The organism is Bradyrhizobium lablabi (assembly GCF_018129385.1).
Lineage (GTDB): Bacteria > Pseudomonadota > Alphaproteobacteria > Rhizobiales > Xanthobacteraceae > Bradyrhizobium > Bradyrhizobium lablabi_C.
In genome coordinates this window covers 168186-393565 of record NZ_JAFCLN010000005.1, presented here as the reverse complement: position 1 = coordinate 393565, position 225380 = coordinate 168186, and the positions used below count along the sequence as shown (strand labels likewise).

Here is a 225380-nt window from a genome sequence, read left to right as displayed (position 1 = left end):
CGAGTGCCGACACGAACAGCACCCCCATCGCCAGCCCCCTTATCGTTCGATCCACCGGCATCGGTCCCCAAACTCCAACTCGCAAGCTTCGGTGGTACGAGCCTTGCAGCGACGAAACGTCGGCCGCCGGTATCCTACCACATCCGTTCAAACCTTTGTCGCCGGAAGCGGTTAAAGGCTGGACGGCACCAGACCGGAGCGTTGCGGCTTCAATGTGTCAGAAAGGCGATGCTTTGTCGCACTGCAACACACGATTGGATGAATTAACCAAACGCGTCTTCACCGCACCGCGCGATGACGACGCCTTGTCGAAGCGATAATGTTCTCCGCATGACTGACGTTGCGAGCGACACCAATACCGAAAAGAAATTCAACGCCGAAGCGTTTGCGATGAACATCGCGCGCGCGATGGAGAGCAGCGGCCAGGCGCTCGCTGCCTATCTCAAGCCGCGCGAGGGCGGCGAGGCCAAGGACAAGCCGCCGTCTGAACTTGCCGAAGTGATCAAGACCTTCAGCTCGGTTGCCGAATACTGGATGTCGGACAAGGATCGCGCCGCCGATCTCCAACTGAAGATCGGCAAGGCTTACCTCGATCTCTGGGGTTCTGCGGTTCGCCGCATGGCCGGCGAAGATGCAAAACCCGCGATCGAAGCCTCCCCGCGCGACAAGCGCTTCCAGGATCCGGAGTGGAAATCGAACCAGTTCTTCGATTTCGTGAAGCAGCTTTATCTCCTGACCACGCAGTGGGCGCAGGACCTCGTGCAGAACGCCGAGGGGCTCGATCCGCATACCCGCAAGAAGGCCGAGTTCTACGTCCAGCAGATCTCCAACGCGATCGCGCCGTCGAACTTCGTGCTGACCAATCCGGAAGTGCTGCGCGAAACGCTGGCCTCGAACGGCGACAATTTGGTGCGCGGCATGAAGATGCTGGCGGAAGATATCGAGGCCGGCCGCGGCACGCTTCGCATCCGCCAGTCCGATCCGACCAATCTCGCCGTCGGCGTCAACATGGCGACGACGCCCGGCAAGGTGATCTACCAGAACGATCTGATGCAACTGATCCAGTACACGCCGAGCACCGAGAACGTGCTGCGGACGCCGCTGCTGATCGTGCCGCCCTGGATCAACAAGTTCTACATCCTCGATCTGAAGCCGGAAAAATCCTACATCAAATGGTGCGTCGACCAGGGCATCACCGTGTTCGTGATCTCCTGGGTCAATCCGGACAAGGAGCTCGCCAAGAAGACCTGGGCCGACTACATGAAGGAAGGCCCGCTCGCCGCGATGGACGTCATCGAGAGGGTGACCGGCGAGATGAAGGTGCACACCGCCGGCTATTGCGTCGGCGGCACCCTGCTCGCTTCCACATTGGCATATCTCGCCGAAACGCGCCGGCAGCGCGTGACCTCGGCGACATTCTTTGCGGCGCAGGTCGACTTCACCCATGCCGGCGATTTGCTGGTGTTCGTCGACGAGGACCAGATCTCGGCGCTCGAGCGCGACATGGAAGCGACCGGCGTGCTGGAAGGCGGCAAGATGGCGATGGCCTTCAACATGCTGCGCTCGAACGATCTGATCTGGTCCTATGTCGTCAGCAATTACCTGAAGGGACAGCAGCCTTCCGCCTTCGACCTCTTGCACTGGAACTCCGACGCGACGCGCATGCCGGCGGCGAACCATTCCTACTATTTGCGCAACTGCTATCTCGACAATCGCCTGTCGACCGGCAGCATGGTGCTCGACAACACGCTGCTCGACCTGTCGAAGGTGAAGGTGCCGGTCTACAATCTGGCAACGCGCGAGGATCACATCGCGCCGGCGGAATCGGTGCTGTACGGCTCGCAATTCTTCGGCGGTCCGGTGAAATATGTGCTGTCAGGCTCGGGCCATATCGCGGGCGTCGTTAATCCGCCGTCGTCGGGCAAGTATCAGTACTGGACCAACGACAACATCAGGGACATCAAGCTGGCCGACTGGATCAAGGGCGCACAGGAGCACAAGGGCTCGTGGTGGCCGGACTGGCGCGCGTGGCTGGAAAACATCGACCCCGAAAAAGTCCCGGCCCGCGCGGTCGGCGAGGTGCTGCCGCCGATCGAGGATGCGCCCGGCAGCTATGTGCGGGTCCGCGCGTAGCGCGAAGCGGCGCGCTTGGCTATAAACGGATATCCCGCACCGGGAATCGAAATCAGTTAGGGGGAAGCGATGACGCGCGAATTGTTCTGGCTGACGCTGACGGTGATCCTCACCGGCCTGTTGTGGGTCCCCTACATCATCAACCGCTGTCAGGTGCGCGGCCTCGCCGGCGCCATGGCCAATCCCTCGCGCAACGACAAGCCGCAGGCCGACTGGGCCAACCGCCTGATGTTCGCGCACGACAATGCGGTGGAAAATCTCGTCGTGTTCGCACCGCTGGTGCTGATCCTGAGCGATCTCGACTATTCGACGAAATGGACCGCGCTGGCCTGCGCCGTCTATTTCTGGTCGCGCGTGGCGCATCTGATCGTATACACGATCGGCCTGCCGGTGTTCCGCACGCTCGCCTTCACCGTCGGCTTCCTGGCGCAGGCCGTGCTGGCGCTGGCGATCTTCAAGGTGCTTTGACCGACGCAAGTTCGGCTTACCGGTCGTCGCGTTCCAGCTATTTGGCCGAGGGCTCGCGCAGCGCCCTGCCCAGTTGCTCGACCGCCTCCTGTAGCATCGCCACGGATTGCGCGACCGGCCGCCGCTTCACCCGGTCGATAAAGCCGGCCGTGCCGACGCTGTAGATCACCCCCGCGTCGGCGATCGGTATCGGCACCGCGATCGCCCCAAAACCGATCTCCATCTCGTTCCAGCAGGTGGCGTATTTTCTCCGGCGCACAGCCGCGTATTCGCGGTTGATCTCGTCGCGATCGACCTTGGTCTCGGACGTCAGTCTCGGAAGCGGCGCCGACAGCACGCGATCGATCAGCCCATCGGATTGAAAGGCGAGGATCGCCTTGGCCGATGCCGCGACGTGCGGCGCCAGAATGTGTCCGGGCACGACGTGCCCGCGCAGTCCGCCGCTCGGCGCCGCCCACGCCACGGAAACCACCTGCGTTCCCACCAATCGCGCCAGGTAACAGGTGTCGTCGAACTGGTTGGCGAGATGGTCCAGCACGGGCTGCACCGCGATCGCCAGCCGCGACGCATCCGTCCCGGCATGCAACAGCCGCAGCATCCGCTCACCGAGCTGATAGTCTTTCCGCCTGCCGCCATTGTTGGCCAGTAATCCCGCGCGCAGCAGGTTCTGTAGCAACCGATGCGCGGTGCCGAGCGGCAGATTACAGCTTTGCGCGATCTCCGAAACGCTGGCGCCATTTGCTGAAATCGCGACCGCCTCGAGCGCCCTGAAATAACGCTCGAGCGGTGACGCCTCCACCGCTGTTTTTGCCGATTTATTGGCCACGAACTGCCTCTCCTGTCGCATTGACATCACAAATCCCTAGCCCTAGCCTTCTCAATAATCAAGAAATCTTTCCGATTATTGAGAAATGGAGATGTCGATGAGCGATTACCCTTCTGACCGTCGCCAGGCCCTGAAGCGCGCGGCGGCCGGTGTCTGCGGCGTTGCGATGCTGTTGCTGGCAGGTGAGGTACGCGCGGAGCCCGGCGTCACCGACAAGTCGATCAAGGTCGGCATTCTCGGCAGCCTGAGCGGCCCGCTCGCCGTGTTCGGCACCGGCAATCTCGCCGGCGCGACCATCGCCTTCGAGGAGGCCAATGCCGCCGGCGGCGTCAACGGCCGCAAGATCGAATGGGTGTCGCTCGACGACGAGTCCTCGCCGCCCAAGGGCATCGCGGCCTACAAGAAACTGGTCGATCAGGACCAGGTGTTCGCCGTCTATGGGCCCGCTGCCAGCGCCGTCGGCCAGGCGCTGGTCCCGACGTTCAAGCTTTCCAAGACGCCGACCTTCATTTCGGTGTTCTCCACCCCCGCCGTCACCGAGCCGCCGATCCCGATGGTGTTCCGCACCGGGCCGATGCGGCGCCGGACGTGCTGATCGTGTACGGCTATCCCAATCCTTCCGCCATCATCACCCGGCAGGCCAAGCAGCTCGGGCTGAAGGCGACCGTGATGGGCGCCAACTCCGCCGGCAGCCGCGCATACCCGAAGATCGTCGGTGAAGCCGCCGCCGGCACCCAGAACATCGTCACGCTAAAAGTGCTTCCCGAAGGCGACGATCCTGCCGCGGTCAAATTCCGCACCGCGTTCGAACAGCGCTTTCCGGACCTCGCCCGACAGGGCCGTCCCGACCTCGGCGACGTGCTCGGTTATGGCGGCGCCCAGGTGTTCATCGAGGGCCTGAAGCGCGCCGGCCCCCAGCTCACCCAGGCGGGCTTCATCAAGGCGCTGGAGTCGTTGAAGGGATTTGAGACCGATCTCACGCTGCCGACCACCTTCAGCGCCACCGAACGCGAAGGCAACCAGTCGGCCCGCATCGTCGAGATCCAGCCCGATCTCAGCCGCAAGCTGCTGCCGGCGGTGGTCCGAGCCGAGGATCAGGCTGCAAAGTGAACGCCGCCGTGAGCTCAGACCAGACACAACTGTTCGCCGACGATCTGACCATCGGTCAGAAATTCGGCGGCGAACCGCGCACGGTCGGCGACGCCGCGTTCAAGGCGTTCGCCGACTTCACCGGTGACGATCATCCCATTCATTATGACGATGCCTATGCCGCCAAGACCCGGTTCGGCAAGCGGCTGGCGCATGGATTGCTCGTGATGTCGATGACCGCGTTCGGCGCGACCGCAATGTCGCATCGCTTCGAGGATTCGATGGTGGCGTTCCTCGACCAGGCCGGCCGGTTCATCAAGCCGGTGTTCGTGGACGACGTCCTGACCAGCCATTTCGTGGTGGCGTCGATCGCCCGCAAGCCGGGACGCGACAGCGCGGTGGTGCGCTTCGACGTTACGCTGACCAATCAGGCGGGAGATGTCGTGCTACAGGGCCACCACGTCTACATGCTGCTGTGCAAGTCGGCCGCCAGCTCAGGGTTGCCGCATGCCGGCTGAGACCTATGCTGAAGCGGTCGCGAAATTCGACTGGGCCAAGGTGCGCAAAGCACTCGGCTGGAAGGACGGCGAGAAGGTTTCGCTCGGAAACTCGATCGTCGATCGCCACGCCGACAGCGGCCGCCTCGCCCTGATCGCGGTCGATCTTGCCGGCAATGAACGGCGGCTGACTTACAAGGACCTCTCGGAAGCCAGCAACCGGTTTGCCAATCTGCTACGCAGCCTCGACATCTCACCGGGCGACCGCGTCGCCGGATTGATGCCGCGCGGGCCGGAGGTGCTGATTGCCATCATCGGCGCGCTGAAGGTGGGCGCGGTCTATGTGCCCGTGTTCACGGGCTTCGGGCCCGATGCCGTCAAGTTTCGTCTCGACCATTGCGGCGCCAGCGTTCTGGTGACCCACGCGGCGGTGTCGCATCAGGTCCCGGCGGACGTCACCGCACAGGTCATCTGCGTGATGCAGCCGGACAAAACAGTGCCGGAATCATGGATCGACCTGGCGCAGGAACTGCCAAAGCAATCCGCGCGCTTCGACTGCGTGCTGCGCGACCGCGACGATGCCGCGGCGCTGATCTACACATCAGGCTCGACCGGCCAGCCGAAAGGCGGCACTATCGCCGTCAATTTCCTGGCCGCGATCGCGCCCTACATCTCCACCGGCCTCGATCTGCGGCCCGACGACGTCCTGTGGCCGACCGGCGATCCCGGCTGGGGATATGGTTTCGTGTGCTATCTCGGCGCCTTCGCGACCGGGGCCACCGTAATTTGCGTGGAGCAAAATCCGACCGCCGAAATCTTCCTGTCGGTGCTCGAACGCTACGGCGTCACTAACCTCGCGACCACGCCGACGTTGCTGCGCAGCGTGCTGGTGCTCGACGACGCACAATTGAAGGCGCGCCGGACCAAGCTGCATGCGATATCGAGTTGCGGCGAACCGCTCAACTCCAAAGTCGTGGAATCCTTTCAGCGGGTCTGGTCGCTGACGCCGATGGATCATTTCGGCGCCACCGAATATGCGCTGCCGATCGGCAATCACAATGCCGTCGCGATGGCGGTGAAGCCGGGTTCGATGGGATTGCCGGCGCCGGGATTCCGCATGGCTATTGTGGACGAGCACGGCAATGAATGCCCGGCCGGCGAAGTCGGCTTCATCGCCAAGCGATCCGATCCCGATTGCCGCTACTGGCTGAATTACTGGAACGATCCCGCCGCCACCCGCGAACTGGTGCGCAACGGCTGGATCGTCACCGGCGATCTCGGACGGCGCGATGAAGACGGTTACTTCTGGTTCGAGGGCCGCGCCGACGACATGATCAAGAGTGCGGGCTACCGGATCGGGCCGTTCGAGGTTGAAAGCGCCCTGCTCAAGCATCCCGCCGTGGCCGAGGCCGCCGTGATCGGCAAGCCGGACGAAATGCGCGGACAGGTCGTCAAGGCCTTCGTGGTGCTGCGTCCCGGTTTCACGGGCAGCGATGCCTTGTCGGACGAACTGGTGCACGCCGTCAAATCCACCGTCGGCAAGCATCAATATCCGCGGCTGATCGAATATGTCGACGCACTGCCGAAGACCGAGACCGGCAAGATACAGCGCTTCGCCCTGCGTCAGCGCTGAACCCAGGAGGACACATGCCGACCTACACGCCCATCATCCCGAACCCCAACTGGCCCGAGCGCCTCACCTTCTCTCCGGCGGTGCGCGTCGGCAACCTTGTGTTCCTCTCGGGCACCACGGCTACCGCCGACGACGGCGTGACCATCGTCGGCCCCGGCGATATCGTGGCGCAGACCCGCAGGATCTTCGAGAAATTCGAGATCGTTCTGCGCAGCGTCGGCGGCGACCTCCGCAACCTCGTAGAGACCACCGACTACGTGCTGTCGCTGGACGACTACAAGAAGACCGCGAGCCTGCGGCGCGAACTGTTCAAGGGACCGCCCTGGCCCGCTGCGACCGGCGTTGTGGTGAGCGGGCTGGTGCGTCCGGACGCGCTGATCGAAATCAAGGGTATCGCGGCGCTGTGATCCGATGCTGGCGCAGGTCCTCGTAAGCTCGGTGACGGCGGGCGCGGTCTACGCGCTGATCGCGCTTGGATTCGTGCTGATCCACAAGGGCACCGGCGTGGTTCATTTCGGCTACGGCGATCAAGTGACGTTCGGGGCCTATCTGGTGCTGATCGCCCAGATGGCGGTGACCGGATTGCCGTTCTGGCCGGCGGTCTTCATCGCGCTTGTCGTGTCCGCGCTGCTCGGCGCGCTGATCTATGGCGGCTTCATGTGGCCGCTGCGAAACGCCTCGCTGCTGGCGAAGATCATCGCCAGCCTTGCGCTCGGCACCGTGCTGCGCGAATTCGTGCGCGCCTTCATGGGACCGAATGCCTGGCCGTTTCCGTTCCTGCTGTCGCAGACCGCGGTTCCCGTCGGCGGCGTTCTCGTGGTGCCGGCCAATCTCGCCATCGTCGGCGTCTCGCTCGGGATTCTCGCCATCCTGTTTCTGCTGTTCGAGAAGACGCTGTTCGGCAAGGCGATCATGGCCGCCTGCGACAATCGCATCGGCGCCAGCCTGATCGGCGTACGCGTCTCGCATGTGTTCCTGCTGATCTGGGTGGTCGCGTCCGTACTGGCGACGGTCGCCGGCGTGCTGGTGGCGCCGCTGCTGACGCTGTCGCCCGACATGGGCTTGATCGGCATCAAGGGATTTACCGCCGCTGTGCTCGGCGGCTTCAACAGCCTGCCCGGCGCCGTATTGGGCGGCATCCTGCTCGGCATCCTCGAAGCGCTGGTGGGCACCTACATCTCGAGCGCGCTCAAGGACATGATCAGCTACGGCATCCTGATCGCCGTCATCCTGATCCGGCCGCAAGGGTTGCTCGGCGGCTTGCTGGTCAAGAAGGTATAGCGCCATGCCGCTTCGCCCCCTGCTGTTCGCCGCCGCCATTCTGGCCTTCTTCGCCGCGCCGCAACTGCTGCCAGAGTTCTATCTGTTTCAGATCTGCCTGATCGCCGGAACGGCGCTGGCGGTGCTCGGGCTGGTGGTCGTGACTGGTCTGGCCGGACAGATTTCGCTGGCCCAGTCCGCTTTCGTCGCGCTCGGCGGTTACGGGGCTTCGATTCTGGCGGCGTCCTGGGGCGTGCCGCTGTGGGCGGGCATTCCCGTGGTGGCGGTGGTGGTCGCAGGGCTCGGCTTCCTGCTCGGCCAGATGACGCTGCGCGTGGCCGGCCATTACCTTGCACTGGCCACGCTCGCCGTCACCGCCATCGTCCAGCTTGCCTTGATCCATTGGGAAGCGCTGACGGGTGGCGCCGCCGGCATGGCGGTGCCGCCGTTCGAAATCATGGGCCGCGCGCTCACGAGCGGTCGTGAGCTCTATTATGTGATCGTGCCGGTGACGGCGCTGTTCATCCTGACCGCGCAGAACCTGATCGCGTCGCGGTTCGGGCGGGCGCTGACCGCGATCCGCCAGAGCGAGACGGCCGCAGAGGCGATGGGGCTCGACGTGCTGCGCTACAAGGCCGCCGCATTCGCCGCCAGCGCCTTTCTCGGCGCGGTCGCCGGCGGCCTGCTGGCGCCGCTGTCGACCTACCTCGATCCGGCCCAATACGGCATCACCTACGCGATCTATTTCCTCGCCATCGCCGTGGTCGGCGGCATGACGTCACCAACAGGCGCGGTGATCGGCAGTGCCGTGTTCGTGCTGTTGCCGAATTACCTGCAAGCGTTCCAGTCCTATCTCGGACTGGTGTTTGCGCTGCTGCTGCTCGGCTTCATCGTGCTGCGTCCCAACGGATTGTCGAGCCTGCCATGGCTGCGTCAGGCCGGCGCGTTGCTGCATCGGACCACGGGGCCAAAACCATGACCGAGGCCCTGCTCCGCATCGAGAACGTCAGCGTCCGCTTCGGCGGCCTGGTGGCGCTCGATTCCGTTACACTGGAAGTGGCGCCAGGTTCCATTCAGGCGGTGATCGGTCCCAACGGCGCCGGCAAGAGCACGCTGCTCAACGTCATCACCGGGCTCTATACTGCCTCCGGCGGCAGCATCCTGTTCCGGGGCGAACGCATCGACGGCCGCACTCCACACGCCATCACCCGCCGCGGCATCGCGCGCACCTTTCAAAACACCGAACTGTTCGGCGAAATGACCGCGCTCGAGAATGTCATGATCAGCCTCGATCGCTTTTACGCCTATGGCGGCGTGACGGCAGCGTGGCAAGGCCGGCACTACCGGCAGATCGAAACATCCGCGCGCGATGAGGCTCGGGAATTGCTCGCGCTGGTTGGCCTTGCCGGCGACGAGAACGAGGCGGCAGCGACGTTGCCGTTCGGCAAGCAGCGGCGGCTGGAGATCGCGCGTGCGCTGGCGACGCGGCCGGGGTTGCTGCTGCTCGACGAGCCCGCCGCGGGCCTTCGCGCCGCCGAAATCGATGCGCTCAATCGCATCCTGCTCGATCTGCGCGCGCAGCGGCAGATCTCGATCCTGGTGATCGATCACGTGATGCCGCTGGTGATGGCGATCTCGGACCGCATCGCCGTGCTCAATTTCGGCCGCAAGATCGCCGAAGGAACGCCGGATGCCGTGCGCCGTTCGCCCGACGTGATCGCAGCCTATCTCGGGGAGAAAGCGGCCCATGCTGTCGGTTCGTGACCTCCATGCCGGCTACGGCAACAAGACGGTGCTACAGGGCGTCAGCCTCGATGTCCCACAGGGCGCCGTGATTGCTCTCTTGGGAGCCAACGGCGCCGGCAAGTCCACCCTTTTGAAGTCGATCGTCGGATTGCTGGAGCGCAGCTCCGGCACGATCGAGTTGAACGGCCATCCGCTGCCCAATGCGACGCCGGACCGCGCGCTGAAGGCGGGCGTCGCACTGGTGCCCGAACAGCGCGAATTGTTCCTGACACTGAGCGTCGAAGACAATCTGCGGCTCGGCGGCTTCTTGCGCCGCCGCTCGCATCAGCTCGACGCCGAATGCGAGCGCCTGCTGACGATCTTCCCGGCCTTGCGCAAGCGCACCGCGCAGCCGGCCCGAACCCTTTCCGGCGGCGAGCAGCAGATGCTGGCGATCGCCCGGGCGCTGATGGGGCGACCCTCGATCCTGCTGCTCGACGAGCCGTCGCTGGGTCTGGCGCCGAAGATCGTCGAGGAAATCTTCGACATCGTCCGTCAGATCAGGGCCGAGGGCACTGCGGTCCTGCTGGTCGAGCAGAATGCCGCGATGGCGCTCGACGTCGCCGAATACGGCTATGTCATGGACCTCGGCGAAGTCACCATGAAAGGCAGCGCCGACGAGTTGAAGGCCTCGTCAATGATCAGGAATTCATACCTTTGAAGGCGTTCCTCCACGCTTTCGCGCAACAGCGAACAGCATGGGCGCCATCATGCCGTCGAAGCCTTTGACGTCGCCGCTCTCGATGCCAAGCGCACTCCAGTCTCCCGCCTTGGCATAAGTGGAACGCAGCCATTCTTCCGAGGGATAATTGTAGTACCGATCAAGCTGATCGCGTCCCTCGGCCTCGCCGGTCTTGTAGCTGGCAAAGAAGCGGCCATCGCTTTTGAGCGCGCGCCAGATCAGCGCCAGGATACCGACAAGCTGGTCACGCGGAACGTGCAGCAGGCAGGCATTGGCCCAGACGGCATCGTATGCTCCGACCGCATCTATCTCGTGAAACAGCAGCGTCTCGACCGGGCGGCCAAGACGTTTCGACGCAACGGCCGCCATTTCCGGCGAACCGTCGGTGGCGCGAACATCGAAGCCGCGCGCGATCATTTCCGCGGTGTCCCCGCCCGCCCCGCATCCAAGTTCGAGGATGGTTGCGTTGGGCGGCAAGTCAGCGAGAAATCTACCCATCCGCTCGCGGCGCGAGGTGATCTCGCGCTGCGCATAGGCTTCGGCGTTGCGCCGGTAGAATTGCAGCGTGTCGTGATCCACCGGCGCTTTCCGCTACTTGTCCGGCAGCCCCAGCATCAGCCGCATGTTCTGCACGGCCGCACCCGAGGCGCCCTTGCCGAGATTGTCGAGCCGCGCGACCAGCACCGCCTGGCGGTGCTTGTCGCTGGCGAAGACGTAGAGCTCGAGCATGTTGGTCTCGTTCAGCGCTTCCGGCTCGATCCGTCCGCCCTTGGCCGCGTCATTGTCTGATGGCATGACCGAGACGTATTTGCTTCCGGCGTAGCGCTTGGCGAGCGCCGCGTGCAGGTCGGCCCCGCTCGGCTTGCCCGGCAGCGTGTCGAGGTGCAGCGGCACCGAGACCAGCATGCCCTGACGATAATTGCCGACCGACGGCACGAAGATCGGCCGCCGCGTCAGTTTTGAGTAAAGCTGCGTTTCCGGCAGATGCTTGTGCTCGAAGCCGAGGCCATAGAGCTCGAAGGAAGGCGCCGAGCCGTCCTCAAAACTCTGGATCATCGACTTGCCGCCGCCGGAATAGCCGCTGACGGCGTTGATGGTGACGGGATAATCCGCCGGCAGCAGGCCGGCATCGACCAGCGGCCGCAGCAGCGCGATGCCGCCGGTCGGATAGCAGCCGGGATTGGAGACCTTGTTGGCCGACTTGATCTTGTCGGCCTGATCCGGCGCGAGTTCGGCAAAGCCGTACGCCCAGTCGGGCGCGACCCGGAAGGCCGTCGAGGCGTCCAGCACCTTTGGCGCCTTGGCGCCCATGCTGTCCACCAGCGCAACGGTTTCCTTCGCCGCATCGTCGGGCAGGCAGAGGATAACGAGATCGACCTCCTCCATCAGCGCCTTCTTGGCGTTCGTATCCTTGCGCTTTTCTTCCGCGATGTTCTTGACTGCGATGTCGTTCTGCAACCGCAGCCGTTCGGCGATGCCGAGGCCGGTGGTGCCGGAGGCGCCGTCGACGAACACGGTGGCTTTCGCGGCCGAAGTCGCAGCTTTTGGCTGGTGGGTTTCGGAGAGGCTCATCACATGCTCCCTTCGAGCGAGGCTGTTTCGTTCGTTGTTGCGGCAAAGGCTTGCGGCCGGGTATCGCGCATCAACTGCGCGATGGTTTGCGAACCATGGTCGGGCATCGCGGCAAGGCCATTGGCGACCGCCGCATAGTCGGCCTCGGACTTGTGCTGGTTCAGCTTGAAGCTGCTTTCGACGTCCTCGACCCGCATGGAAAGACCCACGATGCCTTTCTTCAGCGCTTCCAGCCGCGCGGCCGTCATCTTGGCCGAGGTCCACGGCTTTTTCGGCGCCATCCAGTCCTCGAACTTGGCGCTCAGCGTATCGATCTGCACCACGAGCTCGTCGTCGCTGAGCGTCCGCACCGGCCCGGTCAGGTGCACCGCCTGATAGAGCCAGGTCGGCACCTGATCGACCGATACGTACCAGTCGGGCGTTACATAGGCATCCGCGCCGTTCACCGCGAGCATCCATGGCGTCACACTGTCCGCCAGCTTTACCAGCGGATTGTGACGGGCAACGTGAAACAGCGCCAGCGGCGTGCCGTCCTCGGCATAGCTCAAATAGAACGGCAGGCTTGAGCCGACCGGGCGCTTGCCGTTCCATGCGCAGACGGTGCCGAATCCGCGCGCTTCCGCAAACGCCAGGCTTGCGGCGCGGTCGGACTTGAACATCGGCGGCGTATACATCTTGCAAACTCCTGCTTCGACGAAGGGAGCCGCCAGATCAAACCGCGGTATGTGCCTGGAGGGAAGCCGCGGGATGGATCCGGCGGCAGGGGAACGATCGTCAGACGCAAACGATCGCCCGTACCGCGGTGGCGCGGCGACGGCGGGCGATGGCGATGGTCAGACCGTTTTTCATGGCCGCGGGTCATAAGGCCGGTTCCCCGTCCCGTCAAGGCAAAATGCGAAAGGCCGCCCCGCTTCGGGAGCGGCCTTTCATCACGCTCGGAGCAGAGGTGGGCTTACAGGGTCGGATTCCACGGCGCGGCGACCAGCCGATAGCCGGTGCCGTCCTTCTCCACATAGCCCATTGCCGGGAACGGATAGTGGAAGCCCTGCACCCGCATCTTGTCCGCCACCAGCATGTCATAGACCTTGCGGCGGGTGGCTTCCGCCATCTGCGGGTCCTGGTCGAACATCAGGTGCCAGCCCGGATTGCTGACGAACAACGCCGGGTGGTTGGTGACGTCGGACTGGATGAAGATCTTGTCCGGGCCCGACGAGAGGATGAACGAGGTATGGCCGGGGGTGTGGCCGAGCGTGGCTACGGCCTGCAAGCCCGGCGCGACGTCCTTGCCGTGCTCGTACGGCGTCACCTTCTTCTTCAGGCCGGCATCGAACACACGGCGAGCATTGGCGAACACGCCCTTCATGCGATCAGAGGTCTGCTTGCCCATCTCGCCGTCGTCCATGAAGTATTTCCACTCCACGGCCGGCACCAACACCTCGGCATTCGGGAACGCGAGCACGTTCTCCGCGGTGAGCAGGCCGTTGATGTGGTCGCCGTGGAAGTGCGAGATCACCACCATGTCGATCGACTTGGGGTCGATGCCGGCGGCGGCCAGATTGCTGGCGAATTGCCCGACATTGCCCTTGCTGGAAGCGAAGGCGCCCGGGCCGTTGCCGGTGTCGAGCACCACCAGTTTGCCGCCGGTGTTGATCACCAGCGGCGCAAAGTGGATGCTCACCTTGTCTTTCGGCAAAAACGCCTTGTCGAGGGCAGTGTTCACCTCATCCTTTTTCGCATTGAGAACGAAGGTCTCGGGCAGCGCAAAGGTGTTGATGCCGTCGGAGATGACGGTGACCTGGGCATCGCCGACCTTGTAGCGATAAAAGCTCGGCGCCTGCTTTTCGGCCAACGGAGCCGCCGCGTTGGCGGAGATGGCAGGCAGCAGCGGGGTGGCGGCAAGGCCGGCCGTTCCCGCCAGGATGTGACGTCGTGTGAATTGCATGTGATGACCTCCCGGTGAATCGGTGGCGGTTCGCTGGTGTCCTCCGCCTTGCCTGATATTGCGGCGGAATCTGTCAGCGTTCTAGCCCCAAGGCGATGACGGCGATGCGACGGCAGCGCCTCTCGTCTTCCCGGCTAACCCCTGCCTTGCAGGCTTATTCCGCCGCCTCAGAAGGCCCGCCAAATCAATTCCGCGAGCCTTGCCATGACGTCGCCGAACAGCAACAGCACGCCCGACCACAACAGCGCAGAGACGAAATTGGCGATCTGGAACGGCCAGTATGACATCTCGAAAATGCCGGCCGCGAGCGGCACCGATGCGCGCAACGGCCCGAAGAAGCGGCCGATGAAAATGCTCGGCACGCCCCAGTCGCGCACGAAGGCTTCGCCGCGCGGCAGGATTTCCGGGTATTTCGACAAGGGCCACATCTGCGCGACGTGCTCCTTGTAGCGGTAACCGAACCAGTAGGAGACCCAGTCGCCGAGCGCGGCACCAATGCCGCCGGCAATCCAGACCGGCCAGAAGCTGATGCCGGAAACGCCGATCAGGGCGCCGATCGCGATCAACGCCCCCCAGGCCGGAACCAGCAGGGAGACGAAAGCAAGCGATTCCGCGAACGCCAGCACCAGCACGATCGGTGCCGCCCAAGCCTGATGATCGCGCACGTAGTTCGCCAGCGCGTGCGCAAATTCTTCCATCAATTGAATGCCTTCCCCGCCCCTGTTCCGGCTGAAACCTCTTTTGGGATTCTAGCCTGAAAACAGCTATGCCAGCCGCTTGCGCAACATCAAGTCACAAAGGCGCGGGCCGGTGCGTGAATTCACCGCTTCGATTTCCCTGACGCATGGCGGCGCGCTTGACGGCGGCCTCCCGGATCGGACAACCAATCCCTATCTGCGGCGGGCGGCGTTCCGGCGCGAGATCGGCCGTCCCGCGGTCACTTTTTCAGCCCAACCATGGCATAGTCAGAGCAACCGATTCGCCGCGCGAAACTCGCGCGCAACACATGAAGAACAATGGCTAAATCATTGAAATCTGCTGCAAAAGCAAAGGATAACGACCTGTTCGGGGCGCCCGAAGCCAAAGCCAAGGCGCAGCTCAAGGTCGCCGCCCGGTCCGGCGGCGCCGAGGCCGGCTATACCGCTGCTGACATCGAGGTGCTGGAGGGTCTGGAGCCGGTGCGGCGCCGGCCCGGCATGTATATCGGCGGCACCGACGAGAAGGCGCTGCACCATCTGTTCGCCGAAGTTATCGACAACTCGATGGACGAGGCGCTGGCGGGCCACGCCACCTTCATCGAGGTCGAGCTGTCCGCCGACGGTTTTCTGACCGTGACCGATAACGGCCGTGGCATCCCCGTCGATCCGCATCCGAAATTCCCGAAGAAGTCGGCGCTGGAAGTGATCATGTGCACGCTGCATTCCGGCGGCAAGTTCGATTCCAAGGTCTATGAAACCTCGGGCGGCCTGCACGGCGTCGGCGTGTCCGTCGTCAACGCGCTGTCCTCGCGCCTCGAGGTCGAGGTCGCGCGCAGCCAAAAGCTCTATCGCATGAGCTTTGAGCGCGGCCATCCCAAGGGCAAGCTCGAGGACCTCGGCAAGATCAACAACCGCCGCGGCACCCGCATCCGCTTCAAGCCGGACACCGAGATCTTCGGCGCGAAAGCAGCCTTCAAGCCGCAGCGCCTGTTCAAGATGGCGCGTTCCAAAGCCTATCTGTTCGGCGGCGTCGAAATCCGCTGGAAGTGTGCGAGCGAGCTGTTGAAGGGCGTCGAGGACGTCCCGGCCGAGGACAGCTTTCATTTCCCCGGCGGCCTCAAGGACTATCTCGGTGCCGCCATCCATGCCGACACGCTGGTGCATCCGGATATCTTCTCCGGCAAGAGCGGCCGCAATGGCGCGCATGGCGCCTGCGAATGGGCGGTGGCCTGGACGGCGGATGCCGACGGTTTTCTCTCCTCCTACTGCAATACGGTGCCGACGCCCGATGGCGGCACCCATGAATCAGGTCTGCGCGGCGCATTGCTGCGCGGCCTGAAGGATCACGGCGAACGCGTCGGCCAGGGCAAGCGGGTTGCCCCGGTCACGTCGGAAGACGTCATGGTGGGCGCCGCCAGCATGCTCAGCGTCTTCGTGCGCGAGCCGGAATTCCAGGGCCAGACCAAGGATCGCCTCGCCACCGCCGAAGCCCAGCGCATCGTCGAGCAGGCGGTGAAGGACTCGTTCGACCACTGGCTGTCGGGCAATCCGCTACAGGCCAACAAGCTGCTCGATTTCGTCATCGAGCGCGCGGACGAGCGGCTGCGCCGCCGCGCCGAGAAGGAAATCTCGCGCAAGACCGCGGTGAAGAAACTGCGCCTGCCGGGCAAGCTCACCGATTGCACGAACACGGCGGCTGAAGGCTCCGAGCTCTTCATCGTCGAAGGCGACTCGGCCGGCGGCACCGCCAAACATGCGCGCGACCGCAAGACCCAGGCGATTCTGCCCCTGCGTGGAAAAATCCTTAACGTCGCTTCCGCCGGAAAGGACAAGCTGACTGCGAATGCGCAACTCGCCGACCTCATGCAGGCGATCGGCTGCGGCACGCTCGCGCATTACCGCGAAGAGGATCTGCGTTACTCACGCATCATCATCATGACCGACGCCGACGTCGACGGCGCCCATATCGCTTCGCTGTTGATCACCTTCTTCTACCGGCAAATGCCGCGGCTGATCGACGAGGGCCACCTCTATCTGGCGGTGCCGCCGCTCTACAAGCTCACCCATGGCGACAAGTCGGTTTATGCCCGCGATGACGCGCACAAGGATGCGCTGATGAAAAGCGAGTTCCACGCCAACGCCAAGGTCGAGGTCAGCCGCTTCAAAGGCCTTGGCGAGATGAACCCGCAGCAGCTCAAGGAAACCACGATGGATCCGGCCAGGCGCACGCTGCTGAAGGTTGTGCTGCTCGCCGACGACCGCGATGGCACCGCCGACTCGGTCGAGCGGCTCATGGGCACCAAGGCCGAGGCGCGATTCGCCTTCATCTCCGACCGGGCCGAGTTTGCCAGCGAGGAACTGCTGGACGTCTGAAGCGGAACGGCGAGGCACGATGGCGCGATGGGGCCGGATTTCCGGCCCTTTTTGCGTTTTTTGAGCCTGAAAACTGCGATTTCAGCGCATCTTGCGCCGCTCCGTTTTCAGGCGAGTGTGCCTCCCTCGCAACAGCATTTTCGGCCGAACTGCGTATAGTTGCCGCATCGGGTTTCGAGAATCGGTGCACACGCGCCTAGGGTCGTCACGTTCGACGCTGAACTTTGAGGGATTTATCATGAAGAAACTGGTACTGGCTTTGACCGCGGTCGCGGCGTTCGGCGGACCGGCCATTGCGGCCGATATGGCGGCTCGCCCTGTCAAGGCGCTGCCTCCGCCGGCACCGGTCTACAACTGGACCGGCTTCTACATCTTCGGCGGCGGCGGCGGCGGACTTTGGGACGCCGACAGCAACGTCGTGACCGCGCCTCCGGTTGTTCCTGCCGGCGTTGCACTGACCCGCGATCAGCGGATGGGCGGCGATGGCTGGTTCGGAACGGTCGGTGCCGGCTACGATTGGCAGTTTGGCGGCCGGTGGGTGGCCGGTATCTTCGGTGACGCCCAGTTCGGAAGCCTCAAAGGTTCGCTGAGCGACCCCATCTTCGGCACTGAAGGCCGCATCAAGCTCGAGACCAGCTGGGCCGCTGGCGTGCGACTGGGCTATCTGGTTGCTCCCAATGTATTGTCGTACGTGAATGCCGGTTACTCTGGTTCGGATTGGTCGGGCACTACCCAGTCCTCGATCTTCGCGCCTGGTGGCCCTGCCTTCACCACCACGTCTTCCTTTGACCGCAATGGCTGGTTCATCGGCGGCGGCGTCGAGAACAACCTGGACCTGTTCGGCATCACGGCTCCCGGCTGGTTCATGAAGACCGAGTATCGCTCTGCCTTCTATGATCGCGTCACTCTGCCGACGACATTCACCCCGGGCTTCGGCGGCGGCCCGACCGGTAGTGCAATCACCTTCGAGCCTTGGGTTCAGACCATCAGCACTTCGCTGGTCTACCGCTTCAACTGGGGTGGCGCTCCGATCGCGGCTCGGTACTGATCTCCTCCCGAACTGAACTGAAAAGCCCCGGCGATATGCCGGGGCTTTTTTGTTGCCTGGTAATCAGCCGGCGTTGGCGAGCGTTCCGATCAGAATAATCGTCCTGCTCACGTGGCCGCCCTTGCCGGGACGGCTGTCATTGTATTCGATCGACAGATACGGCCGCGCGCCCGCACCTGTTTTGAAAAAGCTATGCGGGGATCATGACGGCCGGCAAAGGGAGTGAGAACCCATGCGCAAGCGGCCGCTTGCCGTCGGTTTTCCATCGGGAGCGGAAAGAAAGAAACGATGAAAACAGGACTGTTCGATCTCAGCGGAAAAGTGGCTGTCGTGACCGGCGGCAATGGCGGCATCGGGCTCGGCATGGCGCGCGGCCTGGCGGAGGCGGGCGCCGCGATCGCCGTGGTCGGCCGCAACGAGGCCAAATCAAAGACTGCCGCGGCTGAACTTGCAGAACGCGGCATCAGGACCATCGCCGTCACCACGGATGTCACCGACAAGGGCGCGGTCGCCGCGATGGCCGAGCGCGTCGGAAGCGAGCTCGGCCGCATCGACATCCTCGTCAACAATGCCGGCATCAACATCCGAAAGCCGCCGCACACGCTCGATCCCGCCGAATGGGACAGCGTGATCTCGACCAACCTCACAAGCGCGTTCCTGTGCTCGCAGGCGGTCTATCCGGCGATGAAGGCGGCCGGCGGCGGCAAGATCGTCAATATCGGCTCGATGATGTCGATCTTCGGCGCCAGCTTTGCGCCGGCCTATGCCGCGAGCAAGGGCGGCATCGTCCAGTTCACGCGCGCCTGCGCCTGTGCCTGGGCCGGCGACAATATTCAGGTCAACGCCATCCTGCCGGGCTGGATCGACACGGACCTCACCAAGCGCGCCCGCGAGCAGATCGACGGGCTGCACGACCGCGTGCTGGCGCGCACGCCCGCTTCCCGCTGGGGTGGGATCGACGATTTTGCGGGGATTGCGGTGTTCCTCGCCTCATCGGCGTCGGACTTCGTCACCGGCACGGCAATCCCGGTCGACGGCGGTTATTCGGTGATGGGCTGAAGCTGCGCGCAAATTGCGAAATGCGCAAAAACAAAAAGCCCCGGCAACCTGCCGGGGCTTTTTTTCATCGTGGAGAAGCAGGCTTCAGTAGCGCGCGACGAGCGGTCCGCCGAACCGGTAGTTCAGGCGGACGACGGCCGACTGGATATCCTTGGGCCGTGCATCGAAGGTGTAGGTGCCAGGCCCGGCACCACCGAGCTGATAGCTCTTCTTTTCGAAGGCCGAATAGTCATATTCGAGACCGACGGTCCAGTTGGGGGTGATGCCGTATTCCCAGCCCGCGCCGACAGTCCAGCCGTTATGCCACTGGGTCTGCGATCCCGAACCCGTGGACGGATTCGGCACGGTATCGACCACCGACAAGCGGTTGTTGACGCCGGCATAGCCGCCCTTCACGTAGAACAGATTGTTGGCCACGGCGTAGCCGACGCGGCCCGTCACCGTCGCCATCCAGTCGGCGCGCCAACTGAACTGATCGTCGAAACCGAAGCCGAACACGTTGTTGACGACGGTACCGCGGGTGTTGAGACCGGAAACGGTGCCCTCGAGACCGAACACCCAGTTGCTGGCCTGCCAGTTGTAGCCGACCTGGCCGCCACCAAACACGCCCGATCCGCGCTGGCGGAATCCCTCGCCCGGGGCGAGATCGCCGAACGCCGTCGTGTTTGCCGTGTTGACCCACTCCTCGTTCGTCCAGGCGCCACCGACATGGCCGCCGATATAGAAGCCGCTCCAATTGTAGATAGAGGCCACATAGGCAGGCGGCGCCTTGGTGTAAGGCCGCGCAGCAAGATCAGCAGCCGACGCAGCGCCTGCGCCCAGCGCTGTCGTAACGGTCAAAGCGGCAATCAGTTTTGCATTGAACATTTGGTACCCCCCTCTTGTTGTCCGGGGTGCACCTTTGCAGAGAGAGCCTTACAAATTGGAAATCGCCACGCTTTTCGACGTGAGTTTTCTTGCTCGATGGCCTCAAATTCGCTGCGCCGCTGCAATCGCGCAGCGCTTAATCGCCGTTATCCTTGACAATTCGTTGGCGACCGATCCCGGCGCGATCGTCTTCCGCACGCGAGCGGCACCGTTGGCGAGAAAAAAGCCCCGGCTGAGGCCGGGGCTTTGAATGCGGTGAAGCTTTGGACGATCAGTATCTGGCGACAACAGCGGTCGGGCCGAACTTCCAGTTGGCCTTGACCAGGATCTCGCCGGTCTCGATCTTCACGTCGCGATAGCCCGGCGCAAACACCGGGACCACGGCCGCGCCCACGATCACGCCGACCGGCACCAGACCGAGGTCGAACCGGGTGCGCTCATACCAGGAGTACCGGCCTTCGAGGCCGAGCGTGAAATTGTCGGTGACGGCATGTTCGACGCCCGCGCCGACGGTGACACCGGTCAAGGTCTTGCTCTGATTCGTGAAGACACCGGGCAGCGGCGGGTTGGGCAGCCAATTGGTGCTGGAGCGAACTTCGGTAAACGCGGCACCGGCCGTTCCGTAGAACAGGGTGCGGTTCATGGCGTAACCGATACGGCCGCGAGCCGAAGCCTGCCAATCGCTGTGAAGGTCGAAGGTGCTGCCATTCACGAACGGCGCAAGGATGACGCCGGCCAGGATGTCGGTCTGTGACCAGCGCTGCGCGTGCCCGTCGGCCTCGACACCGAATACCCAGTTGCCCGCCTGATAGTTGCAACCGACCTGACCGCCCGCGAGCCAGGTGTCGGCTTCGCGCCGGCCAAGGTCGAGCGCGGCGGCCGCAAACGGCCCTACCGCGGTGGTGTGAACCGTCTCGTCGAGGCCGATGCCCTTGCCGCCGGCGCTCAGGCCGATGTAGCAGCCGGTCCAGTTGTAAACCGGGACCACCACCGGGCGCGCCTTCACGGGCAAGTCAGCCGCGGTGGCCGATCCAAATGCCGCGATCGAAGCAGCGGCTGCGAGAGCCCATCCAAATTTCCGGAGCATGTCAGTCCCCCAATGCAAAGAATTTCCAGAAGCAAATTTCCGTAACCAATCCTATGCGCGTCTCATCAGAGGCGCGACGATGAACCGACAAGAAGTGGCCTGCGCACAGCGGTTTTCCGTGGCGCGTTGCAGTTCTACAACTCTTGGAATGGCCGGCACGCGCCGGTTGCACAATTTCCCGGCAGGCTCTGATCACGGGATATGCAGGAGTCTCCGGAGCGCTGCTTCAGTTGCCCGCCGACGGCGAACGGACATGTTCGGGACGGACGCCGAGACCGATAAATCGAGCGGTGATTCCCTGTAGCCACGGTACCGCCGTGACCAATCGCAGGACCGCCGGGACCTGTAGCGGTGCGTCGCCCGGCTTCAGCGCCATGCTGATGATGTTGTTCTGCATCACGACTTGCATGCGCTGCGTCATGCGCACCGGAAACTCGCGCCGCTTGCGCACCTCGTCGAGATCCTCCTCGGACCGATAGCCCTGCATCAGCCTCGCGGCGAGAATGTTAGCGGTCGCCACCGCGTCCTGCACCGCAAGGTTCACGCCGACGCCGCCGACCGGCGACATCGCATGCGCGGCATCGCCGATGCACAACAGGCCCGGCCGCGTCCAGCGCTTCAGCCGGTTGATCGCAACCGTCAGGAGCTTGACGTCATCCCAACTCTTCACGTCCGCGATACCGGATTTGAGAATCGGCGCCATCCGCACGACATCGTCCAGCAGGGATTGCAGTCCCCTCGCCTTCACGGCGTCGTATTGTCCCTTGGCGATGACATAGGCGCACTGCCAGTAGTCGCCGCGATCGAACGTCACCATCATCTTGCCGGGATCGATGCGGGCAAACATGCGCTCGGTCTCGTCAGGCGCCTTGCCGGCGCGAAACCACAATACGTCCATCGGCGCGCCGATCTCCTCGACCTCAAGGCCGGCGCGCTCGCGCACCAGCGAATGGCGGCCGTCGCAGGCGACGGTGAGGTCGGCCTCGATTTCGATCATGCCCTCCGGCGTCTTCGCCTTCACGCCGGCGATCGCGTCGCCGCGGCGGATGAGGTCGGTCGCCTCGGTGTTCATCATGACCTTGAGCGAAGGAAACCGCTCGCCGCTTTCACGCAGGAAGTTGAGAAAGTCCCACTGCGGCATGAAGGCGATGAAGGGATATTTTACGGGGAGCCGGCTGAGATCGGCCAATCGTATCGGCGCGCCGCCGAACAAGCCGTCCATCTTCTGTAGGCGCTGATGCGGTAGTTTCAGAAAACCCTCGATCAGTCCGAGTTCGTCCATCACCTGCAAGGTCGAGGGATGCACGGTGTCGCCGCGAAAATCGCGGAAGAAATCCGCATGCTTCTCCAGCACCACGACATCGATGCCGGCGCGGCCAAACAGATAGCCCAGCATCATGCCGGCGGGTCCGCCGCCCACGATGCAGCAACGGACTTTCATGTGTCGTCCGTGCGGACGTTCCTCGCTAGCGTCCATGGGTCGAGCTCCGAACGTAGTTCGATTGTGGCTAACCTGGGCTCATCACCGACGTCCGCCCCCTGGCGAGTAGCGGACGTTCCCACTCGATCCGATACGCGCAACACGGGCGTTACAATTGCCGCTGTAACTTATCAAGAGTAATCGGCAAATCCCGCACGCGTTTTCCGGTTGCATGATAGATCGCGTTGGCGACGGCTGCGGCCACGCCGACAATGCCGATCTCACCCACACCCTTCATGCCGAGCGGATTGATGATGCTGTCCGGCTCGTCGACAAAGATCACCTTGATGTCATGAATATCGGCGTGCACGGGCACGTGGTACTCTGCGATGTTGGCGTTCATGATGCGCCCGAAGGCGTGATCGATCAGCGTTTCCTCGTGCAGCGCCATGCCGATCCCCCCGACCACGCTGCCGACGACCTGATTACCGGCCGTCTTGGGGTTGAGGATGCGTCCCGCCGCCACCGCGCTCACGGCGCGGGTCACGCGGATGATGCCGATCTCTTCGTCGATCTTCACTTCGACGAACACTGCCGAATGCGTGTTGCGGGCATATTTGCTGATGTCCGCGAAGGTGTTGTCCTTGATCCGCTCGATGTGTTCGACCTTGCCGTGACGCATGACATCCGCAATCGGTACCGAACGGGCGACGTCCCCCGCCCGCGCAAGCTTGCCGTTGGTCAGCACGACGTCGCCTGCCAGGGCATCCGCGAACGGGGTGTCCGGCATCGTCTTTGCGATGCGCAGCAACTCTCCGCGCACCTCATCCGCAGCGCCGATGATGGCATGCGACACCGAAGCGGCGATCCATGAGCCGCCTTCGATCGGGCACGCCGGCAGCGTCGAGTCGCCCAGCCTCACGGTAACGTTGTCGATCGGCACGCCCATCCGGTCAGCGGCCACCTGCGCCATGATCGTGTAGGTGCCGGTGCCGATATCGGAAGCGGCGGTTGCGACTTCGGTGTGGCCGTTGGCGGTCAGCACGATGCGGGCGGACGCCGGCATCTGCAACGCCTCCCAGACGCCGGTTGCCATACCCCAGCCGACTAGCTCCTTGCCGTCACGCATCGAGCGCGGCTCCGGATTGCGCTTCGACCAGCCGAACGCCTCGGCGCCCTGGCGATAGCACTCGCGCAGGCTCTTGCTGGTGAACGGAAGATCCTCGTTCTGATCCCGATCCGAATAGCAGCGCAGTCGCAACTCGACCGGATCGAGCTTGAGCGCGACGGCGAGTTCGTCCATCGCAGCCTCCAGCGCATAAACCCCAGTCGCCGCGCCGGGAGCGCGCATATCGCCGGATGTCGGCAGATCGAGACGCGCAAGCTTGTGCGTGTAGCGCGCATTCGGGCTCTTATAAAGAATACCCGACCATCCCGTATCGTTGCGTGAGAAATCCTCGTATTGCGAGGTCACGGCGATTGCCTCGTGGGTTATCGCCTCGAGCTCGCCATTGGCCCTTGCCCCGAGCGCGAGCCGCTCGATCGTCGCCGGCCGATATCCGACGCCATACATCTGCGCGCGGTTGAGCACGAGGCGCACCGGCCGTTTCAGCGACATCGCACCGAGCACGGCCAGCACGACCTGGTATTGCGGGCGCAGCCCGGAGCCGAAACCGCCGCCCATGAACGGGGACATCACCGTTACGTCGTCGGACTTCAGACCGAACACGCCGCACAGATAGCGCTGCACGTTCTGCACGCCCTGCGTCTTGTCGTACACCGTGAGCTTGCCGTCGTCGCTCCAGACCACCGTGGAGGCGAACAATTCCATCGGATTGTGGTGCTCGATTGGAATGAAATACTCCGCCTCGTGGCGCACCGCCGCGGCTGCAAAGGCCTTTGCGGCGTCCCCGCGCGGCTTTTCGGGCTTCTCGACAACAAACGCGCTCCCTCGTGCGGCGTGCAAGTCAGTGACGTGATCCTCCGCTTTGTATTCGACGCGCACCAGCATGGCGGCGTAGCGGGCAGTCTCCCAGTCCTCGGCGAGGACCAGGGCGACCGGCTGGCCGTTGAACAGGATCCTGTCGTCATAGAGTGGACGGTACGGCGCGCCGCTCTCGGGCGCGGCGTCGTCGCGGTAGGCCTGGTCGTTGTCCGCCATGCGCGGCCGGTTCTGGTGGGTGAGAACATCGAGTACGCCGGGCACCTTCAGTGCATCATCGGCATTGATCCGCACAATGCGGCCTTTGGCTACCGTCGCGCCGACCGCGCTGCCATAGACAAGGCCGGCTACATTGAGCTCGCCTGCGTATTTGGCCTGCCCGGTAACTTTGGCACGGCCGTCGACGCGAGAAGTGGGGGTGCCGATGTAAGATGACATGGACTTGCTCGCCTGTTGTTGCGCGGTTGCTTGCACCGCCGCCTGCGCGTTCGCCGTTTCGATGCTCCCGAACGCGACCGTCGTGGCCAGCGGGTCGCGCCGGTTGACATCCGTGCTCATCGGATTCTCTTGTCGGCCTGCGATTGTGGAGTAGCGTTCGCGGCCTGCGTCAGCGTCCGGACGATGGCCCGGCGTGCCAGATCGATCTTGAAGTCATTGTGCCCGAAACCCTTCGCATCGCGCAGCACAATTTCTGCGGCCCGCGCAAACGTCTCCGGGCCAGCGGCCTGGCCGCGCAACGCCGCCTCGGCCTCCACGCTGCGCCACGGCTTGTGCGCCACGCCTCCGAGCGCGAGGCGACCGGTCTTGATGCGCCCGCTCTCAAGCTCGAGCGCCGCCGCGACCGACACGAGCGCAAAAGCGTAGGACAGCCGATCGCGTATCTTGAGGTAGCTGTGATTGGCCGCAAAGCCCTGTGCGGGCAGCTCGATCGCCGTAATGATCTCGTCACGGCGCAGATTGTTGTCGATCTGCGGGGTATCACCCGGCAGACGATGGAAATCGACGACGGCAATTTCGCGGCTGCCCGAGAGTCCCGTGACGTGCACCTTGGCGTCGAGCACCGCGAGCGCCACGCACATGTCAGACGGGTGCGTGGCGATGCAGGATTCGCTGGTGCCGAGGATCGCGTTGATCCGGTTGATGCCCTTGATCGCGGCGCAGCCACTGCCGGGCTGCCGTTTGTTGCAAGCCATCGTGACGTCATAGAAATAGAAGCAGCGGGTGCGCTGCACCAGGTTGCCGCCGGTCGACGCCATATTGCGGAGCTGCTGCGACGCGCCCGACATGATCGCGCTCGACAGGATCGGATAGCGCTGCTCGACTAGCGGGTGATAGGCGAGATCGGTATTCGGCACGAGCGCACCGATGCGAAGTCCGCCGCCCGGCGTCTCCTCAACCGAGGTGAGTGGCAAACGCGAGATATCGATCAGACGAGGCGGCCGTTCGACCTGGTACTTCATCAGATCAATGAGATTGGTGCCGCCGGCGATGAAGCGTGCTTCCGGATCGGCCGCGATCTGCCGCACGGCGTCGGTCACGTCAGCAGCGCGGTCATACTGAAACTTGATCATGACTTGCCTCCCATGGCCGTCATCGCCTGCTGGATTGCCGCAAGGATGTTGGGGTAGGCGCCACAGCGGCAGATGTTGCCGCTCATCAGTTCGCGAATTTGGTCTGGCGTCTTGGCCTTCCCTTCCGCGATCAGTCCGGCAGCCGAGCAGATCTGCCCGGGCGTGCAATAACCGCACTGGAAGGCATCGTGGTCGATAAAGGCCTGCTGAAGCGGGTGCAGCGTCCCATCGGTCTCAAGCCCTTCGATGGTCGTGACCTTCGCGCCGTCCTTCATGACAGCGAGCGTCAGGCACGAGTTGATGCGCCTTCCATCGACCAGTACGGTGCAGGCGCCGCACTGCCCTTGGTCGCAGCCCTTCTTGGTGCCGGTAAGACCGAGACGGTCCCGCAGCGCATCCAACAGGGTGGTCCAAGGCGCGATGGTCAACGTGCAGCTCCGGCCGTTGACCTCCAGTGTGACGTTTATGGTTGCCGGCGCAGCCATGGCTGCGCTTCGGGAGACGTCGGACATGCCAACTCCATGTCTTGCTGCGATTGGGCTCCCGGCAGAATAGCCCATGATTGCAACGATTGCTGCAAAACCTGCATCGTTTAACGTCGGATCTACCGCTGGCGGCCAGTCGAAATTTTGACAATAACTAACTGATTTCCGGCGATTGAGATTTTTTGTCGCAATTGCGGAGCAACTTCATTTATCACACGCGCGGCAAGTCGTTTGCGCGAGGTGACCTCGGTCAAGAATCCGCAAGCTGGACGTCACCCGCAAACAGCTGTGCCTGTCACCCGGCCGCGAAGAGGCTTGCAGCAGACAAGCAAACAACTTCTAATTTCAGAATATGATCAAGTCTCGAAAACAGAAATCCACTGGTCACGTCGCAAATCGGAAATTGCGTCGTCATTCCGGGCGCGCGTGGCGCAAGCTATGGTGCGCAATGCACAACTGGTGATCCATAACCACGCGCCGTTCTTGTTAAGGAAAGCCGTTGACCAGCTCGCAGGACGACAGCCGCCACGGCGTATGGATTTCCAAGCTCGCGAAGAGGGGCGCCCCGGAATGACGTCACCGCCGGAAACTCTTGATCTCCGACATGCTGCCGTCGCGGTACACGAGCTCCACCGATACCGACTTGGTGTTCGGCGCGAGCTTCAGATAGGGCGTCGCGCTGTGCGGGATCGCGCTGGGATCGCGCGGGTCGCAGGCCGGCATCTGTAGCACCTTGTCCGGCACCGCGGTGTCGATGCCGACGCGCACCTCGCGGATCGCGCAGCGGTAGGACATCAGGTGCGTGTAGTAGACCAGCAGGCCGTTGAACTCGCGGAACGACAGCCAGCTCGTCGCGGTCATGTCGAGGATTTTTCGCTGGTCGCGGATCAGCGCAGCCTCGGGATCGAAGCGGATCGGGAACGGTCCCTGCAAGTCGCCCGCCGTATCGACATAGCGAACCTGGATGACGGACGCAGGCGCATCGGCCGGCAATTCGATCGACGGGTTCGGCATCCGCTTGCGGGTGCGCGGATCGAGCGTATCGATAAATCCGGTCTCGCGGAAATCGCCGGCCTCGCCAATGCGCCAGGAAATGCCGAGCGTGGGGTCGGCGATCGAGAACACCACCGTCCAGCCGCCATTGTGGCGCGAGAAGGATGCGATCGGCGCGTTGACGGAGTCGTTCTGCATCAGCGGCCGCTGCACCTGCGTGAGCGCCGCAACCTTTTGCGGCGGCTCGGCAGGCTTGGTGGCCGCCACTTCCGGCTGCGGCTTGCCCGCCGCGCCGCCCAGATAGACATCGTCGATCATCTGGTCGAAGAAAACCGGGAACTGCTTGTGGTGCACGGTCTGGGCCAGTTCGCTGACTGCGCGGCGCGTGCGCTGCGCGACCTGCACGAGGTTGACGCCGGGCTGCGTCAGCTCCTTGGCAAAGGTTCGGGTGAAAACCGAGTTCGGATTCTCGTCATTGTTCGAGAGACGGTCGAGCGCAGTCTGCCGCGGACCTGCGGAGAAGATCGAGAACACGCCTTCCGGCAATTGGGTCATCGGTGCAAGGCCGCCTCCGCCGGCCACCGCACGGGTGCCCTGGCGCTCGAACGGATTGTTGCGGCAGGCGTCGAACACCAGGATCGCGGTGCGCACACCCTTGTTCTGTAGCCGCTCGATCACGCGGTCGGCGAGGATCGAGGCATCGCGCACCAGCTCTTCCTGGCCTTCGGTCGCGGCCGGCACGTCGGTCGGCAGCAGGAAGTTCTGGCCGGCGATTTCAAAGCCATGCCCGGCGTAGAAGAAGAAGGCGGTGTCGCCCTTGTCGACCGCCTTGTCGAAGGCGAGCAGGCTCTGGCTGAACGCCGAACGGTTCTGGTTTTCCGCCACCATCACCGTGAAGCCGAGCTGCTTGAGCGTATCGGCCATGGTGCGGGCGTCGTTGACGGCCTTCTGGAGTTTCGGGACGAACTTGTAATCGTTGTTGCCGACGACCAGCGCGACACGCTTTTCGGCATGTGCGGGCGCCGCGAAACCGGCCAGCAACATGGCAACGCCCGTTGCCGCCAAAACCCTGGAAAGCCAGCGCCTCATCGAAATCCCCGTGGACTTGAAGTTCCGCGGCTGGAGCAGCCGCCTGATGCATAGTCGGCCGACCCGCAATGGCGGTTCAATCCCGCCGAATTACGGCGGGAATCCCCTGATTGCTGCCCTGTAATATGTATTTTCACAACGTCCGTGATATAGGCTGCCCCGCGCTGACACCGGGACCCGCAGCCGTGCACAAATGGTCTACCGATCAGGTCGATCCAAAGGACCGCTTCGATTACTGGCGCGAGGTTCGCGCCAAGGGATTGTTCGGGGTGACCGCCGAACTCGAGCGGGAGCACCGCCGGGACTTCTTCGGCGAGTTCACGCTGCGCAGGTTCGACAATGCCGGGCTGGTCGAGCTGCGTGCTTCGCCCTATCGCGTCGAGCGCAGTTCGGCCGATATCGCCGATGCACCCGGCGGCAGCCTTTGCATCTATCAGCAGCTTGGCGGCGGCGGCTGGTTTGGCGTCAATGGCAGCGGCGACTTCACGATCCAGAACGGCCGCTTCGCCACCAGCCATTCGGACCTGCCCTACAATACCGCGCCGCTTGCCGCCGACGGCTTTCACCTGCGCATTCTCAAAATACCCGCGCGCGAGCTGCCGCTGGGATCGGGCATCGGCGATCTCTTCCCAAAGCCGTTTGCCGGAAATCCATCGCTGACACCGCTGCTGGAATCCTGCTTTTCCGACCTGGCGGAAGCCGGCGACGAGAGCGATCCGGCCGCGACCAGGCCGCTGGTGCAGGCGCTGGCGCAGCTTGCCCTGATCGGCCGCGGCGTGGCCAAACCCGCCAGCCGCGCCGCGCTGGCCGCCATCCGCGTCGGCCAACTCTCGCTGGCGCGGCGCCTGATCGCGCGCAATCTTTCCTTTGCCGGGCTATCGCCGCCTTTCGTCGCGGATTTGCTCGGCATTTCGCTTCGGCATCTGCACAGCCTGTTTGAAGCCACCGGGACGAGTTTTTCGCAGATCGTGACGGCGGAGCGCATGAGGCAAAGCCGGCGCCTGCTGACCGAGGCGCCGGAGCGGCCGGTGTCGCAAATTGCACAGGCCTGCGGCTATGAGAGCCTGGCAACCTTCTACCGGACCTTCCGTGCGGCCCACGGGATGCCGCCCGGCGACTTCAGGTTGCGGGGCGAAGCCGGGAAACGGGAGAGCCGGGCGACCATCCTCCATTTGAAGGCCAAATGACAAAAAGGCGCTTATTTGTGCGAAAACATTAAGCTTTTTCGCCCATTATGCCAGTTCCAAGATTGACTTTGAGCATTTCGACCCTATGTTCGCGGTCATAGCGGCCCGGGATCGAAACGCGATTCCCTTGGGTTTGCCGCCCGTCAGCGTAACCAAACACCCCTGAGCTTCATCAAAGCACGCCGTTTCGGGGTTGAACGCGACAGCCTTTTTACTTTCGATTCCGAACGGCGGTGTCGATCAGAGGCTCAATGTCTTTTTCCCATCTCGGTTTGTCCGACAAGGTTCTCGCCGCTGTTGCGGCCACCGGCTACACCAACCCCACTCCCATTCAGGATCAGGCGATCCCCCAGGTTCTGGCCCGCCGCGACGTTCTCGGCATCGCCCAGACCGGCACCGGCAAGACCGCGGCCTTCGTGCTGCCGATGCTCACGCTCCTCGAAAAGGGCCGCGCCCGGGCACGCATGCCGCGCACGCTGATCCTCGAGCCGACGCGCGAGCTTGCGGCGCAGGTCAAGGAGCAGTTCGACAAATACGGCGCCGGCCAGAAACTCAACGTCGCGCTGCTGATCGGCGGCGTCTCCTTCGGCGACCAGGACTCCAAGCTGACGCGCGGCGTCGACGTCCTGATCGCAACCCCCGGCCGGCTGCTCGACCATACCGAGCGCGGCGGCCTGCTGCTCACCGGCGTCGAATTGCTGGTGATTGACGAAGCCGACCGCATGCTGGACATGGGCTTCATCCCCGACATCGAGCGCATCTGCAAGCTCGTTCCCTTTACGCGGCAGACCCTGTTCTTCACCGCAACGATGCCGCCGGAAATCAGCCGCATCACCGAAACCTTCCTGCACAATCCCGTAAAGATCGAAGTCTCGAAGCCCGCGACGACCGCCGTTACCGTGACGCAGTCGCAGGTATCCGCCGGGCGCGAAGCGCACGAGAAGCGCGAAATCCTGCGCCGCTTGCTACGCGATGCAAAAGACCTCAACAACGCGATCATCTTCTGCAACCGCAAGCGCGAGGTCGCCATCCTGCACAAGTCGCTACAGAAGCATGGCTTCAGCGTCGGCGCGCTGCATGGCGATATGGATCAGCCGGCGCGCATGGCTGCGCTCGATCAATTCCGCAAGGGTGAAATCCCGCTGCTGGTCGCTTCCGACGTCGCGGCGCGCGGCCTCGATATTCCGGCCGTCAGCCACGTCTTCAATTTCGACGTGCCGCATCATCCCGATGATTATGTTCACCGCATCGGCCGCACCGGCCGTGCCGGCCGCTCCGGCACCGCGATCTCGATCGTCACGCCGCTCGATACCAAGTCGATGGCAGCGATCGAAAAGCTGATCGGCCAAAGCATTCCGCGCACCGAAGGCGACTTTGCCGTTCACACCGAGGTATCCGCCGGCGGCGAGGCTCCGCGTGAGCCACGCAAGCGCGAGAGTTCGCGCGGCGGCCGCAACAAGGGCCGGCGTGAGCGCGAGCCGCGCCACGGTGAGCGCGAGCCGCGTCACGGTGAGCGCGAGGCGCGCAACGGCGAACGCGAGCCGCGTCAGGCCAGCGGCGGCCGCAATTCGACGCCGAAGCCACAAGCGCCCGCATCGCGCGTGCCGTCGATCGGCCGCCCGGAACCGCGGCGCATTTCCCGCGACGTGGAATCAGAGCCCGCCGATCACTCGCATCTCCCCGCGTTTCTGCTGAGGCCCGTGCGCGCGCGCGTTTGATCGCGCCGCACAACGCGGTTCCCCGCTTAACCCGGCGTTCATTATCCTCAATTAGCTTGGCCGCAATTATTTAAGTGATTGCTGCTGGGCAACGAGCGGCGCTGTTCGCTTTTGGGGATGTGATCAGTGGTCAAGCTGTTGGACGAACACGAACGCACGATGGCTTTTGCCGAAGTGGCGCTCGGCCAGATCAAGTCTCTCAGGCAAACGGCCGTCCCCCGCAATTACGAAATCTGGTACGTCTACGCGACCGGATACAATTCGCCCCTCAACAAGATCATCAACGAGACGCTGGCGCGCAACGGCAAGCTGACCGAGGCCGATCTCGAGCAGATCTACGAAACCTATCTCTCCCAGATCAAGACCTCCGACCGCATCGACAAGGTCGGCGCACGCGTGATCGGCGAGATCGACGACGTGACGAAGCTGATTTCGGATGCGCTCGGCATGTCGCAGAGCTACGACGCCAGCCTCGATGGCGCGAGCAAGAAACTCTCGTCCGCGAAGGACCGCGACCAGGTCAAGGCGGTCGTCGAGATGTTGGTGAAATCCACCCGCGAGATGCGCGAGACCAACAAGGCGCTGGAAGACCGCCTGTCGCTGTCGAAGACCGAGATCAGCAATCTCCAGCATAGTCTGGAAGCGATCCGCGCCGAGAGCCTGACCGATCCGCTCACCGGTCTCGGCAACCGCAAATATTTCGACCGATCGATCGAGACCGCCGTGCAGACCGCGCTCGCCAATGGCGAGCCGCTGTCGCTATTGATGTTCGACATCGACCACTTCAAGTCGTTCAACGATTCCTACGGCCATCTCACCGGCGATCAGGTGCTGCGCCTCGTCGGCATGTCGCTGAAGCAAACCATCAAGGGCCAGGACATCACTGCGCGCTACGGCGGCGAGGAGTTCGCCGTCGTGCTGCCCAACACCGCGCTGCGCCAGGCGCTGACGGTTGCCGACCACATCCGCCGCGCCATCATGGCGAAGGAATTGAAGAAGAAATCGACCGGCGAGATTCTGGGCCGCGTCACCATCTCGGTCGGCGTGTCCATGCTCAAGCCCGGCGACGACACCGACGCGCTGATCGAGCGCGCGGACGCCTGCCTCTACGCCGCCAAGCGCAACGGCCGCAACCGCGTGATCTGCGAAGTTGACCCGGAATACACTGCCGAGCTCCAGGGCCAAGTGGCCTGATCCCGGACCCTCGTGGTGAGGAGCCCGAAGGGCGTCTCGAACTATGAGGCCCCTGTCTCGCCCGCGGCCATCCTTCGAGACGCACGCTGGCGCGTGCTCCTCAGGATGAGGTCTTTTTCCTCGGCAAGGACTTCTTCTTGACTGCTTTCGGCCTGGTCGCCTGCTTGGCTCGCTTTGCCTTCTTCGGCGCGGCCTTCGCCTTCCGCGCCCTCGGCCGCTTCTTCAGCGCGGCGCGCTGGGCCGCGGCGAGAGCCGCCCTCGCCCACACGCCAAGATCTTCCGTGTCGTCGAACAGCCACGCCGGCAGTTGCCAGTAGGAATTCACCGTCACGGTTTTGGCGCGCGTCTGGTACTGAAACGGTTTTGAACCTTCCGCCTCGAACTGCGGGATCGTCGCCTCATCCGCGCGGAAATAAAGGCCCGCGCGCAGCGCCAGTGCGAAGTTGATTCCGTCCGCGGAGATGCCGTAGCCGGAAAACATCCGGCGGATCGTCACCGGGCCGAAATCGGCAAAGAGGTCGATGAGGAATTCGCGGTCCATGCAGGACCTGATGTATCACACCGTGGCCGGCTTGAGCTGCACCGACTCGCCACAGCCGCAGGCGGAGATCTGGTTCGGATTGTTGAAGACGAACTGCGCCTGCATCTTGTCGGCCTTGTAGTCCATCTCGGTGCCGAGCAGGAACAGTACGGCCTTGGGGTCGACGAGGATCTTCACGCCCTTGTCCTCGACCACTTCGTCGGTGGGACGGATCTCGTGGGCATATTCGACGGTGTAGGACTGACCGGCGCAGCCGCCGTTCTTCACGCCGACCCGCAGGCCGACAATCTCCGAATCGGCGCGCCGGGTGAGCTCGTTGATCCGGCTCGCAGCAGCTTCCGTCAGCTTCATCACCTGCGGCCGGGGCCGCGGCTTCGGCTTGGAGACGGTGGTGTCCATTGCAGTCGATCTCCTGTGCCGCCTGAGCGACAAATCGTTCTAACCCAAAGATAGCAACGAAACCGTTGCTGTGAAGACCTCAAGGGTTTCAATTGGATGAGAAGACCTCCAATCAACCCCAATTTATCCTAGTAAATCGCCCAAACACCCGGTGTGACCAGTTCCAGCAGATGGCGGTCGGGATCGCGAAAATAGATGCTGCGCCCGCCGCGCGGCCAATCCGTCCGCCCCTCGACTGCAACCCGATGCTCGCCCAGGCGCTTTTCCCATGCCGGCAGTTCGTCCGCCTCGATGGAAAAGGCCGCATGGATCGGACCGTTGCCGTGGTGCGGCGGAATCGTGCCGCCGGGCAAGCGCACCGTTTCGAGCGTCGAGCCCCGGTGAAACAGCAGCAGCACGCTGCGGCCTCCAACGTCGAAGGCCAGAAACCGGGAATCTCTCGTCAGCGCCGTGAGCCCAAGCACCTCCTCGTAGAACTCGCGGGCGCGGTCGAGGTCATCGACATACAGCGCAGTCTCGATGACACCGGACAGCTTGGGCAAGGGAACCCTTCACCACATGTTCAGGACGAGGCGAGCCTCGTCGCTCATCCGGTCCGGCGACCATGCCGGCTCCCACACCAGATTGACGTTGACGACGCCGACGCCAGGAACGCTGGCGATCGCGTTCTCGACCATGGTCGGCAATTCTCCCGCCGCCGGGCAGTTCGGCGTGGTCAGGGTCATCAGGACGTCGACGCCGCGGTCTTCCTTCAGGTCGACCTTGTAGATCAGGCCGAGCTCGTAGATATCGGCCGGGATTTCCGGATCGAACACCGTCTTCAGAGCGGCGACGATCTCGGCGCCCAGCCGCTCGGTCTCCTCCGGCGGCAGCGCCGAATTGGTTTCCATATTGGCGGTTTTGATTTCAGCGGTATCGCTCATGCGAACAAATCCTGCGCCTTGATCAGCGCCTGCACCAGTTGGTCGACTTCCTCGCGGGTATTATACATCCCGAACGAGGCGCGGCAGGTGGCTGTGACATTGAACCGCTCTAAAAGCGGCATCACGCAATGGGTTCCGGCGCGCACCGCAATGCCCTGGCGATCGATCACGGTGGCGACGTCATGGGCATGGGCGCCCTTCATCTCGAACGAGATCACCGGCCCCTTGTGGCGCGCGGTGCCGATCAGCCGCAGCGAGTTGATCTCGCGCAGGCGATCCTGGGCATAGGTGACGAGGTCATGCTCGTGCGCGGCGATGCGCTCCTTGCCGATCGAATTGACGTAGTCGATGGCGGCGCCCAGCCCGATCGCCTGTACGATCGGCGGAGTGCCGGCCTCGAATTTGTGCGGGGGATCGCCATAGGTGATCCAATCCTTGGCCACCTCGCGGATCATCTCGCCGCCTCCGTTGAAGGGGCGCATCGCGACGAGGTGCTCATGCTTGGCATAGAGCACGCCGATCCCGGTCGGTCCGTACACCTTGTGGCCGGTGAAGGCGTAGAAGTCGGCATCGAGGTCCTGCACGTCGACCTGGAGGTGGACCGCGCCCTGCGCGCCATCGACCAGCACCGGGATGCCGCGCTCATGCGCGAGCTTGATTACTTCCTTGATCGGGACGAGCGTGCCGAGCGCATTCGACATCTGCGTGATCGCAACGAGCTTGGTACGCGGCGACAGCAGCTTCTCGAACTCGTCGATCAGGAAATTGCCCTCGTCGTCGACCGGCGCCCATTTGATGACAGCGCCATGGCGTTCCCTCAGGAAATGCCAGGGCACGATGTTGGAGTGGTGCTCCATGATCGAGAGCACGATCTCGTCGCCCTCGCCGATATTCGGCTCGCCCCATGACGACGCCACGAGGTTGATCGCCTCGGTGACGTTGCGGGTGAAGATAATCTCCTCGCTGCGCCGGGCATTGAGGAATTGCGCGACCTTGCCGCGGGCGCCTTCATAGGCTTCGGTCGCGGCATTGGCGAGGTAATGCAGGCCGCGATGCACGTTGGCGTATTCGGTGGTGTACGCCGTCGTCAGGCGGTCGAGCACGACTTTCGGCTTCTGGGCGGACGCCGCATTGTCGAGATAGACAAGCTGCTTGCCATAGACTTTCAGCGCCAGCGCCGGAAAATCCTCCCGCACGCGGGCGACATCATAGGTGCCGTTGGTAACAGCCGGATGCGTGCTCATGCCCGTGCCTCCAGCCAGCGTATGGCGGAGGCGACCGCCAACTCGCGCAGATCGTCGTTCACGATGGATTCGATGGCTTCACCGACAAAAGCCTGGATCAGCAGCGACTGCGCTTCCTTTTCGGACAGGCCGCGGGCGCGCAGGTAGAACAACAGGCTCTCGTCGAGCGCGCCTGTCGTGGCGCCATGGCCGCAGGTGACGTCGTCGGCAAAGATTTCCAGTTCCGGCTTGTTGTCAGCCTCGGCCTCGTCGGACAGCAAGAGCGCCCGCGTCATCATCTTGGCGTCGGTCTTCTGCGCGTCCGGCCGCACGATGATGCGGCCCTGGAACACCGAATGCGCCCGGTCGTCGGCAACCGCGCGGAACACTTCGCGGCTGGCGCAATTCGGCACGGCGTGATCCATGAACAGCGTGGTATCGGCGTGCTGTTTGCCGTTGAGCAGATTGACGCCGTTGGTCTCGACCCGGGACCCCTCGCCTGCAAATGCGATGTTGGCCTGATAGCGACTGACTGATGCGCCCGAGGTCATGCCAAAGGTGTTGAAGTGCGCGTGCGCGCCCAGTGTCACAACGGCAGAGGAAATGTTGGCGGCCTCAGCGCTGTCCTCGACCAGACGGACGTGATCCAACCGCGAATTGTCGCCGATGGCAATGACCAGCGAGTCGTGCGCCTGATAGGCTTTTGCGCCGTCGGCCGCGACATAGCTTTCGACCAGCGTCACGCCGGCGTCCTTGCCGAGGCGCAGCAGCGAGCGGGTGAAGATGGCCGCCGGCACGCTGCCGGTTGCGATGTGGACGACATGCAGCGGCTGCGACATCACGGTACCCGCGGCGACCTCGATCACGACGCCGTCGGTCATCATCGCGGTGTTGAGCGCCACCATTGGATTGGAGACGTCGAACGCGAAAAGCTGCGACTGCAATTCGGCATTGCCGGCTTCCAGCACCTCGCGCAGCGAGCGGATGGAAAGGCCCTTTTCCAAATCGGCCGTTTCTGAAAGTTTTGGCGCAAACACGCCATCGACCAGCACCAGCCGGCGGGTCCCGCGGACCTTGTGCTGCTTCAGCGTCTTTTCCGCATGCTTCAAGGCGGCCGCGTCGGGCGCAGGCGCAAGCGGCAGCACTTCTCGCATGAGGGCGCGCAGGTCGGTATATTTCCAGTCCTCGAGCCGCCGGTGCGGCAGGCCGGCGCGCTCATAGGCGTCAAACGCCTGCCGCCGCTGCTCCAGGATCTGGCCGGTGCCGGGCAAGCGATCGCGTGCGACGATAAAAGCGTCGCTCAGCGCGCGTCCGGTCTCGGTCTTTGCCAGCACAACATTCATCGAAAATCCGTCCCGTCGTCAGGCCGCGTCTTCGAACTGGGCGTAGCCGGAAGCTTCCAGCTCCAGCGCCAGATCCTTGCCGCCGCTTTTGACGACCTTGCCCCTCGACATCACGTGCACAAAGTCGGGCACGATGTAGTTCAGGAGCCGTTGATAGTGGGTGATGACGACCATCGCACGGTCGGGCGAACGCAGCGCGTTGACGCCGTCGGCCGCGATCCGCAGCGCATCGATGTCGAGGCCGGAATCCATCTCGTCGAGGATGCACAGGCTCGGTTCGAACAGCGCCATCTGCAGGATCTCGTTGCGCTTCTTCTCGCCGCCGGAGAAGCCGACATTGACGCCGCGACGCAGCATGTCCTGCGGGATGTTGAGCGATTTGGCGACCTCGCGGACCTTCTTCAAGAAGTCCGGCGTCGAGTATTCGCTCTCGCCGCGCGCCTTGCGCTGCGCATTCAGCGCGGTGCGCAGAAAATTCATGGTGGCAACGCCCGGGATTTCCACCGGATACTGAAACGCCAGGAACACGCCCTTGGCGGCGCGCTCGTCGGGCGCCATCTCCAAGAGGTCTTCGCCCTTGAACAGGATTTCGCCGCCGGTGACTTCATAGCCGGGCTTGCCGGCGATCACGTGGCTCAGCGTCGATTTTCCGGAGCCGTTCGGCCCCATGATGGCGTGCACCTCGCCCGGGTTCACCGTCAGCGACAGCCCATGGAGAATCTCGCGATCCTCGACGCGGACTTGCAGATCTTTCACTTCAAGCAATGACATCATCTTGTTCCGTTTGTTCCTCGTCCTGAGGAGCGCCCAAGGGCGCGTCTCGAAGGACACAGGCCGATAATCTTTCCTCTCATCCTTCGAGATGGCCGCTGCGCGTCCTCCTCAGGATGAGGCCTTATCCAACCGAACCTTCGAGGCTGATCGAGATCAGCTTCTGCGCTTCCACCGCAAACTCCATCGGAAGCTGCTGGAGCACGTCTTTCACGAAGCCGTTGACGACGAGGCCGACGGCTTCTTCCTGGCTGAGCCCGCGCTGCACGCAATAGAACAGCACGTCCTCGGAAATTTTCGAGGTCGTCGCCTCGTGCTCGAAGGTCGCTGACGAGTTCTTGGCTTCCACATACGGCACGGTGTGCGCGCCGCACTTGTCGCCGATCAGCAGCGAGTCGCAGGCGGTGTAATTGCGCGCGCCGGTGGCCTTCCGATGGGCGGTGACGAGACCGCGATAGGTGTTTTGCGATACGCCGGCCGCGATACCCTTGGAGATGATCCTGGAGGTCGTGTTCTTGCCGAGATGAATCATCTTGGTGCCGGAATCGACCTGCTGGTGGCCGTTCGAGATCGCGATTGAATAGAACTCACCACGTGAATTGTCGCCGCGCAGAATACAGCTCGGATATTTCCAGGTAATGGCCGAGCCGGTCTCGACCTGGGTCCAGGAAATCTTGGAATTGTTGCCGCGGCAGTCGCCACGCTTGGTGACGAAATTGTAGATGCCGCCGACACCTTCCGAGTTGCCGGGATACCAGTTCTGCACCGTCGAATATTTGATCTCGGCGTCATCGAGCGCGACGAGCTCGACCACGGCAGCATGCAACTGGTTCTCGTCGCGCTGCGGCGCGGTGCAGCCTTCGAGATAGCTGACGTAAGAACCCTTGTCGGCGATGATCAGCGTGCGCTCGAACTGGCCGGTGTTGCGCTCGTTGATGCGGAAATACGTCGACAGCTCCATCGGGCAGCGCACGCCCGGGGGCACGTAGACGAACGAGCCGTCGGAGAACACGGCCGAGTTCAGCGTCGCAAAGAAGTTGTCGGAGGTCGGCACCACGGAGCCGAGATACTTCTTCACCAGCTCAGGATGCTCGCGGATCGCTTCCGAGATCGGCATGAAGATCACGCCGGCCTGCTTCAGCTCCTTCTGGAAGGTGGTCGCCACCGACACCGAGTCGAACACGGCATCGACGGCGATCTTGCGCTCGCCTTCCGGGCGCACGACGCCTTCCAGCACTTCCACCTCGCGCAGGGGAATGCCGAGCTTCTCATAGGTCTTCAGGATTTCGGGGTCGATCTCGTCGAGCGAGCCGACCTGCTTCTTCGGCTTCGGCGCCGCGTAATAGTAGAGATCCTGGTAATCGATCTTCGGGTAGTGGACGCGCGCCCATTGCGGCTCGGTCATGGTCAGCCAGCGGCGAAAAGCCTCCAGACGCCATTCCAGCATCCAGGCCGGCTCGTTCTTCTTGGCAGAGATAAAGCGGACCGTATCTTCGGTCAGGCCCTTCGGGGCCTTGTCGGATTCGATCAGCGTCTCGAACCCATATCGATACTGGTCGACGTCGATGCGCCGTACGCGCTCGACCGTCTCTTGTACGGCTGGCATTCCATCCTCCGCTCGCGGTTTCAAGGACCGCGGTGGAACAGTTCCAAAGTCTATTACGATGTATTGGCCACGAAATCGACCGCTTAGAACCGTTCAAGCTGTGTTTCGTCGCTGACCCTTAACTAGGCTATCGGCAAGCTTTCGCCAAGCCTCCAAGGCTGAATCGACGTGCCTTTGTGATGTGGACCAGCCCATACTGAGCCGCACGGCTCCCTGAGCCAGTTCCGGGCCGAACCCCATGGCTTGGAGGACGTGCGACGGCTGTACCTTTCCGGAGGAACAGGCCGATCCGGACGATACTCCAATACCGGCGAGGTCGAAGCCGATCACCGCGGTTTCGGCCTTCAGTCCGGGGGCCGTGAAAAGAACGGTATTTGGCAACCTTTCCGCATCCTCCGAGAAGATGATCGTGTCGGAAACGCTCCGGAGCCCCGCTTCAAGCCGATCCCGCAAGTCCCGAAGTCTCTCGGCATCAGCCGCCATGGCCGCCAGCGCGGCCTTGGTAGCCGCTCCAAAGCCCGCGATGTCAGCGACGTTCTCCGTCCCGGCCCGTCGCCCCTGCTCCTGCCCGCCGCCGCGCAGCAACGGCTCAAGGCCCGACAAGCCCTCGGCCAGCACCAGCGCGCCTGACCCCTTCGGTCCGCCCAGCTTGTGGGCCGACAGCGTCAACAGATCGGCACCGGTCGAGGCGAGGTCGAGCGGAATTTTGCCAAAGGCCTGGATCGCATCGACATGCAGCACCCCACCCGCCGCATGAACAATTTCGGCCACCTGGGCCACAGGCTGGATCGCGCCGGTCTCGTTGTTGGCCAGCATCACCGACACCAGCGCCGGCGGCCCACCCGCAAGCAGCGTACGCAAATGCCCGAGGTCGACGACTCCTGAACGTGTCACACCGATGGTGTGGATCTCTGAGGCCGCAAACCGTCCGCCCGCGAGAACCGAGGCATGCTCGATCGCGGAAACCAGCAGCCGCTGCGCCGGCATGCCGCCGCGCCGCAGCCCGGGCGTCAGCGCCAGCGAATTGGCTTCGGTGCCGCCCGACGTGAACACGACATTTTGCGGCTGCGCGCCGACAGCCCGGGCGACGATGGCACGGGCATCCTCCACCAGCCGCCGCGCCTCGCGGCCCTCGGCATGCACCGAGGATGGATTGCCGGAAATGTCCCACGCCTGCGCCATCGCCGCCTTCGCCTCGGGGCGAAGCGGCGTGGTCGCATTCCAGTCGAGATAAACGCGCGCGGGCATGAAGCGTCATATAGCGCTTCCCGGCGATCTGGACACCCCGCCAGAGCGTTTTCGAGCGAAGTGGGCACCGCTTCGCGTGAAGAAAACGCGTCAAACAAGAATCTACCCCGCGGGCTGGCTTCGCATCGGCATCGCCGGTTCGGAGGCCGCCGCCATCTTCAATCCGAACAGCGGCCGCAGCAGCGCGACGCGCCGCACGATCTCGTAGGTGACGATGCAGGCCATCGCCGTGCCTGATATCACAATGCTTGCTTCCTGCCAGGCGGACAGGCCGCTGCCTCGCAGGGCATGCGCGATCATGATGATCGCGGTCTGGTGCACGATGTAATAGGGAAAGATCGCATCGGTGAGATAGCGGCGGATGGCGGAGTCCTTTGTGATCCAGCGCCGCGCAAAACCGAGCACCGCAACCATGCAGAGCCACTGGTAGAAGCCGTAAGCCACGCTAGCCGTAATCCTGAGCGGCATCCCGCCGTCCGGCATCGACCGCAGGGTGATGAAGGTTAGGAACAGCGCGCCCGCAAGCGCGAACGCGGTCCAGCGGTGGCGCTCGGTCGCGTCCCAAAACGGTTTTGCGTGTGCAAGCAGGAAGCCAAGCAGGAATACGGTCGCGAACAGCGCGTGATTGTACCAGTCGCCGAACATCGCATGGGTCGAGGGGAAGTGCGGCAGCAGCACGATCCGGTAGGCCGCAAAGGCCAGCGGCGGCAGGACCAGCAGCCCCCAGCCCGACAAGGCCGGCACCAGCCAGCGCTCAATAAGACCGGCCAAAGCGGGAGCGGCCATCACCACCAGACCCAGCGCCATCGTGTAAACCCAGAGATAGGCCACGAACCAAAGGTGGTTCCAGGTCGGCAGAATGATGCAGGGGTTCGGGCAGAACTGCGAGCTGAAGGCGAAATAGTGGTTGAGGTAGAAATCGGCGAAGCCGGCGGGATAACCCAGCGTTTCGACGATCTGGGCATAGGCCTGCGGCGGCACGATCACGAACATGCCGAACAGAAGCGGAATCAACAGTCGCGCGGTACGCGAGCGCAGCAACGGCACTAGTGCGTATTTTCGGACCATGAACCGGGTCGCCACGCCCGAAACCAGGAACAGGATCGACAGCCGCCACGGGTTGAGCACCAGCATCAGCGGTTCCAGCGCCGTGATCCGGTGCACGCTCTTGATGTGAAAGCCCCAGGAAACGTAGAGCATCCCGACGTGGTAGAAGATCAGGAGCCCGAAGGCGCCGATCCGCACCCAGTCGAGGTCGATCCGCCGCTCCGTCCCGCCGTTGAAATCCGTCTGTTGTGATATGGTCGGCTCTCGCATGGTCCGCTCCCGAATTCGCCGATGACAGCATGAGTGACGTCAAAAATGCGCGGGAAAGGCCTGAAGTCGAGCCGGTTTGGGACCGCCAAACGAGCCCCGGTGACGAACTGAAACCGCCGGGGACGAGCGGTTGGCCTCGCGGGGCGACCGGTGACTGGTTGATCTATGCCGCGGTCGCAGCGGTGGCGATCGTGATCGGAATCGTCGGCGCGCTGTCGACCGCCGACGACATCGCCCGGCACGGCGGCGTCTATGATATCCGCCCGCCTTTGCTATGGGACATGACCAGCATCGCGGTCATCATCCTGCTTACCCCCGTGATGCTGGCGGTCGTGCGGCGCATCCGCCGCGAGCCGGCGCTGACGATCCGGATCGCCCTCGCCATCGCCACCATCATTGTGTTCTCGGCCGTCCACATCACCGGGATGGTGGCCTTGCGCAAATTGATCATGTGGCTTGCGGGCGGCGCCTACGACTTCCGCTTCTCGCTGGCAACCGTGCTGTACGAGTTCCGCAAGGACGTGGTCACCTGCGTCCTGATCGGCGGCGGCATGTGGCTGATCGACAGCCGCCGCGAGGCGCAGCGGGTGCTGGAGGTGGAAACGCCGCCTCAGCCCGCAGGGCAAGCCCCGACATCGCAAACGATCTGGCTGCGCGACGGGACGCGCAGCATCCGCATCGAACCGGGCGACATCCTCTGGATCAACTCGGCGGGCAATTACGTCGAATACAGCATGGCCGATGGCAGCAATCATCTGATCCGGGGGACGCTGGCCGCGGCCGAAGCCGAGTTGGCGCGCTTCAACCTCGTCCGCATTCACCGCACGCGGCTCGCCAATCTCGATCGCGTGACCAGTGTCGAGACAAAGCCATCAGGCGATTTCGAGCTGACATTCGATACCGGACGGACTGCTTCCGGAAGCCGCCGCTACAAAAGCGCGGTCGCCCCGCTGGATCGGACCAGCGCTTCAAGCGGAATGTGAGCGCACCGCTGTTGTCGCACCGGAGGGCTACGGACTTTCGAAATTGCCTCGATCCTGTCGGCGGTTAAGGCGACATTGCGACCTGATTTCCGACGTCATCAAACGCACAAAATCCTTGCTTTTTGCCCCTCGCCCTATGTTAGAACGCCGCCCACACGTTCGCCCGCGCCGTCCGCGCATCGCTTGACGGCCGCTCACCGCCCTTCAAGAGCCGCTTTGTCCGCCGAGCCGATCGGGTTGATTGCCAAGGGACAGACAAGGGATCACTGGGAACACAATGCCTGAAGTCATTTTCACCGGCCCCGCGGGCCGCCTTGAAGGCCGCTATCATCCGGCCAAGCAGAAGAACGCGCCGATCGCGATGATTTTGCATCCGCATCCGCAGTTCCACGGCACGATGAACCACCAGATCGTCTACCAGTGCTACTACGCGTTCGCGCATCGCGGCTTTTCGGTGCTGCGCTTCAATTTCCGCGGCGTCGGACGCAGCCAGGGCTCGTTCGACCACGGCACCGGCGAATTGTCGGATGCGGCGTCCGCGCTCGACTGGGCGCAGACCATCAATCCCGAGGCGCGCGCCTGCTGGGTTGCCGGCTTTTCGTTCGGCGCCTGGATCGGCATGCAGCTCCTGATGCGCCGTCCGGAGGTCGAAGGCTTCATCTCGATCGCGCCGCCCGCCAACCTCTACGATTTTTCGTTTCTGGCACCCTGCCCGTCCTCCGGCCTGATCGTGCATGGCGAAAGGGATGCCGTGGTGCCGCCGAAGGACGTCAACACGCTGGTCGAGAAGCTCAAGACGCAGAAGGGCATCGTGATCGACCAGCAGGTGATTCCCGGCGCCAACCACTTCTTCGACGGCAAGCTGGAGCCGCTGATGGAAGCGGTCACCGGCTATCTCGACATGCGGCTCGCCAACGTCAGGTAAGCCGATGGCCGCGTTCATCGCCTTGCTGCGTGCCGTCAATGTCGGCGGCACGGGCAAGCTGCCGATGAGCGAACTGAAGGCGATGTGCGAGGAGTTCGGCTTCGAAAAAGTCCGCACCTACATCGCCAGCGGCAATGTGGTCTTCACCAGCCGCAAATCCGAAGCCGCCATCAAGGCTGTGCTGGAAAAGCGGCTGGAAGCCTATGCGAAGAAGCCGGTAGGTGTGATCGTACGCACCGCCGCCGAGATAGCAAAGGTGGCCGACGAAAATCCGTTTCCGGACAAGGCCACCAACCGGACTGTCGCAATCTTCCTGGACAAGACCCCGCCCAAGAATGCGCTGGACGACATTCGCGGCCGCAAGGACGAAGAGCTCAAACTTGGCCGCCGCGAGATCTATGTCCACTACGGCGAGGGCATGGGAACGTCGAAGCTGGTCATTCCCGCCGCCAAGACCGGCACCGCGCGCAACATGAACACGGTTGCGACGCTTGCCAGGATGGCCGCGGAGCTTTGATCACGCGGCCAGCTTGAGCAGATGTGCGTCGTGACGGACCAGGAACGCACGCAGCAAATCGGCATATTCAGGCGAAACGGCGCCGCGAACGCTCGGCCGTTTCACAAGCTGCGCGCGCCAGGCGCGCACCTTCGGCGTCTCGGCGAATATGGCGAGGTCCGTAACCTCGTCGAAGACATCGAAGTAGCGGAAGATCGGCGCGAACACCGCATCGACCAGGCAGAAACCCTCGCCGGCAAAGAAGGAGCCACCGCCCAGCGCCGCTTCGACGCGGGCAAACTTTGCCACAATCGCCTGTCGCTTGCTTTCAAAGATTGCAGGATCGGTCGTGGTCTCCAATCCCCATAATTCGCCGAGAATGGCGGAGCCGAATTCCATCCAGGCGCGATGCTCGGCGCGCTTCAAGGGATCGCGTGGGTGCAGCTTCGTCTCGGGAAAAATGTCCTCGATATATTCGCAGATAACGTTGCTCTCAAACAGCGCCACCTCTGCGCCGTCGCGTTCAACCACCAGGACAGGCACCTTGCCGAGCGGCGATATCTTCAGGAACCAGTCCGGCTTGTTGGCGAGATCGATGTCGATCCGCTCGAACGGCACGCCCTTTTCGGTCAGCGCGATCACCGCGCGCTGCACATAGGGACAAAGCTTGTGGCTGATCAGTTTCAGCGGCGCGGACATGGCCAATCTTCCGTTATATGCATCTGCATGAAAAACTACATGCAGATGCATATAACGTCAAGGCCGCACAGCCCCGGCCCGATCACGGCCGCGCGATCACCCCGCCGGTCATCGGCATCGGGACGCCCGTGGTGGCGGGATAGCTGAGCGGCAGGCCTTTCAGTCCGCGCGCCGCAAGGAAGCCGAACGCCTGTGCCTCGATGGCATCGGACGCCCAGCCCAGCCCGTCGGCGGCCTCGACTGTGGCGGGCCGCAGGCGCTCGCGCAGCATCCTGAGCATGGTGAGGTTGCGCGCCCCGCCGCCGGCGACGATCCAGCTCTTCGGCGGCTTTGGCAGCAGCGGCACGATCCGGGCGATCGCCGCGGCGGTGAAGGCCGTCAGCGTGGCGGCGCCGTCGGCCGGCTTCATCTCACCCAGCTTGAGCGAGGCAAAATCGTTGCGGTCGAGCGATTTCGGCGGCGGCTTCCTGAAGAACGGCAGCTCCAGCGCGCGGGCAATCCAGGCTTCATCGGCGACGCCCTGCGCGGCCATCCGGCCCTCGCAATCGAAGCGCTGGCTCATGACACGGAACATGAAATCGTCGAGCAGCGCATTGCCCGGCCCGGTGTCGCAGGCGATCAGCGTATCCGCGCCGTCGATATAGGTGATGTTGGAGACGCCGCCGATATTGACCACCACGATCGGCCCCTCGCGCTCCAGGGACTGCGCCAGCGCGCGGTGATAGACCGGCACGAACGGCGCGCCCTGGCCGCCGGCCTCGACGTCGGCGGCGCGGAAATCATGCATCACGGGGATGTGGATGGCCTTGGCCAGCGCCGGGCCGTCGCCGATCTGCACGGTCAGCCTCTTCTCGGGGCGGTGCAGCACGGTCTGGCCGTGAAAGCCGACGATGTCGATTTCTTCCCGGGTAATACGGTTTTGCGCGGTGAAGGCCGCCACGGCCTCGGCATGGGCTACGGTGACCGCCCGCTCGGCCTCCGCCAGAATGCCCGGCCGGGCGTCGCGCTGCGGCAAATGGACGGCTTCCGTCAGGGCCTGGCGCAGGAGCCCGCGCTCGCGGTCGGTATAGGGCCGGTAGCCGGACGGTCCGAAAGCCTTAACCTTCTTTCCGTCGGTCTCGATCATGGCGACATCGACCCCGTCGAGCGAGGTGCCGCTCATCAGACCGAGTGCCGTCAACATCATCGCATTTATGCCCTGATTCCTGCCTCAACGCCTGAAACCGACGTCTGGCTTGTATCAAACAAGCACATCTTATAATGCCACAGCGCGGGGGTTCGCGGCAGTCCAAACCGGCATGGTTCCGCAACTCGTTACAATTACCGTGAAATAAGAATGATCAGAGTCGCCGACAAATGACTGCTTTTAAATCGGATTTCCTGAACATTTTACGGGAGCGTGGCTTCATCCACCAATGCTCCGATGTCGAGGGCCTGGACGCGCTCGCCGCCAAAGGCGAGGCCACCGCCTATGTCGGCTACGACTGCACGGCGCCCTCGCTGCATATCGGCAATTACCTCACCATGATGATGCTGTACTGGCTCCAGCAGAGCGGCAACAAGCCGATCACGCTGATGGGCGGCGGCACCACCATGGTCGGCGACCCCTCCGGCAAGGACGAGACGCGCGCGATGCGCAGCGTCGCCGAGATCGAAGCCAACAAGGCTTCCATCCGCGGCGTGTTCTCCAAGGTGCTGCGCTACGGCGACGGCAAGTCCGACGCCATCATGCTCGACAATGCCGAATGGCTGACGAAATTGAACTGGATCGAGATGCTGCGCGACATCGGCCGGCATTTTTCGGTCAACCGCATGCTGACGATGGACTCGGTGCGCCTGCGGCTCGAGCGCGAGCAGGAGATGAGCTTTATCGAGTTCAACTACATGGTCTGCCAGGCCTACGACTTCGTCGAACTGTCGCGCCGCGCCGGTTGCCGCTTGCAGATGGGCGGCTCCGACCAATGGGGCAACATCGTCAACGGCGTCGACCTCGGCCGCCGCATGGGCACGCCGCAACTGTTCGCGCTGACCACGCCGCTGCTCACCACCGCTTCCGGCGACAAGATGGGCAAGACCGCCAAGGGCGCCGTGTGGCTGAACGCCGACCAGTTCTCTCCCTATGACTTCTGGCAATACTGGCGCAACACCGAGGACGCCGACGTCGTAAAATTCCTGAAGCTCTTTACGATCCTGCCGATGAGCGAGATCGCAAAGCTTGCGGCGCTAAAGGGCGGCGAGATCAACGAGGCCAAGAAGGTGCTGGCGACCGAAGCTACTGCCCTGCTGCACGGACGCGACGCCGCCAACACGGCGGCCGAAACCGCCCGCCAGACCTTTGAGGAAGGCGCGATCGCCGAAAGCCTGCCGACGGTGGAAATTCCGCGCGGCGAACTCGATGCCGGCGCGGGCGTGCTGACGCTGTTCGTCAAGGCGGGGCTCGTCGCCTCGAACGGCGAGGCGCGGCGCCAGATCAAGGGCGGCGGGCTTCGCGTCAACGACGTTGCCGTCACCGACGAGAAGATGGCGCTCAATGCCTCTGATCTCACCGGCGAAGGCGTGATCAAGCTGTCGCTCGGCAAGAAGCGTCACGTCCTCGTCAGGCCTGCATAGGCGTATTCGTTTTCCGACCTTGTGCGGGAGCGCGGAAGCGCGCTCCCTGCCCCGATGGATCAAGATACGCCACCGGGGGGAACGTCGACCAGGCCGCGAAGTCCGGCGCGCGTTGCGCTGAGCGTGCTTGCGCTGTGCTTTGCCCTTTCGGTGCTCGGCCGCGGTCTCGGCGAAAGTTTTACGGTCTTCCTCAAACCGATTTCGGAAAGCTTTGGTTGGGACCGCGCGCAGGTCGTCTCGGTCTATTCGCTGTCGTGGCTGACCGGTGGTCTGACCGCACCGCTGGTGGGTCGCCTGTTCGACCGCTCCGGGCCGCGCACAGTCTACGCGCTAGGGCTGCTGCTGCTCGGCGGCGCCTTTCTGATCGCTTCGCGTGCAGAGGCGCTGTGGCAATTCCAGATTACGATCGGCATTTGCGTCGGCGTCGGTATTGCCCTCGTCGGCAACGTGCCGAACTCCATCCTGCTCGGCCGCTGGTTCGGCCCGCGGCTGCCGACCGCGATGGCGGTGGTGTACTCCGCGATGGGCGCCGGCGTCCTGTTGCTGCTGCCGGCCTCGCAACTGTTGATCGATCATGTCGGCTGGCGCGAGGCCTATCAGTGGTTCGGCGTGATTGCACTTTGCCTCCTCGTGCCGCTGATGCTGCTGCCGTGGCGGCTGTTTGCAAGAGGATCGCCGCATGTCGTCCAGAAGGCGCAGGTCGAGGCCACTGACGGCGGCTGGACGCTCGGAAGTGCGATGCGCTACCACGCCTTCTGGGCGCTGTTCTCGACCTTCTTCTTCACCGCGATCGGGATGTACGCGATTTCGGCGCAGATCGTCGCCTATCTGATCGATGCCGGCTTCCCTCCGCTACAGGCGGCCACCGCCTGGGGATTTTCCGGCGTCGTGCTGACGCTGGGAATGGTCAGCGTCTCCACGCTCGACGGCATCATTGGCCGGCGGCCATCGGTGCTGCTCAGCTACGCCATCTCCATTTTGGGAATCTTCTTCCTCTGGCTGATCCAGTATTTTCCAAATTATTGGCTGCTCGCTGCGTTCGTGCTCTTCTTCGGCAGCATGATCGGCTCGCGCGGCCCGCTGATCACGGCAACCGCACTGAAGATCTTTCAAGGCAAGCGCGTCGGAACCATCTTCGGCACCATCTCGATCGGCAGCGGACTGGGCTCGGCCTTGGGCTCCTGGGCCGGCGGCCTGATCCACGACTACACCCACGGCTACAACGCGCTGATCGCGTTCGCGCTTGTCAACGTCATCCTCGGAATGATTCCGTTCCTGGTGGTGCCGGCGCTGCGGCGTTAGCGCTTTGTGGATTTCGCTGCCTTCTCCGGGCAACGCCGATACTGCTTGCCGTTGATCTTGAGCTGGTCTTTCGAGACGACCGACAGCTTGATCGTCTCTTTCGTGCCGTTGACCTTCTTCTTGTAGTCGTCCCAGAACTCGTAGCAGGTCGCTTTCAGCGTCGTGTCGCTTGCGGAAGTCGACTTGCTGTCGATGACGCAGTGATGTTCGTACTGCTCGACCATCGGCATCGGCTTGCCGTTGAGATCAACCTTGAGGTCGATGACGGTGAGGCTGTTCGGACCATCCGCCTTGTCGCTACAATGCTTTGGCGACGTCACCCAGGCGCCCTCGTAGGGCTCGGCCGCGTGCGCAGACGTAGGCAGCGCGAGAGCCAGAAGCGCCGCGATGCTCAATCCAGTCCTGCACATGTCCGGAACGCTCAATTGTTCGGCGGAAATTCGGCCTGGTTGTTCTGCTTGCCGGTGTTGAATTCCATGATCTTTCGCGTCACGCCCGGAAACATCGCCGAGATCGGATTAACGCGCAGCACCGGCTGACCCGGCGTGCCGACCACTTCATAGGTCACGCCGATCAGGCCTTCATTGCTGCCGGCGCCGAGGACGAGGCCAAGGACCGGGATCTGGCCGAACATGTTGTTCAGCCCGTACATCGGAATGAAGGTGCCGCTCATGCGAACCTGGTTGGCGACGGTATCGATGCTGCCTTCGATGGTCGCACCGATCATCGGCCCTTTCACCACGCCATCGCGGATCGAGAGCTGTCCGCTTTGCCGGGTGAATTCCGCACGCAATGCTGAAAAGGATACGCCGCTCTGAGTACCGGGCGCGCCGCCAGCAGCCACACGGTCGAGCGCAGCCTCACCCTTGATGGAGAACTCGCGGACGTTGATCAGGCCTTCCCTGGCGCTCGGCTCGACCGTCGGCGGCTCCAGGGCGAGTGCGAGCTGGCCGCCGACGACCTTGGAGTACATATCGGTGAAGCGGAAAAACGCGCCGGCGTCGTTGGTCTGGAGGACGATCAGCTCGCGCGGCTGCGCCTGCGTGCGGCCGCGCAGATCGGCGGTGAGCGGCGTGTCGCGTCCAATCTTGCCGGACAGCGAAAACGCCCTGAAGGCGCCATTGCGCCGCGAGAATTTTCCATCGACGCTGCGCAGCGCCTCGCCGTTGAATCCCTGTACTGCGCCGAGCTTGAGATCGACATCAAGATCCATACCCTTGGTCTTGCTCTTGGGATCGTCCTTGCCCGAGATCGCCGATTTGAGGAAACCGCGGCCGTCGAATACGTCGCCACGCATGGTCACCTTGATCGTGCCGTCCTGGGCGCGCTCGGCGCGCAGCGTGGTCTTGTCGCCTTCGGTCGGCGAATAGACCGGGAAATTGGCATTCAGGAGATCGCCGTTCTGGTCGACCTCCAGCGATCCCTTGATCGAGACGCCGCCGCCTTCGACCACGATATCCTCGAAGCGGATCGATTGCGGCTTCTGCACCACGTTGAAGGTGGCCTTGCCTGCCTTGCCCTGTGTCTTCACCCAGCCCGGCAGGATGTTGTCGAGCTTCAACTGGGTGAGATCGGCCTCGATGCCGAGGCGGCTGTCATGTTCGCCGATCTTGCCGATCAGCTTGATCGGAAGCTGGCCGGTAATCGCGGGACCGAGATCGATGCCGAGCCGCGCCCTGCTGCTGTCGTCCAGCGTGGCCGCCAGCTTGACGTCGGCATCGCCCTCGGCCGGCTTGCGGTATTCAAGCAGGGCCTGCTGCCCGTTGATCTTGACGTCGCCCCTGACCTGATAGCCGGAATTGTTGGCGATCACCTTGAGCGTGCTCGCCTCCAGCTTCTGGTTCATCACCAGCTTGTCGGCGGCAAATCCGCTGAGATCGGCGACCGCCGTGTAGGTCGTATCAGCCTTGGTCAGCGCGTTCTTGACCGGCAGGCCCATGGTGATCACGGCCGAAAAATTGCCCTTGCTGGCATTTGGATCGACCAGCGTGCCGGACAGATCGCTCAGGCGGTCGGAGGAGAGAATTTCGGCCGCGGCCGGAACGCTGCCGTCGACGCGGAAGCGGACTTTCGCGGGCGAGGGCTTTGGCGCCAGATCCGGCACCTCGAAGGAGAAGTCGGAGAACGCGAGCTTGCGCCCCGCCGGCGTGTCGGCAGCGCCCTGCGCGATCGTCACCAGCGCCGTGCGCCCGGTCACCTTCGCCTTCAGGTCGGCATCGCGCACCGGGGGCATCTGGTCGACCGGCCGCACCGTCACGCCTGACGCGACGATGTTGACCGCAAGCCCGTCGTCCGGAATCGGCGGACCCTTGCGCGACAGGTTCTTGACCGGCGAATTGACGGCGATGTCGATGCGCTGGAGCGAACCCTTCTCGATCCGCTCGATCACCCACTCGCGCAGTTCAGGCACGATCAGGATCGGCCACACCCGCTTGAGGGCGGAAGCCGACATCGGCGTTCCCGCAAAACCGAGTTGCAGCCGCGGCTCGCCGGAATAATCGACCACGCCGGTACCGGCGACGCTGATCTCGCCATTGCTGATATCGGCCTGCGTCAGCAGCACGCGCTTGCGGTCGGTATCGAAGCGGAAACCGATCGCAATGCGATTGAAGATCAGCGGCTGCTCGCCTTCCGTACCGGGCAGCACGATGGTGCCGCCGGAAAGACCGGCCTGCCAGTCGGTGACGTTGCCGTTGGGCGGCTCGAGGTGGGCGAGCAGCGTGACGCGATTGGCGCCGGAGGTGATCTTGAACGGGGCGACCAGCACGCGCCGTCCGGAATCCCATTCGACATTCACCTCCGCCGAGTCGATCGCCATCGGATAGTCGGGCGTATCGCTGTCGATGATGTGGCCCGCGCCGGCCAAAATCTTGCCGCGGAAGTAAGTCGGCAGGCCGTCGCGGCCGAGCTCGCCCTTCAGTTCGCCAGACAGCGGCAGGTCGGCGCTGTAGGTGAGATCCTTCACCCGCATCGCGAGGAAGATGTTTGCGGTCGGCACCTTGTCGGCGCGGATATCGACCGAGCGCACGCCATTCGACGGTGCGCCGACCAGCACGCGCAGCGACCACGGGCGCTTGCCTTCTTCGCCGAGGTTGAGCGCGACGCCGCCGCTGCTCGGCCGGCGCAGGCTGAGGCTGATATTGTCGAACGACCATTTGTTGCCGCGTTGCTGATCGTCGACAATCAGATTGCCGTTCTTCAAGCCGATTTCGTTGAGGTTCTGGCCGTCGAGGCCGCTGAGGCTCAAACTGTCGAGCCAATCGAGGCTCGCGAGCAGACCGTTCTGCGTGTTGTCGGGCACCGTTGCCGGCGCGGGCGAAACAGCCGTCGGCGGCGTCACCGGAATCTGGCGCGGGAAGGTCGCGGGGATTCCGGCGTCCCTCTTGGAGGCGACGCCGGTCGCCAGCGGTTTTGCGGTATCGCCGGTGGACACCGTGACCTGGCCGTCCGGCGTGATGCGGATCGCAAGCTCGGCATCGACGAGATTGATGCTTTCGGCGCGCAGCCGCCCCATCAGCAGCGCCATGCCGGACAATTTCACTTCCGCTTTCGGCGCGCTCGCTACCACGGCGCGTTCGCGATCGCGCACGATGATGTCGCGGATGCGCACGGCGATGCGGATGCGGCCGGCGCGCTCGATCTGGGTGCCGCCGATCTCTACCGTATTGCCGTGGCCGATATTCTCCTCGATGGCCGACGCCAGCCAGGGCGTTGCCATGTCGAGGTTGATCGGCCCGGCGCCGAGCCGCCACCACAATCCGAAGAAGCAGCCGCCAAAAATCACCACCAGCGCGACGATCGCCACCGCCACCCGGCGGATCCAGCGTTCGCCGGTCAGCCAGCGACTGAACGCACCGAAGCGATCGAAGGTGCGATGAACGCCAAGGTCGCGCTTGGATAGCAGCCGTCGCGCGGCATGACCTGCGGCTTCGTCATGTTCCTGATCCCAGCCGCCTTCATCCCACTGCGTATGATGAGCGTCGGCACGCCGGCCCGGCTGCGGACCTGCCCCTTGCGGACCTGCCCCTTGATGGAATCCTTGAACCGGTCCGCGTGTCGGTGCGCGAGCCGATCCTTGAGGCGATCCCTGAATCGATCCTTGGGGCGACGTATTGCTTGCCATTGCCTCTCGGTACTGGCGCTGATCACCAGATGTGTTGCCGCCATTGGGGCACCCGTCGATTCTGATCGAGCGCCCCTGTGCCGGCATCGCTGCCAATCCTCGATTAATACTGTTACTCGTTGCCGGTCCCAACGAACCCTTCAGCGAGCGGACGGGTGATGCGTCGAATTCGTTGTAACCATACCCCGAGGTCATCAGATTTGCCCAGCATCGGACGCGAATCCGCAAGCCTCGGACATGACTCGCAATACCCCATTGGTTGACCCGCCGAAAGCGACGAAAGGAAGGCGTATGTCCAAGAAAACGCGCAAGAATTCCCCCAAGACATCGGCCAGGGCCGCTGCATCGAAGAAGGCGAGTGTTCGCTCACCTTCAACGAAAAAGGCGTCCGCCGCGAAAACAGGCAAGAAAGCCGCCGCCTCTCCCGAAAAATCCCGTCCCAAAGCATCGCAGAAGGCGGCGTCGAAACCGTTAAAATCCGCAGGCTCCGCCGCGCCGGGATTGGCCGAAGGGGCCAAGGCGCCGGCGTTCCGCCTGCCGCGCGACGGCGGCGACACCGTCTCATTGGCGGATTATGCGGGGAAGAAGCTGGTCCTGTTCTTCTACCCGCGAGCAGACACGCCCGGCTGCACGCGGGAGGCGATCGACTTCACCCGGCTCAGAAGCGCGTTCGAGGATGCCGGAACGGCAGTGCTGGGTGTCTCGGCCGATACCGTAAAAGCCCAGGACGCGTTCCGCAGCAAACACCAGCTCGCGATTCCCCTGATTTCGGACGAGCAGCATGAGATGCTCGAGGCCTACGGCGCCTGGGGCGAAAAGTCTCTGTATGGCCGGACGTTCCTTGGAATTATCAGGACTACGGTTCTGATCGGACAGGACGGACGCGTCGCCAGGATCTGGCGCAATGTCCGGGTCGACGGCCATGCCGATCAGGTGCTGGAAGCGGCCCGCGCCCTCTAGCGGCGCAGTCGCGCTCGACTGCCAGAAGCAGCGTGCCCAACGGATAAGGGCTTGAACGCCCTCGTCCTCGGCAAGCCTGTCTGGTTCCCATTTCCTGAAAATTAACCATGACCGGGTCAAATCGGTCCCGCCATTTTAGCCGTACGGATTTTCTCCGACCGGCGTGCGGGAGTGCCGATGTCGCATCGTTCCGGTCATCATTCCGAGTATTCGACGCACCACCATCCGCAGGATCACGGCCGCTCCGCCCCTCGACGCGCCGCCAGTCACGCGCAGGCGGCCCGGATGCAGAACGGCTACACCATCATGCACGCCGGCAAGCAGGTTCGCTTCGGGCCGGTGGTGTTCTGGATCGCGGTCGGCACCGTGACGGTGCTCGGCATGTGGTCGGCGGCAACCGCCACCTATTTCGCGTTCCGCGACGACGTGCTGACGCGGCTGATCGCCCGCCAGGCCGAGATGCAATACGCCTATGAAGACCGCATCGCGGAGCTGCGCGCCCGCGTCGATCGCACTGCCAGCCGGCAGCTCCTCGATCAGGAGCAGTTCGATCAAAAGCTCGACCAGATCATGAAGCGGCAGACCACGCTGGAATCCCGCGCCACCGCGCTCGGCGCCATTCCCGATACTTCGGCGACGGGTTCGATCCGCGCGCCCGGCCGCGGCGCCGCTGCGGACACACCGGCGTCCGGCACGCCAAAACCCTCGCCGATCAGCGATACCGTGATCTTCGTGGCGCCGCCTGATCGCGAAGCACGGCTGGAATCGCGCACGCCGGTGGTGACAAAGCCTCAACCGAACCAGTTCGCCAAGGTGCAGGGTTTTGACAATGTGCTGGTGCGGCTTCAGGCCTCGCTCGATCAGGTCGAGCGGCGCCAGATGGCGGCGTTGACCTCGGTGGAAGACAGCATGGAATCGCGCGTGCGCCGCATGCGCGGCGTGATCAACGATCTCGGCCTCGACATGGCGCAGCTCGAATCCGCCGTGCCCCGCGCGCCGGTCGGCGGCCCGTTCGTGCCGGTCAAACTCGGACCCGATGCGGGCGCCTTCGAGCGCCAGCTCTATCGCATCAATGTCACCCGCGCGCAGGTGGAAAAGCTGAACCGCACGCTGGCGCTGGTGCCCTACCGCAAACCCGTGATCGGCGAGGTCGAATTCACCTCGGGCTTTGGCGTGCGCAGCGACCCCTTCCTCGGCCGCCCCGCGATGCACACCGGCCTCGATTTCCGCGCGGCGACCGGCGATCCCGTCCGCGCCACCGCCAACGGCAAGGTGGTGTCATCGGGCTGGATGGGCGGCTATGGCCGCATGGTCGAAGTCGACCATGGCAACGGACTCTCCACCCGCTACGGCCATCTCTCGGAGATCCACGTCAAGGTGGGAGAGGCCGTGAAAATTGGCCAGGTGATCGGCGCCGTCGGCTCCACCGGCCGCTCCACCGGCCCTCATCTTCACTACGAAACCCGCATCGATGGCGACGCCGTCGATCCGCAAAAATTCCTGCGCGCGGGCGTGCGGTTGAGTTCCGGCTAGGCCCCGAATCCAAAATCGCGAAAACAACCCCATGCACAGTAGAAATGGGGCGGTCCTGACCTGATCTGATTACCTCCGAAGCGCAGAAATTGTTCGCCACGATGTCGGCGACCGGGGATGCCAGACGTCCTTGCAACAGAAGCCGAGCCAACCATTTCTCGAAACGTCGCTCGGCAATGGAGCCCACATCATGCCCGGAAATACCGTTCGTCTACATCGCGTCTTCGCCACCAAGCCGGAAAAGGTCTTTCGCGCCTTCCTCGATGCGGATGCCATGGCCAAATGGCTGCCGCCGCACGGGTTCACCTGCAAGGTCCATCAATTCGACGGCAAGGTCGGTGGCACATTCAGGATGTCTTTCACCAACTTCTCGACCGGCAACGGCCACGCCTTCGGCGGCGAATATCTGGAGATCGTGCCGAACGAGCGCATCCGCTACACGGACAAGTTCGACGATCCCAACCTGCCTGGCGTGATCGAGGTCACCGTGGTCCTGAAGGCGGTCTCCTGCGGCACCGAAATCAACATCGAGCAGGCAAACGTGCCGACCCTCATTCCGGTCGAGTCCTGCTATCTCGGCTGGCAGCAATCGCTCAACCAGCTCGCTGCGCTGGTCGAGCCTGACATTCCGGGCTGATCGCCAGCACCCTCGTTCAATGAGCAGAGGCCGGACACCTTAGTGCCCGACCTCGCCGGCGATGATGTCGCCGAACAGCTCCCAGCTTTCGCCGTTGAAGCGCATCAGCTGCATCTGCTCGATCGGAAAGAAATCGTTCGGGCTGGTGTTGATCTTGATGCCAGGCAACAGCACGTCGCTGGAAAAATCCTTCAAGGAGGCGGCCTGCTTCATCACGTTCTCGCGCGTGAGGTTGTCGCCGCACTGCTTGAGCACCTGCACCATGGTCTGCGCGGTGGCGTAACCATAGACGTTATTGTTGTTGGTCTTGTCGCCTTCCGGATAATACTTGTCCATGAAGACAGCCCATGCCTTGATGCCGGGATCGTCCTTCCACGTGGGATCGGTCGGGTCCTTGATGTAGGCGGTCGAGATGATGCCTTTCGAATTCTCCAGCCCCGCCGGCCTCAGCACGGTCGCAACCGAGGTCGAGACGTTGCCGAGGAAATAGACCGGCTTCCAGCCGAGCTCGCCCACTTTCCGGATCGCCTGCGCGGCGCCTTTCGGCGCGGCCCAGGTGACAAAGATGTCGGCGCCGGAATCCTTCAGCGCCACGACCTGCGAGTCGTTGGTAGGGTCGGCCACCTCGTAGGACTTGTCGGCGATGATCATATTGGCCTTGTCGCCGAGGCCATCGCGCAATCCCTTCATCTGATCCCGGCCGGCATCGTCATTCTGCCAGAGCGCAGCGATCTTGCCGTTCGGATAGTTCTTCAGGATGTAGGCCGCATAGATCCGGCCTTCGCTCTGGTAGTTGGGCTGCCAGCCCATGGTCCACGGAAAATTCTGCGGATCGCCCCATTTGGTCGCGCCGGTCGCCACGAACAATTGCGGGACCTTTTTTGCATTCATGTATTTCTGGATCGCCGTATTGGAGGGCGTGCCGAGCGGCTGGAACACCAGCAGCACCTCGTCGCTCTCCACCAGCTTGCGCGCCTGTTCGACCGCCTTCGGCGGCGAGTAAGCATCGTCATAGGTCACAAAATTGATCTTGCGCCCGTTGATGCCGCCCTCGGCGTTGATCTTGTTGAAATAGGCGGCCTGCGCCCGGCCGATGGTTCCATAGGCCGACGCCGGGCCGCTATAGGGCATGATGTTGCCGATCTTGATTTCGGTATCGCTGGCGCCGGGATCGTATTGCTTTTGCGCGTTCGCCGCCGTGGCCGAGATGGCGACCGCAAGCGCGGTCAGTGCTACCGATCGTATCGTGCGAGGCGGCATCGTTCTCTCCCTGTGCTCTTATTTTCGGCAAGTGTCGCAAGCCCCAGGAAACCTTGCAAGGCAACCGTTGCAAGATCATCTAATTCCATCAGACGAAACGGCATTGTTGCGCGCCGCCAATTATGCGACGAGAGGGCCCTGTGATCTGGAATTCGACGGTCTGAAATTGAAGACACGCATTGGTCCGCGGAACCCGCATCTGGCGGCGGCCGGCTTTCGCTTTGCGCGATGGCTGGGGCGGCTGACGATGAGCAATGCCGGCTTCCATCAGCTCGGCTCGCAGTTTGCCAATGAGCGGCTCGCGCGCGTGCGCGAAAAGCTCGGACGTGGCGAGACCGTGTATCTCGCCGGCCTCGGGTTGCCCGGCACGCACAATGCCGGCGTGGCGCTGGTCGAGGTGACGCAGGCGACGGGACCGCGCCTGATCGTCAACAACGAGGAGGAGCGTTTTTCCGGCGTCAAGCACACCACCGAATATCCGAGAGTGTCGATCGACGGCATGGTCGCGGTGCTGCGCGGCATGGGGCGCGACATCGACGATATCGATGCCTGGCTGACGAGCTGGGATTATCCGACGCTGGCCGGCACGATGTTTCGCACGCTGCTGGAGGAGTTTCCGTCGAGCCTGCGACTGCTCCGCGTCTCGCAAGCATCGGCGTTCGACGGCCGCCGGCTCGACCAGATGACCCGCTCGCCAAAATTTTTGGCGCGCCAGCTTGGACTGACACAGCCGGTGCAACTGATCTGCATGCCGCACCATGGCAACCACGCCTGGTTTTCGTATGCAGCCTCGCCTTTCGCCGACGACGGCGAGCCGGTCGCGGTCGCGGTGCTCGACGGCACCGGCGATCTCTCCTCGATCTCGCTCTATACGGTCGAGAACGGCACCATGCGCCAGCTCTACACCAACGACAGCATGTTCGATTCACTCGGCATGTATTACAGCGTCGTCTCTTCGACGCAGGGCGGCTGGACCTGGCTGTCCAGCGAAGGCCGTTACATGGGCGCCGCCGCGTGGGGCGACATGAACCGCGCCAGCAATCCCTATTATTCGCGGCTGAAACATGTGCTGCATCTCGGCGACAATGGCGAGATCAAGCTCAACCGCGAAATGGCCAACTGGCACAGCGATCCCTCCTACATCCCCTACAAGCCATCGCTCATCGACATTTTGGGCGAACCGCTGAAACCCGAGCAGCTCTGGAATCCCGACGCGATGCTGCGCGTCGAGGACATCCATCACCGGCCCGATACCAAAGACCGGCTCGACAAGGCGGCCGCCACGCAACTGGTGTTCGAGGATGCCGTGATCCATATCGTGGATCATCTGCTGCGCACTTCCGGCGCGAGCCGCCTCGTGCTGACCGGCGGCGTCGCGCTGAACGCGATCGGCAATATGCGGCTGCTCGAACATTTCGACGAGGCATGGTTCGAGAAGAACCAGCAGCGGAAAAAACGCCTGCATCTGTGGGTGCCGCCGGTGCCCGGCGATCCCGGCGTCACCATCGGCGCCGCCTGGCAGTTCGCGCATCTGGCCGGCGCACCGCGCGGCGCGCCGATGACGCACGCGTTCTATTGCGGCGTGCCGCCGACGCCGGAGGACATCGCAGCCGCGCTGAAGGCGGACGATGTCGCCTCAGAGCGCATCGGCGAGATATCGACAGCGGCAGGCCGCGATGCGATTGCCGACCTGATGGCGCACATGGTGTCGCAAAACGGCGTGATCGCGATCTATCAGGGCGCCGCCGAAACCGGCCCGCGTGCGCTCGGCCATCGCTCGATCCTCGCCAACCCTTGCGACCCCGAGGCTCGCGAGCGGTTGAACGAGCGCGTCAAATATCGCGAAGCCATTCGCCCGCTGGCGCCGATGGCAACGCTGGAGGCGGCGCAAAAATATTTCGATCTGCTGCCGGGCGGGTCCGACGCCGATTACAACGCCTACAATTACATGGTGCTGACTGCGCAATCGAAGCCGGGCGCCCGCGAAAAGATTCCGGCGGTCATCCATGCCGACGGCACCGGCCGTATCCAGATCGTCCGCGCCGAGGATGATCCGCTCATCTTCGCCTATCTCAAAGCGATGGGCCGCCGCGTCGGCGTCGAGATGTCGGTCAACACCTCTTTCAATGTCGCAGGCCCCATCGCGCAGACGCCGCAGCAGGCCATCGACACGCTGCGCCGCTCAAAGGGCCTCGATGCCGTGCTGATGGTGGCTGATAACGGCGCGGTGCACGCCGCCTGGCACGGCGGCGAGCGCGACAGCGGGCGATTCAGAAACTGGCTTGCCGACTGGAAGACGGCATGGGCTTCCAGCCGGCCAAAGCGATAGTTCGCCTCAGAGATCGACGCGTTCGCTCGTAACGGCCTTGCGTTCCGCCATGTTGAAGCGGCCGCTATAAATCGGGCGCTCACCGGTCGTCGGGCCGGGGTACTGGACGATGAAGATTTCACCGCCCGTCTCGGTGCGGAATTCTCCCTCAAAGTGCGGGTCGGGATGGAATAGCACCGTTCCAGGACCGTGCAACGTTCCGTCGATTGAAAATTCGCCTTTGAGGATGTGCCAGACCTGCGCGAAGCCGTGATAGTGCTCGGGGTGGTAGGCGCCGGGCTCGAGCCGCAGAATGCCCGCGTTCGGCTCGGTCGGACGCTCCGGCCGCGGATGGAAAAGCATCTTGCCCGTTTCGCCCGGCCAGCGAATCGTCTCCCAATCGACCTCGTCGAAATGACGCGTCTCGTAGGGCTTGTGGTCCTTTCTCGATGCTTCGCGCGAGGTCGTTAAGCCCGCATTCGCGTCCGCCGTGTCGGGAATGGTCTTGCTGGTGACAGCGTTCATTTTGCTCTCCCTTCCGCCGTTTTCTCTGGTACGCCTTTCCTGCCCGCAACACTGCTCCACCACTCGACCGCGATGGCTGATTGATTTTCGATTGATGTCACCATCAGGAGCCGGGCGCTCGCCCCACGCGCCCACGCCATGTGCGGCACGTCCGACCGCAAGTGAATCGAATCCCCCTGCTCCAGCGCGATGGTGTCGTCGCCGACCTGAAACTCGACGCTGCCTTCGAGGACGAAGCACATCTCCTCGCCGGGATGAGCGACCAGCACGGGTTTGCGCGGCTTTGCCGATAGGTCGAGCAGGAACGTCTCCAGCCGCTGCTCGCCAATGCCCGAAGCAAGCTTGCACCAGGCGTAGTTTGCGTCCGCGCCCCTCGATGGAACGGCGTCGACCGCATGCACCACGCGCCAGGCGCGCGTGCGGTCTTCCTCTTCGATGCCGGCGAACAATTCGGCCGCCGGCAGTTGAAGCACGCCAGCAATTTCCAGCAGGTTGCCGATCGAACAGGCGATCAGCCCGCGCTCGATCCGGGAGAGAAACGTCACCGATAACCCGACCATTCCCGCGAGATCATCGAGCGTCAAACCGCGTGCCGAACGCGTCCTGCGGATGACAGCTCCGATCCCGGCAAGGCGCGCCGCCTCGCGCGCACGCCGGCCAGCTTCCGCCGAAACCACGCTTGCTCCTTCCTTTGCTTATAAGGCAAATCGTATTGCTATATAGGCAAATGTCAAGCAGAGGAGCGTCGGCGACTAGCGTTCGAGCAGCTTCAGCACGCGGCCGTCGATGACCAGCAACGCGCTGCCGATCACCATCGCGCCGGCGATCTCGCGCATCGAAATCTGCTCGCCGAGCACGAGCCACCCAAGCAGGATCGCGCTGACGGGCACGAGCAGCGTCACCAGCATGACATTGGTGGCGCCAGAGCGCCGCAGGATCTGGAAGAACACGATGTAGGCCAGCGCCGTCGACAGCGCTGCTAGGCCCAGCACCGCGAGCCCCGTCACCGCGCTCGGGACCGGCAATTGCCACGGTCGTTCGAAGGTGCCGGCGACGATGGCCATCATCACGCTCGAAGCCATCAGTTGGAACGTCGCTGTTGCCAGCGGCGGCGAATCCGAAAGGCTGCGACGCGCGATCAGCGCCGATATGCCGTAGCTGAGGGCCGCCGCAAGACAGAGCAGGATGCCGCGCCCCTGCCCGCTGGCAAAGCCGAGTTCGCCGCCGCGAAGGATCACGACCCCGATGAGGCCGACGATCACGCCGACGACACGCCTGACGATGAGCTTCTCCTCGCCCGCTGCCGCCATCACCAGGACGGTGAACAGCGGCGTGGTGGCGTTGAGGATCGAGGCGAGCCCGCTGGGAATATAAGTTTGCCCGGTGACGATCAGCGAGAACGGCAGCACGTTGTTGAACAGGGCGACGAGGAAGAACGGCTGCCAGCCTGTCCATCCCTTCGGGAAGGGAAGCCGCTGCGCGCAAAGCACCGGCAGCAGGATGATAGCTGCCAGCAGTACGCGCAGCAGCACAAGAGTAAACGGCGGCAGCTCGCGCAGCACCACGCCGTTGAAAAAGAACGAGCCACCCCACAGCACCGACAACGCGGCGAGCAGCGACCAGTCGCGCGCATCGATCCGGCCGTCACTGGCAGTCATTTGGCAAGAACCTGATGAAATCGTGCGATGAGCTAGGCCGGACGCCGCGACGGCGTCCACCCGATTTCCGCAAACGCTATTTCGGCCGCGAGACGATCTCGATCATCTTGCCTTCGTCATCGTCGGGGGCGCTCGTCTTCGCCGTCTCATAGGCGGCCAGCGCGGCGCGGCTGACCGGCACGCCCGGCAACAGCGCTTCGGCGAGTGCCACCGCATAGGCGGCATCCTTGTGGCGCAGCGCGGCCGTGAAGGAAGCGCCGGAGAAATCGCGCGCGATCATGCGTTTGGAATGACGGATCACTTGCGGGCTTGCCACCGCGCCGGTCGCGAGTGCTTCCGCTACCAGGTTCATGTCGAGGCCGGCGCGTTCGGCGATCGCAACGCCCTCGGCAAGGCTTGCAATCTGCACCGCGCCCATCAGGTTGTTGATCAGTTTGAATACGGTGCCGGTGCCGACCGCGCCGAAATGGCGGATCTTATTGCAGAGCGGCGCGAGATAAGGCCGCGCCCTTTCGAGGTCGGCGGCATCCGCGCCGACCAGCAGCGTCAATTTTCCGGCGGCCGCAGCTTCCGGCAGGCCGGTAACGGGGCAGTCGATATAGATCAGGCCGCGAGCTCTCAGCTCGAGCGCCATGTCGAGGGCATGGCGATGCGACACGGTCGAGCACTCGATGGCAAGTGTCCCAGCCTTCATGTTGGCAGCAGCGCCGTCCTTGCCGAGCCAGACTGCGCGCGAAGCATCGTCGTCGGCCACCATCGTGACGACGGCGTCGGCATCAACAGCAGCATCTTCGGGCGAGGTCGCCCATCGCGCGCCGCGCGCGATCAGGTCTTCCGCCTTCGCCTTGCTGCGATTCCACACCGAGACGTCAAAGCCGGCGTCGAGATAACGGCCGGCCATGCCGTGGCCCATCCGTCCAAGACCGATGAAGGCCACGCGCGGCATCGGTTAGTCCACGTCCTCGACAGAGCCCGGCTCGGTACCGAAGGCGCGCTGCGCCAGCGTCGCCGCCATGAACTCGTCGAGGTCGCCGTCGAGCACGCCTGACGTGTCGGATGTCTGCACGCCGGTGCGCAGGTCCTTCACCATCTGGTAGGGTTGTAGCACGTAGGAGCGGATCTGGTGGCCCCAGCCGATATCGGTCTTGGCGGCCTGATCGGCGGCGGCCTTTTCCTCGCGCTTCTTCAGCTCGATCTCGTAGAGGCGTGCGCGCAGCATGTCCCACGCCTGCGCGCGGTTCTTGTGCTGCGAACGGCCGGCCTGGCAGACCACCGCAATCCCGGTCGGGATATGCGTCAGGCGAACCGCGGACTCGGTCTTATTGACGTGCTGGCCGCCGGCGCCGCCCGAGCGCATGGTGTCGGTGCGTACGTCGCTTTCCTTGATCTCGATCTTGATGCTGTCGTCGATGACGGGAAAAATCTGCACCGACGAGAACGAGGTGTGCCGCCGCGCATTGGAATCGAACGGCGAGATGCGCACGAGGCGATGCACGCCGGCCTCCGTCTTCAGCCAGCCATAGGCGTTGTGGCCTGATATCTGGATGGTGGCGGATTTGATGCCGGCTTCTTCGCCCTGCGATTCCTCAAGATATTCGATCTTGAAACCGTGCTTTTCCGCCCACCGGGTGTACATGCGCAGGAGCATCTGCGCCCAATCCTGGCTTTCGGTGCCGCCGGCGCCGGCATGCACTTCGAGATAGGAATCGAACTTGTCGGCCTCGCCCGAGAGCAGCGCTTCCAGTTCGCGCCGGGCAACTTCTTTCTTGAGGTCCTTGAGCGCCTTTTCGGCTTCAGTGACCACGGCTTCATCGTTCTCGGCCTCACCGAGTTCGATCATGCCGACATTGTCCTCGAGCTCGCGCTCGACCTTGCCGATGCCGGCGAGCGCATCCTCCAGCGAGGTGCGCTCCTGCATCAGGCGTTGGGCCTTCTGGGGATCGTTCCAGAGATTGGGGTCTTCGGCGAGCTTGTTCAGCTCGGCAAGGCGAGCGGTGGATTGCTCGACGTCAAAGATGCCTCCTCAGCAGCCCGACTGACTGCTTGATCTCTTCGACAAGACGTTCGACTTCGGCGCGCATGGTTTTTGCCGCTTTCAGGAAATGTTGCTGCGGGATGTAGCGGCGCTGGCCGGCTGATGCAACCGGCTACCACAATCCGCCGGTGCCCGGGCGCATGATGCTACCGGCATCGGCCGGCGCATACATCGGCCGCGAGGCGGCATCAGCATCGGCAACGCCGATCACGCTGTAATTATCCGGCGGCGCTGTGCCCGGCTTGAAGGCTTCCAGGATGCCACGGCCGCCCTCGCCCGGTCCGATGCGCATGCCGCTCTTGGCGTCGACGCGGATCAGCTTGATGCCGGCCGGCACCTTGAACGGGATCGCCGGCTTGTCGGCGAGCGCGAGCTTGAAGAAGTCCTTGACGATGGGCGCGGCGAGATGACCGCCGGTAGCGCCCTTGCCGAGGTTGCGCGGCTTATCGTAACCGACATAGACGCCGACCGTGAGGTCCGGCGAGAAGCCGATGAACCAGGCGTCCTTTTCGTCGTTGGTGGTTCCGGTCTTGCCGGCGATCGGCTTGCCCACTTCCCTCAGAACCGTGGCGGTACCGGCCTGCACGACGCCTTCCATCATGGAGGTGATCTGGTAGGCGGTCATGGCGTCCAGCACCTGCTCGCGGCGGTCGACGAGCTGCGGCTCCGCCTGGTTCTTCCAGCCGCCGGGCGCGTCGCAGCCGCGGCATTCGCGCTGGTCGTGCTTGAAGATGGTGTGGCCGTAGCGATCCTGGATGCGGTCGATCAAGGTCGACTTCACGCGCCGGCCGCCATTGGCGAACATCGAGTACGCCGTGACCATGCGCATCACCGTGGTTTCGCCGGCACCCAGCGCATAGGACAGATAGTTCGGCAGTTCATCATAGACGCCGAAGCGCTTGGAGTACTCGCCGATCAGGGGCATGCCGACGTCCTGCGCGAGGCGCACCGTCACCGTGTTGAGCGATTTTTGTAGCGCATTGCGCAGCGTCTGCGGTCCGTAATATTTGCCGGTCGAATAGTTTTCCGGCCGCCACACGCCGGCGCCCTGCCCCTGGTCGATTTCGATGGGCGCGTCGACCACGACGGTGGACGGCGTGTAGCCGTTGTCCATCGCCGCCGAATAGACCAGCGGCTTGAACGAAGAGCCCGGCTGCCGGTAGGCCTGCGTCGCACGGTTGAACTGGCTCTGGTCGAACGAGAAGCCGCCGACCATCGCGAGCACGCGTCCAGTCCAGGGATCCATCGCCACCATCGCGCCGGAAACTTCCGGCAGCTGCCGCAGGCGGAACTGGCCCTCGATCTCCTTGCCCTCCTTGTCGAACAGCGGATCGACATAGATCACGTCGCCCGGCTTCAGCACGGACGCCACCGAGGTCGGCGTCTTGCCGCGGGTCGGCCCCGCGGCGGGCTTGGCCCATCTCACGCCCTCAAGCGTGACAATGCCGGTCTGCCGGACCTTGCTGATCGCGCCGCCGAGCTCGCGGCCCGGCTGAAAACCGACCCGCGCCGACTGGTCGCTGGTTTCCAGCACCACCGCCATCCGCCATGGCGCGATGTCCGACAGCGATTTGATGTCGGCGAGTTTCGGGCCCCAATCGCCGGAGATGTCGATCTGGTGCAGCGCGCCGCGATAGCCGGTTGCCTCATCGAACTTCACGAGGCCGGCGACCATGGTCTTGCGCGCCCACACCTGCATCTTCGGATCGAGCGTAGTGCGGACCGACAGGCCGCCTTCGTACAGCTTCTTCTCGCCGTAACGCTCGAAGATGTCGCGGCGAACTTCTTCGGCAAAGTATTCGCCGGCGAAGATGTGCGCGGCGTTGGAGCGGCTGGTGACGTTGAGCGTTTCCTTGCGCGCCTTGTCGGCGTCGGCCTGCTTGATCCAGCCGTTCTCCAGCAACCGATCGACCACATAATTGCGCCGCTCGACGGCGCGGTCGCGGTTGCGCACCGGATGCAGCGCCGCCGGCGCCTTCGGCAGCGCCGCCAGATAGGAGGCTTCGGCGACCGTGAGTTCGTTGACCGACTTGTCGAAATAGACCAGCGAGGCCGCCGCGATGCCGTAGGCGCCAAGGCCGAGATAGATTTCGTTCAGATACAGTTCGAGGATGCGGTCCTTCGAATAGGCGCGCTCGATGCGCATCGCCAGCAAGGCTTCCTTGATCTTGCGGGTGAAGGAGACCTCGTTCGTCAGGAGGAAGTTCTTCGCGACCTGCTGGGTGATGGTGGACGCACCCTGCGGCCGGCGGTTCGAACCGAGATTCTGCAAGTACAGCGCGCCCGCGCGCGCCATGCCGGAGAAGTCGATGCCGCCATGCTCGTAGAAATTCTTGTCCTCGGCGGCGAGGAACGCGTTGATGACGAGCTTGGGAACCGCCTGGATCGGCAGGTAGAGCCGCCGTTCCTTGGAATATTCGCCAAGCAGCGCTCCGTCCGACGCATGGATGCGCGTCATCACCGGCGGCTCGTAATCCTGGAGTTGCGAATAGTCAGGCAAGTCCTTGGAGAAATGCCAGATCGCGCCAGCGACGCCAGCCACGCCCACCAGGAACACCACGGTCCCGGCAGCGAACAGGAAACCCAAAAACCGCACCAGCAAGCGCATTATCGCAGTTTGCTCCAACCTTGCGCCGCTGTTGCGGGCGTCCGTCTTTCAAAAACCCGGTCCGATTCGGCAGGGCCTACAAATTAAAGCATGCCTATATTAGCCTGACCCGCGGGGAAATTGACCGATTCCGCAAGTGCCATTCAGGTTTTTTATTGGGCTGCGGCTGTGGCCAAACTAGGGCCTCACCCCCGAAATACCTCAGTTGGCGGGTCCCACGGTTGCCAGCCGTTTTCCGAGGAAACTGTCGATTGCCTGCGCCATCGTCGTCACCGTCTTCGACCGCCAAGCTTCAGATACGAGGAGTTCGAGATCGCTCTTGTTCGAGACATAGCCGAGCTCGACCAGCACCGACGGCACATCAGGTGCCTTCAACACCCGAAAGCCCGCCGATTTGAGGGGATGCTTGTGCATCCGCACCTTGGTCTTCATCTCGCCCATCAGGGTTTTGGCAAAACGGTTTGAGAAGGTGCGGGTTTCCCGCTGCGCCAGATCGATCAGGATGTCCGCGACGATCGGCTCCTCGGACAACGTCACCCCGCCGATGGCGTCGGCCTTGTTTTCCGCTTCCGCCAGCCGCTCGGCCTCGGCGTCGGACGCCTTGTCCGACAGTGTGTAAATGCTCGCGCCTTGCGCATCGCCCTCGCGGCGCGGTAGCGCATCGGCGTGAATCGAAATGAACAGCGAAGCCGCTTCCTTGCGCGCGATTTTCACCCGCTCATCGAGCGGAATGAAGGTGTCGTCCGTGCGGGTCATGACCACGCGGTATTTGCCGGCCTTTTCCAGCCGGTCGCGCAGCGCCAGCGCAAAGGTCAGCACGATGTTCTTTTCCATCTCGCCATTGGATTGCGTGCCGTTGTCGGGGCCGCCATGCCCGGCATCGATCACCACGACAGGCCGCGAATCGGCAGGTTTCGGGGCAGCCGGCACGGTCGCCGGGGGTGCCACTGCCTCCGCATTGGCCTCCGCAACGGCCGAGCGTAACGGCAGGCGCTCCATCGAGGCGCGGTCGGTCTCGACCAGTTCCACCACCAACCGCGGCGGTTGGCCATTGGCCGCATCGAGCACGTAGGACTTGGCGATTTTTGCAGGTCCGGCGAGATCCATCACGATGCGCGAGCCGCCGGGCATCACGAGGCCATAGCGGAAGCCCTTGATCAGCCCGCGGCCGGCCGCGCCGACGCCGGCGGGAAGACGAAATGCGACCTGGGGAAGATCGACCACCACCTGGTCGGGGTCAGTCTTGATGAAGGCGCGGTGCTGAATCGGCTTGTCGAGGTCGAGGATGAAGCGGGTCTGTGCGGCATCGCCGGACAGCCTCGCATCCGAGGCGATCGGGTAATTGGAGACCATGGCCGGAGTCTGGGCCGGGCTCGGCGGGCTTTCCGCGCGGCCGGGCACGGCGTCGCCGAGCCATAACGATGCTGCGGCGCACAAGAGCGCAAACCCCGCCAAAACATGTTGAATTGCGCGGCTCGCCAACGACCGATTGCCTCCGAAGAGCCCTCCTTTACCGCATTAGAACTACAGGGTTAATCGCGCCTTAAAGCAACCCCGGCGATTAACGGGGAGTGTTGCCGCCCTGCGACGCTTCCCTTGCGCCATCAGCCCGATCCACGTATGTAGCGGGTGCTGACGGCTATTTTTCCCGGTTGTGTCGCGTTCAGCCTCCCGGTGCTGCGGTGGAACCTCCCGAAACGGGCGATTCCAGCGTCTTTCCGGCCCCGCCAGAGCCAGCGCAGCGCGCGGCTGACAAGGCGGGGCGGTTTCGAGCCCGAGCGGCGTTTCGGTCCCAGGTTATCTTTCTGCTCCAGGGACGGTTTTTGATACGGCGCAACTGATTATCCGGCTTCGAGAGGAGCGGATATGCGATTCGCCGGCAGGCGCTTTGGCGCCGCGCCGGGCCTTCGGCACCAGACCAGGCGGCGCCTTGCCGCCAACGTTTTTAGACGGGCCGACGCTTGATGCGCCAGACTGTATTGCCGACCCCGATCCATGGAACCATCGCGCCAAGGCGCCTTGCTTCCTTGCGATCCTGTTCGGCGCGGTGCGCCGGGTTGCGATTTGGCCTTCCCCTCACCCCCGAATCAGGTGGACCGTCGCGTCACCCGGGCGCGCGAGATGCGCGCACCGCCATACGCGCCCGCCGCCGTCATGAGTTCCAAAATGCCCAACAAAATGTTGATCGACGCCACCCACCCGGAAGAGACCCGGGTCGTTGTGGTTCGCGGCAATCGTGTCGAGGAATTTGATTTCGAGACAGCCCAGCGCAAGCAACTGCGCGGCAACATCTACCTTGCCAAGGTCACCCGCGTAGAGCCGTCGCTACAGGCCGCCTTCATCGAATATGGCGGCAACCGCCACGGCTTTCTCGCCTTCAGCGAAATCCATCCCGACTACTATCAGATCCCGGTCGCCGACCGTCAGGCGCTGATCGAGGCCGACGAGCGCGCCCATCGCGAGGCGGAAGAAGAGAGCGAAAACCGCAGCCACCACCGCCGCCGCTCGCGCCATCGCAATGCCCGCCGCCGCGGCCATGGCGAGCGCGTCCAGAGCGAGATCGTGGAAGGCGCTAGCGTCGATCCCGCGCAGGCGCCGCAGCCCTACGAAGGGCATGAGCACCTCGCGGAAGGTTACACCCCGCCGCAGGATGGCGAGCATCACCATGCGGATGCCGAACACGGCGAGCATGCGCATCACGATCAGGCCGGGCATGCGTCCGAGCATCACGAACACGATGGCGCGCCGCAGGATTATGTGGCTCAGGCGCACGACCAGGCTGAGCAGGAATCGGCTGCCGCGCCGCCTCCGTTGCCACCGGCCGATCCCGTCGTGACCGCGGTTGAGGAATCGGTTGCATCCGTCGCACCGGAACCGCCGGCCGCCGAGATCGCGCACGAGACCGAGCGCGCGAATGAGGAACAGGCACAGGAAATCGCGGCATACGCTGAGGATGCCGTGCATGCCGACGCTGAACATGCCGGCGAACGTGCCCAAGAATCTGCCCACGAACATGCAGACGTCCCGCACGACGAGCATGCGCTGGCTCCGCAGGGCGACGAAGTTCAGGAAGAAGCCCGCGAAGCCCACGACGACGAAGAGGATGACGACGAGGCCGAGGAGGAGGAAGTCGAATCCGTCGGCGGCGACGACGTGCTGGAGGAGGTGCCGGAGCGCACCTTCCGCCCGCGCCGCCAGTACAAGATTCAGGAAGTCATCAAGCGCCGGCAGGTGATGCTGGTGCAGGTGGTCAAGGAAGAGCGCGGCAACAAGGGCGCGGCGCTGACGACCTACCTGTCGCTGGCCGGCCGCTACGCCGTCCTGATGCCCAACACCGCGCGCGGCGGCGGCATCAGCCGCAAGATCACGTCGGCGCAGGACCGCTCGCGCCTGAAGGAAGTGGTGCAGGATCTCGACGTGCCCGAAGGCATGGGGATCATTTTGCGCACCGCCGGCGCCTCCCGCACCAAGCCCGAGATCAAGCGCGACTTCGAGTACCTGATCCGGATGTGGGAAACCGTGCGCGACATGACGCTGCGGTCGCAGGCCCCGACCCTCGTCTATGAGGAAGGCTCGCTGATCAAGCGCTCGCTGCGCGACCTCTACAACAAGGAGATCGACGAGATCCAGGTGGCGGGCGAAGCCGGCTACCAGGAAGCGCGCGACTTCATGAAGATGCTGATGCCGTCCAACGTGCGGGCGGTGAAGCAGTACCGCGACGGCCAGCCGCTGTTCTCGCGCATGGGCGTCGAGAGCCAGTTAGACGCGATGTTCTCGCCGACCGTGCAGCTACGCTCCGGCGGCTACATCGTCATCAACCAGACCGAGGCGCTGGTCTCGATCGACGTCAATTCGGGCCGCTCGACCCGCGAGCACCACATCGAGGACACCGCGCTTAAAACCAACATGGAGGCGGCCGAGGAAGTCGCGCGCCAGCTCCGCCTGCGCGACCTTGCGGGCCTGATCGTCATCGACTTCATCGACATGGACGAGAAGCGCAACAACCGCTCGGTCGAGCGCAAGCTCTCCGATTGCCTGCGGCAGGATCGTGCGCGCATCCAGGTCGGCCGCATCTCGCATTTCGGCCTTCTGGAAATGTCGCGTCAGCGCATCCGCGCCAGCGTGCTGGAATCCTCGACCGAGCCCTGCCCGCAATGCGGCGGCAGCGGCCATGTCCGCTCGGTGTCGTCGGTGGCGCTGCAACTGCTGCGCGGCATCGAAGAGGTGCTGATGAAGGGCGCAACGCATAACCTGATCGTGCGGACCCGCACCGACGTCGCGCTCTATGTGCTCAACCACAAGCGCGGCCATCTGCGCGATCTCGAAAACAGCTTCAAGGTTTCGATCTCGGTGTCGGCCGACGCCACCGTCCACGGCCTGCAATCCTACATCATCGACCGCGGCGAACAGGTGCACACGCTGGAGGCGGCCAAGGCGCTGCTGGCCGCGCAGGCCGCATCCGCTCCGGCGCAGGTCGAGGAAGCCGATGACGAGGAAGAATTCGATTTCGAAGTCGAGGGCGAAGTCGAGACCGAAGAAACCGAAGGCCTGAGCGAGGAACAGGCCGTTGGCGAAGAAGGCGCCGGCGAAGGCGATGGCCATCGCCGCAAGCGCCGCCGGCGCCGGCGTGGCCGCGGCGGCGAAGGCCGCGAGGGCGGTCAGCCCCGCGACGACAGCGAGGCGGTACAGGCCGCGATGTCCGAGCCGCAAGAGGCCGGCGTCGCCGATGACGGCGAATCCGCCGAAGACGAATCCGAGGAACAGGCGGGCTTTGCCCGCGCCGACGGCCAGCAGAACGGCGAGCGGCGGCCGCGCCGCCGCGGACGCCGTGGCGGACGCCGCCGTCGTGGCGGCGGCCCGGAAGACGGTCTGGCCGGATCGATCGCGGACGAGCTCGCACCGGCTCCTGCCGTGGAAGCCGAGAACGCTGTCGCCGATTTCGACGGAGGGTCAGAGCCCGCGCCGACCATTGTCGAGCCTGAGCCAGTTGCAGCATCGAGCGAGCCGCCGCCGCCCGCGTCGGCGCAAGCAGAACCGGTCGCGGCTTCCGCACCCGAGGAAGCTGCGTCCGAAACAGAGAAAGCCGCGCGGCGGCGCTCCACTGTGCGCGAAAAGGTCAGCTTCCTGACCAGCCCGCCGCCCGACACGGCGCCCGCGATGCCCGGCGCCGCCGAGCCGCCGACCGCCTCCGAGTCCGCTTCAGCCGCCCCGGCCGAAGAAACAGCCCCGGCGACAGCAAGCGAGCAGCCGCGAAAAGCCGGCTGGTGGTCGCGGCGCTTCGGCAGCGGCGAGTAGTTTTTTTCAAGGCACAAACAAAAACCGCCCGGCACATGACCGGGCGGTTTTTCTTTCGCCGTAACGAGCGCGATCTCATCCACGCCGATCGACGAGGCGCCTGATCGCCGGCACCAGCGTGGCTCCCAGCGCGCTCTTGACGACTGATCCGGCGATAAACGGTACAACGCCGACAAGCCACGCCTTCTCGAAGCCAAGCTTCATGCCCAGCGCAAGCCAGATGAATCCAGCCGCAAGGATGATGACGTGTCCGATCGCCATCGCCGCGAACAGGCGCGGCACCGAGCGATCCCAGCCGCGTTCGCTGAGCCATCCCGTGACCACGGCCGCCACCACGAAACCGAACAGATAGCCCGCGGTCGGGCCCATCAGCGGAGCGAGACCGCCCACGGGACCGGCAAAGACCGGCAATCCGATGGCCCCTTCCGCCAGATAGGCCATGACAGTCGCGCCGCCGAGACGCCAGCCATAGACGGCACCGATCGCCAGCACCGCCAGCGTCTGTAGCGTCATCGGCACGTAGGGCAGCGGCAGATTGACCTTGGCCGAGAGCGTCAGCAGCGCAGTGCCCGATACGATCAGCACGATTGCGCGCAGCACGCCGGAAAACCGGCCGGCGCGTTCGGGCCATACAGTTGCGGCAAGCGGGAAGTGTCTGGCGACAACCGGCTGCGGTATCGATCGGTCGGACAAATGAATCTCCTGTGGTGGATCGGTGTTGCTGCGCACGATGAAGGAAGCTGGAGCCGGCCTGCGCTAGCCCAGCCAGCGCGCGATCCGCGCGACCGCCTCGCGCATCTCGTCGGCCGAACGCGCATAGGAAAAGCGGATGAAGGCCCGGCCGTGCACGGGATCGAAATCGACGCCGGGCGTTGCCGCCACATGCGTCTTCTCCAGCATCTCGCTCGCAAAGGCAAAGCTGTCCGAGGTGAAATCGGACACGTCGGCATACAGGTAAAACGCGCCGTCCGCGGGCAGGAATTTTTTCAGGCCCGCGCGCGGAAATCCCTCGATCAGGATGTTGCGGTTCTCCTGATAGCCGCGCTTGATCGCTTCCATCTCCTCGCGGCCTTCGAACGCGGCTTCAGCCGCAATCTGCGACAGCGTCGGCACCGAGATCGACAGGTTCTGCTGTAGCCGCTCGATGGGCCGCACCAGAACTTCCGGCACCACCATCCAGCCGACCCGCCAGCCGGTCATGCAAAAGTATTTTGAGAACGAGTTGATCACCAGCGCATCCGGCGAAAGCTCCGCCGCGGTCACCGCCGGGAATGCGTAGTCGAGCCCGTGATAGATCTCGTCCGAGATGAAACGGATGCCCGCGCTCTCGGCGGCATGGATCAGGCTGGTCAGCGCCTCGCGCGACATCATGGTGCCGGTCGGGTTCGCAGGGCTGCCGACCAGCACGCCTTTGAGCGGCGCCTTGCGATGCGCTGCCAGCAGCGCCTCGCCCGTCAGCGCATGGCGCGTGTCGCTCGTGGTCTCGATCAGCACCGGCTCGCAGCCGAGCGCGGTCAGGATGTGCCGGTACGGCGGATAGCCCGGCACCGTCACCGCAACGCGATCGCCCGGCTCGAACATTGCGAGGAACGCCAGGATGAACGCACCGGAAGAACCCGTGGTGACCACGATGCGCGCCGCATCGACATGGCAGCCGTACGTATCGCGGTAGTGCCGCGCGATCCTTTCTCGCAATGAAGGGATGCCGAGCGCGGAGGTATAATCGATCCGCCCCGCCTCGAGCGCGGCGCGCGCGGCCGCCAGTGCGACTTTCGGCGCCGGTTCCGACGGCTGCCCCACTTCCATGTGGATGACATGCCCGCCGGCGGCCTCGATGCGGGCCGCCGCGGCCATCACGTCCATCACCATGAACGGTGGAACATCACTGCGTCCGGACGCCGTCAGCAGGTGTTTTGCGCGGTTTCTCAAGGTCGATTCGAGCATGGATATCTGCTATTTGACCGGACCTCATGCCCGGAACGGGGCGGAAGTGCCCCAGACAAGCCGTATTCGGCGGTTTGTAAGGGCATATCGCGTCTGAAGGCCGCCGCCAATCGGTAATGACCCAACTATGCTTCGCCCAGCGCCATTGAAGAACGCAACAGCAAGACTCACCGCGTTGATCACGGCAGTCGCGATCGCCGCAGCGCCGACGCTTGCCGCGGCCCAGGAGAATCGCGGCCCGCCGATCCTGCGCGACACCGAGGCCGAGCAATTGCTGCGCGACTATACGCGCCCGATCCTGCGCGCCGCGGGGCTGGAGAAGCAGAACATCCAGATGGTCATCATCAACGACAGCGCGTTCAACGCGTTCGTCGCGGACGGCCGCCGCATCTTCGTGAACTACGGCGCGATCATGCAGTCGGAAACGCCGAACCAGATCATCGGCGTGCTCGCGCATGAGACCGGACATCTGGCCGGCGGCCACCTCGCCAAGATTCGCGAGCAGCTCGCCAATGCCCAGACGCAGATGATCATCGCCATGCTGCTGGGCGCCGGCGCGATGGTGGCGGGCTCGCGCGGCGGCGCCAACAACGGCCTTGCCAATGCCGGTGCGGCCGCCATCGCCGCGCCGCAGGAGATGATCAAGCGCACCCTGCTCTCCTATGTCCGCCAGCAGGAAGAAGCGGCCGACAAGGCCGGCGTGAAGTATCTGGCGTCAACCGGCCAGTCGGCGCGCGGCATGTACGAGACCTTCAAGCGCTTCACCAACGAAAGCCTGTTCGCTGCCCGCGGCGCCGATCCCTATCTGCAATCCCATCCGATGCCGGCCGAGCGCGTCGAAGCGCTGGCACAGCTCGCCCGATCGAGTCCCAATTGGGACAAGAAGGACGACCCTGCCCTGCAATTGCGCCATGACATGGTGCGGGCAAAGACCTCGGCCTTCATGGAGCGGCCGGACACCGTCTATCGCCGCTATCCGCCCTCCAACACCAGCCTGCCGGCACGCTATGCCCGCGCGATCGTGAGCTACCGCCACGGCGATCTCCGCGTCGCACTTGCGCAGATCGACCAGTTGATATCAGAGCAGCCTTCGAACCCGTATTTCTACGAGCTGCGCGGCCAGGCGCTGCTGGAAGGCGGCAAGCCGGTCGAAGCGATCGCGCCGCTGCGCAAGGCCGTGCAGCTCTCGCATAACGCACCGCTCATCGAGATGTTACTTGGGCAGGCACTGGTCGCCTCTAATAATAACGCCTACACCGACGAGGCGATCACCATCCTGCGCGCGGCGGTGGCACGCGAGACGGAAGCGCCGCTCGGCTTTTCCCAGCTCGCCATGGCCTATGGCCGGAAGGGAGACTATGCGCAGGCCGACCTCGCTTCCGCCCAGGCCGCCTTCCTCCGCGGCGACAACAAGACCGCCCGCGACCTCGCCTCGCGCGCCAAGACCCGGTTCGCCATCGGCACGCCCGGCTGGGTCAAGGCCGACGACATCGTGAGTTCAAGGCCACTGAAGAACTAGCCCCCGATCGGAAAAGGTCGGCCCGGTCAAAGAATAGGTAAACTGTGCCGGGGTTAGAACGTATCGAGTGAGCCGCTTTCTCGAAAAGCCCCCTACGGATTGCTGAAAGGGAATACCAATGCCTTCGTTTCGCCTGCTCGCCTCTGCCCTGTTCTCGTCTGCCCTGTTCGCGCTTGCGCTCGCTGCCGCGCCGCAGGCTGCTTCAGCGCAGAGTTTTTCCGACGCCCAGCGCAGCGACATCCAGAAGATCATCCGCGAATATCTGATCGCCAATCCCGAGGTGCTGGAAGAGGCGATGAACGAGCTCGCCAAGCGCCAGGCCGCCGCGGAGGCTGAAAAGCACCAGGCCAGCATCGCCAAGAATGCCGACGCAATCTTCAACTCGCCGCGCGGCGTCACGCTCGGCAACAAGGACGGCGACGTCACCTTCGTCGAATTCTTCGACTACAATTGCGGCTACTGCAAGCGCGCGCTGACCGACATGCTCGAGCTGATGAAATCGGATTCGAAGCTGAAGGTCGTGCTGAAGGAATTTCCGGTGCTGAGCCAGGGCTCGGTCGAGGCCGCGCACGTCGCGGTCGCCGTTCGCATGCAGGATCCCACCGGCAAGAAATATCTCGACTTCCACCAGAAGCTCCTGATGGGACGCGGTGCCGCCGACAAGGCGCGCGCGATGGCCGCGGCCAAGGAAGCCGGCCTCGACATGGCGAAGCTGGAAAAGGATTATTCCAGCGAGGAAGTCCGCGCCACGCTGGAAGAGAACCTGAAGCTGGCTGAAGCGATGGGCATGAACGGCACGCCGAGCTACGTCATCGGCAAGCAGATCGTGATCGGCGCCGTGGGCCTCGAAAACCTCAAGGAAAAGATCCGCAACGCCCGCTGCGGCAAGGCGACCTGCTGAGACTTTTCCTCAAGTCTGAACATCGTAAAGGGCCGGCTGAAAAGCCGGCCCTTTTGTTGTGCCCATTTGCGGGCGCAGCGGTTCATGGCGAATTCATCAAACAAAGTCGGTGGAACCGTCTATCGCGAGGAACATCGCAGTTTTTCCTTCGTTGTCGGCGCGGGCAATGCATACACGTGAGGAGAAACTGATGACTAATCGCTTTTTGATTTCGGTCGCCACGGCGGCCCTGATCGCCAGCACCGGTCTTGCGAATGCGCAGGGCGCCGGCGGCGGAATGAGCCAGGGCGGCGGCTCCACGATGCAGCAGGGCGGCGGCGCGTCTTCTGAGCGCGGTGCTCCGTCTGGCGGCCAGATGAACCGCGACTCCAGCCCGTCCGGCGCGAGCAAGGGCGCCCAGTCCGATCGGATGGAAGGCGGCAAGAACGCCCAGTCCGACCGCATGGAGGGCACCAAGAGCAAGAGCGCCCAGGATGAGATGAAGGGCCAGAAGTCGCAGCAGAACACGGCGACCGACACCGACCGCAAGGGCGGCAAGGACATGAAGGCCGAAGGCCGCGAGGGCAAGGACAGGGATAAGGGCACCGTCGGCCAGTCGCGTGACCGTGACGATCGCATGGGCCGGGATCAGGATCGCATGGGCCAGGACCGCATGGGCAAGGACAGCGACCGCACCAAGCAGGGCCAGGATCGCGACCGCATGAATACGCAGGATCGTGACCGGGCTCAGGGTCAGCAGGACCGTGACCGCACCAACGCTCAGGGCCAGTCGCAGACCACGACCACCACGGGTCAGGCCGGCGCCGGCGCCAAGATCTCGACCGAGCAGCGGACCCAGATCACGTCGGTATTCAAATCGCAGCGCGTTGCGCCTGTGACCAACGTGAACTTCAACGTCGCGGTCGGCACCCGCGTGCCACGCGACATCCAGTTCCACACCGTTCCGGCGGAAGTGGTGACGATTTACCCGCAGTGGCGCGGATACAAGTTCGTGATGGTTCGGGAAGAGATCATCATCGTCGATCCGAACACCTACGAGATCGTCGAGATCATCAGGGTCTAACGACGACCACGAAGGCAAGCTTTGGGGGCGGGCAGTAATGCCCGCCCCTTTTGCATGCGCTGACGCACCTCCGGCCCATTCCGGCCTTGGTTAATGCCAAGGATTTCCACAGGTTTAGCGCCAATTTTCAGCAAGTGGATGAGGCATTTGGGCCGGCCTCCAGCCGCCCTAAAGGCTTCCCCTTGGCGCTGATGTTACCTATAACCCGGCCCCACCCACCCCTAGACGGGACTTCCATGGCCCAGGCCTCAGCCGACACCATCTACGTGCTCAACGGTCCGAACCTCAATCTTTTGGGGACTCGGGAGCCCGAGAAGTACGGCCATGAAAAGCTCTCCGATGTCGAAAAGCTTTGCGCTGCGACTGCCGCGCAGTTCGGATTGAAGGCCGATTGCCGCCAGTCCAACCGCGAGGGCGAACTGATCGATTTCATCCACGAGGCGCATGCGAAGAAGGCGGCCGGCATCGTGATCAACGCCGGCGGCTATTCCCACACCTCGATTGCGCTGCACGATGCGATCAAGGCCGTGAACATTCCGACCGTCGAGGTTCACGTCACCAATATCCACGCCCGCGAAAGTTTCCGGCACCACTCCTTCACCGCGATGGCCGCATTCGCCAGCCTTGCCGGCTTCGGCATTGACGGCTACCGGCTAGCGATTTCCGGCCTCGCCGCCAGGATCGGCGCCAAGGCCAAAACCTGACCCCAAAACCTGCCCCCCAAAGCCTGACGCTCGCCCGTCACCAGACAGAAAGTTTCGGATCAAGATCATGGCGCGCCAGCCTGCCGACAAATCCTCCAAGGAATCCTCGAAGAACGACGACAGCGCCCTCATTCGCGAGCTGGCGCTCTTGCTCGATGAGACCAGCCTCACCGAGATCGAGATCGAGCGCGCCGGCTTGCGCGTGCGCGTCGCGCGTAACATCAGCGTCGCGGCCTCGGGGCCCGCGGGCTATTTGCCCGCTGCCCCCGTCGCCGCACCGGCAGCCGTCGCTGCGGCGGCAGCCGTTGCCGACATGAGCAAGCATCCCGGTGTCGTCCCCTCGCCGATGGTCGGCACCGCCTATTGGGCGCCGGAGCCGGGCGCAAAACCATTCGTCGAAGTCGGCACCAAAGTCACCGCCGGGCAGACGCTGCTGATCATCGAAGCCATGAAGACGATGAACCAGATCCCCTCGCCCCGCGCCGGCACCGTCACGCAGATCCTCGTCGAGGACGGCCAGCCGGTCGAGTTCGGCGAGCCGCTGGTAATTATTGAATGAGCGAATAGGGAATGGCGAATAGCGAATGGTGAAGTGAGTCCTTCCATTCGCTATTCGCCATTCGCTACTCGCCCCTTGAGGCGCCATGTTCGACAAGATCCTGATAGCCAATCGCGGCGAAATCGCACTGCGCGTGCTGCGCGCCTGCAAGGAGCTCGGCATCTCGACGGTTGCCGTGCATTCGACTGCCGACGCGGATGCGATGCATGTGCGACTTGCCGATGAGAGCGTCTGCATCGGCCCGCCGCCGTCCAAGGACAGCTATCTCAACATCCCCGCGCTGCTGGCGGCCTGCGAGATAACAGGCGCGGACGCCGTGCATCCCGGCTACGGTTTTCTGTCCGAGAACGCGCGCTTTGCCGAAATCCTCGCCGAGCACAATCTGGATTTCATCGGGCCCAAGGCCGAGCACATCCGCCTGATGGGCGACAAGATCGAGGCCAAGAAGACCGCCAAGCGGCTCGGCATCCCCGTGGTGCCCGGCTCGGATGGCGCCATCAATCCCGACGAAGAAGCCATGGAAATCGCGAAGGCGATCGGCTTCCCGGTGCTGGTCAAGGCGGCCGCCGGCGGCGGTGGCCGCGGCATGAAGGTCGCCCGTTCGGCTGATGACCTGATGCTGGCGCTTTCGACCGCATCCAACGAGGCCAAATCCGCCTTCGGCGACGCCTCGGTCTATCTCGAAAAGTATCTGACCAAGCCGCGCCACATCGAAATCCAGATCCTCGGCGACGGCCGCGGCGGCGCCATCCATCTCGGCGAGCGCGACTGCTCGCTACAGCGCCGCCACCAGAAGGTCTGGGAAGAAGGCCCCTCGCCCGTCTTGTCGGCCGCTGCGCGTGCAAAAATCGGCGAGACCTGCGCCAAGGCGATGCGGGACATGAAGTATCTCGGCGTCGGCACCATCGAGTTCCTGTACGAGGACGGCGAGTTCTATTTCATCGAAATGAACACCCGCATCCAGGTCGAGCACCCCGTCACCGAGAGCATCACCGACATCGACCTCGTGCTGGAGCAGATCCGTATCGCCGCCGGCGGCGAATTGCCTGCAAAGCAGGAAGAGGTCGCCATCATCGGCCACGCCATCGAGTGCCGCATCAACGCGGAGAATCCGCAGACCTTTCGTCCCTCGCCGGGCAGGATCAATCAGTTCCACCCGCCGGGCGGGCTCGGCGTGCGGATCGATTCGGCAGTCTATCAGGGCTACGTGATCCCGCCTTATTACGACTCGCTGGTCGGCAAGCTGATCGTGCACGGCAAGACCCGCGGCGAATGCCTGATGCGGCTGCGGCGGGCGCTGGACGAAATGGTGGTCGACGGCATCGAAACCACGCTGCCGCTGTTCCGGGCGCTGGTGCGCGAGCCCGCCATCATCGACGGCGACTACCACATCCACTGGCTGGAGCAGTATCTGGCCGGCCAGCCCCCGGCCGGCTGAAGCGTGCCTTAAAAGTTCCATCGCTTTGGAACCTAGCGCTCTGACCGGCGTTTGGAACACTGGGCAATTTTCGCAGCGGCTCGTTGAACTCCTCATCCATGAACTTGCAGAGGCTTGACGCTGCGCGCCGGCGCCACATCGGCCAAATCCTGCTGCTTGCGGCGGGATTTCTGGTGCTGGTAGCCATCAGCGTGGCTTCGGTCCTACTGGTCAATCGGGCGCGGGAAGACAGCGCTCTGGTCGTACATACCGTCGAAGTCGAGAACGCGATCAATGCGCTGCTCCTGGAAATCCGCCGCACCGAGAGCGCCGCGCGCGGCTACTTGCTGACCCGCGGGCCTGAATTCCTGGAGGATTACGAGCGGGCGATGACCGCGGTCGTTCCCGATCTTACGAAGCTGGTGAAGCTGACAGCCGACAATCCGGTGCAGACCGAACACGTCAGAAGATTGCGCGAAGCAATCGAGACGCGGCTTTCGCATTTTGCCCGAGAGATGGAGTTCGTAAAACAGGGTCAGTTTGCGAGCGCAAACGCCCTTGTGCGCGAAGCCGCCGCCAGCCCGACCAGCGCGACCATTCGCGACATCGGCGAAGCGATGCGCGTCGAAGAACACCGGCTGTTTGCTGTGCGAACCACCAACGCCGATCGAAGCCAGGTGCTGGCTTCCAGCGTCACCATCGCCGGGTCGAGCATGGTCATTGCGCTCGCAGCGCTTTCGGTGTTCCTGGTGCGCAGGTCATCGCGCATGCGCGACGAGGCCGAAGCGCGCCTGCGCGACAACAACGTCAATCTCGAAGCAACCATCGACGAACGCACCGCCGACCTTCGCGAGGCCAACGACGAGATCCAGCGCTTTGCCTACATCGTCAGCCACGATCTGCGCTCGCCGCTGGTCAATATCATGGGGTTCACCAGCGAACTGGAGGAATTGCGCGGCGACATCTTCAAGCGTATCGCGGCGCTTTCCCGCGCCGCCTCGCCTGAACCGCGGGCGCCGGAAAACGCCACCGACAGCGCCGAGCCGGTTCTCGACGGCACCGACAGGCAGCTCTCGGAGGACTTTGGCGAGGCGCTGGGCTTCATCAAGTCCTCGATCGGGAAGATGGATCGCCTGATCTCGGCGATCCTCAACCTCACGCGCGAGGGCCGGCGAGAATTCCAGCCGGAACGGATCGACACCAGGGAACTGATCGAAGCCATCGTCACCACCGTGGCGCATCAGGCCGCCGAGGCCGAGGCGCAAATCCGCATCGATCCGCTGCCCGACATCGTCAGCGACCGCCTTGCGCTGGAGCAGATCTTTTCCAATCTGATCGATAATGCACTCAAATACCTCAAGCCGGGGGTTCCCGGCGACATCCTGATCAAGGGCCGCACCAAGCTTGGCTTTGCGATCTTCGAAGTGACCGACAATGGCCGCGGCATCGATCCCAAGGATCATCAGCGCATCTTCGATTTGTTCCGCCGCGCCGGAACCCAGGACAAGCCCGGCCAGGGCATTGGCCTCGCACATGTACGGGCACTGGTGCGCCGGCTCGGTGGAACCATGTCGGTCGCGTCCGAGCTTGGCAGCGGAAGCACTTTCACGATAACGCTGCCGATCAATTGGGCAGCAACCAACCGGAACAAGGATACATGAGCAATCCCGTCACCATCATCATGATCGAGGACGACGAAGGCCACGCCCGGCTGATCGAGCGCAATATCCGGCGATCCGGCGTCAATAATGAGATCGTGGCGTTCAGCAATGGTACAGCCGCCACCGACTATCTGTTCGGAAAGGATGGGACCGCCACAGCCCGCAAGGGCGAGCCCCTGTTGATTCTGCTTGATTTGAACCTGCCGGACATGACCGGCATCGATATCCTCAAAAGGGTCAAGGAAAACCCCAACCTGAAGACGACGCCGGTCGTGGTTCTGACCACAACCGATGATTCTCAGGAGATAAAGCGCTGCTACGAGCTTGGTTGTAATGTCTACATCACCAAGCCCGTGAATTACGAAAGCTTTGCCAACGCCATCCGGCAACTCGGCCTGTTCTTCTCCGTCATCCAGGTTCCACCCGCAGCCCCATGACAGCAACCACGCCCACAGTCCTGTATATCGACGACGACGAGGCGCTCGCCCGCCTGGTCGAGCGCGGCCTGACGCGGTTTGGCCTGCGCGTCGTCCACGCGGCCAGCGGGCAGCAGGGGCTCGATCGTCTGGCGCAGGGCGGCATCGATGTCGTCGCGCTCGACCAGTACATGCCGGGACTCGACGGGCTGGAGACGCTGGAGCGGATCCTCGCGATCGCGGACGCACCGCCCGTGGTGTTCGTCACGGCCTCGCAGGATTCGGCGATCGCGGTCACCGCGCTGAAGGCCGGCGCCGCCGATTATCTGGTCAAGGATACGCAGGGCGAGTTCATCCCCCTGCTCCAGGTTGCCGTCAACGGCGCGCTGCGCCAGGCGCAGATCCAGAAGGCGCGCGACGAGGCCGAAGCCGAGGTGCATGCCTCGCGCGACCGCTACGCCGCGCTCGCCGCCGAGCGCGAGCTATTGTTGCGCGAGGTCAATCACCGCGTCGGCAACTCGCTACAGATCATTGCCTCGCTGCTGCATCTACAGGCGAGCACCGCCTCGCAGGACGAGGTCAAGGCTGCACTGACCAATGCGATGGGCCGCGTCGCCGCGGTCGCGCAGGTGCACCGCCGGCTCTATACCTCGCAAGACCTCAAGACCGTGCTGCTCAACCAGTATCTCGACGCGCTGCTCGAAGACCTCCGCCGTTCCGCCGAAGGCAACAAGATGTCGCGGCTGACGCTGAAGGCCGAGCCGATCGAGATCGATCCGGACCGGGCGGTCGCGATCGGCATCATCGTCAACGAGCTCGTCATGAACGCGGTGAAATACGCCTATCCCGACGGCGCCGGTCCCATCCATGTCGAGCTCAGCGCGCAAGGCAAGGATATCCTGCTGTCGATATCGGACGAAGGCGTCGGCCTTGCCGTCAAGGCCGACCCGCGTTCCACCGGCATGGGTCAGCGTATCGTCTCCGCGATGGCGCAGAAGCTGGAAGCCAGCGTCGACCGCGATCCCGCCCATAGCGGCACCCGCGTGCTCGTGCGCTTCAGCCGTATCGCCGCCACGCCGAAATCGGCGAATGCGGCGGCTGGCTAGCGCGGACCATCGCCGCCCTGCTATCCTGCCGCCATGACGTCCCGCGACTCCGCCTCTGCCGAAATCACGCCCGAAGTGCTGCTGCGCGCCTATGCCTGCGGCATCTTCCCGATGGCCGAGAGCGTCGACGATCCCTCGCTGTTCTGGGTCGAGCCGGAGATGCGGGGCGTGATTCCGCTCGACGGCTTTCGCATTGCCTCGCGCCTGGCCCGCACCGTGCGGTCGGACGAGTTCACCGTCACCGCCAACACCGCCTTCAAGGCGGTGATCGCAGGCTGCGCCGCGCCGGCCGAGGGCCGCGAGGACACCTGGATCAACAGGCGCATCCGCGACCTCTATAGCGGGCTGCACGAGCTCGGCCATTGCCACAGCATCGAGGCTTGGCAGGACGGCAATCTCGTCGGCGGATTATACGGCGTCAGCCTGGGACGCGCCTTCTTCGGCGAGAGCATGTTCCACACCGCGCGCGATGCCTCGAAGGTCGCGCTGGTGCATCTGGTGGCGCGGCTGATCGCCGGCGGTTTTGAGCTGCTCGACACCCAATACGTCACCGAGCATCTGCGCACTTTCGGGGCCGTCGAGATCCCGCGCCGCCGCTATCGCGTCCTGCTCGACCGCGCCATCGCAGGCGAGCCCGCCGATTTCCTGAAATTGCCGCCCGCGCAGCCCCTCAGCGGCGTGCGCGCGCTCGAGCTCGTGGCGGAAAGAAACTAATCCAGACTGACGTGGCGCGGGTTTTCCTCGTAGGGCGGAGAGTAAATAACGAGCACGCGCGTCGTACCTTCGCTGGTAACGACGAACGAATGTTTCGCTTTGGCTGGAAAGAAGCAGCAGTCGCCCGGCTCCATGTCGAACGCCGCATCGTTTACCGTGACGTGCGCGCGGCCTTCCAGCAAATAGCAGACCTGCTCGAGTTCGGGGTGCGCATGAGGGAGCGCTCCCGGACCGCGCTCCATGACGCCCAGCACCACTTCCAGGTTCCGGGCCCCGACATTGTCTCGGCCGATCAACCGGGAATTCACGGTGTGATGATGGTTCGCGGGTGAATAGCCCTTCACCGCTCCAGCTTTAACCAGATACTTTTCGACGCTCATGTCTTGCTCCAGGACGAAGGACCATCAGGGATCAAGCGCGAGGGGTTAGCTCTTCTTGAGCAAGGGACACTGACTTTCGCTTGCGGGCCGAAACGCCTCCTCCGCGGGAACCTTGGCGATCAGCTTGTAGTAATCCCAATCATACTTGCTTTCCTGGGGCGCCTTGACCTGCATCAGAAACAGATCGTGGATCATCAGCCCATCGTCCCGGATCTTCCCGCCCTTGGTATAGAAATCGTTGATCGGCATCTTCTTCATCGAGGCCATCACCGTGTCGGCATCGAGCGAGCCCGTCGCCTTGACGTTGTTGAGATAGTGCATGATTGCGGAATAGTTCGCCGCATGCACCATGGTCGGCATCTTCCCCACGCGCGCGAAGTACCGCTTCGACCAGGCGCGGGTTTCATCATTCATGTCCCAATAAAAGGACGTCGTGAAGGTGAGCCCCTGCGCCAGATTGAGGCCCAGCGCATGCGTATCCGAGATGAAGTAGAGCATGCCGGCCAGGGTCTGCTTGCCGCCCCGGGTGATTCCGTACTCGCTGGCCGTCCTGATCGAGTTCACGGTATCGCTGCTCGCATTCGCAAGTGCGATCACCTTTGCTCCCGAAGCCTGAGCAGCCAGAATAAACGACGAGAAATCCGCGGTTCCCGCGGGATGGCGCACCGCACCGAGTACTTTTCCGCCACCTTCCTTCACAAAGGCCTCGACGTCTTTCTGGGTCGTGTGACCGAATGTGTAGTCCGCCGTCACGAAGAACCAGCTATCGCCGCCGGTTTTCAGGATCGCCTTGGTTGTCGCCTTGGCCAGGGCGTAGGAATCGAAGTTGTATTGCAACGTGTATGGGTTGCAGAATTTTCCATTGATGTCGGAAGACGATGCATTCACCGGAAAGGCGAGCTTCTTTCGCTCGTTGGCCAGCGACATCACAGCCAGCGAATTGCCGGAGCCGACGATGTCGGTAATGACCTCGACATCCTCGGTGTCGTACCAGCGGCGGGCGATGTTCGATGCGATGTCGGGTTTGTTCTGGTGATCGGCGCTGACCACTTCGATCGGCCGTCCAAGAACGTTTCCGCCGAAATCTTCCACGGCCATCTTGACGGCTTCCACGGCGCCCTTGCCGGAAATATCGGCGTTGTAGCCGGACATATCGCCGAGCACGCCGATCTTGATCGGCTTTGCATTCGCGGTTTGCGCTTGTGCGGAGGTGATTGAAAGGACACCGAATGCCGCGAGCCAAAGCCAGAGAGCGGTTTCGCCAAGTCGTCCCGTCATGGTTCGTTTCCTTCCTCAGCGGTCTTCTGCCGCCTGCTTTGCCACCGATGAATCGCCCGCGGTGGCCAGATCACCGATCGGCAGTATCGTCCGCGGGATTCGATTGTTTCAATGCGCCAGTTTGATTTTTTCAATAGGTTTAACTTATCGATGCGTTCTCACCGATGTGGCGCGGCAAACCGCCGGACATTTTGCGCAAAGGCACGCGCCGCGGGCGATGGCTCGCTGCGACGGAAGGCAACCGCCAACTCGGCGTATATTGGCTTGCCGACGATCTGCTTGAACCGCACGTCCGGCAGTTGAATGCACTTCACGGACTGCGGGACCAGCGCCACGCCCAACCCGATCGAGACCATGCTTGTGATGGTGACGAAATCCCTCACCTGCGGCCCCAGCCGGGGGAAAAATCCGGCGGCCTGGCAAGCCTGCGTTGTGTACTTGTGAAAGCTGACGCCCGGCGGGTGACGCGGCGTGATGAAGATATCGGAGTTGAACGCCGCCAGCGGGACGCGTTCACGCGAGGCGAGCGGGTGAGTTGACGGTATCGCAATCGACAGGCGCTCTTGCAGGACTTCAACACTGGTTATCCCGACCGGCAATGGCACTGGCGGGCGGATAAAGCAGATATCCAGCTTTCCGTTGCTGATCTGGCTGAGCTGCTCCAGCATCTCCATCTCGGAGATCTGGAGCTCGACATCCGGATAATCCTCGCGAAACTTGTTGATGACCCTGGTCAGGATGCCGGTGTACGCGGCCGATCCGACATAGCCAACGGCGATCCGGCCAACTTCACCCCGCCCCGCCTGCCGCGTGGCGAGGAGAGCCATTTCCGACTGGGCAATCGTCTTCCGCGCCTCGCTCGCCAAAATCTCGCCAGCCAGCGTCAGTTGTACGGCGCGCTTTGTTCGATCGAACAGCGGCGTTCCGACTATTCGCTCCAGCGCCTGAATCTGCTGGCTTAGACCTGGTTGAGCGATACCCAGACGTTCGGCAGCACGCCCGAAATGCATCTCCTCCGCGGTGACCAGGAAATAGCGGAGGTGCCGTAACTCCATATTGCCGACTAATCCTTGTCTGGCTCGCATGGCACCTCACCTCCCGATAATTCATAATTCTCATTTATGAAATTTTGTAACTTGGCATATTTGACCTATCAATATCGCCGCGCGTATGCCCGCCATGTGCGCTTTGGCTGCTCAATCTGCGCGCAAGCAAGCTTCTGCCGGATTTGAAAAATGTGGGTGATGCACGCTATTAACGCGGCGCGGCAGTTTTCCGACGAAGAACAAGAAGGCTTCGTCCAACAAAAAGAGGGGCGCGCCCGGTGAGTAATCTATCGCAAATGACGGTGGCCGAGATCACGAAGCAGTTTGCGTCCGGCAATCTGTCGGCCGTCGAACTCGTCGACAGCTATCTCGCCAATATCGAGCGCAGCGATACATTCAATCACGCCTATATCGACGTGTACTCCCGGGAAGCGCGGATGGCGGCAGAAGCCGCGGATCTGGCCAGACGCTCGGGTCATTCGCTCGGGGCTTTCCACGGCCTGCCCTTCGGGTTGAAGGACATCGTCGACGTAAAGGGAAAAATCACAACAGGCGGCTCGATGGCCTGGCGTGAACGCGTATCCACCGCCACGGCGTCATTTGTTCAGCGCCTTGTCGGCAGCGGCCTCATCATCCTCGGCAAGACCCACACCGTCGAGTTCGCATTTGGCGCGTGGGGCACCAACCAGCATCTGGGCGCGCCTCGAAATCCATGGGACCGCAAACAACACAGGACGCCGGGCGGATCGAGCAGCGGCTCCGCGGTCGCCGTCGCAACGCGCATGGCGCCGTGGGCCGTCGGCAGCGACACCGGAGGATCGATCCGCATTCCCTCATCCTTTTGCGGGCTGACGGGTCTGAAGACCACGGTCGGAGTCGTGGCCACTGATAACGTCATCCCGCTCAGCACAACGCTTGATACAATCGGGCCGATTGCGCGCTCGGCAGAGGATGCCGCCCTGATATTCGACTTGCTGCGCTCCCCGAGCGAGCGTCAGCGCTCGCGACGGCTTCTTCGGCAAGGCAGCCTGAAGGGCCTGCGATTTGGGATGATCTCGGACGTCGAACGCGCGGTCGTCACCGAAGGGGTTTTGCGTGCCTACGATCAATCGTTGCGCGAGTTGGAAGCGCTGGGCGCCGAAATTGCCGCGGTTCCTGACATGCCCGACCTTTCCGTCTTTACGGAGATGGCTTCCGCCATGCTCGCCATGGAGGGTTATTCGTTCAAGCCTGACATGATCGACGATGACAGCGTCCCCCTGGACGAGCAGGTCCGCGGCCGCTTTCGTGCCGGACGAAAGCTGTTCGGCGGCGACTATCTGGCCCTGCTGCGCGAGCGCGAGCGATCAAGAGCCACATTCGACAAGGCGCTCGAAGGCTTCGACGCCTATCTGACCCCGACAACTCCGACGACGGCAATCCCGGTGTCCGAGGTCGAAACCACAAAATTCAATCCGGGCCATTTCACGCGCCCGGTGAATCTCATGGAGCGATGTGCCGTGGCCGTGCCGAACGGCATGTCCGAGGGATTGCCGACGTCGCTACAGATCATCTGCGCCGGCCATGAGGACGACCTCGCGTTGGATATCGCACGCGCGTTCCAAACGGCGACGCAATGGCATCTGGCTCAGCCGGAAGGCGTTTGATCTCGGAGCTTGATATAAGAGAATTGGGGCTGGCGCGAACTTATGGATCGGGGATCGAAATCATTTACCAAATGGCCGGTGCACGCGTGCTGGCCATTTGTTCGCTCCAGCGTTGCGGCCCTTGTCTGATATGCTGGCACGACCGTCTCGCCGCATAAGGTCGCCATAGATGCCGGAACGTCCGCCCTTCGATCTACCCAAGACCCAAGCACTTCTTGTCGAACGCGAGCAGCGTCCTGGCATACCGAGGCCCTCGCCTCCACCTCACCCGAATGCCAGCATCCCCCTGTTCAGCGACGACCCCCGCGTGTGGCTGTCCTCGGAATTCGTCTCGTTGTCGGACTATCTTCGTTTTGATCCGCCGCTGGTCGTGTACGAGGGCGCGGGCTGGCCGCTCGGGGTGCGGCCTGGCCGAGACTCTGGCGAACAGGTCGCCATGTCAGGCATGAGCGATGGGTATTTCGACTACGACGTCAGGTGCGCCCTGACGCTGCCGAGGCGCTATGCTGGGCTCGACTTCCGTCCGCCGCCTCGCCGGGAGATGGCGAATTTTCGGATTCGGCATGTCGGACGGTGGGACGGCGAACCATCTCGATTTGCCGAAATCGTCACTGGCTTGGCGCGGTTTCCGGAGCGCCGCGTTCCCGGCTACAAGTACCACGCGGCTTACGCGCTAACGCCGTTCAGCATTATCGGCCAGACCTGGTGCGAGCGTGATGCGTCTCAACCCGCCTACATCGTCGATACGCAAATCGCGTTCTTCTACACGTTCGAGACGCTGATTCAGGAATGCTATATCGCCGACGCGAAGCGAACGGATGCGAGTACCGCGGACATCCTCGCCGCTTATGAGCATCGATACGCCAACACGAGATCGCAGCCGAATTGGCTGCTCCGTGATCCGACCAAGCTGAAGCTTGCGCGGTACGCCAATCCGTCGATTGACTGGGACAATATCCGAGCGCTGCCGGAGAACCGCATCATAGGCGGCGGAACTCAGGGCCGGCAGGCGCGCAACCAACGCCAATTTCTCTTCCTCAGCCGACTGCAGACCCATCTCATGGTAGCGATTGCCGTCGCCTGTCAGGGCCTCGGCAATTTTGCCAGCGGCCGTGTCCGGTCCGCGCTGGCCCGCACGATGAATGTCCCACCCGACGCTGACGCACTCTCCCCACACTGGCTTGGGCACATGATCGGTAGCTACGATCATGCGGCGGAATGCGCCGACCTGCTCCTCGGTCTCGCACGTTACTACGAGCAAGATCTCTCGTCGGAGCAGTTGCGCGGTATACCCATTCCGCCTTTTCGATCTCCTGGGAGCGAACCGGACTTGTGGTCGGTCCCTTCGGGACGGCCTTACCTCGATGGGTGCACCACCGGCGACGCTTACGACGCCTATCGCTGGAACCTGTTCGATCCGTCATTGGATGACGAGTCGGTGATCCGGTGGGGCCGAGAAGCCTTTGAATGGGTCGAGCGTTCCGATGGTAAGGTGCCGCCAGGTATCAAGCGCCATTCAAGCTCGTGATAGAGAGGCTCGGATCGAACCTCACAGGGGCAGAGCGGCGCTTGTCCTAATTCCCGAACAGCCCGCCGAACAATCCACCCGGCCGCTGTTGCGGCGGTGGAGGCGGCGGCGCTTGCGGCTGCTGCTGGTATCCCGGCGGCGGCAGCGGACGGGGCGCAGCCTGCTGCTTCGGCGGCGGACGCTTTTGTTGCGCCGGCGGAGGCGGCGGTTTTGGCGCTTCGGGCGCTGCGCTGACGATGGTCTGGTCGGGCCCCTTACAATCGGTCAGCCAGATGTCGTAGACGGGATGCTCGACGCCATGCAGGCCGGGGCTCGCCGCATACATCCAGCCGGAAAAGATCCGCTTCACCTCGCCCTGTAGCGTGATCTCGTCGACCTCGACGAAGGCGTCGGTATTGGCCGCTTCGGTCGACGGGCGCGTGTAGCAGGCGCTGGTCTTCACCCGCAGCGCGCCGAACTGCACGGTCTCGCCGATATCCTCGTCGAAATTGATGATGCGGCCGGTGATCTTGTCGAGCCCGGAGAAGGTCGCCTTCTTGTTGGTGATCTTGGTCGCCGGCGGCTCGGTGACGACCTCATCGCCCGGCTGCAAGGTGGCCGGCGATTGCGGCACGTTCGCTTGCCCTGGCGCGCCCCTCGGTTGGCGCTGGCCCGGCGCCACACCCGGCAGCGGCTGGGCGCCCGGCGGCGTCGTGACACCGGGCGGTGCGTTGGCGACATTGGGATCGCGCGGCTGCGGCGGTGCGACCGCAATCCCCGGCTGGGTATTTTGCTGACTCCCCGGCGGCGGCGGTAGCGGCTGCGACTGGTAGGCGCCGGGCGGCGGCGCGCCTCCCCCCGGCGGCGGACGGCTGGGCAGTAGGCGGCCGCGCGGCAGTTCCGGCACCTCCTCGTCGTCGTCGGGCACCTGCTGCGGCGGCTGCTGGCCGCGCGGAATCGCGCCGGGCGGACGCAGCGGGGGATCGGAGAAGATATTGCCGATCTGCGCCTGCGCCGGGGGCGCAGCCGCGATCACAAGGGCGGCCACAAAAGCCGCAAGAACAGTCGGCGCAATGGTTCGAAACATCTCGCGGCTTTAGCAGGCGAATCGGGCTCGCGACATCTTACCTTTATCGGCCGCTCGCGTGTCCTCCGGTTAACACGCCAAATAGGGCGGGGAAAGGGCGGTTTCCTGCGGCCTGGGGCCTCTGGCCACGGCCGTTCCCAGATGAAATAGTCCATTTTGGAACGCGCGGTCCCGCCGCGTCGGCACAATCCGGATGCAACCGGAAGAAACAGGGGAAACACTGAAAAATGCCCGATCGGATCAGGCTGGACGGCAAGGTCGCCGTCGTCACGGGTGCTGCCGGGGTCATCGGCAGCGCCACCATCCGCCTTCTCGCCGAACGCGGCGCCCGCATCGTCGCGGTCGACCGACGCGGCGCCGACCTGAAGACCGCCGTCAAGGATCTCCCCGCCTCCGCCGAGGCGCTGACCGTCGAGGCCGACGTTACGCGTGAAGACGAGGTCGCCGACTATGTCCGCGCCGCCGTCGACAAGTTCGGCACCGTCGACGTGTTCTACAACAACGCCGGCATCGAGGGCGACATCAAGCCGATCTGGGAATATTCGCTGGAGAGTTTTCGCAAAGTCATCGACGTCAACGTCGTCGGCGTCTTCCTCGGCATGAAGCATGTGCTGCCGGTGATGCTGAAGCAGAACAAGGGCAGCATCATCAACACCGCCTCGATCGCCGGCCTGATGGGCTCGCCGAAGATCGCGGTCTACAGCGCCAGCAAGCACGCCGTGATCGGGCTGACCAAAACCGCATCGTGGGAATGCACCGGCACCGGCGTGCGGGTCAATTGCGTTTGCCCCGGCATGATCGACAGCCGCATGCTCTCGACGATTCTACAGGGCCGCAGCGGCGGCAACGAGCCGCCGCCGATGGACAGGATCGTCGACCGCATTCCGGCGCGCCGGCTCGGCCAGGCCTCCGAGGCCGCGATCGTCGCGTTCCTCGCCTCCGACGATGCCAGCTACGTCTCCGGCTCGCATTACACCGTCGATGGCGGCCGCACCGCTGCGTAGCAATGTCCTTCCGGGGCGATGCGCAGCATCGAACTATGGTGCGCACTTGCTCACCTGAGAACCTCGAGATTCCGGGTCTGCGCTGCGCGCATCCCGGAATGACAACGTCAGAAAGGTTATCGATGCCCGTCGTTCTCGATCCCGATTCCATTGCCGTCTACAAGGCATTCCAGGAGGCCGGCCGTCCGCCGTTCGAAACCGTGACGCCGGCAGAAGCGCGCGAGCTTTACCTCGCCGGCCGCGTCGCCACCAATCCGGAGCCGCCCGAGCTTGAATCGGCAAAGCCGCTTGCGATCCCCGCCCCGCATGGATCGGTCCCCGCGCGCATCTATACGCCGAGGACGTTGCGCAAGACGGACGGCCTCTCGCCGTGCCTGGTGTTCTTCCACGGCGGCGGCTGGGTGATCGGCAATCTCGATTCCCACGACGTGGTGTGCCGCAAGCTCGCCCATGAAGGCGAGCTGATCGTGATCTCCGTCGACTATCGCCTCGCGCCCGAGCACAAATATCCCGCCGCGGTCGAAGACAGCATCGCCGCCACCCAATGGGTGGCCGACAATGCCAAACAGCTCGGCATCGACCCCGCGCGGCTGATGGTCGGCGGCGACAGCGCCGGCGGCAATCTCGCTGCCGTCGTTGCACTCGCGGCGCGCGATGGCGACGGGCCGAAGCTTGCGGGCCAGCTTCTGATCTATCCCGCTACCGATTTCGCGATGAACACGCCCTCGCATTCGGAAGCAGAGACAAGCCTCCTTCTCACGCATTCCGTCATCAAGTGGTTCAAGAACCATTATCTCGGCGATGCCGATGGGACCGACTGGCGCGCCTCGCCCGCGCGCGCGAAAACGCTTGCCCGATTGCCGCCGGCCTATGTGCTGGTCGCGGGCGGCGATCCGCTGCGCGACGAGGGTAATGATTATGCGGAGAAGCTGAAGGCCGCTGGCGTGCCGGTCACCTACCGCTTCTTCCCCGGTCAGTTCCATGGTTTCTTCACCATGGGCAGACTGCTCAATCAGGCGAATATCGCCGTCACCGAGATCAGCGCCTGGCTTAAAGCGTTGAACTGAATCTACCGGAGCGGCCGTGCTGCTGTTTGGAATTCCCGTCGACTTCATCCTGTTCGCGCTGACGCTGCTCGGCGTCGCGCTGTTCCATCACCACACGCTGCCGGTCGCGCTGACGGGGCTAGCTGCGATCGTCGTCTACAAGCTGATCTTCACCGGCTTCAAATACGGCGCCGGCGTTGCCGGCCTCGGCCATCACATGGCGCATGAATGGGTGACGCTGGCGAACCTGTTCTTGCTGCTGATGGGCTTTGCACTGCTGTCGCGGCACTTTGAGGAAAGCCGCATTCCCGACGAGATGCCGGCCTTGCTGCCCGACGACTGGAAGGGCGGCCTCGCGCTGCTGGTGCTCGTATTCGTGCTGTCGAGCTTTCTCGACAATATCGCGGCCGCCCTGATCGGCGGCACGGTGGCGCGGCATGTGTTCAAGGGCAACGTCCATATCGGCTATCTCGCCGCGATCGTCGCGGCCTCCAATGCCGGCGGCTCCGGCAGCGTGGTCGGCGACACCACCACCACCATGATGTGGATCGCGGGCGTCAGTCCCCTCGCCGTGGTCGAAGCGTATGTCGCGGCCGTCATCGCGATGCTGGTGTTCGCGGTGCCCGCCTCGCTCCAGCAGCACCGGTTTTCGCCCATCGTCAAAAACCCGCAGAGCGGATTGAAGATCGATACGGTGCGCGTCTTCATCGTCGCCGCTATTCTCGTCGCCGCACTCGCGGCCAACATCACCGCCAATCTGAAATTCCCTGATCTGCTCGACACCGTGCCCGTTCTCGGGCTTGCGGTGTGGGCGGTCATTCTTCTCACCGCAGGCCTGCGAGCGCCGGACTGGAAGGTGATGCCGGAGACCTTCAAGGGTACCGTGTTCCTGCTCGCGCTGGTGACGGCGGCCTCGATGATGCCGGTCGAAAAGCTTCCCGCGCCGTCCTGGCAAACCGCACTCGGCCTCGGCTTCGTCTCGGCGGTGTTCGACAACATCCCGCTCACCGCGCTCGCGCTGAAGCAGGGCGGCTATGACTGGGGCTATCTCGCCTACGCCGTCGGCTTCGGCGGCTCGATGATCTGGTTCGGCTCGTCCGCCGGCGTTGCGCTATCGAACATGTATCCCGAAGCCAAATCGGTCGGACGCTGGCTCGCCCATGGTTGGCCGATCGCGGTCGCCTATGTCGTCGGATTCTTCGTGATGCTCGTCATACTCGGATGGCATCCTGATAAACCGCACTGACGGATCAGATTCTCGTGCGCAATCAAACGCGCGCTGCGTCGCACGGGTTCAATTCTGTCAATCCGTTCATCTTCGTTTCCATTAAACGTTTGTAACTTCAGGGAGATTCACGCTGCTGCGTGATTGCTCGCACATTCTTTCGTTCGCGCGTCGCTCATCCTGTGCGTACTCGCTGATCGAGTGCCGACAATGGTGTCGTCACCGCAGCGGCAAACAGAGGGATGATTACCATGAAGACCATCATTGCTGCTTCGCTGGTTCTGGCCGTAACGTCAGGCGCCGCCTTCGCCGGCACGCCGTGGATCGACGCGCGGCAGAACGCCCAGTCGTACCGTATCGTCAAGGGCATGCAATCCGGCCGACTGACCTGGAACGAGACCGCGAAACTGGCTCAGGGTCAGGCCCGCGTGCAGAACCTGGAGAACCAAGCCAAGGCCGACGGCGTCGTTACGCCCTACGAACGCGCGCGCATCCACACAGCGCAGAGCATCCAGAGCGCACGCATCTTCATTAAGAAGCACAACTGAATAAGCGCGCGGGTCGACACGCGTGACTCACGACGGCGATGGCCGGTTAGCACCGGCCATTTTCACCGCGGCCATCGGCGCCGCGCGTCAACGGCCGCAGCGTTCTCTGGAATCGGGTGGCTCCGGTGCGTCCAACTTGCAAATTTCAGCGCAACCATATCTGCAACTGGAGATGCCACATGAAATCCGAAATCAAGGCTGTTCGACAGGAAGCGAGCGGAACCCGAAATCCATTCGGTGTGATGGACGTGCCCGATCCCGATGACACTGAGGTCATGCAGTTCGCCGGCAAAACGACGCTGCAAGGATTGGCAAGTGACGCCAACGCCGCCATCTGGTGCACGGTAGCTGCGATCCGGCCGTCGAACTCGATCGAAGGCGATTGGTCGAGCCGCTGGAACGGCGCGGCTGACCCCACCATTCCCGGCGATGCTGCCGACAAATGGAAACAGGGCCGCGGCGAAGCGAAAATTCTAGAAGACCGCGTCTATCTCTATTTCGACTGGAGTTCCGGCGCGCGCAAAGGACTGATCGATGCAAGACGCCTGGGCTTACGGCTGGTCGGAAAGTACATCAATCTCACCAGCCCGGCGATCAGCCGTCCCTGGGTAGGCCTGATCGTGGACGAGCGGCGCATCGATGGCCGCTTTCCGGAGGGACGGCTGGATTTCCGCAGATAGAGAGCCTGGCGCTAGCTCGCCCGCGCCGCACGCCGCAGCGACTGCGGCGGCTGGCCGAAGGCGCGGATGAAGGCGCGCCGCATCCGTTCGGGGTCGCGAAAGCCGGTGATCTCGGCCACGCGCTCGATAGCCTCGCTCGACGATTGCACGCGCTGGCGCGCCACTTCGATGCGCAGCCGCTCCACCGCTTTCGACGGCGTGGTGCCGGTCTCCGCGATGAAGGCGCGGGTAAAATGCCGCGAGCTCATGCCGGCCCATTCGGCCATGTCTTCCACCGTCAGCGGCGCATCAAGATTTTCGCGCGCCCAGGCGAGCAACGGTCCGAACCGCCCCGTCGGCGCCTTCAGTTCGAGCAGCGAGGAGAACTGCGACTGCCCGCCGGAACGGCGGTGATAGAGCACGAGCTGCCGCGCGGTCTTCTGCGCGATCTCGTCGCCGTAATCCTCGGCCACCATCGCGAGCGCCAGATCGATGCCGGCGGTGATGCCGGCCGATGTCCAGATATCGCCGTCGCGCACATAGATGCGGTCGGCCTCGAGTTTTACGTCCGGATAGGCTTTGACGAAATGGCCGGTGCGCTGCCAGTGCGTGGTGGCGCGACGGCCGTCGAGCAGGCCGGCCTCCGCCAGCACATAGGCGCCGGAGCACACGCTCGCGACCCGCACGCCGCGCCTCGCCAAGCCGCGCACGAAGGCCAGCGTCTTCGGACAGGCGGCAGCCGTGCGCACGCCCTCGCCGCCCGCGATGACAAGCGTGGTGATGGCGCCCGAGGGGCGCAAACCGCGCGCGAGCATCTCGACGCTCGATGAGCTGCGCACCGGCCCCGGCGTCACCGCCATCACCTTGATAGCGGGATCGGTCCCCGAGAAGCGCGCACCGATCTCGAACACCGAGATCGGCCCCGCCGCATCCAGCAACTGGAAATTCGGAAAGATCAGCACGCCTATCATTTGCTTGCTCATGTCCTGAAATGAGGGAAATATGGCATTTCGGACGGAAGGGCATCATGCGATGATGGTTCTGTCAACAGGCAAGTCGTCATGCCCGGACTTGATCCGGGCATCCATCCTCTTCGCAAGAATCATTTTGCGAAGCGGATGGATTGCCGGGTCATGCCCGGCAATGACGAGACATCGCAAATCGGAGATCAAAAATGTCGGCGCCGCTCCAGATCGGTATCGTGCTGTTTCCCCGCGTGACCCAGCTTGATTTCACCGGCCCCTTGCAGGTGTTTTCCAGCGTGCCGGATGCGCAGGTGCATCTGGTCTGGAAGCGGATCGAGCCGGTGCCGAGCGACTCCGTGCTGACGATCACGCCAACCGTCAGTTTTGCCGAGTGCCCGCAGCTCGACGTGATCTGCGTGCCCGGCGGGTTGGGCACCGACGATGCGATCAACGACGAGGAGATCCTCGCCTTTCTGCGCAAGCAGGCGGACGGGGCGAAGTACATCACCTCGGTCTGCACCGGCTCGCTGGTGCTCGGCGCCGCTGGCCTGCTCAAAGGCTATCGCGCCGCCACCCACTGGACTGCGATGGATTTCCTCTCCGCCTTCGGCGCGATCCCGACCAAGGAGCGGGTGTGCGTCGACCGCAACCGCATCACCGGCGGCGGCGTCACGGCCGGGATCGACTTTGCGCTGACGCTGGTGTCGCAGCTGCGCGACCGCCGGACCGCGGAAGCGATTCAGCTGCGCCTCGAATACAATCCCGCCCCGCCGTTCAATTCCGGTTCGCCGGATACGGCATCGCCGGAAATCCTGGCAGCATTCAGGGAACGAATCGCTCCGGCGCAAGCGCGCCGCGCGGAGAAGATCGGCCGCGCCGGCGCACGGCTGACCGCAGCCGCGGCAAAATGATCGCACAACAGAAAAAGGCCGCCCGGTTTCCCAGGCGGCCTTTCCTGTCTCACGGCGGCCACACATTAGCGGGGCGATCTCAGAACTTCTGCACCGGGGGCCTATCTCCCGGCCGTATCCTGATCGGTAGCCGCTGCAAATCGGGACAGTCGCGACTGGAGCCCGACACCGACGCGATGGTTTCCCATCTCCGTAAGATGGGACTATTGAGCCTCATTCCCGCGAAACGCGCAACGACGGCGTCGTGCGCGTCCCCGCTGTTCCCGTTGTTCACAGGCAATCGCGACGCAACATCGATTTCGCTTGCACGATCGAAATAGCGCTATGCTGCTGAGAACTTCGAGCGTCCTTCGAGAAGCGAGCTAGCTGCCCGGCGTCCAGGCCTGATAATCGCCTGTCGCCTTCGGGCGACGGCCGCTCGCCAGCGTCGAGCCGGAGGGCCGATAGGCCTGCGGCGTGCCGGTCATGTTCGGCACATGCGGCTTTTCCCATTCGCGCGGCGTGTAATTCTGCTCGGTCGGCGGGACGTCGACGGTGTGATGGATCCAGCCATGCCATTCCGGCGGGATGCGCGAGGCTTCCGCATAGCCGTTATAGATCACCCAGCGCCGCTCGAAGCCGAGCGTCGGGTCGATCGCGCCGCCCTTGGTGCGGTAGTAGCGGTTGCCCTGCCCGTCTTCGCCGACCAGTTCGCCGAACCGCCACGTCCACAATTGCGTGCCAAAAGTCTGGCCGTTCCACCAGGTGAAGAATTTCAGCAAAAATTGTTTCATCTGATCTCGGCCGGTTCGGGAGGCATTGCCAGAAACGTGCGGCTCTGATGCCACCCCGCGTCAAACTTGTCCAGACGGGTCACGCTGGCGTGAAGGCGGCGAATGCCGTGGAATCGGCGCAATCCGTTCATGCCGCATACAGTTGCAGGTTGAAAACCTCCGCTCGCGCACAATTCGTGCGCGGCTCAGGAACGACTGCCCGCTCAACGGGTTGGGCCTCAGGTTTCCGGAGATGGAGTTGAAGATGATCAATCTGAAGATTTTGAGCGCAGCGGCTGCGATCGCGCTGGTCCTGCCGCTGGTGACACCAGATAGCAGCTTTGCGCAAGCACCTGCCGGCGGAGGCAGCCGTGCCGGCGGCGCACCCGTAGGTGGCGGCGGCGGCGCGGCCATGGGCGGTGGCGGTGGCTTCCGCGGCGGTGGCGGCGGGGCCGCCATCGGAGGTGGCGGAGGTTTTCGTGGCGGCGGCGCAGCGATGGCGCCCGGTGGCGGAGGCGGTTTTCGTGGTGGCGGCCCGGCGATGGCGCCCGGTGGAGGCGGCTTCCGCGGCGGTGGTGTCGCAGCGACCGGCCGCAGCCCGATCGTTGCACCGTCAGGCCCGCGCTATGCGGGTAGCCCGACCACTGGCGTAACCGGTGGCCCACGCTGGGCCGGCGGCAATTGGGCCGGGCGCGGCAATTGGCATGGCCGCCATCATCATCGCGGCAGCGGCTTCTGGCCCGGTGTTGCGATCGGAGCCGGGATCGGCAGCAGCTACGCCTATTACGGGTCGGGCTACGATCCCTACTACTATGATGACAGCTACTACTACGACGACAGCACGGTAGCCGTGGCTCCCGAAGGCGGCGACGCATCCTACTGTGCGCAGCGGTACCGCTCTTATGATCCCGCGTCGGGAACCTACCTAGGTTATGACGGACAGCGGCACCCCTGCCCGTAACCGTCAGCGATAGAGCGAGTTCGAACAAAGGGCGGCGCCTGAGCGCCGCCCTTTTTCAATCAGGAGCGCAGCGCCACCGCGACGCCGCCGAGCGTCACCGCAAGCGCCGTCACTTCGCGAAAACCCAGCGGCTCGTGCAGCATGGCGGCAGCCGCCAGCACGCCCACTACCGGAACCAGCAAAGTGCCGATCGAGGCGGTCGCCGCCGGCAGCCGTTCCAGCGCGGCGAACCAGCAGACGTAACACAGACAGAACTGGATCAGCGTCATGTAGATCATCGACGCCCATCCGGTCGCTGACAGCGCCGAAAGCTGCGGTTGTTCGACCGCAAGCCCGACGATCGCAATCGGCACGCAGCCGATGGCGATCTGCCACGCCGCCAGCGACAGCGGCGGCATCTTGAGCGGAAAATGTTTGGTCAGCACCGTACCGAGCGCGACGCCGACCGCCCCGATCAGCGCACACAACAGGCCCGGCAGTTTTTCGACGCTGGCATCGATGCCGTTGCCGCCGATCAGCACCACGATACCTGCCAGAGCTACCGTCAGCGCGGCCGCGCGCAGAACGGAGAGTCGTTCACCGAGGATCGGCCAGGCCAGAAACGCCACCCAGACAGGAATGGAAATGCCGAGTATCGCCGCTTCACTGGCGCTCAGCCACAGCAGCGCCAGCCCCATGAAGGCGATCCAGCTTCCGATCGTCAGGACCGACACCAACACCAGCCGCAGCCGCATGTCCTTGGGCACCGCGAGGCTTTGCCGCCGTGCAAGCGCAACCAGCGCCAGCCCCGCAGCGCCCACGATGCCGCAGAGCCCGCGCGAGGAGAGCGGCGGCCACTCGGAAAGCAGATGCTTCATGATGGGAAAGTTGAGGCCCCAGCCGATCGAGGCCACGCCCAGGAATGCAAGGCCGAGCGGTGAGATCCGGGCGCGGCCCGCGTTGGGAACAACAGTCATGCGACCGATTTGCTTTTCCGGGAAAACAATAGGTGCTGGGATGCCAGCAAACAGGTGAATGTGCAGCCGTTCCAGCACAGCTACAGGCAAATCGTCACCAGGCAAACAGACAATGCACCCTAGCGTGCAGACACCTGTTCCCGACTCACCTCCAACTCTTTTCGATTGAAAAAACAAATCCTCTGGCGAAAGCTGTCGTTCGCGAAAACTTCGGCTTTTCTCCCGAATCGCGGGTCGTGAAGGACGCTATTTTGCCGCGTGTGCTTGTGGTCGATGATGACCCGATGGTGTGCATCGCCATCGAGGTCTGTCTGCAACGGCAAGGCCTGGAAGTCACCATTGCGGATGGTGGTGAAGCGGGCATGCGCGAGCTTGCATCCGCCACCTTCGATGTGATGCTGGTCGACATCTTCATGCCCCATATGCGCGGCTTCGAGTCGATCCGCGTATTCCATGAGCGCGCGCCCGACATTCCGCTGATCGCGATGTCGGGCTATGCCTTCGCCAACGCAGACACGGCCTCTCCCGATTTCCTGCGCATGACGCTCGAGCTCGGCGCCACGCACTGCCTGCGCAAGCCGTTCACGCCGAAGGCGCTGCTGGCCGCCGTCAACGACTGCCTCAACAAACCGACAATGGGCGCCCATTCCAAGCAATAACAACAACAGGCCGATGCCGTCGCAGCGTTTGATCCTTGGAGCAAGTCTCGCGATTCTGCTTGTCATCAGCGCTGCCGCGATCGGGCTCGATCTCAAATCGCGCTCCGACCAGGCCGCAGTCAATCATTCGGTGACCGGGCTGAAATATATCTCGGATCTGCGCCTGTTGATCCGCCGCGCCGAGAGCGCTTCGCGCGGCTTCGCGCTCACCGGCGATCCCGCCTTCACGAGAGAATTCAACGAGAGCGCCGAGGCGATCCCGCCGGCGTTCTCCAGACTGCTCGAACATATCAGTGATTTTACCGCCGAGAGCGCGGTGATCGAGGAAACGCGCAAGCTGACCGAACGCCGGCTTGCCGTCAGCCGCGAACTGATCCGCCTTCATGCCGCGGGCGATGCGGCGGGCGTCGCGGCCCTGATCGCGAGGGCGGAGGGCCGTACCGTCACCGATGCGATCGGCGTCAATTTCGACAAGGCCATCGCCGAGGAGCAGGCGCGGCTCGCCGACCAGTCCGCGCAGTCGAGGGCGAGCGGCCGTTTCCTGCTCGCGGTCGACCTCGCCGGCGTCGTCACCATCCTGGTGCTCGCGGTCGTCCTGATGAAACTGACCCGGCGCTCCAACCGGGCGCTTGCGGATTCCCTCAGCGCCAGCATGGCCAGCAACGAAGCGCTCGAGGCGGCGGTCGCGGAACGAACGGAACATCTGGTCGCTGCCCATGAGGAACTGCGGCTCTCCGCGGCGGTACTACGCAGCACCTTCCACAGCATGGGCGAGGCCGTGCTCGTCATCGATACCGGCGGCGAAGTCCTGCTCGCCAATCCGGCCGCCGAGAAAATGCTGCGCTACCGTCCCGGCATGAACATCACGAAGTTGCGCGCGCTGAGCACGGTCTTTCATGCCGACGGCGTCACGCCGGCCGCGCCGGACGAACTGCCCGCAACGCGCGCGCTGCGCGGCGAGGAGTTCGACGATTTCGAGATGATCGTCCGCCCCCGCAGCGGCGCCGACGCCGTCCATCTCGTGATCAGCGGCCGTCCGCTGCGCGATACCGCGGGCGCGATCAGCGGCGCGGCGCTGGTCTATCACGACATCTCGGCCTCGCGCGAAACCGAGCGCAAGCTCCAGCAGTCGCAGAAGCTCGACGCGATCGGAAAGCTCACCGGCGGCGTCGCGCATGATTTCAACAACATGCTCACCGTCATCACCGGCACCACCGAGACGCTGGTGGCCGGACTTTCCGACAAGCCGCATTTGCGGCACACCGCCGCGCTGATCGACCAGGCGGCACAGCGCTGCACCGAGCTGATCCAGCACCTGCTCGCCTTTGCGCGCCGCCAGCCGCTACAGCCGCGCAATGTCGACGTCAACGGCACCATCACCGACGTCGCAAAGCTGCTCAAGCCGACGCTCGGCGAGCAGATCGAGATCATCACGGCGCTGGACAAGCAGGTCGGCTTCTCCCATGTCGACCCCTCGCAGCTTGCCAACTCCGTGCTCAATCTCGCGATCAATTCGCGCGATGCGATGCCGAACGGCGGCAAGCTGCTGCTGGAAACCCGCAACGTCGAGCTCGATGCCGACTATGTCGAAGCCAATCCGGACGTAGCGCCGGGCAGCTACGTCCTGATTGCGGTCAGCGACACCGGGAGCGGCATGCCGCAATCGGTGCAGGACAAGGCGTTCGAGCCGTTCTTCACCACCAAGGAAACCGGCAAGGGCAGCGGGCTCGGTCTTTCCATGGTCTATGGCTTTGCCACCCAGTCCGGCGGGCACGTGCGCATCTACAGCGAGGAAGGCCAGGGCACGACGGTCAAGCTCTATCTGCCGCCCGCGGCCGGCGACATCGAGACCGCCGCCGCGCCCGCCATCGCGCCGGCCACGGGTTCGGAGACTATTCTGGTAGTGGAGGACGACACGCTGGTGCGCAATTTCGTCACCACGCAACTGCAAGGCCTCGGCTACAAGACCGTCGCCGCGGCCGACGGCCCTGCCGCGCTGGCGCATGTCAAAAACGGCGAGAGCTTCGATCTGTTGTTCACCGACGTCGTCATGCCCGGCGGCATGAGCGGCCGCCAGCTCGCCGACGAGGTGCAGAAGCTGCGTCCCGGCATGAAGGTGCTCTACACCTCAGGCTACACCGACAGCGCGATCATGCACCACGGCCGCCTCGAGAAAGGCGTGCTGCTGCTGACGAAGCCGTATCGCAAGGCGCAACTGGCGCAGATGGTACGGCAGGCGCTGGGCAATCAGGATGTGAGTACATAAATCGGGGGTCGCCGGTAGACGACCGCTTCGGTCCACATTCCGGACTCGAGCGGACACCACAACATGTCTGTAAGGGGCCAGCAGAGACCCATGCGCCGCAGCAAAATAGCGCTAGCCTTGCAGGCCCAATTTGTTGCGCCACACGTCTTCCATCAGGCGATCCCTCACGGCAATTTGTGCGCCAAATATGGATTGTACGGTTTGCTCAGCCAGCTGTGATGAGCACATCAGAGCCAAGGGCGTCGCGCGTTCTTCGGCGTCTGCGCAATACCACCAACACTGCCTTCTCCCTGTCGATCTTATGCAATTGGAAGGCTCTCAAGACGAGATAACATCATGAAGCCAATTTCACGTCGCGATATCGTTGCCGTCGGTGCTACTGGCGGACTTCTGGCCGCAACCTCCGCGGCGATGGGGCAGACGGGCCCGCAGTTGCCGCAACCCAATCGCGCTCTGGGTCTTGGCGGAACCGACCCAGGCCCACGCGATCTCGCGCGCGACCGAGAAAATCCCGACATGCTCAATCCGCCTTCGACGGACCAGGGCACGCTGCCGAACCTGCGTTTTTCTTTTGCGGATGCGCATACACGCCAGACCGACGGCGGCTGGACGCGGCAGGTCACTCAGCGCGAGCTCGGCATCTCCACGACTCTGGCCGGCGTCGAAATGCGGTTGAACGCCGGCAGTATCCGCGAACTGCATTGGCACAAGCAGGCCGAATGGGCCTATATGCTTTACGGCACCGCCCGCATCACCGCGATTGACCAGGGAGGCAATAATTTCGTCGACGACGTGGGCGTCGGTGACCTTTGGTATTTCCCAGGCGGGGTGCCGCATTCGATCCAGGGATTAGGTCCCGACGGCTGCCAATTCCTGCTGGTCTTCGACGACGGATCGTTCGACGAAGATGACACCTTCCTCATCACCGACTGGTTCAAGCACATACCCCAAGAGGTGCTGGGCAAGAACTTCGGCGTCCCCAGCGACAACTTTGCGCATCTGCCCGATCCGAGCCGGCGCTACATCTTCAAATCCGACGTACCGGGGCCACTCGGTCCCGACAAGCTGATGGGCGCCGAGCCCGTGCCGCAAACCTTCAAGCATCGGCTCATGACGCAAGAACCGATCCGAACCAAAGGCGGAACTGTGCGTATCGCCGATTCGAGCGTATTCAAAGCGTCGAAAACGGTCGCCGCAGCTTTGGTCGAAGTCGAGCCGGGCGGCGCGCGCGAACTGCATTGGCATCCCAATGTAGATGAATGGCAATACTACATCGAAGGGCAAGGGCGCATGGGTGTGTTCGGCGCTCAAGGAACAGCGCGCACATTCGACTATCGGGCCGGTGATGTCGGCTACGTCCCGTTCGCAATGGGCCATTACATCGAAAACACTGGTAACACCCCTTTGCGCTTCCTGGAAATGTTTAGAAGCAGCTACTTCGCGGATCTATCACTCAACCAGTGGATGGCGCTGACGCCGCCGCAGTTACTCCAAGCGCACTTTCCTCTTGACCAGACGGTGATGCAGAATTTGCACAAGAAGAAGTATCCGATCGTGACCGCCTGAGCGCCGTGATGCGGCGCGCCGCCACCGCAGTTCCGAGGGTGGCAGGCCGCGGCGTCTCAACTATGCTGATCGCCTTCGCTCGCATCCTTTATGTCACTAAGCCAATGGGTCAAGGCGCCGGAAGGACGCAAGCAACACGCGGCACCGAGAACGGCGACTGCGTCACCGCCGTCACCGTTCAGCGCGAGCGCAGCGGATGCTTCGGAAGACGTTCGGGATCGAACGGCGGCAGCGGCCGGCTCGCCTTTGGCTCGGAAGAAACCTCTTCGCTGCGGATCAGCGTGCCTTCGAGCACCATGCCGGGCACTTCGTCCGCCGTGGCAACGTAGCTCGCGACCTTGCCGATGCAAATTCCCTCAATGCGCAGCGTGAGATTGTCCACGCCGAACACCGTTGCATGTCCTTCCGAGTGCCGCGTGGTCCTGAGAATTCCCCTGAAGCGGTTGCCGTCGACCTCGTAGGTGCCGTCATAGTTCATGATGCTGTCGCTGCCGGTGAGCTTGCCGTCCTGGATGTGCGCGACGCCGGCGCCCTGGTTCAGGGGTGTCGTGTAATACGCTACATAGGTGCCGTTCTTGAGCATGTCGCAAAGCCAACCCGATTTTGAAAAGCTGAGCTTCGCCTGACGATGCTAAGGCCGCCTTAACAGCGAACCCAGAGTTGTCGGGTACCATCGCAACACCCGGAATGGAACTCGGCGCGCACACGAAAAAAGGCCGCAGACAGTCCTGCGGCCTTTCGTTCACGGGAACTTTCAGGTCACGCCGTGGCGATCACCAGCCGTAGCCATAGCTGCGATAGTAGCGCGGGCCGTAAGCGTAGGCGCGCCGATATCCATAATAAGGCCCGCCGTAGTAAGCGCGCCGGTAACCGCCGTAATAATACGGGCCGCCGCCGTAATAGCCGTAGCTGTACGCCGGCCCGTAGCCGCCGTAATAGCCATACGGTCCTCCGCCGTAGTAGCCATAAGGGCCGTAGGCATAGGCGCTGGAAGCGATGCCACCGATCACTGCGCCGGCAATGAGGCCGCCCGCGATACCGGGACCCCAGCCCCAGCCGCCTCGCCACGCATGGGCTTGTGATGGGGCCGCCAGCGTCGCGACACCTACCGTAGCAGTGGTCACTAACGCCAATACTGCTTTTCTCATTTTAAAGCCTCCGCTCTTTACTGAACATTCAACTGGCCAAGGGCCCATAGTTTCCGGCACGCAACCCGTGTGCAGGGCCGTGGCCAAAATTTAATATTGATGAACGGCCCGAGAAAGCCGCCGCCTGTATGCAGGTACGCCTGCTCCCGAGAAAATGAAGACTTATGATCGCGTCGCCAGCACGACCGCGGCCAGCGTCAGGATCAGCGGCGCGATCTGGCCCGGGCCGAGCGCAAAGCCGAACGCACCGCCGAGCGCCATCAGGATTCCCGGCAGCTTGGCGATGCTGGCGCCAAAGCCGTTGCCGCCCATGATGCTGGCGAGGCCCGCGAACGCCATCACCAGCGCAATCGCAACACCTTCGGCCGCTCGCCCAGCGCCGGCCAAGCCAGAAGCGACGCCCACACCGGCATGGTGCAGGCGATCAGCGTTGCCTCGCTCGCCGGCAGGTACAGCAGCGCGAACGCCATCAGCACCATCCAGCATGTGACGTTGAGAATCGCCGCCAGCACCAGCCGCGGCCATTGTCCCCCGGCGACGGCAAGCCCCTGCCCTCGCGCCACCGCAAGCGCCGCCAGCAGCAGCGCTGCCGATCACACCCATGCAGCCGCGCAGCGTCAGCGGCGGCAATTCGCCGAGCAGGTATTTTGTCACCGGCCAGTTGAAGCCCCACCCCACCGACGTGATGGCAAGGAACAGGAAGCCCGGGGGCGCAAGTCCGCGCTCGCGCGGCCGTTTTTGATTCTGTCATGGGAGACGCAATCAGGGTGGAATCGAGCTCCGCTCTGCCCGTTCATGAGGCCCCCGCCGCGGGCGCGCGGACATGCCAGCCACGTCCCCTCCGTAGCCTTACGTGAGTCTCGAAAGTGCAATGGCCGGGCCGCAATAAATAGTTCGCCTGTGAACAGCGGGCGCAGCGCGAATTCACACCCTGTGGGAAGATTCTTTTCCCTTCCGAATCCCTGAGGACTCACTGATACTTGGCTCGATCACAGGCGCGGCATCGGCCCCTGTTTTCCCTCCCTTTCCACCATATTTAGTATTTGATTCAGGAACTCGTACTAATCCTTGACGGGCGTAACGGGTTTGTCCTAGCCTTCATCCTGTTCGGCGCGAGTGAGTTTGGGTCCCGCCGGTCGATCCCAAAGGGTCCGAAATGACCACTCCGCCACGCCGGTCGAGGCAGCGGGTGAAGGGCTTGTCTGCCCGAAATTCGGGACCTCCTGGGGGACGCAAACGGGCCGGAAACAGGCCCGACGGGCAGGCCGGAAACGGCCGGGGATAACGGGGTCGGAGTTTGCGTTTGGGGCGTTGAATGCATGGGCCTGAAAACCCCGTTGGGGTGGAAGGGCGCGTGCCGCTGCGGCGTCGGTGCCTGGATGGCATCGAATCGGTGGCGAGAGAAACTGGGCCGGATCCACCGGCTTAACCGCGAAGTGAAGGGACCGCGGCATTCGAACCGAATGCGCGGGATCGGAATTTCGCTCAAGGAACAAACATCCGGCGCGAGCCGGGAGAAGAACACGGGGCACGACAAAAATGCGAATCGAACGCCGCAACACCACCGCCGGTCAGTCACCCTACTCCGGGATTGATTTCAGATTGACGACATCCGAGATCCGCAATCCCGACGGCTCGATCGTGTTCCGCGCCGAAAATGTCGAAGTGCCCCAGTTCTGGTCGCAGGTCGCCTCCGACGTGCTGGCCCAGAAGTATTTCCGCAAGGCGGGCGTGGCCGCGCGCCTGAAGAAGGTCGAGGAAGAGACCGTGCCGTCCTGGCTGTGGCGCTCGGTGCCCGACCAGGAGGCGCTTGCCCTGCTGCCTGAGAAAGAGCGCATCGTCGGCGAAACCAGCGCAAAGCAGGTGTTCGATCGCCTCGCCGGCTGCTGGACCTATTGGGGCTGGAAGGGCGGCTATTTCTCCTCAGAAGAAGACGCGCAGGCCTTCTATGACGAGCTCCGCTTCCAACTGGCAAAACAGATGGTCGCGCCGAACTCGCCGCAATGGTTCAACACCGGTCTGCACTGGGCCTACGGCATCGATGGTCCCGGCCAGGGCCACTATTACGTCGACTGGAAGACCGGCAAGCTGACCAAGTCGAAGTCGGCCTATGAGCATCCGCAGCCGCATGCCTGCTTCATCCAGGGCATCGAGGACGACCTCGTCAACGAGGGCGGCATTATGGACCTCTGGGTGCGCGAGGCGCGCCTGTTCAAATACGGCTCCGGCACCGGCTCCAACTTCTCCCGCCTGCGCGGTGAAGGCGAGCGCCTGTCCGGCGGCGGCCGCTCCAGCGGCCTGATGTCTTTCCTCAAGATCGGCGACCGCGCCGCGGGCGCGATCAAGAGCGGCGGCACGACGCGCCGCGCCGCCAAGATGGTGGTGGTCGACGTCGATCACCCCGACATCGAGACCTATATCGACTGGAAGGTGAAGGAGGAGCAGAAGGTCGCCGCCCTCGTCACCGGCTCAAAGATCAACCAGAAGCATCTGAAGGCCGTGATGAAGGCCTGCGTCAACTGCGAAGGCAGTGGCGATGATTGCTTCGACCCCGAGAAGAATCCTGCGCTCCGCCGCGAGATCAAGCTCGCGCGCCGCGCGCTGGTGCCCGACAACTACATCAAGCGGGTGATCCAGTTTGCCAAGCAGGGCTACAAGGACATCCAGTTCGACATCTACGACACCGACTGGGATTCGGAAGCCTACCTTACGGTGTCAGGCCAGAACTCCAACAACTCGGTCTCGCTGAAGGACGATTTCCTTCGCGCCGTGGAAACGAATGGCGACTGGAATCTGATCGGCCGCACGACGAAGAAGGTGACGAAGACTCTCAAGGCCCGCGACCTCTGGGAAAAGATCGGCTACGCCGCCTGGGCGAGCGCCGATCCCGGCCTGCACTTCAACACCACCATGAACGACTGGCACACCTGCAAGGCGTCCGGCGACATCCGCGCGTCGAACCCGTGCTCGGAGTACATGTTCCTGGACGACACCGCGTGCAACCTCGCCTCGGCGAATCTGCTGACGTTCTACAGCACGTCAACCAAGCGCTTCGACGTCGAGTCCTACGAGCACCTCTGCCGGCTCTGGACCATCGTGCTGGAAATCTCCGTCATGATGGCGCAGTTCCCGTCGAAGGCGATCGCCGAACTCTCCTACGAGTTCCGCACGCTCGGCCTCGGCTTCGCCAATATCGGCGGCCTCTTGATGACCATGGGCCTGCCGTATGACTCGAAGGAAGGCCGCTCGCTCTGCGGCGCGCTCACCGCTGTGATGACCGGCGTCGCGTACGCGACCTCGGCCGAGATGGCCAAGGAGCTCGGCGCCTTCCCCGGCTACAAGAAGAACGCCGGCCACATGCTGCGCGTGATCCGCAATCACCGCCGCGCCGCCCATGGCGAGACCGCGGGCTATGAAGCGCTCTCGGTCAACCCGGTGGCGCTCGATCACGCCGCTTGCCCGCAAGCCGACATCGTCACCCGCGCCAAGCTCGCCTGGGACGCTGCGCTCTCGCTCGGCGAACAGCACGGCTATCGCAACGCGCAGACCACCGTGGTGGCGCCGACCGGCACCATCGGCCTCGTGATGGATTGCGACACCACTGGCATCGAGCCGGACTTTGCGCTGGTCAAGTTCAAGAAGCTGGCCGGCGGCGGCTACTTCAAGATCATCAACCAGGCGGTCCCCGAGGCGCTGCGCGCGCTCGGCTACCGCGAGAGCGAGATCGCCGAGATCGAGGCCTATGCGGTGGGCCACGGCTCGCTGTCGAACGCCCCCGGCATCAACGCCTCGACGCTGAAGGCAAAGGGCTTCACCGATGAAGCCATTGCGAAAGTGGAAAAGGCCCTGCCGACCGCCTTCGACATCAAGTTCGCCTTCAACAAGTGGACCTTTGGCGAGGATTTTATCCGCGACCAGCTCGGCATCGGCGCGGAAGCGATCGCCGCCCCCGGCTTCGACCTGCTCTCGGCCGTCGGCTTCACCAGGCGGGAGATCGAGGCCGCCAACGTGCACATCTGCGGCGCGATGACGGTGGAAGGCGCGCCGCATCTGAAGGCCGAGCACCATCCCGTGTTCGACTGCGCCAATCCCTGCGGCAAGATCGGCAAGCGCTATCTCTCGGTCGAGAGCCACATCCGCATGATGGCGGCGTCGCAGCCGTTCATCTCCGGCGCGATCAGCAAGACCATCAACATGCCGAACGACGCCACGGTGGAGGACTGCAAGTCCGCTTACCTGCTCTCGTGGAAACTCGCATTGAAAGCCAACGCGCTCTACCGCGACGGCTCGAAGTTGAGCCAGCCGCTCAACTCGCAGCTCATCTCTGACGATGAGGACGAGGACGATGTGGTGGAGCAGCTCTACGAGAAGCCGATGGCCGCGCGCGCCGCGCAGGTCTCGGAAAAGATCGTCGAAAAACTGGTCGAGCGCATCGTCGTGATGCGCGAGCGCGAGAAGATGCCGGACCGACGCAAGGGATACACCCAGAAGGCGGTGGTCGGCGGCCACAAGGTCTATCTTCGCACCGGCGAATATGACGATGGCCGTCTCGGCGAGATCTTCATCGACATGCACAAGGAAGGCGCGGCGCTGCGCTCCTTCATCAACAACTTTGCGATCGCCGTCTCGCTCGGCCTGCAATACGGCGTGCCGCTGGAGGAATATGTCGACGCCTTCACCTTCACCCGCTTCGAGCCGGCGGGGCCCGTACAGGGCAACGACAGCATCAAATATGCGACCTCGATCCTCGACTACGTCTTCCGCGAGCTCGCGGTCAGCTACATGAGCCGCTTCGATCTCGCCCATGTCGACCCCAACGAGAGCGGCTTTGACGCGCTCGGCAAGGGCGTCGAGGAAGGCAAGGAGCCGGACGAGACCGGCGCCCAGGCGACAAAATATCTGTCGAAGGGCCTCACCCGCTCCCGCACCGACAACTTGGTCGTGATGCGCGGCGGCTCGGCGGCGGTCTCGGCCAATGCCGACAACGCTCCCGCCGGCGGCGCCCGCGTCACCGCGCTCGGCCCCAACCACAGCCGCGTCGGCGACGCCATCGACGGCGCCGTCGCCCTGAAGCAGGAAGTCAGCCACGACCTCTCCCCGACCGAGCGGCTGGAGCAGCTACAATGGAGCAAGGCGGGCGCCGCGGCAGTCGCCGCCCCGTCCAAGGCCGAACGCCGCGCCGAAGCGAAAGCCAAGGGCTACGAAGGCGAGATGTGCAGCGAATGCGGCAACTTCACGCTGGTGCGGAATGGGACCTGCATGAAGTGCGATACTTGTGGCAGCACGACGGGATGTTCGTGAGGAAAATTTACCCAACCGCGCTAATAACAGTGTTGGGGCGACGCAATGCGCGTCGCCCTTGACACATGCGAACAAAGCATGAATATCTAACTAAACTTGAAGTAGTACACATATTAAATGTGGTTGCGGAGCGAACATTGAGAAATCAGACATGGCGCTGACCAACGCATATGTGCTGCCTACAAACCGTATCCCTGATCTGTTTCGGAAAATTCAGGATGGTCAGGCGCCTGACCGCTTTTCCATTCAACTGCTGAAGGATTGGGGTTTCACATCAACCAACGATCGCGCGTTTATTCCGTTGCTCAAGGCCCTGGGGTTTTTAACAGCAGACGGAATGCCAACCCAACGCTACCAAGATTATCGTGATCACTCCCGATCAAAGCACGTCCTCGGGCAAGCAATCAGAGAAGCGTACGGTGACATCTTTCTCATCAAGGAGCAGCCAACCGCCTCTGACCGAAATGCAATCGAGGGAAAGTTCAAGAGCTATCATAATGCAAGCGACAATGTTGCCACACTGATGACGAAGACCTTCTTTGGTCTCCTCCCGCTGGCCGACCTCTCTAAAACCGCTTCAGATAAGGCAAAGGCCGATGTAGCTGTGCAGCTCAATTTAGATGACCGGACAAATGGCGGAGATACGGACGCAAATCTTAGGAAGCACCACGGAGGCATTGACCGCAGCTTTCACTACAATATTCAGATACACCTTCCAGCAACGAAGGACGTAGAGGTCTATAATTCGATCTTCAAGTCGCTCAAGGAGCACTTGCTTGACTAATCGTGACATTCGCAATTTCCTCTTCCGAGGCCTCATGTTCGAGGCGGAAGCGGACACATTCAGACGCGCCGGAATTCAAATCGGCGCAAGCGAGACGGAGACAGAGGAAAACTTGATGCGCGAGGCGCTGGCTCCTTTCGGGATAGCCAGACGAAACAACGCGCTTGAGATGGCTCGGCTCTACGCAGTTCTCTTTTGCTTCGAGAATGAAATCCGGGACTTCATTCGAGAAGCTTTAGAAGAAAAGGAAGGCGTAGACTGGCAAGACAAGCTACTGCCGAAGATCAAAGAGCATGCCGAGGGCCGCCGCGAAACGGCGCTCAAAGATACTTGGCTCGAAGGTGAAAAAGCCGATCTACTAGGCTTCGTAGACTTCGGCCAGCTCGCACAAATCATCATTGCAAAGTGGGATCACTTCAAAGACGTCGTACCAAGTCAGCACTGGCTGAAGCAGAGAATGGACGAAATGGAAAAGGCGAGGAACTTCATTGCTCATAATCGCATGCTTCTCCCAAGCGAGTTTCAGCGCCTCTACATGTACATAGCCGATTGGAATCGAGCGATCGGTCTGTAGAACGCGCGGTACGACGAGGCACACTCATAGCGAAAGCAATTAATTTCGTTTGTGAAGGCCGCTCGAGTGAGCGGCCCTTTCTCCATCATAAGGGATCAAAAAGCCAAAAAGGTAGATCTACAAATACTCGTCAACCGCAGGTACTGTAAAGCGCCATGCGGAGTACCGACCTTGTCGCAGATTACGCTTCCCAAAGATATGTTTCACCTGAGACGCGGTGAACGGCCGCTATACGGTCAACAACCGGACCTGAAGAAAGCAGTCGAGTATTTCAAGTCTCTGCTGAAGGAAGGCGAATGGGAAAGCCGTCGAGCTGCGATTGCTACGAGATTCCATCAAAGCTTGATTGGCGAAAGGCCGCCGACGGAGAAAGGCACTTACTACGACGATCGCGATCTCTTCGGCTGGTTTCTATTTTTGGGAGAGGCCTTCAATGATCATCCTTGGAATTACGAAATCTACTATGGCTCCCGCGTCGTACCCGTGCTGGCAACTATTGGCCACTCCCTCGACATCCTGAAATCAACCGATGGGTTCGAGGATCGGGCCAAGCGGCTTGTCCGCAATGACAAGGCACAGCCCAATGGGCTCTTGTTCGAAATGCTTGTTGCCGCGGCGTACGGTAGAGCGGGTGCGAAAGTGGTTATGCGGCCCGAAACTCCTGGCGAGGGGAAATCGCACGATCTCGACGTCGAACTGGACGGCAAGCGATGGGCTATTGAGTGTAAACGACTTGAGGGCGGCGGCGAATATGTAGAGACAGAACGACTCCGGATGCACAAGCTATGGGACGGCGCTTGCGCGAAGCTTGTGCGGCAAGAACGCTCGTGCCTGCTGAACATCGAGTTTAAGGTCGAACTCAATCAGGTTCCGGATGGCTACATTTTTCATCGAACGGGACGGTATCTGAACGGATGTAAGACCGGATATCTCTGGAGCGACCGAATAGCGGATGGTGATTTTTCTGACCTAAGTCTGAATGACCTGCAGGACGCCCTCAAGAGAGAACCGGTCGTTCATCCAAGTCCACTATTCACAAAGCTATTAACGGGCGATCACAAGCGTGGCGATAGCCTGCTGTCCATGTTGAGGATTCAGCACGCATCCAATCCTCACTACGTCAAGGAGATCGATTTGGCCGTCCTAAACAAATGGGACAGTCAGGCCGAAACCGCGATTGAGAAAAAGGCACGTGATATTACAAAGCGCCTTTCCGAAGCAAATAGCCAGTTGCCAGCCGATATTCCCGGCGTGGTTCACATCGGATTTGATTGTCTTGGCAAAGACGAAATCGAAGTCAGACGCTACAACAAGATCATTAGTTCGACTCGTGACTTCGACCGTGGTGCCTCCCAACTTGAAGTGATCTACTGCCACTACTTTGCACCTGACCCAACTCCGGAGGACGTTTGGGCAATAGACGAAACCATTCAATGGATCGTAAGAAACGGAACTTCCCAAGAAAGACCATTAAAGCCAGGACGAGTTCTGCTCTCGGACGGACCAGGGCGCGAAGGTGTCTACTGGGACAATGGCAAACTAGCCGCTGTAGAGGCAGAAGCCGTTGTCGCGCCGAGCGATGCTAAATCGAGACGCCTGCTGAAGCGAATCCGCAAACTGTTTGGTCCGTTTGTCATGAAGGACGAGACGTCATGACCCCATCGCAGGGCGCAATAGAGCTCGTAGGCCGCATTAGCAAGTAGCCCGGATGAGCCAACCGGGCGCGCATTCGCGACCCGTTGGCTCATCCGCACTGCGCTCGCTTGTTCGATCGGCTCAGGCCGCCTTCGCTGCTGGCTCCGGCGGCGCCGTTTCCATCGCCCGCATGTAGAGATCGAGCAGGCTTTCGCGCTCGTCGCGCTCGTCCTGGTCCTGCTTCCTCAGCTTGATGATCTCCTTGAGGATCTTCACATCAAACCCCTCGCCCTTGGCTTCCGAAAAGACTTCCTTCTTCTGCTCGTTCAGCTCCTGCAATTCGGTGTCGAGGTTCTCGATCCGCTCAACGAAAGAACGGATCCGGCCGCCGGGAATGGTGACGTCAGACATGGTGACTCCCTGTTGAATGAGGTCGTGAAAATGACCGCAAACAAATAACCAATGTCTTAACGTGGAAAGTTCCCGCCTCCGCAACCAGCCGTAGAGGGATTAGCACAGCGTAATCCGCCGTTATGGATTCAACCGATGCGGCTGATTACGCAGGAGCCTGTCATCGCCGCGCGAGCGCAATTGCACTCGCCGCGCATCGCGCGGACCGGTTGGGCCAATCCGCCCTGCGCGCCGCTCGGATAGCGGCGCATCACAACGGCCCCCTTAGGGCCAGCACCGGGTGCTCGGTGAGCGACACCCGCTGAATACCATTCATCCCGAGCGCGCGGGCTGCACCGGTCGACAGGTCGATACACCGTCCCTTGATGAATGGGCCGCGATCATTGATCCGGACAATGACGCTACGACCGCTCTTGTGCGAAGTGATGGTGACCTGAGAACCAAATGGCCTGGTACGATGCGCCGCCGTCATCGCATTCGGATTCATTCGCTCGCCGGATGCAGTGCGACCGCCGCTATAGCCGTAGTGGGAAGCGATGCAGGTTTCGGCGGATGCCGATGCTGATGTGCAGGCAAGCGCCATCGCAACGCAAACTGGGCGGAGCATCTTCAGTTCCCGTGTCCCGCCCAGATCAGAAACAACTGCTCGCGCCCTTCGTTCCGCGGCAGTTCGTCGCGAGGAAATTTTTAGCGACCTCTGGGCGGGGGCAATTTCTCTGGCTCGTAAGGTTCAACCGCCCTCGGCTAATCCACCTCGCGCGCTCCATGAGGCCGATAATTGTCGGCAAGGACTCGCTGGTACGCGAGCGGCTCAAGATGCAGCCGCTCGTGTTACCATCGTTCTACTGAAGCTTTACCTAAGCTGCGCGCTGCGTGCGTTCGATACTTTCAGTGATGTGCTTTCCAGCGTCGTCCGCTACCCTGAGCGACATGTCGGCCATTCGGCGGCTGCTCTCGAGAGCATTCATCATGGAATCGCGCAACAGATCGGTTTGAACGGCTGCCAGATCCTGAGGCGTTCGGCAGCGCCAGAGTTCGTTCATCCGGTCTACGCTCGTTTCGAGTTGGTGACGAAGGAATGCAAAGTACTCTCGCGACACTCCGTTCATCCCGTGAGCGAGGGCAGATGCAGAGTACATGATCGCTTCAGCGTTGCGGGCCGAGCGTTCCGTTGCCTTTTGTGCTTCATCTCCCGTCAAACCGAACGTCCGACCAAACTGGTCAGTGGAGCGACTCACGACACTCGTCGCCGTGTCCAGACCGAGGCGCCATGTGTTCTGTAGCATCTCGGCGTTTTGCTGCGCCAAATGGGCGCCAGCCTTGGTCACCTCCTCCCCTGCCTGGGCCGCCGCGAGCCCGATCCGTCTCGTTTGCTCAGCGGTCCTCTCGTTCGTGCGCTGCGCAGTTTCCGCGACGTTCTCCGTGTGGGTGGACTTCCCTTCCTGGCGTGGATTGGCCATGCTTGTTCTCTCCCTCGATGTCTAAGGAATGTTTTGGCAGGATCCCCTGAGTTTTCATCACAAGCATCCTGCGCAAAGCCAACGTGGCCGTTTTGGGGGCGTTCCTTGCAATTGAATTTTTCATCGAGCGTCGGCACTGCCGATGGAATACGTGCTTTCCGAGTTCCGGCCGTTCCGCGAACGGGTTTCGTGACCGGCGTTGACGCTGGCAAACAAGGACGTTTGGTTGCGGCCTCCGTCTGTCACCGATCCGCCCTCACGATCCTGCGTCGCCTCGCGCGCAAGCACGATCTTGCGCCCCAGCTGCGACAAATCAGCCCGTCGGGCAAATCAGTTCTGATTTTCGGAAATCATGTCAAGCCCCGAAATAAAAAATATTCCGCTTGTCAATTTCGGCAAATCAGAATTATAACAGCGGCACCTCATCCCCGAGGAGGGGCGTTGGCCATCGCCACCAAACGTTGGGATGGGATGCGGTGGACGCGCTTGTTCAGTGGACGACTGGGCAAGGGCGTACGGCGAAGTCGTGTGGTTCTGGCGCCGCGACGCTGGCGTTAAGTTGGCGGGAAGTGTCCCGCCGGCGACGGTGACAACAAGCCCGCTCACCGGGAAGAGCGCGATATAAGCCGTAAAGCCATTGCGCAGGGGAAGCCGGAATGCCTCCGCTTCACCTGTATGCTCGTGTGCAACTTCTTCTATGCGCAAGCACGCACACGAGACCTCGGGTGCAGCGTGCACCCGGCTTTCCCTGCGCCCTCCTTTTCAGGAGGGAGCGGCAACCGACGCAAAGCTCGGGCGCAGCGCGCCGCGAGAATGCGAGAGTCTGTCCGCTTGCTGTTTGACAGTTGAATCAAACCCCGCCTTACCGCCTGCGCGTGCCGGGCTGAGCCCAACGGCTGCGACCTACGCACCCTGCTTCGCCAGCACGTTACACGTCGTCCGGATAGTGGATTAGCGAAGCGTAACCCGCCGTCACGGTTTCAACCAAAGCGGCGGATTACGCTGCGCTAATCCGCCCTACGCAACATGGGCGAGCTAACTCGCCCTCCGCGAGCCCACCTTCCCCTTCCTCCACAGCCGAAATCCGCCTTCGAATGCGTTGGTGTTGGCGCCGAGGCGGACGTTTCGCGGCAGCTTGTCGAGCTTGTCGACGTTGCCGCCGCCCAGCATGATGTAATCCGGCTCCAGTGCCGCGAACAGGCGCTTGAGGACGTCATCGACGTCGCGTTGCCATTTCTTTCGGCCGACGCGCTTGAGGGCTGCGGCGCCGACGCATTGCTCAAAAGTCTTGCCGTTGCGGTACGGCAGGTGAGCGAGCTCCATCGGCTCCAGAACGCCATCCGCGATCATCGCGGAGCCAAGACCCGTTCCGAGCCCCAGGAACAGCATCCGGCCGCCCTGGTAGCTGCCGATCGCCTGCATCAGCGCATCGTTGACGACCTTGGTCGGGCGGCCAAACGCCTTTTCGAAATTGAAACCGGCCCACCCGCGACCGAGATTGTGCGGCTCCGACAAGGGCCGGTTGTTGATCACGGGTCCCGGATAGCCGATCGCGACGACGTCATAGGACCAGTCTTTGGTCAGCGCCTTGACGTTTCTCACCATCACTTTCGCGGAAAGGTCGGGGCCGGACGCAAACGCGCGCCTGATACGCTCGCTGCTGGTCATGACCTTCACGCGCGAACCGCCGATGTCGATCGCGAGGACCGTAGGCCGCGATGGCCGTTTCGCCGTTTTCTTCGCCATGAACCGCACGCCTCACGCTGTCGAACGAGCGCGACTGTAGCAAGTGCAGGCGGACCGGCCCACCGCATCAGCGCAACGGCGGCCCGCAACGAGCGCAGTTGCGCTCGCGCGGTGATGACAAGGCCAATCCGCGCTCAGGATGTTCTACATCCGACTCTATTTTGTTCTCAAAGAACGAATCGGAATCGCGCAAATCACCGCGCGGCAATCCTTAACAACGGGTTCACTTCATGTTGCACTCCGCATATCGGCCCAGCCGTGCGCCCCATGTATGCGCGGCATCCTACTTCGCCGGCCCCGAGCTGTAGGGCGGATTAGCCGAAGGCGTAATCCGCCGATTTTGTTTTTGCCGCAGTGGCGGATTACGCTGCGCTAATCCGCCCTACACTCTGGCACTTCCCCTACTTCGCCAGCCCCAGCGACTTCAGCGCCTCGCCGTTGTCCTTGTCGTCCGCCTTCATGAACTCGCCGTACTTCGCCCCGTCCATCCAGATCACATCGAAGCCGCGGCGCGTCATGAATTCCTTGAACTCGTCGCTGTCCCAGACCTTCTTGATCGCGGTCTCGTACTGCTTGGCAATCTCCGGCGGCAGGCCCTTGGGCGCCGCAAAGCCGCGCCACACGCCCTTGTGCCATTTGTGACCCGTCGCCTCCTCGGTGGTCGGCACATCAGGGAAATTCGGGGCACGCTTGGGCGAAAAGAACACGAGGCTGCGGATGCGGCCCGCCTTGAGCAGGGCTTCTGCTTCCGGCATCGAGCACGACACGAAATCGATGCCGCCGGCCGCCAGATCCGTCAGCGCGGTCGCAGCCCCCGTGGATGGCACCCAGCGGATCGTGCCCGGCGAAACGCCGTCGGCCTGCATCAGGCCGGCAAGCGCGACATGCCAGCTTCCGCCCTGCCCGGTGCCGGAGGCCGTGAGCTTGTTCGGGTTCGCCTTGATGTGCGCGAACAGCTCCTTGACGTTCTTGAACGAGGAGTCCGACTTGACGTGGATCGCCGCATAATCCTGGTTGACCAGCGCGAGCGGCGTATACTTCTCGTAGGTGAGATCGGTGAGCCCCACCCAGTGCATCAGGGTGATCTCGAGCGTGATGAGGCCGAAGGTGTAGCCGTCAGGCGCGGCCGAGGCGATCGCCTGGTGGCCGACCACGCCCGAGCCGCCGGTGCGGTTCACGACGTTCACCGGCTGCTTGAGATCGCGTTCGAGCTGAAGGGCAACCTGCCGCGCCACCGCGTCGGTGCCGCCGCCGGCCGCCCACGGCACGATCAGCGTGATCGGCCGCTCCGGGAAGGCCGCTTGCGCGGCGCCGGCCCCGAGCAGGCTTGCGGCCGCAAATGCCGCAAGCGCGAAATTCCTGACATGGCGAAACATGCGCAACCCCTCCCCATTATTTTTTGATGCGCCGGGTGAGCCCCGCGGCGCCGCGCTTTATGCGCTGTCCGCCATTCCGACGGCGGAGCGATGATATGTCAAGGGGACGTGCCGACGCATTGGCGCACGGTACTGTCGTCCCTGCGAACACGAACGCAGGGACCCATACCGCGTTGTGCCCTCGTGGGAGCGAGATCGACGATCCACCCTTAGCCAAACCAAAGCGGCGGCTGTGGGTCCCTGCGCCGGGAGCGCAATTGCGCCCCTAGGCAAGGACGACGAGAGAGTGGCGCTAATCCGCCCTTCGCCTCTGGCCAAACCACGTGAGAATCCGCATTTTCACGGATGCGAATCGGTCTGGCTTGGCACGATATTCGCTTCGCAGTGCTCACGTATTCTCTCGAATATCCGGAGCCTCCGATGGGCGAAGTCGTACGATTTATTCCTAAATCAGAGCTGGAGCGGGCCCGCCTCATTCGCGAAGCCCGCGCGAACTATGAGCATGTCTTCCCGCCGGCCGATCAAGCCGGCAAGCGTCCAGACCCGGAAAAATGAGCAGGTCGTAACCCTAACTCTTCTTCGGCGACCACCCATACGCCTTCTTCGGCGACCACCCATACGCCTTCGCGCACGCACCGCCCATCAGCATCGCCCTTTCCGGCTCGCTCAACCGGCTCGTCTCGCGAAACGGCCCCACCGCCTGCTCGTAATTGACCACCGCGGCCGCCCGCGTCCAGTCCGTGCCCCACAGGCAGCGATCGAGCCCCCACGCGTCGAACAGGCGGGCCAGCGGATCCCAGATGTCGGCAAACGGATATGGCTCTTTCGACAGCGTGCAGGCGCCGCTGATCTTGATCACCGCGTTCCTGCGCCGCGCCAGCTCCAGCACCTTCGGCAGGTCTTTCCACGGCTGCGGCGGCGCCGGCGGCACGCGCGGTTGCAGGATGCCCATGTGGTCGATGATGAAGCGCGTGTCGGGATGACGATCGATCACCGCTGTGGCCACGTCCAGATTGTCCCAGCAGTGGATGTTGACCGGAAAGTCGTGGCGCACCGCCGCTCGCGCGATGCTGTCGAGGCCGGGATCGTCAGGCGCGCGGCCGGCATCCTTTGTCAGCCACATCCGGATTCCGACCGTTCCAGGCGTCCGCTTCCACTCGGCGACAACGTCCTCGACAGCGGGATCGTCGGCATCGACCGGCTTGACGATGGCGAGCCTGTCGGGATGTTTCCGCGCCACCTCGACGGCATAGCTGGCGTCATAGCGGTACAGCGAAAACGCCGAGATGAAGATCGCGCCATCGACGCCGACCTTGTCCATCGCCGCCACCATCTCATCGCCGGTGACGTGCGCCGGCCAGTTCGGCACGCTGTGCCACGGCCGCTTCAGCGTATTCGCCTCATAGGCATGGACCTGGGAATCGATGATCATGGTGCGGCTCCTTCTCCGTACTCGCGCGCTTGTCGTCCCACCCACCGCTCGTCATGCCCCGCGAAGGCGGGCATCCAGTACGCCGCGGCGGCTCGGCTCTATCACTGCTGTCTCTGGAATACTGGATCCCCGCCTTCGCGGGGATGACGACCTGTTGTGGAGCGGCCTACTCTCTCGCAGCCGTAAAAAACTTCGTCCCGTCGAAGAACCGGTTCGGCCGATTGAAAATCGCCAAAAACGTCGCCCCCTCCGGCGCGTGCGCGACATGGATGTTGCCGCCCGGCCGCCAGACGAAATCGCCGGCGCCGCAGCGCCCCTCGGCATCTTCCAGAAAACCTTCGAGCATAAACGTCTGCTCCAGCGCGGTGTGCTCGTGCAGCGGCACGATCGCCCCTCGCGCCATTTTGAACAGGATGGTCGAGCGCCCCTCGTCGTCGGAATAGAGGATCTTCATCTCGATCCCCTCGAACTGCGTCGGCTGCCAAGGCATGGTCGAAGCCGTGACGATATGCGAGCAAAGATCGGGCGGGTTGACTGGCACGGGCTGGTTCATGGCTTCACTCCCGAAAATACGGCGCATCTTCCGTGCGCCCTCGACACCAGCCTAGCACAGATTGCGGAATCGTAATGAGACAAGTGCCGCGCCTTGTGTAGGCTTCCCCGTAAGGGGGACGCTGCCATGCTCACAATGAAAAACACGGCCATCGCGGCGCTCACGCCGGCGCTCGACGCGCTGGCGGCGGAAGCGATGGCGGAGTGGAAGGTGCCTGCCGCAGCCATCGCGGTCGTACAGAACGGCGAGACGACTCTCCTCAGGGCCTGGGGCCAGCGGGACGCCGAAGCGGCGCTGCCGGCGACACCGCAGACGCAATTCCTGATCTGCTCGATCAGCAAGATGTTTACCGCCACCGGCCTGGCGCTGCTGGTCGACGAGGGACGTCTCGACTGGAGCAAGCCTGTCCGGGATTACGTTCCCGAATTGCGGCTGCACGATCCGGTCGCCACCGAGCGCGTCACCGTCCGCGACCTGCTCTCCCATCATTCCGGCCTGCCGCGCCACGACTGGGTCTGGATGCCCGGCGGTCTCTCGCGCATGGAATTGCTGACCGCGCTTCGTCATCTCGAACCGTCACGCGACATCCGGACTCTCTGGCAATACAGCAACCTCGCCTATAATGCCGCCAGCATCGTCACCGAGCGCATCAGCGGCAGGAGTTTTGAGGAATTCACCCGCACACGGCTGACGGACAGGCTGCGGATGCCGGTCAGCTTCTCGGCCGAGGAGTTCGCCGCCGCCGGTGACGCCGCCGTTCCATACTTGGTGCACGGCGAGGCGTGCCGGCGCATCAAATACTGGCCGATCGCCGCGACGGCCGCCGGCGCGATCAATATGTCGGTGGAAGCTGTCGCCAACTGGCTGAAATTCCTGCTGGCCGAAGGCGAATTCGAGGGCGAACGGCTGCTCTCCGCTGCGCTCATCCGCGAGATGCAGATGCCGCGCGTGCACGAGTCGGCCCCCGAGTTCGAGGAATTCGGCCACGGCCATTACGGGCTGGGCTTCCGCTCCACCACCTATCGCGGCGAGCGTGCCGTCGGCCACTCCGGCGGGTGGCTCGGCTGGAGCACCCTGCTCCGCCTGATGCCCGAGCAAAAGCTCGGGATCGCCGTTTTCACCAACACCGGCAATAATCCGGTACCAAGCATCCTGATCAACCACATTGCGGATCACGCCTGCGGCAACGAGCCCGTGCCGTGGCTGGATCGGTTGCGCGACATGCACCGCAAGGCGCTCGCTCAGCAGAAATCCGACGAAGCGGCACCGCCGGCGCGCAAACCCAACACAAGGCCGAGCCATGATCTCGCCGACTATACCGGCGTCTACGAACACCCGGCTTATGGACGCATGGTGATCACGCAAGCCGGCGATGGCCTGCACTGGGCCTGGCGCGGCCTGTCGTCGGTCCTATCGCACCGGCACTACGATACGTTCGAACTGCCCGAAATCATCGGAGAACTCCATCCGGACCGTTTGCCGATCTCGTTCACGACCGATCGCGACGGCAACATCGCAAGCCTTTCGGCTCAACTCGAGGCGCTGGTCGCCGACATCGTCTTCGCGCGCGCCCCCGCCGGCGACTGCCTCGACCCGGCCTTCCGCACCGCCTGCCTGGGTCACTACACGCGCGCCGATCAAACTCACATCGTCTCGCTGGATGCCGAGGGTCAGCTCACGCTCAAGCTTCCGTTTCAGCCGCTCCACCATTTGCGGCCCTATCAAGGGACAACCTTCACGATCTTGAAGCTCGACGGCTTCCGCACCGAATTCCGCCGCGGTCCGTCCGGCGCGATCGACCAGCTCGTCTACCATCAGCCAAACGGCACGTTCATCGCCAGGCGGACGAAGACCGACAACGACGCGTAAGCCGGATTAGCGAAGCGCAATCCGCCGTCGCGGGATCGAGCAACGCGGCGGGTTACCAACGTTTATGCTCGTCACGCATCCCGCTCTTGCGGAGCGGGCGGCCCGATTTTCGCTTGATTTAGCCGGATGCGGACCTACGGTGCGCCTCGCCTGGACACCAACGAGGCCGGTAATGGACGTTGGAATGAACTGCCCGAAATGCAATTCCGAACATGCCTATCAGGATCGGGGCCTGTGGGTGTGCCCGGAATGCGCCCATGAATGGAGCACTGAGGCCGGCGCAGCCGCCGAGGCCTCGCCCGAGCCCGGCGTGCGCGATGCGCACGGCAACCTGCTTGCGGATGGCGACAGCGTGATCGTGATCAAGGACCTGAAGGTGAAGGGATCGTCGTCATCAGTCAAAGGCGGCACCAAGGTCAGGAACATCCGCCTGACCGAGGCCACCGACGGCCACAACATCGCCTGCAAGATCGACGGCATCGGTGCGATGAACTTGAAATCGGAATTCGTAAAGAAGGCCTAGCCTGTCTCGTCATTCCGGAGCGCGCGCGCCCGCTACTCCACGACATCCAGCTTCACCTTGGCGAGGCCCTTGCCCACCATGCCCAGCGCATCCGCCGCGGAATAGGAGACGTCGACCACTCTTCCCGGCACATACGGGCCGCGGTCGTTGACCCGCACCGTCACCGCCTGGCCGGTCTTCACATTGGTCACGCGCAGCTTGGTGCCGAACGGCAAGGTCGGATGCGCCGCCGTCATATCGAGCGTGTTGAATTTCTCTCCGCTCGCGGTCTTGGTGCCCTCGGTGTAGAAGCTGGCGACCCCGTGCGCTGGCGTCGAGGCCGGTGCCGCATACCTGCGCGCCGTCGCATATCGTCTGGCCGCAGTGACACGCCGCCTCATCATCGCCGGCGCTGCCGCCGCCCGATGCTGCTCGATCGCGGCCTGCCGAAAGGCGGCACGCTCGGCGCGCTGCGAGACGGTGGTCTGGGCGCAGGCTGCAAGCATGGCCCCCGCGCCAGCGACAGCAAACAGCCGGATGACGTTTCGCGCGCAAACGAAGGAAGCCATGCTGCATCCCCAACCTGCGCCCCCGCCCAAGCCGAAAATCAACAAGTCGTCATGGCGCGGCTCAATCCGGGCCGATCCGTGGCCGGATGCGGCCACCATCGCGGCAGCCGCACGATTCCGCCTCGCATGTGCCTATTTGGCCACAGCGCGCAGGGTGTGCAGGTCTGTAGGGTGGAATTAGCGTAAGCGTCATCCGCCGCTTCGAATTTCCTCAGCAATGACCGTCATCTCGATCCAGTCGCAAGTCGCCTTCGGCCATGTCGGCAACAGCGCCGCAATATTCCCCATGCAGACGCACGGCATCGATGTGATTGCCGTACCGACCACGCTGCTGAGCAACCGCCCGGGCTATCCGACCATCCGCGGCCGGGTGCTGGAGGCGCCACTCGTCGCCGATCTCCTGCGCGGCATCGAGGAACGCGGCGCGGTCGACGCCTGCGAGATGATCCTGTCGGGCTATCTCGGCTCGCCTGACATCGCGGCCGTGGTCGCCGAATTCGTCGCGCGCGCCAAGGCCCGAAATCCGAAGCTTGCTTATTGCTGCGATCCCGTGCTCGGCGACCGCGACCGCGGCCTGTTCGTCCATGCCGACATCCCCGCACTGGTGCGCGACCGCCTGTGCCCGCTCGCCGACATCATCACCCCCAATCATTTCGAGTTCGAATGGTTGGGCGGAGCGAATGCGACGACAACAGATGAGGTGATCGCCGCGGCGCAGGCGCTGATGGCGCGCGGTCCATCGACCGTCGTCGTCACCAGCGCCGAACTCGCTGATACGCCGCGCGGCGAGATCGAGACGCTCGCGATCGAAAAATCCGCGCCGGGATCGCGCGCCTGGCGCGTGCGCACGCCAAGACTGCCGATCAGCCCGAACGGCACCGGCGATCTTTTCGCCGCGCTGTTCGTGGCCGCGCGCGTTGAGAAAAAGAATACGCCGGACGCACTGAGCCACGCCGCATCCGCCATCTTCGCCGTGCTGGAGCGCACCGCCGCGCGCGGAACCGAGGAAATGCGCATCGTCGAGAGCGGCGAGTTTCTCGTCCGCCCGCCGCGCCGGTTCGATGCCGCCGCCATTGGCCGGTAAGGCACCCTAAACCTTCGTATAGCGCCATCCTCCCCCGAGATAGCCGGACTGCACCCAAGTGCGATGGAGATGCGGGCCGCGCTCGCCCTAGTCTGCGCACATGGGAAAGCACCGGCTCACCGGTGCGGCAGCGGGAAAGAACCGAGCGAGGATGTCATGAACATTCAGATCTCACGACGTGGCAACGCCTACCTGAAAACCGCGGAGACCCTGCTCCGCACCGCCCGCACCATGACCGACGGCTCGGTGATGGCGCAGCTCGAGGCCTTGGCCGAAAACTACCGGCGGCTGGCCGCGAAGGCTTCGCAGGATGACGCGGCCAAGGCGGCCAAGGCGTTTGAGCGCGCGGCGGCCAGCGAATATCCGATGGACACATACGCCGGTGCGAACAGCCTGGCGTATCGCTGATTTGACTCAAATACTGCACGTTGCCCGTAGCTTCCCGGTGGGGGATCGCCCGGATACTCCGTGCATTCGCGCGCTGATATTTCTGATGCGTGGGGCGATTCGCTGTGAAGGAAGCCGAACATGCGAAGAGTCTATTTCCATTGCGCCGATCCCGACCATCTCCTGATCGACCATCGCGGCGCCGCCGTCAGCGATTTCTCCGAAGCCTGCGCGCACGCCGATCGCTTCGTGCATTCGCTGCTGATGACGCCCAATGCGGAGGACTGGCGCGGCTGGGAGCTGCGCGTCACCGATGCGCTGGGCGACGAAATCTTCGTCGTCCCCTTCGCATCCGTCCTCGGCAAGCCGCACTGAGGAGGCCGCCATGCCGCTCGCACGGTTCATGCTCTCGTTCATCACGCGCTGCCACGGCCTGATCGCAGGCCTCGGCAACCCCTATCGGCCCGAGCAGCATTACATGCGCGGGCCCGGCCCGAAATGGCACGCCAAGCATCAGCTCCACGGCCGCGCATAACGCTCGCCGGGGCCGATCGTCGCGCCCGCCACAGACTCGCCGCATCTGTGACCCGGAAACCCGTGATGGGTTAACGCCACTGTCCCTTAAAACACGCCACAATTTGCATTGTTTAAACCTCTAAGCTCTACGCGAATCCCGGCGCGGGAAATGCGGCGGCGGCCGCCAGATGATATGGGACAGCCCCATGCGTGTCGCGTTGATCGTTGTTGCGATCGCGTTCACCGCTTCGCCTTCGCACGCCTCGCCCTCCTGCATGACAATGGCGGAGGCGCGCGCCGCTTTTCCCGGAAAGCATCTGTGGTGGCATGGCCCCAACAAGTGCTGGGACGCAACGCCCGGGCGGCGTCAGTTCGCCAAGCAGATCAGGGCAAGGGAAATACAGAGGGAAACTCAGAGGGAAACCCAGCGCGAAGCACAGAGAGAAGCGCGAAAGGCCGCGCGCGAAGCGCAGCCGGAAACCGCTTCCGCCGATGAGAAAAAGCCGCCGAACTGGACCCAGGACTCGCGCTGGCGCGAAGCCATGTCGAGGATGAGGGCAGAGGACGACGCGGCCTTGCAATCATCGGCGCCGGCACGCGCCAGCGCCGACATGAGCGAGCCGCCTTCCCCGCCGCGCATGGATTGGCGCGATCGCTGGGTCGACGTTGCCCAGGGCGTTCCGCTCATCGTCGACAAGTCAGAACCTGTCGCGCGCCTTACAGCGGCGGCGCCGGGCGTCGACCCCATCGTAACGCCCGTGCGCGTGATGCTGGCGCTGCTCGCCTTCGTGCTGATGCTCGGGATCGTCGAGATCCTGAACCGCGGCACGCTCGGCAAATGGCAAGGACCGGATCGCGCGCGCGTACGCTATGCGCTCTTGCGTTTCTCGATGATGTTGCGGAAATCGGTGGCGAGGTTGCGGTAGTAGCCGGCCAGCACTTCGTAAAAATTCTGCTGGGATTTTTCCTTCGCTTCCCGGGCCTGCTCCTCGCACCTCGCGGCCCTGGCCTCGTATTTCTCGACCTTGCTCTCGAGCTCGCTCGTCATGGTCTCACTCCCACGCCACCCATACGCAACGTCTGATAGTGCGCGCCGTCCGGAGTCCAAAAGATGGCTCCCGGAAGGAGATTTGTGAGCACGGCGTGGAAAAGCCGTGGCACGCAGCACGATCGGGACGCCCTAGCGCTTGGGCACCGGCATCGGGGGGCGCAGGGATGACCGCGACGTCCAGGTCGAAGACGGCGGCGAAGCCGCGGCCGCGCGCTTGCTTTTCGCACCGCCCTTCACATCATCGACGGAATTCAGATACGAGGCGAGCGCCCAGGCCGAGGATGAATTGGCGGCGTAATGCTCCTGGAGATAAAGATAGAGCGAGATGGTGAAGCGCCCCTTGGACAGGCCGCGCGTGCTGCGATGGCAACTCGCGCAGCTCTCCGCGAACAGTTTGGACGCGGACTTTCCCGCATCGAGGTTTTCCTGCGCACCGGCCGCGGTCGCGGCCAGCACAAGAACGGCGGCGAGCGCGAGCCGGCCGCGCCCTGTTTTCACTATCGGCATAAAATGCGTCCCGGCGGAGCGGAGTGTCCGCCGGGGGGTCATAGAGCGAAGCTGCGTGGCCAAAAATAGGCGGCGCGCTCGGCTTCTAGCCGATCGCAGATCTCACCCCTGCCCCGGCCCGCGGATGATCTTCATCGCGGCCTCGATGTGCCGCCACTCCTTCGCTTCCTCGTCCTCGCCCTTGCTTTCGCATTCCACCGCCATCTGCGCTGCCTTCGCGATCGCGACCTGGCCGTGCCGCTCCAGCATTTGCCGGGCCATGGTGTGGATTTGCATTTCGGAAATCATCGCACTCTCCCTGGCTTCTGGCGCGGCAGAACGGGCGTTCGGCCACGCCGCGGTTCGCCGGGAAAACCGCTGACAGGCCCGTCCCGTTCCCTCGCCTTGCCGCAGTTTTGACCGGGTTCCCGCGCGTTCCGGTTGTTGTCAGCCCCAACCTCTCCACGCCAGCGCCTTGCTTTGGTCAAACCCGATTGGACTCCTTGCACTTGGGACAATCTGGAAATCCGTCGGCCACCCCTTGCGGGTGGTGGGGGAATGCGCACGGAGCACCAATGCTGTTTTCACGCGTGAAAGTGACCTATCCGCAGGATGCGCCGGCCATCGCGCCGGACGTCGTCCCCCTCAATGTCTCCAGCAGCATCTCCAGCACCTGGGCCGACAAGGTGCTCGCCGACATCACGCGCGACACCAGATCGGTTCAGCCGGAGATCCGGCCGAGCGGACCGTCCCACGTGCCGCCAAACGCGGTGGTAGCGGCCCCCACCGTCGACACGACCTTCCGCCCCACCGCCGTCAAACCGCCGCCCGCCAGGAGCAAGTGGCTGGGCAAGGTGACCATGATCTTCATGTTCGCGCTGGTCAGCGCGTGCGCCACCGGCATCTGGAAGCATTATGGCGGCTCTGCCCGGCAGATGATCGCGGAATGGACACCCCTGATCTCGGAGTTCATGCCGCAATTCGGGCTCGCTTCCTCCCCGCCTGCTGAAGCTGCGGCGCCCGCCGAGCAAACCGCTTCAGCCGACCAGGCTGATTCTACCGATCAAGCCGCCGCGCCTGTCGAACAGGCAGCCGCCGCGGATCAGGCGGCACCGGCGACCAGCCCCGCTACCTCCGTCGCCGCTCCGGCTGCTGCCGCGGCGCTCCCGCCCGAATCGGCCGAGCTGATCCAGTCGATGCAGCGCGATCTCGCTGCACTCGGCCAGCAGGTCGAGCAGTTGAAGGCCAGCATCGCCGAGCTCAAGGCAAACCAGCCACCTGTCCCGCTTGCCGCCAGAGCGACCGAAGCAAAACCTGCCGAGGTCAAGCCACCGGCGCCGGCGGCGCGGCCGCGCGTGACGGCGGTTCAACCTCCGCCCCCGCCACGCCCCGTCGCGCCGCCGCCGGTCCGCCGGCCGCCGCCGGTGCAGGCCAGTGCCGCTCCGATGCAGCTATCGGCTCAACCGGCCCCGCCACCCGCACCGCCTCCGCCGCAAACCGCCGACGACGGCGGACCGGTGGTTCGCCCGCCGATGTCGCTGCGCTGGAACGGCGTGAACGATTGAGCTCGGAATTCGTAGGGTTGCTGGAATTCGTAGGATGGGTAGAGCGAAGCGAAACCCATCAGGCCCCTGCCGAGATGAGAAATGATGGGTTTCGCTGACGCTCTACCCATCCTACGCAAAAAAAGCGGCCCGCCCGGGCCGCTTTTTCTTTCCGTCAGGCCGGATCGCTACCACTCGGGATCGTAGTAGCTGAACGAGCCATAAGGCGGCGGAGCGTAGCCGTAACCATACGGCCCGTAGGTGCGCACATAGCCACGCCGCTCGGCCATATCAGGCGTTCGCACGCCATAGCCGCCGCGCAGATAATGCGAGTTCGGATAATTGAACCCGATCACGCCCGGTTCCTGTGTCGCCTCCTGGGCCATCACAGGCGTTGCCAATGCGGCGGCCGAAATCACAGTGGCCGGGCCCAAAAGTTTCATTTTCATCATTCTTCGTCTCCCTCGTGATGGAGGACGAACCGATGAGCGCGGACAGCGTTGCTGGAACTCGTTTCAAACAGCCGTGAGCTGTGAATATGGAACATTTGTCGCCAGCAGAGTCGTGCCTGCCTCGTTGCCACACCCACCGCCCTCATCCTGAGGAGCGGCCGCAAGGCCGCGTCTCGAAGGATGGGGCACGGGCCTGCATGGTTCGAGACGGCGCTAACGCGCCTCCTCACCATGAGGATCAGGCTACCTCACGCCACATCGGCGTGCGGGTTTTCCTGCTCGGTCGCGGCAAGCACGTCGAGATCGATGACCTCGGCTTCGCTCACCTCGCCGTTGCCTTGCCCGTTGCCGTGAACATGCATCAGCGTCTGCACGCGCCGTGCATTCATGTAGTCGACATGCTGATGGCGCAGCGCCACCGCGAGCAGCGCCTTCGGCAGCCCCACCAGCGTGAAGGCCGGCACGCTGCGCAGCTCGCCGCCTTCGCGCCAGGAGAGCGGATTGAGCGTGTAGATCAATTGCCGCTCGATCTCCGAACCCGGTGATTGCGCCGGCTCGGCGGCGCGTTGCGCCTCGTTGCCATTGCCGACCCGCGTGCGCATCGCCGCCGAGCGCAGCTCCCAGCACAGCAGTTCGGCCGCGGCCAGCACCTCGCGGCGCACGGCCTCGACGCTGTCGGAGAATTTTGTCGCCTCTGTCACCACCACCCGGCCGTTGGCGACGGCCGCCAGCAGCGCGGCGCTGCCGGCCTGAAATTGCGGAACGGCCTTTTCGATCGCGGAGGCCATCGCCTCGATGCCATCGGCCGCCGCATCGCGGTCGCGCTGCGCCCGCGCCTCATTCAGCGCGCGTTCGCTAGCAGCCACCTGCTCGTCGAGATCGGCCAGTTCCGCGCGCAGCGCCCTGGTGCGCTCCTCGACGGTGCGCAGGTTCGTCTCGGCGCGCTCGAGCTGGGCTGTCGGGGCACCCGCCACCGCCAGCCTTTCGGCGGCCGCGCGCTTTTCCGCGACCACCGCTTCGGCCGCACCCAGCCGTTCGGCCAGTCTCTGCCGCGAGACCAGCTTCTCCTTCAACCCATTCTCGAAACGCTCAACCGGACTGAGTTCACGCTTGAAAAAGCCCATTGCCCTCACCTTCGCGAATCGCGCCGTTGGGATCGAATCATACGGCTGGTTCAAGGTGGCGAAAACTGGTCGGAACGCAGGAAAAGGTGGCTGGCCACAGGTCCTACGGTTTCCGGAACCGCAGAAAGATCGCGAACGCCGCGGCGACCCAGGCGGCGAGCCAGGCCAACGTTTCCGGCAGGCCGTATCCGGTCAGGTAAAGCGCCACAAGACAAAGCCCGAGCGCGGCCAGCTTCAGACGGGCGTCGCGGCCGAACAGCGCCACGAGGAACGGCACGAACGCAACGAACAGCATCCAGAGCACGACATAGCCAAACCCGTCCCAGCGATCCATGCCGATGCTATCCGCGATTGCCCACCGTTCGAAATCACAGTTCCGGCGGCTCGAACCAGTTGGTCAGCGCCAGGCCGCCATCGACCGTGATTGCCGCGCCTGTGACGTACGCTGACAGCTTGTTCGAGAGCACCGCAAGCGCCATCGGCGCAAGATCCTGCGCCACGCCCAATCGGCCGAGCGGAATGTGCCTTGCGAGTTTTGGGTCGGCGACAAAGCCGCCGGCGGCGATCGCGCCCGGCACCAGCGCGTTGACCCGAATGTTGTAGCGGCCGAACGTCTTTGCCAGCTCCTTCACCAGCATTGCCATGCCTGCCTTCGCGGTCGAATAATGCGGCAGGTTGCGCGGCGTGCCCGCATGCAGCGACGTCAGCAGCAGGAACGAGCCGGGCTCTTTCGCCGCGATCAGCCGATTCGCCAGTTCGCGCGACAGGTGAAAGCCGGCCTCGAGATTGACCGCATGCATCCTCGACCAGGTCTCGGCATCGACCGCCAGCGCGTGGTCGGCCTCCCGCCGCGGCGGCGAGGCCGAATGCACGAGATGCGTCACGCGCCCGAGCGAAGCATGCGCCCGCGCCAGCAACGCATCGCGCGCGGCGCGGTCGGCGAGGTCGCCGGTCCAGGCCACCGCCAGTTCCGGCCGCGGCGAGTTCTTGACCGCCTCCGTCACGCGCTCTTCGCTGATATCGGCGAACAACGTGCGCACGCCCTCGCCGGTCAGCGCCTGCGCGATCGCGCGGCCGATGCCGTTACCCGCGCCGGTCACCAACGCCGTCTCGCGCGCGGGGTCGAAGGGTGTATCGAACAAGCTCATGCCGGTCGCTCCGCCAATGCCGGCGGAACGCTAGCCGTTAACTCGCAGGATGGGTAGAGCCAACGAGCCCGGCCATCCCGACCACGTTACTTCTTCTCGGACGACGGCGAGACGAACGTCATGTCGTCCACCGCCTCGACCGGAAGTGGCTCCCGGGTGGCGGATGCGCCGAGCTCCTGCACCGACAGGCTCACCGGCGGGCGAGCTGAAGGCGGATGCGAACGCAGTACCGCGGTGGTGGTAATGAAGGTGGCTACGGCGACGAATGCAGCGAGCATTATGCGTGTCATGCGAATCCTCCATTCGGTTTCGATAGGCAGGAATTGCGCGACCAGAACTATCGTCATGCGCGTTGCGGACGTGTGAGCCCGTTCACCTCTCACGCGTTCGTGCGAAGTGTTTCGTTCGTGTACAAGTTGTGGGTTTGCACGCTTTCTGAAATTTTTTTGGAACGGCCGTGGGTCGCGAACAGTTGCTTTCGGGTTTCGTGAAAACAAACTAAAATGGCCTGTTGGTTCGAGAAGCGGCACATTCGCTCCTCACCATGAAAGGTCCCGAAACGATCCTGAAGAAGACTTCATCCTGAGCAGCACGCAGGAAGCGTGCGTCTCGAAGGATGAAGCCACCGCTAATTGACGGGGCTACAAGATGCGATCCCGCGTCAGGAAATTCGCTCACGTTCTGGAACGTCTTGGCCTCGCCATGGCCGGCGCAGCCAGCGGATTGTTCGTCGGCGCGCATGTCGGAACGACTTTCTCGGCGCTGACGTCGGAAGGCTTCCTGCTGCTGATGATGCTCGGCGGCGCGATCGGCTTCTACCTCGGCATCGACGCGCCGCAAATGTCATTCAATACCGAGAACGGCCACGCATCGGACAAGACGCCGATCGATGCCGCCGAATTCTTGAGCGCTGTCGGCACCTTCCTCGCCGCTTTCGCCGCGTTCGCCTCCGTCGGCATCATCATCATGCGCCACGATCCGCACGTCGTGTGGACGTCGCTGATCATGGCGGGATGGGTGTTCGGCATCAGCATGCAGACGGTGGCCGGCGCCATCGCGCGGCTGCGGGCCCGGCATTCGTAACTCCGTAGGATGGGTAGAGCCAACGGGTCGCGCGAACGCGCGCCCGATGACAGGCTCCGCGAAACCCATCATCTTGGGAGATGATGGGTTTCGCTTTCGCCGTCACGCGTCGATACATATGCGGACTTGGATCGCTCTACCCATCCTACAATCTCAATACGGCGGCTGCTTCCTCGCCCGCTGCGCCTTCGCAGCTTCCACCCACCACTCAAAATCATCGGCAAAGCGCGGAAACGCATGCGCCAGCGCCTTGCCGTGCTCGCCGATCGGCTTGCCGTCTTCGGACAAGGTCTGCGCAATCGGCCCCGCGCCGATCGTCGACGAGGTCACCACCATTCCCATTTCCGAAAGCGTGCCGTGCCAGGTCATTGCAGCCCGCGCGCCGGCATAGCGCCCGGCCGAATAGCTCGCAATCGCCGCCGGCCGCCAGAACCACTCCTCCAGGAAATGATCTGTCAGGTTCTTCAGCCCCGGCTGCATGCCCCAATTATATTCGCCGGCGATGAAGACAAATCCGTCCGCATCGCGGATTTTCCCCGCCAGCGTCTCCAGCACGGCCGGCGCCTGACCCTTGGGATGCTCCTTGTACATGCGATCGAGCATGGGCAGGCCGATCTCCTTCGCATCGATCAGCTCGACGTCATCGCCGCGCGCGCGAAATCCCTCCACGACGAATTGCGCCAGGCGGATGCCCATCCGGTCCGAGCGATAAGAGCCGTACAGGACGAGAATGCGGTTGTTCATGAAAATCCCTTGCGATTGGCCGATGCTAGGTTGCAGGGCGGCTGGGCAACAGCGTAATCCGCCCTCCCTCTACGCGGCAATGGCGCACGATGTTACGCCCCGCGCCGCGGCGCGAACCTGATTTCCCGAGCAGGATTCCGCGAAAGGAACCGCCGTTTTTCTTTTTCTATTGGCACAAACTGCACTGTTAAACCCTTGCGGTTGTGTTTTGATTGGGATGCTCGCCCGCCGTTCTAGCCCCTGCGAAACTTATCGACGGAGCGGGTGGTCTCGGCGCAGCCGCCCTGCGCCGAGGCCCAAACAAGCCAGATAATGCGAAGCCGATGGACGCAGAGCGCAAGCGTGGCTTGGAGGTGGGACGGCGATGGGCCGAGCATGCTTCTTCCCATGAGCTTGCGACATTGGTGAGCGGGTCGTTTGACGACATCACCCGCATCTTGCCACGCGACGTCTCGGATCATTTTATCGGCGGCTTCCGCGAGGCGCTGCTGCATTTCTGGCGCGGGGCTTAACGGAGGCGTCCTTCGTAAGCGATATCGCTTCACCTGTATGCTCGTGTGCAGCTTTTTCAGCGCAAGCACATTCCCTGCGCGCTCTGCTCGGGGGGACACGGAGAACAATTTGCAGAACTCGGGCGAAATGCGCCGCGAGAACAATTGCTGTCGTCCCTGCCTAGGGGCGCAATTGCGCTCCCGCAGCAGAGACCCATACGCCGCGGCGGTTGTTGTGAGAGCGCGATGGTCGACGGCGTTGCTAAACCGACGTGACCCAGTGGTTACGGGTCCCGGCGTTCGCCCGGGCGACGTGTGGACAGAGTGCCCCTCACAGCACCTTCGCCCGCACGAACAGCGCGCGCAGTGCGTTGGTCGCCTGCACCGTGCGCATCGCGTCTTCAGCCGCGGCCTCGAGCTGCGTGATCGCTTCGTCGTGCAGCGAGCGAAACTCCATCCACTCGACCGAAGAGAGGTTGGTGATGAACGCGTACGCCTGCCCGACGGTGCCGATGGAAACGATCTTTCCGTTCAGCTTGACCTTGAACGTCGCGCGCAGCGGCGTCTCGCACGATGCCGCATCGACCGCTGTGAATTGCAGGGGGCTCATGAAGGCGACGCGCCCCGCCGCGAGGCGGTGATGGAATCGGACAGGCTCACCACCACGACCAGCCGCATGATCTGGCCGTCCTCGTACGCTTTCAGGAAACGCTCATAGTCGCGGATCGAGACACAGCCGTTGGAGCCCCCGTCGGGACCGAGGAGATAGTTGTGCACGAGCAGACCAGTGCGGCCGAGCGCGTTCTCGGTGTCGGCTGGCGTCAGGCGCAGCGCCTTGACACCATGAAACAGTTTCTCGCGGGGCTTGAGTGCATACGCGCCCGGCGGGGTCACGCCGACCATGCGCTGGCCGACATATTCGATCTTGTCCATCTTGTCGCCAAGGCCGGAATGCGCCTCCAGCGTCGTGCCGTCGGGCAGGTAAACCGCGCGCGCGGAGATGTCGTAGACCGCGGTGAAGCTGTCATAGCCGAGGGATCCAAGGTCCGGCCCGCGGCGGAACAGCCCGCCATTCGGTGCCAGCGAGGCCAGCGTGATCCGGCCTGGAAGCAGGTCGGAGAATTTTTGCAGCATCGAGCGCTCCTCGCCCTGCGGCGCGCTGCTCGCCGACGCGAATGCAACGCTGCGGCTGGTGAGGTTGGCTTCCGCGGGACGAGCCCGCGGCATCGGAACGGACGGCGCGCTCGCGACCTCCGGTTCCTCGTCGACGGTAGACTGCCAGTCCTGCGATTGCAGTTGCTGAGCGAGCATCGCCCGCGCCTGCATGGCCCGGATGTCGGCGGCAGCGACCGCAGCGCGATCGAGAACGGAGGAAGCGTAATGCGGCGCCAGCGACTCCGCCGGCGGCGGCGGCAGGAAGCGTTCGTTGAAGGAGGCGAACGAATTCGCGGGCGCATTGGCCGAAAGCAGCGCCGTGGCGGCGGGATCGGTCATCCAGGCCGCCGCACCGACGCCGAGCACAAGCGCGGTGCAGGCAAGCGCGATCGTCCCGGCCCGCGAACCGCGGCCACGCGGCGATCGCTCGTCAGCTCTCGCTCTGCCTTGACGCATGTATTCCCCGGTTCCACCCCCGCGACGGAGCCCCCCGCACGGATTCGTGGAATTGAACAGCATTATGGAGCGCCGAGTGCGGCATAATCTAGACCGGTCATCGGCGCCAACATGGCCGATGACGGCCGCAAATAGCCAACCCGGCGCCCGCCGATTCCAACCTAGCAAGCCCTCGGGCGTCCTGGAAGGCCTCCGGAACCCGGTTCCGCCAGGCGCGTTTCCCCTGTCTGGAGGAGTTTGGGGCGTGAATCCGGCCGAAATCGAAACATTACAGCGCCGCGCGAAGGCGCTGGGGGAAGAGAATGCCCGGCTAAGGGTCCTTGTCGAGGCCGGCACCTCTCGCCGCAAGGAGGCAGAGATCGCCCTTGCTGAAAGCGAGGAGCGGTACCGGACGTTGTTCAATTCGATCGACGAAGGCTTTTGCATCATCGAGTTTTTCGACGGCCCCCACGGTCCGCTCAGCGATTACGTCCATGTAGAGGCGAACCCCGCCTACGCGCTCCACGCCGGCATTCCCAACGTTGTCGGACAAAAGTTGCGCGAGATGGTGGCTGATGAAGCCGATGGATGGGCGGCGCTCTATGGCGAAGTGCTGCGCTCGGGAAAGCCAATCCGCTTCGAGCGCGAGCTAATCGCCACCGGACGCCACCTCGAACTCGCGGCCTTCCGCATCGAGCCCGCCTCCCGCCGCCAGGTCGCGGTCCTGTTCCAGGACATCACCGCGCGCAAGCGTGCCGAGACGGCGCTGCGTGAACTCAATGAGACGCTCGAAACGCGCGTCGCCGAAGCCATATCCGAGCGGCAAAGGGTTCAGGACGAACTGCGTCAGGCGCAGAAGATGGAGGCGGTAGGCCAGCTCACCGGCGGCATCGCGCATGACTTCAACAATCTGCTCACCGGCATCATGGGTTCGCTGGACCTGCTGCGGACGCGGCTCAGCCAGGGGCGGCTCTCCGAGATTGACCGCTATGTCACCGCCGCGCAAGGTGCCTGCAAGCGCGCCGCCGCGCTCACCCACCGCCTGCTTGCCTTCTCGCGTCGCCAGACGCTCGATCCCAAGCCAACCGACGTGAACCGCCTCGTGAAAGGCATGGAAGAGCTGATCCGCCGCACCGTCGGCCCGCAGATCACGCTTGAGGTGGTAACCGCCGTCGGGCTGTGGCCGGCGCTGGTCGATGCATCGCAGCTCGAGAGCGCCCTCCTCAACCTGGCCATCAATGCACGCGATGCCATGCCGGACGGTGGCCGCATCACGATCGAGACCGCCAATAGATGGCTCGATGAGCGCGCCGCGAACGAGCGCGACCTGCCGGCGGGCCAATATCTCTCGCTATGCGTTACTGACACCGGCGTCGGCATGACGCGCGACGTCATCGCACGCGCGTTCGATCCCTTCTACACGACCAAACCGATCGGACAGGGCACAGGCCTCGGACTTTCGATGGTCTATGGTTTTGTGCGTCAGTCCGGCGGACAGGTACGGATCTATTCGGAGCTCGGCCAAGGAACCACGATGTGCCTTTACTTCCCGCGGCACTATCGCGGCGAAGCCGAAACGAGCTCGGGCGTTGAGCAGACGACGCGGGCGCCGGCGCAAACCGGCAAGACGGTGCTGATTGTCGACGACGAGCCCACCGTTCGCATGCTGGTCCTGGAGGTGCTGGACGAACTCGGCTTCACCGGCATCGAGGCCAAGGACGGCCCGGCCGGCCTGCGCGTGCTCCAATCGGATGCCCGCGTCGACCTGCTCATCACCGACGTCGGCCTGCCGGGCGGCATGAACGGACGGCAATTGGCCGACGCGGCGCGGACCACACGGCCCGATCTGCCTATTCTGTTCATCACAGGTTATGCGGAGAACGCTATTATCGGCAACGCTCAGCTCGCCCCGGGCATGCGGGTGCTGACAAAGCCCTTTGTGGTGGAAACACTGGCCCGGCGGCTGCTTGAGACAATCGAGGATTAATCGCGTCTGAATGTCGATGGCCGAAAATCACCATAATCCTTTCGTGACAATCCGCCTCGGAAGGAGACTCGTCATGCGCAAAATTCCTGCGATCGTGTTCGCCTCGCTCGCATCGCTGGCCCTCGCAACCGCGCCGGCCGGCGCCGCTACAAAAAATTCCGGGGATCAGAAGGCCGAGGAGAAACAGGATTCGTCATCCTGTCATTCCTACGTGCAAAATCCCGACGGCTCATGGACACCGATCCCGTGCCAGGAGGTCGGCCCGCCGACGCACACGCAGCATAAATCGTCCGGCCGGGACGAGGATGATCCGCGGCACTGAAGAAACGTTCGCCGGTCGAAGTGTTTTTCGAAGGTCCAATTCTGGACCAAATGAAGGGAGAGGCCCAATGAAGCGTATTATTCTGGCAGCAATTATCGCGACCTTCGCCGGCGGAACGGCGTTCGCGCAATCCTGTGAAACCAAGGCGGTCGGCAAGGACGGCAAGGCGCTCGCAGGTGCCGCAAAGACCTCGTTCATGAAGAAGTGCAAGGAGGAAGCCTGCGAAGCCAAGGCGGTGAGCGCCGACGGCAAAAAGCTTTCCGGCGCCGCCAAGAGCAGCTTCATGAAGAAGTGCGAGCAGGACGCCTGATTGCAGCCAGAGCTTGATCCGGAAAAGTGGATGCCGGTTTTCCCTCGCGACAAACGCGAAGCGTTTGCGCGGAGATAGAGCGGGATGACGATTCGAAGAAAAGTCATCCGGCTCTAGCGCCTGAACCGGAAATCGAATCGCTCGCCGTCGGTCTTGAGCAGACCGGCGGTCGGCGATGGAAAATGTACCGGCAGGATCAGCGTTTCGGTGTCGGCGACCTCGGCAAAGAATTTTCGGCGCGAGGCCGCCGATTGCCTGGGATCCCAGTCCACGCCCGGCGACCAGTCCGGCTCACGGCACTGGATCACATGGTGCATGAGATCGCCCGCGACCACCGCGCGCTGGCCTCTTGAGAAGATGTTGACGCAGCAATGGCAGGGCGAATGGCCCGGCGTCGGCGTCAGGGTCACGAGATCGTCGAGCTCAAAATCGTCATCGACCAGCAGCGCCTGCCCCGCCTCGACGATCGGCAGGCAATTGTCGCGAAACACTTTTCCCGGCCGTTCCGCCCCCTTGGCGTACTCGGCCTCCCAGGCCGCATACTCATTCTTGTGAAAGATATACTTCGCATTCGGAAAAGTCGGCACCCACCGCCCGTCCCGCAACACCGTATTCCACCCGGTATGGTCGATGTGCAGATGGGTGCAGAACACATAGTCCACCTGCTCGTAGCCGATGCCGAGCGCGAATAATTCGTTGCGCCAGCGCTCCTTGCCGGGAAAGTCGAACGGCGGCGGGTGACCCTTGTCCTCGCCGGTGCAGGTGTCGACCAGGATCGTGTAACGCGGGGTGCGGACAACAAAGGTCTGGTAGGTGATCACCATCTTGCCGGACGCCGCGTCGAACACCTCCGGCTCCATGGTCTTCAGATGATGCTTGAAGACGGCATCGTCATAGGCCGGGAAAAAATCCTGCGGCCGCCGCCACGGGCCGTCGCGCTCGATGACCGCATCGATGGTGACGTCGCCGATCCGGATCTGCTGCATGGGCGCCCCCTTTTTTGGGAGCAATTGTCGATGAAGCCGTCTAGCTGCGCAAGCCCGGCGCTTCCTGCCCCGTGCGGGCGACATATTCGGTGTAGCCGCCGCCATATTGGTGGATGCCGTCAGGCGTCAGCTCCAGCACGCGGTTGGAGAGCGCGGCGAGAAAATGCCGGTCGTGGGAGACGAACAGCATGGTGCCCTCGAATTCGGCCAGCGCCGCGATCAGCATCTCCTTGGTCGCCATGTCCAGATGGTTGGTCGGCTCGTCCAGCACCAGGAAATTCGGCGGGTCATACAGCATCTTTGCCATCACCAGCCGCGCCTTCTCGCCGCCCGACAGCACCCGGCATTTCTTCTCGATGTCGTCGCCGGAAAAACCGAAGCAGCCTGCGAGCGCGCGCAAAGAACCCTGCCCGGCTTGCGGGAATGAATCTTCCAGCGACTGGAACACGGTGCGCTCGCCATCCAGGAGGTCCATCGCGTGCTGCGCGAAGTAACCCATCTTGACGCTGCCGCCGATCGCGACCGTGCCGACGTCAGGCTCGGTCGAGCCCGCGATCAGCTTCAGCAGCGTCGATTTGCCGGCGCCGTTGACGCCCATCACGCACCAGCGTTCCCGGCGGCGGATCATGAAATCGAGGCCGGCATAGATGCGGCGCGAGCCATAGCCCTTGTGCACATTTTTCAGACTGGCCACATCCTCGCCCGAGCGCGGCGCCGGCATGAACTCGAACGCTACCGTCTGGCGCCGCTTCGGCGGTTCGACCCGTTCGATCTTCTCGAGCTTCTTGACCCGGCTCTGCACCTGCGCGGCATGCGAGGCGCGCGCCTTGAAGCGCTCGATGAACTTTATCTCCTTGGCGAGCATCGCCTGCTGGCGCTCGAACTGGGCCTGCTGCTGCTTTTCGTTCAGCGCGCGCTGCTGCTCGTAGAATTCGTAATTGCCGGAATAGGTCGTCAGCGAACCGCCGTCGATCTCGACGATCTTGTTGGCGATGCGATTCATGAACTCGCGATCGTGCGAGGTCATCAGCAACGCACCTTCATAGCCGTGCAAAAACTGCTCGAGCCAGATCAGGCTTTCCAGATCGAGATGGTTGCTCGGCTCGTCCAGCAGCATCACATCGGGCCGCATCAGCAGGATACGGGCGAGCGCGACGCGCATCTTCCAGCCGCCGGAAAGCTTGCCGACATCGCCGTCCATCATCTCCTGGCTGAAGCCGAGGCCCGACAGTGCCTCGCGCGCGCGGCCCTCCAGCGCGTAGCCGTCGAGCTCCTCGAAGCGCGCCTGCACCTCGCCGTAACGGGCGATGATGTCTTCCATCTCCGCTTCCTGCTCGGGATCGGCCATCGCAGCCTCAAGCAGCTTCAATTCGTTCGCCACAACGCTGACGGGACCGGCGCCGTCCATCACCTCGGCGACCGCACTGCGGCCCGACATCTCGCCGACATCCTGGCTGAAATAGCCGATGGAGATGCCGCGATCGGTCGAGACCTGCCCCTCGTCTGGCTGCTCCTCGCCCGCGATCATGCGAAACAGCGTGGTCTTGCCGGCGCCGTTCGGCCCGACCAGGCCGATCTTCTCGCCCTTCTGGAGCGCTGCGGAAGCTTCGATGAAGAGGATCTGGTGGCCGACTTGCTTGGAAACGTTATCGAGACGGATCATTGCTGCCTGAAAGGAGAAAAGCTGAGTTGCGGCCTCTTATGCCAAGTGGCGCGCAAGGGAAACCCCGCAATTGAATATGACGGTCGTGCGAAGGCCCTACGCTTTCCGCATCAGCTTGAGCGTCGCCGTCAGCCGCAGGCTGCGCTTGCCGGCGAGCGCGATGGCTTCCAGTTCCGCGCCCTGCGCGCTGCATGTGCCGGAAAAGCCAATGCCGACCTCGTGGCCGCCGAATACCGGATTTTCGTCCTTTGCCGGCGTGTGCTCCTGGTTGACGATCTCGCCCTTCCAGCGGCCATCCGCGGAGCTGTAGCAGCCAAGATAATAGAAGAACGCATCGCCGCCGAGGATGCGGCCGTCGATCAGCAGCATCACGCCGGACAGTCCGCCGTCGATGCCGTCGAGCGTGCGAATATGGATGGAATAGAGCCCGTTGACGATGCCGCCAGGCCCGACGTCGCCCCTGGGCGGCAGCCCTTCGTCATCAAGCCGGGTGAAATTGGCCCAGAACAGCGCGCCGGGTACGGGCGCCGCTTCGCCCTCGAAGCGAATCCCGGTGCTGCTGGCTTTGCCCACCGCCTTGATCGCAGCCACATCGGTGCCCATCAGCGGCTTGTAGTATTGGGTATCCGCGTTGTGGCGCTCGGTGATGAGTTCGGCGGCGATCTCGTCGCCGTTCCGGCGATAGGTGCCAAGATGCGCAAAGGCCGAATTGCCGCCGAGCAATTTGCCATTGTGCATGCACATGATGCTGCGGCCGAACGCATCGTTCACGCCATATTCGACCTTGTAGAGCCCGTCCAGCACCGAAAATCCCGCCTGCGATTTTGCGCCCCGCATAGCACCACGGGGCGAAGCCGCACAACAGGTCTTAGTGTCGCTTGAAATACTGCACGGCACGCTCGTGCTTTTCTGCCGCCGCGCGCGACTTGAAGGTGCCGAGATTGCGCCGCCTGCCGGTCTTCGGATTGACCTTGCGCGAATAGAGCCGGTATTCGCCGGACCGCAGTTTCCTGATCATGTCTGGCCTCTCATCTGCGAACTGCGTCCGATCAACTGGCCCGGCGGGGTCCTTGTTCCTGATATCACCATTGCGCCTGCTGCAATTGGCGAGGGCTGAGGGTCTCCGTATGTTGGGAGCGGAAACGCAACACGAGGGATTCGGGTGCAAGCCATTTATCTTTATGCGCTGGCGATCGGCGCAGGCGTCAGCGTTGCGACCCAGCAGATCCTGAACGGCAGCCTGCGGACCTCGCTGGGATCGCCTGCCTGGGCCGGCTTCGTCAGCTATCTCGGCGGCCTCCTGACCATGATCGTCGTCCTGCTCGCGCTCGGCGAGCGGTGGCCCTCGTGGAAGGCCGTGGTCGAAACGCCGTGGTGGGCCTGGAGCGGCGGCGTGCTCGGCGGTGTCTTCATCATACTGATGATCCTGTTGCTGCCGTCGCTCGGCGCGGCAACCCTGATCGCGCTGGTGGTCGCCGGTCAGATGCTCACGACCATCACGTTCGATCATTTCGGACTGTTCGGCCTGACGCCGCACCCGGTCAGCCTGTCGCGGCTGGCCGGTGCCGCCCTGCTGATCGCCGGTGTCATCCTGATAAGGGACTAAAGCGTTTTCAAGCGGAGTGGGATCCGGTTCGCGTGAAGAAAACGCGTCAAAAAATAAGGCGCCTCAGAAGCACAAGGTCGTCACGAGCTTGCCGCTCTTGTCCTTGATCTTGTAGGGACAGCGCAGACTCTCCAGCGCCTTCTTGGCGTCTTCGTCGCCGAGCGCGGCGGCCCGCTCGTAATAGGCCTTGGCTGCGGAGGAATCCTTCGGCCCGCCGCGGCCTTCGCTGGCGAAGGCGCCCATGCGCTCCAGCGCGCCGGGATGATTTTGCGCGGCGGCCTTCTCGAACAGCGCACGTGCCGCGGCGTCGTCCTTCTGGCCGCCGCTGCCTTCCGCCAGCAACATGCCGAGCTGGTACTGCGCTTCTGCGTTGGTCTCGGCGGCCCGGCCGAGCAATTCCCGCTGCCGCGCCGGATCGGCCGGTGCGCCGCCGCCACCGATCGCGGCAAGATTGCTGACGCCGCGCGGATTGCCGGCTTCGGCAGCGCGCTCGAACAGTTTTCGCGCCTGCACCTCATCGCGGGCGATTCCGTTGCCGGTGCCGTAGAGCACGCCGAGTTCGACCATCGCCGACGTCGAGCCCTTGTCGGCGGCCTTGCGCCAAGCGCTCACTGCTTCAGTTACCTGGCGATTGGCGGCATAGGCGCGGCCGAGCTGGTACATCGCCCGGCGCGAGGATTTTGCCGCGACGGCGCAATATTTGATCGCGGTCGCGATGTCCGATGCCGCGATTTCGGGAACGCCCTTCGCATCCGCAGGCTTGTCCGGATCGGACGGATCGGCCGCCAGCCGGTCGCACAGCACAAGATCGGCCGACTGCGCGTACGCGAGCACAGGCGTTGCTGCGACGATCATCGCAATCAGACCGGACTTGCAAAGCCGCTTCATCATGCCAACAGGTTGCTTCGCCGCGCGGGCAAATTCAAGGCTCCAGCCCGGACTCCCGCAACGCCGGCGCGACCTCGGGCGACGCCAAATATTTCAGCAGCCGGTCGGCCTGCACCGCCTTTGCCGAAGCCGCCATGCGTCCGGCGGAAAACACGGCAGGCGTCTGTAGTTCGTGCGGGATCGGACCGATGACGTCAATGCCCGCGACCTGCTTCAACTCGCTGATCTGCTGCACGGCGAGATCGGCCTCGCCCGTGAGCAATCGTTCAGCGGTAAAGCCGGACGGAATGACGGTGGCGCTAGCGTTGATGCTGGCCGCAATGCCCATGCGCGCGATCAGTTGCGCAAACAGGATACCGCTGGCGCCGATCTTCGAATAGGCTACCGAACGGGCGGCCAGCAGCGTCGCCCGCAGCGCGGCCTCGGTCGCGACGTCGGGATGCGGATGACCCGCCTTGACGGCGATGCCGACAAACGAGCGCGCGAGATCGACGCAAGTCTCTCGCACCACCCTTCCCTCGCTCGCAAGCTCATCGAGACCTTCGCGCGTCAGGACGACGACATCGGCTTGCTCGCCGGCGCGCAACCTCTCCAGCAACGCGAGCGTCGGTGCGAAATCGGCGTCGATCCGCACGCCGCTCTCCTTCTCATGGCGCGCGGCGAGCGCGGGCACGGCACCCTTCACCGCCAGCGTCGACAGCACGCGAACGACTTCCATGAGAGTTACGCCCGCCGCATGAGTTTCAGCACGGCCGTCATGCGGAGGCTGCGCTTGCCGGCCAGCGCGGTGGCTTCCAGCAGCGCGCCCTCCTCGTCGCAGGTGCCGGAAAAGCCGATGCCGACCTCGCGGCCGCCAAAGATCGGATTTTCCCCCACGGCCGGCGTGTGCTCCTGGTTGAGGATCTGGCCCTTCCAGCGGCCGTTCTCTGAGGTGTAGGTGCCGAGATAATAGAACGAGGCGTCGCCGCCCAGGATGCGGCCGTCGTTCAGCAGCATCACGCCGGTCAGGCCGCCTGCAACGCCGTCCAGCATCTTGATGTGGATCGAATACAGCCCGTTGACGATACCGCCCTCGCCGACGCCGCCGGCGATCGGCACGCTTTCCTCCTCGATCGGCGTCATCACCGACTGGAACACCGCGCCCGGCAATTCCCTCAATGCCCCCTTGAAGCGATAGAGATTCCCGTCGGCGTTTCCCTTGGCGATCAGGGTCGCATCGTCGGTGCCGGCCATCGCCCGGTAATTCGGATCCGGATTGTGCCGGACCGTCTTCACTTCGATGTCGATCCCGTCACTGGCCTCGGTGTACGTGCCGATATGGGCAAAGGCTGAATTACCGCCCAGCAGCTTGCCGTCGCGCACATACATCACGCTGCGGCCGACCGCCTCGTTGAGCGTAAAGCGGACCTTGTAAAAGCCCCCGAACAACGGCCGTGTCCCCGGCGTTTGCAAATGCAAGCCTACATAGCCCGGTTGGCGCCGTAGGGAAACGGATCAGCGTTGTCACAAAAACGCAATGATCCGCCAGAGCGGTCTGCTCTGGCGGATCATTTTGGCGGCCCAGACGCCCCCGTCCCGGGCCTTGGAGGTATCGGTCAGGCCGCAGCCGACTTGGCGGCGGTCGGAACTTCGGAGATCGTCTTCAGGATCTGGGAAGCGATGGCGTATGGGTCGCCCTGCGAGTTCGGGCGGCGGTCTTCGAGGTAGCCCTTGTAGCCGTTGTTCATGAAGGAGTGCGGCACGCGGATCGAGGCGCCGCGGTCGGCCAGGCCATAGCTGAACTTGTTCCAGGGCGCGGTCTCGTGCTTGCCGGTCAGGCGCTTGTCGTTGTCCGGACCGTAGACCGCGATGTGGTCCATGAGATTCTTCTCAAAGGCCGCCATCAGCTTCTCAAAGTACTCCTTGCCGCCGACTTCGCGCATGTATTGCGTGGAGAAGTTGGCGTGCATGCCCGAGCCGTTCCAGTCGGTGTCGCCGAGCGGCTTGCAGTGGAATTCGATGTCGATGCCGTAGCTCTCGGTGAGACGCAGCATCAGGTAACGAGCCATCCACATCTGGTCGGCAGCGGTCTTGGAGCCCTTGCCGAAAATCTGGAATTCCCACTGGCCCTTCGCCACTTCGGCGTTGATGCCTTCGTGGTTGATGCCGGCGTAGAGGCAGAGGTTGAGATGCTTCTCGACGATCTCACGGGCGACCGAGCCGACGTTCGAATAGCCGACGCCGGTGTAGTACGGGCCTTGCGGCGCCGGGTAACCCGAGGTCGGGAAGCCGAGCGGACGGCCGTCTTTGTAGAAGAAGTATTCCTGCTCGAAGCCGAACCAGGCGCCGGCATCGTCAAGGATGGTGGCGCGCTTGTTGGAAGCGTGCGGGGTCTTGCCGTCGGGCATCATGACTTCACACATCACGAGCACGCCGTTCTCGCGCGCGCCGTCGGGATAAACCGCAACCGGCTTCAATACGCAATCGGAGCTGTGGCCTTCGGCCTGCTGGGTCGACGAACCGTCAAAGCCCCACAGCGGGAGCTGCTCGAGCGTCGGGAAAGATGCGAATTCCTTGATCTGCGTCTTGCCGCGCAGGTTCGGTGTCGGCGTATATCCGTCCAGCCAGATATACTCGAGCTTGTACTTGGTCATTGAGCCTCTCTGTTGATGAAGCAATAGGTGGGAACCGAAGCAATTGGGACCCACAGTGGTGTACCCGGCCACCATCGGCCGGCCCTTACCAAGCAATTAAAATGCCAGTCGCTGCACTGCGGCAGAGCTTGTCCACAGCCGCATGGAGGACGAGTGGAAAATTTTCTCCGCGACAAAGCAGCGCGGCTGAGATGCAATTTTGCGGACGGAATCGCCGGGAAACTCGCTCGACCAGCCGCTTTCTGCAGCACCGGGCCCTCTGACCGCCCGATAAGCCCAAAGCAACGGCATCAGCAGAGAGACCTATCGGTCCGAATGAGACCCGTCTGAAACCTGGCGCGTCGCTGAGACGTTAGCCCGCCGGGTTCTGCCTCCCAGAAAGCAACACCAAATATGCCTACGATTTAATCGGCAGTGACTTCTCTTTCATCAGGTTGCGTTGGCGGAGGGCACGAACGATATCGAAATCGGTAACCACTCGGGAATGAGTCGGGCGCACCATCAGCTAACCCAGAGTCTCGATGAAAGGAGAGACCGAAATGTTGAATACAGATTCAAGTCAGGGATCTGCGAAGATCTATCAATTTCCAGCCGGTGGCCGGGCTGCCCTCGGCGGACGCCGCTACGGCGATGCCAAAGCCGACCTCGCCACCGCCGTGCGGGTGAACGAAGCCCTTTGCAGCGATAGCTGGTACCATCAGGCGGCGATTGAAGAGTCAAAACGTGACCACTGATCCGTCAGCACATTGCGCCAAAGGGCACGCCAGAATTCAGACGCGATACGCAAGGTAAAGAAGGGTCGAAACAACGAGGTTTCGGCCCTTTTTTCATCCCAACTGGCAGTTCGTGGCCGGCCGCTTGCCGATCTTGAACGTGGTAGCCGATTTTGTGACCCGCAGCGTCACCCCGCCCCCGGAATAGCGCGAACCCGTCAAGGCTACCCGCTTTTGCAGCGTCACCGCCTTGCCATCGACCTGCATGTGGGCGCGCTTGTCGTATTGGAAAAATCCGACAATGAACTCGGTGCCATCAGCACAGCGATAGGTCTGGAACGTGCTCTGGGCCGCCGCTTTCGGCGCGCCGGCCATCGTCGCAATCAGCGCAGTAGCGGCAAGACAGACGATCTCTTTGCGATTCATGTTCTCCCCCGGGAACTGCGACTATAGACCAATCCGCAACCGGCAATGCAATCGCCGTGGTTCCTCCGCAGCAGAAGATCGCGTAAACTTCGTCCGATGTCAGAAATCCCTGTTCGTCACCTCAATCTCGCCGGCGCTAGCAATTTCCGTGACCTTGGCGGCTATCCCGGCAAGGACGGCCGTCTGGTGCGCTGGCGGCAAATCTTTCGATCCAACCACCTCGGCCATCTGACCGAAGACGATGCGGCTGTTCTGCGCACGCTCGGCGTCAGGAGCGCATTCGACTTCCGCGGCAAGGATGAGCGCGCCGAGGCGCTGTGCGGCCTCGCGGGTATCGAGGTTCATTCGCTGCCGGTCGAGCCGACCGTGGTGGCCGCGCTGCGCGCTATCAGAGACTCCGGCAAGACGCTGTCACGCGAGCATGCGTTCGATGTGATGCGGGATTCCTATCGCAGCTACGTGCAACAGAATACGCCGCGCTTCCGCGCCCTGTTCGGGCACCTGCTGGAAGATCGCGCGCCGCTGGTGATCCACTGCACCGCCGGCAAGGACCGCACCGGATTTGCCTGCGCGCTGATCCTGCATACGCTCGGCGTCGCCGACGAGGTGATTGCGGAAGACTATCTGCTGACCAACCAGTTCTACCGGCGTGATCCCTCCGCCAGCAGCGACTTGCCTGACGAAGTCCGCCAGGTGCTGGGCTCGGTGCAGCCGCCGTTCCTGGCGGCGGCATTCGAGGCCATCAGCGCTGACTATGGCAATCTGGAAAACTATCTGGCCAGCGGGCTCGGGCTTGGAGCCGCTGAGCGCAAGGCGCTGCACGAGCGCTATCTGGAAGCCTGATCGCTTTGGTAGCGCGCGGCTCAGGCCGCCGCTTCTGCTTCCATTTCGGCGTCGAGGTCGGCGATGACGTCCTCGAAGGCCGAGATCGCCTGCTGAACGGCAGCGATCTGCATCAGCTCCCAGCCGCTGACCGGGCCATTGCGGTTTTGCAGGGCAACGACGAGATCCCGGCGCTGCTCCTTAAGCTGAACCAACGGTAAACCGTGGTCAGGCAGTACTCTCATCATGGCGTGTCCATCCCCTGGCATGATCGACGCCGAGGTATAGCCGGATCGTTCTGCCGTCGGCTTACAAAACTCCGGCAAATTTTAGCGATCGGCGCGGTTTCGGGGGCCACCGGATTTCTACGTAGTCGCCATGGGCGCGTTCAGGATCGCTTCGGACAGTGCCTGCGTCACGCAGCCGGTTGCCCAATCGCTCATGTGCAGCTTGTCGCCGTCGCCCTCGCGGACCAGATCCGCAATGTCGATGCCGTCCCTGACCACCCAGCGCTCCATCAGGGCAAAACGGCGGAACACATTGACGCCTGCTCTTTGCGCCGCCTCGCCAATAAGCCGGACCATCTGGTCGGCAAATCCCCTCGTCTCGGCAGGCTCGGTCACCGCAGGCGTGAATTGCAGGTCCATCAGCACCACGTCCATCGGCAGGCCTGCGAGCCAATTGAGGCCTGTCGAGATCGAGGCTGCGACCTCCTCCAGATTGAACATCTTCTTGCGGAACACCGCGTTGGTGCCGACCTGCCAGATCACCAGCGCCGGCGCTTCGCCGATCACATCAGACTCAAAGCGCGAAACTTCGGACGGAGCTTCCTGTCCGCTGAGCCCACGGTTGAGCACGTCGATCATGCCATCGCGATATTTCTTCCGCAGGAGCAATTCCAGCCGCGCCGGAAACGGCACGAGATCGCCCTCGCCCGCCGTCGATGATGAGCCGATGGCGATGACCTTGGTCCGGCGTTGGGTTTTGAGGCTTCGCATCAAATGCGGAAGCGGATACTGCAAGCCGGTCAAATCGGGATGCGTGTGGCATTGCGCGGGGATGTTTGCCATGTGACCCTGCCGCCCGTGTTGTTCGCGCCCAATGGGCGCAATTTCAGCGAGCAATGCAAATCAATTTCGCGAACCCGAGTGGAGCCGGAGCAACATCATGAATGGAAAAGTCATCGTCGTCACCGGCGCTTCCGGCGCGCTCGGCAAGGTGGTCGCGGAGATAGCGCTGGCGCGCGGCGCGCTGGTTGCGGGCATCGATTTTGCGCAAACGCAAATTCCGGCCTCGCCGACCCGGCTCGAACTCGGCGGCGTCGATCTCACCGACGCGGCGCAGGCGAAGGCGGCAATCGACGCGGCGGCCTCGCATTTCGGAAAACTCGATGCGCTGATCAACATCGCCGGCGGCTTTGCATTCGAGACGGTGGCGGACGGCGATCCAAAGACCTGGCAGCGGATGTACGGGCTCAACGTGACCACGGCGCTGAACGCATCGCGCGCGGCAATCCCGCATCTTTCCGCATCGAGCGCGGGACGCATCGTCAATACCGGCGCAATGGGCGCGATCCAGGCCGGCGCTGGCATGGGCGCCTATGCCGCCTCGAAGGCCGGCGTGCACCGCCTGACCGAAGCGCTCGCCGCCGAGCTCAAGGGCAAGATCACCGTCAACGCGGTGCTGCCCTCGATCATCGACACGGCAGCGAACCGCACCAGCATGCCGAAAGCCGATTTTGCGAAATGGGTGACGCCGCAGGAGCTCGCCGAGGTGATTCTGTTCCTCACCAGCGATGCCGCGAGCGCCGTGACCGGCGCGTTGCTGCCGGTGAATGGGCGGGTTTAGCTTTCCGCCTCCACCAGCTTCCGCAATACCGCCTTGAAGCGGATGCTGCGTTTGCCGGCGAGTGCGGTGGCTTCGCCTTCCGCACCGTCGCGGTCGTAGGTGCCGGAAAAGCCGACGCCGACCTCGTGGCCGCCGAACAGCGGCCGCTCGCCGATACTCGGCGTGTGCTCGCGGTTGACCAGTTCACCCTTCCACTTGCCGTTCGCCGCGGTGTAGGCGCCGATATAGTCGAAATAGGCATCGCCGCCGCGAATGCGGCCGTCATGCAGCATCATGACACCGGTATTGCCGCCGTCGATGCCGTCGAGCATGCGGATGTGGATGGAATAGAGGCCGTTGATGAGACCGTTCGGCCCGATTGCGCCGGGCGGCGGCGCATCGGCATCGTCGATCGGCGTCAAAATGCTGGTGAAGACGATGCCCGGCAGCGCATCGGTGCCGCCCTCGAAATGCACCTCGTTGCCGTGGTGGGCGCCCTTGAAGCGCATGATGACGTTATCGACCGGGAACATCGGCACATAACCGGGATCATGATTGTGCCGCGACATCTTCAACTCGGAAGAAATCACGCCGTCCTGCACGGTGTAGCCGCCGATGAAGGAAGAGCCGGAATTGCCGCCATAGAGCTTTCCGCTCGGGGTGGCGAACATGACGCCGCAACCGGTGCCGCGTACCGTCTTGAATGAGAACTTGTAAAGTCCGTTCAGCAACGTCATGGCCCACTGAAAAAGCAATATCCCCCGCGGATACTGCGATCCGCAGGGCATTTCCCCTCTTCCGCTTTGGCTTGTCCCTCCCGGAGAATAGCCGGTCGGACCGGCTGCGATCAAACGCTTTACGAAAATTGGGCTAGACTCGGGGCATTGAGTCGCGGCCGCGCCCGCCACGGAGCCCATCTTGGAAACCGCGCTTTACCTGCCCGTCAAACGCTTCCTCGAAAAGCTCGGCTTCGCCGTCAAGGGCGAGATCGGCGGCTGCGATCTGGTCGCGCTTTCCGGCGACGATCCGCCGGTCGTCGTAATCGGCGAATTGAAGCTCGCGTTCAATCTGGAGCTGGTGCTTCAGGCGGTCGATCGCGCCAGCGCTGCGGATGAGGTCTGGCTTGCGGCAAAGCTGTCGGCCCGCGGCAAGGGCCGCGAGAGCGACGCCCGCTACCGGAATCTGTGCCGACGACTCGGCTTCGGCATGCTAGGGGTCACCGATCGCGGCGACGTCGAGATCATCGTCAAGCCGCCGACGTCAGCGCCGCGCCGCGATCCCAAAAAACGCTCGCGGCTGGTGACCGAGCACCGGCGGCGGATCGGCGATCCCGTGCTCGGCGGCAGCACGCGCGCGCCGATCATGACGGCTTACCGGCAACAGGCGCTGGCCTGCGCGGCGGCGCTGTCCAACGGTCCGCAACGCGTGCGCGATCTGCGTCAGACCGTCCCGGACGCCGGAAAAATCCTGCTGCACAATGTCTATGGCTGGTTCGACCGCGCCGAACGCGGCATCTATGTACTGACCGATGCGGGCCGCGCTGCGCTAAAGCGTTGGCCGCAGCAGCCGGTGGATATCTCGGAGGCCGCCAATCCTGCGCCCTAAAGCGCGATGACACTGGGGGACGACATGATCGTGGTAACCGGGAGCGTGACAGCGCGGCAGGACAGTTTCGACGAGGTGAGAAAGCTCAGCCTGGAGCACGTGCATCGCTCGCGCACGGAGCCCGGCTGCATCTCGCACGCCGTGCATATCGACTGCGAGAACCCGCTGCGGCTGGTTTTTGTCGAACAATGGGCCGATCGCGCCGCGTTGCTCGCGCATTTTGCGGTTCCGGCGTCGCGCGAATTCGTCAAGGCACTGCAATCGCTGGCATCAGCCGCGACCACGATCGAAATCTACGACGCGACGAAATTAGAGAGGCTGTAATGCATGGCTGCATTGCCATGCTACTTTCATATTGCAATGCACAATACGGCTACCTAGATATCGCGCATCGATATGAGGGGCTCCATGAGCGAAGACTGGCAGACAAAATACGGCACACGTCGCGTGCGGCGCGATCCGCCCACCCTGGAGGAGGCGATTTTCGCTGCCGCAGGGATCACCGACGATCATGAGCAGCAGGCGGAGATCGCCGCTGCGCTGATGGGGATGCCCTACGAGCCGGTGCTTGCGGAAGTGAAGAAGACCAGCCGCCTTGCCGCCCGCTCCGCAACGCGCGTCATCGCCGGCGAACAGGGCGCGCAGCGCTCGGTCGTGGTGGAGCGCCGCGTGGTCCGCCGCTTCGGCAACGACAAGCGCACGGGCACCTGACCTCTTTCTTCCTTTTACCCGCCAATCAAAAAGGGCCATTCGCTGATCGGCGAATGGCCCTTTTTCATTTGTTTCCTCGGGCGTCAGGCGGCGCGGCCCCAGCCATACATCCGGAACAGCATGTTCCAGTAGGCGCGATTGAGATTGGCGATCGCGCGGGCGGCATCGACCGCGCCGAGCACTGCGCTGGTCGCCGGCTCCGGCTGATGATGCTGCGTGAGATCGATGATCCCCGTCGACTCGCCGTGGCTGAAGGTGAGATGCGCGCCAAACTTGTTGGCGAGCGCCTTCATCGCCTGGTTGTTGGCGCCGGTGGTGATGCGCAAATTCCTGTATCCCTTGGCGCGTGCTTCGGCGATCAGCTTGCGAAACAGGATGATGCCGACGCCCTGCCGGCGCACCGAGGCTTCCACGCTGAAGGCGATCTCCGGAATCAAATCCGGCGACTGCTGCGGCGGATGCAGTTCCGCAGCGCCGCGCACCACGCCATCCTCGAAATAGGCGATGATGACGGTGCCGTCGTCGGCGCATCTTTCGGCGTAGCGCTCAATGAAGCTGTCGTCCATGAAACCGTGGAAGCGGTCATGGCGGCTGGTCCGATCCAACCTCAGCAGATGATCGCGCAGCAGAGGCAGTTCCTCGTGCTGGCTGAGCGTCCGGACGCTGCCCCTGGCGCGCGTCGAACCGGTGATGGCTTCATGTCTCATAGTCAACTCCTCGTGGCAGCCCTCGAGGAGGCGTCGAATCCCTAGACCTCAAATATTGTGCATCGCATCATTCTTTTCAAGTCGTTGTCCCGCCTTAATTTTCGGCAAACTTCGATTAAGGATTCATTGATGTTCTGTGACGGTCAGGAGGCCCTATCAGAGCACCATTTGGGTCTGGGTGACGATGGCAACGAGCTTGCCGTCCTCGGTTTCCAGCCGGGTCTGCCATACCTGGGTACGCCGCCCGCGGTGCACCGGGGTGGCCGTCGCGATTACGGTCGCTCCCTCTTTGGCGCCGCCGATGAAATTGGTCTTGCTCTCGATCGTCGTGGTGCCTTTGGCGTCTTCCGGCAGGTTGATGACGGTGGCGGCCGCCCCGACCGAATCCGCCAGCGCCATCACGGCGCCGCCATGAATGGTGTGATGCAAGGTGCAGAGGTCCGGCCGCACCACCATTTTCGCGACCACACGGTCCTTGTCTGCCTCGGTGAATTTGACGCCCTTCAGTTCCGCAAAGGGCATTTTCATCGAGCTGATCTTTTCGAGCGGCGTCATCGGTCCTCCGGCCTTGGCAGGGTTGTTTGGCGAGAATGGACGCGGCGCGTAAGCAAGGCAATGACGTCCGAGGTAATGGCCGCAGTGACACGCGGCTGCTAATTCTGCATATCGTGCGCCATGCGAAATTTCCCTCCCCGCCGGATCGTGTGCCTGACCGAAGAAACGGTGGAGACGCTCTACCTGCTCGGCGAGCAGGACCGCATCGTCGGCGTATCAGGTTATGCGGTGCGACCGCCCCAGGTTCGGCGCGAGAAGCCGCGGGTGTCGGCCTTCATCTCGGCGGACATTCCAAAGATTTTGGCGCTGGAGCCGGATCTCGTTCTGGCGTTCTCCGATCTACAGGCCGGCATCGTCGCCGACCTCGTGCGATCGGGCGTTGCGATCCACGTCTTCAACCAGCGCGACATTGCCGGGATTTTGGCGATGATCCGGACGTTGGGCGCGATGGTGGGCGTTGCGGAACGCGCGGAGCAACTGGCGGCCGGCTTTGAGGCAAGGCTTGCGAGCGTCGCATCGACGCCCCGCGCTTCTGCGAAGCCAAAAGTCTATTTCGAGGAATGGGACGATCCGCTGATCAGCGGCATCGGCTGGGTTTCCGAACTCATCGAGATCGCCGGCGGCGAGGACGCGCTGCCGAAATTGCGCCTTCAGCAAGCGGCGAAGGATCGCATCATCCTGCCCGACGTCGTGCGCGAAGCCGCGCCGGACGTGATCCTCGCGTCCTGGTGCGGCAAGAAAGTGGTGCCCGACCGTATCCGGCAGCGCCCGGGCTGGAGCGACATTCCGGCCGTACGCAACAATCGCATCATCGAGATCAAGTCGCCGCTGATTTTGCAGCCAGGGCCGGCCGCGCTGACAGACGGGCTCGATGCGATCGTGAAGGCGTTGTGGGAATGATTGCTCCTCATCCTGAGGAGCGGCCCCCCCAGGGCCGCGTCTCGAAGGATGAAGGCCACAGACGGGCCTGCATGGTTCGAGACGCGCTCCGCGCTCCTCACCATGAGGAGCAACTACATCTTCTCCACCCCGCACCATTCCGCGATGAACAGCGCAGTCGCCTTCGTAGACTTCCGCAGCGACTCCAGGTCGACATATTCGTTGAAGCCGTGCATCGCCTCGCCGCTGGCGCCGAAGCACAGACTGGGGATGTTGTAGTTCAGCCCGTAGAAGCGCGTATCGGTCAGCGCAGTGAAGGCGAGGTCCTTGACCGCGCCGCCATAGACCACCGCATGGGCTTTGCCGAATGCGGCCTCGGGCGCGGCGGAATCCTTCAGCTCATAGCCTTCCGACAAAAAGCCGGACCACTCGACCTCGGGCGGGTTGTTGGAGAGGAAGCGATGGTCGCGCGAAGCGGCGGAGACGCACGCCAAAATCTCCTTCTGGCACTCGGCCACCGACCAGCCCGGCAGGATCGCGATCCGGCAATCGACGTCGCACCAGGCCGGCACGCTGGAAGCCCAGTCGCCGCCCCTGATGATGCCGGGGTTGAAGTTGATCGGGTGCGTCAGCGTCTTGAAATGGCGATCGGCCTTGGCGCGCTCGTTCCATTCGGCCTCGAGCTTTTGCAGCGCGTGGATCAGGTGATAGGCCGCCATGATCGCATTCGAGCCCGAGCCCATCTGCGCCACATGCACGGGAATGCCGCGCACGCGCAGGCGGAACCAGATCACGCCGACTTGCGAGCGCACCATGTTGCCGCCGGTAGGTTCCGGGATGAAGCAGGCATCGGCGCGATAGCCGCGCTGCAAGGTCGAGAGCGCGCCGACGCCGGTGCTCTCCTCCTCGATCACGCTCTGGAAATGAATTCTCGCGGTGGGCTTGAAGCCCGCGGCCTTGATCGCATCGAGCGCGTAGAGCGCGCCGATGGTGCCGGATTTCATGTCGCAGGCGCCGCGGCCGTACATCCGGCCGTTCTTGATGACCGGCGAGAACGGCGGCGTCTCCCACATGTCGAGCGGGCCTGCCGGCACGACGTCGCAGTGGCCCTGTAGGATCAGCGATTTGCCGGCATTGTTTTGCGGCCGGTAGGTGCCGACCACGCTGCGCGCTTTGGAAAAATCATGCTCGATCGGGCCATAGCCGCGCAGATCCTTGAGATCGTCGAGGTCGAGGTGCCAGTCGTCGACTTCATAGCCGCGCTGGCGCAGGAGATCCCCGATCATGTCCTGGCATGGCCCCTCCGCGCCGCGAGTCGAGGGGATCGCGACGAAGTCGGCGGTGGTCGCAAGCTGCGCATCGAAACCGGCATCGACGGCGTCGAGGATTCTTTGTTGGGTGTCGGCGTTCATTGTCGTTGATGTCCCCTGTTGTCGGCCTCAAGGGCCGATCAAAGCACATTTTGGTGGGGCCTGTGGAGGCCGCCGTCGCTTTCAGAATCACAGGCGTGCCCGTACAATTTGCCGCAACGCCTCGCCCGGAGACGCCGGATGAACGTCAACCGCAATGTGCTGTATCTGATCATCGCTGTACTTGCGATCGCAGTCGGCGTGCTCAGCTACCAGCTCCATGAGGCAAGGAAGAAGCCGGAAGGCTTTCAGATCAATGTCGGCCCCGACGGCCTGAAGATACAGAGCAAGTGATGCGGATATTTTCGTCGATTGCAGCATTGGCGCTGCTGGCTTTCGCGGCCCCAGCGCACGCGCAACAATCCGTTATGCGCGAAACCGATATCACCGACCTGCGTCTTGGCCAGCGCGTGCTGGTCGATGACGGTTCCTGCCCGGCCGGTCAGATCAAGGAAATCCAGGGTTCGCAGATGACGACGGCCGGCGTCGTGGCCACCCGAAAATGCGTGCCGCGGCTGGGACCGAAGCGGCGATAGAGCATGATCCGGACCCGAAGGGCCGCGTTAGCGCAAAGTGGATACCGGTTTTCCCTGCGACAAACGCGAAGCGTTTGCGCGGAGATCATGCTCAAACAAAAAATCTACCAGCTCCCGTATTGGCCGACGATGCCGCGCCAGAGCGCGCTGCGCTCGCGGGCAAATGACTCCTTGCCGACGCTGGCGTTCTTCGCCGCCGCCGTGATCACCATCACGAGTTTCAGTTCGGGATCGACGAACACCGACTGGCCGTAGACGCCGAGCAGCGCGAAGCGCCGCTTCTCGCCCGGGAACAGCCAGAACTGATAGCCATAGCCGAAGAACGGCGTCGCATTTTTCGGCCGGAAGCCTTCGGGCTGGCGGCGCCAGTCGGTGGCATCGAGCAGATATTCCTTCGGAACGATCTGTCTGCCGCCTGCTTCTCCGTCATTCGCGAGCAGGATTCCGAGACGGCCATAGTCACGCACGGTCGCGTTGAAGCCGCCCGATCCGGTTTCCGTTCCGTCCCTGCTCCTGACCCAGGTTGCGTCCTCCTCCGCGCCGATCGGCTGCCACAGCCGCGGCGTCAGATACTCGGTCAACGTCATGCCGGTCGCCGCATGCATCAGCACGGTGAGCGCAACCGTCTGGTTGGACGCGTAGTGAAAACGCGTGCCCTGCTCCACTTCGCGTTCCGTGAAGGCCCGCAGCGCCGTGATCGAGCCGGCCGACGCACGCAGCCTGCCGAACTTCGCAAGATCGTCGTTGCCGTCATAGACTTCCCGGAACGGCACGCCGGACGACATCCGCAGCATGTTGCGTATTGTCGTCTCCCCATAGGGATTGCCCGCCAGCTTCGGGACATATTTGGCGATGGTATCATCGAGCGAGGCGATCTTGCCCTCGCTCACGGCCATCCCGACTGCAAGGCTGACGATCGACTTCGCCATCGAGTGCGACACGAAGCGATGGTGCGCGTTGCGGTCATACTGATAGCGTTCGGCCAGCACCTGGCCGTCCTTGATCAGCAGGAATCCGGTGACGCGCTGGTGGGCGAGAAAATCGTCGAGCGAAAAGCTCTGTTTGTCGAAGCGGTATTCGATCCTCGGCTCGCTGGCCGCCTTGGGCAACGCCAGCGGCGTCCCGTGCTTCAGCGTGTAGACCGGAAGGATCTTTTCGACATTGCTGAACGAGCCGACCCGGACGTTCTCGTCGTAATACCAGGTCGCACGTGTCCCGATGGGGTAGCCTGAGGCCTTGCCGAGCAGTTCCTCGTCCGGCGCCGCCGCAGCAGGCGAGCAAAGCGCAAACGCCAGGCAAGCGAATATCGCATTGCGCCGCATCGTTTCCCCCAAACGCGATTGCCGGCCATCAAGGGCCGGCTTGGGGATCAACAGGGACATGGAAGATGCCGAATGTCGAGTTATGGCTTGGCCGGCTCGAACATGCATTGCAGCGTCGGCTTGGCGATCTTGGTGAAGGTGGCCGAAATCTGCGACTGCTTTGCCGGCGGCACCCAATCGGCCTCGATGGTCGGCACGCCGGTCTCGCTGATGCCGCGCAGCAGCGCTTCTCGCAGATCGTTGTCCTCGACGGTGGCGGCAGCGTAATCGTGCAGGCAACCGCAGACAGCTTCCGGATGCTGCCAGCGGCCGATCATGTGCGGGGCGCAGGCGCGAACGAAGTCGCCGCGCGGATCGGGAAATTTCAACGTTGACCGGAACGAGACCTGAGCCTGCGCCGAGCCGGCAAGGATGATGGTGGAGGCGATGACGGCAGTACAAAGACGAAGAAACATGATGGCCTTAACAACCTGACTTTGGACTGGCTCGTCTTACCGTGCAGCAACCACGAGGGCCGGTGCCGGGGTCACAACCGGCGAGCCGTTATAGGAGAAGGCGCCGACGCCGGGCAAACCCTGATCAACCGAACCCGCCATCGAGGGACCCGCCAAGGTGAAAGCGAAGGCAAGAATGAAGCTGACGGTCCGCATCTAAGGTCTCTCCGGGTTCGGCTGCCGGCACTTCGGCCGTTTCGTTGCCCGGGTTGATAACCAATGGTTGTTTCCGGACATCTGCTCGACAAGCGGAAAATGGTTTCGTTGCCCAGGAGAATTGTTTCGTCGCACCGGTTTCGACGAAACATTGCGAGGAAAAAATCAACGATTTCAAAGAGGGAAATAGCCTCCAATGGCCGAGCCAATGTCGTTCAGCGGCCGATTCCGAAGCCCCAATCCTGCCACGGCGGAATGCACTTTTCTCCTGTGGAGGAACCCCTGTCGCCATGAACCTCAATCGCTGCGTCACCGACTCACCCGACGACGGGCAACCGGGGGCACAGTTGCGCGTTATGACCTCTCACATCAGCGAAAGGATCGCAGTCGTGGGCAATGGCAACAACGACGTTGGCAAGACCACCCCGACCCGCAAGACCGGACAGCCGAATGTGCAGATGAGCGGCGGCTCTACCGGGAAGCGGACCGATCAGCAAATGCAGGCAGCGCAGCCGCAAAATTGCGGCGCGATGTCCCAACAGGGCAGTTTCAGCTTCCACGGCAATGAGGCGGCGCCGCAGAAGCTGGTTCGGCTGGTGGGGTGCCACGGCTCCGAGGCGGCTGGCGAACCCTGGGTCCGGCGCCCCGCAAGGCGCTGATCCCTGACTTGAGGTTCGGCCCCTTACTGAATGAATTCACCGCATTTCTGCACGGCGGCGTCGGCGGCCCCCCAGGGCATGATCGGCACCGATGAGGTCGAATTCTTCGGTGAGCCTTCGATCAGCTTGTCCGAATACACCATGTAGACCAGCACGTTGCGTTTGGAATCGCAGCCGCGGACGATCTGCATCTTTTTGAAGAACAGCGAGCGGCGCTGGCGAAACATGTCCTCGCCCTGCCCCGACTTGCTCTTGAAACGGATCGGACCGATTTGGCGGCAGGCCAGCGAGATGTCCGAAACCTCTTCGGCAAGCCCCAGCCAACCCTTGAAACCGCCCTTTTCCGGTATCGTGAAATGACAGGCGACGCCCTCGACCTCGGGGTCGTCGACGCCATAGGTCGCAAGCTTGTCGTTCGGGCTCAGGAATTTGAATACGGTCGAGCGGCGGAAGATCAGGTCCGGCTCATCAGCCGCGACGGCCGTGGAGGCGGACGAAAACACCACAAAAGACGCCAATGCCGCCGCCAGCCAGGCCCGGGATTTTTGCTTTTTGTCATATGGATGGGTGGCACGCGATGGCATGAAAGGCTCCGTGGGTGATGCTCGCGGCCTATGTAGTGCCAAAAGGGCCCGCAGGAAGGCGGCGCGGTAGCGGGCGACCGGCGCGGTTTAACCGAATGTGAGGCTTTTTTGTTACGGTGGGAACGAAAACCGCGACATCTAGAGGCCTTGTTCTGGTGAACGTTATAGGCGTCTGCGACAACCAACACATACTGAGGGCCGGGATTCCCAAAGGATTATGCGCGTGAGCGGGCATCGGATTTCTATCGCGGACACGGCCACCGGGCGTTTTTGGAAAGTGGCAGTCTTGACGGCAGCCGGCACGATCGGCGCCACCTCGCAATCCGAGGCTGCCCTGTACTACTGGCAGGACTACGACCCCGGCTATTATCGGCCCGTCCAGCCTGTCCCGCAACGCAAGCGCGCGCGCAAGGCCACCGACAAGAAAAAAATGGAGAAGGCCGAAAAGGAAACCGGCGCCAAGCCGGTCGGCCCGCTGATCATTGCGATCTCGGTCGAAAAGCAGCGCGTAAGGGTTTACGACGCCAACGGGTTCTTCGCGGAAAGCCCGGTCTCGACCGGCACCAAGAGTCATCCGACGCCGATGGGTGTGTTCAGCATCATCCAGAAGCACAAGATGCACCATTCCAACATCTATAGCGGTGCGCCGATGCCGTACATGCAGCGGATCACCTGGTCGGGTATCGCAATGCATCAGGGCGTGCTGCCGGGCTATCCGGCCTCGCACGGCTGCATTCGCATGCCGATGGCATTTGCCGTGAAGATGTGGAACTGGACCAGGATGGGCGCGCGCGTGATCGTGACTCCCGGCGAAATCACGCCAAGCGCTTTCTCGCATCCCCTGCTCGCGACGCAGAAGGTGGTGCCGGTGGCCGGCGACATGCCGCAGGTCGACGCGCCGGTCGGCATCAAGTCGGACAAGGGCGCTGATGCGCAGCCGGCGGCCAAGACGAGCGATAGCGCCGATGCCGGGCTCGAACTGCGATCGACGGTCGGCCATGCCCTGACCCAGACGGCGGATGCAAGCGGCTCCATGCCCGCCCGCGCGGCCGTCACGATGTCCGATGCTTCTCCTGCCGCAGCTTCCGGCGAGACGAAGACGGCGGCTGCCGCAGCCAAGCCGGAAGTGACCAAATCGGACGAAGCAAAGCCGGAAACGGCGAAGGCCGCCGACCAAGTTCCCAAGAGCGTCGACACTGCGGTGTCCGAAGAGAAGCCGGCCGAGACCACGGCCGCCGATCATTCGACGGCAAAAGCCGAGATCAGCGCCAAGCCGCAAGAGAAGGCGCCCGAGAAGATCGAAGCCGAGGCCAAGGCCGAAGCAACTGCCGGGGTTGCAAAGCCCGACGCCGCCAAGCCGGAAACGGCCAAGACGGATGAACCGAAAGCGGCCGACAAGCCTGCCGAGACCAAGCCCGCCGAGACCAAGGCTGCGGATGCACCCGCCGACGTCAAGAAAGACCCCTCGCGCCTGCCGGGCGTCGCGAAGAACGAACTGAAGCGCGAGGGCCAGGTCGCCGTGTTGATCAGCCGCAAGGATGGAAAGCTCTATGTGCGGCAGAATTTCAAGCCGGTGTTCGAAGTACCGGTGACGATTGCACCGAGCGAGCGCCTCTTGGGTACGCACGTCTTCACCGCTGAGGTCGACAAGAGCGACACCAACGCGCTGCGCTGGTCGGTGCTTTCGATGCCGGTCACGGCACGCAACGCGCAGAAGAACGACGAGGGCGAGCGCGCCTCGCGCCGCCGCAAAGGCGCGGCCGCGGCTCCCGCAGAGGCGAAACCGGTGCCGGCGCCCAACAGCCCGGCCGAAGCGCTGGACCGCATCACCGTGCCGGCGGACGCTATGGCCCGCATCGCCGAGGTGCTTACCAGCGGCAGTTCGATCATGGTGTCCGACCAGAGCATCAACGCGGGCGGCGAAACCGGCGAAGGCACGGAATTCATCGTCAGGCTGCGGTAGCGGCGGATTGACGGCTGGGGTAGACCTCGGCCGGCATGATGAGTTCTCCTCCGGACGCGCCGCCCGAAACGGCGTCAGCAGACAATTTCGACCGATTGACGTTTCTCGGCTGGCGCTGGGGACTGGCTGCGATCGTCGCCGGCCTTGCAGCCTCATTCTTCCTGTTCGGCTACGCCGTGATCTACTGGCGCAATGCCGACATGGATTTCATGGTGATCCACAGCGCGCTCGCGCTGAATGACGGCAAGCCGCAATATTTTTTCGATCACACCGCCTACCTGACGATCCTGTCGACCAAATGGTGGTTCGCGCTTCTGCACGCCCTCGGCCTGCTGGATGCATGGTCGCTATCCTCCATCCCCCCCGCATCCGATGCGGCCGCCTTCGACGCCGCGATGACGCAAGCGGTACGCGCCGGCCGTTTGCTGGTCTTCCTGATCGCGACCGGCTGTGTGCTGATCTTTGCCGGGCTGATGCGCGCGGTGGTGCGCGACTGGCGCGTGGCGATGCTGGCAACGCTGGCCTTTGCCTTTTCCGGGGGCGTTGCCGTGCATTTGCGCATCCTGCGCAGCGAGCTCGTCGCGGCATGCCCCGTCATTTTTGCGCTTCTCGTCCTGATCATCGCCGGCCGCCGTGCCACTGTCGGCCGCCCGCTTGCGCTGGCGCTGGCCGCCGCGCTCTGCATGATCGGCATGGAAAACAAGGTGCAGGTCATCCTTCTGATCGGCGCACTGCCTTTTCTCGTGCTGCCGTTCGGAAGCCGTGAAAGCGCGAGCGTCCCGTTCTGGCGCAATACACCGTCCGCATGGGTGGCAACCGCCATTTCAGCGGCCGTGGCCGCCGCTGCACTCTGGATCGCCTCGCCGCTGATCGCCGCCGGGTTCGATCGCGCGCTGTTCGAAGCCGCGCAATTCCGCCCTATCCTGTTTGGACGCTACGGCGTCTATCAGGTCGCGCTCGCTTTGGTGATCGCCGGCTGCATGATCGCCTATGCCGCGATCTGGCGCGTCAGCGTCGCCGAGACGCTGACGTCGATGCTCGCGATGATCGCGGCCGCCGCACTCGCTCTCTTGTTGCTCTATGCCGCATATGACGGACGCAACGTGATCGCCGTCATGAACCCGGTCGAGAAGATGCTGGTGTTTGCCGATGCCAGCGGCAGCGGTGCAACCGGGCTGTCGGGCGTTCTGGCCGTGCTGCTACAAGGTATCGGCTCCGTTCTCGCCCGCTACACCTTCTTCCTGCACTCCTCGCCGCGTCCGACGGTATTCCTGGTCTGGCTCATCATCCCCGGCCTCGTGGTGGCATGGCGGCGCGGCGACCGGCTCGTCGTGCTGCAATCGTTGATGCTGCTATTGGCGGCGATCGGCATCGACGCGCTGGGCGTGCGGCGCGGGTTGAAGGCGGAGTATTTTATCTTCACCGACCCGCTGATTATTCTTTCCGGGGCCATCCTGCTCGATCGTCTGAGCGATCTTCGTTTCAACAAATGGGCGTACGCCGTCGGCATGACGCTGTTCGCGCTGCATCTCGCCGTCGGTCAGGCGGAGCCGGTCAAATACGCGTTCAAGCGCACCGGGCCGCAATCGATCTGCGAATGGAACAGATATTATGTCCCGTTTCTGCCGCTGCCGTGGTGCCCGCCGCGCGCATAACGGCTTGTTGAAAAGCAGTTGACCTGCGGCTGGGCTATTCTGAAGGTTGGCGTCACCTGAGGGATGACCATGATCGACCGCAGGATATTTGTCGCGGCAGCGTTGGCTGCGATTGTCGAACCGTCATATTCGCGCACCGCTCTGGCGCAGGGCGCCGTCAGCAGGATCACGGCTTACGCCTTTTCATTCCCGGCACTGGCCGGTGGCGACATCAGGCTGGCGGAGTACACCGGCCGCCCGCTGCTCGTGGTCAATACCGCTTCGCTCTGCGTCTACACCCCGCAATATACCGGCTTGCAGGAGCTGTGGACCGAGTTCTCCGGCCGCGGCCTTGTCATCGTCGGCGTGCCCTCCAACGATTTCGGCGGACAGGAACCGGGCGGCGCGACCGAAATCACGGAGACCGCACATCATCAACACGGCGTCACCTTTCCGATGGCCGCCAAGGCCGTGGTCAAGGGTCCGGCCGCGCACCCCTTCTACAAATGGGCGGCGGAAGCGCGGCCCAAGGAGGTCCCGCGCTGGAACTTCCACAAATACCTGATCGGCCGCGACGGCTATATCGCAGATGTGTTCCCGGAAAGCGTGGCGCCCGGCGATACGCGCGTGAAAACCGCCGTCGCTCGGGCGCTGGCCGCCAGTTGAATTAGCCCCGTAGTTAACCGGCCCCCACGACAAATCGGGGACTGTGTCCTCCCTGCGTTGGCGGGGCCGCTCCAACTAGGGTAATATGCTGACGGGGCGGAGGTTCGGGTCAGGCAGAAATGGCACCGGACGACAGGGAAACTTTTAGGGAAAACACCATGCGTATTGCGGCAGGTATCATTTTCGCCGGCACGGTCTCGTTGCTGACGTCGAGCGCGGCATGGTCGCAGACGCCTCCCGCCGCCAAGAGTGCGGCGCCCGGCGCGCCTCAGGCCGCTGCCGCTCCGCAGGCAGCACCCGCCCCGGCTCCAGTCGCCGTAAAACAGCCGCCGCAGCCCGCACGTGCCGCCTGCACCAATCCGAATGCCCTCGGTGTCGGCCGCACCGTCGAGATCGACACGACCGGCGGACCGGGTTTCGGCTTCGAGCATTTCAAGACGCTCGACTTCCTGCGCGACAAGGAAGTGGTGCTGACGTTCGACGACGGTCCGTGGCCGGTCAACACGCCGGCCGTACTGAAGGCGCTGGCGGAAGAATGCACCACCGGCATCTTCTTCACCATCGGCAAGCACGCCACCTACTATCCGGAAATCCTCAAGCAAGTGTACGCCGCGGGCCACACCGTTGGCACCCACACCTGGTCGCACCAGGCGCTGGTCAACAAGAAGCTCAACGAAGAACAGCGCAAGGAAGAGATCGAAAAGGGCTTTGCCGCCGTGAAATGGGCGCTCGGCGGCGTTTCGCCGGCACCGTTCTTCCGCTTCCCCGCCCTACAGCATCCGCCGGAGATGGTCACCTATCTCGGTGAACGCAACATCGCGATGTTCTCCTGCGATCTCGACTCCTTCGACTTCAAGGCCAGGAACGCGCAGCAAGTGATCGACACCGTGATGCGCAAGGTCGACAAGCTCGGCAAGGGCATCATCCTGATGCACGACTTCCACAAGCATACCGGCGAAGCCGTGCCCGAACTTCTCAAGCGCCTGAAGGCCGGCGGCTACAAGGTGGTCGCGATGCGGGCCAAGGAGCCGGTGCAGGTGATCGCAAAGTATGAGGAAGAGGTCATCAAGGATCTCAAGTTGCCGACCGTGAGCTCGCGCCCGGTGTCCAGCGTCGTCACCACGGTTTCGGAATAGGCTTCGACAGCCCACCAACATGGCGCTGCGCATCGACGGCTATGTCATCGTCTCCGCCGACGGCATGCTGGCGAATGCGCAGAACGTCATGCCGGACGAATTGAAGTTCGAGGGCGACAAGCAATTCTTCAGTGCCGCGCTCGACCATGCCGACCTGATCGTGCATGGCCGAAACTCGCATGAGCAGCAACCGAATTCGCCGAAGCGCAGGCGGATCGTCCTGACCCGCAGGATCGAGGCGACCGCGCCCGATCCGGAATATCCCAGGGCGCTGTTGTGGAATCCCGACGGCGCTTCATTCGAGACTGCCTGCGAGCAGGCAGGCGTCACCTCCGGCACCGTCGCCATCATCGGCGGCCCCGGCGTGTTCGGCATGTTCATGGACCGCTACGACACGTTCTGGCTGTCGCTCGCGCCAAACGTGCACCTGCCGGGCGGCGAGCCCTGCTTTCCCGGCGTGCCTGAGCGCACGCCGCAGCAGGTGCTGGCGTCACACGGCCTGAAGGCGGGTCCAACGCAGATGCTCGATCCTGTGGATCAGGTCTCCGTCACACCATGGCGGAGGGTGGCCTAGTACCGCGAACGAGCGCCAATCCTACTGTGCATGGGGTTGTTTTGCGATTTTTTGAACCGGGCTCAATTTCCCAGAGCGCTACACGTCCCCATACGCCGGCTCGACCGAGCGCGGGCCCTTGCCATAGCCGGCGATGATGAAGAGCGCGCCGATCAGCGACAGGTTCTTCAGGGCATCGATCAGCGTCTTCGCATTCTCGGGCGGTGTCTGGTTCCAGAAATCATGGAAGTAGAACGTTGCGAAGCAGATGAAGATGATCATCAGGATGGCGAAGAAGCGCGCGCCGAAGTTGAGTGCGATCAAGAGGCCCGCGATGATCTCGAAACCGCCGACCCCGATCGCCAGCATCTGCGGCGTCGTCATGCCGGTCATGGTTTCGAGCTGGGCGGTGTAGGGCGCAAGCAGCGAGGGGATCGTTACTTTCGAACCGATGTAGTCGGCCGTCGGCTGGATGCTGAACAGCTTTGTCGCGCCGGTGTAAATGAAAAGCACGGCGAACAAGACCCGCCCGAAAGTAATGAACGCTGGCATAATCGTCCCCTCAAAATGCAAATGCGGCAAGCCGCGCAAACCATTATGAGCGTTCCGCTTTCGCTTTTCAAACGATCAAATCACGCCTCGCAAACAGGAACCGTTCAAACCCGCCATCAGCCGAACAAACTCGGCTGCTGGCGACCTGCCCGCTCCTGCGCCTCGACCGCCGCCACCGCCGTCATATTGAGCACGCCGCGCGCGGTCACCGAGGGCGTGAGAATGTGGGCCGGCCGCGCCGGGCCGATCAGGATCGGGCCCACCGGAAGAGCGTCCGCCAGCGCCTTGATCATCTGATAGGCGACGTTGGCGGTGTCGAGGTTCGGCATGATCAGGATGTTGGCCTCACCCTCCAGTTGCGATTGCGGCAGGATCAGGTTGCGCGCGGCCTGCGACAGCGCGGTGTCGCCCTGCATCTCGCCATCCGCCTCGATCTCCGGGTGCTTGTCCTTCAGGATCTGGGTCGCCCGCCGCATCTTGCGCGAGGACTCGGTATCGTAGCTGCCGAAATCGGAATGTGACACGAACGCGATCTTCGGCTTGATGTTGAAGCGCTGGACATGCACCGCCGCCAGCGAGGCCATTTCCGCGAGTTCCTCCGCGCTCGGGTTCGGCCGCACCTGGGTATCGGCGATGAAATGAGCGCCCTTGCTGGTGATCATCAACGCGAGCGCCGCGTAGTCGCTGATACCCGGCAGGAAGCCGATGATCTCGCGCACGTGCCGCAGATGGCTCATGTAGCGGCCTTCGACACCGCAGAGCATGGCATCGGCCTCACCGCGCATCACCGCAAGCGCCGCGATCACCGTGTTGTTGGTGCGCACCACCGTGCGCGCCGCATCCGGCGTGACACCGCGCCGGCCGGCGACATCGATATAGGACTGCACATAGGAGCGATAGCGCGGGTCGTCCTCGGGGTTGACGAGGTCAAAGTCCTGGCCGGCCTTGATCGCGAGGCCGAAGCGCTTGATGCGCGTCTCCACCACCGAGGGACGCCCGACCAGGATCGGCCGCGCCAGCTTTTCTTCCAGCACCACTTGCGTGGCGCGCAGCACACGCTCGTCCTCGCCTTCGGCATAGATCACGCGCACCGGCTGGGTCTTTGCCTTGGCAAACACCGGCTTCATGACGAGGCCGGAGCGGAAGGCGAAGCGCTCCAGCAGCGCGCGATATTCATCAAAATTCCTGATCGGACGCGTCGCGACGCCGGAGTCCATCGCGGCCTTCGCCACCGCCGGCGCGATCCGCAAAATCAGCCGCGGGTCGAACGGGCTCGGGATCAGCGAGCCCGGGCCGAACCCCTGCGTCTCGCCGGTGTCAAAACCATGCGCGACTGCGTCCGACGGCGGATCGCGCGCAAGCTGCGCGATCGCGTCGACCGCGGCGTGCTTCATTTCCTCATTGATCGCGGTGGCGCCGACATCGAGCGCGCCGCGGAAGATGAAGGGAAAGCACAGGACGTTGTTGACCTGGTTCGGGAAGTCCGAGCGTCCAGTGCAGATCATCGCATCGGGGCGAGCCTTGCGCGCCTCGTCCGGCATGATCTCCGGCACCGGGTTGGCAAGCGCCATCACCAGCGGCTTGTCCGCCATCTGCTTGACCATTTCGGGCTTCAGCACGTTGGGCGCCGACAACCCCAGGAAGATGTCGGCGCCGCCGATCACGTCGCCGAGCACGCGTGCGTTGGTCTTCTGCGCGTAGACCGCCTTCCAGCGGTCCATCAGCGTGTTGCGGCCCTCATGCACGACGCCGTCGATATCGCAGACCCAGATGTTCTTGCGCTGCGCACCCATCGACACGAGAAGGTTGAGGCAGGCGATCGCCGCGGCACCCGCGCCGGAGCAGACGATCTTCACATCAGGCAGTTTCTTGCCGTTGAGCATCAGCGCATTGACGATCGCCGCGCCGACGATGATGGCGGTGCCGTGCTGATCGTCGTGGAATACCGGGATCTTCATGCGCGCCTTGAGCTGCGCCTCGATCTCGAAGCATTCCGGTCCCTTGATGTCCTCCAGATTGATGCCGCCGAAGGTCGGCTCGAGCGCCGCCACCGTCTCGACCACCCGCTCGATGGTATCGGCGCCGATCTCGATGTCGAACACGTCGATACCGGCAAACTTCTTGAACAGGACCGCCTTGCCTTCCATCACGGGCTTCGACGCCAGCGGTCCGATGTTACCGAGCCCGAGCACGGCAGTGCCGTTGGAGACGACCGCCACCAGATTGGCGCGGGTGGTCAGCGAAGCCGCTTCCGCCGGGTTCTTGGCGATTTCGGTGCAGGCCGCCGCCACGCCCGGCGAATAGGCCAGCGCCAGGTCGCGCTGGTTGGCGAGCGGCTTGATGGCCTGGATCTCGAGTTTTCCCGGCCGCGGCAGCCGGTGATAGGCCAAGGCTGCGGAATGGAGTTCTTCAGAACTGGACGACATACACGCTCCCCGCGGGCTTCCTCGACCCCGCCGTAGGATGTCGGCGGTTTGTCTTCGTTTTGCGGCAGATTGGGCCGGATGTGAAGCATGCGCAACCACTTGATGCAATATCCGAAAGCAGCGGGTCAACAATGAGCCGGATCGACCAAAATCGCCAAACCGGCTACCATGAACGTCCCTCCTCCCGCGGTCATTTGGACCCGACAATATGGCAGGTTCGCCTGTGCTCAATCGGTAATCGGAGCTGACCGGATGGTGAAGATTTTGGGCGGCGTGCTCGCCGCCATTGCGATCGCGGTCGGCGGCTTTTTCGGCATGCAATTCTACATGCAGCATCGCGTCGTCAGCGGGATCGAGGGCGCATTCGAACAGATTCGTGCGGCGGGCGGCAAAGCCAGCTACGGCAAGGTGTCGTTCGACCTGTTGAGCCGTACCGTGACAGTCGCCGACATTGCTACCCAATCGTCGGCGCAACCTCCGGCAAATATCAAGATCGCTCGCATCGTCGCCTCAAACGTCTCTCAACAGGATGCGACACGGTTTTCTGCCGACAGCATTGAGGCCGCGGATGTCGAGGTCGCAGCTACGATCGGGACGCAGCCGGGCTCCTCCGTCACCTACAAGGCGCCGCTCATCACCGTGAAGGACTATTCCGGCCCGGCCGGCCTGCCACCGCAGCCAGCTTCCTCGTCGGCGATCGACCAATACCGCGCTGTCATCGGGCAGTTTGCAGGGATCAACGCGGCTTCGATCAGCATCGCCAGCATCGTCGGGACCATGCGCTTCGGCACCTCGCCACAGGACGGCACCTTCAGCTATGCCGGCCTTGAAGCGCAGGGCATCAAGGACGGCAAGATTTCCACCACGAAGGTCGACGGCTTCTCGTTCGCGGTAACGACGCTGGAAAAAGGCAGGCCGCAGAAGGTCGTGGGCGAGATGACAAATCTTGCGATGCTCGATTTCGATGCGATGGCGATTGCAGCGGCTATCGATCCACAGAATGCGAATGACGATCGCTATCGCCGCGTCTATCGGCAGGTCGCCACCGGCCCCTATACCATCACCGCCCCACAAGGCGTGCGCACGCGGATAGAAGGATTGACAGTTGACGATGTGGGACTGCGGCCGTCGCGGATGAAGCTCGAAACGCTGCTGGCGATGATACCGCCGGCAGGCACCACGCCCAGCCCGGCGCAGGCGCGCCAGATGATGGAGAATGTCGCCGGATTCTATCAAGGCTTGCGGATCGGAAATATGGAAGCACGCGACATCTCGCTGGAGATACCGGCGGGCGGCTCGAGCAAGCTATCGGCGATGCGGCTCAACTTGGAGGATGGCAAGGTTCGCGAGTTTGCCTTCGAAGGATTCGACACGAGCACGCCAAAAGGACCTTTCAAGGTCGGGCGCTTCGCGCTGAAATCCCTCGACCTCGCCGGCCTGATGCGATTTGGGGCACTGTATGCAACCCCGGCCCCGCCGCCTTCTCCGGACCAAGCGCTCGGTCTGTTGCCACTGCTTGAAGGCGTCGAGCTGAAAACCTTCGCCGCGCCGTTCAAGAACACCAGCAAGCGCATCACGATCGACACGATCAATCTGGATTGGGGACAATTCGTCGGGCCGATTCCGAGCAAGTTGCGACTGGCACTGAAAATGGCAGCCCCGCTCGATGCGAGCAATCCTGCACAGAAAATGCTGGTTGCGGCCGGCTTGGACACGGCAGTGCTGGACCTCGATCTCGGCGCGGCCTGGGCGGAAGCATCGCGCACGTTTGCACTTGAACCGGCGTCGCTCGAACTCGGCGGCGTCCTGAAGGCTTCGGTGCGGGTTTCGCTCGCCAACGTGCCTAAAGGAGCGTTCTCGCCCAATCTGGCGCAGGCAACGGCGGCGGCGGCGCAAATAGAGGCCGGAACGCTTGAGTTGGTACTGCGAGACACCGGCGGCGTCGACTTCACGGTCGCGCAACAGGCCCGTGAGCAAAACATCAGTCGGGAGGAGGCCCGAAGCGCCATTGCCGAGGGCTTGAGGACGGCCGGCAAGGAAGCTGCCACGACCAATCCCGATGCCGTGGCGGCAGCTCAGGCGCTCGCCCGCTTTTTCGAAACTCCCGGACAAACGCTGAACATCAAGCTTACGCCGCTCGGCAAGGTCCCGATGTTGCAGCTCATCCAACTATTGAAGACCGACCCGGTAGTGGCGCTGGCTCAGTTCCGGATCGAGGCTTCGACGGGTCTATAAGCTACTTCTTGTCGGGCAGATTGGTCCGGATGTGAAGCTCGCGCAACTGCTTCGGCGTGGCTTCCGAAGGCGCGCCCATCATCAGGTCCATTGCTTGCTGGTTCATCGGGAATAGCGAGATTTCGCGCAGGTTGGTGGTACCGCACAACAGCATCACAATCCGGTCAACGCCGGCCGCCATGCCGCCATGCGGCGGCGCGCCGTACTGGAAGGCGCGATACATGCCGCCAAAGCGGTCGACGACTTCCTGCTCGCCATAGCCTGCGATCTCGAACGCCTTCACCATCGCTTCCGGCTTGTGGTTACGAATGCCGCCGGAGGCGATCTCGTAACCATTGCAGGCGATGTCGTACTGGAACGCCTTGATGGTAAGCGGGTCCTGCGTCTGTAACGCCTCCAGCCCACCTTGCGGCATCGAGAACGGGTTGTGCGAGAAATCGACCTTCTTGTTCTCCTCGTCGTACTCATACATCGGAAAGTCGATAATCCAGGCGAGCTCGAACCGGTCCTTGTCGATCAGGTTCAATTCCTCGCCGAGCTTTGTGCGCGCGAGCCCCGAGAACTTCCAGAATTTTTCCGGATCGCCAGCGACGAAGAACGCGGCATCGCCTTCCTTGAGGCCAAGCTGAGCGCGGATCGCCGCCGTCCGTTCCGGTCCGATGTTATTGGCGAGGGGACCAGCGCCCTCGCCGCCCTCGCGCCACATGATGTAGCCGAGGCCCGGCTGACCCTCGCCCTGCGCCCAGGAGTTCATGCGGTCGCAGAATGCGCGCGAACCGCCACCGACGCCGGGGATGGCCCAGACCTGGTTCTTCGAGTCTTCCAGCATCCGCGCAAATACCTTGAAGCCGGAGCCGCGGAAATGCTCGGAGACCTCCTGCATCACGATCGGATTGCGCAGGTCGGGCTTGTCGGTGCCGTATTTGCGGATGGCTTCGGCAAAAGGAATCCGCGGCCAGCCTTTTGTGACAGGCTTGCCGTCGGCAAAGTCCTCGAATACGCCGGTGACAACCGGCTCCATCGCCGCAAACACGTCGTCCTGCGTCACAAAGCTCATCTCGACGTCGAGCTGGTAGAACTCGCCGGGCAAGCGATCGGCGCGCGGGTCCTCGTCGCGGAAGCAGGGCGCGATCTGAAAATACCGGTCGAAACCCGACATCATCAGGAGCTGCTTGTACTGCTGCGGCGCCTGCGGCAGCGCGTAGAATTTTCCAGGGTGGATGCGCGACGGCACCAGGAAGTCGCGCGCGCCTTCCGGAGATGAGGCAGTCAGGATCGGGGTCTGGAATTCGAAGAAGCCCGTCTCCTTCATGCGCCGGCGCATGGAATCGATGATCGCGCCGCGCGTCATGATGTTCTGGTGCAGCTTTTCGCGGCGCAGGTCGAGGAAGCGGTATTTGAGACGGATGTCCTCGGGATATTCCTGCTCGCCGAATACCGGCAGCGGCAATTCGCCGGCAGGCCCCAGCACCTCGATGTCGCTGACATAGAGCTCGACCATGCCGGTCGGCAGTTCCGGATTGTCGGTGCCCTCGGGGCGGCGGCGCACCTTGCCTTCCATCCGCACCACCCATTCGGAACGCAGCTTTTCGGCATCCTTGAACGCCGGTGAATCCGGGTCCGCCACGCACTGGGTCAGGCCGTAATGGTCGCGCAGGTCGATGAAGAGCACGCCGCCATGGTCGCGGATGCGATGGCACCAGCCCGACAGGCGAACGGTTTCGCCAATGTTGCTCTCGCGGAGCGCGCCGCAGGTGTGGGTCCGGTAACGATGCATGGAATTTCCAGAAAAAACAGATGTCGGAGGGGTCGAATCGGCGGCCAAAAGGCTGTTCCGAATTGCGGGAGGGTTTAGCCGAGGCGGCTAATGGCGGCAACCGAATGCGGAGGCGGTTTTGGGCTCGAAAAAGGCCGTCCGCGTGCCTATCTTGGGGCCATGACGGTGCATTTCCCCTTCGAGCACACCTATGCGGCGCTGCCAGCAAACTTTTTCGCGCGTGTCGCCCCGACCCCCGTAGCAGCCCCCCGGCTGATCAAGCTGAACCGGCCGCTGGCCGAGCAGCTTGGCCTTGATCCCGACCTGCTTTCGACCCCGGAAGGCGCCGAAATCCTGGCCGGAAAACGCGTGCCCGAAGGGGCCGATCCGATCGCCATGGCCTATGCCGGCCATCAGTTCGGACATTTCGTGCCACAACTGGGCGACGGCCGGGCCATCCTGCTTGGCGAGGTGATCGACCGCGACGGCGTCCGCCGTGATATCCAGCTCAAGGGTTCCGGCCCCACCCCGTTCTCGCGCCGGGGCGACGGCCGGGCCGCGCTGGGGCCGGTGCTGCGCGAATACGTCGTCAGCGAAGCAATGTTCAAGCTGGGCATCCCGACCACGCGTTCGCTCGCCGCCGTCATGTCCGGCGAGAGCGTGATGCGCGAAACCGTGCTGCCCGGCGCCGTGCTGACACGGGTCGCTGCGAGCCATATCCGCGTCGGCACATTCCAGTTCTTCGCCGCACGCGGCGATACCGACGGCGTGCGGCAGCTCGCCGACCACGTCATCGCCCGCCACTATCCTGATCTGGCGCAGGCCGACCGCCCCTATCACGCGCTGCTGGACGCAGTGATCGCCCGACAGGCGAATCTGGTCGCGCAATGGCTTTTGGTCGGCTTCATCCACGGCGTGATGAACACCGACAACACCTCGATTTCCGGCGAGACGATCGATTACGGCCCGTGCGCCTTCATGGACGAATATAATCCGGCGACGGTATTCTCCTCGATCGACGAGATGGGCCGCTACGCCTATGGCAACCAGCCGCGCATTGCGCTGTGGAATTTGACGCGTCTGGCCGAATGCCTGCTGCCGCTATTTTCCGACGACAAGGACAAGGCGATCGAGCAGGCCCAGTTCGCGCTCGGCGCCTTCGCGGAAAAATTCACCGAGGCCTATCAGGCAGGCTTGCGGCGAAAGGCCGGCCTGTTCACGGCGCGCGACGGCGACGAGGCCCTGGTGCAGGATCTGCTCGACGCCATGACGAAGAACCAGGCCGACTTCACCCTCACCTTCCGCCGCCTCGGCGACATCGCCGCCGATCCGGCCAACAGCGAGCCGGTGCGCGAATTGTTCGTCGATCCCACGGCGTTCGACCCCTGGGCCGAACGCTGGCGCCAGCGGATCGCAGAGGAGCCGCAATCAGCCTCCGAGCGGCAACTGGCGATGCACCGCGTCAATCCCGCCTTCATTCCGCGTAACCACCGCATTGAGGCCGTGATCCAGGCAGCGGTCTCCAATGACGATTTTGCGCCGTTCGAAGAGCTTTTGACGGTGCTGTCGAACCCCTATGAGGACCAGCCGGCGTTCGCGGCCTACGCCGAGCCGCCCGAGCCGCACCAGCGCGTGCACCAAACGTTCTGCGGCACCTGAGGCGTTAACCGCGCTTGTTAAGCGCGCGTCCACCATTCAATCGTGCGCTTTCGGCCGCAATTGCCCTAATTAAGATTCGATCAACATGACCCCGACAAGTCTAGGAACTGTTGGGGAGAATTGTCATGGACGCGTTTGCGATTGAGTTTATCGGGCTCGCGATGGTTGCATTGTGCCTCGCCGTGCTCGCCGTTCCATCGGGACGACGGCCGTCCCGGCGCATGCGGCACCACTGATTATTGAGGCACACCGCCGGTTCGGTGGCCTTTTCCGGCCGACCGGCCATGCGGATCCGGCTTCAAGCCGGCCGCGGCAAGGAAAAATACAGGGCATAAATGCCCCGCAAGACCCTTGACAGACCAGCGCTTTCGGCAGAACGCCTGTCGGACGCGTCATGGACTGTTCATGGATCTGATCACTACCACTTCCGAGCTGGCGGCGGCCTGCGCCCGGCTCGCAAAACACCCCGTCATTACGGTCGATACCGAGTTCCTGCGGGAGACGACCTACTACCCCCTGCTCTGCGTCGTGCAGATGGCGAGCCCGGAGGAAGCAGTCGTCATCGACACGCTGGCCGAGGGCATCGAGCTGAAGCCGTTCTTCGATCTGATGGGCAACGAGGCGGTGCTGAAGGTGTTTCACGCCGCCCGCCAGGACATCGAGATCGTCTGGCACCAGTCCGGCACCATCCCGCATCCGATCTTCGATACCCAGGTGGCGGCGATGGTGCTCGGCTATGGCGACAGCATCGCCTACGACCAGCTCGTCGAGCGCATCACGGGCCACCGGCCGGACAAGACTCACCGCTTCACCGACTGGTCGCGCCGGCCGCTGACGCAGGAGCAGACGAATTACGCCGTCTCCGACGTCACCCATCTGCGCGACGTGTTCATCGCACTCGATGCCGATCTCAGAAAGCGCAAGCGCAACGACTGGGTCAGCGAGGAGATGGAGATCCTGACCTCGCCGCGGACCTACGACTTCCACCCCGAGCGCGCCTGGGAGCGGCTGAAGACGCGCGTGCGCAAGCCCAAGGAGCTCGCGGTACTGATCGAGGTCGCAGCCTGGCGCGAGCAGGAAGCCCAGAGCCGCGACGTGCCGCGCTCGCGCGTATTGAAGGACGATGCCGTCGGCGATATCGCCACCCACGCGCCGACCAGTCTCGAAAAGCTGGCTCATCTGCGCTCGCTGCCAAAAGGCTTCGATCGTTCGAGATGGGGCAGCGACATCGTCGCCGCCGTGCAGCGGGGCCTGGCGCGCGATCCCCATACGCTGCCCAAGCTTGAAAAGCCGCGCAACAATTCGAATGGCGCCGCCATCGTCGAACTTCTGAAGGTGCTGCTGCGCATGACGTCGGAACGGCATGCCGTCGCCAGCAAGGTGATCGCGACCGTCGACGATCTCGAGCAGATCGCGGCCAACGACAATGCCGACGTCGCAGCCCTTCACGGCTGGCGCCGCGAATTGTTCGGTGAAGCCGCGCTTGCGCTCAAGCACGGCCGGCTGGCGCTTGCGATCGAGAAGGGCCGCGTGGTCCGGGTCGAGCGGACCTGATCCCGGCCGCCGTCACATGACGGAAGCCACCGCGCCTCTGGCGAGGTCGGAGCTCAGCACCACGCCGGCAAAATTGCCCGCCGCCTTCAGGACCGCCGCCTTGTAGCCCCCGGCGTCTTCACGGCCGCAAGCTACCGCATCCGTGATGACCTGATAGCGGTGGCCGCGATGAAACCCCTCGATCACGGTCGCCAGGATGGTTTCGTCGAGCGAAAGCCCCATCACCGCGCAGCGGATATTCTTCATGCTCGACATGTATTCGGCGAACCGCGTCGCGCTATAGGCCGACGGCAGCGGGTGCTCGAACACCATCTCGCCCGGCCGCGGCCTGAACCCGGAAATCCAGTCGGACCGGTTGGACTGCGGATCGAACCAGGCGGCCCGCGCAATCCGCTTCAGATGAAGCACCGGCCACAAATTATCCCGCCACAACGACAGCAACGCGCCGCAGCGCGAAGCGACCTCATCGGCATCGGCGGCTTCAGCGAAAACCTCGATCTGGAGATTGGCACAGACGAGGACCGGTGGCTCCTCGTGCAATGGCGGCGTGGCCTCTCCACCGGCGATCATGTCTGTGCCATCTCCATGTTGCGCAGTGGCGAGGTCACCGCGCGCTCCGCCGAGAAATCCAGCACGCCGGGCCGATCCCAATCGCCCTCGGGACGGATGATCACATACGGATCGCTTTCGAGCGTGATCGCATCCGGCGACGGCTCGATGTCGAACACCATCTCGGTGTAGGAAAAATCGGAAAACGTCACCTTGCGGCCGCCTTCGAGCGGCCGGCCGCCGAAATGCGCCCAGAAGTTCACCAGGCGGTCCTGCGCCAGCCCGTAGATCTTTCGAAAGCCCTTGCGCTTGATGTAGTCGACCGCGGCCTGCACCAGCTTGAATGAGACGCGTGTGCGTCGATACTGATGGCGGACCGCAAGACGCTCGATCTTGGCGAACTCGCCGAAGAAGCGCACGCGCAAGCATCCCGCCGGCTCGTTGCCGATGTAGCCGATGAAATGCGCCGCGCAGAGATCGTTGCCGTCGAACTCTTCCTCGATCGGACAATCCTGTTCGGCGAGATAAACCGCGGAGCGGATCGCAGTGATCACCATCAGGTCGTTGGCATCGCGTCCGAGGCGGATCGTCACAGTGCGTGCAGGCGGCTTCGGCGGTCTAGTACCGTGCATCTTCAAAACTCCTTACTGACGAACTCGATGTGCGCGTGGCGGTCGGTTGACGATTCCAGGGGCGCTGGTAGCGCCATAGATCAGGCTGCGCGCTCGGGACCTGCACAAAGCCGGTTGTGATCATGAGATCGCGGCCTGCGGCGGTAGACGGTTGTGCAAAGCAATCGGCGTTCACGAAGCGCGGCTGGCGCAAATGGGCCGCGGCCTTGCCGAGGCCTGCGATGCCGCGGCCGCTTGCTCCGATCGCCCAGATATAGGTCGCCGCGACCTGCTCGTTGCGCGTTGCGAAAAACTTGAAGTCCGGGTGTGAAGGCGAGAACTCGCCGGAGATCAATGCGTCGTGACCGCGGCCGTCGAGAAACAGAAACGCCATTCCGCCGAGCAGTTTTCCGCGGTGCGCAAAGACGAGGATGCTTGCCGGATCGAAATCGAAGTGCCTGCGGAGGGCCCGTTCCCCGATCTGAACTCCCGGAACCATCTGCGTCGCCATGTCGGCGATTGCCGAAATTTCCCGGTCCTGTGCCTGCCGGACCTCGACCGCCGCCTCGGCCGACAAATAATCAAAATCCCGCTTCCTATTGGACAAACTGGCCCTTTCCATCGCCGAATTGCGCATCTATCGTTGCTTGAACCCGCGTCCGGTACCTTAGCGGGTGTGGATTTGGGGTATGCAGCAACTATTGCACCGGGGTGCTGCGATCACGCAGCACCGGACCGATGAGATCCCTGACGCCTCCTGGGACGATCTGAAATCGTTCCTGGCCTGCGCGCGCTACAAGAGTTTCCGCCACGCCGCCGATCTGCTCGGCGTGACCAGCACCACGTTGATGCGACGCATCGACCGGCTGGAGGAGATGATCGGCTTCAAGCTTTTCCTGCGCGATCAGAGCGGCCTCACGCTCAGCGAGGAAGGTCACTCGATGCTCGCCGACGTGATTGAAATGGAGCGTCATGCCTTCAACATCTTCCGCCGTGCCTCGCAGAAATGGAGCAGCACATCCGGAACGGTGCGCGTGGCGGTCACCGAAGGGCCCGGCAATTTCTGGATTTTGCCACGGCTGATCGACTTCCAGAGAACCTATCGCAAGATCACCGTCGACTTACGCTGCGCGATGGAACAGGCCGATGTTGCACGGCTGGAAACCGATATCGCGATCCAGCTCGAGCCGCCGACCAATCCCGATCTCATCGTAGCCAAGCTGGGGCGGATGCACATATACCCCTTCGTTTCGGAGGGTTATCAAAAGCTCTATGGCATTCCGAAAAGTCTCGCGGAGCTGAAAGAGCACCGGATCATCAAGCAGAGCGCGCCGCAGATCGACGACACCGCCTATGCGCGCATTCTCGGATTGACGTCGCTCGAAGGCGTGGTCGGCATCAAGACCAACTCCTCCATCGGCGTGTTGTATGCGGTGGAGCGCTCCGCCGGCGTCGGCTTCCTGCCGTCGGCGGTGATCGCGATGGGTGTGCCGCTGGTCGCGGTCGATCTGGGCGTCAGCCATCACGTCGATCTGTGGCTGACCTATCACAAGGAGTTTCGCAACTCCGACCGGCACAAGATCGTCATCGACTGGCTGAAGAAGATTTTCGATCCAAAACTCTATCCCTGCTTCAGGGACGAGTTTATCCACCCGAACGATCTCGTGCCGATGATGAGCGGGCCGCGGCAGAGTTTTGGGCTGGGCGGCTACGCCGCGACAGGGCCGGCGTAGAGCATCATGATGCTCAAATAGAAGGGCGCCTGCGCTACCACTTTATTTCAAGGCCGACCGTGCCTTGATGCGACTGGTACTGCGAACGGAATTTTCCGTCGTAATGCGCATAGAGGCGGAAATTGTTCGACAGGATGAGCGAAGCCGCGGCCCCCGCATCGGCGCCGTACTGACTCTCGCCGATGCCCTGCACGCTGACCGGCAGGAAGCCGGGAATGCTGACCGTCACGGTGCTGAAATTCTGCATGACGTTGTCGATGAATTTTCCGTAGGCCGACAGGTCGAGGATTTTGCGATCGATGATGAAGTAGTGCCCAACCTCGGCGCCAGCGAGAATCCGCGCGCGCTCCGCCGACGCGCCGCTCGCCGTGACCAGGAAAAAGGCCGGCCCGATTTCCCGGAACGCATCGGTCGAGGAGCGCACATATTCGAAGGCGACCTTCGGAACGATGCGGCTCTGGCCCTGCGTCCAGTAATAGTCGAGCTCGATCAGGCCGCCGTCGATCCTGGCGTTGTAGTAGGCGTTCGCAAGACTGGCGCCGGTGTCGCGCACTGAATTGATATTGCCAAAACCGTGAACGAACGCGCCGGCGACCGTCCATGGTCCCTTGTCGACCGAAAACGTTGCACCGACCTGGGTGAGATCGAGCGTGGCGGACTGGAAGGCGAGCGGCACGTCGATCTTGCTGCGGCTGTGGTCGATGGAGAGGCCGAGATTGACGCCGGGCGCGACCGTCGCCCCCGCGCCGACCACGCCGCCCCACGTGGTGCGCCGGTCGCCGGCAAAATCGCCCTGCGGATTGGTCGTCGCCGAAATGCCGTAGCCTTCGCCCCAGACGCGGACCTTCGGCGCTTCGACGGCCTGCGACGCGCCGCCGCCGGCCGGGTTGTTTCTACCGATGCGGTCCAGGCTGTTGGTCGCCCGATGGCCGAGGCGCTCCAGATAGCCGCTGCCGAGATTGGTGACGGCGTTATTGACCGAAATCTCGGAGCTGATGATGGTAAGGCCGGGCGTGGGTGTCGGCGCGGGAGCCGGCAGCAACTGGGCCTGTGCCGAGGATAGAGCCACCGCCGAGACTGCAAATGCGAACGCGGCGGTCCGCACCAGCCTGCGGATGGCCCCGGTCACCCCTGCTCGCGAAGCCCGCAGCCCGCAGCGCATGTGCTCATTCCCAACCCGCGCACCGGCTCGAATTGCCGGATTCTGCCCAATCCGCGACGATTTGCCCTTAGTTCTCGGGGAGCGTCAATCGTTTGAAACGGGCCAAACCGCGCGAATAGCGGCCCTGTTGTCCGATAGCCACAGGTCGGGCCACGGCGCGGCGATTTCCCGAGCCCCGTCCGACGCTTGCTAACTGGGGATTTTCATGTTGCAATCCCTGTCACAATCGGGTCCAGGCCGTTCGACTGTGCGTTTCGCGACTTTCAAGTTGAAGACTCGGAAATCGAGCAGAGACACCCAAGCCGGTTTGTGGCGTGGCACGGAAACGTGGCCGCGTCTTTTTTACGTCTAGAGCAGGAGTCAGGCGATGCCGAAGGGTACCGTCAAGTGGTTCAACCCAACCAAGGGTTACGGGTTCATCAAGCCGGCCGTCGGCGATAAGGACGTGTTCGTCCATATCTCGGCGGTCGAGCGTGCGGGCCTCTCCACCCTCAACGAAAACCAGACTGTCGAATACGAACTCGTCGAGAATCGCGGCAAGTCGTCCGCCGAGAATCTCAAGGTTTCGTAGACTTCAGCTTCGAACACCAGTCCAGCGCAAGCAGTGAAGATCACCCCCGGCCGTCAGCCGGGGGTTCTTTTTTAGCCGGTCGCGGGCGAGATGAGCGCTTCGATGCGGCCGCCGCTGCCGGCAGTGCTGCAACGCTCGCCTTCGAGGGCGAGCCGGCCGCTCGCCAGCAGCCGCAGCGCCTCCGGATAGATGCGGTGCTCGACGTCGAGGATGCGTGCCGACAGCGTCTCGGCGGTATCGTCGTCGCGCACCGCCACGGCGCCCTGCATCACGATCGGCCCCGCGTCGGTTTCCGGAATCACGAAATGCACGGTCGCGCCGGAAATCTTCACGCCGGCACGGAGCGCCTGGCCGTGCGGGTCGAGGCCGGGAAATGACGGCAGCAGCGAGGGATGGATGTTGAGCATCCTGCCGTACCAGCGCTGCACGAATTCGGCGGTGAAGAGCCGCATGAAGCCCGCAAGACAAATCACCTCGATCCCGTGATCGGAGAGCGTAGCTTCCAGCGCCTGCTCAAAGGCGGCGCGGTCTTTTCCGAACGGCTTGCTTTCGATCACTGCGGTCGAAATGCCGCTGGCCCTGGCCTTCTCGAGCCCGGCGGCATCGGTCCGGTTGGAGATCACGACCGCAATCTCGGCCGGAAAGTCGCTGGCACGCGCCGCCTCGATCAGGGCGGCCATGTTCGAGCCTCGTCCGGAGATCAGGATGGCGACGCGACGTTTCATCGGTTCACGGCGCCAGATCGAGGTGACCGTTATAGACCACGCGGTGCTCGCCGGTGGCCGGGATCACTTCGCCGAGCAGCGCGACGGTCTCGCCGCTCTCGGTGAAGATTTCCGTGACCTTTTCGACCGCGTCCGCCTGCACGATCGCGATCATGCCGATGCCGCAGTTGAAGGTGCGCAGCAATTCGAGCTCGGCAATGCCGCCCTGCTCCGCCAGCCATTTGAACACCGGCAGCACCGGAAGGCGCGCCAGATCAATGCCGACGCCAAGATGCTTTGGCAGCACGCGCGGAATATTGTCGGTAAAGCCGCCGCCGGTGATATGGGCCAGGCCCTTCACCGCGCCGGTCTCGCGGATCGCGCGCAGGCAGGATTTCACATAGAGCTTGGTCGGCGTCAGCAAGGCGCCGCCCAGCGTCATGACAGGCGAGAACGGCGCCGGCGCATCGAAGGCGACGCGCGAATTTTCCACGATCTTGCGCACCAGCGAAAAACCGTTGGAGTGCACGCCCGAGGACGCAAGCCCGATCACGGCATCGCCCGCGGCGATATCGCCGCGCGGCAGCAGCGTGCCGCGCTCGGCCGCGCCGACCGCAAAGCCCGCCAGATCATAGTCGCCGTCCTTGTAGAGCCCCGGCATCTCCGCGGTCTCACCGCCGATCAGCGCGCAGCCGGACTCCCGGCAGCCCTCGGCAATGCCCGCGACGATCGCCGCGGTCGCTTCGGGATTGAGCCGGCCGCAGGCGAAGTAGTCGAGAAAGAACAGCGGTTCGGCGCCCTGCACCACGAGGTCGTTGACCGACATCGCCACGAGATCGATGCCGATGCCGCCGTGCAGCCCGGTGTCGATCGCGATCTTGACCTTGGTGCCGACGCCGTCGGTGGCGGCCACCAGAACCGGGTCCGTAAAGCCGGCAGCCTTCAGGTCGAACAGGCCGCCAAAGCCGCCGATTTCGGCGTCGGCGCCAGGGCGCGCAGTGGCGCGAACCATCGGCTTGATGAGATCGACCAGCCGGTTGCCGGCATCGATGTCGACGCCCGAATCGGCGTAAGTGAGCCCGTTTTTGCGGTCGGCCATGCCAAATTCCAGTTGAATGCCGGCTGGTTACGTCGGATTCCTGCCCCGCGCAATGGCTCGCAAGGGCCTTCTCCCTGTACTATGTGTAGATAACAGCCGGATCGGCCCGCAACGGACCGAAAACCAGCCGGTAGCCGGGAAGCGCCGCGTTGAGTATTCCGAACATCATCACCCTTGGTCGCATCATCCTGGTGCCGATCATCGTCTGGGCCATTGCCTCGAACCAGATGGAGATTGCGTTCGCGGTCTTCGTCATTGCCGGCGTCAGTGACGCCGTCGATGGTTTCCTGGCAAAGCGCTTCAACATGACGAGCGAGCTCGGCGCCCTGCTCGACCCGCTCGCCGACAAGGCGCTGCTGGTGTCGATCTACGTCGCGCTCGGGATCTGGGGCGCGGTCCCGCGCTGGATCGTGATCCTCGTGGTGTCGCGCGACATCATGATCGTCTCCGCGGTCATCGTGTCGTGGCTGTTCGACAAGCCGGTCGCGATGAAGCCGTCGATGGTGTCGAAACTGAACACGGTCGCGCAGGTGGCGTTCGCGGCGCTGGTGCTGGCCTCGCTCGGATTTGGTTTCGAGCCAAGACCCTACGACCTTATCCTGATGGGCTTCGTCACGGTCTTTACTTTGGTTTCCGTCTCGCTCTATCTCGTGGAGTGGGTGCGGCACATGAGCACGATCGAAGCGCGCTAAACGCATGATCCGGAAAAGTGGACACCGGTTTTCCGAAAAGATCATGCAAAATAAAGGCCGGAAGAGTTTTTCGTGGCAGGTCACGTTCAACCCCGTCAGCTTGCGTTCGCGTTGCCGCACGCGGAAAGTCTGACGCGTGACAATTTTCTGGAAGGCCCGGCCAACGAAGCCGGCCTCACGCTGATCGAGAGCTGGCCCGACTGGCCGAACCGCATCATGCTGCTGGCCGGCGAAGAAGGTTCCGGCAAAAGCCACCTCGCCGCGATCTGGGCCGAACAATCCGGCGCCCGCTCGATATCGGCACACGCGCTGACGGCCGCGTCCGTGCCGGGCGCGCTGGCGACCGGCGCGCTGGTGGTCGAAGATTTGCGGCCTTCCGGCTTCGACGAGCGCGCACTGTTTCACCTGATGAACCTGGCGCGCGAGGACAGCGCCTACGTCCTCATCACGGCGCGCCTTGCGCCCGTGGCATTCGACATCGAACTGCGCGACCTGCGTTCGCGGCTGCGCGCCGTCCCTGTCGTGCCGCTGTCGCCGCCGGACGACCAATTGTTCCGGGCCCTGATCGTCAAGTTCTGCGCCGACCGCCAGCTTACGATCGATGAGTCCGTAGTGAATTACCTCGCCAACCGGATCGAGCGCTCCTATGCCGCAGCGCGGCAGGCGGTCGAGCTGCTGGATACCGAGGCCCTGCGGCAGGGCCGGCCGGTGACGCGGGCTCTGGCCGCCGAATTGCTGCGCAACGCCTGAATTTGCCGGAACGCATGCCTTGACGGCCGGCGGGCGTGGAACATCAATGTCATTGAAACGTCACCGCTCTATCACATGGTTCGCGGTGGCTTTGCGCGACAATGCGGGCAAACTGCCTCTTGATGGATCGAATTCTGATGGAATCCACCCAAGCCGTTGTAGTTAAAGAGAAAGAAGCCGAGACCGAGGCCCATCCGTCGATTGCCGACAGCCCGGAGCGCTTCATCAACCGCGAGCTTTCCTGGCTGCATTTCAATCGCCGTGTGCTGGAAGAGTCGGTCAACCCCGGCCATCCCGCGCTGGAGCGGGTACGGTTCCTGTCGATTTCGGCCAATAACCTTGATGAATTCTTCATGGTGCGCGTCGCCGGCATCAAGGCGCAGGTCCGCGAAGGTATCACCGAACGCAGCCCCGACGGCCGCACGCCGCTTGAGCAATTGGTTCTCGTCAACGAGACGGTGTCACGCCTTGCCAAGGATCAGCAGGCGATCTGGGCCGACCTGCACCACATGCTCGCCGACGTCGGCATCGTGCTGGTGGAAGCCAAGGACGTCACCAAGACCGAGCGCGCCTGGATCGAGGATCACTTCCTCCACAACATCTTTCCGCTGCTGACACCGCTGGCGATCGACCCGGCCCACCCCTTCCCGTTCATCCCGAGCCTCGGCTTCACAATCGCATTGCAGTTGCTGCGCATGACCGATGGCAAGGCCATGAATGCGCTGATCCGCATGCCCGGCAAGATCGATCGCTTCATCCGCATGCCGGCGACCAAGGAAGGCGTGACGCGGCTCATTACTCTCGAGCAGGCCACCGGCCTGTTCATCGGCCGGCTGTTCCCCGGCTACACCGTCAAGGGCCAGGGTGCCTTCCGCATCATCCGCGACTCCGAAATCGAAATCGAGGAAGAAGCGGAAGATCTCGTTCGCACCTTCGAGACGGCGCTGAAGCGCCGCCGCCGCGGATCGGTGATCCGGCTCGAGATCGACGCCAAGATGCCGGAGGAGTTGCGCGCCTTCGTGCAGCAGGCATTGTCAGCCGCCGACGACGAGGTCTTCCTGGTCGACGGCGTGCTCGCGATGAACGAACTGTCGCAACTGACCCGGCTGGACCGGCCCGACCTCGAATTCCCGCCCTATGTGCCGCGCCATCCCGAGCGGGTGCGCGATCACGGCGGCGACATCTTTGCGGCGATCCGGCAAAAGGACCTGATCGTCCATCACCCCTATGAATCCTTCGACGTCGTCGTGCAGTTCCTGCAACAGGCGACGCGCGATCCCGACGTGGTCGCGATCAAGCAGACGCTATACCGCACCTCCAACAACTCGCCGATCGTGCGTGCGCTGGCCGAGGCGGCCGAGGCCGGAAAATCCGTCACCGCGCTGATCGAGTTGAAGGCGCGCTTCGACGAGGAAGCCAATATCCGCTGGGCGCGCGATCTCGAGCGCGCCGGCGTGCAGGTCGTGTATGGCTTCATCGAGCTGAAGACCCACGCCAAACTGTCGATGGTGGTGCGCCGCGAGGGCGGCAACCTCACCACCTATGTGCACACCGGCACCGGCAACTATCATCCCGTCACCGCGCGCATCTATACCGACCTGTCCTACTTCACCTCGGATCCGGCGATCGGACGCGACGCGGCGCGGGTGTTCAACTTCATCACCGGCTATGCCGAGCCGATCGACATCGAGAAGATGGCGGTGTCGCCGCTGACGCTGCGCCAGCGCATCATCGAACACATCCATGGCGAGACCAGCCACGCCAAGCACGGCAAGCCGGGCGCGATCTGGATGAAGATGAACTCGCTTGTGGACCCCGACATCATCGATGCGCTCTATGAGGCCTCCCAGGCCGGCGTCGCGGTCGAGCTTGTCGTGCGCGGCATCTGCTGCTTGCGGCCGGGAATCGCCGGCCTTTCCGAGAACATCCGCGTCAAATCGGTGATCGGCCGATTCCTCGAACACGGCCGAATCTACTGCTTTGGTATGGGTCAGGGCCTGCCGAGCACGAAGGCGGCTGTGTATATCTCGTCCGCCGACATGATGCCGCGCAACCTCGACCGGCGCGTCGAGGTGCTCTGTCCGCTGCAAAATCCCACGGTGCATCAGCAGGTTCTCGAACAGATCATGGTCGCGAACCTGAAGGACAACGAGCAGAGCTGGCAGTTGTTGCCGGATGGATCGTCAACGCGTATGAAGGCCGCGAAAGGCGAGGAGCCTTTCAACCTTCATAACTATTTCATGACAAATCCGAGTCTGTCAGGCCGTGGAAAGTCGCTCAAGGAATCCTCGCCACGCCGCCTCACGCGCCGCAACGAGCGTACCTCTTCCTAAGGAGTCCTGGCGGTGAAACGACCGCGCAAGCGCGCCTCCAGCGTCGCGGTCATCGACATCGGTTCGAACTCGGTTCGAATGGTCGTCTATGAGCAGTTGGCTCGCAGCCTCGTCTCGGTGTTCAACGAGAAGGCGCTGTGCGGCCTCGGCCGCGAGGTGCAGAGCACGGGCCTGCTCGCGCCCGATGCGGTCGCAAAAGCGCTGACCTCGCTGCGCCGCTTTCGCGCGCTCTGCCGGATCCAGAAGGTCGGCCGCGTCTATGCGATCGCGACCGCGGCCTGTCGCGACGCCACCAACGGTCCCGACTTCATTCGAAGGGCCGAACGCATCTGCGGCACGCCGATCGAGATACTCTCCGGCCCGCGCGAGGCAAAGCTGTCGGCGCTTGGCGTCATCTCCGGCATCCACAATCCGGACGGCATCGTCGGCGACCTCGGCGGCGGCTCGCTCGAACTGATCGACGTCAGGAAGAACCGCGTGCACAGCGGCGTGACGCTGCCGCTCGGCAGCCTTGCCTTGCAGGACGCCTCGCAAAAATCGCTGAAACGCGCCGAACGCATCGTCAGGACCGAAATATCCGGGGTCGCGCATCTCAAGGCCGGCCGCGGCCGCACCTTCTATGCGGTCGGCGGCACCTGGCGCTCGCTGGCGCGCATCCACATCATCCAGAGCGGCTATCCGCTCAAGGTGATGCACGGCTATTCGTTACCGGCCGCGGACGCGCTCGACTTTGCGGTACGCTTGCGGCGGCTGGCGGCCGCCAACCTGCTGGCGGACATCGAAACCATCTCCGATGCGCGCCGCCCGCTGCTGACCTACGCGGCGCTGGTGCTCGAATATGTGATCCGCGTGGCGCAGCCGAAGACCATCGTGTTCTCGACCTTCGGGGTGCGCGAAGGGCTGTTCTACGAAATGCTGCCGCCGGCGGAGAAGGCCAAGGACGGCCTGATCTGCGCGGCCCAGACCCTGAACGGCCTGCTGTCACGATCGGCAAAACACGCCGAGGAATTGATCGCCTGGACCGATCGTCTCGCGCGCGTCGTCAGACTGCGCGAAACCGAAGAGGACCGCCGCCTGCGCCACGCCGCGTGCCTGTTGTCCGACATCGGCTGGCGCGTGCATCCCGATCATCGCGGCGAGGAAACGCTGAGCCTGATCACCAACGGCAATTTCGGCTCGGTCGACCATCAGGGCCGGGCCTTCGTCGCGCTCTCCGTCTACTACCGCTACGCCGGCCTCAGCGAGGCGAACGAGCCGCCGCCGGTGATGCGCGACCTGATTCCGCCCGCAATGGATGAGCGCGCGCGCATGCTGGGAGCCGCCTTCCGCGTCGCGCATCTGGTCTCGGCCGCGCGCCCCGGCGTGTTGCCGGCGACGCATTTCCGCGGCGAGGGCCGCAAGCTGATGCTGGTGTTCGAGCATCAGATGGTCGATCTGGTAGCCGACCGGGTCGGCAGCCGCTTCAAGCAGCTCGCGCGGCTGCTTGGCCGTTCCGGCTCGATCGTCAGGCGCTAACCCCTGGCGGGCGCGCTCGTGTTGCGCGCCCGGTGTTCTTTCAAGAGTCAGGCCGTATGCGTCGAATGCATCGCTGCGCGTAGTCTGCGCGTGCGCCAGATATATCCGGCGACCAGCACGATGACGATGCCGACGATGCCGAACAGGATTTCGCCGCCATGGCCGTTATTGGCAAACATCGGCGACTTGCCGATCATGCCGAGCATGGAGTCGAGCTTGACGCCGACCGGGCCGTTGAAGAAGGCATGCAGCCCCGGCTGAATGGCGGGGTCGGTCGCCGCCACCTCGCCGGCGATCCAGCCAAGCAGGCCGGCGCCCGCCCATACCAGCGCAGGCAAACGCGTCAGCAGCGCCATGATCAGCGCGGCGCCGGCCACGATCAGCGGTACGCTGATCGCAAGGCCAATCACCAGCAGCGGAATGCTGCCATTGGCAGCCGCGGCCACCGCGATCACGTTGTCGAGGCTCATGACGATGTCGGCGATCGCCACGATCTGAACGGCCGCCCAGAGATGGGCCGCGGCATCCACGCCACCCTCTTCCTCGTGTTCCGGTACCAGCAGCTTGGCTGCGATGAACAGCAGCGCGAGACCGCCAACCAGCTTCAGGTACGGCAGCTCCATCAACGTCACCACGATGCCGGTGAAGATGATGCGCAGCAAGACGGCGACGCCGGCGCCGAGGATCATGCCCCAGAACTTCTGACGCGGCGGCAGCCCGCGGCACGCCATCGCGATGACGAGCGCATTGTCGCCCGACAGCAGGATGTTGATCCACATGATCTTGCCGAGCGCGACCCAGAATGCGGGTTGCTGCATCTCGGCGTGGAACTGCGAGAAAAAGTTCGAGATCGTCGCCGGGTTAAAAATTTGCAGCAACCAGTCCACTGTCTGTCCCCTCCGGTTCGCGCGCGTTCAGTGCGGCTACGGCTATTGTCTGCCGCTTCAGGTTATCCTCAATCGGTCAGCCGACGATCTCATTGCCCGAGAAGAACTGGGCGATTTCGATGGCGGCGGTTTCCGGCGCGTCCGAACCATGCGCCGAGTTCTCGCCGACCGACTTTGCATAAAGCTTGCGGATCGTGCCGTCGGCTGCCTTGGCCGGATCGGTCGCGCCCATCACCTCGCGGTACTTGGCGATCGCGCCCTCGGCTTCCAGCACCTGAACCACCACCGGCCCTGAGGTCATGAAGTCGACGAGTTCCCCGAAGAACGGCCGCGCCTTGTGCACAGCATAGAAGGTTTCAGCCTGCTCCCGGGTCATGCGGATGCGCTTTTGCGCAACGATCCGCAGGCCTGCCTTTTCGATCACGGCATTGACCGCGCCGGTCAGATTGCGCGCGGTCGCGTCGGGCTTGATGATCGAGAAGGTACGCTCAGTCGCCATGATTTTTCCTTGGTATACAACGGAATTGGATTGCGGGGCTTATATCGGCGCCTCCGGACCGGGGCAAGCGACCCGGTGACGCGGCCAAATAGGGCTATTTGGACTTCGTATTACAGTAATTTCACCGAGATGAACCATTTCTGACGTCGCTATCCCGGCCTTGTTCAGATGGTCTCCCTTAACCTCCCGGTCGTAATTTACCGATGGCGCCGACGGCGCCTGATCTCGAGGAGACCACCATGTTACGCAAACTCTCGCTTGTTGCCATTGCCGCGGCCTCGCTGGGTGCGGCGGTGCTGGCTCCGACCTCCGCTTCCGCCTGGGGCGGTGGATATCACGGCTGGCATGGCTACCGCGGTTGGGGATGGGGCGGCCCGCGCGTCGTGGTCGGCGTCCCCGCTCCCGCCTACGGCTATGGCGGCTGCTATGTGCGGCGCCTGGTCCCGACCCCCTGGGGCCCGCGCTGGCACTTGGTGAACCGCTGCTACTGATCCGCCTGAGCCTGAGTTCAGGGAGCCCCGGTGCCGCCGCGCCGGGGCTTTTTTCTTGTAGCGGCGGAACCAAAAGCGCTTTGCCTGCACGGCGTGCTGCAACAGCGCGCCACAACCGTCTGCGACCGCGAAACAAATTCCGCATCCGCGACTTGGTCCTGCATGGAATGATCCCTTTGACCAAGCGACGTGGAACTCGCCATGACGGGCCGAATCGACAGCAGCTTCGAACTCATCGACCACAAGACATGCCGGTCGATCTGCGACGCCGTGGGCGAACGGCTCCAGCAGAATCTCCGCCCGGTCAAAAATGATCTGCCCCCGTACCTGGCGCAATTGATGGACGAACTGCGCAGGCGCGACGGCGCCGGTTCGGGCTAGCTGCTCGCGCCATCTTTCGCGATCCGGCCGATATCGGCCGCCAGCTCGTCGACGCGTTCGGGCCGCGCATCCCAGGCGAACATGAAACGGGCGCCACCTCCGATGAAGGTATAGAACTGCCAGCCGCGCGCGCGAAGCGCCGCGAGCTTTGCCTCCGCCATGCGGACGAACACCGCATTGGCTTCTACCGGAAACATGATTTCCACACCCGGCAATCCGCCGATCTGTGTCGCCAGGCGCCTCGCGCATTCGTTGCCGGTCTGCGCATTGCGAAGCCACGCACCGGATTCGAGCATGCCGATCCACGGTGCAGACAGGAAGCGCATCTTGGAGGCCAGTTGCCCTGCCTGCTTGCAGCGATAGTCAAAATCTTCCGCCAGCTTTGCATCGAAGAACAAAATGGCCTCCCCCACCGCCATGCCGTTCTTGGTGCCGCCAAAGCACAGCACATCGACGCCGGCGCGCCACGTCATGTCGGCCGGGCTGCACCCAAGGCTCGCGCAGGCATTGGCAAAGCGCGCGCCATCCATGTGCAGGCTGAGACCGAGCTCCCGGCAGCAGGCTGAGATCGCGCGTAGCTCAGTGAGGCTGTAGACCTGCCCGGTCTCGGTCGGCTGCGTTACCGTCACCACGCGCGGCTTCGGAAAATGAATGTCGCTGCGGTTGGTCGCGATCGACCGGATCGCCTCCGGTGTCAGTTTGCCGCCGGCGCAGGGCGCCACCAGCAATTTGGAGCCGTTGGAGAAGAATTCCGGCGCACCGCATTCGTCGGTCTCGACATGTGCCGTGTCGGCGCAGATCACGCTGTGATAGGACTGGCAGAGCGCCGCCAGCGCGAGCGAATTCGCCGCGGTCCCGTTGAAGGCGAAGAACACCTCGCAAGGCGTTTGAAACAGCTTGCGAAAAGCGTCCGCCGCCCTCGCCGTCCATAGGTCCTCGCCGTAGGCCGGCGCGTGGCCGAAATTGGCCTCGCGCATCGCCTCGAAGGCTTCGGGACAGATGCCGGAATAATTGTCGCTCGCGAATTGCTGGGGATTGTTCATTTGCCGCACCGCCCTGGGTTCCTGTTCGCCGTCAAAGGCAAAACTGACGCAACGTGCGGCGCTATCCCGTTTGGTTGCCGGACCGGCCGCATCTCCCCTTTGAAGGGGACAACCACCTTGCCCGGGAGCAGGTTGGCGTTGAGCGTCAGCTCAACTCTTGATGACGCACATGCCATAGTTGGAAAATCATTATCTGGCAAGGCGATGCATCATTTGATTGAACAAACGGGTTGCCTTTGCGCGCGGCTCCGGTGACAAGGCCGCATGCTTTCCATCAACGACATCTCGATCCGGATCGCCGGACGGCTGCTGATCGACCAGAGTTCCGTGCAGATCGTGCCCGGCGCGCGGGTAGGCTTTGTCGGCCGCAACGGCGTCGGCAAATCGACGCTGTTTCATGCGATCCGCGGCGACCTTCCGATCGAGAGCGGCAGCATCGCGCTTCCACCGCGCTGGCGCATCGGCTCGCTGGCGCAGGAAGCGCCGGACGGGCCGGAAAGCCTGCTCAATGTGGTGCTCAAAGCCGATCTCGAACGCGATGCGCTGCTGCGCGAGGCCGAGACGGCGCACGACCCGCACCGTATCGCGGAGATCCAGACCCGGCTGGTCGATATCGACGCGCATTCGGCCCCTGCCCGCGCCGCCGCGATCCTGTCCGGCCTCGGCTTCTCCACCGCCGACCAGGCGCGCTCGTGCTCGGAATTTTCCGGCGGATGGCGCATGCGCGTCGCGCTGGCGGCGACGCTGTTCGCAGCTCCCGATCTGTTGCTGCTGGACGAGCCGACCAACTATCTCGACCTCGAAGGCACGCTGTGGCTGGAGGATCATCTTTCGAGCTACCCGCGCACGGTGATCGTGATCAGCCACGACCGCGACCTGCTCGACACGTCGGTCGACCAGATCCTGCATCTCAGTAACGGCAAGCTGACGCTCTACAAGGGCAACTATTCCTCGTTCGAGGAACAACGTTCGATGCGCGAGATGCTCGACGCCAAGCACGCCAAGCGGCAAGCCGACGAGCGCAAGCGCCTTCAGGCGTTCGTCGACCGCTTCAAGGCCAAGGCATCGAAAGCGCGGCAAGCCCAATCGCGTGTCAAAATGCTGGAGCGGATGAAGCCGGTCACTGCGCTGGTGACGCAGGACGTGCACGAGATTTCGTTCCCGACGCCGGAAAGGACGCTGTCGCCGCCGATCATCGCGGTCGACAATGTCTCGGTCGGCTATGATGCAGCCAAGCCCGTGCTCAACCGTGTAACGCTGCGCATCGACAACGACGACCGCATCGCGCTGCTCGGCGCGAACGGCAACGGCAAGTCGACGCTGGTGAAACTGCTCGCCGGCAAGCTTGCGCCGTTCTCCGGCCACGTCACCCGCGCCGAAAAGCTCCTCGTCGGATATTTCGCGCAACATCAGGTCGACGAGCTCGATCTGGAAGCCTCCACCTACGATCACATCCGGCGGCTGATGCTGGATGCGCCGGAATCGAAGGTCCGCGCCCGTGCCGGCGCGATCGGCTTTTCCGGCAAGGCTGCGGACACGCTGGTGAAGAGTCTGTCGGGCGGCGAGAAGGCGCGGCTGCTGCTGGGGCTTGCGACCTTCTTCGGCCCCAACATGATCATCCTGGACGAGCCGACCAACCATCTCGACATCGACAGCCGCGCGGCGTTGGCGGAGGCGATCAACGAATTCCCCGGCGCCGTGATCATGGTCTCGCACGACCGCTATCTGATCGAAGCCTGCGCCGACCGGCTGTGGGTGGTCGCCGACCGCACCGTCTCCAGCTATAACGGCGACCTCGAAGATTACCGGCGCATGGTGCTGTCGGCGAACGGCGTGCGGACCGCGCCGCGCGAGCGCGAGGCCGGCGAGCGCGACAAGCCGCAGCGCGTCCGCAGCGAAAGGCGCATCCCGCTCAAGCAGCAGATATCCAATGCGGAGGCCGAGATCGCGCGCATCACCGGCATCATCGAAAAGATCGACACCGCGCTGGCGCTGCCCGATATTTTTACGCGCGACCCGAAGCAGGCTGCGCAGCTCGCAAAGGCCCGCGCCGCCGCGGCCGACGCGTTGCAGCGGGCGGAGGAAGCCTGGCTGGAAGCGAGCACGCAGTCGGATGCAACGGCGAATTAGTCTGGAGCTTTTTCCGTTCAGATTGAATTGGAACGAGGCTCCGGCTTTTGTTTTGACGTCGTCATTGCGAGGAGCACTTGCGACGAAGCAATCCAGCTTTCTTGCTGCGGCAAAGCTGGATTGCTTCGCTTCGCTCGCAATGACGGGGAGAGACATGCGCCCTCACTCTCGCGGCTCGCTTTCAGCCCGAGTTATTCGATCTCGCTATCCCTCTTCGACATAGAGGGAGCAGGGAATGCCGGGTGCGCGCTGCACCCGCGGTCTCGTGTGCCAATTGCGCAAGCAAAAAAGGCGCACACGAGCATACAGGTGAAGCGGTGAACACGCCGGCATCCCCTGCGCAATGGCTTTACGGCTTATAACGTGATCTCCCCGGTGAGAGCGCTTTGTTGTCACCGTCATCAGCGGATTGCTCCGCAAGACTTAGCGCCTGCATAGCGGCGCCAGGACCACACGACTTCGCCGTACGCCCTTGTCCGGTCGTCTGCCGAACCAAGGCGTCCACCGCAATCCCATCCCAACGTGTGGTGACGATGGCCAACGCCCCTCCTCGGGGATGAGACGGCTGGGATTCTGATTTGCCGAAATCACCAGCGGAATATTTTTTATTCCGGGGCTTGACATTACTTCCGAAAATCGGAAGTCAATTTTTGGCCCGAAGGGTAGTCACATTTTGACCTAACGTGCGGCAGATTTCGCGCGGCAATTGAGTGCAGTCCAGCACTGTCACCGTAATGATTCCGCGGCCGATCGCACCTTGCAAATTATCAATCCCTTGTAGGGCGGAACGACGGGAGCTACGGTGTTTCGGGGTCGTGGAAGCTTGCAGCAAGAGACCAAAGCGCATGCTGGGTAACAAGGTTAGTATGAGTCTGTTTGCGGCATTGATCGCGATGTCGGACATGCAGCCCGTTCTTGCCGAAAACCAAGTCACTAAGACAACTGGAGAAAAATCCGGGCTCAAGCAAAAGGCTGAAGCGGAATATTACGACTGCTTGTACGCCCAGGTGGACCAGGCAAAGAGAGCTCAGCAGTCCAGAGAAGAAGCTTGGAAAGGGCTGGAAATCTCTTGTCCTGAGCAACTGGATAAATTTCGCCAGACCACGAAAGATTTTTTCCGCGAATGGAAACCCGGCTCTCCGGATCGAACGGATGGCTTTGCTCAGGTGTCGATCTTTATGGTGCGCGATCAAGCCTTCACAAAATTTTACGATCGGGAGCCTCGTTATTGACGGCCAGGCCGCGCGCCGCCGACGCGGTGCAGCGGGCCGAGGAAGCCCGGCTGGAAGCCGGCACGCAGTCGGACGAAGCCGCCGGCTAGATCGCGCGCGCGGAACTTACGTCGCCGCCGGTTTCTTCTTCGGCTTCGGCTTTGCCGTCTTCGGCTGCGCCACCGGCTCCGGTCCGCGTTCGACCGAGCTCAGCCGGCCCCCGGTGAACGTGTAGATGCCGGCACGTGCGCCGCGGGAATAGGTCACGACGGCCACGCGGTCGCCGCGCGGATTGTTGGACAGGCTGACATTGTCAGGCGCGCCGATGCCGCGCACGACGTCGCATTCGGTATGGCCCAACGCCACCGTTCCGCCAGCCGGCGGCGGCGCGTTCTCGGTGCCGTTCGCCAATGCATTGGCATCGCCCGGGCCGGGCGCCATGCCGGGGCAAGCCCCGTCAGCGCTCACGAGATCGTCCGGCCGAACGGCCTGCTCGGGCGTGAGCGGCGGCGTCTCGATCGAAACGTTGCGGATGAACACGCGGCCCGAACGCGAGAACCACTCCGCATCCTTTGAAAACAGGTCGGTGCCGCTCGAGCAGCCCGCCATCAGCGGCGCCAGCGCACACAACGCGAGCAGTCGTTTCGAAGCAAAGATCCCGTCTGGCACGATGTACTCAGTTCCCACCCGGAAGGCCCGCCCGGGCCCTAAGCAATTGTCCGAACATCCTTTTGCGGCACGACCGTGGCCGGCCAGAAGGTTAGTCGAAGAAAGTGAAGATTATCATTAATTCCGACTGATCGCTAATCCCGGCGCTGCCAGCGGCCGCGCTCGTCGGCTTGCCAATAGGTCACATCAAAGCCACGCGACTTGCAATCCTTCCAGGTCGCTCGCGCCGCCGCCAGCGCATCGCCGTCATCGCCGTTGAAGACCAGCACCACCCGCTCATAAGTCTCGGCATCCGCCGGCATGGCGGCATTGTCGACCAGAAAGCGCACATTGGCGCTGTTCGGGTTGTCCTCCTCGACCGAGAGGATAATCGGCTGGTCCTGCGCATCGGCCACGCGCGAGGTCGCATGCGGCAGGAACGAATCATCGCTGTAGGTCCATAAATGCGCGTCCAGCGCGTCGGCGCGTTCCTGCGAGGTCGATTGCACCACCACCCGCCAGCCGCGACCGAGCGATTTCTCGAGCAGAGGCGGCAACACGCTCTCGAGCGACATGTTCTGAAGATGGTAGAACAGGACCTCGGTCATGATTTCCTGGTTTCGTAGTAGTCCGCGACCAGCCGCTCCAGCAGGCGGACGCCGTAGCCCGACCCCCAACTGTGATTGATATCGGTCTTCGGCGCGCCCATCGCGGTGCCCGCGATGTCGAGATGCGCCCACGGCGTGCCGTCGACGAAGCGTTGCAGGAACTGCGCGGCCGTGATCGAGCCGCCATGGCGGCCGCCGGTGTTCTTCATGTCGGCAAATTGCGAATCGATCAGCTTGTCGTATTCCGGACCGAGCGGCATGCGCCAGACTTTTTCGCCGGTCTCCTGGCCCACCTTGATGAGCCGCTCCGCCAGCTCGTCATTGTTAGAGAACATGCCGGCATGATCGGTGCCGAGCGCGACCATGATCGCGCCGGTCAGCGTCGCCAGATCGACCATGAATTTCGGCTTGAATTTTTTCGCCACGTACCAGAGCACGTCGGCCAGCACCAGGCGGCCCTCGGCGTCAGTGTTGATGATCTCGATGGTCTGGCCGGACATCGAGGTGACGATGTCACCCGGGCGCTGCGCATTGCCGTCGGGCATGTTCTCGACAAGGCCGATGGCGCCGACGACGTTCACTTTGGCCTTGCGCGCCGCCAGCGCGTGCATCAGTCCGACCACGCAGGCAGCGCCCCCCATGTCGCCCTTCATGTCCTCCATGCTGGCCGCGCCCTTGATCGAAATACCGCCGGTATCGAAGCAGACGCCCTTGCCGATAAAGGCCACCGGCTGGTCGCCGCGTTTGCCGCCGTCCCAGCGCATCACCACCATGCGGCCGGGCCGCGCCGACCCTTGCGCAACGCCGAGCAGCGCGCCCATGCCGAGCTTGGTCATGGCCTTGACGTCGAGCACCTCTACGTCGACGTCAAGCTTCTTGAGCTGGCCGGCGCGGCGGGCGAATTCCTCGGGATAGAGAACGTTCGGCGGCTCGTTGACGAGCTCGCGGGCGATGATCACGCCGTCGACGACATTATCTTCCGGCGCAAAAGCCTTGCGCGCCGCGCCGACGTCCTCGACCGCGAGCGAAATCTCCGAGCGCACGGCGGCGTCCTCGCCGTCTTTCTTTTTGGTCTTGTAGCGGTCGAACTTGTAGGCGCGCAGGCGCAAGCCGGACGCCAACGCGGCCGCCTGCTCCGGCTTCATGGCGCCATCGGGCAATTCCGCCAGCACCGTCACCGCCGTGCTGGCCGCATTCAGCCGTCCGGCCGTCACGCCCCCGAACTTGAGGAAATCGGCCGCTTTCGGGCCGTCGGATTTACCCGTGCCGACCACCATCAAGCGCTGAATCTTGATTCCGTCAGGCGCCAGGATGTCCAAAACCGAACCGCTTTTGCCCTTGAACTGGTTGGCCGCCGCCGCGCGCTTGATGGTATCAGCCGCGGCCCCCAGCGCCTTGCGGGTAGCCGGCCCGAGCTTCAACCCATCGTCGCAAAACACCACCAGACTGCCCTTGGGCGCAGTGGAAAGCGGGACGAAGCCGATCTTGACGGCGTCGGTCATGAGAAAATCCTCCGAAAAGTCAGGCGAGCGGCGGGCGGGAATACCACCGAAAGACAAGCGAATCCTGTGTTCGACAGCGGGCTCGATCCGTCAAGCCTGCACTATGGCCTGCCGGCCGCGGCGCTGCCAAGCGCGCCGTGGCCGAGGGGCCACATCGGATGAATAATTAACCTTATGGCAGGGGTGCCTTGGGGCAGCCATTTTGTTGACGGATCAAAGGGATGGTAGTGAGAGACTGGGCCTGACACAGGGTGGCGCGACCAAAGGGGATCCCTCCTTCCAAGGGATTGGTCGCTTGCCGCCCATTGGGCTGCGAGGTGGGGCTGCGGGGACCGTGCGGTAGGCGATGGGGTCGATCGACAAATACATATTCCGCACGACGCTGGCGTCGTTTGCGCTGGTTCTGGTCAGTCTCACCGGGGTGATCTGGATTACGCAGGCCCTGCGCGGCATCGACCTGATGACGAGCCAGGGCCAGACCATCGTCACCTTCCTCGGCATCACCAGCCTGGTGATTCCGGCGCTGATCCTGATCATCTCGCCGATCGCCCTGATGATCGCGATCTCGCACACGCTGAACAAGCTCGCGACCGATTCGGAAATCATCGTGATGAACGCGGCGGGGTTCTCGCCCTTTCGCCTGTTCCTGCCGTTCTTCTATGCCACCTGCGTGGTGGCGGCGGCGGTCGCGTTCATCGCCGCCTATCTCGCCCCCGACGGCATGCGCCGCATCAAGCAGTGGGACGCCGAGATCACCGCCGACATCCTCACCAACATCCTGCAGCCCGGCCGCTTCGCCCAGCTCGACAAGGACCTCACTATCCGGATCCGCGAGCGGCAGCCCGGCGGCGTGCTCGCCGGCATCTTCGTCGACGACCGCCGCGATCCGAAGGAACGCGTCACCATCATCGCCGACCACGGCACCATCCTGAAGAACGAGAACGGCTCCTATCTCGTGCTCGAGGACGGCAATCTCGAGCGATTCGAGGCGGGCAAGAAAGATCCGGCGCTGGTGGCGTTCGGCCGCTACGCGTTCGACATGTCGAAGTTCTCCAATAGCGGGCGCGACGTCACGCTCGGGATTCGCGAACGCTATCTGTGGGAGTTGATGAGCCCCTCGCCCGACGATCCCGTGTACCAGCAATTGACGGGACAGTTCCGCGCCGAATTGCACGACCGATTCCTGGCGCCGCTCTATCCCTTCGCATTCGCAGTGCTGACCTTCGCCTTCCTCGGCACGCCGCGCACGACGCGCCAGAGCCGCGGTTTTGCGATCGGCTGCGCGGTGTTCGCCGTGTTCGGGCTGCGCATGATCGGATTCGCGTGTTCGGTGATGACCGTGAAAAATCCGGCGGCAGCAGCGGTGCAATACCTGATGCTGGTGCTGGCGACCGCCGGCGGCATGCTGATCATCGTCAACGGCATCGTCGTCGAGATACCGCCGGTGCTCAACGAAGCGATCCACAAGTTCAACGTCCGCATGGTGCGGCTATTTGGACGGCCCGCCACCGCATGAGCATGATGACCAACACGCTCGGGCGCTATTTCGCCGGCCGCTTCGTGGTCGCGGCGGTGGGCGTGTTTGCCAGCATCTTCCTGCTGCTCGTGCTGGTCGACTACATCGAGATGGTCCGCAAGACCTCCGGCCTCGTCTCGGCATCGGCGATCACGGTCGCGCTGACGTCGCTGTACCGCGTGCCGCAACTGCTCGAGAAAATGATGCCGTTCTGCGTGCTGATCGGCGCGATGACCTGCTATCTCGCGCTGTCGCGGCGGCTCGAACTGGTGGTGGCGCGTGCCGCCGGCGTCTCGGCGTGGCAGTTTATTGCGCCGGCGCTTGGCAGCGCGATCGTGCTCGGGGTGCTGGCGACTATCGCCTACAATCCGATGTCGGCCAATTTGCGCGAACAGTCCAAGAGGATGGAAGCCGAGCTGTTCGGCAACGCGCCCGGCGGCGGGGTTCAGGATGCCTCCGGCTTCTGGCTCAACCAGGTCAACAATGAGGGCCAGTGGATCATCAACGCGGCGCGCAGCGAGCAGCAGGGCGGCCGCCTGACCGGCCTCACGGTTTTCCGATTCGATACCGCGTTGCAGTTCAAGGAGCGAATCGAGGCTCGCGAAGCGGCCCTTGAGGAAGGCCGCTGGGTGTTCAAGGGCGTGCGCCGATTCTTCCTGGACTCACCACCGGTTGAACAAGACAACCTCTACGTTGCAACAACGCTGACTCAGGCCCAGGTCCGCAACAGCTTTTCGACCCCCGAAACTGTGTCGTTTTGGCAACTACCGAACTACATCCGCTCATCGGAGAGTTCAGGCTTCGCCACCGCCGGCTACCGCCTTCAGTACCACAAGCTCATCGCACAGCCATTTTTGCTGGCTGCAATGGTGATGTTGGCCGCTTCCGTGAGCCTTCGCTTCTTCCGGATGGGCGGTGTTCAGAAGATGGTTTTAAGTGGCGTGGGCGCAGGCTTTCTGCTCTACGTTTTGTCGAAAGTAACTGAAGATTTGAGCAAGGCTGAGTTGATGCACCCCATCGCTGCGGCGTGGTTGCCCGTCTGCGTGGGTGGCCTCACCGGTTTCTTGGCCTTGCTGTACCAGGAGGACGGGTAGTGGCCGTTGTCGCCGCCCGCCAGTTGAGGTCGCCTGCGTTCAGGCGGCGCAGTGGAATGCGCCGTCAGCGTAGCCGCTTGGCCGTTTGTCTGGCGTCCACGCTTGTCCTGATTTCAGGATTCATTCTTGCGCAAGGGCTGGGTCTGGCGCTGACCGCGCCTGCCGCCGCGCAGGGCTTTACCTACAATCCGCGCCCGCCCCGGCCGAAGCCGCCGCCTGCCCCCCAGGACGGCCAGATGCTGGTCCAGGCGACCGAGGTCGACTACGACTACAACAATCAGCGCGTGTCGGCGGTCGGCAACGTGCAACTGTTCTACAACGGCACCAGCGTGGAGGCCGACAAGGTCATCTATGACCAGAAGACCAAGCGCCTGCACGCCGAGGGCAACATCCGCCTGACGGATGCCGAAGGCAAAATCACCTACGCCAACATCATGGATCTGAGCGACGACTACCGTGACGGTTTCGTCGATTCGCTGCGCGTCGACACCGAGGACGCGACCCGCATGGCGGCAACGCGCATGGACCGCTCGGCCGGCAACTACACGGTGTTCGAGAACGGCGTCTACACCGCTTGCGCTCCCTGTAAGGACGATCCGAAGAAGCCGCCGCTGTGGCAGGTCAAGGGCGCGCGCATCATCCATAACCAGACCGAGAAGATGCTGTATTTCGAGAACGCCCAGCTCGAATTCTTCGGCGTTCCGATGGCCTATCTGCCGTTCTTCTCGACGCCCGATCCGACCGTGAAGCGCAAGAGCGGTTTTCTGATGCCGAGCTACACGTCAGTGTCGAACTACGGCATCGGCGTCGAAATCCCGTATTACTTCGCGCTCGCGCCGGATTACGACCTCACCCTCAATCCGCGCATCACGACGCGGCAGGGCGTCCTGATGCAGGGCGAATTCCGCCAGCGCCTGCTCAACGGCGCCTACCAGATCCGCGCCTATGGCATTTACCAGCTCGATCCCGAGGCTTACGCCGGCTACCCCGGCGAGCGCAATTTCCGCGGCGGCGTCGAGACCAAGGGCCAGTTCGCACTCAACGACAAGTGGGTGTGGGGCTGGGACGGCGTGCTGCTGTCGGACTACTACTTCATGTCCGACTATCGTCTCGCGCAGTACAAGGATCAGTACAATGCGTTCCTGACCCTGCCGACGGAAGCGATCTCGCAGCTTTACCTGACCGGCGTCGGCAATCGCAGCTACTTCGACGCGCGCACGATCTATTACCTCAGCTTCTCCGGCTTCCAGGACCAGGTGCCGGTGATCCATCCGGTGATCGACTACAGCAACGTGATCAACCACTCGATCCTGGGCGGCGAGGTTAGCTACAAGACCAACTTCACCAGCCTGTCGCGCGAGACCGCCGCGTTCGATCCGATCACGACATTGGCCAACACCAACGGCCTGTGCCTCAACGTCTCCGCCGATCCGCTGGCGCGGCTGCCATCGCAATGCCTGCTGCGCGGCATTCCCGGCACCTACACCCGCGCGACCGCGGAAGCGCAATGGCGGCGCTCGTTCACCGACCCGATCGGCCAGATCTGGACGCCGTTCGCGATCGCCCGCATCGATGCAATCGACGCCTCGATCTCGAACCAGCCGGGCGTGTCCAACTTCCTGCCCGTCGGCGACACCCAGGCGCTGCGGGTGATGCCGACTGTCGGCCTCGAATACCGCTATCCCTTCATCAACGTTCAGCCGTGGGGCACAACGACGGTCGAGCCGATCGCGCAGATCATCCTGCGCCCGAACGAGACCTATGCGGGCAAGCTGCCGAACGAGGATGCGCAGAGCCTGGTGTTCGACGCCAGCAACCTGTTCTCGGTCGACAAGTTCTCCGGCTATGACCGCGTCGAAGGCGGCGGCCGCGCCAATGTCGGCGTGCAGGCCACCACGCAATTCGACCGTGGCGGTTCGATCAACTTCCTGTTCGGGCAGTCCTACCAGTTGTTCGGCCTCAACTCCTTTGCGGTCGCCGACGTGACCAACACCGGCGTCAATTCCGGTCTGGAGACCGCGCGATCCGATTATGTCGCCCGTATCAATTATTCTCCGAACCGGACCTACACGTTCTCGACGCGAGCGCGGTTCGACGAGGCGACGATGAACGTCAACCGGTTCGAGGCCGAGGGACGCGCCACCTTCGACCGCTGGTCGGTTTCAATGATGTATGGCAACTACGCGGCGCAGCCGGAACTCGGTTATCTCACCCGCCGCGAAGGCGTGCTGGGCACCGCCTCGGTCAAGGTTGCCGCCAACTGGGTCGTGTCGGGTGCGGCGCGATGGGACCTTGAAGCCAACAAGCTCAACCAGTACATCATCGGCGCGGGTTATGTGGACGACTGCTTCGTGCTGGCTGCCAACTATGTGACGGCCTACAGCTACTCGGCAGGCATCGCGCCGCCCGTGCTCAGCCACGCGTTCATGTTCCAGATCGGCTTGCGAACCATTGCGAACTCGTCGTCGACCGCCACCGGGGGCGGTGGTATCCAGTAAGCCTGTCTCGCAGGAACCCGAGGAGGGTTTGCCGCCATCAGCGGCTTCACATTCGAACGGTCGATATCGCGAATAGGAACATGACTACGCACTCGCATCGCCTTTCGGCTCTTGTCATCGGAACCTTCCTGGTGCTGGTGGGATGCAGTTCGCCTTCGCTGGCGCAAAGCGTCGCCGTGATGGTGAACGGAGAGCCGATCACCCATTTCGACATCGAGCAGCGCTCCAAGCTGACCGCCCTCTCCACGCACAAGACGCCGGACCGGCAGGCCGTCATCAACGAGCTGATCGACGAAAAGGTGAAGATCAAGGAAGGCAAGCGGTTCGGCGTGGATCCCACCTCCAGCGATATCGATGCATCCTACGCGCAGATGGCCTCGCGCATGCGCACCACGGCGGATGGGCTCACCAAGTCGCTGGAAGCCTCCGGTATCCGGGCGGAAACGCTGAAGGCGCGCATCAAGGCCGACATCGTCTGGGGCAGCCTGGTGCGCGGCCGCTACAAGGAAAGCCTTCAGGTCGGCGAGAAGGACGTCGCCGCAAAAGTCCGCGAGAGCGGCGACGAAAAGCTCGAGATCGAGGCGTTCGAATACAAATTGCAGCCGGTGGTCCTGCTGGTGCCGCGCGGTTCTGCGATGCCCGTCGTCGAAGCGCGCAAGAGAGAAGCCGAAGCGCTGCGCGAGCGCTTCCAATCCTGCGAGGACGTGATCCGCTACTTCAGGTCGTTGCCGAACGTTGCGGTTCGCGACGTCCTGACCAAGACCACTGCCGACATTCCCGAAGCGCTTCGCGGCATGCTCGACAAGACCGCGGTCGGCCATCTGACCCCGCCCGAGATCACCAAACAGGGCGTCGAGATGGTGGCGCTGTGCGGACGCAAGCCAACCACGGTCGACACGCCGAAGAAGCGGGAAATCCGCGAAAAGATGTTTTTGGAAAAATACGAGGCGAAATCGAAATCGTATCTGCGGGAAGTCCGCGGAGCCGCCATGATCGAATATAAATCCGCAGAACCGCGATGATCGAACCTCGTTGATGCATGGCAAAGCCGCTTGCCCTGACATCCGGAGAGCCTGCCGGCATCGGACCCGACATCGCCATTGAGGCGTGGCTGCGCCGCAAGGAAGCGATGCTTCCGCCATTCTATCTGCTCGGCGACCGCGACTTTTTTGCCGCCCGCGCCAGGGCGCTCGGAGCCAAAATCGAATTCGCCGACGTCAGCGCCGAAGACGCCTGCTCCGCGTTTCCCGGCGCGTTGCCCATCGTCGCCACCGGCACAAGGGCGACCGCAGCGCCAGGCAAGCCTGACGGCACCAGCGCGGAAGCGGCGATCGCATCGATCCGTCAGGCCGTCGGCGATGTGGTTGCCGGACGCGCCGCGGCCATCGTCACCAACCCGATCGCGAAGAGCGTGCTTTATCGCGCCGGATTCAACCATCCTGGTCACACCGAATTTCTCGCCGAGCTTGCCGGACACAATGGGCGCGTGCCGCAGCCGGTGATGATGCTCTGGTCGCCCACGCTCGCCGTGGTGCCCGTGACGATCCATCTGGCGCTGCGCGAGGCGATCGAGCAGCTCACGACTGCGCTGATCGTGTCGACCGCCCGCATCGCGGTCGCCGACCTGAAGGCGCGTTTCGGCATCGCCCGTCCGCGGCTGGCGATCTCCGGGCTCAATCCGCATGCCGGCGAGTTCGGCACGCTGGGCGTCGAGGACGAGGAAATCGTTTCGCCTGCGATCGCCGTTCTGCGCAACGCCGGCATCGACGCGCGCGGGCCGCTGCCGGCCGACACCATGTTCCACGAAGCGGCGCGCAAGACCTATGACTGCGCGATCTGCATGTATCACGATCAGGCGCTGATCCCGATCAAGACCATCGCCTTCGACGACGCCGTGAACGTCACGCTGGGACTGCCGTTCGTCCGCACCTCGCCCGATCACGGCACCGCGTTCGATATCGCCGGCTCCGGAAAAGCCAATCCGGCGAGCCTGATCGCCGCACTCAAGCTGGCTGCCCGCATGGCGGCAGCCTAGATCATGATGCGATTGCAAGGAATCGCATCATGATCTCATCTCTTTGTTTGAGCATGATCTCCGCGCAAACGCTTCGCGTTTGTCGCAGGGAAAACCGGTTCCCACTTTTCCGGATCATGCTCTGATGGCAGCGATCGACGACCTGCCGCCGCTGCGCGACGTCATCCGCGAACACGCTCTCTCGGCACGCAAATCACTCGGCCAGAATTTTTTGCTCGACCTCAACCTCACGGCTCGCATCGCCCGGGCTGCCGGGCCGCTGGAGGATTCGACCGTCATCGAGGTCGGTCCGGGCCCCGGCGGATTGACGCGCGCGCTGCTTGCGCTCGGCGCAAGGCGCGTGATCGCAGTGGAGCGCGATGAGCGCGCGCTGGCGCCGCTGGAGGACATCTCAAAACGCTATCCCGGCCGACTGGATATTGTTTGCGCCGACGCCCAGCGGTTCGATCCGCGCGAATTGCTCGCCGGCGAACGCGCCAAAATCGTCGCCAACCTGCCCTACAACATCGCGACGCAGCTTCTGATCGACTGGCTCACCGTCGAGCCCTGGCCGCCCTGGTATGACATGATGGTGCTGATGTTCCAGCGCGAGGTCGCCGAGCGGATCGTCGCGCGCGAGAACGACGAGGCCTATGGCCGGCTTGCCGTGCTTGCCAACTGGCGCGCGGAGACGAAAATCCTGTTCGACATCTCGCCGGCCGCCTTCGTGCCGCAACCCAAAGTCACGTCCTCGGTGGTGCGCCTGGTGCCGCGCGCAAAGCCGCAAGCCTGCGACCGCCGCGCGCTCGAGCAGGTTGCGGCCGCCGCCTTCGGCCAGCGCCGCAAGATGCTCAGGCAGAGCCTCAAATCGCTCTCCGTCGATCCGGAGAGGCTCGCCGCCGCTGCACATGTCGAGGTGACCCGCCGCGCCGAGACCATTCCGGTCTCCGGCTTTGTTGCCATGGCGCGTGAATTGGCGGATATACGGTCCGAAAAATCCAGCACTTCCTAGGGAGCAAACGCCATGGCGCAAATGCGTCGCCAGTCACTTGTCAAATTCGATGCGCCATTGTGCGAGACCATCGTCGACACGCCGAAGCCGCAGGGACGCGAGGTGCTGGTCCGCATCGAACGCTGCGGGCTCTGCCATTCCGACCTGCATATCCAGGACGGCTACGCCGATCTCGGCGGCGGCAAGAAGCTCGACACCACGCGCGGCATGACGCTGCCGTTCACGCTCGGCCACGAGATTGCAGGCGTGGTCGAGGAAGTCGGCCCCGACGCATCGAAAGACCTGATTGGCGCCAGGCGCGCAGTATTCCCTTGGATCGGCTGCGGACAATGCGGCTATTGCCAGAACGGCGATGAAAATCTCTGCGTCAAGCAGCGCTTCCTCGGCGTCTCTATCGACGGCGGCTTTGCCAGCCATGTGCTGGTGCCGGATGCAAAATATCTCCTTGAGTACGATCCGTTGCCGGTCAACGTCGCGGCGACGCTGATGTGCTCGGGCGTCACGGCCTATGGCGCGCTCAAGCGTCTGGTCGATCGCCCGCGGCAGCGCAACCTGCTGCTGATCGGGCTCGGCGGCGTCGGCATGATGGGTCTGTCATTCGCGCAGGCCATGTTCAAGCAGCCGATCACGGTTGCCGATCTGAATCCGGCCGCACGCGAAACCGCGCTGAAGAACGGTGCGGCCACGGCTTACGATCCGGCCGAGCCCGATATCGTCAAACGCATCCTCAAGGAAACCGAAGGCGGCTTTGACGAGATCGTTGATTTCGCGGGCAACGAGAAATCCATGGCATTTGCCGTCTCGGTTGTCGCCCGCGGCGGCAAGATCGTGGTCTCCGGCCTGATGGGCGGCAATTTCAGCCTGCCGATGGTGCAGTGGATCTACAAGCGGATGACCATCGAGGGTTTCATGGTCGGCACGCTTGCAGAAGGCAAGGAATTGATGGCGCTGGCACGCGCCGGCAAGATCAAGCCGACCCCGATGCGGGAAGAGCCGATGGCAGATGTGCAGAAGTGGATCGACGAGTTGCGCGCAGGACGCGTCGTCGGCCGCATCGTATTGAAAAACTAGGCAAAAACGCAGGCTTGCCGAGCGCGCTGTCGCAGCGGAAACACAGGCCTAAATTAAGCCTTAACGACTCCGGATTTGCGGCTCATTGCGACCCAGATTTTCCTTGAGAACTGGTGTCGCAATAGCGTCGCGTATCCGGAGACAGGTATGAAAAGTTTAGCTGCAAAATTCGTGTCGGCAATCTTTGCCACCGTTCTTGCAGGCAGTTCCGTCTACGCCGCGCCGGAAACCGAGGAAAAGGAAAAACCCGCGGACACTTGTCTGCTTGGTCCGAGCGCCTCCACGCCGCCCGGCGGCCATTGGTATTACCGCCGCGACAGCGCCAACAAGCGCAACTGCTGGTACCTCGGCGACGCCAAGGGAGAAGTAAAGGGAGAGGCAAAGGGAAAAGCTGCGCGCAAGCAAGCGGCTGAAGAGGAAGCCGCGGCTCCAGAAAAGCCTGTCGCGCCGCCGAAAAAGCCGACTGCGCAACGTTCGGTCACGGATGCGCGCGCCGAATGGTCATCGCAAACACCTGTCGAGCCGGAATCGAAGGCCGCCGCCACGCCATGGCCGACGGTAGCGCCAGCCGATGCGCAGCGCACTGAGGAACCGCGCAAGGTCGCCACCACGCGCTGGCCCGAACCGGCAGCGGCGAGCCCGCCCGCGGCTGTAGCCGCGCCGATCCCGCCTGCGCAGACTCAGCCGCAAGTCGCTCAGAGCCAACCGCAGATCGCGCAGGCTCAGACTCAAACGCAGGCAACCCCTGTCGCGCCGCCGCGGCCGGCCGTTCCGCCTCCCGCGGCCAAACCGACCGCTGCCAAGGCCAATGCGGTAGCCGACCAACCGATGTCGCTGCCGATGCTGCTGACGGTGCTGGTCGCCGGACTGTCGGTAATCGGCGTGCTCGTCAGTGCGATGTTCGGGCGGAAAAAATCCCGGCCGACACGATTGTCGCGCAGCGCGCCAATGCCGTCATTGGAAGAAGTCCAGGAAAATCCGCGGCCGCAACCACAGCAACCGCGTCCGGAACCGGCGCGCTCCGAACAGCCTCGTCCCGAACAGGCTCGTCCCGAACGGGCACCACCCGAACAGCCTCGTCCCGAACAGCCTGATCCCGCGCAAGCGCGCACGCCAGACGATCCGACTGAGCGGTTGAAGGAAATGCTCGCGGAAATACAGCGCCGCGCAGCGGCCTGAGCTAAAGCCCCGTCCGATGGATTCGGATCGGGGCTCTATCTCTTTATCTTGACGGGTTTTCTTCACGCGAACCGGTACCCACCCCGCATCAAGTGCGGGGCAGGCTTTCGCTCGAAAACGCTTTAGCTATTTTTCGAGCTGCCGCTGTAGCTTGCGGACGAATTCGGTGAGGCCGATGCGTCGCATGCGCTTCAGCCGCTCTGCCTTCAGGATCGACTGCACCTCGGCAAATGCATCGTCGACATTCTGATTGACGACGATGTAGTCGTACTCGGCCCAATGGCTCATTTCATGGCTGGCGCGATCCATCCGGCCGCGGATCACTTCGTCCGAATCCTGCGCGCGGGTGTGCAACCGCCTTTCGAGATCGGCGGCGGACGGCGGCAGGATGAAGACGCTGACGACATCAGTGCCGGCCTTTTCGCGTAGCTGCTGCGTGCCCTGCCAGTCGATGTCGAACAGCACATCGCGTCCCTCGGCGAGAGCTTTCTCGACCGGCAGGCGCGGCGTACCGTAGCTCTTGCCGAACACCGGGGCCCATTCGAGCAGGTCGCCTTTGGCGACCATCTCGTCGAAGCGCTTCTGATCGACGAAATAGTAGTCCTTGCCCTCGACTTCGCCGGGCCGCATCGGCCGGGTCGTCGCCGACACCGACATCTGTAGGTCCGGCACCCTTTCCATCAGCATGCGCGACAGCGTGGTCTTGCCGGCGCCGGACGGCGACGACAGCACGAACATCAGCCCGCGCCGTTCAACTCCGTCCTGGCCGCTAGCCGCCATGCCTCACTCCAGATTCTGGACCTGCTCGCGGAACTGTTCGACGACGTTCTTCATCTCGAGTCCGGTATTGGTCAATTCGATGTCGTTCGATTTGGAGCAGCAGGTGTTGACCTCGCGATTGAATTCCTGCGCCAGGAAATCGAGCCGGCGGCCGACCGCCCCGCCCTTGCCCAGCATTTCGCGCGCCTGCGCGATGTGCGAGGCGATGCGGTCGAGCTCTTCGCGGATATCGGCCTTGGTGGCGATCAACAGCGCCTCCTGGGTCAGGCGATCGGGATCGAAACGGTCCGACGTCTCGAGCAGCGCTGCGATCTGCTCGGCAAGGCGGGCCCTGATCGCCTCGGGCTTGCGGCCCGGCGCGGCTTCGGCCTTCTTGGCGAGGCTTTCGATCTCGTCCATCCGCTGCATCAGGATCTGGCCGAGCGCCGTGCCTTCGCGCCGGCGCATCTCGACCAGATTGGTCAGCGCCTGCTCGAAGGCAACCGCCGCGGCCGCCTTTGCGGCCTTGTCCTCTTCCTCGTTGCTTTCGGGCTCGACGACTTCGATCACGCCCTTGATGCCGAGCAGGCCGTCGATGCTCGGTGCAACCGCGTCGATTCTCGCAGCGAGCGTGCCGGCAACTTTCAAGATCGAGGCCAGCACATCCTCGTTGATGCGCACGGTCGAGACAGCGTCCGCGCGCTTGACGGTGAGGTTGGCGTAGACGGTGCCGCGCGACAGCAATTCGCCCGCGCGCTTCTTGGCGACGGATTCCAGTTCGTCCCAGCCCGGCGGCAGCCGCAACCGCAGGTCATAGCCCTTGGCATTGACCGACTTCAGCTCCCACTCGAACGTATAAGGACCGCTGGCGCCCTGGCTTCGGGCAAAACCGGTCATGCTCGACAGCGCCATCGCCAACTTTCCTGAAATACCGTGTAAAGAGACTCAAAGATGGAACGCGCGCGACCATAAGACGATTTCACGCAAAGGGGAAATTCGCTGGCCGGGGACGCGAACCGGCGGCGCTAGAGCAGGATGACTTTTCTTCGAATCGTCATCCCGCTCTATCTTTTTGTTTGAGCATGATCTCCGCGCAAACGCTTTGCGTTTGTCGCAGGGAAAACCGGTACCCACCCGTCGGGTCGGAGCCCGAGGGCATGCTTTTCCGCATCATGCTCTAGCGCTGCACCACCGGTGGCGTCGTGGTGGATTGCGCTGCGCCCTGACGAGCCGGAGCCTGCGCGGGTGCGGCAGGCTGTCGAGCGGGCCGCTTCTGTGCGGCCGGCGGCTTCGCCGTCGCGGTGGGGTTGGGGTCCGCCGGCGCCGCAGCGGGAGCAGCCGCGGCCGGCGGCGGCTCTTCAGCCGGCTCGACCGTGTCATTCTGGATCTGCTTCTCCATCGCGCGCAGCCTTGCAACGCCCTTTTGGTGCGCGTCGTAGGTTTCCGCGAACGTATGCCCACCAGTGCCGTCGGCGACAAAGAACAGGTCGCGCGTGCGGGCCGGATTGGCCGCGGCTTCCAGCGAGGCGCGGCCGGGGTTGGCGATCGGTCCCGGCGGCAGGCCGTCGATCACATAGGTGTTGTACGGCGAAGGCTGGGTGATCTCCGAGCGCTTGATCGGCCGGCCCAGCGTGCCCTTGCCGCCGACCAGGCCATAGATGATGGTCGGATCGGACTGTAGCTTCATCTTCTGCCGCAGGCGGTTGGTGAATACAGCAGCGACGCGGCTGCGCTCGTCGGCCCTGCCGGTTTCCTTCTCGATGACGGAAGCCAGCACCACCAATTGCTCCGGCGACTTGACGGGCACGTCCGGATTGCGCCGCTCCCAGATTTCCGCCAGCACGCGCTTCTGCGTCTGCTGCATACGCTGGATCACCTGCTCGCGCGGCGTGCCGCGCGGGAATTTGTAGGTCTCCGGCAACAGCGTGCCCTCGCGCGGCACCTCGCGAACGCTGCCCGCGAAGATATTGTTCTCGGACAGGCGCGCCACAATCTGCTCGGACGTCAGGCCTTCGGGAATGGTGATGGAATGCTGCACCACCTTGCCCTCGACGATGACGCCGATGACGTCGCGCAGGCTCGCGTTCTTCTGGAAGGCGTATTCGCCCGGCTTGAGATCAGACTTCGCCTTCAGCGCCAGCGCGGCACCTGTGAACAGCCAGGGATTGACATCGATCACTCCCTCGCGCTGTAGCGTCTCGGCAATTTCCCGCGTTCCGGAGCGCGCGGGGATGTTGACGATCTTGTCCTCGGCCAGCGGCCCCGGCGATTCCAGCATCTTCTTGCCGTAGACATAGACGCCGCCGGCGCCGATCATCAGGATCAGGATGATGGTGATGACGGCATTGCCGAACACCACCAGCGGGCTGCGGGCGCGCTCGGAGCGTTTGGGCGGCGGCGGCACCTGCTCGGGCTCGAGCGCGGCGCGCGGGCTGCGGGGCGAAATGGGCGGCCTCTCACTCATGCAACCTGAATCCTGCCGGTTCAATCATGGCCTGACAAATCAAATGTCTTGCCAATAGCATACGCCCGCAATTAGCACTCGCCGCCGAATAAGGCGAAACAGTGAAGTTATTCTAGAGCCTTTTCCGTTCCGATTGAATCGGAACGGGGCTCCAGCTTTTGTTTTGGCGCGTTTTCTTCACGCAACCGGGATCCACTTCGCTTGAAACGCTCTAACCACGCATCAATTGATCACGCGCTGAATGACGACGGATGCGTTGGTGCCTCCGAAACCAAATGAATTCGACAGCGCCACATTGATCTCGCGCTTACGCGCTGCATGCGGCACGAGATCGATTGCCGTCTCCACCGACGGATGGTCGAGATTGATCGTCGGCGGGGCGATGTTATCGCGAATCGCCAAAATGCTGAAGATCGCCTCGATCGCGCCGGCGGCGCCGAGCAGATGTCCGGTCGAGGATTTGGTCGACGACATCGACACCTTCGAGGCGGCATTACCGAGCAGCCGCTCGACCGCACCAAGCTCGATCTCGTCGCCGACCGGCGTCGAGGTGCCGTGCGCGTTGATATAGTCGATATCGGCAGAGGTGATTCCGGCGCGCTTCATTGCGGCCGACATGCTGCGGAATCCGCCGTCGCCATCCGGCGTCGGCGAGGTGATGTGGTAGGCATCGCCCGACAGGCCGTAGCCGGTGATTTCGGCATAGATCTTCGCGCCGCGGCGTTTGGCGTGCTCGTATTCCTCGAGCACCACGATGCCGGCACCCTCGCCCATCACGAAGCCGTCGCGATCCTTGTCATACGGACGCGAGGCCTTTTGCGGCGTCTCGTTGAAGCCGGTCGAGAGCGCGCGCGCCGCACAGAAGCCGGCCATCGCCAGCCGGCAGATCGGCGATTCGGTTCCGCCCGCGACCATCACGTCGGCATCGCCGAGCGAAATCAGCCGGCTAGCATCGCCGATCGCATGCGCGCCGGTCGAGCACGCCGTTACGACGGAATGGTTCGGCCCTTTCAGTCCATGCTCGATCGAGACATAGCCGGAGGCGAGATTGATCAGGCGGCCCGGAATGAAGAACGGCGACACCTTTCGCGGGCCGCGCTCCTTGAGCAGGATCGCCGTGTCGGCGATGCCGGACAGCCCGCCGATGCCGGAGCCGATCAGGGTGCCGGTGGCGCAGCGCTCGTCTTCCGTCTGTGGATGCCAGTTCGCATCGTCGAGCGCCTGCTTGGCTGCGCACATCGCGAAGATGATGAAATCGTCGACCTTGCGCTGGTCCTTCGGCTCCATCCACTGGTCGGGATTGAAGGTGCCGTCCGAGCCGTCCCCGCGGGGAATCATGCAGGCGACCTGGCTGGCGAGGTCGCCGACCTCGAACACGTCGATCTTCTTCGCACCGCTCTGGCCGGCCAGGATACGCGTCCAGGTCGGCTCCACCCCGCAGCCGAGCGGGGTGACCATACCGAGCCCCGTGACGACTACCCGTCTCATATTCAAACTCCAGGCCCGAAATTGCCGGCCGATAGCAAGAAACCGGGGGATCGCTTCAACGCGATCCGTCCGGCTTCGTCAGCGCACGCGAGGGCTTCAGCTCTTCGCGTTCTTTTCCAGAAATTTCGTCGCGTCGCCGACCGTCAAAATCGTCTCGGCCGCATCATCGGGAATTTCACAACCGAATTCTTCTTCAAACGCCATCACGAGCTCGACGGTGTCGAGGCTGTCGGCGCCGAGGTCATCAATGAAGCTCGCGTTGTCGACCACTTTTTCGGGTTCAACACCAAGGTGTTCGACCACGATCTTCTTAACCCGCTCGCCAATCTCACTCATCGTTCAACCTCGTGCTTGTTCCATTGTCTCGACCCCAAAGCGACACTCACAGACGATTACGAGCCATCGTGGTCGTTAAGCTTCCTTCGCAATCGCAGTGATTCGGGTCCAGTCGGATGTCCCCATCAGACCCCGGCCCCGGCGAACGTCGGCAGGCTCCGCCCCGCCAATATACAGGGTTTCAAATTCCTGCAAGGCGTTCTTTGCCCATCCGATGGGGGGTTCGGTTATCATACTTCCCCGACCTTGACCATAAGTCCAACCGGTGGCTGGAAGCCGCCTTCAGCCGCCCGGGTTGCGCCGATAACAGGCTCAAAACATGGCCATTCCACCGTTGACGTGCAACGTCTGTCCGGTGACGTAGGCGGCCTCGTTGGAGCTGAGATAAACCGCCGCAGCGGCGATGTCTTCCGGCGTCCCCAGCCGCGCCGCAGGAACCTTCGACAGGATCGTTTCGCGCTGCTTGTCATTGAGCGCATCGGTCATCGGCGTCTTGATGAATCCTGGTGCGATGCAATTGGCTGTCACATTGCGCCGCGCATATTCGGCGCCCAGCGTCTTGATCAGGCCGATGATGCCCGCCTTCGACGCCGTGTAGTTGGCCTGGCCCGGATTGCCGGTGACGCCGACGATGGAGGTGATCGCGATGATGCGGCCGAACCGCTTGCGCATCATCAGCTTGGTGGCGGCGCGCGCCAGACGGAAGGTCGCACTCAGATTGACCGCGATGACATTGTCCCAGTCCTCATCGCGCAGTTGCACAAAGAGGTTGTCGCGGGTGATGCCGGCATTGGCGACGAGGATGTCGACCGAGCCCATGGCGCCGTCGGCCGCAGGCACCAGCGCCTCGACGTCGGCGCTGTCGGAGAGATTGCAAGGCAGCACATGCACCCGCTCGCCCAGCTTGGCGGCCAGCTCATCCAGCACTTCGCGGCGCGTGCCCGAGAGCGCAACGGTTGCTCCTTGCGCGTGCAGCGCCTGCGCGATCGCCCCGCCGATGCCGCCGGTCGCACCGGTGACGAGCGCCGTCCTGCCAGTCAGATCGAACATCAAGAAATCTCCTTCAAGCCGAATGCACCGCGGCCAATGCGTCCTTTGCGGCGGCAACGTCATTCGGCCCACCGACCGATATGCCGACGGCGCCATCGGCAATGCGTTTGACCAGCCCGCTCAACACCTTGCCCGCGCCGATTTCGAAAAACCGCGTCACGCCCTTGCCGGCCATATAGGCCACCGACTCGCGCCAGCGCACGGTGCCGGTGACTTGTTCGATCAGCCGGCGGCGAATCTCGTCGGGATCGGTGATGGGCGCCGCCAGCACGTTGCACACCAGCGGCGCGGCGGGAGCCTTGATGGTGACGCCCGAAAGCGCCTGCGCCATCGCGTCCGCCGCGGGTTGCATCAACGCGCAGTGGAAGGGCGCGGACACCGGCAGCAGCATCGCGCGCTTTGCGCCCTTGTTCTTTGCGATCTCTACCGCACGATCGACGGCCGCCTTGTCGCCGGAGACAACCACCTGCCCGCCGCCATTGTCGTTGGCGGCCTGGCAGACCTGCCCTTGCGCCGCTTCGCTCGCCACCGCAACCGCCGCCTCATAATCGAGGCCGAGCAGCGCCGCCATCGCGCCTACACCGACCGGAACCGCCTTTTGCATCGCCAGCCCGCGCGTCCGCAGCAGCCGTGCCGTATCGCTGATGCTCAGGCTGCCGGCGGCCGCAAGCGCGGAGTATTCCCCGAGCGAGTGGCCGGCCACGAAGGCGGCGTCCCTGCCGACCGAGAATCCGGCCTCGGTCTCCAGCACGCGCAGGGTGGCGATGGATACGGCCATCAGGGCCGGCTGGGCGTTTTCCGTGAGTTGCAGGGTTTCCGCCGGCCCGTCCCAGATGGTCGCCGTCAGCTTCTCGGAAAGCGCCGCATCGACCTCATCGAACACCGCTTTGGCCGCCGGAAAAGCCTCCGCCAGTGCCTTGCCCATGCCGACGGCCTGCGAACCCTGCCCCGGAAAAGTAAATGCTGCCGTCATCGGCGCTCCCTGAAACGTTCCAATCCCCACGCATGATCCGCCAAAGCGCGTGCGGATTTGGCGATAAGATCATGCGCTGCTTCAATAATTTAGAGCGCGATCGGACGCAAAACCGGTTCCCGCTTTTGCTGATCGCGCTCTAGATTTCCGGCCGAAAGACACTGCGGCGGGTCAATATGTCAAGCCAAAGCCGGTTCCGAGCGGCAAATCGGCAATTTGGGCCGGCTTTGGCTTGCCATGCCGGCCAAAATCCTTATAACGCGCCCATCCGTGGGCCCCGGCCGGGAGCTGAACGGACGGTCTCAGCAATCTCTCCTTTTGGCGATTTTGATGTGGCAGGGCCAGTCGGTCCGTCGTCCCGTGTTCCCGCCTTCTGAGCTTATCTTCCGAGTCCTTTCCGAAGGCCTCGAAGGGCTTGCCGCCGAGGCGCCGCGCCAACTTTAGGAAAGGACACCCATGCCTCTTTACGAGCATGTTTTTCTCGCGCGTCAGGATGCGAGCACCCAGCAGGTCGAAGAACTGACCTCCCAGATGACCGGCATCGTCGAACAGGCGGGCGGCAAGGTCACCAAGACCGAGAACTGGGGCGTGCGCTCCCTCACCTACCGCATGAACAAGAACCGCAAGGCGCACTTCGTGCTGCTCAATATCGACGCGCCGTCTGCGGCGATCGCCGAGATCGAGCGCCAGGAGCGCATCAGCGAAGACGTCATCCGCTATCTCAGCGTCCGCGTCGAGGAGCACGAGGAAGGCCCGTCCGCGATGATGCGCAAGGCCGATCGCGACCGCGAGCGTGACGACCGCGGCGGTGGTTTTGGCGGCCGTGATGGCGGCGGCTTCCGCGGTGACCGTGAAGGTGGCGGCTTCCGTGGTGACCGCGGCCCGCGCCGTCCTCGTGACGATGCCGAAACCACGACGGAAGAGGAGTAAGAATCATGGCTGATGCTGGAGCACGCCGTCCGTTTTTCCGCCGCCGCAAGACCTGCCCGTTCACGGGTCCGAATGCGCCGAAGATCGACTTCAAGGATTCCAAGCTGCTGATGCGTTACGTCTCCGAGCGCGGCAAGATCGTGCCGAGCCGCATCACGGCCGTTTCGGCCAAGAAGCAGCGCGAACTCGCGCGCGCCATCAAACGCGCCCGTTTCCTCGGCCTCTTGCCGTACGTTATTCGCTAAACTCTTCCCCGCGGTGTGCGCGCCGCGGGGCTTGTTCATAAGGCTTCCGGGTCATCCGGTCGCCGATGGTTGGGGTTGAAGAAACCTCTAACCGCTCGAAAGGGGGCGGGACAGCTGATGATCGCGATCGTTGCCATCGCTATTGCCGCCGGCGCCGCGTCGGCATTGATGTTCGCCTCGATCATTTCGGGCGCGCTGATCTCGCTTGTGCTGTTCTATCTCGCGCCGCTGCCGCTGGTGGTGGCCGCGATCGGATGGGGACCGCTCAGCGCCGCCGTCGGCGGCATCGCCGCCACCATCGGGCTCGGTGCCCTGTTCGGCCTGCCCTATTGCATCGCCTATGCGATCACGGTCGCGCTGCCGGCATGGTGGCTCGGCCATCTCGCCATGCTGGGCCGGTCGATCGGCGACGCCAGCGCCGGTAACGGCGCCGCCCATACCGCCCCGACCATGGAATGGTATCCGACGGGCCGACTGCTGCTGTGGATGGTCGGTTTTGCCACGCTGACCACGGCCGCCGCCATGCTCACGCTCGGCGGCGACTCCGCCACCATCGTGGCGACCATGAAGCGCGGCCTGCTGCGCATTTTCGGACAGCGCGGAACGTCGCCCGCTGCGGACATCGATCGATGGGTCGACGCGCTGGTACTGATCGCCCCCTGCGCGGCCGCCATCGTCACCCTGCTGACCCTGACGCTCAATTTGTGGCTGGCCGCGACGATCACCGCCACATCGGGCCGGCTACAGCGCCCCTGGCCCGACATCAGAAGCACGGCCATGCCGCCGATGACGCTGGTCGGGCTCTGCGTCGTGCTCGCCTTCTGCTTCGTCGGCGGACTCCTCGCGATGTTCGCGCAGATCGCCGCAGCAGCCTTGTTGATGGCTTATGCGCTGACCGGCTTTGCCGTGCTGCACACACTGACGCTTTCGCTGCGCAGCCGGCCGCTCTGGCTGGGCTGCACTTACGCTGTCGTCATCATCTTCGCCTGGCCCGCGCTTGCACTGATTGTGCTTGGGCTGGCCGACGCCGTTTTCGGACTGCGCGAACGGTACCTGCGGACGAGGCCGCCGCCGGTACCGACGACCTGAAGACCTCTTTGCCTAACTGAACTCAACCCGATCCGTATCATTTGAAGGAGAAACAACATGGAAGTCATTCTGCTGGAACGCGTGGCCAAGCTTGGCCAGATGGGAGAAGTCGTCAAAGTGCGCGATGGCTTTGCCCGCAATTTCCTCCTCAAGCGCGGCAAGGCGCTGCGCGCCACCGCCGATAACCGCGCCAAGTACGACGGCATGAAGGCCGAGCTCGAGGCCAACAACATCAAGGCGAAGGGCGAAGCCGCCAAGGTCGCGGAAAAGATCGACGGCAAGGATATCGTCGTCATCCGCCAGGCGGCCGAATCCGGCCAGTTGTTCGGCTCGGTCTCGGTGCGCGACATCGTCGACGCATTGGCGGCCGACGGCATCACCGTCAGCCGGCCGCAGGTCTGGCTGGATTCGCCGATCAAGGTGATCGGCCAGCAGAAGGTGACGATTGCGGTTCATCCCGAGGTCGAGACCAGCATCACCGTGACGGTCGCCCGCAGCGCGGATGAAGCCGAACGCATCAAGCGCGGCGAGGATATCTCGACCCGCCAGGAAGATCAGGACGCTGCCGCCGAAGCGATCGCGGCTGCCGGCGAGTTCTTCGATCCGGAAGCCCAGCACGACGAGGTCGCGCCGGCGCCTGCGGCCGAGACCGAGAAGTAAGCGACGCCATCCAGGCCCGGCCGATCAGGCCGGGCTTGGCATTCTTGCCGCCGCCTTTTCGTCCAGCATGGCGATCGACGCCAATGCGGTGGCGGTGTGCTTTTCGACGCCGTCGATCACGCAAAATACATCCGCGGCCACCACGGCGACCTGACGCCCCGGCTTGATCACCCGCGCGCGGCAGATCAGCCGCTCGCCCGACGCCGGCGATAGCAGGTTGAGTTTGTATTCCGCCGTCAGCGCGGGCTGACCCCGCGAGGTCGCCGCCGCGATCGTCGTGGCGTTATCGACCAGGAATGCGGTGACCCCGCCGTGAAACAGGCCATGCTGTTGTAGCAGCTCCGGCCGGCGATCGACCTCGATCGTACAGGCGCCGCGCGAGAGCTCCGACAGTTCTGCGCCGACATGCCCCATGAATCCCTGCCGCCCGACATTGTCGCGGATGCGCTTTTCGATCGGCGCGAAGTCCGGATCGTGCTCAAGACTCATGGCGTTGCTCCATTGTCGGTCCGGCCAGCGCGCGGATGGCGCAGGCGATCAGGATATCGGCCTGCTCGCGCGGATCGGAGCGGTCGCGCCCGGAAAGCCAGGCGCGGCAAAACACCTGCGCAGGCCCGATGATCTGGCTGAAGAACAGCGTCGGCGTCATCGGCAGCAATGCGCCGCGCGCAACCAGCGGCGCACGCCAGCGCTCCACGCCTTGCGCAAGACGCGAATTCTCCGCGCGCTGGGCGCTGCGGACTTCTTCCGTCCACTCCGCGCGGGATATTTCGAACAGAAAGCGTGCTTCGCGCCTGAAGTTCACGACCCAGTCGAGATGGGCGCGGACGAGTTGCGCGATGCCGTCGCGGGCGCTGGCCGCGGGATCGAGCGCCGTCAGCATGGCCGCGTGATAGCGCTGCAGAATTTCCAGGAACAGGGTGCCGGCGAGCTCTTTCTTCGAGCCGAAGAAATGGAAAAAGCTGCCGTTGGAGGCGCGCGCCCGGGTGCGGATAGCCGCAACGGTCGCGCCCTCAAAGCCGTCGCGGTCGAACACGGCAAGGCCCGCGGCCAGCAAATCTTCCCGGGCTGTCGTGGCCATCGAAACCGCTCCGAACTCCGCTGGACCATCACTCTAGAGTAATGCTCTAGAAGCGGTCAAGCGCCGACGGTGGCAATAGTCACCTGAAACGCTATTGAGAGATCGGCACCGCCGGCGGTCCGGCCGGAGGCACCGGCGGCAACGCAGGCGCGGCCGCCACGGCAGGCGGCGGGGGCTGAGGCGCCGGTACGGGCGGCGCCGGCGGCGCTGCTGCGGCTTCGGGCGGCGCGCTGGAAACCGGGCTGGAGCTTGGCGCAGCAGCGGTAGCGGCCGGGGCCGGCGTCACCGCCGGAACGGGATCCGGCCGTGTCGCGGGCGGCTCGCTGACCGATTCCTTTGGCGCGTCGACCTTCGCAGTCTCGCTCTTGCTGTCGGGCTTGCTATCGGGCTTGGCGCTGTCGTCGTCCTTGGCGGTTTCGGCCTTCGGCGCTTCTGCCGGCGGCTCGGTCTTTGCCGGCTCCTCGACCTTTGGTGCCTCTTCAGGCCTGCCCTTCTTGCCCTTCTGCTTGAGCCCCTGCTTGGCGTCGATCGCCGCATGCGCCGGGCCATGGTCGGGCCGCATCACGTCAGGCACTTCGCCGGGTCGCGGCAAGCGCTGCCTCGGATCGGGTTGTCTTGGCTCAGCCTGTCTTTGGTCGGGCTGCTGGGCCGACGGCCGCGGCGCGGCCTCCTGTTTTGCCTCCCTGGCGCCGTCCTTCTGCTTGGGTTGATCCTTCGCCTGGAAGCGCTGATCGGCGGCACCGTTGGAGATCAGGAAGGAGGCCAGCACGTTGGCCATGTCGCTGCTGGTGGTGTAGTGCTGCCGCAGAAAGCCCGACAGCGACGAAGACGGCACGGTCTTGAGCAGGCCGCGCGGGCTCTTGTGGCAGACATTGCAGGTGCTCGAGAAAATCTGCGAGGGCGTCTTGCCGGCTTCGAGGTTCTCCACCGCGTGCACCGCCACCGCCGTCAGACAGCCGATTACGAGCGTCACCGTCGCAAGATTGAGCGCCCGGCTCAACATTCGCTTCCTTCTCCGTCAACGGGAATCGCACCCGGTCGCAAATCCGACATCGGCCGACCTGGGCGGCGGCGGTCACCTTTTAGCCGATTATGGCGCGAATGGAAGCGGACTTATGACACGGCGAAGTGAAGTGGATATTTCCGAATATCGGCTTTGACCCCAACGCATTAGCCAAGGCGGCTGACCGTGATTATCATTCATGCAGGCGCATTGGAACCGTCATGACGGACGGGTGTTGCCTGTGACGCCGGTCGCTTCATTGGTGCTTCGATGGACCGCTTGTTGCGTTATCTGCTGGGTCGTTACATCCGCCGCGGCACGATGAGCTTCACGACGGCGAGCGGGGCCACCTTTACCTGCGGCGACGGAGCCGGCAAGCCGGTGGCGGCCCGGTTTGTCACCTCAGCGGCCGAACGGCGCATCATCCTCAATCCAGAACTTGCGCTTGGCGAAGCCTATATGGACGGCACTTTCGTGGTCGAAAACGGCTCGATCGCGGACGCTCTGGCCATTCTGATGGACCAGCCGCAGGTCCTGCCCGGCTGGGCGCGGCCGCAATGGTGGCTGCGCTATCTCGGCCGCCATCTCCAGCAGTTCAACTTCCGTGGCAAGGCGAGGGCCAACGTCGCCCATCATTATGACCTCGACGGCCGCCTGTACTCGCTCTTTCTGGACGCGGACAAGCAATATAGCTGCGCCTATTTCGACACGCCCTCGGCCACGCTCGACGATGCCCAGCTCGCCAAGAAGCGGCATCTGGCGGCAAAGCTCCTGATCCGGCCTAAACACCGCGTGCTAGATATCGGCTCCGGCTGGGGCGGGCTTGGCCTCTATCTTGCCGAGATGGCAGACGCCGACGTCACCGGCGTCACCCTGTCGTCTGAGCAATTGCAGGTGTCGAACGCGCGCGCTGCGGAGAAGAACCTGTCGCGGTCGGCAAGATTCCTGCTCCAGGATTACCGCGACGTCGAGGGCCCGTTCGACCGCATCGTGTCGGTCGGCATGTTCGAGCATGTCGGAGTCGATTTCTACGAGCGCTTCTTCAAGCGCTGCGCCGAGTTGCTCACCGACGACGGCGTCATGGTGCTGCACTCGATCGCCCGCTCGACCGGCCCCGATGTGTCGAGCCCCTGGATCGCCAAATATATATTCCCGGGCGGCTATATCCCGGCGGTTTCTGAAGTCATTCCTACGATCGAGCGGGCTGGCCTTCTGGTCGACGACGTCGAAATCCTGCGGCTGCATTATGCGGAGACGCTGAAGGCCTGGCGCGAACGGTTCACGGCGCGGCGGGAGGAAGCGGTGCGGCTCTATGACGAGCGATTCGCGCGGATGTGGGAGTTTTACCTGGCCTGTTCGGAGATGGCGTTCCGAAAGCAGAACCTGATGAACTTCCAGATCCAGCTCACCAAGCGCCAGGGCGTGGTGCCGATGACGCGCGACTATATCGGCGATGAGGAAGCAAGGCTGCGCGGGCGGGAACGGAACGCACGGCCGCGGCTACAGATCGCCGGCGAATAGGTGCGAAAATTCCGCGACTTAGTTCCGCAGACTGAACGGAGATGTGAAGCGCACCGAAGCCGGCAGGGCCAGTTGCGCCCGAAACCGTGCCAGCGCGACGCCATCACAGGGGCTTGACCGCAACTCCGGACGGGAGGCCTGCTCCATGGCATCGATCAGCATCGACAGCCAGAGCCGTTCGCCGCTTCCCGCATTCCAGGCCTGAATTGACTGGCCCATGGTTGCTTCCCTGTTCCGTCGCGCGCCCGATGATCAACCAAGGCGCCGCCAAACCGTTCCCCCGACCCTATCTCCGAAGAAATACGGATCGGTGTGACCTGCTTCACAGAGGGATTGCGAAGGCGGGCGTACACCTTCCGGCATGGCCCACAACACCTACGATCCCGTGTCCGATCCGCAGCGCGAACTCTCTACCGATTACGCCTTGATCGCTCTCGGCGTTGGTGCTGCCTTGATCGCGCTGATCTACCTGATCGTGACCTGATCAGGCGCGAATCGACAGGCACCCCACCACCTGAGTGGGTATGGCCAGGGGGCGATAAGGTTCAGTCTGCCCCAAAAATTTCAGCCCTCCTCAAACCGCCTGCCCGCCGCCGGATTTTCGTCAAAACCCGTCAAGCATCGCGCGCCGCGCCCGGCGGATTCATCCACAATTGTGATGAGCGGTTGATAGCAGGCAGCTTTTGCTTCCGCTTTGCATCCGGAGGGCGCTTTATCGCCGCCCCGCGTTCCCAAAAAACCAAAGTACGACCGCAATCAAACGCACTATCAAGAAGCCATGGCCCTGACTGATTCGAATGTCCTCAAGCTCGCCCCCGATGCCGGAACCCCGGCCTACCGGAGCGCACCGCACAATATCGAAGCGGAACAGAGCCTCCTGGGCGCGATTCTGGTCAATAACGACGCCTTCTACCGGGTCTCGGATTTTCTGGAGCCGAAGCATTATTTCGAGCCGCTGCATCAGACCATCTACGAGACCGCCGGCAGCCTGATCCGGATGGGCAAGGTGGCGACACCGGTGACGCTCAAGACGTTTTTGCCGGCCGACGCCGATATCGGCGGCATGACGGTCGGCCAGTACCTCGCCCGCCTCGCCGCCGAAGCCACCACCATCATCAACGCCCAGGACTACGGGCGGACGATCTACGACCTGTCGCTGCGCCGCGACCTGATCGGGATCGGCGAGGAGATGGTCAACGTCGCCTATGACGCGCCGGTCGATTTCGCTCCCCGCGCCCAGATCGAGGACGCCGAGCGCCGGCTTTATGAACTGGCCGAATCCGGCCGCTACGACGGCGGTTTCCAGAAATTCTCGCAGGCGCTCACGGTCGCCGTCGACATGGCCGCCAAGGCGTTCCAGCGCGACGGAAAGCTGTCGGGCATCGCCACGGGCCTGCGCGACCTCGACGCCAAGATGGGCGGTTTGCAGCCGAGCGACCTCATCATCGTCGCCGGCCGCCCCGGCATGGGCAAGACGTCGCTGGCCACCAACATCGCCTACAATATCGCGCGCGCCTACCAGGGCGAAGTGCAGGCCGACGGCACCACCAAGGCCATCAATGGCGGCGTGGTCGGGTTCTTCTCCTGCGAAATGTCGGCCGAACAGCTCGCCACCCGTATCATCGCCGAGCGCACCGGCATTCCCTCCAGCTCGATCCGTCGCGGCGGCATTTCCGAGGCCGATTTCGAGAAGATCCGCGACTACTCGATCGAATTGCAGTCCCTGCCCTTCTTTGTCGACGAAACCGGCGGTCTCTCGATTGCCCAGTTGATGGCGCGCGCCCGCCGGCTGAAGCGGCAAAAGGGCCTCGACCTGATCGTGATCGACTACATCCAGTTGCTGTCGGGGTCGGGCAAGCGCAGCAGCGACAGCCGCGTGCAGGAAATCACCGAAATCACCACCAGCCTGAAGGCGCTGGCCAAGGAGCTCAACGTTCCCATCATCGCCCTGTCGCAACTCTCGCGTCAGGTCGAAAGCCGCGACGACAAGCGCCCACAGCTCTCGGACCTGCGTGAGTCCGGCTCGATCGAGCAGGACGCCGACGTCGTGATGTTCGTGTTCCGCGAAGAATACTATCTCGCCATGAAGGAACCGAGGCCGGGCACCGAGGAACACTCCAAGTGGCAGGGCGACATGGAGCGGGCTCTTGGCCGCGCCGAAGTCATCATCGGCAAGCAGCGTCACGGTCCGACCGGCACGGTCGAACTGCACTTCGACGCCTCGGTCACGCGGTTCGGCGATCTCGCACATGGCCAGATGGCCGAGCGCGCGCCGGAGTACTGAGACGCTGTGCGCGGTTGAACCTGTACCGCCGTCCACGTAAAATGTGGCATGAACATCGCGTCTGACCCGAAGTCGCTGCCCAAAACCTCGATCCTGTCGCCTGACGCCAATCAGGCGGCGGCGCTTGCCAATTACACCGGCGTGATGACCGTCGACCTCGACGCCATCGTCGCCAACTGGCGCAAGCTGGAAAAGACCGGGGTTCCCGCCGAATGTGCCGGCGTGGTCAAGGCCAATGCCTATGGCTGCGGCGCTCCCGAGGTGGCACGCGCGCTGTCCAACGCCGGCTGCAAGACCTTCTTTGTCGCAACGCTGGATGAGGCCAAGGCGGTTCGATCAGCGGTTCCCGCGTCGGCCGCGATCTACGTGCTCAGCGGCTTCTTTCAGAACACCGGCGAAGCCTACGCCAAGAGCGATTGCCGCCCCGTGATCGGCGACCTCAACGAACTGGCCGAATGGGACGTGTTCTGTCGCCGCTCGGGGTGGAACGGCGGCGCGGCCATCCACATCGATACCGGCATGAACCGGCTCGGCCTGACGATCGCGGATGCGCATGGAATCATCCCCCGCATCAATGCCGGCGACCACGGCATCACGCTGCTGATGAGCCACCTCGTCTCCGCCGAGCAGCTCAACAATCCCGTCAACGCGAGGCAGCTCACCGCCTTCCGCGAGATCGCCAGCGAATTTTCCGGCGTGCCCGCGTCCCTTTCCAATTCCTCCGGCGTGTTCCTGGGGCCGCAATTCCAGTTCGACATGGTGCGGCCCGGTGCCGCCCTCTACGGCGTCAATCCGACGCCGGAAGCCGACAATCCGATGCAGCCGGTGGTCGAGGTGAAGGCGCGCATCGTGCAGATCCGCAGCATCGAGCGCGGCGACACCGTCGGCTATGGCGGCACCTGGACCGCCCGGCGGCCGACGCGCCTGGCGATCGTCGCCGCCGGCTATGCCGACGGCTATTTCCGCGCCGCCAGCGCCAATGACGGCACCCGCGGCGCCGAAGTCGTGGTCGCCGGCAAGCGCTGCCCGATCGCCGGCCGCATCTCGATGGACCTGATGGCGGTTGATATCACCGACCTCGAGAAGAACGCGGTGCGCCGCGGCCACATGGCGACGCTGCTCGGCGAAGGCATCACAGTCGACGAGCTTGCGCATCACTTTGGCACTATCGGCTATGAGGTGCTGACCAGCCTCGGCTCGCGCTACGCGCGGATTTATAAAGGCGGCGAAGCCAAGGCCGAGCCACCGCCGATCGCCGCGGAAGCCCCGGCAGCCGTCGAGCCGGCGCCGCCGGCCGCAGCGGCCCCTCCACCCTTGCCACCGGAAGCAGCCCCGGCCGCGAAGAGCTAAGGCCTTCGACCGGCATGAAGGTCGCGACCTTCAACATCAACAACATCAATCGGCGGCTGCCGAACCTGTTGCGCTGGCTGAAGGCGGCAAAACCCGACGCGGTGGCGTTGCAGGAATTGAAGGCCAGCGACGCCGAGTTTCCGATCGCCGCGATCGAAAAGGCCGGTTACGGCGCGGTGTGGCGCGGGCAAAAGACCTGGAACGGCGTGGCGATCCTCGCGCGCAAGGCCGAGCCGGTGCTGATCCGCGACCGCCTGCCCGGCGATGCCGCCGATCACGAAGCGCGCTATATCGAAACCGCAGTCAACGGCGTGATCGTCACCAGCATCTATCTGCCGAACGGCAATCCGCAGCCGGGACCGAAATTCGATTATAAGCTCGACTGGCTCAAGCGGCTGCGTACTCACGCCGCAAAACTTTTGAAGCAGGATGTCCCCGTGGTGCTGGCCGGCGACTACAACGTCGCGCCGACCGAGATCGATATCTATCCGACCAGGTCGTGGGACAAGGATGCGCTGATCCAGCCCAAGAGCCGCGCAGCGTTTAGATCGCTGGTCGCGCAAGGCTGGACCGATGCCATCCGCGAACTGCATCCGGAAGAGCGCATCTACTCGTTCTGGGACTACAAGCGAAACCGCTGGCCGCGCGACGCGGGACTGCGGCTCGATCATCTCCTGCTCAGCCCGGCGATTGCCCCGCGCCTGCAAAAGGCCGGTATCGACAAAAGCATCCGCGCCGAGGAAGGCGCCAGCGACCACGCCCCGGCATGGGTGGTGTTGAAGTAGCGCTTCACCACAAATTCTTGCCGTCGATGACAGTCACCGGCACTGCGTCGAGATCGAAATCGTCGAACAGCCGCGCGTTGACGGCGATCTTGGGATTGTCGAAGTCGGGCTGCCCCGTCGACCAGTCCGGCGACTCGCCGAAGGTCCCGCAGCCGCAATTGGCGCAGAAATGATGCTTCACGGTGCGGGTCTGCCATTGGTAGGTCGCGACATTTTCCGGCGGCGACGTCAGGCGGAACTGCGCGGGCTTGTAGTAAGCCCACAGCCCGCCGCGCTTGGAGCAGAACGAACAGGTGCAGCGCGTGACATCCGACGGCGCCGCCTCCACCTCGAATTTCGTATTGCCGCAGTGGCAGCTTCCCTTGATCGTCACGCGCAACTCCTTCGTGTCTGGCTCGCCGAGCATTAGCGCGGCCCTGCTGACAGCATGATGTCAGCAGCGGTCATTGGTCT

Annotated in this window: 225 protein-coding genes, 1 pseudogene and 1 riboswitch (1 of these 227 only partly in view); of the genes and pseudogenes, 113 read left to right on the top strand and 113 right to left on the bottom strand. The window is 63.4% G+C overall.

Annotated elements, in window-relative coordinates:
• On the bottom strand, positions 1 to 61 hold the 5' portion of the coding sequence (locus JQ628_RS13860; RefSeq protein ID WP_212223120.1) for a hypothetical protein. The gene continues 230 nt to the left of window position 1, outside the view; the window shows 61 of its 291 coding nt (coding positions 1-61); it begins with the start codon at positions 59 to 61; its stop codon lies beyond the left edge, outside the window.
• Between the two features lie 269 nt (positions 62 to 330).
• Here JQ628_RS13860 and JQ628_RS13855 point away from each other — a divergent pair, with 269 nt between their 5' ends.
• Entirely contained in the window at positions 331 to 2133 is a 1803-nt protein-coding gene (locus JQ628_RS13855; protein WP_212223119.1) for a PHA/PHB synthase family protein, read from the top strand.
• A gap of 69 nt (positions 2134 to 2202) precedes the next feature.
• Positions 2203 to 2601, top strand: coding sequence for an MAPEG family protein (locus tag JQ628_RS13850; RefSeq protein ID WP_212223118.1), 399 nt, complete (start codon positions 2203 to 2205; stop codon positions 2599 to 2601).
• 37 nt (positions 2602 to 2638) lie between these two features.
• Here JQ628_RS13850 and JQ628_RS13845 read toward each other — a convergent pair whose 3' ends face one another.
• A complete protein-coding gene (locus JQ628_RS13845; RefSeq protein WP_212223117.1) occupies positions 2639 to 3427 on the bottom strand; it encodes an IclR family transcriptional regulator in 789 nt (262 codons plus the stop codon).
• Between the two features lie 97 nt (positions 3428 to 3524).
• On the opposite strand from JQ628_RS13845, the gene JQ628_RS13840 reads away from it, so the two are divergent.
• From JQ628_RS13840 to JQ628_RS13800, 9 genes are read left to right on the top strand one after another with little or no spacing between them, the layout of a single operon-like run.
• Positions 3525 to 4022, top strand: coding sequence for an ABC transporter substrate-binding protein (locus JQ628_RS13840; protein ID WP_212223116.1), 498 nt, complete (start codon positions 3525 to 3527; stop codon positions 4020 to 4022).
• Entirely contained in the window at positions 4016 to 4537 is a 522-nt protein-coding gene (locus tag JQ628_RS13835; protein ID WP_212223115.1) for an ABC transporter substrate-binding protein, read from the top strand. The genes JQ628_RS13840 and JQ628_RS13835 overlap by 7 nt, the downstream gene beginning before the upstream one ends.
• An 8-nt stretch (positions 4538 to 4545) precedes the next feature.
• Positions 4546 to 5034: a MaoC family dehydratase gene (locus JQ628_RS13830; protein ID WP_212223114.1), complete on the top strand. Its 489-nt coding sequence runs from the start codon at positions 4546 to 4548 to the stop codon at positions 5032 to 5034.
• Positions 5024 to 6646, top strand: coding sequence for an acyl-CoA synthetase (locus tag JQ628_RS13825; protein WP_212223113.1), 1623 nt, complete (start codon positions 5024 to 5026; stop codon positions 6644 to 6646). The genes JQ628_RS13830 and JQ628_RS13825 overlap by 11 nt, the downstream gene beginning before the upstream one ends.
• Before the next feature lie 14 nt (positions 6647 to 6660).
• Positions 6661 to 7053, top strand: a complete 393-nt coding sequence (locus JQ628_RS13820; RefSeq protein ID WP_212223112.1) for a RidA family protein — start codon at positions 6661 to 6663, stop codon at positions 7051 to 7053.
• Between the two features lie 4 nt (positions 7054 to 7057).
• Positions 7058 to 7927, top strand: a complete 870-nt coding sequence (locus JQ628_RS13815) for a branched-chain amino acid ABC transporter permease (protein ID WP_212223111.1) — start codon at positions 7058 to 7060, stop codon at positions 7925 to 7927.
• A 4-nt stretch (positions 7928 to 7931) separates the two neighbouring features.
• Positions 7932 to 8885: a branched-chain amino acid ABC transporter permease gene (locus JQ628_RS13810; protein WP_212223110.1), complete on the top strand. Its 954-nt coding sequence runs from the start codon at positions 7932 to 7934 to the stop codon at positions 8883 to 8885.
• Positions 8882 to 9670 carry an ABC transporter ATP-binding protein gene (locus tag JQ628_RS13805; RefSeq protein ID WP_212223109.1) on the top strand — a complete coding sequence of 263 codons (789 nt, stop codon included), beginning with the start codon at positions 8882 to 8884 and terminating at the stop codon, positions 9668 to 9670. Before JQ628_RS13810 ends, JQ628_RS13805 begins: the two co-directional genes overlap by 4 nt.
• A complete protein-coding gene (locus JQ628_RS13800; RefSeq protein WP_212223108.1) occupies positions 9654 to 10352 on the top strand; it encodes an ABC transporter ATP-binding protein in 699 nt (232 codons plus the stop codon). Before JQ628_RS13805 ends, JQ628_RS13800 begins: the two co-directional genes overlap by 17 nt.
• Here the strand turns inward: JQ628_RS13800 and JQ628_RS13795 are convergent.
• The 5 genes from JQ628_RS13795 to JQ628_RS13775 form a co-directional block, all read right to left on the bottom strand.
• Entirely contained in the window at positions 10341 to 10952 is a 612-nt protein-coding gene (locus JQ628_RS13795) for a class I SAM-dependent methyltransferase (protein WP_212223107.1), read from the bottom strand. The genes JQ628_RS13800 and JQ628_RS13795 overlap by 12 nt on opposite strands.
• 12 nt (positions 10953 to 10964) lie before the next feature.
• Positions 10965 to 11945, bottom strand: coding sequence for an N-acetyl-gamma-glutamyl-phosphate reductase (gene argC / locus JQ628_RS13790; RefSeq protein WP_212223106.1), 981 nt, complete (start codon positions 11943 to 11945; stop codon positions 10965 to 10967).
• Complete coding sequence (locus JQ628_RS13785) at positions 11945 to 12619, bottom strand: FMN-binding negative transcriptional regulator (RefSeq protein WP_212223105.1); 675 nt, start codon at positions 12617 to 12619, stop codon at positions 11945 to 11947. Before JQ628_RS13785 ends, argC begins: the two co-directional genes overlap by 1 nt.
• A 278-nt stretch (positions 12620 to 12897) precedes the next feature.
• Complete coding sequence (locus JQ628_RS13780; protein WP_212223104.1) at positions 12898 to 13887, bottom strand: MBL fold metallo-hydrolase; 990 nt, start codon at positions 13885 to 13887, stop codon at positions 12898 to 12900.
• A gap of 167 nt (positions 13888 to 14054) precedes the next feature.
• Positions 14055 to 14585 carry a DedA family protein gene (locus JQ628_RS13775; protein WP_212223103.1) on the bottom strand — a complete coding sequence of 177 codons (531 nt, stop codon included), beginning with the start codon at positions 14583 to 14585 and terminating at the stop codon, positions 14055 to 14057.
• Positions 14586 to 14903: 318 nt separating this feature from the next.
• On the opposite strand from JQ628_RS13775, the gene parE reads away from it, so the two are divergent.
• The 3 genes from parE (at position 14904) to JQ628_RS13760 (ending at position 19065) form a co-directional block, all read left to right on the top strand.
• The gene (gene parE / locus JQ628_RS13770; RefSeq protein WP_212223102.1) at positions 14904 to 16958 is read left to right on the top strand and encodes a DNA topoisomerase IV subunit B; all 2055 of its coding nucleotides are present in this window, start codon (positions 14904 to 14906) and stop codon (positions 16956 to 16958) included.
• A gap of 238 nt (positions 16959 to 17196) precedes the next feature.
• Positions 17197 to 18006: an outer membrane protein gene (locus JQ628_RS13765; protein WP_212223101.1), complete on the top strand. Its 810-nt coding sequence runs from the start codon at positions 17197 to 17199 to the stop codon at positions 18004 to 18006.
• A 288-nt stretch (positions 18007 to 18294) separates the two neighbouring features.
• Positions 18295 to 19065, top strand: a complete 771-nt coding sequence (locus JQ628_RS13760; protein WP_212223100.1) for an SDR family NAD(P)-dependent oxidoreductase — start codon at positions 18295 to 18297, stop codon at positions 19063 to 19065.
• Between the two features lie 84 nt (positions 19066 to 19149).
• Here JQ628_RS13760 and JQ628_RS13755 read toward each other — a convergent pair whose 3' ends face one another.
• The 7 genes from JQ628_RS13755 to JQ628_RS13725 all read right to left on the bottom strand — a co-directional run bounded on the left by JQ628_RS13755 (position 19150) and on the right by JQ628_RS13725 (position 28519).
• Entirely contained in the window at positions 19150 to 19932 is a 783-nt protein-coding gene (locus JQ628_RS13755) for an outer membrane protein (protein ID WP_212223099.1), read from the bottom strand.
• Between the two features lie 271 nt (positions 19933 to 20203).
• Positions 20204 to 21019: an outer membrane protein gene (locus tag JQ628_RS13750; protein ID WP_212223098.1), complete on the bottom strand. Its 816-nt coding sequence runs from the start codon at positions 21017 to 21019 to the stop codon at positions 20204 to 20206.
• Between the two features lie 226 nt (positions 21020 to 21245).
• Positions 21246 to 22496 (bottom strand): FAD-dependent oxidoreductase, encoded by a 1251-nt coding sequence (locus JQ628_RS13745; protein WP_212223097.1) that lies wholly within the window; start codon positions 22494 to 22496, stop codon positions 21246 to 21248.
• 112 nt (positions 22497 to 22608) lie between these two features.
• Complete coding sequence (locus tag JQ628_RS13740; RefSeq protein WP_212223165.1) at positions 22609 to 24819, bottom strand: xanthine dehydrogenase family protein molybdopterin-binding subunit; 2211 nt, start codon at positions 24817 to 24819, stop codon at positions 22609 to 22611.
• Between the two features lie 116 nt (positions 24820 to 24935).
• The gene (locus JQ628_RS13735; protein ID WP_212223096.1) at positions 24936 to 25952 is read right to left on the bottom strand and encodes an FAD binding domain-containing protein; all 1017 of its coding nucleotides are present in this window, start codon (positions 25950 to 25952) and stop codon (positions 24936 to 24938) included.
• Positions 25949 to 26464, bottom strand: coding sequence for a (2Fe-2S)-binding protein (locus JQ628_RS13730; protein ID WP_212223095.1), 516 nt, complete (start codon positions 26462 to 26464; stop codon positions 25949 to 25951). Before JQ628_RS13730 ends, JQ628_RS13735 begins: the two co-directional genes overlap by 4 nt.
• A gap of 549 nt (positions 26465 to 27013) precedes the next feature.
• Complete coding sequence (locus JQ628_RS13725) at positions 27014 to 28519, bottom strand: caspase family protein (RefSeq protein WP_212223094.1); 1506 nt, start codon at positions 28517 to 28519, stop codon at positions 27014 to 27016.
• 185 nt (positions 28520 to 28704) lie between these two features.
• Between JQ628_RS13725 and JQ628_RS13720 the strand changes: the two genes are divergently transcribed.
• The 3 genes from JQ628_RS13720 to JQ628_RS13710 all read left to right on the top strand — a co-directional run bounded on the left by JQ628_RS13720 (position 28705) and on the right by JQ628_RS13710 (position 32618).
• The gene (locus JQ628_RS13720) at positions 28705 to 29706 is read left to right on the top strand and encodes a helix-turn-helix domain-containing protein (protein ID WP_212223093.1); all 1002 of its coding nucleotides are present in this window, start codon (positions 28705 to 28707) and stop codon (positions 29704 to 29706) included.
• 251 nt (positions 29707 to 29957) lie between these two features.
• A complete protein-coding gene (locus JQ628_RS13715) occupies positions 29958 to 31424 on the top strand; it encodes a DEAD/DEAH box helicase (RefSeq protein WP_212223092.1) in 1467 nt (488 codons plus the stop codon).
• A 126-nt stretch (positions 31425 to 31550) separates the two neighbouring features.
• Positions 31551 to 32618, top strand: coding sequence for a GGDEF domain-containing protein (locus JQ628_RS13710; protein ID WP_212223091.1), 1068 nt, complete (start codon positions 31551 to 31553; stop codon positions 32616 to 32618).
• A 100-nt stretch (positions 32619 to 32718) separates the two neighbouring features.
• Here JQ628_RS13710 and JQ628_RS13705 read toward each other — a convergent pair whose 3' ends face one another.
• From JQ628_RS13705 to JQ628_RS13660, 10 genes are all read right to left on the bottom strand, one after another.
• Positions 32719 to 33159: a TfoX/Sxy family protein gene (locus JQ628_RS13705; RefSeq protein ID WP_212223090.1), complete on the bottom strand. Its 441-nt coding sequence runs from the start codon at positions 33157 to 33159 to the stop codon at positions 32719 to 32721.
• Positions 33160 to 33174: 15 nt separating this feature from the next.
• Complete coding sequence (locus JQ628_RS13700) at positions 33175 to 33558, bottom strand: HesB/IscA family protein (RefSeq protein WP_212223089.1); 384 nt, start codon at positions 33556 to 33558, stop codon at positions 33175 to 33177.
• A 128-nt stretch (positions 33559 to 33686) separates the two neighbouring features.
• Complete coding sequence (locus JQ628_RS13695; RefSeq protein ID WP_212223088.1) at positions 33687 to 34100, bottom strand: VOC family protein; 414 nt, start codon at positions 34098 to 34100, stop codon at positions 33687 to 33689.
• Positions 34101 to 34109: 9 nt separating this feature from the next.
• Positions 34110 to 34481 carry an SUF system Fe-S cluster assembly protein gene (locus tag JQ628_RS13690; RefSeq protein ID WP_212223087.1) on the bottom strand — a complete coding sequence of 124 codons (372 nt, stop codon included), beginning with the start codon at positions 34479 to 34481 and terminating at the stop codon, positions 34110 to 34112.
• Positions 34478 to 35725, bottom strand: a complete 1248-nt coding sequence (locus tag JQ628_RS13685) for a cysteine desulfurase (protein ID WP_212223086.1) — start codon at positions 35723 to 35725, stop codon at positions 34478 to 34480. Before JQ628_RS13685 ends, JQ628_RS13690 begins: the two co-directional genes overlap by 4 nt.
• On the bottom strand, positions 35722 to 37047 hold the full coding sequence (sufD, locus tag JQ628_RS13680; protein ID WP_212223085.1) for a Fe-S cluster assembly protein SufD: 1326 nt from the start codon (positions 37045 to 37047) through the stop codon (positions 35722 to 35724). The genes JQ628_RS13685 and sufD overlap by 4 nt, the downstream gene beginning before the upstream one ends.
• Positions 37048 to 37065: 18 nt before the next feature.
• The gene (gene sufC, locus JQ628_RS13675) at positions 37066 to 37818 is read right to left on the bottom strand and encodes a Fe-S cluster assembly ATPase SufC (protein ID WP_212223084.1); all 753 of its coding nucleotides are present in this window, start codon (positions 37816 to 37818) and stop codon (positions 37066 to 37068) included.
• Positions 37819 to 37942: 124 nt separating this feature from the next.
• Entirely contained in the window at positions 37943 to 39424 is a 1482-nt protein-coding gene (gene sufB, locus JQ628_RS13670; RefSeq protein WP_212223083.1) for a Fe-S cluster assembly protein SufB, read from the bottom strand.
• 93 nt (positions 39425 to 39517) lie between these two features.
• Positions 39518 to 40672, bottom strand: coding sequence for a cysteine desulfurase family protein (locus tag JQ628_RS13665; RefSeq protein WP_212223082.1), 1155 nt, complete (start codon positions 40670 to 40672; stop codon positions 39518 to 39520).
• 102 nt (positions 40673 to 40774) lie between these two features.
• Positions 40775 to 41989 (bottom strand): acyltransferase family protein, encoded by a 1215-nt coding sequence (locus tag JQ628_RS13660; RefSeq protein WP_212223081.1) that lies wholly within the window; start codon positions 41987 to 41989, stop codon positions 40775 to 40777.
• Positions 41990 to 42018: 29 nt separating this feature from the next.
• Between JQ628_RS13660 and JQ628_RS13655 the strand changes: the two genes are divergently transcribed.
• The 3 genes from JQ628_RS13655 (at position 42019) to JQ628_RS13645 (ending at position 44414) form a co-directional block, all read left to right on the top strand.
• A complete protein-coding gene (locus JQ628_RS13655; RefSeq protein ID WP_212223080.1) occupies positions 42019 to 42972 on the top strand; it encodes a LytTR family DNA-binding domain-containing protein in 954 nt (317 codons plus the stop codon).
• A 277-nt stretch (positions 42973 to 43249) separates the two neighbouring features.
• A complete protein-coding gene (locus tag JQ628_RS13650; RefSeq protein WP_212223079.1) occupies positions 43250 to 43897 on the top strand; it encodes an alpha/beta hydrolase in 648 nt (215 codons plus the stop codon).
• A 4-nt stretch (positions 43898 to 43901) separates the two neighbouring features.
• Complete coding sequence (locus JQ628_RS13645; RefSeq protein WP_212223078.1) at positions 43902 to 44414, top strand: DUF1697 domain-containing protein; 513 nt, start codon at positions 43902 to 43904, stop codon at positions 44412 to 44414.
• Here JQ628_RS13645 and JQ628_RS13640 read toward each other — a convergent pair whose 3' ends face one another.
• Both JQ628_RS13640 and JQ628_RS13635 read right to left on the bottom strand, forming a co-directional pair.
• Complete coding sequence (locus JQ628_RS13640; RefSeq protein ID WP_212223077.1) at positions 44415 to 45092, bottom strand: glutathione S-transferase family protein; 678 nt, start codon at positions 45090 to 45092, stop codon at positions 44415 to 44417. It abuts the gene before it with no gap.
• Positions 45093 to 45174: 82 nt separating this feature from the next.
• Entirely contained in the window at positions 45175 to 46278 is a 1104-nt protein-coding gene (locus tag JQ628_RS13635; protein WP_212223076.1) for an anhydro-N-acetylmuramic acid kinase, read from the bottom strand.
• Between the two features lie 170 nt (positions 46279 to 46448).
• Between JQ628_RS13635 and tyrS the strand changes: the two genes are divergently transcribed.
• Together tyrS and JQ628_RS13625 are read left to right on the top strand one after the other, a co-directional pair.
• On the top strand, positions 46449 to 47702 hold the full coding sequence (tyrS, locus tag JQ628_RS13630) for a tyrosine--tRNA ligase (RefSeq protein ID WP_212223075.1): 1254 nt from the start codon (positions 46449 to 46451) through the stop codon (positions 47700 to 47702).
• Between the two features lie 54 nt (positions 47703 to 47756).
• The gene (locus JQ628_RS13625) at positions 47757 to 49004 is read left to right on the top strand and encodes an MFS transporter (RefSeq protein WP_212223074.1); all 1248 of its coding nucleotides are present in this window, start codon (positions 47757 to 47759) and stop codon (positions 49002 to 49004) included.
• Here JQ628_RS13625 and JQ628_RS13620 read toward each other — a convergent pair.
• On the bottom strand, positions 49001 to 49399 hold the full coding sequence (locus JQ628_RS13620; protein WP_212223073.1) for a hypothetical protein: 399 nt from the start codon (positions 49397 to 49399) through the stop codon (positions 49001 to 49003). The two genes, JQ628_RS13625 and JQ628_RS13620, sit on opposite strands and share 4 nt — an antisense overlap.
• A 26-nt stretch (positions 49400 to 49425) precedes the next feature.
• Positions 49426 to 53214 carry a hypothetical protein gene (locus tag JQ628_RS13615; protein ID WP_212223072.1) on the bottom strand — a complete coding sequence of 1263 codons (3789 nt, stop codon included), beginning with the start codon at positions 53212 to 53214 and terminating at the stop codon, positions 49426 to 49428.
• 204 nt (positions 53215 to 53418) lie between these two features.
• Here JQ628_RS13615 and JQ628_RS13610 point away from each other — a divergent pair, with 204 nt between their 5' ends.
• The 3 genes from JQ628_RS13610 to JQ628_RS13600 all read left to right on the top strand — a co-directional run bounded on the left by JQ628_RS13610 (position 53419) and on the right by JQ628_RS13600 (position 56257).
• Positions 53419 to 54087 (top strand): peroxiredoxin, encoded by a 669-nt coding sequence (locus tag JQ628_RS13610; RefSeq protein ID WP_212223071.1) that lies wholly within the window; start codon positions 53419 to 53421, stop codon positions 54085 to 54087.
• A 177-nt stretch (positions 54088 to 54264) separates the two neighbouring features.
• A complete protein-coding gene (locus tag JQ628_RS13605) occupies positions 54265 to 55620 on the top strand; it encodes a M23 family metallopeptidase (RefSeq protein WP_212223070.1) in 1356 nt (451 codons plus the stop codon).
• A 190-nt stretch (positions 55621 to 55810) separates the two neighbouring features.
• Positions 55811 to 56257, top strand: a complete 447-nt coding sequence (locus JQ628_RS13600; RefSeq protein ID WP_212223069.1) for an SRPBCC family protein — start codon at positions 55811 to 55813, stop codon at positions 56255 to 56257.
• Positions 56258 to 56296: 39 nt separating this feature from the next.
• On the opposite strand, the gene JQ628_RS13595 is transcribed toward JQ628_RS13600, so the two are convergent.
• Complete coding sequence (locus tag JQ628_RS13595) at positions 56297 to 57517, bottom strand: ABC transporter substrate-binding protein (RefSeq protein WP_212223068.1); 1221 nt, start codon at positions 57515 to 57517, stop codon at positions 56297 to 56299.
• A 166-nt stretch (positions 57518 to 57683) separates the two neighbouring features.
• Here JQ628_RS13595 and JQ628_RS13590 point away from each other — a divergent pair, with 166 nt between their 5' ends.
• The gene (locus tag JQ628_RS13590) at positions 57684 to 59846 is read left to right on the top strand and encodes a carbamoyltransferase C-terminal domain-containing protein (RefSeq protein ID WP_249127838.1); all 2163 of its coding nucleotides are present in this window, start codon (positions 57684 to 57686) and stop codon (positions 59844 to 59846) included.
• Positions 59847 to 59852: 6 nt separating this feature from the next.
• Here the strand turns inward: JQ628_RS13590 and JQ628_RS13585 are convergent, their stop codons facing one another.
• The 7 genes from JQ628_RS13585 to JQ628_RS13555 form a co-directional block, all read right to left on the bottom strand.
• Positions 59853 to 60350: a cupin domain-containing protein gene (locus tag JQ628_RS13585; protein WP_212223067.1), complete on the bottom strand. Its 498-nt coding sequence runs from the start codon at positions 60348 to 60350 to the stop codon at positions 59853 to 59855.
• The gene (locus JQ628_RS13580; RefSeq protein ID WP_212223066.1) at positions 60347 to 61027 is read right to left on the bottom strand and encodes a helix-turn-helix domain-containing protein; all 681 of its coding nucleotides are present in this window, start codon (positions 61025 to 61027) and stop codon (positions 60347 to 60349) included. Before JQ628_RS13580 ends, JQ628_RS13585 begins: the two co-directional genes overlap by 4 nt.
• Positions 61028 to 61102: 75 nt before the next feature.
• Positions 61103 to 62008 carry a DMT family transporter gene (locus tag JQ628_RS13575; RefSeq protein ID WP_212223065.1) on the bottom strand — a complete coding sequence of 302 codons (906 nt, stop codon included), beginning with the start codon at positions 62006 to 62008 and terminating at the stop codon, positions 61103 to 61105.
• 76 nt (positions 62009 to 62084) lie between these two features.
• Complete coding sequence (locus JQ628_RS13570; RefSeq protein WP_212223064.1) at positions 62085 to 62954, bottom strand: NAD(P)-dependent oxidoreductase; 870 nt, start codon at positions 62952 to 62954, stop codon at positions 62085 to 62087.
• 3 nt (positions 62955 to 62957) lie between these two features.
• Positions 62958 to 64089 (bottom strand): peptide chain release factor 2 gene (prfB, locus tag JQ628_RS13565; protein WP_212223063.1). Its coding sequence is split into 2 segments (ribosomal slippage): positions 62958 to 64019 and positions 64021 to 64089, totalling 1131 coding nucleotides; the frame shifts between segments, so codons are not numbered across the junction.
• Positions 64090 to 64155: 66 nt separating this feature from the next.
• Positions 64156 to 66651 (bottom strand): penicillin-binding protein 1A, encoded by a 2496-nt coding sequence (locus JQ628_RS13560; RefSeq protein ID WP_212223062.1) that lies wholly within the window; start codon positions 66649 to 66651, stop codon positions 64156 to 64158.
• A 201-nt stretch (positions 66652 to 66852) separates the two neighbouring features.
• Positions 66853 to 68133 (bottom strand): N-acetylmuramoyl-L-alanine amidase, encoded by a 1281-nt coding sequence (locus JQ628_RS13555; protein ID WP_212223061.1) that lies wholly within the window; start codon positions 68131 to 68133, stop codon positions 66853 to 66855.
• A gap of 684 nt (positions 68134 to 68817) precedes the next feature.
• Here JQ628_RS13555 and JQ628_RS13550 point away from each other — a divergent pair.
• Positions 68818 to 71946: an Rne/Rng family ribonuclease gene (locus JQ628_RS13550; RefSeq protein ID WP_212223060.1), complete on the top strand. Its 3129-nt coding sequence runs from the start codon at positions 68818 to 68820 to the stop codon at positions 71944 to 71946.
• Positions 71947 to 72021: 75 nt separating this feature from the next.
• On the opposite strand, the gene JQ628_RS13545 is transcribed toward JQ628_RS13550, so the two are convergent.
• Positions 72022 to 72639, bottom strand: coding sequence for a biotin transporter BioY (locus JQ628_RS13545; protein WP_212223059.1), 618 nt, complete (start codon positions 72637 to 72639; stop codon positions 72022 to 72024).
• Positions 72640 to 72702: 63 nt separating this feature from the next.
• Positions 72703 to 73890: a pyridoxal phosphate-dependent aminotransferase gene (locus JQ628_RS13540; protein ID WP_212223058.1), complete on the bottom strand. Its 1188-nt coding sequence runs from the start codon at positions 73888 to 73890 to the stop codon at positions 72703 to 72705.
• Between the two features lie 127 nt (positions 73891 to 74017).
• On the opposite strand from JQ628_RS13540, the gene JQ628_RS13535 reads away from it, so the two are divergent.
• From JQ628_RS13535 to aat, 10 genes are all read left to right on the top strand, one after another.
• Positions 74018 to 75409 (top strand): M48 family metalloprotease, encoded by a 1392-nt coding sequence (locus JQ628_RS13535; RefSeq protein WP_212223057.1) that lies wholly within the window; start codon positions 74018 to 74020, stop codon positions 75407 to 75409.
• Between the two features lie 118 nt (positions 75410 to 75527).
• Positions 75528 to 76310: a DsbA family protein gene (locus tag JQ628_RS13530; RefSeq protein ID WP_212223056.1), complete on the top strand. Its 783-nt coding sequence runs from the start codon at positions 75528 to 75530 to the stop codon at positions 76308 to 76310.
• 190 nt (positions 76311 to 76500) lie between these two features.
• On the top strand, positions 76501 to 77373 hold the full coding sequence (locus tag JQ628_RS13525; RefSeq protein WP_212223055.1) for a DUF1236 domain-containing protein: 873 nt from the start codon (positions 76501 to 76503) through the stop codon (positions 77371 to 77373).
• 236 nt (positions 77374 to 77609) lie between these two features.
• On the top strand, positions 77610 to 78077 hold the full coding sequence (gene aroQ / locus JQ628_RS13520) for a type II 3-dehydroquinate dehydratase (RefSeq protein WP_212223054.1): 468 nt from the start codon (positions 77610 to 77612) through the stop codon (positions 78075 to 78077).
• 67 nt (positions 78078 to 78144) lie between these two features.
• Positions 78145 to 78636, top strand: coding sequence for an acetyl-CoA carboxylase biotin carboxyl carrier protein (gene accB / locus JQ628_RS13515; RefSeq protein ID WP_212223053.1), 492 nt, complete (start codon positions 78145 to 78147; stop codon positions 78634 to 78636).
• 85 nt (positions 78637 to 78721) lie between these two features.
• Positions 78722 to 80074, top strand: coding sequence for an acetyl-CoA carboxylase biotin carboxylase subunit (gene accC, locus JQ628_RS13510; RefSeq protein WP_212223052.1), 1353 nt, complete (start codon positions 78722 to 78724; stop codon positions 80072 to 80074).
• A gap of 98 nt (positions 80075 to 80172) precedes the next feature.
• The gene (locus JQ628_RS13505; protein ID WP_212223051.1) at positions 80173 to 81714 is read left to right on the top strand and encodes a sensor histidine kinase; all 1542 of its coding nucleotides are present in this window, start codon (positions 80173 to 80175) and stop codon (positions 81712 to 81714) included.
• A complete protein-coding gene (locus JQ628_RS13500; protein ID WP_212223050.1) occupies positions 81711 to 82151 on the top strand; it encodes a response regulator in 441 nt (146 codons plus the stop codon). The genes JQ628_RS13505 and JQ628_RS13500 overlap by 4 nt, the downstream gene beginning before the upstream one ends.
• Positions 82148 to 83236 (top strand): sensor histidine kinase, encoded by a 1089-nt coding sequence (locus JQ628_RS13495; protein ID WP_212223049.1) that lies wholly within the window; start codon positions 82148 to 82150, stop codon positions 83234 to 83236. Before JQ628_RS13500 ends, JQ628_RS13495 begins: the two co-directional genes overlap by 4 nt.
• Before the next feature lie 33 nt (positions 83237 to 83269).
• Positions 83270 to 83950, top strand: a complete 681-nt coding sequence (aat, locus tag JQ628_RS13490; RefSeq protein ID WP_212223048.1) for a leucyl/phenylalanyl-tRNA--protein transferase — start codon at positions 83270 to 83272, stop codon at positions 83948 to 83950.
• Here aat and JQ628_RS13485 read toward each other — a convergent pair.
• The 3 genes from JQ628_RS13485 to JQ628_RS13475 all read right to left on the bottom strand — a co-directional run bounded on the left by JQ628_RS13485 (position 83947) and on the right by JQ628_RS13475 (position 86693).
• Positions 83947 to 84330 carry a cupin domain-containing protein gene (locus JQ628_RS13485; RefSeq protein ID WP_212223047.1) on the bottom strand — a complete coding sequence of 128 codons (384 nt, stop codon included), beginning with the start codon at positions 84328 to 84330 and terminating at the stop codon, positions 83947 to 83949. The genes aat and JQ628_RS13485 overlap by 4 nt on opposite strands.
• Positions 84331 to 84375: 45 nt before the next feature.
• A complete protein-coding gene (locus tag JQ628_RS13480) occupies positions 84376 to 85608 on the bottom strand; it encodes an ABC transporter substrate-binding protein (RefSeq protein ID WP_212223046.1) in 1233 nt (410 codons plus the stop codon).
• 158 nt (positions 85609 to 85766) lie between these two features.
• Positions 85767 to 86693 carry a LysR substrate-binding domain-containing protein gene (locus JQ628_RS13475; RefSeq protein ID WP_212223045.1) on the bottom strand — a complete coding sequence of 309 codons (927 nt, stop codon included), beginning with the start codon at positions 86691 to 86693 and terminating at the stop codon, positions 85767 to 85769.
• A gap of 239 nt (positions 86694 to 86932) precedes the next feature.
• Here JQ628_RS13475 and JQ628_RS13470 point away from each other — a divergent pair, with 239 nt between their 5' ends.
• On the top strand, positions 86933 to 88300 hold the full coding sequence (locus tag JQ628_RS13470; RefSeq protein WP_349628059.1) for an amidase: 1368 nt from the start codon (positions 86933 to 86935) through the stop codon (positions 88298 to 88300).
• A gap of 334 nt (positions 88301 to 88634) precedes the next feature.
• On the top strand, positions 88635 to 89828 hold the full coding sequence (locus tag JQ628_RS13465) for a hypothetical protein (protein ID WP_212223044.1): 1194 nt from the start codon (positions 88635 to 88637) through the stop codon (positions 89826 to 89828).
• 46 nt (positions 89829 to 89874) lie between these two features.
• Here the strand turns inward: JQ628_RS13465 and JQ628_RS13460 are convergent, their stop codons facing one another.
• Positions 89875 to 90894 (bottom strand): DUF2155 domain-containing protein, encoded by a 1020-nt coding sequence (locus JQ628_RS13460; RefSeq protein ID WP_212223043.1) that lies wholly within the window; start codon positions 90892 to 90894, stop codon positions 89875 to 89877.
• Between the two features lie 227 nt (positions 90895 to 91121).
• On the opposite strand from JQ628_RS13460, the gene JQ628_RS13455 reads away from it, so the two are divergent.
• From JQ628_RS13455 to JQ628_RS13435, 5 genes are all read left to right on the top strand, one after another.
• A complete protein-coding gene (locus JQ628_RS13455; protein WP_212223042.1) occupies positions 91122 to 91898 on the top strand; it encodes an SDR family NAD(P)-dependent oxidoreductase in 777 nt (258 codons plus the stop codon).
• A gap of 122 nt (positions 91899 to 92020) precedes the next feature.
• Positions 92021 to 92965, top strand: a complete 945-nt coding sequence (locus tag JQ628_RS13450) for an alpha/beta hydrolase (RefSeq protein ID WP_212223041.1) — start codon at positions 92021 to 92023, stop codon at positions 92963 to 92965.
• A 16-nt stretch (positions 92966 to 92981) separates the two neighbouring features.
• Entirely contained in the window at positions 92982 to 94190 is a 1209-nt protein-coding gene (locus tag JQ628_RS13445) for a citrate transporter (protein WP_212223040.1), read from the top strand.
• Between the two features lie 230 nt (positions 94191 to 94420).
• Positions 94421 to 94717, top strand: a complete 297-nt coding sequence (locus tag JQ628_RS13440; RefSeq protein WP_212223039.1) for a hypothetical protein — start codon at positions 94421 to 94423, stop codon at positions 94715 to 94717.
• Positions 94718 to 94896: 179 nt separating this feature from the next.
• Positions 94897 to 95397, top strand: a complete 501-nt coding sequence (locus tag JQ628_RS13435) for a hypothetical protein (protein WP_212223038.1) — start codon at positions 94897 to 94899, stop codon at positions 95395 to 95397.
• Positions 95398 to 95408: 11 nt separating this feature from the next.
• Here the strand turns inward: JQ628_RS13435 and JQ628_RS13430 are convergent, their stop codons facing one another.
• Entirely contained in the window at positions 95409 to 96347 is a 939-nt protein-coding gene (locus JQ628_RS13430) for a GlxA family transcriptional regulator (RefSeq protein ID WP_212223037.1), read from the bottom strand.
• 203 nt (positions 96348 to 96550) lie between these two features.
• Here JQ628_RS13430 and JQ628_RS13425 point away from each other — a divergent pair, with 203 nt between their 5' ends.
• Positions 96551 to 97252: a DJ-1/PfpI family protein gene (locus tag JQ628_RS13425; RefSeq protein WP_212223036.1), complete on the top strand. Its 702-nt coding sequence runs from the start codon at positions 96551 to 96553 to the stop codon at positions 97250 to 97252.
• 362 nt (positions 97253 to 97614) lie between these two features.
• On the opposite strand, the gene JQ628_RS13420 is transcribed toward JQ628_RS13425, so the two are convergent.
• The gene (locus tag JQ628_RS13420) at positions 97615 to 98025 is read right to left on the bottom strand and encodes an NADH:ubiquinone oxidoreductase subunit NDUFA12 (RefSeq protein WP_212223035.1); all 411 of its coding nucleotides are present in this window, start codon (positions 98023 to 98025) and stop codon (positions 97615 to 97617) included.
• Between the two features lie 244 nt (positions 98026 to 98269).
• Between JQ628_RS13420 and JQ628_RS13415 the strand changes: the two genes are divergently transcribed.
• Positions 98270 to 98965: a BA14K family protein gene (locus JQ628_RS13415; protein ID WP_212223034.1), complete on the top strand. Its 696-nt coding sequence runs from the start codon at positions 98270 to 98272 to the stop codon at positions 98963 to 98965.
• A gap of 59 nt (positions 98966 to 99024) precedes the next feature.
• On the opposite strand, the gene JQ628_RS13410 is transcribed toward JQ628_RS13415, so the two are convergent.
• Positions 99025 to 99921, bottom strand: a complete 897-nt coding sequence (locus JQ628_RS13410; protein ID WP_212223033.1) for a DMT family transporter — start codon at positions 99919 to 99921, stop codon at positions 99025 to 99027.
• Between the two features lie 251 nt (positions 99922 to 100172).
• Here JQ628_RS13410 and JQ628_RS13405 point away from each other — a divergent pair, with 251 nt between their 5' ends.
• From JQ628_RS13405 to JQ628_RS13395, 3 genes are all read left to right on the top strand, one after another.
• Positions 100173 to 100580: a response regulator gene (locus tag JQ628_RS13405; RefSeq protein ID WP_212223162.1), complete on the top strand. Its 408-nt coding sequence runs from the start codon at positions 100173 to 100175 to the stop codon at positions 100578 to 100580.
• A 13-nt stretch (positions 100581 to 100593) separates the two neighbouring features.
• Positions 100594 to 102846 (top strand): CHASE3 domain-containing protein, encoded by a 2253-nt coding sequence (locus JQ628_RS13400; protein WP_212223032.1) that lies wholly within the window; start codon positions 100594 to 100596, stop codon positions 102844 to 102846.
• 336 nt (positions 102847 to 103182) lie between these two features.
• Entirely contained in the window at positions 103183 to 104412 is a 1230-nt protein-coding gene (locus tag JQ628_RS13395) for a cupin domain-containing protein (RefSeq protein WP_212223031.1), read from the top strand.
• A 178-nt stretch (positions 104413 to 104590) separates the two neighbouring features.
• Here the strand turns inward: JQ628_RS13395 and JQ628_RS13390 are convergent, their stop codons facing one another.
• The 3 genes and pseudogenes from JQ628_RS13390 to JQ628_RS13380 all read right to left on the bottom strand — a co-directional run.
• Positions 104591 to 104995 (bottom strand): hypothetical protein, encoded by a 405-nt coding sequence (locus JQ628_RS13390; protein WP_212223030.1) that lies wholly within the window; start codon positions 104993 to 104995, stop codon positions 104591 to 104593.
• Between the two features lie 190 nt (positions 104996 to 105185).
• Positions 105186 to 105560, bottom strand: a complete 375-nt coding sequence (locus JQ628_RS13385) for a hypothetical protein (protein WP_212223029.1) — start codon at positions 105558 to 105560, stop codon at positions 105186 to 105188.
• A gap of 225 nt (positions 105561 to 105785) precedes the next feature.
• Positions 105786 to 106311 (bottom strand): annotated as a pseudogene (locus tag JQ628_RS13380) (DMT family transporter); the annotation flags it as partial.
• A gap of 788 nt (positions 106312 to 107099) precedes the next feature.
• Between JQ628_RS13380 and JQ628_RS13375 the strand changes: the two are divergent.
• The 4 genes from JQ628_RS13375 (at position 107100) to JQ628_RS13360 (ending at position 113875) form a co-directional block, all read left to right on the top strand.
• Positions 107100 to 110861, top strand: coding sequence for a vitamin B12-dependent ribonucleotide reductase (locus JQ628_RS13375; protein WP_212223028.1), 3762 nt, complete (start codon positions 107100 to 107102; stop codon positions 110859 to 110861).
• 151 nt (positions 110862 to 111012) lie between these two features.
• Positions 111013 to 111645, top strand: a complete 633-nt coding sequence (locus JQ628_RS13370) for a DUF5343 domain-containing protein (RefSeq protein ID WP_212223027.1) — start codon at positions 111013 to 111015, stop codon at positions 111643 to 111645.
• On the top strand, positions 111638 to 112219 hold the full coding sequence (locus JQ628_RS13365; RefSeq protein ID WP_212223026.1) for a Swt1 family HEPN domain-containing protein: 582 nt from the start codon (positions 111638 to 111640) through the stop codon (positions 112217 to 112219). The genes JQ628_RS13370 and JQ628_RS13365 overlap by 8 nt, the downstream gene beginning before the upstream one ends.
• 171 nt (positions 112220 to 112390) lie before the next feature.
• Positions 112391 to 113875: a transposase gene (locus JQ628_RS13360; RefSeq protein ID WP_212223025.1), complete on the top strand. Its 1485-nt coding sequence runs from the start codon at positions 112391 to 112393 to the stop codon at positions 113873 to 113875.
• 120 nt (positions 113876 to 113995) lie between these two features.
• Here JQ628_RS13360 and JQ628_RS13355 read toward each other — a convergent pair whose 3' ends face one another.
• The 5 genes from JQ628_RS13355 to JQ628_RS13335 all read right to left on the bottom strand — a co-directional run bounded on the left by JQ628_RS13355 (position 113996) and on the right by JQ628_RS13335 (position 118847).
• Positions 113996 to 114265 carry a DUF2312 domain-containing protein gene (locus tag JQ628_RS13355; protein ID WP_212223024.1) on the bottom strand — a complete coding sequence of 90 codons (270 nt, stop codon included), beginning with the start codon at positions 114263 to 114265 and terminating at the stop codon, positions 113996 to 113998.
• 250 nt (positions 114266 to 114515) lie between these two features.
• On the bottom strand, positions 114516 to 114872 hold the full coding sequence (locus JQ628_RS13350; RefSeq protein WP_212223023.1) for a septal ring lytic transglycosylase RlpA family protein: 357 nt from the start codon (positions 114870 to 114872) through the stop codon (positions 114516 to 114518).
• A 250-nt stretch (positions 114873 to 115122) separates the two neighbouring features.
• Positions 115123 to 115725, bottom strand: a complete 603-nt coding sequence (locus tag JQ628_RS13345) for a phasin family protein (RefSeq protein WP_212223022.1) — start codon at positions 115723 to 115725, stop codon at positions 115123 to 115125.
• 1035 nt (positions 115726 to 116760) lie between these two features.
• On the bottom strand, positions 116761 to 117471 hold the full coding sequence (locus JQ628_RS13340) for an ROK family protein (protein ID WP_212223021.1): 711 nt from the start codon (positions 117469 to 117471) through the stop codon (positions 116761 to 116763).
• Positions 117472 to 117872: 401 nt separating this feature from the next.
• Positions 117873 to 118847 (bottom strand): tripartite tricarboxylate transporter substrate binding protein, encoded by a 975-nt coding sequence (locus tag JQ628_RS13335; protein ID WP_212223020.1) that lies wholly within the window; start codon positions 118845 to 118847, stop codon positions 117873 to 117875.
• A gap of 420 nt (positions 118848 to 119267) precedes the next feature.
• Between JQ628_RS13335 and JQ628_RS34720 the strand changes: the two genes are divergently transcribed.
• Positions 119268 to 119402 (top strand): hypothetical protein, encoded by a 135-nt coding sequence (locus JQ628_RS34720; RefSeq protein ID WP_283815791.1) that lies wholly within the window; start codon positions 119268 to 119270, stop codon positions 119400 to 119402.
• A 13-nt stretch (positions 119403 to 119415) separates the two neighbouring features.
• Here the strand turns inward: JQ628_RS34720 and JQ628_RS13330 are convergent, their stop codons facing one another.
• Together JQ628_RS13330 and JQ628_RS13325 are read right to left on the bottom strand one after the other, a co-directional pair.
• The gene (locus JQ628_RS13330; RefSeq protein ID WP_212223019.1) at positions 119416 to 120279 is read right to left on the bottom strand and encodes an amidohydrolase family protein; all 864 of its coding nucleotides are present in this window, start codon (positions 120277 to 120279) and stop codon (positions 119416 to 119418) included.
• 166 nt (positions 120280 to 120445) lie between these two features.
• The gene (locus JQ628_RS13325) at positions 120446 to 120832 is read right to left on the bottom strand and encodes a cupin domain-containing protein (protein ID WP_212223018.1); all 387 of its coding nucleotides are present in this window, start codon (positions 120830 to 120832) and stop codon (positions 120446 to 120448) included.
• A 126-nt stretch (positions 120833 to 120958) separates the two neighbouring features.
• On the opposite strand from JQ628_RS13325, the gene JQ628_RS13320 reads away from it, so the two are divergent.
• Together JQ628_RS13320 and JQ628_RS13315 are read left to right on the top strand one after the other, a co-directional pair.
• Positions 120959 to 122701: a serine hydrolase gene (locus JQ628_RS13320; protein WP_212223017.1), complete on the top strand. Its 1743-nt coding sequence runs from the start codon at positions 120959 to 120961 to the stop codon at positions 122699 to 122701.
• A 172-nt stretch (positions 122702 to 122873) separates the two neighbouring features.
• Positions 122874 to 123224, top strand: a complete 351-nt coding sequence (locus JQ628_RS13315; RefSeq protein ID WP_212223016.1) for a zinc ribbon domain-containing protein YjdM — start codon at positions 122874 to 122876, stop codon at positions 123222 to 123224.
• A gap of 32 nt (positions 123225 to 123256) precedes the next feature.
• Here the strand turns inward: JQ628_RS13315 and JQ628_RS13310 are convergent, their stop codons facing one another.
• Positions 123257 to 123772: a septal ring lytic transglycosylase RlpA family protein gene (locus tag JQ628_RS13310; RefSeq protein ID WP_212223015.1), complete on the bottom strand. Its 516-nt coding sequence runs from the start codon at positions 123770 to 123772 to the stop codon at positions 123257 to 123259.
• 217 nt (positions 123773 to 123989) lie between these two features.
• Between JQ628_RS13310 and pdxY the strand changes: the two genes are divergently transcribed.
• The 5 genes from pdxY (at position 123990) to JQ628_RS13285 (ending at position 126685) form a co-directional block, all read left to right on the top strand.
• Positions 123990 to 124856, top strand: a complete 867-nt coding sequence (gene pdxY, locus JQ628_RS13305) for a pyridoxal kinase PdxY (protein WP_212223014.1) — start codon at positions 123990 to 123992, stop codon at positions 124854 to 124856.
• Between the two features lie 156 nt (positions 124857 to 125012).
• Positions 125013 to 125264 (top strand): hypothetical protein, encoded by a 252-nt coding sequence (locus JQ628_RS13300; protein ID WP_212223013.1) that lies wholly within the window; start codon positions 125013 to 125015, stop codon positions 125262 to 125264.
• A 120-nt stretch (positions 125265 to 125384) separates the two neighbouring features.
• Complete coding sequence (locus JQ628_RS13295; protein WP_212223012.1) at positions 125385 to 125618, top strand: DUF6894 family protein; 234 nt, start codon at positions 125385 to 125387, stop codon at positions 125616 to 125618.
• A gap of 10 nt (positions 125619 to 125628) precedes the next feature.
• Complete coding sequence (locus JQ628_RS13290; RefSeq protein WP_212223011.1) at positions 125629 to 125778, top strand: hypothetical protein; 150 nt, start codon at positions 125629 to 125631, stop codon at positions 125776 to 125778.
• 187 nt (positions 125779 to 125965) lie between these two features.
• Positions 125966 to 126685 carry a hypothetical protein gene (locus JQ628_RS13285; protein ID WP_212223010.1) on the top strand — a complete coding sequence of 240 codons (720 nt, stop codon included), beginning with the start codon at positions 125966 to 125968 and terminating at the stop codon, positions 126683 to 126685.
• Here JQ628_RS13285 and JQ628_RS13280 read toward each other — a convergent pair.
• The 3 genes from JQ628_RS13280 to JQ628_RS13270 form a co-directional block, all read right to left on the bottom strand.
• Positions 126628 to 126807 (bottom strand): hypothetical protein, encoded by a 180-nt coding sequence (locus JQ628_RS13280; protein WP_212223009.1) that lies wholly within the window; start codon positions 126805 to 126807, stop codon positions 126628 to 126630. The genes JQ628_RS13285 and JQ628_RS13280 overlap by 58 nt on opposite strands.
• A gap of 132 nt (positions 126808 to 126939) precedes the next feature.
• Positions 126940 to 127317 carry a cytochrome C gene (locus tag JQ628_RS13275; protein ID WP_212223008.1) on the bottom strand — a complete coding sequence of 126 codons (378 nt, stop codon included), beginning with the start codon at positions 127315 to 127317 and terminating at the stop codon, positions 126940 to 126942.
• A 102-nt stretch (positions 127318 to 127419) separates the two neighbouring features.
• Entirely contained in the window at positions 127420 to 127605 is a 186-nt protein-coding gene (locus tag JQ628_RS13270; protein ID WP_212223007.1) for a hypothetical protein, read from the bottom strand.
• A 266-nt stretch (positions 127606 to 127871) separates the two neighbouring features.
• Between JQ628_RS13270 and JQ628_RS13265 the strand changes: the two genes are divergently transcribed.
• Positions 127872 to 128861, top strand: coding sequence for a hypothetical protein (locus JQ628_RS13265; protein ID WP_212223006.1), 990 nt, complete (start codon positions 127872 to 127874; stop codon positions 128859 to 128861).
• A gap of 167 nt (positions 128862 to 129028) precedes the next feature.
• Here the strand turns inward: JQ628_RS13265 and JQ628_RS13260 are convergent, their stop codons facing one another.
• From JQ628_RS13260 to JQ628_RS13240, 5 genes are all read right to left on the bottom strand, one after another.
• The gene (locus tag JQ628_RS13260) at positions 129029 to 129292 is read right to left on the bottom strand and encodes a hypothetical protein (RefSeq protein WP_212223005.1); all 264 of its coding nucleotides are present in this window, start codon (positions 129290 to 129292) and stop codon (positions 129029 to 129031) included.
• A 248-nt stretch (positions 129293 to 129540) separates the two neighbouring features.
• The gene (locus tag JQ628_RS13255) at positions 129541 to 130416 is read right to left on the bottom strand and encodes a hypothetical protein (protein ID WP_212223004.1); all 876 of its coding nucleotides are present in this window, start codon (positions 130414 to 130416) and stop codon (positions 129541 to 129543) included.
• A 103-nt stretch (positions 130417 to 130519) separates the two neighbouring features.
• Positions 130520 to 130750 carry a hypothetical protein gene (locus tag JQ628_RS13250; protein ID WP_212223003.1) on the bottom strand — a complete coding sequence of 77 codons (231 nt, stop codon included), beginning with the start codon at positions 130748 to 130750 and terminating at the stop codon, positions 130520 to 130522.
• 34 nt (positions 130751 to 130784) lie between these two features.
• Entirely contained in the window at positions 130785 to 131564 is a 780-nt protein-coding gene (locus JQ628_RS13245; protein ID WP_212223002.1) for an SDR family NAD(P)-dependent oxidoreductase, read from the bottom strand.
• 86 nt (positions 131565 to 131650) lie between these two features.
• Entirely contained in the window at positions 131651 to 131854 is a 204-nt protein-coding gene (locus JQ628_RS13240) for a hypothetical protein (protein ID WP_212223001.1), read from the bottom strand.
• 358 nt (positions 131855 to 132212) lie between these two features.
• Between JQ628_RS13240 and JQ628_RS13235 the strand changes: the two genes are divergently transcribed.
• Entirely contained in the window at positions 132213 to 132647 is a 435-nt protein-coding gene (locus JQ628_RS13235; RefSeq protein WP_212223000.1) for a hypothetical protein, read from the top strand.
• Positions 132648 to 132800: 153 nt separating this feature from the next.
• Here JQ628_RS13235 and JQ628_RS13230 read toward each other — a convergent pair whose 3' ends face one another.
• Positions 132801 to 133391 carry an NADPH-dependent FMN reductase gene (locus JQ628_RS13230; protein WP_212222999.1) on the bottom strand — a complete coding sequence of 197 codons (591 nt, stop codon included), beginning with the start codon at positions 133389 to 133391 and terminating at the stop codon, positions 132801 to 132803.
• Between the two features lie 323 nt (positions 133392 to 133714).
• On the opposite strand from JQ628_RS13230, the gene JQ628_RS13225 reads away from it, so the two are divergent.
• A complete protein-coding gene (locus tag JQ628_RS13225; protein ID WP_212222998.1) occupies positions 133715 to 133903 on the top strand; it encodes a hypothetical protein in 189 nt (62 codons plus the stop codon).
• 310 nt (positions 133904 to 134213) lie between these two features.
• Here JQ628_RS13225 and JQ628_RS13220 read toward each other — a convergent pair whose 3' ends face one another.
• Together JQ628_RS13220 and JQ628_RS13215 are read right to left on the bottom strand one after the other, a co-directional pair.
• Entirely contained in the window at positions 134214 to 134492 is a 279-nt protein-coding gene (locus JQ628_RS13220; RefSeq protein ID WP_212222997.1) for a hypothetical protein, read from the bottom strand.
• Positions 134489 to 135493, bottom strand: a complete 1005-nt coding sequence (locus JQ628_RS13215; RefSeq protein WP_212222996.1) for a DUF2778 domain-containing protein — start codon at positions 135491 to 135493, stop codon at positions 134489 to 134491. The genes JQ628_RS13220 and JQ628_RS13215 overlap by 4 nt, the downstream gene beginning before the upstream one ends.
• 118 nt (positions 135494 to 135611) lie before the next feature.
• Between JQ628_RS13215 and JQ628_RS13210 the strand changes: the two genes are divergently transcribed.
• The 3 genes from JQ628_RS13210 (at position 135612) to JQ628_RS13200 (ending at position 138091) form a co-directional block, all read left to right on the top strand.
• Positions 135612 to 137459: an ATP-binding protein gene (locus JQ628_RS13210; RefSeq protein WP_249127836.1), complete on the top strand. Its 1848-nt coding sequence runs from the start codon at positions 135612 to 135614 to the stop codon at positions 137457 to 137459.
• 73 nt (positions 137460 to 137532) lie between these two features.
• Complete coding sequence (locus JQ628_RS13205; RefSeq protein WP_212222994.1) at positions 137533 to 137781, top strand: hypothetical protein; 249 nt, start codon at positions 137533 to 137535, stop codon at positions 137779 to 137781.
• Positions 137782 to 137848: 67 nt separating this feature from the next.
• Positions 137849 to 138091 carry a hypothetical protein gene (locus JQ628_RS13200; RefSeq protein WP_212222993.1) on the top strand — a complete coding sequence of 81 codons (243 nt, stop codon included), beginning with the start codon at positions 137849 to 137851 and terminating at the stop codon, positions 138089 to 138091.
• A gap of 113 nt (positions 138092 to 138204) precedes the next feature.
• Here JQ628_RS13200 and JQ628_RS13195 read toward each other — a convergent pair whose 3' ends face one another.
• The 4 genes from JQ628_RS13195 to JQ628_RS13180 all read right to left on the bottom strand — a co-directional run bounded on the left by JQ628_RS13195 (position 138205) and on the right by JQ628_RS13180 (position 141758).
• Complete coding sequence (locus JQ628_RS13195; RefSeq protein WP_212222992.1) at positions 138205 to 139077, bottom strand: MBL fold metallo-hydrolase; 873 nt, start codon at positions 139075 to 139077, stop codon at positions 138205 to 138207.
• Between the two features lie 40 nt (positions 139078 to 139117).
• Positions 139118 to 140740, bottom strand: coding sequence for an ABC-F family ATP-binding cassette domain-containing protein (locus JQ628_RS13190; RefSeq protein ID WP_212222991.1), 1623 nt, complete (start codon positions 140738 to 140740; stop codon positions 139118 to 139120).
• A 96-nt stretch (positions 140741 to 140836) separates the two neighbouring features.
• Complete coding sequence (locus JQ628_RS13185) at positions 140837 to 141544, bottom strand: GrlR family regulatory protein (protein ID WP_212223161.1); 708 nt, start codon at positions 141542 to 141544, stop codon at positions 140837 to 140839.
• Between the two features lie 64 nt (positions 141545 to 141608).
• Positions 141609 to 141758 carry a hypothetical protein gene (locus tag JQ628_RS13180; protein ID WP_212222990.1) on the bottom strand — a complete coding sequence of 50 codons (150 nt, stop codon included), beginning with the start codon at positions 141756 to 141758 and terminating at the stop codon, positions 141609 to 141611.
• A gap of 144 nt (positions 141759 to 141902) precedes the next feature.
• On the opposite strand from JQ628_RS13180, the gene JQ628_RS13175 reads away from it, so the two are divergent.
• The gene (locus JQ628_RS13175; protein ID WP_212222989.1) at positions 141903 to 142346 is read left to right on the top strand and encodes a DMT family transporter; all 444 of its coding nucleotides are present in this window, start codon (positions 141903 to 141905) and stop codon (positions 142344 to 142346) included.
• Between the two features lie 63 nt (positions 142347 to 142409).
• On the opposite strand, the gene JQ628_RS13170 is transcribed toward JQ628_RS13175, so the two are convergent.
• The 4 genes from JQ628_RS13170 to JQ628_RS13155 form a co-directional block, all read right to left on the bottom strand.
• Positions 142410 to 143234, bottom strand: a complete 825-nt coding sequence (locus tag JQ628_RS13170; protein WP_212223160.1) for a tetratricopeptide repeat protein — start codon at positions 143232 to 143234, stop codon at positions 142410 to 142412.
• A gap of 34 nt (positions 143235 to 143268) precedes the next feature.
• The gene (locus tag JQ628_RS13165; protein WP_212222988.1) at positions 143269 to 143952 is read right to left on the bottom strand and encodes a substrate-binding domain-containing protein; all 684 of its coding nucleotides are present in this window, start codon (positions 143950 to 143952) and stop codon (positions 143269 to 143271) included.
• Between the two features lie 5 nt (positions 143953 to 143957).
• A complete protein-coding gene (locus JQ628_RS13160) occupies positions 143958 to 144662 on the bottom strand; it encodes a GrlR family regulatory protein (protein WP_212222987.1) in 705 nt (234 codons plus the stop codon).
• A 167-nt stretch (positions 144663 to 144829) separates the two neighbouring features.
• On the bottom strand, positions 144830 to 145867 hold the full coding sequence (locus JQ628_RS13155; RefSeq protein WP_212222986.1) for a glutamine synthetase beta-grasp domain-containing protein: 1038 nt from the start codon (positions 145865 to 145867) through the stop codon (positions 144830 to 144832).
• Between the two features lie 539 nt (positions 145868 to 146406).
• Here JQ628_RS13155 and JQ628_RS13150 point away from each other — a divergent pair.
• Positions 146407 to 146601 (top strand): DUF2735 domain-containing protein, encoded by a 195-nt coding sequence (locus tag JQ628_RS13150; protein WP_212222985.1) that lies wholly within the window; start codon positions 146407 to 146409, stop codon positions 146599 to 146601.
• A 93-nt stretch (positions 146602 to 146694) separates the two neighbouring features.
• Here the strand turns inward: JQ628_RS13150 and JQ628_RS13145 are convergent, their stop codons facing one another.
• The gene (locus JQ628_RS13145) at positions 146695 to 147006 is read right to left on the bottom strand and encodes an MliC family protein (protein WP_212222984.1); all 312 of its coding nucleotides are present in this window, start codon (positions 147004 to 147006) and stop codon (positions 146695 to 146697) included.
• Positions 147007 to 147102: 96 nt separating this feature from the next.
• On the opposite strand from JQ628_RS13145, the gene JQ628_RS13140 reads away from it, so the two are divergent.
• Complete coding sequence (locus JQ628_RS13140) at positions 147103 to 147849, top strand: tyrosine-protein phosphatase (RefSeq protein ID WP_212222983.1); 747 nt, start codon at positions 147103 to 147105, stop codon at positions 147847 to 147849.
• Between the two features lie 20 nt (positions 147850 to 147869).
• On the opposite strand, the gene JQ628_RS13135 is transcribed toward JQ628_RS13140, so the two are convergent.
• On the bottom strand, positions 147870 to 148076 hold the full coding sequence (locus JQ628_RS13135) for a hypothetical protein (RefSeq protein ID WP_212222982.1): 207 nt from the start codon (positions 148074 to 148076) through the stop codon (positions 147870 to 147872).
• Positions 148077 to 148193: 117 nt separating this feature from the next.
• Positions 148194 to 148898, bottom strand: a complete 705-nt coding sequence (locus tag JQ628_RS13130) for an SGNH/GDSL hydrolase family protein (RefSeq protein WP_212222981.1) — start codon at positions 148896 to 148898, stop codon at positions 148194 to 148196.
• A 97-nt stretch (positions 148899 to 148995) separates the two neighbouring features.
• On the opposite strand from JQ628_RS13130, the gene fabG (JQ628_RS13125) reads away from it, so the two are divergent.
• A complete protein-coding gene (gene fabG / locus JQ628_RS13125; RefSeq protein WP_212222980.1) occupies positions 148996 to 149676 on the top strand; it encodes a 3-oxoacyl-ACP reductase FabG in 681 nt (226 codons plus the stop codon).
• Here fabG (JQ628_RS13125) and JQ628_RS13120 read toward each other — a convergent pair.
• Entirely contained in the window at positions 149673 to 150392 is a 720-nt protein-coding gene (locus tag JQ628_RS13120) for a hypothetical protein (protein WP_249127831.1), read from the bottom strand. The genes fabG (JQ628_RS13125) and JQ628_RS13120 overlap by 4 nt on opposite strands.
• Positions 150393 to 150573: 181 nt before the next feature.
• On the opposite strand from JQ628_RS13120, the gene JQ628_RS13115 reads away from it, so the two are divergent.
• From JQ628_RS13115 to JQ628_RS13105, 3 genes are all read left to right on the top strand, one after another.
• Positions 150574 to 151260: a DUF2161 domain-containing phosphodiesterase gene (locus JQ628_RS13115; RefSeq protein ID WP_212222979.1), complete on the top strand. Its 687-nt coding sequence runs from the start codon at positions 150574 to 150576 to the stop codon at positions 151258 to 151260.
• A gap of 24 nt (positions 151261 to 151284) precedes the next feature.
• A complete protein-coding gene (locus tag JQ628_RS13110) occupies positions 151285 to 151584 on the top strand; it encodes a putative quinol monooxygenase (protein ID WP_212222978.1) in 300 nt (99 codons plus the stop codon).
• Between the two features lie 84 nt (positions 151585 to 151668).
• A complete protein-coding gene (locus tag JQ628_RS13105) occupies positions 151669 to 151971 on the top strand; it encodes a hypothetical protein (RefSeq protein ID WP_212222977.1) in 303 nt (100 codons plus the stop codon).
• A gap of 83 nt (positions 151972 to 152054) precedes the next feature.
• On the opposite strand, the gene JQ628_RS13100 is transcribed toward JQ628_RS13105, so the two are convergent.
• Both JQ628_RS13100 and JQ628_RS13095 read right to left on the bottom strand, forming a co-directional pair.
• A complete protein-coding gene (locus JQ628_RS13100) occupies positions 152055 to 152678 on the bottom strand; it encodes a GNAT family N-acetyltransferase (protein WP_212222976.1) in 624 nt (207 codons plus the stop codon).
• A gap of 156 nt (positions 152679 to 152834) precedes the next feature.
• A complete protein-coding gene (locus JQ628_RS13095) occupies positions 152835 to 153233 on the bottom strand; it encodes a PaaI family thioesterase (RefSeq protein WP_212222975.1) in 399 nt (132 codons plus the stop codon).
• A gap of 120 nt (positions 153234 to 153353) precedes the next feature.
• On the opposite strand from JQ628_RS13095, the gene JQ628_RS13090 reads away from it, so the two are divergent.
• Positions 153354 to 154133 carry a cobalamin-binding protein gene (locus JQ628_RS13090; protein ID WP_212222974.1) on the top strand — a complete coding sequence of 260 codons (780 nt, stop codon included), beginning with the start codon at positions 153354 to 153356 and terminating at the stop codon, positions 154131 to 154133.
• Between the two features lie 113 nt (positions 154134 to 154246).
• Here the strand turns inward: JQ628_RS13090 and JQ628_RS13085 are convergent, their stop codons facing one another.
• Positions 154247 to 155524 (bottom strand): ArgE/DapE family deacylase, encoded by a 1278-nt coding sequence (locus JQ628_RS13085; RefSeq protein ID WP_212222973.1) that lies wholly within the window; start codon positions 155522 to 155524, stop codon positions 154247 to 154249.
• 138 nt (positions 155525 to 155662) lie between these two features.
• Between JQ628_RS13085 and JQ628_RS13080 the strand changes: the two genes are divergently transcribed.
• Together JQ628_RS13080 and JQ628_RS13075 are read left to right on the top strand one after the other, a co-directional pair.
• The gene (locus tag JQ628_RS13080; RefSeq protein ID WP_212222972.1) at positions 155663 to 155815 is read left to right on the top strand and encodes a non-classical export protein 1; all 153 of its coding nucleotides are present in this window, start codon (positions 155663 to 155665) and stop codon (positions 155813 to 155815) included.
• On the top strand, positions 155815 to 156057 hold the full coding sequence (locus JQ628_RS13075; protein WP_212222971.1) for a DUF6719 family protein: 243 nt from the start codon (positions 155815 to 155817) through the stop codon (positions 156055 to 156057). Before JQ628_RS13080 ends, JQ628_RS13075 begins: the two co-directional genes overlap by 1 nt.
• Before the next feature lie 104 nt (positions 156058 to 156161).
• On the opposite strand, the gene JQ628_RS13070 is transcribed toward JQ628_RS13075, so the two are convergent.
• The 3 genes from JQ628_RS13070 to JQ628_RS13060 form a co-directional block, all read right to left on the bottom strand.
• Complete coding sequence (locus tag JQ628_RS13070; protein ID WP_212222970.1) at positions 156162 to 157379, bottom strand: serine hydrolase domain-containing protein; 1218 nt, start codon at positions 157377 to 157379, stop codon at positions 156162 to 156164.
• A gap of 80 nt (positions 157380 to 157459) precedes the next feature.
• Positions 157460 to 157834 carry a hypothetical protein gene (locus JQ628_RS13065; RefSeq protein ID WP_212222969.1) on the bottom strand — a complete coding sequence of 125 codons (375 nt, stop codon included), beginning with the start codon at positions 157832 to 157834 and terminating at the stop codon, positions 157460 to 157462.
• Between the two features lie 36 nt (positions 157835 to 157870).
• Positions 157871 to 158029: a hypothetical protein gene (locus JQ628_RS13060; RefSeq protein WP_212222968.1), complete on the bottom strand. Its 159-nt coding sequence runs from the start codon at positions 158027 to 158029 to the stop codon at positions 157871 to 157873.
• Positions 158030 to 158319: 290 nt separating this feature from the next.
• On the opposite strand from JQ628_RS13060, the gene JQ628_RS13055 reads away from it, so the two are divergent.
• On the top strand, positions 158320 to 158688 hold the full coding sequence (locus tag JQ628_RS13055; RefSeq protein WP_249127829.1) for a hypothetical protein: 369 nt from the start codon (positions 158320 to 158322) through the stop codon (positions 158686 to 158688).
• A gap of 23 nt (positions 158689 to 158711) precedes the next feature.
• On the opposite strand, the gene JQ628_RS13050 is transcribed toward JQ628_RS13055, so the two are convergent.
• Positions 158712 to 159272: a CreA family protein gene (locus tag JQ628_RS13050; RefSeq protein ID WP_212222967.1), complete on the bottom strand. Its 561-nt coding sequence runs from the start codon at positions 159270 to 159272 to the stop codon at positions 158712 to 158714.
• A gap of 217 nt (positions 159273 to 159489) precedes the next feature.
• On the opposite strand from JQ628_RS13050, the gene JQ628_RS13045 reads away from it, so the two are divergent.
• The 5 genes from JQ628_RS13045 (at position 159490) to JQ628_RS13025 (ending at position 165245) form a co-directional block, all read left to right on the top strand.
• A complete protein-coding gene (locus JQ628_RS13045) occupies positions 159490 to 161235 on the top strand; it encodes a L,D-transpeptidase (RefSeq protein ID WP_212222966.1) in 1746 nt (581 codons plus the stop codon).
• 38 nt (positions 161236 to 161273) lie between these two features.
• Complete coding sequence (locus JQ628_RS13040; protein ID WP_212223157.1) at positions 161274 to 162890, top strand: hypothetical protein; 1617 nt, start codon at positions 161274 to 161276, stop codon at positions 162888 to 162890.
• 69 nt (positions 162891 to 162959) lie between these two features.
• Entirely contained in the window at positions 162960 to 163535 is a 576-nt protein-coding gene (locus JQ628_RS13035) for a glutathione peroxidase (protein WP_212222965.1), read from the top strand.
• Between the two features lie 158 nt (positions 163536 to 163693).
• Positions 163694 to 164671 (top strand): polysaccharide deacetylase family protein, encoded by a 978-nt coding sequence (locus tag JQ628_RS13030; RefSeq protein ID WP_212222964.1) that lies wholly within the window; start codon positions 163694 to 163696, stop codon positions 164669 to 164671.
• A gap of 19 nt (positions 164672 to 164690) precedes the next feature.
• Positions 164691 to 165245 carry a dihydrofolate reductase family protein gene (locus JQ628_RS13025; RefSeq protein WP_212222963.1) on the top strand — a complete coding sequence of 185 codons (555 nt, stop codon included), beginning with the start codon at positions 164691 to 164693 and terminating at the stop codon, positions 165243 to 165245.
• 78 nt (positions 165246 to 165323) lie between these two features.
• Here JQ628_RS13025 and JQ628_RS13020 read toward each other — a convergent pair whose 3' ends face one another.
• Together JQ628_RS13020 and JQ628_RS13015 are read right to left on the bottom strand one after the other, a co-directional pair.
• Positions 165324 to 165776, bottom strand: a complete 453-nt coding sequence (locus JQ628_RS13020) for a DoxX family protein (protein WP_212222962.1) — start codon at positions 165774 to 165776, stop codon at positions 165324 to 165326.
• 116 nt (positions 165777 to 165892) lie between these two features.
• A complete protein-coding gene (locus tag JQ628_RS13015) occupies positions 165893 to 168202 on the bottom strand; it encodes an NADP-dependent malic enzyme (protein WP_212222961.1) in 2310 nt (769 codons plus the stop codon).
• A gap of 252 nt (positions 168203 to 168454) precedes the next feature.
• Between JQ628_RS13015 and JQ628_RS13010 the strand changes: the two genes are divergently transcribed.
• Positions 168455 to 170437, top strand: a complete 1983-nt coding sequence (locus JQ628_RS13010) for a hypothetical protein (RefSeq protein ID WP_212222960.1) — start codon at positions 168455 to 168457, stop codon at positions 170435 to 170437.
• Between the two features lies 1 nt (position 170438).
• On the opposite strand, the gene aspS is transcribed toward JQ628_RS13010, so the two are convergent.
• Positions 170439 to 172214 carry an aspartate--tRNA ligase gene (aspS, locus tag JQ628_RS13005; RefSeq protein WP_212222959.1) on the bottom strand — a complete coding sequence of 592 codons (1776 nt, stop codon included), beginning with the start codon at positions 172212 to 172214 and terminating at the stop codon, positions 170439 to 170441.
• A 159-nt stretch (positions 172215 to 172373) separates the two neighbouring features.
• Here aspS and JQ628_RS13000 point away from each other — a divergent pair, with 159 nt between their 5' ends.
• Positions 172374 to 173852 carry a protein adenylyltransferase SelO gene (locus tag JQ628_RS13000; protein WP_212223156.1) on the top strand — a complete coding sequence of 493 codons (1479 nt, stop codon included), beginning with the start codon at positions 172374 to 172376 and terminating at the stop codon, positions 173850 to 173852.
• Positions 173853 to 174257: 405 nt separating this feature from the next.
• A complete protein-coding gene (rnd, locus tag JQ628_RS12995) occupies positions 174258 to 175406 on the top strand; it encodes a ribonuclease D (protein ID WP_212222958.1) in 1149 nt (382 codons plus the stop codon).
• A gap of 12 nt (positions 175407 to 175418) precedes the next feature.
• Here the strand turns inward: rnd and JQ628_RS12990 are convergent, their stop codons facing one another.
• The 3 genes from JQ628_RS12990 to JQ628_RS12980 are packed head-to-tail and all read right to left on the bottom strand — an operon-like array spanning position 175419 to position 177203.
• Positions 175419 to 175976 (bottom strand): isochorismatase family protein, encoded by a 558-nt coding sequence (locus JQ628_RS12990; RefSeq protein WP_212222957.1) that lies wholly within the window; start codon positions 175974 to 175976, stop codon positions 175419 to 175421.
• Positions 175973 to 176587 (bottom strand): GNAT family N-acetyltransferase, encoded by a 615-nt coding sequence (locus JQ628_RS12985; protein ID WP_212222956.1) that lies wholly within the window; start codon positions 176585 to 176587, stop codon positions 175973 to 175975. The genes JQ628_RS12990 and JQ628_RS12985 overlap by 4 nt, the downstream gene beginning before the upstream one ends.
• Positions 176574 to 177203, bottom strand: a complete 630-nt coding sequence (locus tag JQ628_RS12980) for a hypothetical protein (protein ID WP_249127828.1) — start codon at positions 177201 to 177203, stop codon at positions 176574 to 176576. The genes JQ628_RS12985 and JQ628_RS12980 overlap by 14 nt, the downstream gene beginning before the upstream one ends.
• Before the next feature lie 52 nt (positions 177204 to 177255).
• Between JQ628_RS12980 and JQ628_RS12975 the strand changes: the two genes are divergently transcribed.
• Positions 177256 to 178299, top strand: coding sequence for a LysR family transcriptional regulator (locus JQ628_RS12975; protein WP_212222955.1), 1044 nt, complete (start codon positions 177256 to 177258; stop codon positions 178297 to 178299).
• Positions 178300 to 178333: 34 nt separating this feature from the next.
• Here JQ628_RS12975 and JQ628_RS12970 read toward each other — a convergent pair whose 3' ends face one another.
• A complete protein-coding gene (locus JQ628_RS12970; protein ID WP_349628058.1) occupies positions 178334 to 179428 on the bottom strand; it encodes an autotransporter outer membrane beta-barrel domain-containing protein in 1095 nt (364 codons plus the stop codon).
• Positions 179429 to 179828: 400 nt separating this feature from the next.
• On the opposite strand from JQ628_RS12970, the gene JQ628_RS12965 reads away from it, so the two are divergent.
• The gene (locus JQ628_RS12965; RefSeq protein ID WP_212222953.1) at positions 179829 to 180032 is read left to right on the top strand and encodes a cold-shock protein; all 204 of its coding nucleotides are present in this window, start codon (positions 179829 to 179831) and stop codon (positions 180030 to 180032) included.
• Positions 180033 to 180103: 71 nt separating this feature from the next.
• On the opposite strand, the gene purN is transcribed toward JQ628_RS12965, so the two are convergent.
• Positions 180104 to 180757 (bottom strand): phosphoribosylglycinamide formyltransferase, encoded by a 654-nt coding sequence (purN, locus tag JQ628_RS12960; RefSeq protein ID WP_212222952.1) that lies wholly within the window; start codon positions 180755 to 180757, stop codon positions 180104 to 180106.
• Positions 180758 to 180761: 4 nt separating this feature from the next.
• The gene (gene purM, locus JQ628_RS12955; RefSeq protein WP_212222951.1) at positions 180762 to 181835 is read right to left on the bottom strand and encodes a phosphoribosylformylglycinamidine cyclo-ligase; all 1074 of its coding nucleotides are present in this window, start codon (positions 181833 to 181835) and stop codon (positions 180762 to 180764) included.
• Positions 181836 to 181984: 149 nt separating this feature from the next.
• On the opposite strand from purM, the gene JQ628_RS12950 reads away from it, so the two are divergent.
• From JQ628_RS12950 to ppx, 4 genes are all read left to right on the top strand, one after another.
• Entirely contained in the window at positions 181985 to 182527 is a 543-nt protein-coding gene (locus JQ628_RS12950; RefSeq protein WP_212222950.1) for a CDP-alcohol phosphatidyltransferase family protein, read from the top strand.
• Between the two features lie 72 nt (positions 182528 to 182599).
• Positions 182600 to 183277 (top strand): DnaA ATPase domain-containing protein, encoded by a 678-nt coding sequence (locus tag JQ628_RS12945; protein WP_212222949.1) that lies wholly within the window; start codon positions 182600 to 182602, stop codon positions 183275 to 183277.
• 137 nt (positions 183278 to 183414) lie between these two features.
• Positions 183415 to 185610 carry an RNA degradosome polyphosphate kinase gene (locus tag JQ628_RS12940; RefSeq protein WP_212222948.1) on the top strand — a complete coding sequence of 732 codons (2196 nt, stop codon included), beginning with the start codon at positions 183415 to 183417 and terminating at the stop codon, positions 185608 to 185610.
• A gap of 12 nt (positions 185611 to 185622) precedes the next feature.
• On the top strand, positions 185623 to 187125 hold the full coding sequence (gene ppx / locus JQ628_RS12935; protein ID WP_212222947.1) for an exopolyphosphatase: 1503 nt from the start codon (positions 185623 to 185625) through the stop codon (positions 187123 to 187125).
• A 47-nt stretch (positions 187126 to 187172) separates the two neighbouring features.
• Here the strand turns inward: ppx and JQ628_RS12930 are convergent, their stop codons facing one another.
• Positions 187173 to 188012, bottom strand: a complete 840-nt coding sequence (locus tag JQ628_RS12930; protein ID WP_212222946.1) for a TerC family protein — start codon at positions 188010 to 188012, stop codon at positions 187173 to 187175.
• 76 nt (positions 188013 to 188088) lie between these two features.
• Positions 188089 to 188511 (bottom strand): nucleoside-diphosphate kinase, encoded by a 423-nt coding sequence (ndk, locus tag JQ628_RS12925; RefSeq protein ID WP_212222945.1) that lies wholly within the window; start codon positions 188509 to 188511, stop codon positions 188089 to 188091.
• A 239-nt stretch (positions 188512 to 188750) separates the two neighbouring features.
• On the opposite strand from ndk, the gene JQ628_RS12920 reads away from it, so the two are divergent.
• Together JQ628_RS12920 and JQ628_RS12915 are read left to right on the top strand one after the other, a co-directional pair.
• A complete protein-coding gene (locus JQ628_RS12920; protein WP_212222944.1) occupies positions 188751 to 189002 on the top strand; it encodes a sulfur globule protein precursor in 252 nt (83 codons plus the stop codon).
• Between the two features lie 201 nt (positions 189003 to 189203).
• Positions 189204 to 189383, top strand: coding sequence for a hypothetical protein (locus JQ628_RS12915; RefSeq protein ID WP_212222943.1), 180 nt, complete (start codon positions 189204 to 189206; stop codon positions 189381 to 189383).
• On the opposite strand, the gene JQ628_RS12910 is transcribed toward JQ628_RS12915, so the two are convergent.
• Positions 189380 to 190426 carry a threonine aldolase family protein gene (locus tag JQ628_RS12910; protein WP_212222942.1) on the bottom strand — a complete coding sequence of 349 codons (1047 nt, stop codon included), beginning with the start codon at positions 190424 to 190426 and terminating at the stop codon, positions 189380 to 189382. The genes JQ628_RS12915 and JQ628_RS12910 overlap by 4 nt on opposite strands.
• A gap of 60 nt (positions 190427 to 190486) precedes the next feature.
• Positions 190487 to 190595: riboswitch (SAM-I-IV-variant riboswitch) on the bottom strand.
• Positions 190596 to 190690: 95 nt separating this feature from the next.
• Between JQ628_RS12910 and JQ628_RS12905 the strand changes: the two genes are divergently transcribed.
• Together JQ628_RS12905 and JQ628_RS12900 are read left to right on the top strand one after the other, a co-directional pair.
• Positions 190691 to 192556: an ABC-F family ATP-binding cassette domain-containing protein gene (locus tag JQ628_RS12905; protein ID WP_212222941.1), complete on the top strand. Its 1866-nt coding sequence runs from the start codon at positions 190691 to 190693 to the stop codon at positions 192554 to 192556.
• An 845-nt stretch (positions 192557 to 193401) separates the two neighbouring features.
• Positions 193402 to 193788, top strand: coding sequence for a hypothetical protein (locus JQ628_RS12900; protein ID WP_212222940.1), 387 nt, complete (start codon positions 193402 to 193404; stop codon positions 193786 to 193788).
• A gap of 105 nt (positions 193789 to 193893) precedes the next feature.
• On the opposite strand, the gene JQ628_RS12895 is transcribed toward JQ628_RS12900, so the two are convergent.
• The 3 genes from JQ628_RS12895 to JQ628_RS12885 form a co-directional block, all read right to left on the bottom strand.
• Complete coding sequence (locus tag JQ628_RS12895) at positions 193894 to 194376, bottom strand: hypothetical protein (protein ID WP_249127856.1); 483 nt, start codon at positions 194374 to 194376, stop codon at positions 193894 to 193896.
• Positions 194377 to 194570: 194 nt separating this feature from the next.
• Complete coding sequence (locus JQ628_RS12890; RefSeq protein WP_212222939.1) at positions 194571 to 195023, bottom strand: DNA polymerase III subunit chi; 453 nt, start codon at positions 195021 to 195023, stop codon at positions 194571 to 194573.
• Positions 195020 to 196525 (bottom strand): leucyl aminopeptidase, encoded by a 1506-nt coding sequence (locus JQ628_RS12885; RefSeq protein WP_212222938.1) that lies wholly within the window; start codon positions 196523 to 196525, stop codon positions 195020 to 195022. Before JQ628_RS12885 ends, JQ628_RS12890 begins: the two co-directional genes overlap by 4 nt.
• 346 nt (positions 196526 to 196871) lie before the next feature.
• Between JQ628_RS12885 and lptF the strand changes: the two genes are divergently transcribed.
• From lptF to JQ628_RS12845, 8 genes are all read left to right on the top strand, one after another.
• Positions 196872 to 198041, top strand: a complete 1170-nt coding sequence (gene lptF, locus JQ628_RS12880; protein WP_212222937.1) for an LPS export ABC transporter permease LptF — start codon at positions 196872 to 196874, stop codon at positions 198039 to 198041.
• Positions 198038 to 199135, top strand: a complete 1098-nt coding sequence (gene lptG / locus JQ628_RS12875; protein ID WP_212222936.1) for an LPS export ABC transporter permease LptG — start codon at positions 198038 to 198040, stop codon at positions 199133 to 199135. Before lptF ends, lptG begins: the two co-directional genes overlap by 4 nt.
• The gene (locus JQ628_RS12870; RefSeq protein WP_433996129.1) at positions 199135 to 201633 is read left to right on the top strand and encodes an LPS-assembly protein LptD; all 2499 of its coding nucleotides are present in this window, start codon (positions 199135 to 199137) and stop codon (positions 201631 to 201633) included. The genes lptG and JQ628_RS12870 overlap by 1 nt, the downstream gene beginning before the upstream one ends.
• 80 nt (positions 201634 to 201713) lie before the next feature.
• Positions 201714 to 202655, top strand: a complete 942-nt coding sequence (locus JQ628_RS12865) for a peptidylprolyl isomerase (RefSeq protein WP_212222934.1) — start codon at positions 201714 to 201716, stop codon at positions 202653 to 202655.
• A 17-nt stretch (positions 202656 to 202672) separates the two neighbouring features.
• Positions 202673 to 203668 (top strand): 4-hydroxythreonine-4-phosphate dehydrogenase PdxA, encoded by a 996-nt coding sequence (gene pdxA / locus JQ628_RS12860; RefSeq protein ID WP_212222933.1) that lies wholly within the window; start codon positions 202673 to 202675, stop codon positions 203666 to 203668.
• A gap of 124 nt (positions 203669 to 203792) precedes the next feature.
• Positions 203793 to 204659: a 16S rRNA (adenine(1518)-N(6)/adenine(1519)-N(6))-dimethyltransferase RsmA gene (gene rsmA, locus JQ628_RS12855; protein WP_212222932.1), complete on the top strand. Its 867-nt coding sequence runs from the start codon at positions 203793 to 203795 to the stop codon at positions 204657 to 204659.
• Between the two features lie 12 nt (positions 204660 to 204671).
• The gene (locus JQ628_RS12850) at positions 204672 to 205730 is read left to right on the top strand and encodes an alcohol dehydrogenase (protein WP_212222931.1); all 1059 of its coding nucleotides are present in this window, start codon (positions 204672 to 204674) and stop codon (positions 205728 to 205730) included.
• Positions 205731 to 205877: 147 nt separating this feature from the next.
• Positions 205878 to 206909, top strand: coding sequence for a hypothetical protein (locus JQ628_RS12845; protein WP_212222930.1), 1032 nt, complete (start codon positions 205878 to 205880; stop codon positions 206907 to 206909).
• Positions 206910 to 207035: 126 nt separating this feature from the next.
• Here JQ628_RS12845 and gmk read toward each other — a convergent pair whose 3' ends face one another.
• From gmk to fabD, 7 genes are all read right to left on the bottom strand, one after another.
• Complete coding sequence (gene gmk, locus JQ628_RS12840; protein WP_212222929.1) at positions 207036 to 207689, bottom strand: guanylate kinase; 654 nt, start codon at positions 207687 to 207689, stop codon at positions 207036 to 207038.
• A 3-nt stretch (positions 207690 to 207692) separates the two neighbouring features.
• Positions 207693 to 208580 (bottom strand): YicC/YloC family endoribonuclease, encoded by an 888-nt coding sequence (locus JQ628_RS12835; RefSeq protein ID WP_212222928.1) that lies wholly within the window; start codon positions 208578 to 208580, stop codon positions 207693 to 207695.
• Between the two features lie 265 nt (positions 208581 to 208845).
• Positions 208846 to 210132, bottom strand: coding sequence for an endolytic transglycosylase MltG (gene mltG, locus JQ628_RS12830; protein ID WP_212222927.1), 1287 nt, complete (start codon positions 210130 to 210132; stop codon positions 208846 to 208848).
• Between the two features lie 222 nt (positions 210133 to 210354).
• Positions 210355 to 211620 carry a beta-ketoacyl-ACP synthase II gene (gene fabF, locus JQ628_RS12825; RefSeq protein WP_212222926.1) on the bottom strand — a complete coding sequence of 422 codons (1266 nt, stop codon included), beginning with the start codon at positions 211618 to 211620 and terminating at the stop codon, positions 210355 to 210357.
• A 96-nt stretch (positions 211621 to 211716) separates the two neighbouring features.
• The gene (locus JQ628_RS12820; protein ID WP_006610957.1) at positions 211717 to 211956 is read right to left on the bottom strand and encodes an acyl carrier protein; all 240 of its coding nucleotides are present in this window, start codon (positions 211954 to 211956) and stop codon (positions 211717 to 211719) included.
• A 312-nt stretch (positions 211957 to 212268) separates the two neighbouring features.
• The gene (fabG, locus tag JQ628_RS12815) at positions 212269 to 213006 is read right to left on the bottom strand and encodes a 3-oxoacyl-[acyl-carrier-protein] reductase (protein WP_212222925.1); all 738 of its coding nucleotides are present in this window, start codon (positions 213004 to 213006) and stop codon (positions 212269 to 212271) included.
• 13 nt (positions 213007 to 213019) lie between these two features.
• Entirely contained in the window at positions 213020 to 213979 is a 960-nt protein-coding gene (gene fabD / locus JQ628_RS12810; RefSeq protein ID WP_212222924.1) for an ACP S-malonyltransferase, read from the bottom strand.
• A gap of 456 nt (positions 213980 to 214435) precedes the next feature.
• Between fabD and rpsF the strand changes: the two genes are divergently transcribed.
• The 4 genes from rpsF (at position 214436) to rplI (ending at position 216903) form a co-directional block, all read left to right on the top strand.
• Positions 214436 to 214909, top strand: coding sequence for a 30S ribosomal protein S6 (gene rpsF / locus JQ628_RS12805; protein WP_212222923.1), 474 nt, complete (start codon positions 214436 to 214438; stop codon positions 214907 to 214909).
• Between the two features lie 5 nt (positions 214910 to 214914).
• A complete protein-coding gene (rpsR, locus tag JQ628_RS12800; protein ID WP_212222922.1) occupies positions 214915 to 215154 on the top strand; it encodes a 30S ribosomal protein S18 in 240 nt (79 codons plus the stop codon).
• Between the two features lie 117 nt (positions 215155 to 215271).
• On the top strand, positions 215272 to 216243 hold the full coding sequence (locus JQ628_RS12795; RefSeq protein ID WP_212222921.1) for a DUF2232 domain-containing protein: 972 nt from the start codon (positions 215272 to 215274) through the stop codon (positions 216241 to 216243).
• A gap of 57 nt (positions 216244 to 216300) precedes the next feature.
• Positions 216301 to 216903, top strand: coding sequence for a 50S ribosomal protein L9 (gene rplI, locus JQ628_RS12790; RefSeq protein WP_212222920.1), 603 nt, complete (start codon positions 216301 to 216303; stop codon positions 216901 to 216903).
• A 24-nt stretch (positions 216904 to 216927) separates the two neighbouring features.
• Here the strand turns inward: rplI and JQ628_RS12785 are convergent, their stop codons facing one another.
• The 3 genes from JQ628_RS12785 to JQ628_RS12775 form a co-directional block, all read right to left on the bottom strand.
• Positions 216928 to 217392, bottom strand: a complete 465-nt coding sequence (locus JQ628_RS12785) for a PaaI family thioesterase (RefSeq protein WP_212222919.1) — start codon at positions 217390 to 217392, stop codon at positions 216928 to 216930.
• Entirely contained in the window at positions 217382 to 217984 is a 603-nt protein-coding gene (locus JQ628_RS12780) for a TetR/AcrR family transcriptional regulator (RefSeq protein ID WP_212222918.1), read from the bottom strand. Before JQ628_RS12780 ends, JQ628_RS12785 begins: the two co-directional genes overlap by 11 nt.
• Before the next feature lie 91 nt (positions 217985 to 218075).
• Positions 218076 to 218987, bottom strand: a complete 912-nt coding sequence (locus JQ628_RS12775; RefSeq protein WP_212222917.1) for a hypothetical protein — start codon at positions 218985 to 218987, stop codon at positions 218076 to 218078.
• Positions 218988 to 219257: 270 nt separating this feature from the next.
• On the opposite strand from JQ628_RS12775, the gene JQ628_RS12770 reads away from it, so the two are divergent.
• On the top strand, positions 219258 to 220508 hold the full coding sequence (locus JQ628_RS12770) for an SAM-dependent methyltransferase (protein WP_212222916.1): 1251 nt from the start codon (positions 219258 to 219260) through the stop codon (positions 220506 to 220508).
• An 18-nt stretch (positions 220509 to 220526) separates the two neighbouring features.
• Here the strand turns inward: JQ628_RS12770 and JQ628_RS12765 are convergent, their stop codons facing one another.
• Positions 220527 to 220727 carry a transcriptional regulator gene (locus tag JQ628_RS12765; RefSeq protein WP_212222915.1) on the bottom strand — a complete coding sequence of 67 codons (201 nt, stop codon included), beginning with the start codon at positions 220725 to 220727 and terminating at the stop codon, positions 220527 to 220529.
• A 142-nt stretch (positions 220728 to 220869) separates the two neighbouring features.
• Here JQ628_RS12765 and JQ628_RS34715 point away from each other — a divergent pair, with 142 nt between their 5' ends.
• The 4 genes from JQ628_RS34715 (at position 220870) to JQ628_RS12750 (ending at position 224927) form a co-directional block, all read left to right on the top strand.
• The gene (locus tag JQ628_RS34715; RefSeq protein ID WP_283815790.1) at positions 220870 to 220992 is read left to right on the top strand and encodes a hypothetical protein; all 123 of its coding nucleotides are present in this window, start codon (positions 220870 to 220872) and stop codon (positions 220990 to 220992) included.
• A gap of 294 nt (positions 220993 to 221286) precedes the next feature.
• Positions 221287 to 222792 (top strand): replicative DNA helicase, encoded by a 1506-nt coding sequence (locus JQ628_RS12760; RefSeq protein ID WP_212222914.1) that lies wholly within the window; start codon positions 221287 to 221289, stop codon positions 222790 to 222792.
• Between the two features lie 54 nt (positions 222793 to 222846).
• Positions 222847 to 224142, top strand: a complete 1296-nt coding sequence (gene alr / locus JQ628_RS12755; RefSeq protein WP_349628062.1) for an alanine racemase — start codon at positions 222847 to 222849, stop codon at positions 224140 to 224142.
• A gap of 14 nt (positions 224143 to 224156) precedes the next feature.
• Positions 224157 to 224927, top strand: coding sequence for an exodeoxyribonuclease III (locus JQ628_RS12750; protein WP_212222912.1), 771 nt, complete (start codon positions 224157 to 224159; stop codon positions 224925 to 224927).
• A gap of 4 nt (positions 224928 to 224931) precedes the next feature.
• On the opposite strand, the gene JQ628_RS12745 is transcribed toward JQ628_RS12750, so the two are convergent.
• Positions 224932 to 225300, bottom strand: coding sequence for a GFA family protein (locus JQ628_RS12745; RefSeq protein WP_212222911.1), 369 nt, complete (start codon positions 225298 to 225300; stop codon positions 224932 to 224934).
• Between the last annotated feature and the right edge of the window lie 80 nt (positions 225301 to 225380).

Bases quoted from the DNA above. Each gene is read 5' to 3' on its own strand.
- JQ628_RS13385 (WP_212223029.1), bottom strand. From the start codon at position 105,560: ATGAGAAAAGCAGTATTGGCGTTAGTGACCACTGCTACGGTAGGTGTC.
- JQ628_RS12990 (WP_212222957.1), bottom strand. From the start codon at position 175,976: ATGATCGCCGGTGGAGAGGCCACGCCGCCATTGCACGAGGAGCCACCG.
- JQ628_RS13475 (WP_212223045.1), bottom strand. From the start codon at position 86,693: ATGCGAGCCAGACAAGGATTAGTCGGCAATATGGAGTTACGGCACCTC.
- JQ628_RS13225 (WP_212222998.1), top strand. From the start codon at position 133,715: ATGGACGCAGAGCGCAAGCGTGGCTTGGAGGTGGGACGGCGATGGGCC.
- JQ628_RS13250 (WP_212223003.1), bottom strand. From the start codon at position 130,750: ATGGATCGCTGGGACGGGTTTGGCTATGTCGTGCTCTGGATGCTGTTC.
- JQ628_RS13255 (WP_212223004.1), bottom strand. From the start codon at position 130,416: ATGGGCTTTTTCAAGCGTGAACTCAGTCCGGTTGAGCGTTTCGAGAAT.
- JQ628_RS13650 (WP_212223079.1), top strand. From the start codon at position 43,250: ATGCCTGAAGTCATTTTCACCGGCCCCGCGGGCCGCCTTGAAGGCCGC.
- JQ628_RS34720 (WP_283815791.1), top strand. From the start codon at position 119,268: ATGGGCGAAGTCGTACGATTTATTCCTAAATCAGAGCTGGAGCGGGCC.
- JQ628_RS13020 (WP_212222962.1), bottom strand. From the start codon at position 165,776: ATGCCAGCGTTCATTACTTTCGGGCGGGTCTTGTTCGCCGTGCTTTTC.
- JQ628_RS13200 (WP_212222993.1), top strand. From the start codon at position 137,849: ATGAAGCGTATTATTCTGGCAGCAATTATCGCGACCTTCGCCGGCGGA.
- JQ628_RS13420 (WP_212223035.1), bottom strand. From the start codon at position 98,025: ATGAAACAATTTTTGCTGAAATTCTTCACCTGGTGGAACGGCCAGACT.
- JQ628_RS13605 (WP_212223070.1), top strand. From the start codon at position 54,265: ATGTCGCATCGTTCCGGTCATCATTCCGAGTATTCGACGCACCACCAT.
- JQ628_RS13340 (WP_212223021.1), bottom strand. From the start codon at position 117,471: ATGGCGAAGAAAACGGCGAAACGGCCATCGCGGCCTACGGTCCTCGCG.
- JQ628_RS13270 (WP_212223007.1), bottom strand. From the start codon at position 127,605: ATGATTTCCGAAATGCAAATCCACACCATGGCCCGGCAAATGCTGGAG.
- JQ628_RS13775 (WP_212223103.1), bottom strand. From the start codon at position 14,585: ATGGAAGAATTTGCGCACGCGCTGGCGAACTACGTGCGCGATCATCAG.
- JQ628_RS13345 (WP_212223022.1), bottom strand. From the start codon at position 115,725: ATGGCCAATCCACGCCAGGAAGGGAAGTCCACCCACACGGAGAACGTC.
- rpsR (WP_212222922.1), top strand. From the start codon at position 214,915: ATGGCTGATGCTGGAGCACGCCGTCCGTTTTTCCGCCGCCGCAAGACC.
- JQ628_RS13685 (WP_212223086.1), bottom strand. From the start codon at position 35,725: ATGAGCACGCATCCGGCTGTTACCAACGGCACCTATGATGTCGCCCGC.
- JQ628_RS13045 (WP_212222966.1), top strand. From the start codon at position 159,490: ATGCGCGTGAGCGGGCATCGGATTTCTATCGCGGACACGGCCACCGGG.
- JQ628_RS13195 (WP_212222992.1), bottom strand. From the start codon at position 139,077: ATGCAGCAGATCCGGATCGGCGACGTCACCATCGATGCGGTCATCGAG.
- JQ628_RS13285 (WP_212223010.1), top strand. From the start codon at position 125,966: ATGCGTGTCGCGTTGATCGTTGTTGCGATCGCGTTCACCGCTTCGCCT.
- rplI (WP_212222920.1), top strand. From the start codon at position 216,301: ATGGAAGTCATTCTGCTGGAACGCGTGGCCAAGCTTGGCCAGATGGGA.
- JQ628_RS13480 (WP_212223046.1), bottom strand. From the start codon at position 85,608: ATGACGGGACGACTTGGCGAAACCGCTCTCTGGCTTTGGCTCGCGGCA.
- JQ628_RS13050 (WP_212222967.1), bottom strand. From the start codon at position 159,272: ATGCCATCGCGTGCCACCCATCCATATGACAAAAAGCAAAAATCCCGG.
- pdxA (WP_212222933.1), top strand. From the start codon at position 202,673: ATGGCAAAGCCGCTTGCCCTGACATCCGGAGAGCCTGCCGGCATCGGA.
- JQ628_RS13855 (WP_212223119.1), top strand. From the start codon at position 331: ATGACTGACGTTGCGAGCGACACCAATACCGAAAAGAAATTCAACGCC.
- lptF (WP_212222937.1), top strand. From the start codon at position 196,872: ATGGGGTCGATCGACAAATACATATTCCGCACGACGCTGGCGTCGTTT.
- JQ628_RS13030 (WP_212222964.1), top strand. From the start codon at position 163,694: ATGCGTATTGCGGCAGGTATCATTTTCGCCGGCACGGTCTCGTTGCTG.
- JQ628_RS12785 (WP_212222919.1), bottom strand. From the start codon at position 217,392: ATGAGTCTTGAGCACGATCCGGACTTCGCGCCGATCGAAAAGCGCATC.
- JQ628_RS13455 (WP_212223042.1), top strand. From the start codon at position 91,122: ATGCCCGATCGGATCAGGCTGGACGGCAAGGTCGCCGTCGTCACGGGT.
- JQ628_RS13615 (WP_212223072.1), bottom strand. From the start codon at position 53,214: ATGCCGGCACAGGGGCGCTCGATCAGAATCGACGGGTGCCCCAATGGC.
- JQ628_RS13110 (WP_212222978.1), top strand. From the start codon at position 151,285: ATGATCGTGGTAACCGGGAGCGTGACAGCGCGGCAGGACAGTTTCGAC.
- JQ628_RS13525 (WP_212223055.1), top strand. From the start codon at position 76,501: ATGACTAATCGCTTTTTGATTTCGGTCGCCACGGCGGCCCTGATCGCC.
- JQ628_RS13460 (WP_212223043.1), bottom strand. From the start codon at position 90,894: ATGTTTCGAACCATTGCGCCGACTGTTCTTGCGGCTTTTGTGGCCGCC.
- JQ628_RS13425 (WP_212223036.1), top strand. From the start codon at position 96,551: ATGTCGGCGCCGCTCCAGATCGGTATCGTGCTGTTTCCCCGCGTGACC.
- JQ628_RS12795 (WP_212222921.1), top strand. From the start codon at position 215,272: ATGATCGCGATCGTTGCCATCGCTATTGCCGCCGGCGCCGCGTCGGCA.
- JQ628_RS13220 (WP_212222997.1), bottom strand. From the start codon at position 134,492: ATGAGCCCCCTGCAATTCACAGCGGTCGATGCGGCATCGTGCGAGACG.
- JQ628_RS13825 (WP_212223113.1), top strand. From the start codon at position 5,024: ATGCCGGCTGAGACCTATGCTGAAGCGGTCGCGAAATTCGACTGGGCC.
- JQ628_RS12920 (WP_212222944.1), top strand. From the start codon at position 188,751: ATGTTACGCAAACTCTCGCTTGTTGCCATTGCCGCGGCCTCGCTGGGT.
- JQ628_RS13435 (WP_212223038.1), top strand. From the start codon at position 94,897: ATGAAATCCGAAATCAAGGCTGTTCGACAGGAAGCGAGCGGAACCCGA.
- JQ628_RS12980 (WP_249127828.1), bottom strand. From the start codon at position 177,203: ATGCGCAATTCGGCGATGGAAAGGGCCAGTTTGTCCAATAGGAAGCGG.
- JQ628_RS13290 (WP_212223011.1), top strand. From the start codon at position 125,629: ATGCCGCTCGCACGGTTCATGCTCTCGTTCATCACGCGCTGCCACGGC.
- JQ628_RS13140 (WP_212222983.1), top strand. From the start codon at position 147,103: ATGTCAGAAATCCCTGTTCGTCACCTCAATCTCGCCGGCGCTAGCAAT.
- JQ628_RS13815 (WP_212223111.1), top strand. From the start codon at position 7,058: ATGCTGGCGCAGGTCCTCGTAAGCTCGGTGACGGCGGGCGCGGTCTAC.
- rsmA (WP_212222932.1), top strand. From the start codon at position 203,793: ATGGCAGCGATCGACGACCTGCCGCCGCTGCGCGACGTCATCCGCGAA.
- JQ628_RS13350 (WP_212223023.1), bottom strand. From the start codon at position 114,872: ATGCTCCGCCCAGTTTGCGTTGCGATGGCGCTTGCCTGCACATCAGCA.
- JQ628_RS13495 (WP_212223049.1), top strand. From the start codon at position 82,148: ATGACAGCAACCACGCCCACAGTCCTGTATATCGACGACGACGAGGCG.
- JQ628_RS12820 (WP_006610957.1), bottom strand. From the start codon at position 211,956: ATGAGTGAGATTGGCGAGCGGGTTAAGAAGATCGTGGTCGAACACCTT.
- JQ628_RS12940 (WP_212222948.1), top strand. From the start codon at position 183,415: ATGGAATCCACCCAAGCCGTTGTAGTTAAAGAGAAAGAAGCCGAGACC.
- JQ628_RS13025 (WP_212222963.1), top strand. From the start codon at position 164,691: ATGGCGCTGCGCATCGACGGCTATGTCATCGTCTCCGCCGACGGCATG.
- JQ628_RS13310 (WP_212223015.1), bottom strand. From the start codon at position 123,772: ATGGCTTCCTTCGTTTGCGCGCGAAACGTCATCCGGCTGTTTGCTGTC.
- JQ628_RS13690 (WP_212223087.1), bottom strand. From the start codon at position 34,481: ATGAGCGATACCGCTGAAATCAAAACCGCCAATATGGAAACCAATTCG.
- JQ628_RS13150 (WP_212222985.1), top strand. From the start codon at position 146,407: ATGTTGAATACAGATTCAAGTCAGGGATCTGCGAAGATCTATCAATTT.
- JQ628_RS13390 (WP_212223030.1), bottom strand. From the start codon at position 104,995: ATGCTCAAGAACGGCACCTATGTAGCGTATTACACGACACCCCTGAAC.
- JQ628_RS13035 (WP_212222965.1), top strand. From the start codon at position 162,960: ATGATCGACCGCAGGATATTTGTCGCGGCAGCGTTGGCTGCGATTGTC.
- JQ628_RS12770 (WP_212222916.1), top strand. From the start codon at position 219,258: ATGGACCGCTTGTTGCGTTATCTGCTGGGTCGTTACATCCGCCGCGGC.
- JQ628_RS13640 (WP_212223077.1), bottom strand. From the start codon at position 45,092: ATGTCCGCGCCGCTGAAACTGATCAGCCACAAGCTTTGTCCCTATGTG.
- JQ628_RS13155 (WP_212222986.1), bottom strand. From the start codon at position 145,867: ATGACCAAGTACAAGCTCGAGTATATCTGGCTGGACGGATATACGCCG.
- tyrS (WP_212223075.1), top strand. From the start codon at position 46,449: ATGACTGCTTTTAAATCGGATTTCCTGAACATTTTACGGGAGCGTGGC.
- JQ628_RS13760 (WP_212223100.1), top strand. From the start codon at position 18,295: ATGAAAACAGGACTGTTCGATCTCAGCGGAAAAGTGGCTGTCGTGACC.
- JQ628_RS13335 (WP_212223020.1), bottom strand. From the start codon at position 118,847: ATGTTTCGCCATGTCAGGAATTTCGCGCTTGCGGCATTTGCGGCCGCA.
- JQ628_RS13095 (WP_212222975.1), bottom strand. From the start codon at position 153,233: ATGACGCCGCTCGAAAAGATCAGCTCGATGAAAATGCCCTTTGCGGAA.
- fabG (WP_212222925.1), bottom strand. From the start codon at position 213,006: ATGTTCGATCTGACTGGCAGGACGGCGCTCGTCACCGGTGCGACCGGC.
- JQ628_RS13700 (WP_212223089.1), bottom strand. From the start codon at position 33,558: ATGGACACCACCGTCTCCAAGCCGAAGCCGCGGCCCCGGCCGCAGGTG.
- gmk (WP_212222929.1), bottom strand. From the start codon at position 207,689: ATGGCGGCTAGCGGCCAGGACGGAGTTGAACGGCGCGGGCTGATGTTC.
- sufB (WP_212223083.1), bottom strand. From the start codon at position 39,424: ATGCCAGCCGTACAAGAGACGGTCGAGCGCGTACGGCGCATCGACGTC.
- JQ628_RS13745 (WP_212223097.1), bottom strand. From the start codon at position 22,496: ATGGACGCTAGCGAGGAACGTCCGCACGGACGACACATGAAAGTCCGT.
- lptG (WP_212222936.1), top strand. From the start codon at position 198,038: ATGAGCATGATGACCAACACGCTCGGGCGCTATTTCGCCGGCCGCTTC.
- JQ628_RS13610 (WP_212223071.1), top strand. From the start codon at position 53,419: ATGTCCAAGAAAACGCGCAAGAATTCCCCCAAGACATCGGCCAGGGCC.
- JQ628_RS13750 (WP_212223098.1), bottom strand. From the start codon at position 21,019: ATGCTCCGGAAATTTGGATGGGCTCTCGCAGCCGCTGCTTCGATCGCG.
- JQ628_RS13645 (WP_212223078.1), top strand. From the start codon at position 43,902: ATGGCCGCGTTCATCGCCTTGCTGCGTGCCGTCAATGTCGGCGGCACG.
- JQ628_RS13600 (WP_212223069.1), top strand. From the start codon at position 55,811: ATGCCCGGAAATACCGTTCGTCTACATCGCGTCTTCGCCACCAAGCCG.
- JQ628_RS13060 (WP_212222968.1), bottom strand. From the start codon at position 158,029: ATGCGGACCGTCAGCTTCATTCTTGCCTTCGCTTTCACCTTGGCGGGT.
- JQ628_RS12835 (WP_212222928.1), bottom strand. From the start codon at position 208,580: ATGGCGCTGTCGAGCATGACCGGTTTTGCCCGAAGCCAGGGCGCCAGC.
- JQ628_RS13135 (WP_212222982.1), bottom strand. From the start codon at position 148,076: ATGATGAGAGTACTGCCTGACCACGGTTTACCGTTGGTTCAGCTTAAG.
- JQ628_RS13540 (WP_212223058.1), bottom strand. From the start codon at position 73,890: ATGCTCGAATCGACCTTGAGAAACCGCGCAAAACACCTGCTGACGGCG.
- JQ628_RS12965 (WP_212222953.1), top strand. From the start codon at position 179,829: ATGCCGAAGGGTACCGTCAAGTGGTTCAACCCAACCAAGGGTTACGGG.
- rnd (WP_212222958.1), top strand. From the start codon at position 174,258: ATGGATCTGATCACTACCACTTCCGAGCTGGCGGCGGCCTGCGCCCGG.
- JQ628_RS13260 (WP_212223005.1), bottom strand. From the start codon at position 129,292: ATGATGAAAATGAAACTTTTGGGCCCGGCCACTGTGATTTCGGCCGCC.
- JQ628_RS12775 (WP_212222917.1), bottom strand. From the start codon at position 218,987: ATGTTGAGCCGGGCGCTCAATCTTGCGACGGTGACGCTCGTAATCGGC.
- JQ628_RS13570 (WP_212223064.1), bottom strand. From the start codon at position 62,954: ATGCCGCGCGTGGCCTTCATCGGTCTTGGACGGATGGGCCACGGCATG.
- rpsF (WP_212222923.1), top strand. From the start codon at position 214,436: ATGCCTCTTTACGAGCATGTTTTTCTCGCGCGTCAGGATGCGAGCACC.
- sufC (WP_212223084.1), bottom strand. From the start codon at position 37,818: ATGTCATTGCTTGAAGTGAAAGATCTGCAAGTCCGCGTCGAGGATCGC.
- JQ628_RS13635 (WP_212223076.1), bottom strand. From the start codon at position 46,278: ATGATGTTGACGGCACTCGGTCTGATGAGCGGCACCTCGCTCGACGGG.
- JQ628_RS13725 (WP_212223094.1), bottom strand. From the start codon at position 28,519: ATGAGGCGCTGGCTTTCCAGGGTTTTGGCGGCAACGGGCGTTGCCATG.
- JQ628_RS13735 (WP_212223096.1), bottom strand. From the start codon at position 25,952: ATGATCAAGTTTCAGTATGACCGCGCTGCTGACGTGACCGACGCCGTG.
- JQ628_RS13755 (WP_212223099.1), bottom strand. From the start codon at position 19,932: ATGTTCAATGCAAAACTGATTGCCGCTTTGACCGTTACGACAGCGCTG.
- JQ628_RS13275 (WP_212223008.1), bottom strand. From the start codon at position 127,317: ATGCCGATAGTGAAAACAGGGCGCGGCCGGCTCGCGCTCGCCGCCGTT.
- purM (WP_212222951.1), bottom strand. From the start codon at position 181,835: ATGGCCGACCGCAAAAACGGGCTCACTTACGCCGATTCGGGCGTCGAC.
- JQ628_RS13550 (WP_212223060.1), top strand. From the start codon at position 68,818: ATGCCCAACAAAATGTTGATCGACGCCACCCACCCGGAAGAGACCCGG.
- JQ628_RS13740 (WP_212223165.1), bottom strand. From the start codon at position 24,819: ATGTCATCTTACATCGGCACCCCCACTTCTCGCGTCGACGGCCGTGCC.
- JQ628_RS13430 (WP_212223037.1), bottom strand. From the start codon at position 96,347: ATGATAGGCGTGCTGATCTTTCCGAATTTCCAGTTGCTGGATGCGGCG.
- JQ628_RS13130 (WP_212222981.1), bottom strand. From the start codon at position 148,898: ATGGCAAACATCCCCGCGCAATGCCACACGCATCCCGATTTGACCGGC.
- JQ628_RS13090 (WP_212222974.1), top strand. From the start codon at position 153,354: ATGCGAAATTTCCCTCCCCGCCGGATCGTGTGCCTGACCGAAGAAACG.
- parE (WP_212223102.1), top strand. From the start codon at position 14,904: ATGGCTAAATCATTGAAATCTGCTGCAAAAGCAAAGGATAACGACCTG.
- JQ628_RS34715 (WP_283815790.1), top strand. From the start codon at position 220,870: ATGGCCCACAACACCTACGATCCCGTGTCCGATCCGCAGCGCGAACTC.
- JQ628_RS13730 (WP_212223095.1), bottom strand. From the start codon at position 26,464: ATGTCCGACGTCTCCCGAAGCGCAGCCATGGCTGCGCCGGCAACCATA.
- JQ628_RS13625 (WP_212223074.1), top strand. From the start codon at position 47,757: ATGGATCAAGATACGCCACCGGGGGGAACGTCGACCAGGCCGCGAAGT.
- JQ628_RS13325 (WP_212223018.1), bottom strand. From the start codon at position 120,832: ATGAACCAGCCCGTGCCAGTCAACCCGCCCGATCTTTGCTCGCATATC.
- JQ628_RS13595 (WP_212223068.1), bottom strand. From the start codon at position 57,517: ATGCCGCCTCGCACGATACGATCGGTAGCACTGACCGCGCTTGCGGTC.
- JQ628_RS13055 (WP_249127829.1), top strand. From the start codon at position 158,320: ATGAACCTCAATCGCTGCGTCACCGACTCACCCGACGACGGGCAACCG.
- JQ628_RS13370 (WP_212223027.1), top strand. From the start codon at position 111,013: ATGGCGCTGACCAACGCATATGTGCTGCCTACAAACCGTATCCCTGAT.
- JQ628_RS12765 (WP_212222915.1), bottom strand. From the start codon at position 220,727: ATGGGCCAGTCAATTCAGGCCTGGAATGCGGGAAGCGGCGAACGGCTC.
- JQ628_RS13400 (WP_212223032.1), top strand. From the start codon at position 100,594: ATGCCGTCGCAGCGTTTGATCCTTGGAGCAAGTCTCGCGATTCTGCTT.
- JQ628_RS13170 (WP_212223160.1), bottom strand. From the start codon at position 143,234: ATGAAGCGGCTTTGCAAGTCCGGTCTGATTGCGATGATCGTCGCAGCA.
- JQ628_RS13315 (WP_212223016.1), top strand. From the start codon at position 122,874: ATGGACGTTGGAATGAACTGCCCGAAATGCAATTCCGAACATGCCTAT.
- JQ628_RS12975 (WP_212222955.1), top strand. From the start codon at position 177,256: ATGCAGCAACTATTGCACCGGGGTGCTGCGATCACGCAGCACCGGACC.
- JQ628_RS13080 (WP_212222972.1), top strand. From the start codon at position 155,663: ATGAACGTCAACCGCAATGTGCTGTATCTGATCATCGCTGTACTTGCG.
- JQ628_RS13100 (WP_212222976.1), bottom strand. From the start codon at position 152,678: ATGAGACATGAAGCCATCACCGGTTCGACGCGCGCCAGGGGCAGCGTC.
- JQ628_RS13215 (WP_212222996.1), bottom strand. From the start codon at position 135,493: ATGCGTCAAGGCAGAGCGAGAGCTGACGAGCGATCGCCGCGTGGCCGC.
- JQ628_RS13015 (WP_212222961.1), bottom strand. From the start codon at position 168,202: ATGTCGTCCAGTTCTGAAGAACTCCATTCCGCAGCCTTGGCCTATCAC.
- ndk (WP_212222945.1), bottom strand. From the start codon at position 188,511: ATGGCGACTGAGCGTACCTTCTCGATCATCAAGCCCGACGCGACCGCG.
- JQ628_RS13655 (WP_212223080.1), top strand. From the start codon at position 42,019: ATGAGTGACGTCAAAAATGCGCGGGAAAGGCCTGAAGTCGAGCCGGTT.
- JQ628_RS13585 (WP_212223067.1), bottom strand. From the start codon at position 60,350: ATGAACGCTGTCACCAGCAAGACCATTCCCGACACGGCGGACGCGAAT.
- JQ628_RS13000 (WP_212223156.1), top strand. From the start codon at position 172,374: ATGACGGTGCATTTCCCCTTCGAGCACACCTATGCGGCGCTGCCAGCA.
- JQ628_RS13355 (WP_212223024.1), bottom strand. From the start codon at position 114,265: ATGTCTGACGTCACCATTCCCGGCGGCCGGATCCGTTCTTTCGTTGAG.
- JQ628_RS13245 (WP_212223002.1), bottom strand. From the start codon at position 131,564: ATGAGCTTGTTCGATACACCCTTCGACCCCGCGCGCGAGACGGCGTTG.
- JQ628_RS13780 (WP_212223104.1), bottom strand. From the start codon at position 13,887: ATGCAATTCACACGACGTCACATCCTGGCGGGAACGGCCGGCCTTGCC.
- JQ628_RS13065 (WP_212222969.1), bottom strand. From the start codon at position 157,834: ATGTTTCTTCGTCTTTGTACTGCCGTCATCGCCTCCACCATCATCCTT.
- purN (WP_212222952.1), bottom strand. From the start codon at position 180,757: ATGAAACGTCGCGTCGCCATCCTGATCTCCGGACGAGGCTCGAACATG.
- JQ628_RS12845 (WP_212222930.1), top strand. From the start codon at position 205,878: ATGAAAAGTTTAGCTGCAAAATTCGTGTCGGCAATCTTTGCCACCGTT.
- aspS (WP_212222959.1), bottom strand. From the start codon at position 172,214: ATGCATCGTTACCGGACCCACACCTGCGGCGCGCTCCGCGAGAGCAAC.
- JQ628_RS12760 (WP_212222914.1), top strand. From the start codon at position 221,287: ATGGCCCTGACTGATTCGAATGTCCTCAAGCTCGCCCCCGATGCCGGA.
- fabG (WP_212222980.1), top strand. From the start codon at position 148,996: ATGAATGGAAAAGTCATCGTCGTCACCGGCGCTTCCGGCGCGCTCGGC.
- JQ628_RS13085 (WP_212222973.1), bottom strand. From the start codon at position 155,524: ATGAACGCCGACACCCAACAAAGAATCCTCGACGCCGTCGATGCCGGT.
- JQ628_RS13230 (WP_212222999.1), bottom strand. From the start codon at position 133,391: ATGAACAACCGCATTCTCGTCCTGTACGGCTCTTATCGCTCGGACCGG.
- JQ628_RS12985 (WP_212222956.1), bottom strand. From the start codon at position 176,587: ATGCACGGTACTAGACCGCCGAAGCCGCCTGCACGCACTGTGACGATC.
- JQ628_RS13145 (WP_212222984.1), bottom strand. From the start codon at position 147,006: ATGAATCGCAAAGAGATCGTCTGTCTTGCCGCTACTGCGCTGATTGCG.
- JQ628_RS13765 (WP_212223101.1), top strand. From the start codon at position 17,197: ATGAAGAAACTGGTACTGGCTTTGACCGCGGTCGCGGCGTTCGGCGGA.
- JQ628_RS13560 (WP_212223062.1), bottom strand. From the start codon at position 66,651: ATGCGCTTGCTGGTGCGGTTTTTGGGTTTCCTGTTCGCTGCCGGGACC.
- JQ628_RS13535 (WP_212223057.1), top strand. From the start codon at position 74,018: ATGCTTCGCCCAGCGCCATTGAAGAACGCAACAGCAAGACTCACCGCG.
- JQ628_RS12910 (WP_212222942.1), bottom strand. From the start codon at position 190,426: ATGAACAATCCCCAGCAATTCGCGAGCGACAATTATTCCGGCATCTGT.
- JQ628_RS13120 (WP_249127831.1), bottom strand. From the start codon at position 150,392: ATGACGTTGCTGAACGGACTTTACAAGTTCTCATTCAAGACGGTACGC.
- JQ628_RS13410 (WP_212223033.1), bottom strand. From the start codon at position 99,921: ATGACTGTTGTTCCCAACGCGGGCCGCGCCCGGATCTCACCGCTCGGC.
- JQ628_RS13320 (WP_212223017.1), top strand. From the start codon at position 120,959: ATGCTCACAATGAAAAACACGGCCATCGCGGCGCTCACGCCGGCGCTC.
- JQ628_RS13190 (WP_212222991.1), bottom strand. From the start codon at position 140,740: ATGATCCGTCTCGATAACGTTTCCAAGCAAGTCGGCCACCAGATCCTC.
- JQ628_RS13010 (WP_212222960.1), top strand. From the start codon at position 168,455: ATGGTGAAGATTTTGGGCGGCGTGCTCGCCGCCATTGCGATCGCGGTC.
- JQ628_RS13395 (WP_212223031.1), top strand. From the start codon at position 103,183: ATGAAGCCAATTTCACGTCGCGATATCGTTGCCGTCGGTGCTACTGGC.
- JQ628_RS13280 (WP_212223009.1), bottom strand. From the start codon at position 126,807: ATGACGAGCGAGCTCGAGAGCAAGGTCGAGAAATACGAGGCCAGGGCC.
- aat (WP_212223048.1), top strand. From the start codon at position 83,270: ATGACGTCCCGCGACTCCGCCTCTGCCGAAATCACGCCCGAAGTGCTG.
- sufD (WP_212223085.1), bottom strand. From the start codon at position 37,047: ATGAATGTTGTGCTGGCAAAGACCGAGACCGGACGCGCGCTGAGCGAC.
- JQ628_RS13265 (WP_212223006.1), top strand. From the start codon at position 127,872: ATGCTGTTTTCACGCGTGAAAGTGACCTATCCGCAGGATGCGCCGGCC.
- JQ628_RS13330 (WP_212223019.1), bottom strand. From the start codon at position 120,279: ATGATCATCGATTCCCAGGTCCATGCCTATGAGGCGAATACGCTGAAG.
- JQ628_RS13705 (WP_212223090.1), bottom strand. From the start codon at position 33,159: ATGGACCGCGAATTCCTCATCGACCTCTTTGCCGATTTCGGCCCGGTG.
- JQ628_RS13660 (WP_212223081.1), bottom strand. From the start codon at position 41,989: ATGCGAGAGCCGACCATATCACAACAGACGGATTTCAACGGCGGGACG.
- JQ628_RS13240 (WP_212223001.1), bottom strand. From the start codon at position 131,854: ATGACACGCATAATGCTCGCTGCATTCGTCGCCGTAGCCACCTTCATT.
- pdxY (WP_212223014.1), top strand. From the start codon at position 123,990: ATGACCGTCATCTCGATCCAGTCGCAAGTCGCCTTCGGCCATGTCGGC.
- JQ628_RS13500 (WP_212223050.1), top strand. From the start codon at position 81,711: ATGAGCAATCCCGTCACCATCATCATGATCGAGGACGACGAAGGCCAC.
- fabD (WP_212222924.1), bottom strand. From the start codon at position 213,979: ATGACGGCAGCATTTACTTTTCCGGGGCAGGGTTCGCAGGCCGTCGGC.
- JQ628_RS13375 (WP_212223028.1), top strand. From the start codon at position 107,100: ATGCGAATCGAACGCCGCAACACCACCGCCGGTCAGTCACCCTACTCC.
- JQ628_RS13840 (WP_212223116.1), top strand. From the start codon at position 3,525: ATGAGCGATTACCCTTCTGACCGTCGCCAGGCCCTGAAGCGCGCGGCG.
- JQ628_RS12895 (WP_249127856.1), bottom strand. From the start codon at position 194,376: ATGGCGGGCTGCTCGAGCGGCACCGACCTGTTTTCAAAGGATGCGGAG.
- JQ628_RS12865 (WP_212222934.1), top strand. From the start codon at position 201,714: ATGACTACGCACTCGCATCGCCTTTCGGCTCTTGTCATCGGAACCTTC.
- JQ628_RS12750 (WP_212222912.1), top strand. From the start codon at position 224,157: ATGAAGGTCGCGACCTTCAACATCAACAACATCAATCGGCGGCTGCCG.
- aroQ (WP_212223054.1), top strand. From the start codon at position 77,610: ATGGCCCAGGCCTCAGCCGACACCATCTACGTGCTCAACGGTCCGAAC.
- accC (WP_212223052.1), top strand. From the start codon at position 78,722: ATGTTCGACAAGATCCTGATAGCCAATCGCGGCGAAATCGCACTGCGC.
- JQ628_RS13070 (WP_212222970.1), bottom strand. From the start codon at position 157,379: ATGCGGCGCAATGCGATATTCGCTTGCCTGGCGTTTGCGCTTTGCTCG.
- fabF (WP_212222926.1), bottom strand. From the start codon at position 211,620: ATGAGACGGGTAGTCGTCACGGGGCTCGGTATGGTCACCCCGCTCGGC.
- JQ628_RS13505 (WP_212223051.1), top strand. From the start codon at position 80,173: ATGAACTTGCAGAGGCTTGACGCTGCGCGCCGGCGCCACATCGGCCAA.
- argC (WP_212223106.1), bottom strand. From the start codon at position 11,945: ATGAGCCTCTCCGAAACCCACCAGCCAAAAGCTGCGACTTCGGCCGCG.
- JQ628_RS13450 (WP_212223041.1), top strand. From the start codon at position 92,021: ATGCCCGTCGTTCTCGATCCCGATTCCATTGCCGTCTACAAGGCATTC.
- JQ628_RS13300 (WP_212223013.1), top strand. From the start codon at position 125,013: ATGAACATTCAGATCTCACGACGTGGCAACGCCTACCTGAAAACCGCG.
- JQ628_RS12905 (WP_212222941.1), top strand. From the start codon at position 190,691: ATGCTTTCCATCAACGACATCTCGATCCGGATCGCCGGACGGCTGCTG.
- JQ628_RS13800 (WP_212223108.1), top strand. From the start codon at position 9,654: ATGCTGTCGGTTCGTGACCTCCATGCCGGCTACGGCAACAAGACGGTG.
- JQ628_RS13210 (WP_249127836.1), top strand. From the start codon at position 135,612: ATGACGGCCGCAAATAGCCAACCCGGCGCCCGCCGATTCCAACCTAGC.
- JQ628_RS13235 (WP_212223000.1), top strand. From the start codon at position 132,213: ATGCGATCCCGCGTCAGGAAATTCGCTCACGTTCTGGAACGTCTTGGC.
- JQ628_RS13850 (WP_212223118.1), top strand. From the start codon at position 2,203: ATGACGCGCGAATTGTTCTGGCTGACGCTGACGGTGATCCTCACCGGC.
- JQ628_RS13665 (WP_212223082.1), bottom strand. From the start codon at position 40,672: ATGCCCGCGCGCGTTTATCTCGACTGGAATGCGACCACGCCGCTTCGC.
- JQ628_RS12890 (WP_212222939.1), bottom strand. From the start codon at position 195,023: ATGACCGAGGTCCTGTTCTACCATCTTCAGAACATGTCGCTCGAGAGC.
- JQ628_RS13820 (WP_212223112.1), top strand. From the start codon at position 6,661: ATGCCGACCTACACGCCCATCATCCCGAACCCCAACTGGCCCGAGCGC.
- JQ628_RS13180 (WP_212222990.1), bottom strand. From the start codon at position 141,758: ATGATCAGGAAACTGCGGTCCGGCGAATACCGGCTCTATTCGCGCAAG.
- JQ628_RS13805 (WP_212223109.1), top strand. From the start codon at position 8,882: ATGACCGAGGCCCTGCTCCGCATCGAGAACGTCAGCGTCCGCTTCGGC.
- JQ628_RS13075 (WP_212222971.1), top strand. From the start codon at position 155,815: ATGCGGATATTTTCGTCGATTGCAGCATTGGCGCTGCTGGCTTTCGCG.
- JQ628_RS12850 (WP_212222931.1), top strand. From the start codon at position 204,672: ATGGCGCAAATGCGTCGCCAGTCACTTGTCAAATTCGATGCGCCATTG.
- JQ628_RS13105 (WP_212222977.1), top strand. From the start codon at position 151,669: ATGAGCGAAGACTGGCAGACAAAATACGGCACACGTCGCGTGCGGCGC.
- JQ628_RS13485 (WP_212223047.1), bottom strand. From the start codon at position 84,330: ATGAGCGTCGAAAAGTATCTGGTTAAAGCTGGAGCGGTGAAGGGCTAT.
- JQ628_RS13295 (WP_212223012.1), top strand. From the start codon at position 125,385: ATGCGAAGAGTCTATTTCCATTGCGCCGATCCCGACCATCTCCTGATC.
- mltG (WP_212222927.1), bottom strand. From the start codon at position 210,132: ATGAGTGAGAGGCCGCCCATTTCGCCCCGCAGCCCGCGCGCCGCGCTC.
- JQ628_RS13415 (WP_212223034.1), top strand. From the start codon at position 98,270: ATGATCAATCTGAAGATTTTGAGCGCAGCGGCTGCGATCGCGCTGGTC.
- JQ628_RS12915 (WP_212222943.1), top strand. From the start codon at position 189,204: ATGACGGGCCGAATCGACAGCAGCTTCGAACTCATCGACCACAAGACA.
- JQ628_RS13040 (WP_212223157.1), top strand. From the start codon at position 161,274: ATGAGTTCTCCTCCGGACGCGCCGCCCGAAACGGCGTCAGCAGACAAT.
- JQ628_RS13530 (WP_212223056.1), top strand. From the start codon at position 75,528: ATGCCTTCGTTTCGCCTGCTCGCCTCTGCCCTGTTCTCGTCTGCCCTG.
- JQ628_RS13785 (WP_212223105.1), bottom strand. From the start codon at position 12,619: ATGTATACGCCGCCGATGTTCAAGTCCGACCGCGCCGCAAGCCTGGCG.
- JQ628_RS12900 (WP_212222940.1), top strand. From the start codon at position 193,402: ATGCTGGGTAACAAGGTTAGTATGAGTCTGTTTGCGGCATTGATCGCG.
- JQ628_RS13715 (WP_212223092.1), top strand. From the start codon at position 29,958: ATGTCTTTTTCCCATCTCGGTTTGTCCGACAAGGTTCTCGCCGCTGTT.
- JQ628_RS13440 (WP_212223039.1), top strand. From the start codon at position 94,421: ATGAAGACCATCATTGCTGCTTCGCTGGTTCTGGCCGTAACGTCAGGC.
- JQ628_RS13575 (WP_212223065.1), bottom strand. From the start codon at position 62,008: ATGACTGCCAGTGACGGCCGGATCGATGCGCGCGACTGGTCGCTGCTC.
- JQ628_RS12885 (WP_212222938.1), bottom strand. From the start codon at position 196,525: ATGACCGACGCCGTCAAGATCGGCTTCGTCCCGCTTTCCACTGCGCCC.
- JQ628_RS13165 (WP_212222988.1), bottom strand. From the start codon at position 143,952: ATGGAAGTCGTTCGCGTGCTGTCGACGCTGGCGGTGAAGGGTGCCGTG.
- JQ628_RS13205 (WP_212222994.1), top strand. From the start codon at position 137,533: ATGCGCAAAATTCCTGCGATCGTGTTCGCCTCGCTCGCATCGCTGGCC.
- JQ628_RS12780 (WP_212222918.1), bottom strand. From the start codon at position 217,984: ATGGCCACGACAGCCCGGGAAGATTTGCTGGCCGCGGGCCTTGCCGTG.
- accB (WP_212223053.1), top strand. From the start codon at position 78,145: ATGGCGCGCCAGCCTGCCGACAAATCCTCCAAGGAATCCTCGAAGAAC.
- JQ628_RS13810 (WP_212223110.1), top strand. From the start codon at position 7,932: ATGCCGCTTCGCCCCCTGCTGTTCGCCGCCGCCATTCTGGCCTTCTTC.